Here is a 206348-nt window from a genome sequence, read left to right on the forward strand (position 1 = left end):
GCTTTCTTTCTGCTCATAACAAACAGGATGAAGCACTGGAATGATCACTCAATAGCCAAGAATGGATCAAGTGCTGAGTGTCACACTTTTTCTGTCAATAGGGGCTTGGTGAACACTTACCTTTACGTGGCATTTTACCTTCCGACTTTCACTTACCCGACAATGTAGATGCAGCCACTCCAAGAAGCTTAATGATAGAAACATGGTTTACTCTTACCAATTCTGAAGGTAATCCATCAGTACCACCCTTAATCAATGGACTTACAGCATCGAGTTCCACTGGTGAAATTATATTTAGAGTTCGACTAGAGGCAAACTTAAGCTACGATTTCAACCCACTAGGTGACGTCGATGAAAGTATTTGGGTGATTGATGGTGATATGGAAGAACCAGAGGAGGAGGATAAGCATCGCCTCTCAGCGACTCAAAGAAACGCAATCCAAGTCAATTATGTTCCGGCCAATAGAGATCCATTAGTTCAGTTAAAATACTCATCAAAGGCCATATTGGGTCGATTACTAAAGGCTATAAAATGGTCAGATGGCGAACAAGATTCATTCGAAGCGCAAGCGCAACAACTTAATCAATTAGCAGCAGACAATCCTGCTTTAGAGCAGATCACACAGGCAATAAATCATAATTGGCAAGACATATATAAAGGGCGTCATCTTAATCAAGCAAAACTGAATTTTCCTGTCGGTGATGTGGATGAAATATTGAAACTTATACAGCTTCAATTTATGCCAGATGCAACTGGTAATAAGGTGGATACCAGTCGATTAAGTGATGGTCAAAAATCTCTCGTTTACTTTGCTTTAACCAAAGCACTATTCGATATAGACAAAGCGACACGCCAAGCCATTGTAGGTAGTCAATCATCAAATTTTGATGTTGATAAGATGAAGCTACCTATTTTCAGTTTGATTGTACTCGAGGAGCCTGAAAACCACTTATCCCCACATTATTTAGGTCGCATTTTAAAACTAGTAAAGGATTATGCTTCGACCGAATTCTGTCAGTCCTTAGTTTCAACACACTCAGCCTCATTGGTTGGCCGCATAAAACCAGAACAAATTCGTCATTTCCGATTAGACAGTGAAAATATATGTACGAAAGTTCAAGGATTACTATTACCCGAAGATAGCGATGAGCAGGCTAAGTATGTTAGTGAAGCTATTAAGGCTTACCCCGAAATTTACTTTGCGAAACTTGTGATACTTGGTGAAGGCGACAGTGAACAAGTTGTTTTACCCAAGCTACTGGATCACTATGGTAAAGACATTGATGGTCATTCAATATCTGTTATTCCACTTGGGGGAAGACATGTCAATCATTTCTGGCGTTTACTGAATTCGCTAAAGATACCTTTTGTGACGTTATTGGATTTTGATATAGATCGCAATGGAGGTGGATTTGGTCGCATGAAGTATGTGATTGAGCAACTGAGACTGATGGACAATAACAGCACGGATTTTATTTACGGAGATATTCTAGATTCTATTCCTGCTTGGAATTCACCTCAAAGCCCGACTAACTTCTTTGTTCGCGATCCTGATAATGTAGTCAAGGTTATTGTGGATGAAATAGAAAAATACAACGTATTTTTTTCTAGCCCTTTAGATATTGATTATTCAATGATCTGTGCTTTTCCAGAGATTTTTTGTGAAAAGGATGAGGCTTACGGCGAAAGGGGGCCAACTGAAGGAAAAGAAGACGAAGAAGATGAAAACATTACAAAAAGAGAAGCTGCGTTAATCAAAGCAGTACTTAAAAAAGGGAATACAGGTAAGCGCTTTAATTTTGGATCAAATTGGGAAAGAAATTTCTTGTGGTACCGCTATCGGTTCTTATCGAATAAAAGTAAACCTGCATCTCATGTCCGTATGTTTACCAAACTTGAGGAGCGGTATACATCTCAGGAAATATTGGAAAAATTACCATCTGAACTAACACGTTTGATGGAGCGTATTGTCGAGTTGTCTGAACAGGTAGTTGAGTAATGACTGAGTGGAAACCATCTGATGGTATAGAAGCTACAGACGAATTAATGGAGATTATTACTTGCGATTGTTCAGTAGCAGTACTAGCTAATGCTGGTGCTGGTAAAACAGAGTTGTTGGCACAAAAAGCAAGCTATTTGTTTTTTACAGATAATTGTGTATGGCCTAAAAGAATATTATCTCTTACATTTAAAACTGAAGCTCAGTTAAACATAAAAGAAAGGATAAACAAGCGTTGTGGCTATAAAGCTAGTCGCTTCGATTCTTTTACATTCCATGCATTCAGTAAGAGCATTGTGGATAGATTTAAAAATGTTCTTCCAGAAAATGAACGTCCAATAAACAATTACGATATCGTCTTTCGCCGTCAAGATGCAGATGGTAGTACAAAAATATTGATGGGTGATTTACTAGCACTGGCTATGCGTATCCTACGCGAAAGGGAAGATATTAGAATTATGTTCTCTTATTCTTATGCATATGTTTTTGTCGACGAGTTTCAAGATACGACCAATGAGCAATATGAATTGTTACAACTGTTGTTTCAGAACTCCGAGACCAAAATTTTAACTGTTGGAGATATTAACCAGAGCATAATGTTGTGGGCTGGAGCACGTCAAACGGTATTCAGCGATTTTTTAAATGATTTCTCTGCACAGAAAAAATTACTAGTTAAGAACTACCGAGCATCTAGCGAAATTCAAGATGTACTAGCAGTAGTATTGCAATTTGTTCAGTTCCCTGAATCCACAATTCAAGAAATATCTCAGATCCCAAATAACTGCTCTCTACATGCCTTTAGTGACGAGTATCAAGAAGCTGCCTTTATTGCTGAACACATAAAAGAATCTTTAGATAGTGGTATCAAAGCGAGTGACATTTCTATTTTAACTAAGCAGCAGGCATCAAAGAACACGGAAGTATTGAGAGCTGAGTTGACAAAGATTGGTATAAATAACCTTGATATGACCGACTTACAAGATGCTTTAAAAGAGCCTCTTGGGCAATTATTCTCACTATTTTTAAAAGCGATAGTGTACCCTGAACCTAAAGTCATGACGGAGTTGTTTAAAGTTAATTTAACCTTAAACAAAATTGAAGCAGGTGATGATAAAGAAGAAGTACTTACTACTTCTTTAATGAATTTCATCCTGTTAACACAACAACAAATAACTGAAACAACAACCGCTGACGACTTGTTATCCCTTGTCCAAAGTTTTATTCATGAGCTTGGAATGAATAAAATAAAAGGAAGGTGGAAACAGTACAAATCCCCTGATTATTTTGCTCATGTTTGGCGAGCACTTGAAATCCATTTAAGAAATATGTGTAATCAAACCAGTTCATTGGTAGACGCTGCGAATCTATTCAGCGCTGAAAACTCTGTACATATAATGAACATCCACAAATGTAAAGGCCTTGAGTATCACACTGTCTACTTCATGGGTCTAGAAGATCAGGAATTTTGGCAATATAAGAGTCAAACCTTTGAAGACAATTGTGCGATATACGTGGCCTTGTCCCGAGCTAAAAACTGTATATGTGTAACTATAAGCAAACATAGAGAGCATAGACAAAACTGGGGACACGATAATAGGAATTCTACATTTGGCACAATCAAACCAGTTATAAACCTATTAAAAGATAAATGTAAGTTTTCAGCTACAAACCACTAGTTGTATTGGTGTGAACTTCTATTGTTTTAGCAATAAAAGGCTTTAACTCTTTGTTGTGGTTCTTTTTCTGCTAATTCGGCAATATGGGTTAAAGGCTGTAGTACCGAACTATTGACCACGCATGGTCAACGGTGGTCAATAGTTCGGTATAGGGTTGCGATAGAGCCAGTTATTGATGAACTCTTACACCCATCAACAATTAAAAGTTGGCCGAAACCGAGTTAAATCAATCATAATTACATATCAGCTCCCAGTTCCCATAATCGTCCCATGTAGCCCGCCACTTATTAGAGAGCTCGCATTTATTGCGAGCTTTCGTCGTTTTAGTGCTTGTAAAATGACGGAGGTTCGAACCCCTAGTCGTATACGGCCCCAGAGCTTCACCACATTCCAATAAAGAGCCCGCTAAAAATTAGCGGGCTCTTTATTTCTATTTTCTAGTGTTTAAGCAAACTTCTTAATCATTTCAGATAGGTCATTGGTACAACTTTGCACTTTAGAGTTCATCTGATTCGTTTCTGTCATCAGATCATACGATTCACTGTACTTTAAGTTAAGCGACTGGATGTTTTCGTTAATCTCATCCGTTACGTAAACCTGTTCTTCTATCGCTACCGCAATTTGTTGATTTCGCTCGACTACATCCTGAACGAGAGATTGCAGCTGTTGGATGCTCTCTAAAGCCGTGCCTAATAATGTTACCGTTCCGGTCGACATTTCATTACCTTTCTCTAGCGCAGAAACCGCTGATTTACTGCCCTTTTGAATTCCTTCAATGGCCGCTTTAATTTCTGTTGTCGATTCCTGTGTTCTTTTAGCAAGGGTTCTCACTTCATCCGCAACGACTGCAAACCCTCTCCCTTGTTCGCCTGCCCTCGCCGCTTCAATTGCTGCATTCAACGCTAATAAGTTGGTTTGTTCAGCAATATCATTGATCACTTCAACAACGGTTCCTATTTGCTCGGTTTGTTGGTTCAAACGCATGACCACTTTAGAGATTTCGCCGAGCTCATCCACCAGCTCTAGTACCGAGTGGTTAACATTATCGATAACGCTACTGCTATCTGTCATCGTGCTCTGCGCTTCTAGCGTAGCATCGGCCGTCGCTTGAGCATTATTTGATATCTCAGATGATGAGGCTTGCATCTCGTTGACCGCTGTAGCGACCGAGTCGATCTCTACTTTCTGTGCACTCAAGTTTTCCGTCACTTGCTGGCTATTAGTCGCAGCACTGTTGGCACTTGCACGCGTTTCTTCGCAAGAGTCTTTTACAGACACCCCGACTCGCCCTAATAGCGCATCTGCAAATTGCTTACGCATCTTCATACCCAGCTCAATTTCAGCCAGATCGTTAATTTTTCCGCAATAAATATACTCCATTAGTGGATTATTGAAGTCTTGCCTAGCCTGTCTAGCAAGCTTCTCAACTGGCCTTGTTAATACATAAATTGAGAAAACGGAAAGTAATGCAGCAATGCCAAAGGCCACCGCTGGTGATTGGTTCATTTGTAGAGTTAGCAAGCCAAGAAGGTTGGAAATGAAAAGAAAGAAGGCTGCTCTCATCCACAAACGCGTACGGGGAAGATACATTTGCAATGGTTTACCGTTATTCCGAAGTTTTGAATACGCTTTTTCCGCTCGTTGAACGTGTATACGCTCAGGTTTAAATCGAACCGATTGGTACTCAACAACTTCACCATTGGATTTGATAGGAGAAGCAAACGCATCAACCCAATAATACCCTCCGTTTTTACGTCGGTTTTTCACCATTCCCATCCAGTGCTTTCCAGTTTTCAGGTGAGTCCATAAATCTTTAAAAGCCTGTTTCGGCATGTCGGGGTGGCGTACAACATTGTGAGGCTTACCGATAAGTTCACCATCATCAAACCCCGCGACTTCATTAAAGTTTTCACTGGCATATTTGATATAGCTGGACGTATCGGTGATAGAAACTAGGCTGTAACTCGAAGGGTAATCATATTCCGTTTCACTCATAAACATGTGTCCTTACATTGATTAATTAAATAAACGGCAAGTATGAGTGTAGCAGCATAACATTTATGCGCATAATGATAAGCTCATTGTAAAATTCAATGAAATTACTGATAGGTCAATTTATTACCTGCAAACATAGTGGCGGTTTCACTCTCAAATAGCACTACCCTTGAGTGCTCACAAGATGCTGCATTGATTAAAATTAATACACAAAAGCGCTTCCTTACTGAGTTCGTAAATTGTTATAAATAAACGATTACAACGAAAACAAGGAAGACAAACATATGACTATTCGTTTTAGTCAGCTTGCTGCTCAAGGGAACACGGCTCACCTATTTATTGACGATTGGAAAATAGACACTCAGCAATCATGGGGAATATTCAGCGCGGATGGGGATATTGGTTCTCTACTTGGAGACCTTATTTGTGGTGAGCTTTTACCAATAAGCGGAAAACTTGAGCTTGATGGGCTGTCCGTTGCTCAAGTGTCGTTATCAGAGCAACAGCGATTACTGGAAAGAGAATTAGAAAAGGACGATACAGACTTTCTTGATCGTATCGATCAAGGCAGTACCGTTTACTCACTCATTCAGGAGCGCAGCCAAGACGCTAATTTAATAGATCAACTGATTACCGACCTCGACCTAACTCACCTTAAACACAGTGGCTTTCGTGTTCTCTCTACAGGGGAAACAAGACGAGTGATGTTAGCTCGCGCTTTAGCAACACAGCCTGATTTGTTACTGCTAGATAACCCATTTACTGGTTTAGATATTGCCCATCGAGCAGCTCTCGCTCACTATTTACACTCGCTTTCTCAAACCGTACAGCTACTGGTCACCTTCTCTCGCGAGTCTGATATGCCTGAGTGGATTGATCGCGTTGCGCTTTTCAGTGCAGGAAAGCTGGACAGTACAATGGATAAATCCAGTTGGGATAATCATCCAATCATTGGACAACTTAAATGTCAGTCCGAGCAACAGAGTGAAGAAATGATGAACTTGATACGTCAGCATCAGCACTCGACACACTTCGACAATCCAATATTTGAACTAACAAATGGGTCTGTTGAATACACTGATAAGAAGATCTTTACTGACTTAAACTGGCGAATAGACAAAGGTCAGCATTGGCAGGTCAAAGGCCCAAATGGCTGTGGGAAGAGCACCTTGCTTGGGTTAATCTTTGGTGATCATCCTCAGTGCTACAGCAATGACATTGATATCTTTGGTAAAAAGCGAGGGTCTGGCGAGACAATCTGGGAAATTAAGCAGCACATAGGCATGGTATCTTCAGCGTTACACCTTCAATACCGCGTTAACTGCAGTGCGCTAGACGTGATTTTGTCCGGTTTTTACGACTCCATAGGGTTGTATAACCAACCCACTCGTAAAGAAGTGGACATCGCAAACGAATGGCTCGACATCCTACATATGAGCCAATACCGAAAAACCTCATTCAAGCAATTAGAGTACGGTCAGCAGCGCCTGTTGTTGATTGCAAGAGCCATCGTTAAACAACCAACATTACTGATTTTGGACGAGCCATATCAAGGGTTAGATTTTCTTGGTAGGCGTTTAGTTAAGAATACACTTGAGCTCATCGCCCGAGAGAATTTAAGCCAGCTATTGTATGTATCTCATTACCAAGAAGACCGCTTGGATAGCATCAAGAATGAGTTAGAGTTTGTTTTTGATGACAATGACCAATGCTATCGGGCTAACGTTTACCAATCATAATGACTTCGCTGAGCAAGTTGATCATAAGGTAAAGGCTTGGAGTAAAAATATCCTTGATGATATCGCACTCCCATCTTTTTCAAATGGTCGGCTTGCGCCGTTGTTTCTACACCTTCAGCGATGAGTTGTACTTTTAGCTCTTCCGCAAAGTGAACAATAGCTTTTAAAACAGAAGCACTAAGGCTAGGTATGCCAATAGTTTCGACAAAACACTTATCGATTTTTAGGTAATCAATACGCATGTGCTGCAGAAACGCCAGCGAGGTTTGACCGGTACCAAAATCGTCGATCAACACATCAATGCCATGTACCCGCAGCGCTGCGATGCACTTTCTGGCTTCAGCATCAATGAGTTGACGTTCTGTTATCTCTATGCCTAATGAGACGTTATTTCGACTTAACTTCCTATCAATGAGTTGAATCTTTCTAATCGCGTTTGGCCCAACTAAGTAACCGGGCGGCACATTAATACCAAGGTGAACAGACTGATTAAAGTCTAATTTACTAAAGTCTTCTGCCGCTTTATCGAGAACGTAATCCGTGAGCAAAAAGACCAATCCACTTTGCTCCGCCGCTGGCACAAACTCATCAGGAGAAATGAACCCTTTATTCTGATGTTCCCATCGCACTAGGGCTTCAAAACCAAATAGTTGACCAGTATCGACGTTAATCTGGGGCTGGTAATACAGAGTCAACTCGCCTTTCTTTATGGCTTTCTTTAAATCCAGGACCAAGCTTCGATGAGGATCGATAAATTTATTTAACGCATATAAGCAAAGATAGATAACAAAAATGATTGGAATTGAATACAAAAAATAGGAAAGTGTTCTTTGTTTGACGAAAAGGTCGCTGGCTTCACTCAAAGCTTCATATTCAAACATTTGCGACGATTTGATGCCAATAGGATTACTTCCCGTTCTCAACGCTTCTTCAGGTGCAACTTGGTCATGAATAAATAAGGCAGAGCGTTTTAAGCGTAAATCGTTATTAAATCCTATCTTCGCATTAAAGTAGTCATGATCAATAATCGTCACCGCTTGATAACCGTGCTCTCCTTCGGTCACGACGAGCAAAAATTGGTCATATACGCTATCCACGTTTCCAAGTGCTAACGCTTGTCCCTCGGGAAATATAATGTGCTCGGCTAACGGCTTAGAAATTACACCCAGTTTAGAAGAACACGTAATGACCCCATTTTTTACAATCAGCATTTCTTCGATATCTCGTTCAAACATCAAGTTTTGCTGAAGCTCTTCACATCGTCTAGGATGCAACAATGCCGTGCGGTTTTCGGTCTCTATTTGGAATAAAATTTCGTCTGCGATTTGAACGTTTTTTTCTAATAGATGATTGAGGTTGTTTTGCACGCTTTCACGAGCTAAATACAAGACCTCGCCAACAATCAAAGGAATGGGCAACAAAAAAATGATGGCTTTTTTAAAAAGCGCCTTATTCAGCATATAAAAGTAACCTTTTATAAAACCGATTTACTGAGATGGTATCTGGATTCTGATACCCACTAGCAACTCTCGTTTATAATATTATTTATTTAGATTAACTCAGTATGCGAAACACTTAGTAATACCGCAAACTAAACAATGTCTTAATCCCTCTTGTTCCAATTTAGCATCAAACGACTCAAACCTGAGACGTCAATACGACATCATTTTTGAGCCCATCGGTACCAAGGTAAGCCCTCAGTCGTCAAATTCTCACTCTGCGAGAATTACCCATTAAAATTATTTTTCTTTTCTCAGTGATTAAGAATTATATTTGTCGTAATTCATATAACACGTTACAACACTCTCATGACGACAAACAAAGCTAATGCGAACCAGGTAAACGAAAAAGCACTGCAGTTGTTAATGCAAGTTGCAGTTAGTCCATTCCCAGTCTCTGCGAAAACGCTAAGCGAGCAATTGAACGTTCCTTTGAGCAGTCTCTACCGACACTTGAAGCTGCTCAAAGAGTGGAACTTGATTGAAGAAAGCGTACACGACAAGACATTTGTAGTTGGCCCGGCAGCATTGCTGCTCATGCATAGCTATGAGACCGCACAGCATGGGTTAGATATGGTCGAAACCATACTGGCTCGGTTGGTACAACAAACAGGGGAAATGGCCGCTTATATGGTACCTGCAGGGTATCGCGCGCTTTGTGTCAGACAAAAAGAAAGTATGCAGGCGCTACGTTGCAGCTTCGTCCAGGGTCAAAGTCAACCTCTGCTACGTGGTGCCTCATCTAAAGTGATGCTCGCTTTTATGCCTCAAAGTCGATGCGAGAAAATCTTGAGATACTTTAATCAAGATCACCGACGAGACGAATGGGAACAAGAGCTCACAACCATCCGTAAACACGGATATGCCGTCAGTACTTCAGAAATTGACCCGGGTGTTTCTGGCATCAGTGCACCAGTGATGAAAGGAAGCAAACTGATCGGCGCGGTCTCGGTGATGGCTCCGGCCCACCGAGTCGAAAAGGATAAGCAGCGCATTATTTTGCATGTGTTGCAAGCGGCAAGGGCACTACCACCAGAAAGGTAATTCATTATGTTAAGCTTTTTCAAACGCTATAAACTCCACCACACCGTGAAACAGCCGCAGCATTACCCTTTTTCTTTTATGACAGTGTGTGAGTATTTGCCACCCATGTCTAAGGGCGCGTTTGAATTAGCTGATCAAAGTTTGGAAAATGCTAGTGATTGGCTATACCAACAGCATGATCATGAAACCGCTGAAAACTTTGGTCACTTCAACCACGACAAGCTGGAAAATGGCGAGTTTCAGGAAGCGTTAAGTCTTTCGCTTTCTCGTCATTCTATTCCTGTTTTAGTAACTAACTGTACCGAGGCAATCTTGTCCATGTTACCTGTGGTCGTGTCCTATCGAGACGAAGTGGGTGTGGTAAATATTGGACATGACATGAACTTGAAGCCAACACTTGAACCACGTTTAGGCTCGGCATTCCATTTTGCTCTTTCTCGCTATCAAAACGTGCGATTATTTTTTGCTGGTGTTAGCGAACAAGATACAAAGCAAGAAACGTGGGAATACGCGGAGGATCAAGGTTGTGACTGGGTAACCGATAAAGAGTTTTCTTTTCGTCATCGCAATAATGTAAAGCAGTTGATCGGCAATTACCTCGACCATTGCGACCAAATAATCCTCAGTATCGACCTTGGCTCCCTAAAAACCAAAAACAGCCTTGATGGTACCTCAGAGATTGATATCCAAATGGTTCTACGCACCATTAGGCAATGCCTGGTTGCAGGTAAAGTCAGAGCCATTCAACTCGTAGGCGATCGCGATCGTCTGGTCTATTCGAGACAAACGAAAGCCATACTAGAAGAGTTATATCAAATGGCGCCACTCATTGTTCACGCAGCCTAGGATTAAGTTCGGTTCAGAATCAGGACGCTCAAGCTACTGGTTCTGAATCAACTTGTTAATTATTATCTTTTATCAACAAATAGTTACATGAATAAAGCGACTCATGTCACACTTTGCTATTGAACTAATCTCATACTTACGTTCTAATAACGCCACTAAGCTTTGGTATGACATACGAAATAAAAATAGCCAAAGTTCAATAAGTAAGCGGATTAAAAACCAAAAACACCGCCGACATTTCAACTTCTGTGAGCATTTGCTCACGCTCGCTTGATGCCATCTTGTTCCACTTTTTTAGGACATTTGATGATGCGTCTTTGCAGTATTTTCGCTGCGGTTCTTGTTTTACCGCTAGCCTCACACGCCACCACTTATGACGTCAAAGATCTATCTGAGCTAGGTCAACTTTGCTCACACAAGAGTTTTAATATCGGAAGCGATGGTACGACTTATCACTGTACAGGGAAACTAGTTCTACCCGCTGGTGACAAAATTGTCTCCTCATTACCGGAAAAAGAGATAACGCTAGAAGCAGCTCATGGCATTGTGTTAGAGGGGAACAATACGATTGGTGAACCCAATAAGCGTATCTCTCTCCACGCACTCGCTACCGGATTAACGGTTAACAATGAGAAAGCATCAAGCATTGACGATTACCAAAACAAGCACACTGTTATCTATGGTGATCTTCTATCGGCTTATCCAACAAAGCTGCATAACGTTCTCATCGATGGGGATATAGAGCTAACAGGTGAGACCCTTCATATTGATGGTGAGTACAACACCATTATTGGTGACATTTTGACTCACAGTACGACCGATATATTCAATGCTAACGTTTGTGGCACCATTGAATCAAAAGGCCATCAATTGCATCTCAAGACGACGAACCCTCTCCAACGACATTTCGTCGTCGGTGATATTGTGGCGCACAGTTCTCTGCTTATTGATGACATGGAGATCTACGGCACTACTGAGACTAAAGGAGCATCTGCCGCATTGAACGGTTCGTTCTATGGCTCTACTACAGCAATTAAATACTTCCAAACATTGAACTTCAACAACGCTCCAAATCAGCCAAGTCAAGTTTGTGGTGAAATCCAACAAACGCCAGGAAGTGCACAAACGAAAGCACAAGACAACAAATACACGCAATACTGTGGATTAGACGACACTGATTGTCACTACTCTTCTCAGCTCTGTCCGATCACCCCTCAAGATGTTCCGAATTGCAGCATGCAACCACCATCAGAGAACGACTTCGACCTAAGCGTCACACCATCGGACGACATGGCACTGATGTGCGGCGACAATCTTCCGCAATTTACAGCAACAACAACCAATAACGGAGAAGTTGTAAGCGCAGAAGTCAGTGCTGTCCTATCACACCCTGATTTGTTCACTTTAGAGGTGGTCAAAGGTCAGCAGATATTAAAAGCAAACCAATTTATGTCTGACGACAATGGTGAGCTCGTTGTTCGAGTGGTCCCGAACGATATTGATGCCATCGCGTTAGGTACTAACTACACGCTGACTTTCACTATGGCAAAAGACACCAGCAAGCATCAAACGGTTAGCTTTATGTTTACGCCATTTATGTTTGAGGCCTACTCAAAGACGAAAAGCGCAACTTTAAATGAAATACGCGTTATTGCAGGTAAACCAGAAAACGTGCATACGCGATTGCTGGCTTGTGCTTCCACCGGCGAACCTGTAGTCGCAAGCAACTACAATGGTACTCCTAAGATTTTTCATCCATTGGTTCAACCATTAGGAGGAAGTGAAGGAAACTTTAGCTATTCAGCGGAATTTAAAGACGGCTTGTCTGAGCATGGTCTTATCACGAACGAGTCCGGCATATTTGAAGTGACATTGTCCGATCATTTTGAATGTGAGGGATTTGAAGAGTGCCCAGAAGAAGGCAAAGTGGAAGTGAAAGGAACATTTAATGTGTACTCGCGACCATGGACACTGGCTATCTGTGACAACCAACGTGCTTTGCCTTCTGGCACCTCTGAACAAGGAGATGGGTTTATTGCTGCCGGAGAACTTTTCTCTCTAACAGTGAAACCCATCATTTGGCAACCTGACGGCTCTGTAAGTGGCTCTGTGGAATCAGCACGTTATTGTGATGCCTCTATCACCCGTAATTTTATGCTTGATGACGCTCCAGCAGCATCGGTTGTCTTGTCGAGTGAGCAACATACGCCATCAGAGACAGCGAACCAAACCTCGAAATTGCTAAAAAGTAGTGACTCACTGGCTCAGGCGCATAATTCAGCCAAGAATGATCAATTCGTCTTTAATGGATTATATTGGGAAGAAGTCGGGAGCTTGAGAGTAAAAGCAAACCTAGAAAGTAAATATCTAGGTATGACTGTTAACGAAGGCTATCGTTACATCGGTCGTTTTTACCCAAAATATTTTCAAGTGCAAGACCAAGAATGGCACTACCCACATGGCCAAACTTTTGCTTACATGAATCAACCTTTTGAGAAAGTCACTTACGATGTTGTCGCACTCAATGCGAATAAGGAAAACGTGAAGAACTACGTCCACTTTTCATCTAACCTTCAACAACATTTCGACTTAGGCGAACTAAGCTCATACTCCGAACGGTTTTTGCCGCCTAAGCCTAAGAAGGTAGACTGGAAACTACTGGGTAGCGCGAGTGTTGGAACGTTTGTTATCGAGAAGCCCTCGACCAATGCGACTTGTAACAATAGCCCATGTTGGAAAAAGAACACGACAGATAAACAATACCCTGATGGTCCATTTAATAATGGGACTAACAGTGACAGCAGCAAAATAGGTATAGTCACGACTAAAGCCGTTGATGAGGTAAATTTCTTTGATAACAGCGAAATGCTCACTCAACAACCGGACATTCGATTCGGTCGTTTGAACTTTCAAGATGTGGGTGGCAACCAAGGCATGATGATCAAAGTGTCACTTGATGTGGAAATTTGGCAAGACGGCCGATTTACGACTAACTTCGATGACAGCTCAACAACGGCGAATGGTGAATATTACTTCAGCACGCCAATTTGGTCGCATGCGCCAGCAAACAACGCCCTGCTTTCTGGCGTTGGAACGATGAGTATTGGCAGGATGACCGATATCGTTGCAAGCCAAATTGACTCAGCGCGCGAGCAAATACAATTCCACCTAGATTTAGGCAGCTCAGGCAATCGCATCCCTTGGCTAAAATACGACTGGGATAGCTCTACAAGTGAAGAGGAAAACCCACCCGTCATTGTTACGTTTGGTATTCACCGAGGAAACGATCGCATTATTTATCGTGGTGAACCCAATATGCTTGGCCTAAATTAACGCGAAACGGCAAACAAAAAGAGCCCCTCAATTGAGGGGCTCTTTTCATCACAAACTGATGTAATTTACTTTGCGCCACGACGCGCTTTCAGGCGCTTCACCATAGCAAGACGACGCTCTGCCGACCCTTGGTCTGTTGCCGACTGGTTCGGATTATTACGACGACCTTGACGATTCTTAAATGCTGGTTTTGAGTGCAGCTTTTCAATGTAAGACTCACGCTGCTTTGGTTCATAGCCTGCAAGCTCAATACGGCGAATGCGTTGCTGGATTAGATTTTCAACCTGAACCACCGTGAGCTCTTCATCTCGGTTTACAAATGAAACGGCATGGCCTTGTTTACCTGCACGACCCGTACGGCCAATTCGGTGAACGTAATCTTCCGCTAGGAAAGGCATGTCATAGTTCACAACGTGAGGTAAGTCTTCAATATCTAGACCTCGAGCAGCGACATCGGTAGCCACCATGACACGTGCTTTACCGGACTTGAACTCTTCTAGCGCACGACGACGAGCACTTTGAGCACGATCACCATGACAAACCACCGCTTTGATACCATCAAGTTTCAGCTCTTTTACCACTTCGTTTGCGGTCTCTTTGTAGTTCACAAATACCAACACTTGTTTCCAGTTTTTGCGACCAATTAGCTCTGAAAGCAGTTCCGTTTTTCGCTCTTGATCAACTGGATATAGCACGTGAGCAACTGTCTGTGCCGTAGTATTTGCACGCTCTACTTCGATACGTTTTGGTTTACGCAGAATGTCTTTCGCTAACAGATTTAGCTGGCTTGAAGTCGTTGCCGAAAACATCATGATTTGCGGATCTGTATCCACATCCAGCATGATCTTACGAACTGCATGAATAAAGCCCATATCCAAGATACGGTCTGCTTCATCAAACACCAAAAACTCTAAGTGTGCCACAGAGACATTACCTTGTTCGATGTGCTCTTCCAATCGACCAGGTGTAGCCACAAGGATATCAACACCATTTTCCAGTGCCGCAACCTGAGAAGACATTTTACGGCCACCGAAAATCGCCGCCACCGACAGATTGGTGTACTTCGTGTAAGCTTTGATGTTGTCAGCAATTTGTTCAGCAAGCTCGCGAGTTGGAGCCAAGATAAGTGCACGAGCAGTCTTACGAGAAGCGCTACGGTTACTGTCTAACAACTGCTGAATCATAGGCAGAGAAAACGCAGCCGTTTTACCAGTACCTGTTTGTGCTGTAGCGAAAATATCATGGCCTTTGCGAGCCATTGGAATCGCCTTCTGTTGAATTGGCGTTAACTTTTCATAACCGCATTCTGCCAGTGCTTTAACCACTTCTGGCGCAAAACCTTGAGATGAAAATGACATTGAGCGTATTCCTTAAACAAACCACTAAAAATAGCTTTAAAAATTTAGCCGTGCACTATACCCGAATTTGAGTGATTTATCTCACTTTTCTCATTAAAACGCTATAAAAGCAAAAACGGCAAACGCAGACAGATTGCAGGCTCACCGTTTCCGTTTAATATTTGTTCGATTTAACGCTTAATGCCAGACAGCTGAAGGAGAATTTGCTCAAGTTCATCCCATGGCAACAGCTGAGAATCTATCACTTCTAATCGTGATTCAAACCCTTCTAAGCTGATTTCATTCACCGACACGACTCGGTTGGCAACATTAAACGCGTAGCACCCCTGATCCGTGTTGACCACCGCTTTAACGCGTTCCGCCGTTAAGTCCGAAAGCATTGAGAAAAGTTTATCAAAATCAAACGTGTACTCTGCCCCAAACAACCACCCGCAGCTAAAATACCCTTGCCCTTTGTTCTCTTTGCGCACAAAGGCTTCACCTGGCGGCAACTGGAATTGAGGCTCTTGGTGAGCATGGTCATGATGATGTGACTCGATATGGGAAGAAGCGCTGCCGTAAACCCGTTCGATATCCAAGACTTCTATCGGTAACTCACCGTCATGAATAAGCTTACTGAATACTTTTGAGGGAGATTGGTCCGTCACCCAGTCATTAAACACATCAATGTCGTGACTGGTACAAAGGTCAACCTTACTACCTATAACCACATCTGCGCTGTCTAACTGGTCCACGAAATTTTGGTTAGAAAGATATTTTTCATCACTTAAGTTACGCGGATCAACCAGAGCGATCGTCGCTTTTAGATCAACGTAAGGCTCATACTGTTCTGAGGTAAGCGTCGCGATAACCTGTTTTGGATGACCAAGGCCTGTCGGCTCAATCAATAAACGGTCCGGTTTTTGGCGCAGTAACGCGGTAATACCGACCGACATTGGCACGCCCGCCGTGCAACACATACAGCCACCCGGCACTTCTTTAATCAGTGCACCTTGGTCTGTCATCAATGCACCGTCGATGCCAATCTCACCAAATTCATTGACCAAAACCGCCCAGTTTTCGTTTTCCGGTTTGTTCTTCAGTAGATTTAAAATCGTGGTCGTTTTACCGACACCCAAAAATCCGGTCAGTATGTTGGTTGGTACTCGATTTGACATGCTTATCTCCGACACGTTAGTGCATTAATGCTCCAGCAAAGTATACGGAGAATGTGACTCGCTTCAACGCTTTTTATCGCGCTCATCAAGCTCATTGCGTGATGCGTGGGTACACATTTTTTGAGAGTGATCAGAGTGACTTATCAACTCTGAACGCTTCATATCAGAAAGATACATACTGGTGTAAATGACGCAGGTAAAAAACGCGATAATAGCGACTACGATGGGAAGAACTCCGAGCGTGTTTTCGAATTTAAGCGCAGCGATAGCCAATGCGAAAACAACGACAGAGATAAGTGCGATAGACTTACTTTTGTTGCTTTTCATGATAACTCGCCTTTCGTAAGGGTAGCCCCTAATACCTCCTGTATTAGGGGAGTGCCAGTTTGAACAACATCCAACCTGACTATTCAATGCTACTCCTTTCGCTACTTGTGAAATTTGACAAAGCTAACATTTATTACAACATCAAACGATGAACTTATTACTAGCTTTCAGACACTTAGTGGACTGTAAAACACTTACTAGCAAATCGACCCGCCGCTGACCAATATGTCGTTTTCATTGGCAATACAAACTTGAGCCACCAGCCTTAGCCCTTCGACTATAATCTCCAGAGACATGGAAGGCTGACTGCCATCTACTGCTTGTTCTGGCAATAATGGGATATGAACAAACCCATGACGAATAGGTTTGTCTTTTAGATAATGTTGGATGCCATAAAAAAGGTGGTTACATACAAATGTTCCGGCACTGTTGGAAATCTGGCTAGGTATCCCCTGCTTTTGCAGCGTTTGAACAATACGCTTTATCGGCAGTGTCGAGAAGTAAGCATCTGGGCCGTCAGCCACTACGGGTTCATCAATCGGCTGATGACCAGCGTTATCTGGAATACGAAAATCATCCACATTAATTGCGACACGCTCTGGGGTGATCACGCCACGTCCAGCCGCTTGCCCAACGGTAATCACACAATCTGGCTGGTGCGCTTCTATTGCATCAATAACGGTATTCACTGACTCATGCCGAATCACAGGAACTGGGCAAGTAACGATCATGGCATCTTCTATTGCCACAGCCTCTAATCGCTTCACCGCTTCTAAAGCGGGGTTAATGGCGTCACCACCAAAAGGTTCAAAACCGGTAATCAGGACTTTCTTCATAACAACCTTTAGGAAAAGAGTTTCACAAATTATTGCACTCCCCTTCACCCCATCCAATAACAAAAGTATTGTTGACATAAGCCAGACAACATTATGTGACTCATGTCTAACCAGCGAGGGGTTTCACCTTTATTGAATCTACACAAGTTCCGGACTATCGAGACTAACTATCGATGATTAGTGGCAGGGCTTGGCTCTCTCATTACATGACTCACGCAGAAACTTGGTTTCCACGCTTAACTTAGGTAGAGTACGCGACCGCAATGCAATTCGAAGAGATTGAATACAATGAATATTGATAACCATGTAATCGAAACGATTGAAGAGTTAGAGGCATTTCTGCATTTAGTAGAAAGCGGCGCTCTGGGTCTTGAAGGTGTCACTGGCGTTGCGCTAGCCACCTCTAATACCGATGGCCGTCCATTTGTTGCCGTATTAGGAGAAAAGCACCAATTGCTCCTTGGCCGCTGGGTTTCGCAGCACGTATATGACAATGGTAAAGACATTGTTCGTAACGGCCCAACCAGAAAACACTAAGCGCTCCGCACCATCTATAACACCATGCCGTCTTATACACCAAGCGTATGCTTTGAAAGCAATGCGCTTGGTGTACTTAAAAAATAAAAAAAGAAAAGGCTAGCCTTTATTAATTTTGTCGGTATACTGCACATCAGCTCTTACGGAAAGAGCTATTAATGTAATTAAAGATCAAAGTTTCTCTCAGTTCCACATCGAATTCCTCGTTTACGTTCCTGCGACAAAATAGTTATCTCTAAAATCATATAGTAGCACTTGATATTAGCTAAAAATTCAATATTTAAAACAATCAAATATAGAGGTATCTATGTCTAATAAATTAACTGGTTCAGTAAAATGGTTCAACGAAACTAAAGGTTTTGGTTTTATTTCTCAAGACAATGGCGGTGATGACGTATTCGTTCACTTCCGTTCTATTGTTTCTGAAGGCTTCAAAACTCTTACTGAAGGCCAAAAAGTATCGTTCGTTGTTGAACAAGGTAACAAAGGTTTACAAGCTGCTGAAGTAACTGCACTGTAATTCTTTGTGTGGCATCAACGTTGTTGGTGCCACCATCCCCTTCCACTTATTGCCGCCCTTACTATTCTCTATCTAAGTTTATATACCCAAATCACTTACCTCTCCCACGCCGTCATTAATCACTTTCAATAAAGTCACTTTGGTATACATTTTTAGGTAATCACACTACCTATCTTGCAATTCCAGTTTGGAATTAAATTAATCTGATTCATATCTGAATCACTTCGCCTCATGCTTTGCTCATATAAATAAAGTTTATAAAATAAAAGCGATTGGCGAATATAAGAGAAAAAAATGAAATTAAATATATCCGCACAATCAATAAATTCTAATAATTACGAGCACATTATCCCTAGCCGAGACGTTATCCTTAGCCTATTCGATAAAGTTAAAAATCACTTAAGTCACGAGCAAATTTCTCGCTCTACTGGCTTAGATGAGAAACCACAAAAAGACGCTTTAAAAAAACGTTTACGCGCTATGGAGCGCGATGGCCAGTTGATTTTCACACATCGCCGTGGTTATAAAAAAGTCGATCAAACCGCTTTGGTTTCTGGAAAGGTCAGCATTCACGCAGACGGCTTTGGTTTTGTCACTTACGACAGTAATGAAAAAGACCTTTTCTTACCTAAACACCAACTTACTCATGTGTTTGATGGCGATATCGTACTGGTTCTGAAAGGCAATGCTCAGCATCAAGGACGCTCAAATCATCGTTTCATCAAAATAGTGGAACGAAAAACAACCCACATCGTAGGCTTGTTAAAGAGAAAAGGTTCGAACTTCTATCTAGTGCCAGAAAGCGCGAAACTGACTCAAACCATTCATGTCACACCAAATGATCTTATCACCAAAAGTGCCGGTAAACTCGTTCATTGTAAAGTCACTGCCTATCCAGATCACAGACAATCAACAACAGTTGAAGTGGCGGAAGTATTAGGGCGTCCGGGAGAAGCAGGGATTGAAGTTAAATTGGCGTTACGTCGACATGGCATCAATGACCATTGGGATGATGAAGTTCTTCACGCTGCTTCCGCATTTGGCAATCACGTAGAAGAAAAAGACAAAACGTCACGAGTGGATTATCGAGATTTACCGTTCGTCACTATCGATGGGGACGACGCGAAAGACTTTGATGATGCCGTTTACGCATACCAAATGGACAATGGGCATTGGAAGTTATTCGTTGCGATTGCAGACGTATCTCACTACGTTCAGCCAAACGACCATTTAGATCTTGAGGCGCAATCTCGTGCAACGTCCGTTTACTTCCCCGGACACGTTGTACCAATGCTACCAGAAACATTATCTAACGGTTTGTGCTCGCTTAACCCGAATGAAGACCGATTGGTTATGGTATGTGAGATGACCTTTGACGACGAAGGTAACATGCTAGATTCAGAGTTTTCTGAAGGGATCATTCACTCGCATGCTCGTTTAACTTATAACGAAGCTTACCGCATTGTTTCCCAATCAACGGAAGCAAAAAAATACCAAGGTAAGAACCCAAAACAAAACATTAAACAGCATCTGGTGAATCTCCATCGCTTGTATTTGAACCTATCTGGTCAACGTCAAGTCCGTGGTGCCATTGATTTTGACACGCAAGAGCTTTCATTCACGTTAAACAATAAAAAGAAAATCGCGTCCATCGTTCCTGTAGTTCGAAATGATGCCCACCGAATGATCGAAGAATTCATGCTGTGTGCCAACGTTGCCACCGCTCAATTTTTGCAGCACCAAAAAATACCGAGCTTATACCGCGTGCACTCTGGTCCTCAGATGAAAAAACTGTCTTCATTAAGAATGATGCTTGCAGACAAAGGGCTAACGCTTGCGGGTGGTGATAAACCAACTTCTCATGACTACAACGCATTACTGGAACAAGTACGAGATTTAGATGAGTGTGATGTGATTCGTACCCTACTGCTACGTTCTCAGAGTCAAGCCGAGTATTCGCCGAAGAATATGGGTCACTTCGGTTTAGCCTATGACGCATACGCACACTTTACTTCGCCAATTCGTCGTTACCCAGACTTACTCGTTCACCGCGCCATTCGCGCTAAACTTCGAGAGCAAAAAACAGGCAAGCTACGCAGTCTGCTCATGAAACTAAAACCTATTCGTCAATTGACAGGTGCGGCGAACAACTACCCTTACGATACAAAAGTAATCGAGCAACTGAGCGTGCACTGTTCGCATCAATCTCGTCAGGCAGATGAAGTGAGTCGAGAGGTTGAGTCTGCACTGAAATGTCATTACATGAAGCCATTTATCGGGCAACACTTCATGGGGACGGTGTCTGGAGTCACACACTTCGGAGTATTTGTTGAGTTAGAGGAAAACCGAATCGAAGGTCTCATTCCTTTATCAAGTTTTCAAAATGGAGAGTTCGAATTTGATGCAGTCAAACAAAAAATTTCTAGCCAGAGCACCACGTTTACTTTAGGGACTAAAGTGCACGTATTGGTTAAAGACGTCGATTCGAAACAAAGAAAGATCATGTTCAATTTAAAAGATGCAGAACACACGGTAGGTTAGTCTGTTTTCTAACCCATTGTTCAAAAATAAAAAATAAGCTTTAGATATCGCGATTAACTTGTGACATTTCGCTGACATCAGCTCATTCTAAAACCCTAATATCTGGCAAAGGAAACGAATCTAACTTTTGTTTCCAGACACCATCGCAGAGTGTATTTCCAGCACTCTGTTTGCCTCGAGAGGTTCTTATGACAGCCTAGGATCTCTCGGGGCTTTTTTGCGCCTCTTAAACCCCACCTTATGTTGTATCCAACCCGTTAACAACTACACAAATTGTACTTTTTAACTAGTTCACTAGATCGCGAATTCTGATTTAAGCAACTGATCACACAACCTCTTCCAAATTTTGGGTATAAAAGTATCAATACTTTCGTTAACTAGGATGTAAATAATGAAAAACTCGTTTGATCTCACCATGCCCAATGAAGAAGGATACTTTGGTGAATACGGTGGTAGCTTCGTGCCGCCGGAGCTTGAACAAATCATGCGTGACATCAACGCAGCTTATGAGGAATGCAGCAAAGATCCTGAATTTAAAGCGGAGCTTGTTCGCCTGTATAAGCACTTTGTTGGACGACCTAGCCCAATCTTCCATGCAGAAAACTTGTCTAAGAAATACGGAGCAGACATCTACCTAAAGCGCGAGGACTTAAACCATACAGGCGCACATAAAATTAACCACTGCTTAGGAGAAGCCATTCTCGCTAAAAAGATGGGTAAGAAGAAACTGATTGCTGAAACTGGCGCAGGGCAACATGGGGTCGCGCTTGCGACAGCCGCCGCACTGGTCGGCTTAAAGTGCGATATTTACATGGGTGAAGTTGATATTGCCAAAGAGCACCCGAATGTCGTCCGTATGAGAATCCTTGGTGCCAATGTCATCCCTGCCACTCACGGGCGTAAGACTCTCAAAGAAGCGGTTGATTCTGCCTTCGAAGCCTACCTAAAAGATCCTGACACACAACTTTATGCGATAGGCTCTGTCGTTGGCCCTCACCCATTCCCTAAAATGGTACGAGATTTCCAATCAATTATCGGTAACGAAGCACGAGTTCAATTCAAAGAAATGACAGGCAAGTTACCCAATAATCTCGTCGCATGCGTTGGAGGTGGTTCTAACGCGATGGGGCTATTTACTGCTTTCTTAGACGATGAACAAGTCGCCATTCACGGCGTCGAGCCAGCGGGCCGCTCTTTGCAAAAGGTTGGCGAGCATGCTGCAACACTCACACTTGGTGAGCCAGGTATTATGCACGGATTTAAGTCTTACATGCTTAAAGATGAGCAAGGCGAACCACAGGAAGTCTATTCTGTAGCAAGTGGCTTAGATTACCCATCGGTTGGGCCTCAGCATAGTTACTTAAAAGACATTGGCCGTGTCAATTACGGCTCAATCACCGATGACGAAGCGATTGATGCATTCTTTGAACTGTCTCGCGAAGAGGGGATTATTCCAGCGATTGAATCCTCACACGCTGTCGCTTACGCGATTAAACTCGCGAAGCAAGGAGAAACTGGCTCAATTCTGATCAACTTATCCGGTCGCGGTGACAAAGACATTGATTTTGTCGTTGAACACTACGGCGAAAAATATGGCATTGAATCAATTATTTAGTCACGACTTCGTAGACTAACTGTCTATACAAAAAGCTACCTATTACTAGGTAGCTTTTTGTTTGCGCCTTACTTTCCCTACATGCGCTTTGAAGGCTTAACTACACAGTCCAAACCTTTTACTTTTGAGAAATAGGCATAGATTGAGAAAACCCTCTTACTTACCACTCCAACTAGTCCTTTAGAACATAATTCGATTAACCGATCAGAGCAGGAATACCCGGAAGCTGACCAACGACAGCAAGCGAACCTGCACAAACGATAAATGCAGTGCCAGGAATCAGGTATTTATCTTTTCGCGAGAGTTCGTTAGCACGCTCATGGTCGCCGATAAGTCCAAGGTTATCCAGTAGCATCGTGATTGCCCAGCCAAAGACTGGATTAACGAATGCACAGGCAAAAATACAGATACCTGCACTGAGTGAATCTTTATGCTTGTGGATCATCTGCATACCCGCTTCAAGAAGTGGTAAGAATACACCGACAATCAAAGCAACGCGCAGAACAGGTTCCCACATCGCTAGATCCATAGGGTAACCAATTACCGCGGCGGCAATACACATGAAACCCGTTAACAGTGCGCCACCTGGAATAGGACGTTTAGCAATTGCGGCTGGAATCATGTACGTCCCCCAAGAAGAAGCTAAGTTACCGCCCCCTAAGAGTGAGCCAACCCCCTGACGAACAGACGCTCCGACCATCGTGTCGTCGACATCCATGAGTACGCCTTTCGCTTCTTTTGGGTAGTTAAGTTCTTGGAACACACGATGGCCGAGATAATCAGGGGACCACATAGCGACTGCCAGTAGCGCAAATGGAGTCACGGCAATAAAGTGCTCTATGGTTGGCCAACCTAGTTGCCAGCCTGTATCTTCACCCCACCAGTAGAATGGACTGAAATTAGGCAAGCCCGGTTCTGTGGTAAAAGCAAACTCAGCGCCCATCAAATAAGCAACAATACCCGCGAGTGCAGAGCACAGTGGGATTGCCAACCAACGCTTGTTGATCTTAGCTAGGTAGGCATAAACCATAACCGTTAGACCAATGACAACAAACGAAATGTAACCTTGGTCTGTACTTGCAGCCCACGCCTCAGTCTTATTAATTTGTCCGAGCAACCCAACAGCGCCTAGGTAGATCAATAACCCTCCTCGAACTCCAATGCCAGTCAAGGTCATGAGTTTAGAACCGCCTTTAGTCAAAGCGAGAATTAAGCCAAAAGCACATACCATCAAGCCAAGCGCCAGAGGATGCCCTCCTGCAGCAGCAATCATGGGAATCAGCGGTATCATTGGGCCGTGGGTACCGGCTAGGTTTGCATTCGGGTTTAGGATGGCAGAAAACAAAATAACGAACAGAGCACCCGCGATAAGCAATTCGTAACGCACGTTTTCTGCAACGAACTCCGGAGATAAACCGAACTGAGCAGCAAAGGCAGCAACCATAGCGGTGACCATCACCACTTTACCAATGGTTGCGGCTAATGCAGGCACCCAGTCTTCGATTTCAATACTGTAATCACGTGATGGCAAATGAACACCCCAGCGACGAAAGCTCATGATGGTTAAATCATGGTTTAGAAAGTCTTCACGACTTTCAAATTCATGCGGTTTTTTGCGCACATCCCTGTAAAAGGTCTTACTTGAGTCAGACATTGAGCTATCCTTTGTTATATTTCAACGTTGAACTATGCCAACTAGAGTTTCGCTTGGTATACAGACCAATACGAGACAACACCCACATCAAACATCGAGGCCACACCAAGAAAGTGGTATGGCTAATTTTTGATTTGAACCTATTAAGCATGTATTGCTATCGGTAGGAATATTAGACATTAGTAAAAGAACAACAAAAATCTCACTTATTACACAAAGATTTAACATTACATTAGAGTACGCTGATCTTTAGTGAGAGTTTTTGAACAGCAATTCAAGAAGAGGAACAGTCGCAACTCCACCTGTGCTTTTCAAGGTAGAAAAACATGTCTGAATTCACACAGGTAAATGGTTAATTTTGCTCATGCAAGTACGCACTAACAACATCAAATCGAGTTGCAACCCAAACCATCGCTGCCTAACTATAGATATCTCTGTAATGTATACTTTGCTAAACTCCACCCTTTGATGAGTAAGGCCCCTAAAATGATGACTGACGAAGAAAGAATCGAACTGCAACGGAACAACCCACTGCACGGGTTAAAGCTAGAGACAATGTTGCAAGAGTTGGTGGATTTTTATGGCTGGGACATTCTAGATACAGCAATGCGCTTTAATTGCTTTAACACTAAGCCTTCGATTGCAAGTAGTGTGAAGTATTTAAAGAAGACCGAATGGGCGAGAGAAAAATTAGAAAACTTTTACCTTTATCGCTTTAAGCGCATGCCACGCGCAAGTGAAGAAGAATATGATTTACCACCGAGAGCTCGTACGTTCCCTCATGGTCTTGAACCTAAAGAGCCAATGCCGCTAACCGTTGACTCTATCCTCAAGTCACAAGCTAAAGCTGCATCCGCATTTAAAAAACGCTCACCTCGTGGACGTCCGACGCGCCGATAGTACATAACCTGGAAAAGCAATAGAGCCCTACTGGTAGCTCCAGCAAGGCTCTATTGTTCTTTAAAGAAATGGCTAGAAGAAAATACTCAAGCTAGTGCGCCCCCTTCTCCAGCGCCTCCCATAAGTAAACTCACATGTAGTTTACGTTTTCTATTGATTGCACTTTTTCTTCTTTTTCCCTGTACCTGCTGGCTTTGCACGCGGCTTCATCGGTAAAAAGTAGGCTTCACTTTGGTCGTCTTCCACTTCAAAGCCCTCTACCTGCTCACGTTCAAGTTGGAACTTATTTTTCTTTTCTATCACTTTGAAATGGTGATAGTCATCGTAATCGATAAGAGATAGCCCTAGACCCACTTCACCAGCACGACCACTACGCCCGATTCGATGCATATAGTCAGCAGGACTACGCGGAAGATCGAAGTTAATCACCACTGGCAGCTTTTCAATATCAAGGCCACGAGCAGCGATATCGGTGGCAATAAGAACTTGAATCTCGCCAGACTTAAAACCGTCAAGTACACGAGTACGAGCGCCCTGCCCTTTATCACCATGGAAAACTTCAGCAGTAATACCGCGTTTTGACAGTTTTTGAGCTAAATGGTTACAGGCATTCTTAGCATTCACAAAAATCAAAGTCTGTCGCCACTGATGCTGTTTGATTAAGTGCGCAAGTACCGCCGTTTTCTCACCTTTATTTACACTAAACACGCGTTGCACCAAAGTGCTGGCTTCTGCGCTCTGCAACTGAACTTCAACAGGGTCGCGGAGCAAGTGCTGAGACAGCGTCGTGACTTTATCAGGGAAAGTAGCAGAAAATAGCAGCGTCTGTTTCTTATCTGGCAGTAACGCAAGAATCTTATTGAGTTCTTCGGTAAATCCGAGGCTCAACATACGGTCAGCTTCATCGAGCACGAGCGTTTTTACTTGGTCCAACTTAATCGCGTTACTGGATACCAGATCAAGTAATCGACCCGGCGTAGCTACGATAATCTCACAGCCACCGCGAAGCGCCAGCATTTGTGGGTTCACCGACACACCACCAAATACGGCAACCGTTTTGATCTTATCTCTAAGATGGTATGAGTAAGATTTAACGTTGTATGCCACCTGTGATGCCAACTCACGAGTTGGTACTAAAAACAGGTGAGAAACGAAGTTACCACGGCGATTATTTGATTCGTCTTGCTGAACAATTTTTTGCAGAATTGGCAGCGAAAAAGCAGCGGTTTTACCAGAGCCCGTATTGGCACCGCCAACAATATCTTTCCCTTCAAGGATATAAGGAATGGTATGAGATTGAATGGGCGTCGGTTGGCTGTATTCTAACGCTTCTAGTCGCTCGACTAAGGTTGGAATCAGGCCAAGATCGGCAAATGTCGCTTGCTGTGTTTTATCTGTCATTACGATGAGTGGCTCAGTGCTAGTAAAGGCCGTGTATCTTATGCTATTTCACGTCTGGATGTTAGCGATAATGAGCCAAACAGAAGACTGGTGAGAGAAGCACTGTAGGGAGCAGGAATCTCCTTTCACTAACATGAGTTAATGGTTTCGATAACCAAGGCTCTACGACTCACGATGGTAGCGTTCGCGACGAACAAAGGGAAAAAGAGCTAGGCATCTGAATCCTGTAAAGCTAAAACACATTGTATCTTGGAAAAATTAAGGTTGCAGAGACAGACCAACTCCGCTTGAAAGGCTTAATCATACTATCTAACCCTTCGGTTTTGAGAGCTTAATATAGCTTGAGAAAACTCCAGCTCACTAATGTCCATCGTTATCTATTTAGCTAATGTTGTGGACTCGGTTGTATAGATTACTTGCGCCCGATACCAGGTTCTTCTCAGTGTACGTTTGACTGCTGTAGCCACAATCGTTGCTGATGTCGTATATGGAAATACCTATTGTCAGAAAGGTAACGCGCCAAGATGAGTAATGTTGCATATCATCCTCGTAAGCCCAATTCCTTCACGAGGTAGTAATGGAACAAATTAATTTACCCCGATATCTGATATGTAGCTTCGCCTTTGTGTTGCTTTATCCTACGGCAATAGATCTCTACTTGGTTGCTTTACCACAAATCGCCAATGACCTGTCTGCGAGCGAATCACAACTTCATATTGCCTTTTCTATTTACCTCGCTGGTCTAGCATCGACGATGGTTTTTGTTGGGCGAGCCGCTGATTGTTTTGGACGCAAACCTGTTGCCATTTGCGGTGCAGTGATTTTTACCCTTGCATCAATGTTCGCGGGCTCTGCTGAGACCAGTAATAGCTTCCTAATAATGCGCTTTTTCCAAGGCGTAGGTGCCGCATGTTGCTATGTAGTGGCCTTTGCCATTTTGCGCGACACTTTAGATGACCCAAAGCGAGCTAAGGTTCTATCGATGCTTAATGGAATTATCTGTTCTATTCCAGTACTTGCCCCCGTGATCGGCAATCTGATTATGATCAAGTTTCCGTGGCCCGTGTTATTCACTGCCATGGCGATGATGGGTATTGCGATAAGCTTAATTGCTTGCTTTGTCTTAAAAGAAACCTTGCCTAAAACCAAGCGCACAACTTTAAATGTGAGTGAAGCTTCGAACGAATCACTATCTAACCGCTTTTTCATATCGCGCGTTATTTATACATCTTTAGGCGTTACAGCTATTCTCTCTTATGTAAATACGTCACCAATGATAATAATGGATTCAATTGGTTTTACTCGAGGCGAATATTCAACAACGATGGCACTACTCGCGATGGTAGGTATGACGACATCGTTTTCAGTTCCATTTGCTCTTTCTTGCTTCAAACAAACCACATTGATGTTCGCTGCACAAATGACCAATTTTCTGTCGGCTATCGTTATTCTCGCGGCTCACTTGAATAGCGATAGTCCGACACTTTATATGGTAGGATTCACTCTGCTCAGCATGAGTTTTCCAATGGGGTTTGGTGTGGCGATGAGTCAAGCGTTAAGCCAGTTCTCACGCAAAGCTGGACTTGCAAGCTCTATGCTTGGCATAGGTCAGGTTTCTTGGTCTGCACTTTACATTTGGTTGATGGCGACGTTAGGTGTGTCGGCCGTGATGATGTTAATGATAGCGTTGGTTGCTAGTGGCGTTATTGGACTCTCCATAATATTATTATTTCCAAATCAGAACGTTAGTAAGCCTCATGAAGAAATCTCTTGCCCGACTTGATCTTAATTTACTGCTCACTCTGCAATTGCTACTGCAAGAGCAGAGTGTTACTAAAACGGCGAAAAAACTTAATGTAACTCCCTCAACCGTGAGTAAGTCTTTAGGCAAATTGCGCGCTTGGTTTGATGACCCGCTTTTTGTGAATACGCCGCAAGGCCTAAAGCCAACAAATCTCGCGACAAACGTGCAAGTGCTTTTGTCAGACTGGATGCAGATCGGTAACCAGATTGTTTCGCACCGAGGTGATGATGCGCCAAGCGGGGTTAAATTTCATCTTGGAGTAGAGTCGCCATTGTCACTCATCATGGCGGATGAACTGACCAAACGAATCCATGATTTTTACCCAGACTCAACGGTAAAGTTCCATAACTGGGATTACGACTCGTTAGATGCCATTACCAGCGGTGAAGTGGATATTGGTTTTACTGGCCGTGAAAGCCATCCTCGCTCCAAAGAGTCGTTAGAACTGCTCCCGTATTTTATTAATTTCGAAGTGCTGTTCTCGGATTTACCTATGGTGTATGTCCGCAAGGATCATCCTGCACTCAAGCAAAAGTGGAATTTAGATACTTTCTTAAGCTATGCCCACATCAATGTAGCATGGGAGAAAAATGACAGTTGGGCATTGGATGAGATCTTGGCTGAGCAGGGACACACTCGAAACGTTAGCCTAACGATGGCGAGTTTCGAGCAAGCTTTATTTGTTGCAGAAAAGCCCGATCATCAAATGTTAACCACAGCACCAAAATATTGTCAGCGATACTGCGAACAGCTTCACCCCAACTTAATAGCGTTGCCTATCCCCATTGCGGAAGATTATCAGCACAAGCTACTGATTCCATTTACTATGATTTGGCACAAACGCAATAACAAGAACCCTAAAATCGTGTGGTTGAGGGAGACGATAAAGAGCCTGTATGGCACAAGTTGAACGGGTAATTTTGAAGTACATTTAAAGCAAAGGAATGAACATTCTCCCCCCCCCCCCTTTATGTTGTCAATAACCGTAGGAGTGTGGTCTTGCCTTCCATTAGATTAAATATTTAAAAATCTTGAAATCTATTATCCACTTCGAAATTGATTTCAGCTCATTTGGGGCAGAAAGAAGCTAGAAGCACTTGCTTATGTTGGGTGAGTAAATGTATGTAAAGCCTCAGTACATAAAAACGAACCTAATTTAGGTAAGCTCTTGGCAACTATATGCCACGACTCGAAAAGTAACGCGTGGGTGAATCACCATAGACCCGACGAAACATAGCGATAAAGTTACCGGGCGTCGAATAACCCAAAGCATGTGCAACCGCTCCTACGGACTCTCCGCGAGCCATCATTTCTAACGAATGTATTAGCAGTGCTTGTTGCCGCCATTCACTAAAACTCATGTTTAACTCACTTCGAATCAATCGTCTTAACGTCCGAGATGAGACTGCCCCGATATTTGCCCAATGCTCCACAGAATGTTTGCTGTTTGGGTCTATTAAAATTGCTTGAGTAACTTTTTGCAGTCTCGGATCTCTGGGCTGTGGGATGTGGAGTGACTCATGAGGGCTATTGACGATTTCATCGGATATTACGGCAAGAATACGTAAAGACTGTATGGATAGCTCGTCTGTTTTGCTCCATATCGATGCCCTAACCGATAGGGCTTTCAAGACATCGCTCATTTGGATCACACAAGGTCTCATTGGAAACCGCTCACAACTCTCTGGAGTAAACAGTAATGAACGACCTTTCAGAGAACCACAAAAATAAACACTGTGCATCGCACCCGGGGGGATCCAACCAGCTCGGTGAGGTGGTAGTATCCACGCTCCTTCATCGGTTTTTACCTGTATTAGCCCTTCATCTATACACAGTAGCTGGCCTCGATGATGACTGTGCCAATTATGTGGCCGTTGCTCCAAATGGTTGAAGTCGCTCCTTTCATGCTGCCACTCCTTAGCGATCAGTGCGGCTCCATTTTTCCATTCGCTGTAGTCAGAGTTTGTCACTTTATTTACTCAATTCCATTTTGGCCATTATTCATTATTTTCTGTCCTCTTAACGTTACCATAGCAAGTTAGCGTTCGAGTAACATTTTAGCAACGACCATTTTATCGAAGGCAGAACCATCATGAACGAACCTATCTTTATTATCTATTACATTACAGCAGGCTTGGGCATTGGCTTTCTCGCTGGACTCGTTGGTGTGGGTGGTGGTGGAATGGCCGTCCCTATTTTTGCGTTTCTGTTTTCACTACAGGGAATAGCTGATACGGAAGTAGTGCATCTTGCGTTGGGGACGTCAATGGCTTCAATGATTATTACAACATTGGGCAGCATGCGCGCTCACTACAAAAAAGAGAATGTAGACTCGACAATGGTAGTAAAAATGTTGAGCGGAGTTCTAGTCGGAACATTTTGCGCCACATTCGTAGCATCGTATCTACAAGGAGTCTATCTGGCGGGCTTTTTCAGCGTATTCATGTTGTATGTTGCTTATAAGATGTTTCTCAACACTGAAAATGAGTACAACCCTAACCCACATGGGGCTATCGGTAATATCACTGTAGGCTCGGTCATTGGCTCTGTATCAGCACTTGTCTCTATAAGCGGTGCGGGGTTGATCATCCCTTATCTTGTCCAGCAAAATTTTGAGGTAAAACGTGCTATTGGTACCTCTGCTGCGATAGGTTTCCCTATCGCGCTGTCAGGAAGCCTCGGTTACATGTTAAACGGATGGGGAAACACAGATTGGAACAACTTAGTATTAGGATACATATACCTTCCTGCAATGATCAGCTTCTCCATTAGTAGCTACTTAACTACTAGCCTCGGCGTGCGTTGCGCAGAGTATTTCCCAAATAAAGTCCTTAAGAAAATCGTTGGTATTTTGTGTGTTCTTCTGAGTTTTAAAATGCTGGTACAAGTACTTAATTAAGGCAAGTAATACAGTCATCAGTATGTCTTGCAATATGTTGTGGGGACAAACCTGAAAAACTTACTTCTTGCTTTGCTGGTCCAAGCACACAATGTGTAAGAAAGCTCCTCATAGTTGCACTCTTATGACTTTGTTAACCTAGCCAGAATTACATCCAAAATGTGCTGATGATTGTCCTTTCTGGAAACCTCGTCACGCTCCTGGCAAAGTGCTTCCTCCCCTTCTGATGCGAGAATTTTAATGCCACGCTCAGTACATTCTGAGAACGCACTAAACTGACTCGCACTGGGGATCTCTTGAAACGTCACATTGGGAAGAGCAACAAGTGATTCGGCTGGTGTCAGTGCGGGATGTAGCCGATCAGAGAGCGCCACCACGGTGATAGCATTGTTCATCAAGGCCAAAGTTTCAGGGACAAAAGTTTTCGTTAGCTCAGGGGTGATAACGACGACCGATTTCAGTTTGTTTTCAGACTGAAATCGGGGGAATTTTTGATCCGGGATGTTGGTAATATCAACGTCATTTTCACGTAACCAATGACAGTCTACATTGGTGGCGTTGTGACACGATGTTCGATATTTTTCCGGGCTTATTTGCGCTCCGGAGAGCATCAGCATAGATGTGCCACCCAGAAAAAAGCCGACACCCTGCACTTCATCAGTATCTACACCTCCGGACAGTATCCCGACCGAACTTAATTCGTTCAGCCCAAGCACCAAATCACTAGTCCTGAAAGTGATTTCATCAACAGCCATTTCTGCATTGATTTCGTTCGGTGCAGGAGGCTTTGGTACAACAACGATATAACCTTGTTTCGCTAGGCCTGAAGCTATCCAACCACTATGGGAAAATGCTGACCGTGTTCCGCCCTGCGACAAAATCACAACGGGAAATTTTCCACTTGCTAAAGGGGCATCTAACGGCGTTTCGACTGACTTAAAAATGTTACCCCTACCAAACGTGAAGTTGGTTTTTCCGTTCGTTGTGGGATACCAGTAGTAGACTTCTACAGGCTTGTCTCTGTCTTCACTGAATACCGTTTTGACTGTTAGCGCAGAATGGTATTTCGGCCCATTCGTACTGGCGCTGACACTGACACACAATGAAGCGAGTAGAAACGACATTATTATTTTGGTTTTCATTTTTACCCCAGCCGGTCAACACATTATTCTGCACGGCATCTGGAAAAAATAACGCGCAGGAGATTCTCCATATATTTTGCGAAACATAGCAATAAAGTTACTTGGAGTCGAGTAACCCAAAGCGAGTGTTTGCTTTGAACTACGCCAACAAGCTTTTGGACATTTCTGAGCCAGAGATTTTGCTAAATTAGCTATTCACGGATAACTTTTGGTATTACAAAGACTGAGCGACACCACTCTATACGGTGCCGTTCATGACAGGAAATGGACAGAAGCTGTCACCCTCTTTCAGCTGTATCAGCCAGACATTGTGCAAAAGATTCTAGTAAGTATGCAGCATGCTTTCTAATTCTCAGGCGCTTTTGCCCTAGTTAACTTAAAGTAATTGCTCATTGGGATCGTGCGACTAATATTTCTGTACTTTTTAATATGGCTAGTTGTGGTAAAGCGGTGGAAACTGTAAAAAGTGAAAGCGAAGCTACAGCGTTGTCAGACAGCAGACATTAGTTAAGTGCTTAATATATAATTAAAGCGGACTACTCATTCAGTTTTATACATTTAGAAAAAATTCTTCCTACTGGCTCCAATTCTCGACTAGCATGTTCTGCCATCTCAGAAAAGTCAGACTGCCCGTTGTTTCTTATAATTTCGGTCAAATAATACTCTGCAGCTTTAGCGCGATGTAGAATTTTATGTTTGGTTATGTTTTCATTTTTTCTATCTGCCAAAGCTCTAGATAAATGTAGTATCCATAGAATCATATATACTAATACTGTTGTGGGCAATAACTCCGTCTTTCTTTGTCTAAACCAACAGTTATTCGCCCCAAGGAGATCACAAACTAGCTCCTCTTTAAGGTCTATAGAATTAGCGTCAATAGAGGTAATGATTTCTTCTGCTGAATTACCTATCGCATTTAATTCTTCATTACCACCTAAAGAGTGACAATGATGACCGAATTCATGCGCATAAAGAAAATGAATTGCAACTGATTCACAGAAATTACTGAGATTGCCATCAACTTCATGCCAGTCCCTCTGAGGTTGAAGAAGTTTATTTATCCATAAACTAGATTGCGGAGTGATCGCATTATTATATTCTTTAGTTAGATACTCCCTAAAACTACTTCTTACACTTTTAAGCTGACTTAATTCAGTTGAACTATACGTATAATTAGAATCAAGTTCTATATCATAGCCCCACTTATCCAAAATTTTTTTCTTGCGATGTTCCTCTTCCATTTCCGGGCAATATTGCTGTCCTATAAGATAGTAAAAGCTCGACCACAATATTCTTAAAAAAGTGTTGTCTATTATAAGAAGCGAAACACCGTCTTTGGTAAATGGCCGTCCACGCCAATCTTTTATATCTTTTCTTGATTTAAAATTTAGTGCAGACGCGCGCAAATTCTTACTTTCAATAAGACACCCTTGAAATGTATCAAAGTCTTTAAAAATATGAGGGAAGCAACAACGCCACTCATCAAATTCATCCATATATGCACCATAAAGTGCTGTCGCCATAAATGGTGTATGTACCTTTGCATCTGGTTGAGATAGTCGAATTTTTTTCTCAATCCAACTCAAGCCATGCTCAGCATAAGTTGATGGTTTAAAACTATGTCTATCTATTTTTTCTATAAACCTGTTCGGTAAATCTTCTATGGTAGATCTGATTATTTCATCAATATTCTTTTTGTTAGACATATTTTAATCCTATTATTTCAAATCATCTTCCATTTCTTTTTTTAGCTTTTCCTCAAATACTTTTATCATATTTTTAGTAGGGTTTTCTATTATCCACTCTCCAACAACAATTCTCTTAACTCTATTTCGAGAAATGTAGCCTAAGGTAAAAGTGAGAATATGAGGTAAAACGTCTTTTGATAAATTTAATATTTCTATAATTACTGAAGGATTACCATCTGAACCCATAGACTCATTAATATCATAATTTTCATGAAATATTTCTAAGGATTTCTCAATATCCTCTTTCCATTCATTACCTTGTTTTTGAACTTCAATTGAAATTGATTTCATTTTTATCTCCTAGAATCACTTATACCTGTTAAATTAGTTCATAGTGATTGCCTTTCGGAAGTTCATGCTGACCCTTATCGACTCTTTTCCTTCCTTCAATCTGATCACGGTCAATACTAGAGATAACTTTAACTAAATCCTCAAGTATTTTGGAGTGGTATCTGTGAGAGCTATGCACAGATACTTGATCTCCGACCCGATCGGTCTTGCCCTTTATTTCCGTTTCATTCGCGTACTTATTTGCATCAATTACAACCACATTAGCAGGTAAGTTGTCATAATCATCTGCCCCGTGTCGACCTAATCGGTTAGCGCCGAACCTTTTTGCGCTGGAAGCTTTTAATGCCCTGTCATGCTTTGAGTAATAGATATGCACACGCCTCGAAAATTCAGCGATATAGGCTCCTTTCCCATCTATCTCTATATCAGTTGATGCAATATCCGGAGCGAGAAGGACCGTTTCATCAAATAGCATTCTTCCAATAGGTCTACCTAGGTCGTCTGACAAATACTCCATACCTTTCCTAAGTAAATAATTACCCATAGAGTGAGCTATACAAAATGTGGTTGAAAAACAGTCCCGCTCATTTTTAATAATAAAATCATTGATGTCTTTTAGAAATCGGGTAAACGCGCCGACAGAGTCACGAACTTCTTCTCTATCGGACAGATAGTTTAATGTCTTCCCTGTTGACGGCCATGAAAAACCGACAATAATCGGTGAGTACTTAACAATTGGAGATAACTCTTTCTCAAGATCTACAATTTCATCTATGCTGTCTTGATAGTCATTGTTATAACCGTGTATATAAATTCCAATTTTTGGTGTGGTATTTTCTTCTTTTTTAATTCTTTTTAGTTCAGAGAGTAAAGCAGCCTCAAAGCCTCTTTTTCCGGTCTTTTCAAATTTATCTTTTTCTCTGACACCTAAATTGTAGGCGTACTGATAGTCATATTTAAAGTTCGCTCTTTCTTCATCACTATACTCACCGTTTTTTACTTTTCTGTTTGTGACCATGAATAGCATTGCTTATCTCCTATAAACATATGTGCTAGAACGCTGACCGCATGAGCAAGTGATTTATCACAAAATCATATAAAATATGCGCATCAAATTTAAATGCCAATAACGCTATTAAGCGTTATACCATCACTCAGCCACTGTCAGATCTGACGCGACGACTGAACTACCTTATTATGCTGATTTTTCAACCCATAATATTCAGCGAGCTTTCTCTGCAAATTTAACTAACGCGGCCATATCCCACTCTTGATCTTTTTCTACAAAAGATGGATACCAAGAACGATCTCTACCGAGGTAAGAGGTGTTGTCATTTTCCAAAAGCCCAATGAGAACTTCGGCTACAATACGACCACCAACAGGGCCTAGCTGCTGACCACCAGAAAGCGCACCTTCTGCCAGGATATACAGCCAAAGTGGGGTACTCTTGGTTATACCTTCAGGGAACCCCAAACCACTTAAGTCCGGTGAGTCTAGGTTTATTCCGCAAGCCTCAGAAACGGCAATGTGAACATTCTGGCCCGACGGTAAACCAAAGGACTGTGAGCGCAATAGGTTTCTAGTAGCAAGTGAGAGCATAGCTGGCGGAGTATCGCAAGGCATGAATGGAAGTTTAAGCAGGTCACCTTGCATACGAATATTAACAGCACCTGCAGTTTGAGCTTTGGGACCGAAGAAATTTTCCATATCTGCGGCTCCGGCTTGGTTAACACTAAATCCATCTCCTAATTCTGGTCCAAAAAGCTCAACATTTAGATGTTTAGCATTGTATTTTAGTTTCTTAGTGACCATAGTATGTCCGAAACGATAAGCAGCTACGGCAAATTCAACAGGGATGTAGGGCTTACCCTCATCTTGATAGAGTTTTTTCCCATTGTATAAGATATCTTCGACAAGTTCTTTTCCTACAATTCTTTTCAGAAAATCATTAACTATGACCCACTGATAATGCCAGCGAGTTAACCGCTGAGCTTCTTCAAATATTTCATGCTCATGTAACTTCAATTTCTCCAAATTATCCAAAATATAATTAACAACGGCATTGTGGAAGAAGTGCATTGTAAGCTGAATCTGAGATACTATTCGGTTTTCATCGTTGCGTGGATCACCGATTAAGGCAGCTCTTTTAGTATTTCCATCAGGATAACTCGGAGCTCGAACGAGGTCATCTTTAAGGGTAAGTAAGTGCCTTCCACTAATGGCTTTTTCACGATCAGTACCATCTTTAGGCGCTTGAAAATATAAATATGGGCTAGCTTCAGGCCCTGAGCCATATATACAGTCAAGATCCAACGCTGGAGTCCTGAAATTCTGTATAGCCTCAGGATCATTAATTTTATTAAAACTAGAAATTACATCAAGAGTTATATCATGATCTATAAACTGACCTAGGAAAACATAACCTAGTGGTGTAGTTGTCGAGCCAATACTCCCATGTGTATCTTCATCCATTACCCCGCCGACTTTTCCTACCTCCTCTAGCTCGTTAGGGTCAGAAATTAAGCGGGGTAAACTTGAAAACAAGTGACCAAATCTACCTTCTTTTGCGGCGGTAGAGTTCAAGCCTCTTGGTTGATTAATTCCATGATGGTTCATATTGCGCCTCCTTCACTCTGTATGCACTCTATAACGGCATTTTATTGAATTAGAGCGGACTTAAAATCATCAAATCGGACCAATCGAGAAACTATATGTCTCCAAGAAGTATGGCTTATTAGAAATGGTCCCGTTTATGTAAAAAGCAACACACTTAATTTATGCTAACTATGAAACTAGAATATATTTAGCAAAAATACGAATTATTAAATCAGATATGGCAAGAAAAAATTGGGTCGTGACTCCAACCTATTGATTAGTAATTTAACTCCTGAAGGTACCGAACACCTTATTGTGCATTTCTTCCGACTTGGATAAAGCAATCGTTTTTCGAACGCGTCGTTTAAGGCGAGTTCTGGCGTCAGATTTACTCGCTCTATCCTTTGCGTGTATCGCTTCCCTTTAATGTATTTTTCTCTCGGTAAGTTGGCAGAGTACACTCGATTAAAACAACTCTGGAGTGAAAACGGGTTCAGATCTTGCCTTTTGACAATCATTACTTTTTGTATGTCAGTCAACTGAAAATCTATGTTCGCACTTGGGTTCAAAGCACATAACGGGGCAAAGGTGTGTTGCAGTTCTTAAATGGGAAAGTGTTTTTCCTCATATTCTTCAACCAATGCAGCTAGCCTTTCAAGTTTACAAATTAGTCTTATATTTGCTCTATCGAAAGGTATTGAGGTTACTTACCTTGGCGAGATTTTTTTAAAGTGCTCAATACCATATTGTATGCGACATTCAACACTTGTGCTGTTCCCCTAACTCCAGAGCTATTCATTGACATATCGACAATTTTTTCTTTTACATCTGGCTTGCGGGCTTCGTAAACTTAATCGAGTTGAAAGCCCTTTCGACACTCGATACACCTGAAACGAGGAAAGCCAGAATGCCATTTTCCATGTTCACGGACGGGCTCTGTTTTATTACAGAAACGACATTGAACTTAGATAGTAGCCATGAGTTAAAAAACATCAGAAACCAGGTGGCTATATTAACATCTATCAACCAATTTGAGTCATGACCAATGAAAAGATAGTTAGGTTTTTATTGCGTAAATTATCGGTAAGAATAGTGTATATAACAGGCAATAAGCTAGGTGTGTAGAATTATTCTATTTTAGGGATTTTGCTCTAAATCTAAATGAATCTTTGCATTTCAATTTCAATAAAGCTTAGTTATTGATCATGTTTCTGAGTATGCGAATTATTATCAATTATGCATATGGTTACTCATTGTCTAGTTTGATTTGTGTAACGTCACTGCAGCACGTATTGAGCGTACTACGCTGATTGTCTGTGTTTTCGTGTTGACAGTTTGGTACTAGGTAAAATCAACAAGACTATGATTTCAAGGAACATTTTATGTTAAAGAAACTACTAAGTTGTTGTATCACCTCCGCGCTCTGTTTTCATTCTTCTCTCGCTTTTTCGCAACCCAATGAGATTGCGGACAGTGCAGAGTTACAACAAGCTCCCGACACATTGCCTGCCACATTAATGCTTGCACCGAACGACATCGCCATTGCAGATCGCTATATTGTGGTATTTCAACAACCGCAAATGATGGTGAGCAATTCAACGGAATTCGAGCAATTCACGCAACAGTCTGTAGACCGCATGTCCAGTTTGTATTCGATAAAAGTGGAGTCGGTTTTTGACCACTCGATAAGTGGATTTGTCGCTAACTTGAGCCCTGAGCAGCTACAAGATCTACGTTCTGATCCTCGTGTGGACTACATTGAGCAAGACAGAATCCTATCGCTTGACCCAATAGTCTCGGTAGATGCAAATCAAACCAATGCCATTTGGGGACTAGATCGAATCGACCAACGTAACTTGCCACTCGATAACAACTACAGTGCCAACTTTGATGGGACTGGGGTAACGGCTTATGTTATCGATACTGGTGTGAATAATGCACATGTTGAGTTCGGTGGTCGCTCAGTTTCAGGGTATGACTTTGTCGACAACGATGCAGATGCAAGTGACTGTAATGGACACGGGACACACGTTGCGGGCACCATTGGCGGCAGCTTGTATGGTGTTGCGAAAAACGTCAACCTTGTCGGCGTGAGAGTATTGAGCTGTACCGGATCGGGTTCTACGTCTGGTGTTATTGCCGGTGTGGACTGGGTAGCTGCGAACGCTTCCGGACCTTCAGTCGCCAACATGAGTTTAGGTGGCGGTCAATCTGTTGCTCTAGATAGCGCAGTGCAAAGTGCGGTTCAATCAGGTGTCAGCTTTATGCTAGCAGCAGGTAACTCCAACGCCGATGCTTGTAACTACTCTCCAGCGCGCGTTGCTACAGGAGTGACTGTCGGTTCGACCACAAGCACGGATGCACGTTCGAGTTTTTCAAACTGGGGCAGTTGTGTGGACGTGTTTGCGCCAGGCTCACAAATCAAATCTGCGTGGTATGACGGTGGTTACAAAACCATTAGTGGTACTTCGATGGCGACGCCACATGTGGCGGGTGTAGCAGCATTATATCTTCAAGAAAACAGTTCACTGTCTCCAAGTCAAGTAGAGGCCTTGATCGTTAGCCGCGCAACAAGCGGAAAGGTGACGGACACAAGAGGCAGCGTGAACAAGCTGCTTTATAGCTTAACGGATGCTGATTGTGGCCAAGACTGTGGTGGCCCAGATCCAACACCGGACCCAGAAGGGAAGTTAACCTCGGGCGTGCCAGTGAGCGGTTTAAGTGGCTCAAGCGGTCAAGTAGCGTATTACTATGTTGATGTAGAAGCTGGGCAGCGCTTAACCGTACAAATGTATGGTGGCAGCGGTGATGCGGATTTGTATCTCCGTTTTGGTGCAAAACCAGCACTGAACGCATGGGACTGCCGACCTTTCAAATACGGTAACAATGAAACATGTACGGTCAGCGCGACACAAAGTGGACGTTATCACGTCATGATTCAAGGTTACTCAAACTATAGCGGTGTCAGCATTCAAGCTAACTACTAGTTGTTACTCTCGTTACTAAAAGAGAACAAAGCCCGCTTTTCGGTGGGCTTTGCTTTCGGGAATACTGAGTTTAATAGGTGGCGTTCGATGCTATTCAAACGCACCGGCCTTTTTCTTCAAGAACTCAACTCGAAGCGGCATCGAAGCTTTCTATTAGTAGTACCCGCATAAGTCGAGTTCTCCAAGTCGTGCACATCAAATAGGATGCGAACTTAATCTCCTCGAGCTAACTCTTTCTCCATCATAAATCTTGGCACGATGGCAAACCCAAGATGATACAAAACAAATTCTTTACTGTGACCGCGGTTCTCACTTGCACTTTTGGGCTGTGAGACAAACGCGTGACCTGACCTTGGCTGTTGGTCATCGTGAACGATATGGTGGCTAATCCGAGAAGATTGTATCCACTCAAAACTCAGACCCTATACTGCACATGTTGATGGGCAGACAACGGTAACATTGGATGAAATGGGCCTTGAACCACGCAAGATCATTATAAATGGGAACTATTAGGCAAAGAGACGATCAAACGAGGTAAATTGGAATGGGGCAAAAACGTTACAAACCATACAGACACGCCACTGATATAAGTGTTCTAGTCCTTTTCTATTAAATTATTAATAACTAAGTATATTGTAAAGAGAGTTGTGGTCAGTTAGCACGAGCAGTAGGCTTGTGCTAGCCAGGGCGCCTGACATTGGGAGAGCACTAAACATAAACCTTGGATTCTGCTACCGTAAAGCCCATATTTAATTTGAGAGAGATGGATAATGAACGACAGTTGGGCTAACTTCTTTCCGTACTTTGCTGGCGCTTTTAAGCTTATTGTACTAGGTATTGGAGCCTACTTAGCTATTAAATGGCATTTTGATGAAGAGCGAAGAGTAAGGGAGGCCGAAGGCGTGGTATTCGATAAACCAAGCTTCAAGAAAAAGTTCGCAATGATGCTAACCTTCCCATTCCTTCTAGGTCTTCTAGTCCTTCTCGTTATTTATGCAACTAACTGGTTTCTCTACTGACGGAATTTATTGATACGATCAATGTTTAAGCTCTCAACGGGTTTGGAGCAAAAAAGAGTCAGCCTAACGGTCTGGCTCTTTTGATGAAAACACATGGTATCGTGGAATAACTAGGGAAGCTGTGGCAGGTTACACTCACTTACTCCTTAGGCAGGTGACCAGTTTCCTTCGCAAGCTTTTGCATCGCCTCGGCAAACGTTGTTGTCCCGCCTTTAGCTTTAACCTGTATTACCTTATACCCCATTTTTTCCAACGCTTGGCGCTCTGCCAAAACAGCTTTGTCATCTTGCTGGCTACCTTGAGCTGGCTGATGAATGTAACATCCCTCTAATTTACCATCTTCGACCAATTGGTGGTGTTTCAGTGCATCGATATCAAAATTCATAATAAGTCTTTTCATTAAAAGTGGGAGTTTCTGTGGCTAGTTACATACGCTTCAAAGGCTTCACGACACTATCTAAGCCTTCAATTTTGAGCGCTAAACACAGCTTGAGCAAACCCCCTAGTTCGCCGCTTGGCCAGCCCTTTTTATCGAACCACAGTAAGTATTCTTCAGGTAGGTCGATTAACACTCGCCCTGCATATTTTCCAAATGGCATTTGCACTCTAGCGAGTTTAATGAGGTTTTCTTTTTCTAACATAAGTGACAAAGATTTTAGGTAACTCGTCCAAGAATATCACTGCCGCCCTCTCCTCACCAGCAAATCGCACTCACGTTTATTTTGGCGGCTTTGACTCGCTTTGTGCTAGAGTACGCGGCATAAAAAATGAGAACGAGAAAGCAATGAAGTCACCTTGTCGAGCAGCATGTAAAAATAACGCCGGAATATGCTCTGGTTGTCACCGAACGATGGATGAAATCATCCAATGGAAAGACAAAACCGATCTCCAACGAGATGCGATTATCGAACAAATCGCAGGAAAAGATTCAACGCACAATTGTCCTGAATGCGGGACTCAAGCCCATTGTGATATCACCGCAGGCAAAGAAACCTGTTGGTGCTTTACTATTGAAACCCGTGATTTACCCAAGCCAAGCGCCAACCAGCTGTGTTTATGCCGAAAATGTCTAGAAAAAAAGCCAGTCGCGTAATACGACTGGCTTACTGATCATCGTTTTCTGACTGGTGTTTATTTAGCGGTTAAAGCGGACGCTTCAAACTTAATGCCTTCCCACCCTGTCACCATAAAATTACGAATATTCTGGTGATCGCTGTTCTCTGGATGCTGCAATACATCTTCACGATAAAAACGGCCAAAGCAGGCTAGCGTCGCTTCTTTGTCTAGGTTGTTTAGCAAACCGAAAGCGAAGATCTTACACGAACCGTTGTTCTCGCCTGCATTGTTTTGTGTCTCACCATTAACAAAAGCGGTTGGCTCAAACGTATAGTTATCTTCGATCACCGCCATCGTTGCTTCAAACTCGACCTGCTCTGGTGAATCTGCCAATAAATCTAAAAACGATTTTAATTCCATTATTCCTCTATCCCTACTTCATCATTTTGATGACACATTAGTTTCATAAAAAGCCAATATAAGAGTCATCAATCATACATATATTCAGAGCCTTACCAAATCACACGTCATTCAGCGCTCTATCATTCCAGTTGCGGAAATGGACAGCAGCATAAAACCCATGCTGATTGACAACCTATAGGATTGATAAGGAGATATCATGATCACCCCTTTAAAGGCAATCGGTGCACTCGCATTGTCATCACTTGCCATCGCGTGTTCATCACAACCCGAAGATACCGTGGCTTCATTCGCTACACAATGCAAACCTACCACTGCGCCCGTTGCTGGGGAAACTTCAATTCAAGGGTTAACGTTTATCGGGACATCCGTTGCTGATGCCCCATTCGACACATCGGCAGCTGAAATCGTCAGTTATGACGCTTGTACGGATAAGCTCTATGTGGTCAATGCTGAAGCAAAACGTGTCGATGTACTTTCTATGGATGACAACGGCGTACCAATGCAAACCGCATTCATTGATCTCAACAGCGCTGGCGAAGCAGCGGACATTGAAATTGGCGCTGCAAACAGTGTCGCTGTATTCTATGGTTTGGTCGCGGTTGCGATTGAAAACAGTAATAAACAAGCGAATGGTATTGTTGGTTTATACCGCTCCGACGATTTGTCATTAGTCATGACTTTCCCAACAGGCGCATTGCCAGACATGGTTGGCTTCTCGAAAGATGGCCGATACATCGCAACCGCTAATGAGGGCGAACCAAACAGCGATTACAGCGTCGATCCTGAAGGTAGCGTCACTCTGATCGATCTGAACCTTGGCGTTACTCAAACAGAAGTGACACAAATTGGCTTTAACGAATTTGATGGCTCACGAAAAGCAGAGCTTCCAATGAATGTGCGTATTTCGGGGCCAAACGCCACCATCGCTCAAGATCTAGAGCCTGAATACCTCACTTTTGCAGATAACGGTAAAATCTATGTCGCGCTACAAGAAAATAACGCCATGGCAATCGTCAATCCAGTGAGCAAGTCGGTAGAAAAAATTGTTGGCTTAGGTGAGAAGTCTTGGTCGGACGCTAAACTCGATGCATCCAACAAAGACAAAATTATTGGAAACTTGAAAAGCTACCCACAACTGGTTGGCTTATTTATGCCTGACACCATCGACAGCTACTCAGTGGACGGGAGTACTTACATCGTATCTGCGAATGAAGGCGACGGACGTGAGTACGGATTCAAAACCACTCAAGAACTGTGCGACAAAGCAGGCTTTATGTGGGATGAAGACGATTTCCTTGGTACAGATGAATACACATCTGAGCAAGGAACCTGTTTAAGCCATATTGATGAAGTGCGCGGTAAGAAGCTGAAAGTGGCAGTAGAACACCCATTGGCAGAGGCACTAAAAGACAACAAACAACTCGCGCGTTTAAAAGTGATTAAGCCGGAACAAACGCTTTCTGCACAAGATAAGGTTCAAGCATTTGGCGCGCGTTCATTCTCGATTTGGGATGAAAAAGGCAAGTTGGTCTTTGATAGCGATGACGATTTCGCGACTATCGCGCTGCTGAATGAAGGCAAGAACTTCAACAGTACCAACGATAACAATGACAGTGGCGATGACCGCAGCGACGACAAAGGCATTGAGCCAGAGGCGATTGAAGTAGCACAAATTAACGGTCGCCATTACGTGTTCATCGGCTTAGAGCGCCAAGGCGGTATTATGATTTATGACATTACCGATCCGAAACAAGCGCAGTTCCTACATTACGTAAACCGTCGTGATTACAATCAGCCAGTGTGTACAGAAGTGGAAGATGGCGAATGCACCAACGACACATACAATCCAAAAGCAGGCGATTTAGGCCCAGAATCCATCAATTACTTTACCCGTAATGGTGGTCATTTTATCGCTGTTGGCAATGAAGTATCTGGCACGACATCCGTCTTCCGAATTAACCTATAAAGCAATGTAAAAGTCATTTAGAAACACAACGCCCGGCATAAAGCCGGGCGTTTTTTGTGTGAGGTAATGTCCTACTCTGCCGATGCTAGTGCGTCACACTTTGATGCGCAGATAAAATCGTTTTTATGCAGACCTTTGATAGAGTGACTCCACCAAGTTACGGTGACCTTACCCCACTCCAACAAAATAGAAGGATGGTGGAACTCATCTTCTGCCAGTTCCGCGATTTTGTTACTGAAAGCCCATGCTTGTTTGAAGTTCTTGAATTTATATGCCTTTTCTAGTTGAGGTATATCTTCTCTTTCAATGATCTGCCAATCAGACAATTGCAGCAGCAGAGATTGTTGTTCTTCTTTGCTTAGTGCAATGGCATCGATACTACAAGCTTCGCATTTTTGTTCATTCAACATGAGCAGGTTCCTTTGGTTCAAAAAGTGGAGGAAGCAGTCCAGCTTCAATCGCTAGATCGGCTTGTTTCAATAAATTTAACTGACTGATTTTAAAGAGCTGAGAAAAGTCATCAATCACGTAGTACTTCGGTTGCATGATGTCGATACGATAAGGCGTTCTCAGCACAGTTTGTAATTCAAATGGGTCGCGAATTGCTACATCACTCTCTAATGCGTAGAGGGTTTCGCCAGGAGACGAGAGAATACCACCACCGTAAATTTTGGTTTTGTCCCCTTCTTTCACCAAGCCAAATTCTACGGTAAACCAGTAGAGACGAGCGAGATACGCTCTTTGTTTTGGTGTAGCGGCTTGCCCTAGTTGACCATAATGTTCGGTAAATGCAGCAAAATCTGGGTTGGTTAACATCGCACAATGACCAAATATTTCATGGAAGAAATCCGGCTCTTGCAAGTAATCGAACTCTTCTCTGGTACGCAAGAATGTGGCGACGGGAAAGCGCTTATTACCGAGCAGATTAAAAAAACGGTCGAAGTCAATAAGCGCAGGAACGGGCTCCACTTGCCAACCTGTTGTCTCCCTCAGGACACGATTAATTTCTGGCAATTGAGGAACGCGGTCTTGAGGTAAATCAAGCAGCGTTAAACCGTGTAAATAAGCCTTACAAGCTCTGTTTTGGATCACACCCATTTGTCGTGTTACCAAATCTCGCCAAATGGCGTCTTCTTCACGGCTCCATTCAACCCTGCCTTCCTGGTTTACGGGTTTAGAACGATACTGAGTCACGGTACATCTCCATTAACAAATCCTTTACATTAAGCCTATCTTCAGTCTTGAGAGCTTCCAATCCCTACACGATTTTCTCAGTATCGATTTGATGTAACATATTGTTTACAACACATTGTAACTGCATGATTTTTATGACACGATATAATATCTAGCTTGTTTGACTTTATCGTGTATTCCTCTCAAACTAAAATCTGTTACCACTTTGTTATAGAGGGACCTATGCGCGAGAGCAGCAAAGTATGGCAACCGAGCGAAAGTCGTATCGAAGAAGCCAACATCACACAGTTTATTGAACACATTAATCGACAAGGAAATACCATTGAAAACTTCGCCGATCTGCATCAATGGTCGCTCGATCATGTGGAAAAATTTTGGCAAGAAGTCTGGTTATTCTGCGACGTCATTGGTACTCAAGGAGAGACCGTAAAGAAGCAAGCAGAAAGTCGCTGGCAGCAACCCGTCGAAAATAGAGACATAAAATGGTTCCCAAACGCACAAATTAACTACGCAGAAAACTTGCTAACCTACGCGTGTCACCAACCCGATGATCTCGCGATTTGGTTTGAAAATGAACGTGAAGAAAAGCAAACCTACACATGGAAACAATTGTGTGAAGAAGTTTCGAGTGTCCAGCAATGGTTGAAAGAATGTGGAATCAAGCAAGGTGATGTCGTCGCTGGCTATTTGCCTCACTTACCTCAAACGGTGATAGCCATGTTAGCAACCACCAGTTTAGGGGCAACCTGGACTTCTACCTCACCTGATTTTGGCGTTGAAAGCGTTTTGGAGCGCTTTGGTCAAGTGAAACCTAAAATCCTGTTTACTTGTGATGGCTATACATTCAATGGCAAAACTTTCGATATGTCTGAGAAAAACCAGCATATTGCGGATCATCTTGATGGTCTTAAACAGGTTTGCCAAATTAGCTACCTGAAACCACACATTTTTGAATGCGACGTCTGCACTCAAGATTGGCAAAACGTCCTGAATCAATACACACCTGAAGCGCTGACTTTTACTCGTGTTAATTTTAACGATCCGCTATTTGTGCTCTATTCTTCAGGCACGACAGGCAAACCGAAATGCATCGTTCATTCCGTCGGCGGAACAGTGCTTAACCATTTGAAAGAGCATCAACTGCATTGCGACATCCAACCGAACGACAGAGTGTTTTATTACACGACCTGTGGCTGGATGATGTGGAACTGGCACGTTTCTTCACTCGCGAGCGGCGCATGTTTAGTAATTTTTGATGGTAGCCCTGTTTATCCCACTCATAACGTGCTTTGGGACCTCGCTGAACAAGCCGAAGTGACGCTGTTTGGAACTTCGGCGAAATACCTAGAGGCATTGGAAAAAGTTTCTTTTTCTCCGCCGAAAAGTGATGCATTTCCAAGTCTGAAAACCATTTGCTCAACGGGCTCGGTTCTGTATCCAGAACAGTTTGATTATGTCTATCAGCACATTAAAGAAGATGTCCACCTCGCATCGATCTCAGGCGGGACAGACATTTGTGGCTGCTTTGTGTTAGGCAACCCTATTTCTCCCGTTTATCGAGGAGAGTGCCAATCAGCGGGATTAGGGGTCGATGTCAGAGTCTTTAACCCGCAGGGTAATAGCGTAATCGGAGAGCGCGGTGAGTTGGTTTGTGCCAATTCATTGCCCAACTTCCCCGCTGGCTTTTGGAACGACACCGGGGAGAGATATCATCGTGCTTATTGGGATAAGTTCGACAATATTTGGCACCACGGCGACGATGTTGAACAAACCAGCGTTGGTGGATACGTGTTTTATGGTCGAAGTGATACCACGTTGAATCCCGGTGGCGTAAGAATCGGCACGGCCGAAATCTATCAGCAAGTGAACAGTATAGACGGTATTCTAGATTCCATCGCAGTAGGAAAAGAAGTCGATCGCAACGAACAAATATGGCTGTTTGTCCAATTAATGAAAGGGATAGAGCTCAACGACGAGATGATCGCCTCCATCAAAGCACAGCTAAAGTCTGCATGTTCTCCAAGGCATGTACCTAGTGCAATTTACGCAATAAGCGATATACCTAAGACCCGTTCGGGAAAACTGGTTGAGTTAGCCGTTAAGCAAGTCGTTAACAATCGGAGCGTAGAAAATTTAGGCGCAATAGCCAACCCTGAAGTGTTGGAGGAGATCCGCAGGATAGTCGCCCAAAAATAACCTCAGAACACTTGGTTGTTAGAGAACCACTTTGCTTACACCCCCAGCGACAGGTTGAAGAACAAGTGAGATTAACTTAGGTACATACCCTCAACCGATAAGAAAAAAGCGAGCTAGGTAGCTCGCTTTTATCATGTGGTGTTCTTTATTCAGTATTAACGGCGACCAAGCCCCATTAATACCGACATCGTTTTACCGTCAGATGTAATGTCAAAAACGTGTTGCGATTCAACCTCAGTAAAACCTGCATCTTTCAAAGCACGTTTAGACTTCGCAAGGGTAAAACCGTCTTGTTCAGATTCTGCAATCCAATCAAAATGAACAAAGTAACCGCCGTGGTTAAGTAAAGAATGCGAGATTTTTAATGACGCGTCTAAGTCTTCCACAAACGCTAAAACTGACGATGCAACTACTAGGTCAAACTGTCCACGAAACGCTGGATGCTGAGCGACCAAGCCGCGAGACAATGCATCTACGACAGGTTCTACATTGGCAAGCTCTTTTTTATCGAGTTCTTCAATCATGGCTTCCGATGCGTCTAATGCTACGATGTCTTTAACCATCGGTGACAATCGTTGACTTAACTGCCCTGTTCCGCATCCAAAATCTAGTACTTTAATGCCATCAAGCTGAGTTAGCTGTTGTAACTGCTCAAACACCGACTGCGCAAATTGCTCTGTTGCTGGATTTGATTCCCAGTTTTTTGCTAAGCCGTCCCAATCTTGTGCCATCGTGGCCTCCATGTTCACTTTTTGTAACCCACATAGATTACCGCAAAACCGTTAAAAGACCATAGACTTATCTGGCGGATTCGCGTTTTTTTCGATAATCTTTCACGGCTTTGGGAGCATATCTGCATAATACCCAAATTATTTGAATTCATTTATTGGTTGTGTCAAATCATGAACTTAACTCAAGTAGAAGCCTTCTGCACCATCGCTGAGTGTGGTTCTGTTTCTGAAGCAGCAAGGCAACTCGATTGTAATCGCACCAAACTCAGTATGTCGATTAAGGCTTTAGAGAAAGATCTCAACGTTGAGTTGTTTACCCGAACTGGCAACCAGCTCACTCTCTCTGAAGCTGGGAAAGCCATTTACAAAGATTGCGAACACCTACTTATCATCGCACAGCGGATAAGAAAAACCTGTGCTCAAATCTCAGAAGGTTTTAACGCGGAAGTTTGGGTAGCACGTGACGACTCCTTACCTGATGATCTCTGGCAGGAGCTTTCTCATACACTGAATAACCGCTTCCCTTCCACAACCTTCAACTTAATCTTGGCATCCAGTGGCGACTTAGCCAACTTAGTCAGTACCCACCAAGTGGATTTTGCCTTTGGTGTTGATTATGAGCGCGTCGACGATCCTCGTATCGTGTATAACCCGCTAGGCAAGATACGTATGATGTCAGTATGCAGTGCGGAACATCGCCTAAGTAAGATGCGCCGAGTCTCAGACGAAGATCTACGCAGTCAGATGCAAGCATTGATGGTGTACCTAAATGAGAAAGACAACCCTGAACTGCAGCCTTTCTCGACTCGATACATTGGCTTTTCAAGTTTTGACTACATGCTTAACACCATCTTAGAAGAAGACGCTTGGGGTGTACTGCCAGAACCATTAATCCGCCATTACCTTCGCCAGCAAAAGCTCGCCGTTATCAAGCATACATACGGATTGACACAAGAAGACTACTGTATGTTTTCACCTAACGGTCAAACTGAGCACCCAGCAATGACATGGTTAGCGGATAAATTGAGCGAGTATTTATTTGACTTCTAAACATTTTATCAGTGAGCGCCAATTTTATTGGCACCAAGATCATGCGGCAAGTTATTGTTTTATAAGAACATAAACAAAAACGCAACTTTTTAGATTAGAACCTGCTCACTTAGTGGTTGCCTAAATTACCTTATGCGAGAAGAATAGTAAGGTATTAAAATTTAAAGGCATCTTTTATGTGTGACAGGACAAGCAAAAACGAAAACCGTATTCTAACCATTTCAGCCCTTTTAGCATCTGGGTTCGCTGCTGGTGGTATGGTACTTGGCTTGCTTGTAGGATCAATTGTCATCGTTTTTGACGGTGTTTACTCTTTGGTCAGCTTACTGTTAACTTTATTGTCACTGGCCGCTTCCTACTATATTAACAAGCCCTCAAAATCTGTATTCCCATTTGGAAAAGCGGTCTTAGAGCCAATCGTTATTGCGATAAAAGCGGCTGTTATTTTAGTGGTTGTAAGCTTTTCTCTTTACTCTGCAATTTCAGCATTGATGTCCGGAGGCCGTGAAGTCGATGCTTCTATTGCCACTCTATTCGGCATCGTAAACGTCATCGGTTGTGGTTACGCTTGGTGGTTTATGGCTAAACGCAGCCGTCGCTTCTCATCAGGCTTGATTGAAGCAGAGAAAAAACAGTGGCAGATGGATACGCTATTAAGTGTAGCGGTGACGGTAGGATTTGTTGCTGCTTGGGTTGTATCACTAACGCCATTCGCTGAATATGCGGTTTATGCCGATCCTATGATGATGGTGCTAATGGGCTTCTACTTTCTGAAAGTTCCTTTTGATATGTTGGTTGGTGCACTACGTGAGCTACTAATGATGACACCAAGCAAAGAGCTATGTCAGGTCGTTGGCAATGATGTACTAGAGATAGAAAAAACATCTGACCACCAGCTGAAGTTAGCGGGTATCACTAAAGTGGGCCAAGAGCTTCGTATTAACATCGATTTGCACGTCGATGACGACACCATCGCATTAGATAAGTTGGAACAAACTCGTACTCAGTTAACGAAACGTCTGTCGAAACACAGATTTAAACTGCAACTCCATTTAAACGTCGCAAACTGTTAGAACACGAAAGAAAAAGCTCCCGACCGAGGGAGCTTTTTCTTTCTGCCATTTGAGCATACAGCGCAAAGATAAAACCAGATAATTTTGGTTTAACCTGCAGCTTCACGCTTCTCCTTGGTGACAACCCAGCAAAGCAAAGAGCCCACCGTAACCATCACAACCCCCTGCCAAAAACTCGGACTCAACGTCACACCAAGAATAATGGAAGAAAATAGCGCAGAGAAAATGGGCGTAAAGTAAGAAAGTGTCGCAAGAAAGACCATGTTTCCGCCAACAATCGCGATGTTCCACAAACCATAACCACCAGCCATCAACGCCGCAGAAGCAAAAAGGTAGCCCATTGCTTCCCATGAAAAAGTCATCTCTGGCTCATCAGCAAACGCATATTTCACCCATAACGAAACAGCAGTAGCAATGAAAAACAACGTAATCGCGTTATGTTTGGATTGCTGCCTCTGGGTTAAATTACAATAAAAGGCCCATATAACTGCTCCTGCGAAAGCCATAAAGTAAACCAAAGGGTTACTACTGACATTGGACATAATCTGAGTAACGGATAAGCCATTTTCACCACTCACCGTCCACGCGACTCCGATAAACGCCAGCGCAACCGCTGGATAAAGCAGCCAGTTTGTTTTTTTGTTACTGCCTAAAACCGCAAACAAAACGGTGAGTGCTGGCCAAAGGTAATTGACAATCGACACCTCAATAGCCTGCGCACGCGAGTTGGAATATCCCAGAGATAAAGCGAGAAATATTTCATAACAAACGAACATCGCGCCACCAAGCACGAGATATTTTGGAGAAAAGTACGATAACTTCGGAATGCCAACTACGATAAGAAGGAAAATAGAACTGAGAGAGTACAACATGGCTGCCCCGCCCACGGGACCTAGGCTCTCGGTTACCAACCTGGCAATGCCAAGTAAGCAACTCCAAGAGAGGATCGCAATACAACCATAAAGTGTGAAACGAAATTGCACTGATTTCATGTGACCTACCACTCACGAATGCCAAAGGAAACATCAGCTTAACTCAAAAATGATCAGGTTCAACGTACTGTTTTATAAAAATCAGTATAAAAATCACTCCATTACGCAGTTGGAGTCGATATGAAACATTTTCTGCCCTCGAGTGTTATGCTTACACCTTTTGTTGTGCGCTACTATGATGAAGAAGACGACGATAGAGAAATCGCCGAAACTGATTCGAGCACTCAGCATCTAAAAGAAACAGAGCAACAAACGGAAACCTCAGACTAAAGGAATTCTCAAATGAAAAAAGTCGCAGTTATCTTCAGTGGTTCAGGTGTTTACGATGGCACAGAACTGCATGAAGCCGTATTAGCACTCCATGCCATTGAAAAAGAAGGTGCATCATGGCATTGCTTTGCTCCTAACATCGATCAATTACACGTGATTAATCATCTAACTGGCGAAGAGATGGACGAAACACGAAATGTGTTGGTGGAATCTGCACGCCTTGCACGTGGCAATATTGATGATGTTGCAAGATTGAATCCAGATGAGTTTGATGCCCTACTCTTACCTGGCGGTTTTGGTGCCGCTAAAAACCTCACTGACTTCGCAGTATCAGGAGCTGAGTGCTCGATTAATACACACGTAGCTCAAGCATGTCGCGCATTCGCTCATGCGAAAAAGCCCGCAGGTTATCTGTGTATTTCACCTGTCATTATTCCGATGATTTATGATCAAGGCGTGAAAGGCACCGTAGGCAACGATGAAGCGATCTCGATAGCATTTAATCAAATGGGCGGTGAGCACATCACTTGCTCTGTCGAGGATATCGTTTTTGATGAAACACACCTCGTTCTATCAACCCCAGCTTATATGTTGGCAGAGAATATCTCTCAAGCGGCATCAGGTATCGAAAAGTTAGTATCAAAGCTGATTGATATTGCCTAATTATTGATAGATAACTTATAAACCTACCTCCCACCCCCATTGATAGTTAAGTTATTAATGGGGATTTTTTATACTTTAGTCTAATTTAGAGATATATCCGTATTAGATATCAATTTTTGCCAATCGATTGCGTCACTGGTTTCATATTTGTTCTACTTTATATCTGTGTTGCACCTATACGCTGTGCAACAAGATCACTGTCACAGTTTTTCTCTTGCAAATACCTCTAAATAGGTAAACTTGCTTCAGATCAACTTCAATCTGGAAACGAGTGTGCGACAGTAAATGGCAAATTAAGAAAGATTATTAAAAATAACGACGGAGCTATCCAATATGACAAGTGCATTTTTTATCCCTACGGTAAACCTAATGGGCGCTGGTTGTTTAAAAGACGCAGCAGACAGCATCCAATCTCAAGGCTTTAAAAAAGGTTTGATCGTTACGGATAAGATCCTTAACCAAATCGGTGTAGTCAAACAAGTTCAAGACCTTCTCACTGAACGCGACGTAGCAACCGTTGTGTACGATGGCACTCAACCAAACCCTACTATCACCAACGTTAATGATGGCTTAGCTTTATTAAAAGAAAACGAATGTGACTTCGTTATCTCACTCGGAGGCGGCTCACCGCACGATTGTGCAAAAGGTATCGCTTTAGTGGCGTCAAACGGCGGCAAGATCGGCGATTACGAAGGCGTTGACCAATCCGCAAAACCAATGCTGCCTCTCGTATCAATCAACACAACGGCTGGTACTGCTTCTGAAATGACGCGTTTCTGCATCATCACAGATGAAGAGCGCCACATTAAGATGGCGATTGTGGACAAGCACACAACACCATTGATGTCAGTGAATGATCCTGAGTTGATGCTTGCTAAACCTGCGTCACTTACTGCCGCAACAGGTATGGATGCGCTAACACATGCGATTGAAGCTTACGTATCTATCGCTGCGACACCAATCACTGACGCGGTAGCAATCAAAGCAATTGAACTGATTCAAGCTCACCTTCGCACAGCAGTGAAAAACGGTGAAAACCTTGAAGCTCGCGAGCAAATGGCATACGCACAGTTCATGGCAGGTATGGCATTCAACAACGCATCTCTTGGTTACGTTCACGCAATGGCGCACCAACTAGGCGGCTTCTACGACCTGCCACACGGTGTATGTAACGCAATTCTTCTACCTCACGTACAACGTTACAATGCGCAAGTATGTCCAGAGCGTTTACGTGATGTTGCTAAAGCAATGGGTGTTGATGTTGAAGGTATGTCAGCAGAGCAAGGTGCTGCGGCGGCCATTGATGCTATCGTTGAGCTCGCTAAAGATGTCGGCATCCCATCAGGCATTAAAGAACTTGGTGCGAAGCTAGAAGACATCCCAACCCTAGCGGACAACGCGCTAAAAGACGCTTGTGGTTTCACTAACCCGAAACAAGCAACGCACGAAGAGATCTCTAAGATCTTCGAAGAAGCGATGTAGGCTCGCTAAGTAAACAATTCTCTAGTCTTAATTCAATCCCCGATCTCGTATTGGGGATTTTTTATGTTCGCATACCCTGCCAAACGTCCTCTTTTAGTGTTAGTTTTTAAGTATCTTGGACTCATATTGGAAGGAACCATGAGAACGATCACTGCGACCCTACTCGCTTGCCTAGCTTTTTCTATTGATGCTGCGGAATATCGTGCCAATGAGGTTGCCAATGGGTTTCAAATCCCATGGGGAATTGAATTTCTCGATAAGCAACAAATGATCGTGAATGAAAAAAACGGCACCGTTTCATTACTTAATATTGCGTCGGGAAAACAGCAAACCCTCTTCAAAGTACCGAATGTGAACACCAGTGGGCAAGCTGGTTTATTAGATGTAGCTCTAGTGCCGAATACCGCTCCACAAAATCCACAACTTTTCTTTACTTACAGCAAACGTACCGATAAAGGAAATACTGTAGCCTTAGCGACCGCACAATTGAAAAACAATCAACTTGTGGGTTGGAAAGACGTCTTTGTCGCCGACGCCATCACGGACACCAGTCGTCATTACGGCAGCCGTATTGCGTTTGTCGATGACAAGGTTTACTTCTCAATTGGGGACCGTGGCGAACGTGATAATGGGCAAGACACTCAAACCCATGCAGGCACCATTCTTCGCCTCAACCTTGATGGCTCGGTACCACAAGATAATCCATTCAAGACTTCTGAGGCTCGCCCTGAAATATGGAGTTACGGGCACCGTAACCCACAAGGCATGTTTTACGACGAAGCAACAAAACAGCTTTGGTCGATTGAACATGGCCCTCGTGGTGGTGATGAAATCAACCTGATTAGGAAAGGTGCAAACTACGGCTGGGCAAAAGTCTCTCAGGGTAAAGAGTATTGGGGACCGTTAGACGTTGGAGAAGCGAAAAGCTTACCGAATATGGAAGACCCAAAGTTGGTTTATATTCCGTCTATCGCGCCAAGCAATATGGTGGTGTATCGTGGCGATAAGTACTCTGAGTTAAATGGAAAAATTTTAGCGGGAGCACTAAAACTAGCTCACATTAACGTGGTATCCATTCAAAATGGCAAACTAAAAGGATCAGCACGATTAATGGAAGACCTCGGCGAGCGAGTAAGAGATATCACCGTCAGTCCGAATGGCTATGTCTATTTTTCAACAGATACAGGCAAAATTTTCCGTCTTGAAGAGAAGTAATCAAACACCAACATTATTGAGACTATTTAATTTGTGACGTATCAGTGATTTATTTTCGTACAAGTAACACGTTTGAATCTAAAATTAACAATAACCTTTTGTTTTTAGAAAGATAGCTTGGTTTAAGTCGTACGAGGTCATCATGGTTCCTTTTCCATTAAAACTTGAAAGAGTCAAAGCCGTTATTTTCGACTTAGACAATACGCTCGTCAGCTCCGATATGAACTTCAAAGATCTTCGTCAGCAACTAGGCTGTCCACAAAACGAAGATTTATTGGATTTTGTTGATAAGCTTGACCATCCACATCAGAGAGAGCATGCCCATAATGTCATCTTTGATCATGAAATTTCTGATGCAGAGCAATCATCTCCGATGCTGGGTTGCCACGAGCTTTTGGCATACTTACATCAGCATAAAGTTAAAACCGCGATAGTAACGCGCAACTGTTTGATCGCTACGCAGCGTAAGTTGGAACATAACCGAATTGATGTTGAACATGTCCTCACTCGTGAATGCTACCCAGCAAAACCTGATCCTTTATCACTCCAAGTCCTAGCCAAAGAGTGGCGATTAATGCCAGATGAAGTACTTTATGTGGGCGATTTCCTTTATGACCTACAAGCCGCATACAACGCCCAAATGCCATCCTGCCTTGTTCACCACAATACGACTGCACAATTCCACGACTCCGCCTCTCTTGCTGTAACAGAACTGACCGATTTACTCGAACATTTTCAGTCTTTTAAGCACGTTCACGACTAACTAGGTACTTTCATAAACAAAAGGAGCACTCGCGTGCTCCTTTGACTTATTCCCGATTTATTTATGCGCCCCCAAGTGAGTGCTTGGGCGATGCGTCGCTTAGCCTTGTAGGTAAGCGTTAAGCATCCACATTAATTTTTCTTGCTCACGGATGTAGTCACCCATCAATGCCGCGGTACCTTCATCGCCTGCTTCACCCGCGTTTTGTAGAATCTCACGCTGTTTTAGAAGTAGAACGCTAAAGCCTTGAACCAGACCTTGTACACACTCCTCACCAGAAGTCGCGTTTTGATGTTCTTTAATTTCACTTGCTTCCAAGTAGTTGCTGAATGCGTGCGCTGGTGTATGACCCAAGGTAAGAATACGCTCTGCAAGCTCATCGATTTTTGCTTGTAGATCCGTGTAGATCTCTTCAAATTTTACGTGCAGTTCGAAGAATTGCGCACCTTTGATGTTCCAGTGGTAACCGCGAGAGTTCATGTACAACACTTGGTAATGCGCTAGCAGTTGATTTAGCTGTTGAGCTAGTTGTGCTGATTGTTCGCTGTCTAGACCAATTAGGTTTACTTGTTTGTTCATAATCTTGCTCCTAGAAGGATGATACCAATCGTAGTAACGAACGATTCTCTTACCGGGATTGGTATAAAGTTTAAAAATTCTTTTGCAGTATTTGCTGCCGATGGAGCCATATTACGACTCCACCTTGGTGAAGAGAATTTGGTTTTAGCTATGATTTAAATAGCTAAATCCAATGAGCAAGTAGACGAATATCGGCGTATCATCCAACAAAAAGCCCCAACCCTTTTTGTGTGAAAAGGATTGGGCTTTTTTACGATTTGGTTAACGCTCAAAATTCGATGAACAGATGTAAACCTCATCTACGCCGTTTTGAAAGTTGCCATCTGTTGATTAAGCTCGGTAACTTGCTCTTTTACTTGCAATGATGTCTCTGATGCACGTTGGCTGTTATTCGAAACCTCATCCACTGATTGAGTAATACCGGACATCAATCCAGTGATCGAACTAGTCGCATGAGATTGCTGCTCTGCCGCTGCCGCAAGTTCTGCCATTTGTTCATTCAAAGAGCCAATTTGCTCAGTAGTAACAAGCAAACGAGTTACCGCTTTTTCAATGTGCTCCGCGCCCTGCTCCGCAAGTGATTGGCTGTGTTCAATTTCCTCAACTACCGAATTAGTCGAGCGTTGAATCGCATTGATGATGCCGTTGATTTCTGTCGTCGATTGAGTAGTGCGAGTCGCTAACATACGCACTTCGTCCGCCACAACCGCAAAGCCTCGTCCTTGCTCACCCGCACGCGCTGCTTCTATCGCCGCATTCAATGCCAGTAAGTTAGTCTGCTCTGCCAAGCCTTCAATCACCTCCGTAACTCGGCCAATGGCTTCGCTCTCTTTGCTTAACTGCGTCACTTGCGTACTCGCGGTTTCAATGCTGCCATGTAAGCTTTCCATGGTGACTTTGTTTTGCTCTAAAGCATCACGACCTTGTTCAATCTCGCCTTTTGAATCAGAGAGCTTCTGCACCGATTGATTGGCTTGATCTAGCGTGTTACGCGCGGCTAAAGCGATTTCATCCAATTGGCTTCCCATTTCAACAATGCTGGTTTGTTGCTGTTCTACATTCGATGAAGTGACTTGTGCCGATTCCAACAAAGCACCCATGCTGGTATCCACTTGATGCGCTTTCTCGCTCACCCCTGCCACGATGCTCGCTAACGATTGGTTCATGCGGTTAATCGAATCGGTAAGGTCTGCCAATTCATCTTTCCCAGCAACAGTGAGCGGAGGCTGAGAAACGTCCCCTGAAGCGATCGTCTTTGCACGCTCCGATAAGTTTTTCACTCGGCGACCAATGGTGTTGCCCATGTATTTTGAAATCGCTATCGCGGCAAACAAAACCAATGCCGCTGCAATCAGCATGGTGGTGAGTACGTTTTTGATCGACTGATTAATGCCCTGTCCGCTTTGATCTGCACGACTTTGTTGAGCCAATACGATCGTTTCTAAACTTTGGTCTAGGGCATCCGCTGCTGGCAACAGTTCGTTCGCCATCAGCAAGTTTGATTCGTTCCACTCTGGCGACTGACGTAATGCAATGACCTGATCTGCTAAGGGAAAGTACAGTTGCTGCATTTCTTTAAACAGTGACCACAGTGATTGATCGTTATCAGTAAGCCTGTCGAGTTTACTGTCGATTTCCGCCACAGACTGATTGTGGTACTTAATCAAGTCGTGGTATTTGTCCAGATGATCTTGTTGCCCGTACAACAGGAAATCTCGCAAGGCGGACAGAGCATTGGCGAGCGAGGTATAGCTGTCGGCATAGACTTTAAACAGACGTTTTCTGTCTCCACCAAATGGGTTTCCTGACTCTTCATTGATTAAGCTTTGAAGCTGATCAAGTGCCACTTCTGCAATGGGTGCCGCTTCGTTAATAAAGAGGTTGTGCGCGGGTAAGTTCTCATCACTGTGGCTGAGCTCAATCAGCTTGTTCAAAGAGACTTTGACCGCATCCCACTGACTTTGAATCGCTTGAAAATCCTGTTCAGAGATCAAAGCCTGCAAAGTTGGAAGCGACTCGTCTGTAGATGCCATGATATTGCGTACGTCCTCACTTAGACGTGCGCTCGCCTCTTCATCGCCACCTAACAACATGTAGGCTCGAATAGAAGACAACGACGCTTGAACGGACTGTTGGATACCGCGACTGGTGTCAACGGTCGGTAAATCGGATTTAAGTAACGAAGAGGCGTATTGCTCTACGGTGGTGACGTTGCGATACGTGAATACCGCTGATGCCATAAAAAGTACGGCTAGCAGCACAAAACTGAGCTGCAACTTCCCTGATATCGTAAGGTTCATCCATAAACTCCTGACAACGATGAGCCTTAAATATAACGATGTTTACAAAAATGTTAAATGCTTGTATCAAAAACAACTTCAGAACAAGGCATTATTTGTGATTGATTACATTATTTAGGGATAGCAGCTAAATGAAAGGCGTCTCTAGTAACTATACCGGATATTAGCAAACACCAAAGTTGCAGGTGTTTCTCCAAATAAGCTGCCGTCCGTACCGTTAAAATGTTGAACTACAGTTAGCAGTTGCCAATTATCACTGAGTGAATAGCTGCTGGATAATCCAGCAAAGTAAGAGCCATCATCATAGTAACTAGCCGATAAGGTGACGCGGTTGAGCGCCGTTAAGTCGAAGCTAGCATCGGCATAAACAGTATGCTCCGTGAAGCTCAAGGTTTTCGCAGAGAGAGGGAGGTTTAGGTAAGTTAATGCGCTGCTCGCTGGCTTTGGTTCAGAAATAAACAACCAAGCCCCTCTCACCATCCAGTTACGCACACCACCAAAACTGTAATCTGACTCCAAACTAGCGACTGTCGTATCCTCAGTAGGCTGACCTTGACGCTCTGTATCAATAGGATCAAACCAGCTTAACTCGCCTCGAAGCCCGGCTTGATAGATATCAGTCGCGAACCCTGCTCCAAGGACATAGTCTTGCCGAGATCGACCCGCAATGATTTGATAGTCCCAACCAGAAACGTTGGAGAAATATCGTAGTGACGTGCTGTTTTCTTTAGACTGCTTTGACGGAGAGAAAACGAAATCTAACCCAGCGGCAAACCCAAGTTTTTTACTCACCATGACAGCGTCGGTGCCCGCCCGCTCTTCGTAATCAAAGTCGTAAATAGAATAGGCGTTGTAGATGTCGTTTGGGTTCCAAATGGTGTTCATTGACCAGTTGACCCGGAACCGCCCTAACCTTGCACTCCAATCTTGGTCACTCCAAGAGACGTAGAGTCGATCCAGTTGGGTATTGAGGATTGCATTATCTTCTCGCCAGTTTTTGCTTAGATCAAAATACCCATTATCAAGCGCCACGAGTTCCGCATATCGAGGGATCTCAAGCGCATCGCCCCACAATGCTCTATTCCTTATACCGAGATTTATTCGCCATTCAGGAGAAAAGCGATATTCAACGTTAATCCGGTTATGGAGTAGATGGTCAAGGGTATTACCCTGCTCGTCAGGCATACTATAGGTCGCCATGTACTTCACATAGCCATTGATATCCCATGCTTTTTCAGGCTCCAAACCCGGTACGCTGGCATTAGTTTTAATGCAAATTACCGCAGGACTTAATGCAAAAATAAGCCGCAATAACTTGGATAGTAAGCTCACGCCTTCTACTCTACCATGCATGGCTCTTCTCTATGGTGTTATCAATGTTGGCAAAATCTCGTGCCAAACGCCCGTCCTCAAATACTATGATTCGATGCGCGCGCTTAATAACTCTAGGATCATGGGTAGAAAAGATAAATGTCGTGCCTTCTTTTTCGCTGAGTTGTTCCATGATATCAAGCAGCTCGGCTGTACTTTTTGCATCTAAGTTGGCGGTAGGCTCATCTGCCATTACAAACCTTGGTTTTGGTGCCAATGCTCTTGCAACCGCAACTCTCTGTTGTTGGCCTCCAGACATTTTACTCGGACGTTTATGCATCTGCTGCGATAATCCAACCTGTTGCAGTAATGCGCTGGCGCGTTCACGACATTCCCTTTCTGTTTTCCCTTGCAATTGCATAACAAACTCGACGTTTTCAAGAGCTGTCAGTACGGGGAGCAGGCTATAATCTTGGAAGATAAAACCAATGTTATCGCGCCGATAAGCGATCAACTCTTTTTCTGACATATCAGAGATTAAGCATCCATCAATTTCCACGCGTCCTGATGTAGGCGAATCGATCCCGCCCAACATGTTTAGTAGCGTCGTTTTCCCTGAACCAGAAGGTCCCATAATAGCGACAAACTCACCTTGCTTGATCTCCAAATCTACGCTCTGAACCGCATGTACCGGGAAGTCACTCTTTGGGTTGTACGTCTTGCATAAGCCTTCCAATTTAATCGTCATTACGTTTTCTCCGCCATGGCATCCGCAGGTCGATGCTTGAGAATTTGCCTTGCTGGATACAAAGCCGCAAATAAGCTTGCGACAAAAATAGCCACAATAATCAATTGATATTCATAAAACGACACTCTTGGATAAAGCAAGGTATCGACGCCATAAGCACCTAATCCATCCGCAAGTGCGCCAAGCGATAAGCCAGTAATACTCAGTATTTTCAACATGACTGCGCTTCCTAATAACCCTAGCGCGCAACCACTTAAACCAAGGAATAGCGTTTCCAAAATAATCAGTGTGCGAATTTTATGCTGCTGCATGCCAACCGCCATTAACACCCCAAACTCTCTCGTTCTTTCAAAAACTGACATCAGCATGATGTTGATGATTCCCAGAGTCATGGCAAGTACGAAAATGACCAACATAATTTGGTTAGAGATATCCATTGAGCTCATCATTGTTGCGAGTAAAGGCTGTATTTCTTGCCATTTTCTCACGATCAATTGTTCACGGTTGGCTTGTGGCAATATTGATAACGTAAATGCCTCTGCACTTTCTAGCTGTTCAGTCTCGTTGGAGTTCAACAAAACGCCAATTTCATGCGCACCCGACAAGCCTGCGATTGTTTCGAGATCGACTTTACGGACGTAGACATTACCGTCATCAAACGTGGTGGATGGCGTTTTAAAAATACCTCGAACGCGAAAAGCTGCGCCAGATACATCACCCTTGATGTCAGATAATGTTAAAACCACTTTCGATCCAACACGCAGCTTCAACCGATTTGCGGTTTTTTGCGAAACAAGAATGGGGTTTCTTCCCACTTCGTTTAACCATTCTCCGTCTATCACATGGCTTGTAAGCGGTGTGATACTTTGCTCTTGTTCAATATTGATGCCATTGATCCGAACGCCTCTCGTACTACGCGCAGAAGCAATCATGCCATCAGCAAGAAATCGCGCCGATACCGCTTTAACATCTTGATGTACAGCCAAAGCGGCCGTTATCGTTTGATAATTCGTTATTGTGTCACTAAGGTCAGGATTATTAAGGTAGGATTTCTGATGCACTTGTAGATGACTGGTTTGCCACGCAATCGCGTTTTTGATCATGCTGTCGACCAAACCGTTCATGAATCCAATCATGGCAACAACGCCCATTAAGCCGAACACCATCGCTCCCAGCATAATGGAAGTTCTGAGCTTGTTCCGCCATAAATTACGCCACGCCAATTTAATCAACATGCGCGCCTCCTTTTAGCCCACTAGCAATGGGCAAGCGAAGAAGTCTAGCCATCGGATACATCAGACATAACGATAAAATAACGAGAACGACAAGAATTTGATCCATTAACAAATAAGGGTCTAGCGAAACAGGTACGATTGGTTCAAAGCCACTCTCCAGCATCACTTGTGCAGCATCGCCAGTAATCTCAATCGGATTGATATAGAAATACGCAAGCACAGGCGCGCTGATCAAGACACCGAGCACAAGACCAATAACGGAGATAAACATCGATTCAATGGCGACGAGCCCCATAAGCTTGCTGCGCAACATACCCGTCGCGAGCATCACCGCAAATTCACGCTGGCGCTCTAACGTCATCATCAAAATCGTGGCAAACAGGCCAAAACCAACAATGCCGTACAAGATATAGATCAAAAAGATCCCACCCGCTTTGTCCAAGGCTATCTGTTGAGAAAGTTCTGGCGACAGCTCCTGCCAGCTTTTTACTGCGACGCCATTCCCGTAGTGGCGCTTTAGTTGTTTAACAATGTCAGGCAACACGCGTAAACTTTGAGTGTTAAGGACCCATGCGGTGACTTGGTTATCAAGCGAATACAACGCTTGTGCGGTATCAAGAGGCATGTAGACCAACTGAGAATCTAACTGCTGCAAAGGAAAGTGCAAAATACCGGACACCTGATACAGTCCAGCCGCCGTTTGACCACGATAACCCGAACCATACAACACCAGTTCATCACCAACGTTCAAATGAAGGTAGTTTGCCAAACCCTCACCAACAAGCACCGAGTTTTGTCCAGATGCAATAAAGCGCCCTTGTACGATTTTGTCACTAATGCTGGAGTAGCTATCTTCAGCGTCAGGCTCAACGCCGAGCACCATCACGCCTTTGGATCGTTCGTCTTTGGCGGCAAGCGCAAATGACTCAATTCTCGGCAGAACGATGTCGATATCAGGGTTGTTTTTAGCAGATGCAATGAACGCTGGCGTTTGTGGAAGGACATCATCAATGCTAGAGGAGTCCCCAAAATCGGGATGTTGTAGCTGAATTAATCCCGTATAGAACTTCGCAGCGTTTTTAATATTTGAGGAGTAACTTCCTTCTTGGAACGCTCGAGTCAGTAAGGAGAGAAACAGAACAAGAGCTAACGCAGAAGCGGTTAACAATGTCCGCCGTTTTTGCCGCCATAGATTTCGCCATGCGAGCTTGATGAGCATCCGATTCTCACCTCTTATCTAAACCAAAATCCACCCTAATCTCGCAGAGCCTTCATTTGCTGCTGGGAGAAAAAGTCATCATCGATATCAAAATCAAATTGCGCTTCGTGCGTAATCAAAACCGTTTTATTTCCTGGTTTATCTATCGGCTGCATCTCCATGCGAGTCGCAACGTCTCGCCCACCCAACGTTTGCACATCGTAAGTCGTCAAAACATTTACCAGTTCATCAAATTCATCGTAAAACTCGACTTTGCGCTGTAAAAAGCTCGTTTGAGAGATCCACAGTCTGACTTTGCTCCAAACCACTGGGGCGTCAGGCTTGGCAAGTGCATCAATTACCCAAACTTTGTCACCATCAAAGGTTTCACTTTGAAGCAGTTGATGTTGATAATCGACAACAATAGAAGATTGGTTAATTAAATCATCATTCGTGAAGTCTGATCCCATCCAAGACTGACTGAGCATGGATGGCGCAATTTTAATCACTCGCTCGATACTCGGCACCCAATTCCACATTTCTCTATGACGTTTTAACGAGGCGCTACCTTTATCTTTCGCCGGAGCAGTCACCAAGACCAAAGATAATTCCGTACCTTTCGTCCAACTCTTCATAGTCATTGAACGTGACCAGTCAGGGCGAACAATTTTCATGGTGGCTTCGCTATAACTGGATTTTCCGCGCATCGCTTGATCAGACTTTTGGACTATATCGAAAGCGCTCTCAGCGTAAGAAAAAGAAGAGAGAAGTACACAAGCGAGAACACAAAACGTTTTATACATACCTTCCCTTTGTACCGACACGACCTAGAATTTGAAGCGAAACGGGTATAATAATTTTAAATTCAATTGAGTATAGCAAGTGAGGATTTAGAAATAGCGATTGGTGACTCAAAAACGCTAAGGGGCTTGACGAAGCTCAGGTTGAACCTGGCTGTCTGTTATGACTTGAAACACCGCGCGATTTTTACCTTCAGACTTACCTTGATACATCAGTTGATCAGCGTCTTGTAAATTCACGATGTGAGTAAATTCAGGGTAGTATGCGCAGCCTAAGCTAATGCTCAAATGAATCGCTTGCCCGCCAAGGATAATAGGTTGTTCGTACACGGCTTTGCAGAGCATTTGAGCAAAGCTGCGCGCCTCTCGTTCAGAGAGCGATGCTGTCACGAGTGCGAACTCTTCTCCGCCAATTCTCGCCAATGTCATACGTTCATCAGTCATTGATTTTGCTGTTTCAGCCACGGCCACTATCGCTCTATCTCCGACAAGATGACCGTATTGGTCATTAATTGATTTAAAATCATCAATATCAAATACCATTACCGTCAAGCTTCGCTGCAAGTGATTCAAGAGCGCCAATTGTTCAATCAAGTGTCTACGGTTGTAGAGTTTTGTTAGGGAATCCGTTAACGTCATCTCCAGCAATTGCTGGTTAGCAATCGTCAATTGTCTTGTGCGCAGCGCAACCATGCGTTTGAGTGCGAAGATATGATACAGCGTCGCGACCGCCATAACGAAAATCGCAATAGGTAGGAGATAAAGAGGATAGACCGTTTTCACCACACTCCAGCGATTGAGGATCCTTTCTCGATCTGTATCGATAACTTTTTCAAACGCTCGAGAGACATCCAAAATGGAAGCAGAACTATGCAACCCTGCTGCAATCCGAAGGTCTTTACTATATAAATTTATTACAGGAACAAACATGCCTACTCCCGGCATAGTTGCCATATAAAAGTTAGCTACTTGAAGGTCCGCGACGAAATACAGCACCTTCTTATCGACAGCGGCCTGTATCATCGTGTCGTTATTAATGTACTCTGCAATAGGCGCATTAGGATAATTCGTCTTAATAAACTCAGACTCGTAACTTCCTTTAACGACACCAATTGGCAACGTCATTTCACCAGCTAAAACACTTTTGACATCAATCGAAAGCACGTCTTGATTGACATATAATTTAGTTTGAATGGGCATGATAACTGCGCCAAAATCCAAGTAATCGGCTCTTTCCGATGAGTAAACCAATCCCGCGTGAAAGTCAGCACGCCCCTCTTTTACGGCCTGTAAAGAAGCCTCCCAATCAAGAAGCAGAAACTGAACATCAATTTGGTTGTCCGCCGCATACGCTTTCCAGAAGTCGATCAAAATGCCTTTGGGTTCACCGTCTGGGCTAAGGTAAGAGAATGGCTTCCAAGCTTTGGAGTTAGCAACTATTAAAGAATGAGACTCTGACTTGTGCGCATACGTCATCGGGCAAATAGACAGCCATAGTAGTAACAAAGAAGCACACGCTTTTGTACACTTGCAACCATAAGTACCATAACTCGTCGATGACATACCTACTTCTCACCAGTCTTTTTAAACCATAATCTCGGCTGTTTTGTCTGATCTAAAGATATAGCAGAGCGGTGTCGGACAGGAAGTGGCTCCTATTGATATGAATCTAACTTAGTAGGTTTTAGTACTTATTTGGTACTTTTCAGCGTCTAGTTTTAAGAAGAAAGCTAGCCAGTATAAGGTGAGGTAAGAGTGATTTAACTAACACTAACCCATTGAATTTGAATAGATTGATAAAAACCAGCTTCAATAAAAAAGCCCTATTCAAAATCCACATCGGGGAGAACTTTGAATAGGGCTCTTTGCCTCTATGCTTCATTTTCCGACTGAAGCTGCCTTTACCTTTTTTCGCTTTTACGACTCGTGTTCTGAACAATTGACTGGTGACAACCGCTTTTAACGCATTGTCCTTGATTTCACCTCTGCCGAAATCGGTCTCGTGTTGTAACTCATTCGGCTGAGGACTGGTTTTAGGTTTTGCCATAAATCCTCCTTAATGGTCGAACCAGATTGGACAATAATTATATAAATAAGTCAAATTTATAGATTTAGTTGAATTTTATGCTGAAAAACTTCACATCACCGTCATTTATTTGAAATTTAATCAAAAACATGCTGGTTAAATAGTGACTAAATACAAATATTTGTCCATAAAGCACTAATATATGTTGACTCTTCGTGGAATTAACCTAGACTCAAACACGGCTAGAAAGAAAGTTCTTTGTTTTCACATTTCGTTGGATTACTTGTAACCCGTCGTCCTGTGGTACGCAATAGCAATTTATTTTTCCACGCTATAAGCGCCGTTGAGGCGAAAGATTACATTATTTAGATATTTAGGAAATAGACATGTCTAACACAGCTACTGGCACAGTTAAGTGGTTCAACGAAACTAAAGGCTTCGGTTTCATTCAACAAGAAAACGGTCCTGACGTATTTGCTCACTTCTCTGCAATCACTGGTGACGGCTTCCGTACTCTAGTTGAAGGCCAGAAAGTAGAATTTGTTATCTCTCAAGGTCAAAAAGGCCCTCAAGCAGAGCAAATCAAAGTACTTTAATTCTTAAAGAATTTGATACGATAGCCAGCTTCTAAAGCTGGCTATTTTTTTGTCTATAACTTATTTTTGCCAACAAAAACGATATAAATCCATGGCTCTTAAACCGACTATTTATAAATTTCGTATCGCCATTTCCGATATGAATAACGACTATTACGATTCTAAAAATCTAACTATCGCCCTTCACCCTTCAGAAAAACCTCAACGAATGCTGGCTCGTGTTTTAGCTTACTGCTTAAACGCTCAAAGTAATTTAGAGTTTACGAAAGGGCTTTCTACAATTGAAGAGCCTGATTTATGGCATGTTGGCGATGATCAAAGCATTACTCACTGGATTGAAATTGGCGAACCAGAACCAGAAAGAATTAAGAAAGCCTCTCGCCTAGCAAAACACGTGAAAGTCTACACTTATAACACTAAAGCGACGGTATGGTGGGATAAAATGTCAGGAAAGTTCTCAATGCTTCCGGTCAACGTAGAAAGCTTTGACTACGACGCTATCGACTTGATTTGTCAGCACCTTGACCGAGGCACTAGCCTTTCTGTTATGATAACCGGCAGCTCTATTTTTGTTGATATCAACGATCAACACGTCGAAGTAACGGTGAAGGAACTAAAAAGCCATGACGTCTCTTAGTGAACTGAGTCAAGAGATGGGATTCAAAGAAATTCCCTTCGTTAAAGAACATAAAGCGGCAAAGCGACGTTGGTTAAAAGAACAGTCACAACTGTTTACAAAAGTTTGTGAGAACAAACCCGCCACGGCGCCTACTCTTCACCTGCTTGGTCTTTTGACTAAGTCGCATATTGAAGCCAGCGCTAACTATGAGCAACATGCGCATTCTGCCCAGCAAATGCAGCAAGTGCTGACTGACTCCTTGGGTGATGAGCACGCGGATAAGTTCACTAACCAGTCCGCAGAAGACCTTATCTTGATAACCCACCTTTGGCTTTATACTCAAGGCTATTTGAATATGGACTTTAGCTTGGCGCACGATCATGCCGAGCAAACTCAGAATACATTGCAACACGAGCTTGTTGTAAAACGCATGGATGTTGATGCATTCAGAACCGAACTGATGCAAAGCTTTTATCTAGGTAGAGAAGCCAGTCCAGCTTCGACTAGCGGTTTTTGGGGCAGGTTAAAACGCTTATTTTCCGCATAAAATACATGGTTTTATCCATTTCAAACAACTGATAGACTTCACGCTCAATGCAACAAGCATCATTATTGCATTTTTAAAGGACAATTACCCAATGAACATCAAGGGATCATTATGAAGTTTATCCGTTGGATTTTAGGCAAGGTTATCTTATTACTGAACGCCGTGTTCTCACCTCGTGGTATTAAACGCAGTGCAGAAGAACAACAACGTATTGATGAAAAAGCAAAGCAATACGCACTTTACCAATTTGAAGCTTGCCCTTTTTGCGTAAAAGTCCGCCGTGCGATGAAGCGTCAATCAGTGAACATTGAGCTACGTGATGCAAAAAATAACCCGACTCATCGAGCTGAACTAGAGCAAGGTGGTGGACGAATTAAAGTCCCTTGCCTGCGTATCGAAAAAGATGGCGAAACACAGTGGCTATACGAGTCATCTGACATCGTCGCTTACGTTGAAAAAGAATTTGCCTAAGTTCCCCCTATGAACATTGGCGGATGTAAAAGAGGCACCATACAGGTGCCTCTTTTCTATTCAGTCTAGCTGCTCGTTGCTATGCCTAGCCTTTGGGTTCACTCTTCTTGCTCATTCCCAGACGGAAACGCCAGTAAACACATAAGGGCTCAGTGAAAACAACACGACGTAGTTTATCGACCAACCATCGCCTTACTCATCAACGATCAGCGTTAGCTCTACGCGTCGATTACAAGCTTTGCCACTGACTGTCGCATTACTGCACTGCGGCACATACTCGCCAAAACCTCTAGAAAACACGCGTTGACGAGGAATACTCGTCGCCAGTAGTTGCTTTTCCACTTCACGAGCTCGCTTTTCTGACAACGTGTCATTAAAGCTGGCAGCTCCCGTGCTATCGGCATGGCCATCGATCACGACATCCACATCCGTTCTTCCTGCTAGATAGTGACCAATGTTTCGAATCCAGTCTTGAGATTGCGCTGATAACTGAGCAGAGCCAGTTTGAAAATGCACTTGCTCTTTCAAACGTATCATTAAGTGACCGCCACTGAGTGTCTCATGAGGAATATTGTGCCTGTTCAGAAACATTTCCAGAGAGGTCACATTTTGCGACTTTTTTACTGATGCCCTCTCAGTCTGATACGTGCGAGGTGAAGAAGCCACACTGGAGGCACTCGGATAGCCCCACTCAGGATGTCTCAGCTCGGTGTTTGTTTTAGGAGCTGTATCTAAAATGTTCCCGCCAGGAACCATGTCTTGATCAAGGCTACTGCACCCAGTCAGAATGCCGCAAACAATTAAAAACCACTGCTTCATACCATTACCAACGTAGAAAAACTCTTGTCCATTGTGTCGACAAAACACGCCGAATCTTTAGCGCTTTTATCCACCGATTGGTTTGTATATGCAGCGTTCATGCCACTGGAATCAATATCAAGTCTCTCTCAAATAAAAAGCGATGCCAAAATACCTCCCTGCAGCCTACACATCAGGAAAAGTCTGTTACCAATCGTCTCACTTTATTGTTATTTAATGGTTTTAGTCACTATCGTTAACCGATAAACTAACGCAAATTTCTTACTTAGAGCATTATTATGTTAAAAACCATATCGAAAGGCTTTGCTGTGATTGCCGCCATGATGGCCTTGTCGGCATGCGATAGCGGCAACACTCAGCCTCAGCAAGGCAAACAATACGAAGTTTTGCCTGTATCTCTTCAAGAATATGATTTGGCGCCATTGACAGAAGCTTTTGCCCTAACTTGCGGCCACTGTCGCTCAATGGAAGAGTTTGTCCCTCAAATTGAATCATTGACCGAGCAAAGCGTTGAAAAAATGCATGTAACTTTCAATGAAAGTGCACAAGTAAGCGCCATCATCTTCTACACTGCAGTCATGCAACTAGAGTCGACACCTGACAAAGCATTTATGGCGGATCTTTTTGCTGCCGTACAAATGGGTCCTGATGCGACTGCTGAGGAACGTCAAATCGCCGTAGAGAAAGCCTTTGAGTCTCGCAACCTTATCAGCCCTTACCATTTAGATGAAGCACAGCAAAAAACGCTGTTTGAGTACATCACTAAGGCAGAAGCGATCACGACTCGCGGCCAAATTAACTCCGTTCCAGCCTTTATCGTTAATGGAAAATACCAAGTCATTACTGGTGGTCATGACAGCGTCGAAGCCATGGCAGAAACCATTAACTATTTGCTAAAACAACCTAAATAGACAAGGAGCTTACGTGTCTAAATTTTTGTTTCCTCTCATTATTTTCATTCTGGCGGGCTTTTTCATTTACCGTACTTGGACAAACCATAAAGTAGCGGATGAAAACTTTGCGAAAGGCCAAGCATTCTTGCTCGAGAATGCGAAAAAAGAAGGCGTTATCACAACAGAAAGTGGTCTTCAATATATTGTTCTTGAAAAAGGCGAAGGTGAGGTTCACCCAACCGCGACAAGCAAAGTCAAAGTGCACTACCACGGCACGTTGATTGATGGCACTGTGTTTGATAGCTCCGTTAATCGCGGTGAGCCAATTTCGTTTGGTCTTAACCAAGTCATTAAAGGCTGGCAAGAAGGCCTACAATACATGGTCGAAGGTGAAAAAATCCGCCTTTTCGTACCAAGCACGCTCGGTTATGGCAAAAGTGGCTCAGGCCCAATTCCACCAGCAAGTGTTTTGATCTTTGATGTTGAATTGTTAGAGATTCAATAATTCTAGAAACTTTGCATTAAAGCCAACTATCAAAACCAAAAACGCCGCGAACCACGCGGCGTTTTCTGTTTAAAGAGAGGCTACAAGCCAATATAGTGATCCGAAAGCAATGCAATGAACAACGCAAAAAGGTGATAGATAGAAAATTTAAACGTCTCCATCGCGGTATTGGGCTCTGGCGCGTATTTTAGCTTCCATGCATGGTACATAAAGCCAGCGTTAAGTAGTAACGAGGCAAAAAGATAAACTACGCCAACCATTCCAACCAACACCGGCAGCACACAAACCAACGTCAACAATACTGTATACAACAGAATGGAAGTTTTGGTGTACTCGATACCATGTGTCACTGGCAACATTGGAATATCCACCTTACGATAGTCCTCTACGCGATGAATTGCGAGTGCCCAAAAGTGTGGTGGCGTCCAGATAAAAATGATCATCACAAGCAGCCAAGCATTCGCATGCAACTGCCCTGTTACGGCAGTCCAACCGAGAAGAGGCGGCATCGCACCCGCAATACCTGCAATTACGATATTTTGGGGCGTAGCGCGTTTGAGGTACATGGTGTACACCATCGCATAGCCGAGTAAACTCATCAAAGTCAGCCATGCCGTCAGTGGGTTAACCAGCGCATATAAAAGAACAAACCCTATGACGCCTAAAGCCGTCGCAAAGGTTATCACCGATAACGGCTTAGCTTCACCCGATGGCAACGGACGTTTGTGTGTGCGAGCCATTCTCGCATCAATGCGGCGGTCAATCAGGTGATTAAACGCTGCCGCGGAGCCTGCCATCAAACCAATGCCTGTTAGGCCAACTGCCGCCTGCAACCAAGGAAACTCAGTAACAGGCGCTAAACTCATCCCGACAACGGCCGTCACCAGCATTAATGCGACTACTTTAGGCTTCGTTAACTTCAAATAAACGGAACTTAGTCGCTTTCGCTCATTTAACGACAGTGCGATTTCTTTACTCATAGCGAACTCCTTTCGCGGTGTAACTCCAAGCTTTTTTGCCCTGCCACAAATAAAACTGACTCACACAAACAAGACTCAACATAATGGCGGCACCCAAGTTATGTGCCACGGCGACATAAATAGGAAGTTGGAATACGACGTTGCTCACGCCCAACATAATTTGACTCGCTAAAGTGAGTAGTAACCATCGTCCAATGCGCTGTGAATGATGGGAATCTTGCCTCATGAGCATAATGCTATAAGCCAATACGACGGTAGCGGTGACCATCGCACCGAGGCGATGCGTAACATGTATGGTCATTCTTGCGGGATACTCCAATACACCAAACTCGTAATTCTCGAATCCGGTTTGCCAGAAAGAAAACGCCTCTTTCCATGAGAGATGACTCATCCAATCTCCCTCACAAATAGGCAGTGAGGTGCACATGAGCGCGGCATAGTTTGACGAAGTCCACCCTCCGAGCAGCACCTGCATAAAAACAACCAGAAAGACCAATAATGAGAAGCCTCGCAGCGAGCTGGAAGATGGAGAAAAATAGAGATTATTTTGCGCTTTTAACTGGCAGTAAAAAATCGCCTGCAGAACCAGTAAAGTAAAGCCACCAAGCAGATGAAGCATTACGATGACTGGCATTAATTTGAGCGTCACGGTCCACATCCCCAAAAGTGCTTGCCCGACCACCAGTACACTGAGCAGCATCGGAATAGTAGGATTCACGCGCTCAGACCTCATTGATATCACTGTCATGGCAAAAATGACCAAACCCAACGTTCCTGCAAAATAGCGATGAATCATTTCAAGCCATGCTTTCTCATGCTCGACAGCCCGTTCAGGGAAATTAAGATTGGCACGTATTACGTCTTCTTCTTGATGAGGCACAGCAAGATGCCCATAGCAGCCGGGCCAATCAGGGCAACCTAACCCTGCATCAGAAAGGCGAGTATATGCGCCTAACATGATCACCACGAAAGTTAGGAGCAAACTGAATTTAACCAACTGAATTAACTTCATATACGCCCCTTTCTAACCAACTCGTGACAATTTTAAGAGCTTGCGTAAATCCGCCAACATACCTTTGTTGAACGAGACTAAATCTTCATTCGGTTGCGGCGAGTAAGACATCACCAATTGCCCCAGAGGATCAACGATTAACATTTGTCCGGGTTTCACTTTGGCGGTAACCGATTGATTCATTTGCATTGTCGTCATCGATACATCTACGGTATCGGACAACTCTGTCTGCCAAAGCACCGGCACCACACGCTCTTGATATTTTCCTAAAGCGACATGGCTTTGCTGAAGCAGGTAAAGTTGCTGTTTACACTCTTCAGTGCATTCGTTAGGCAATACATAAGCGAGTTGCCAACCATGGTCTTTGAGAGGTGACTCTTGACCAAGTTGCTCTAACGTCGTGTATGGTTCGACTAACTCGCCTCTATTGGTCACTCCGCTTTGATACCACCCTTGTGTGAGAATGACTTTTGCAATGACAGCGGGAAGCGCGAACGTACAAACCAGCGCAATCAACATTAGTCGTCCTTTGGTTACTTTAGATGTCATGCTTCACCTCCATGTGACGCAACTTTTTTTGCCAACGAACAAAAACAATTAAAGTCAGTAATAAGAAAACACCTGCCATTGAAAACCATTGAATCGAATAGCCAAAATGTTTGGCACTATTGAGTGGCAATGGATTCCAAGGAAAGTCATAGGGCCAACGAGTTAAATTGTCTGGCTGCAAGACTGCGGGCATAAGTTCAATATTCAGTAGCTGATTCAATTGCGCGATGTTTAGGTTTTGCACGCGAATAACATCGCCAACTTCCGGCATTAACTCTGAGCTCAGTGGATTAGTAGATTTTCGGTACAGGCGTCCTGTGATGAAAGTCGAATTATCGAGTTTGGTGACCGTTGGTAACATTGAGCGATCTGCTCTTCCCTCGACAAAACCAAGCTCCAATAACGCATAGGTACTAGGCTCATCGCTCGTCAATACAATCTGAAATGCTAAATAGCCCACATTGCCCTGATGCGTTTGGTTATCCAGTAAAATCACGGGAAACGCCTGAGGAACAACATTAGCTTCCACTTTTTTCCCGAGGATGCTGCCTTCTCTCCAATCGTTTTCTTCAAGAACTTCGCCTAATGTTTGGTACGCACTATCCGCTCGCGCAAGAATGGCTTGTTCCAAAGCCTGTTTCTCTTGCCCTCTCTCAAGCTGCCAAAAACCCAGTTTGACCAAAAGAGAAAACACAACCACAGTTAAACCAACTGCAACCCAAAACCGTTTCGATAGCCATAATTGTCTTGATAACAACAACGATGAAACCGGAGGTGCTATGTCCACCGTATTTCTATTCAAACTGACGCTTGTCCTTTTGCTGCTTTTCATTATCTTCAACCTAGCAAAAGCGCTTATCGAAATGGTTCGTGAAGACCCAGATAATCCCGAAAAAAGAGACAAACCTATGAGTCATTACTTAGGCCGTCGAGTCATGTTCTCCGCTTTAGTAGTTATCCTTCTACTTATTGCGCTCAGTTCAGGCTGGCTGGCTCCGAATCCCCGTCCTTACTAATCGCCCAATGCACCTACAGCACGTACACAAACACAAACAGACATAACCAAACCACATCCACAAAGTGCCAATACCAACTACCTGCTTGGAAGGCAAAATGGTTGTTAGACGAAAAATGATCTTTAGCGATTCGGAGCAATAATACGATTAAGAAAATCGTCCCAAGACAAACGTGCAAACCGTGAAAACCCGTCAACATAAAAAAGGTGTTTCCGTAGATACCAGATTGCAACGTGAGCCCCATTTCTTGATAAGCATGAGCATACTCGACCGCTTGGTAATATAGGAAAAAGCCCGCAAGCACGATGGTGATTTCCAACCAAACAATCAGTGCCGTTCTTTTGTCTTTTTCAAGGTTGATGTGCGCCATATGTAGCGTAATCGACGACAATAGCAGCAAAATAGTATTAGTAAGGGGAATGCCCTGCCACGGCATAGCTTGCGTTGTTTCTCCACCCGGAGTCAGTGTGAGTGGCCACATCGCTTCGAAGGTTGGCCACAAAACCTCGTTGGTCATGAAGTTGTTATCTGCCCCACCTAGCCAAGGCACAGAAATCATCCTGGCGTAAAATAACGCACCAAAAAAGGCACCAAAAAACATCACTTCAGAGAAGATGAACCAGCTCATCCCTTGGCGAAAAGAACGAGTAATTTGCGAGCTGTACTTTCCACTCAGTGACTCAGTAATCACATTACTAAACCAGCCCGCCAACATGTAAAGCAAGAACAGAAAACCTACCGCTAGCACAATGCTACCAATGGTTCCCACAGCCCCTTCACTTTGTGTTCCCTGAACGGTCATTCCTGCACCAACGGCAACTAAAAATAGAGCAAACGCACCGATGATCGGCCAGCTACTTTGAGCGGGAACATAATATGTTCCTGGCTTGTTACTCATAATTTCTCTCCTTACTGACCAGCCTTGGTCTGTATCTCTCTCCTTGAGTGGCTAAGAACCTGTAGGAGGGGGAAGTTTATAGAGTGTGTAAGACAGCGTTAACGTGTGTATCGACTCCGGTAAGTCCGGTTCGATATAAAAAATCAACGGCATTTGAGCATGTTGTTTGCCATCCAAAGGCTGTTGGTTAAAACAAAAGCACTCAATCTTATTGAAATAAGCGGCACCATTCCCGGGAGAAACAGAGGGAACGGCTTGCCCTACCAACTTCTGCCCGCTTTCATTAAATGCAAGGTATTCGGTTTGCACGACTTCACCGGGATGAACGTCCATCGAAATCACTTTGGGTTTAAACTCCCAAGGCATATCGGGGCTTACATGCGCCATAAACTCCACGCGAATAGTTCGGCTCATATCTGGCTGCATACCAGTTGGTTGAATGGCGGCCACTTCACTTGTTTTTCCATTGATACCCAGTGCGTCGCACATTACGTCATACAATGGGACAAGTGCGTAGCCAAACCCGAACATCAAAAGGGTCGCTAAAAGCAACTTCACTGTGAGCTTTTTGTTTGATGGATTCGGTTTCATCTCACTCACCCCTTCGTTTTTAATCGACTTTAGGCGGCGTAGTAAACGTATGATGGGGCGCCGGGCTTGGCACCGTCCATTCTAAGCCTTCCGCACGTTCCCACGGTTTTGCAGCGGCCTTTTCACCGCCACGAATACACTTAATCACCACCCATAAAAAGATCAATTGTGACACCCCAAACGCAAATCCACCAATGGAGACGATTTGATTGACATCAGCAAACTGAATAGCGTAATCCGGGATACGTCTTGGCATACCCGCTAAACCTAGAAAGTGCATCGGGAAAAACAAAACATTAACTGAAATAATCGAGCACCAGAAATGCCACAAACTCAGTTTGTGGTCGTACATATTGCCTGTCCACTTAGGTAGCCAATAGTACGCAGCCGCCATAATCGAGAATACAGCACCAGATACCAACACATAGTGGAAATGCGCAACCACGAAGTAAGTGTCATGATATTGGAAATCCGCCGGCACAATCGCCAGCATCAACCCTGAGAAACCGCCAATCGTAAAGAGAACAATAAAGGCAATGGCAAACAACATTGGCGTTTCAAATGTCAGAGCCCCACGCCACATGGTGGCGACCCAGTTAAAGACTTTCACCCCTGTTGGTACCGCAATCAGCATGGTGCAATACATAAAGAAAAGCTCTGCAAAAACTGGCATTCCCGTTGTAAACATGTGATGCGCCCACACAAGGAAAGACAACAACGCAATGCTGCACGTCGCGTAAACCATCGAATGATAACCAAACAGCTTCTTGCCACTGAAAGCAGGAAGGATGGCAGAAATGATGCCAAACGACGGTAAAATCATGATGTACACTTCTGGGTGACCAAAGAACCAAAAGATGTGTTGGAACATCACCGGGTCACCGCCACCAGCAGCATCAAAGAAGCTAGTCCCGAAGTATTTGTCGGTAAGAACCATCGTCACCGCACCTGCTAATACCGGCATAACCGCGATCAACAAGAAAGCGGTGATTAACCAAGTCCAAACAAACATTGGTAACTTGAACCAAGTCATTCCCGGAGCTCGCATATTTACTATCGTCACGATAACGTTGATCGCGCCCATAATGGAGCTGATCCCCATGATGTGAACAGAGAATACAAACAGCGCGGTGCTATCTGGGCCATAAGTCGTGGACAGCGGAGCATAGAACGTCCAGCCAAAATCGGGGCCGCCGCCAGGTAAAAACAACGAGCTCAATAAAATAAGAAATGCAAAAGGTAGAATCCAGAAGCTCAAATTGTTCATGCGAGGTAGCGCCATATCTGGAGCACCGATCATCATTGGAATCATCCAGTTAGCAAGGCCCGTAAATGCTGGCATCACAGCACCAAACACCATCACCAAACCGTGTACCGTGGTCATTTGATTAAAAAACTGTGGATCAACCAGCTGTAGTCCAGGCTGGAATAGTTCGGCACGAATGACCATCGCCATCGCCCCACCAGTCAGAAACATCGCGAAACTAAACCAAAGGTACAGGGTGCCAATATCTTTATGGTTTGTGGAATACAGCCAACGAGCGATACCTTGGGGAGCATGGTGTTCATGGCCATCATCAATCGCAATGGTACTGTTTGCACTGGCTTCCGCTGGTGCAGACTTCACTGCCTTATCTATTGGCTTACTCATATTTCCTCCTTAGCACTGCCTTGTGCCTTAAAGGCATTCACATCGGATGCTTGCACCGTATCGCCAGTGTCGTTGCCCCATGCATTTCGCTGATATGTAATGACAGCGGCAATTTCTTTGTCACTTAACTGGTTCGAAAAAGACTGCATTGCAGTGCCCGGACGGCCATTCACAATCACATCAATGTGCTCTGAAATTGGGCCTGTTGCGATAGGGCTGCCCTTAATCGCGGGAAATGCACCCGGAATCCCCTCACCATTAGCCTGATGGCACACAGCACAACGCGCCGTGTATATCGATTCGCCCTGCGACATCAACTCATCCATGGATAAGTCTTGAGAGAGCGCTTCTTGTGCCGCCGCTTTTTGAAGTGCGATTTCTTCCTTCTTACTCGCTAACCATTCATCAAACTTTTTTTCTTCCATCGCATGCACCACCACCGGCATGAACCCGTGAGCACGACCACATAGCTCCGCACATTGGCCGCGATATACGCCTGGCTCATCAATTCTTGTCCATGCTTCATTAATAAAACCAGGGATGGTGTCTTTCTTGACAGCAAAATCCGGCACCCACCATGAGTGAATGACATCATCAGAAGTCATCAAAAAACGTACTTTACGATTCACAGGCAACACCAAGGGGTTGTCTACTTCCAATAGATAATGCGCGCCTTTTGTCTCGATACCATCAATTTGCTTTTGGCTGGTGGCAAGCAAACTGAAGAACTCAACATCTTCACCAAAATAGCTGTAATGCCATTTCCATTGCGAGCCTGTGATCTTGACCGTGATATCTGATTGGCTTGTGTCTTCCATTGCGACTAAAGTTTTCGTTGCGGGAATCGCCATGGCGACAAGAATGATGATAGGTATGACTGTCCAGATAATTTCCACTTTTGTACTTTCGTGGAAATGTGCGGCAACTGCTCCTTTTGACTTGCGATGACGAAAGATGGAATAGAACATGACACCAAATACAATCAAAGCAATTACGCAGCAGATATAGAAAATCAGCATATGTAATTCATACACTTGCCCACTTATCGCTGTGACCCCTTTGGTCATGTTGTAGTCACTTTCCTTTGACCAACTGAAAGAGGAGAATGTGATTAAAATCACATTCAGTGATAAGGCTAGAGTAGTCGTTAATCTTTTCAAAAGATCTCTCCTCTGCTCAGCCGCTACGCTTGCGCGAGCTTCCTTGCGTCCCGATGCAAATATCGAACAACTTTACGAAAAATCACAAAAACTACGATTTCGACACAGTTTGTTATATTTATGTTAAAATGCTAGTTATAGTTCCAAGGTTCTTCAAGAAATTAAATATGATTAAATTTTGTTCGGATAAGAAAAATTAATTCGGTTTATCGATTGCCCTCTTTGAAATGTAATTGAGAACCATTTACATTAATTTAAAAGAAAACATTGAGATACTTACAAAACGAAGTGTCCAAGAAAGTAGGCGCCCCCTACTAAGGAATGATTGATATGACAGCACTAATTACTCAATGGCTAGAACGAGACCCTGATCCTAAGACTCGCGAAGAGCTACAACACCTCGTCGATACAAATAATGAACAAGAGCTTACTGATCGCTTTGGATCGCGCCTTGCCTTTGGTACAGCAGGGTTACGCGGCAAAGTGGGCGCAGGTCCAAACCGAATGAACCGTTTGGTGATTCAAGAGACAGCCACTGGCCTAGGAAACTATTTGCTAGAGCAAGTCAAAGATGCCGCAAGTCGTGGTGTCGTTATTGGCTACGACGGTCGTCCTGATTCGAAACAATTCGCGCATGATACCGCGTCCGTACTGACAGCCCTTGGTATCAAGGTTTACCTAACGTACGATGTTGCAGCAACCCCAATTGTTGCGTTTGGTGTCCGAACATTGAATGCTGCGGCCGCTGTTGTTGTTACCGCTAGCCACAACCCACCAGAGTACAATGGCTTTAAAGTATATTGGGAGAATGGCGCACAAATCATTCCTCCACACGACTCTGGAATCGCAGCGAAAATTGATGACGCAACAACGAAGCCATTACCTTTAATGTCTCTCGATGATGCAAAACAGCACGGTTTGTTAGTTTGGTTGGAAGACGACTACTACCAAACTTACCGTAAAACGATGAACGAAAACGCGCTGCTTACTCCTGACAACAACACCGATATTTCTATCGCTTACACTGCAATGCATGGCGTTGGGGCGAATATGGCGGAAACGCTACTTGCCGACGCAGGCTTCCAAAAAGTGGCAAGTGTAAAGGAACAGCGCGAACCTGATGGCAGCTTCCCAACCGTCAACTTCCCAAACCCTGAAGAAGCGGGAGCAATGGATATGGTGATGGCGTTGGGTAAATCTGTAGATGCTGATATCGCTTGTGCCAACGATCCAGATGCCGACCGTTTTGCAGTGGCGGTAAAACGCCCAGATGGCGAATACCAAATGTTAACCGGTGACCAAGTGGGGTCACTGTTTGGCGATTACTTGCTAGAACAGCAACCTAACGCTCTGGTTGGCAACACCATCGTATCATCAAGAATGCTGAGTAGCATTGCCAAAGCGCATGGCGCCCAATACTACCAAACGTTAACAGGCTTCAAATGGCTCACTAACGTTGCCATGGAGCAAGAGACAGAAGCCAATCCATTCTTGTTTGCTTATGAAGAAGCGCTCGGTTATACCGTGGGTAACAAGGTGTGGGATAAAGATGGTTTATCTGCAATCGTCGCATTTGCTCAGCTAACAGGTAAACTTAAAGCTCAAGGCAAAACACTATGGGATAAACTGGAAGAACTGTACCGCGAGCACGGTTTCTACTTTAACGCGCAGCGCAGCATCGCTCTCGACCCGAACTCTCCACCAATCGGCGACAAACTCCGAGCAAATCCACCAACAGAGATTGCTGGTAAAAAAGTCGCAGTAACTGAAGATCTAAAAACATCAGTTCGCATGTTTGATGACGGCTCAGAAGAATCCATTGACTTACCAGCAAGTGACGTATTGATTTATCACCTAGAAGATCAGTCTCGTGTGGTTGTTCGCCCTTCGGGTACTGAGCCAAAACTAAAATGTTACTACGAAGTCATCAACCTTTTCCCTGCGGATATGAGCTATGCACAAGCACAGCAAGCGGCAGAGGCGAAGATGAACGAACTTATCGACGCGCATCAGACAAGTTTGTAAGTCAAAGAGAAGCAGAGACACCTGATACGATAAGAGGCGCAAATTCGCGCCTCTTTTTTTGATTTTGACTAGAACAAGTCAAGCTAACCAGTGCTTTTCCCTAGCTTACAATTTCCTTTTGTAGAAAGTACTTGTGGATGCCCTCTGCAGGATAACCTGAGTACTGCCCTACTTTTTCAAAACCTAATTTGAGGTAGAACTCAAGAGCTTGGAAGCTGTAGGTATCCAAATAAACATGGGTAACCCCGTGAGGCTTTACTTTTTCTTCTAACATCGCCATTAACTGGCTACCGATACCAGATGTCCGACTTTCAGCATCTACCCACAAAAACTCAACAAATACCGTATTTTTAAACATTTCGCCAGTCAGACCACCCATAGTCTTGCCATTCTCATCTTTAGCAAAACAGCCCACAGCATGCACTTCCCCTTCAGGCAAGTGCATTCGGTTATAAGATCGAATACCTTCACGAACAGAATCAAGGTCTGTTTGATCTGGATTTAAACAAAATTCAAGCTTCATATACCCTCTCCTTAGGAAACACCAATATCCTAAAACAAAAAACCAGCAATTGCTGGCTTTCTGATGGAATATGATAACTTTACAAGGCGAAACTGCTCAGCATCCACAACGCGAGAATAACGAACACCAAACCCATTAGTTTATGTTGATACGTGCGGAATTTTTCGTTCTCAAGCAGCCCCTTACCCAATGTGCCTGCCAGCCCAACAAGTAATAAATTGAATGACAAGCCAAGGACGTTTAACAATAACCCTAGTGCTAGCATCTGCTCACCAGAAGACGCTGTGATATTGCTTGAGACAAACTGCGGCAAAAACATCACAAAAAATACCAACGCTTTAGGGTTAAGCAAATTACTCATCAAGGCACGTTGATAATAAGTCGATGCCATTTTGTTTTGATTATCAAGTTCTGGAGCCGCTGATGCCTCAGCTCGTAAGCAGTCCCAGCCCATTTTTAGCAAGTAAGCGCCACCTAATAGATGAAGGACTTTAAGGGCGATTGGGCTCATTGCAATCAGGGTAGATACGCCCATTGCAGCAAGCAAAGTAAGAATAACACCAGACGTCGCATTGCCTAAGCTAGCAAAAAGACCGACCTTCTTACCGTAACTCATACTAGAGCTCGCGATCAGCAACATATCGGGCCCTGGTAACAGCAACAAAGCCACTACTGCGGTGAGATAAACAGGAAGTACAGATAAATCAATCATGATGGAACCGCTTTTTCTACAACAAAGCGGCGAATGTTATACCAACAAAATAACAACAGCCAGCCCAAAATCACCAAGATGATTCAGAAAATAAAAATCATAGTTCGCTAGATTGCAAAATAACAATCAATTCGCCTATTTATAAAAATCGAATAGCAATTTTGTACAAAAATAAGCACGATGGATCCGTTACACTTCTAAGATGACTTTCTTGAGCAGACCGGATAAAGATGAAAGAAAAGAATAAGGAAATCGCTACCTTCAAGATAGCTCAAGAGCTCGGCGGTTTAGAACTTCTCGATGCAAAGTATGAGAAGCAGAATTTCTCACGCCATAGTCACGAGGGTTACACTATTGGCGTCATCGAGAAGGGAGCACAGCAGTTCTTTCGAACAGGCGGAAATCATATCGCGCCACAGGACAGCATCATCCTTGTTAATGCCGATGAAGTACACAACGGGCATTCGGCCTCAGAAGGCGGTTGGGAATACAAAGCAATGTACCCCGTACCACAGCAGTTTCAGACCTTAGGGCAAGAGCTTGGTTCACCAAATGTCGCGCTGCCCTATTTTCCTCAACCTGTGGTTTATGATCCTGAACTAGCAAATCAGTTGCGATTGGTGTTTGAAACGCTAGAAAAATCAGACAACCGACTACTACGAGAAACTTTGATTTACGGCACGTTGATCAAACTAGCCAGCAAACACAGCACCCACCGGGCACCGCTCAAAGAATCAACCAGAGCTCAGCGACAAATACAGCTGGTCAAAGAGTTTTTGGAAGACTTCCCGCAAACGGACGTCTCGCTAGAAGAGCTCGCAAAACTGGCTGGGTTAAGCCCTTTTCATTTGCTAAGAGAGTTTCAAAAACAGTTTGGCTTCCCTCCCCATGCTTATCAAATTCAACAACGTTTACGAATGGCAAAGAAGTTGCTCAAACTCGGACAAAAAATTTCAGATGTAGCGCAAGAATGTGGCTTCCATGATCAAAGCCATCTGCATCGACACTTTAAAAAAGCCATGGGCGTCACACCCGGCCAATACGTCCGTCACAGCTAAAGCAGCAATATTGTACAAGGCGTTATGCGACTACCGAGCTATCTTGGTAGCCTGATTTAGGAATAACTAAGAAGAAACTATGGACCACACTTTGCCGTTACAAGAAGAATCAAAAGCCACGCTATTTTGGCAAGGCACACTTGCGATGATGCCACTGAGTATCGCGGTGTTACCTTGGGGTTTGCTCGCAGGCTCATTCGCGATTGATACTGGGCTTCACCCTTTGGAAGGACAAGCACTATCCGCCATTCTGTTCGCAGGTTCCGCGCAGCTCGTCGCGATGGGGATGATTAAATCGGGGGCAGGCCTAGTAACCATGTTACTAACAACGTTTTTTATCACCTCTCGACACTTCCTCTACAGTGTATCGATGCGCAGTAAAATTGCACCACTTCCTCTTAAATGGCGGTTATCACTCGGATTCTTACTCACTGATGAGCTGTTTGCGATTGTAGGTCATCATTCCGATAAACAATTTAATCGCTGGTATGCGCTTGGGGCTGGTTTGAGTTTTTACCTGTTTTGGAATATCGCGACATTGACGGGCATTATTGCGGGAAGCCTGATCCCTGAACTGAACGAAATGGGATTAGAATTTGCTGTGGCCGCGACTTTTATCGCAATTGTAGTTCCGACTATTAAAAATATGGCGGTGCTCGCGAGTGTTGTCGTGGCATTAGTGAGCTCGGTCGCCCTAACCTATTACCAAGTGGAAGGAAGTTTGATGATTTCGAGCATTTTAGCCATGCTTACAGGCTACTTTGTGGAACAAGTACAGGAGAAACACTAATGATCATGTTGTCTATTTTACTGATGACGGGACTTGTTTTCACCAGCCGCTACTTGTTTTTAGAACCCAAGCTACCACTGCGATTAGGGACACGTACACAAAAAGTGCTCAACTACGCCAGCCCTGCGGTACTCACTGCGATCTGGGCGCCTATCGTTTTCATTCCCGATGGAGCACTCAGCGTGAATGTGCACAACCCATTTTTATTGGCTGCCTTGCTGGCTGCGTTAATCGCGTACTTTACTAAAAATGTTCTTTTAACGACGGTGATCAGCATGGTGGTATTTCTCGTTCTGCGAATTTGGCTTTAATTCGCCACCCACTCAATCTCCAACAGGGTGACATCACCACACTTTAATCGTCCAAGGAAGATGTCACCTTGATGCACCTCACCAACTCCTTTTGGTGTGCCGGTCATTACCACATCGCCATCTTGAAGTGTTGTGTAACTCGTTAATTCATCCAAAATGGTTAGCGGCGGATAGAGCATCTGGTTAACGTGACCTTTTTGTACACGAACGCAGTTAATCAAGAGCTCTAGGTTAAGATCATTAATATCAATGTTATCCAAAGAGACAAATCGACTAAACACTGCGGAGCCATCAAACGCTTTAGCACGCTCCCAGGGCAACCCTTGTTGTTTAAGTGAAGACTGCAAACCGCGCTTGGTCAGATCCAATCCCAAACCGACCGCTGAATAGTGTCCATCTTTGATCAGAAAACAGATTTCAGCCTCGTAATGAAGAGGCTCTTGATGAAATGAACGCAGAGTCGTCGATACGGAAGTCGCGGGTTTATTAAATACCACCATTTGCTCAGGTATCGCATTATCAAGCTCATGAATATGTTCAACGTAATTTCGCCCAACACAAAGCACTTTACCCACTTCTACTTTCTTTTCTTCAACTTGAATAACGCTCATCGCTCTTCCCTGCAAAACAAAAACCTCATCATAATCTAACCTATTGACTTAACGACACTAAATCCCATCCTCTAGTGTGAAAAATAAGACATTCACCCCGTTTTGAGTTTTGTATCATCTAATTGAAATATCAAGGTATTTGGAAAACAAATAGACAAAAAAGCCAGCACGAGGCTGGCTTTAAATCAATAAGGGTGAATGATTGTTCTCGCTAAATCCTATTATAGGTAGTAACGAGCACCTATCGCCCATTTGTCATCAGTTTCACGATCATGGTCATCATTTAGGTCAAACTGGTAACCCGCGTAACCAACAAATTTAGGCGTGAAGTTGTACTCTGCCTGCAGTGCCATTTCCTCACGAGCGGTTTCTGTTTTAGAATTTTTGAACTCTTTACCTTCAACCATCTCGTAGTTAACGCTCAAGTTTAAACTGTTCGCTAGAGCGTATGCGATGATCGCTTCGTACGCATCACTTTCCGCCAAACGGTCGCCATTTACACTGAAGTTCATATTTTCATTTGAACCATATACCGCGGCAAGGAACAGACCTTGGCCGTAAGCGCCGTAAGATGCAGACACAACATGTGATTCCGCGGTGTGTTTACCTGTGTAAGCAGGGTGTTGGAAGTCACCACCGTTGTATGAGTAGCCAATTTTCGCGCCCATGATTGCGTAAGAAAGCGCAACTTGCATGCGGTCATCGTATTTAAGACCACCAGTGATAGTACCTGCGTCGTTACGCGTGTATTCATCATTTGCGCCTTGCCATCCAAGACCAACGTTAATCGCACCTGCTTCGCCTAAATCAAAGCCATTTCGATAAGACAGCATTTTATCCGCACGACCTGTGCCTAGGTTTCCGTGATCGTCGTAAATGAAGTCATTCGCAAACGCAATTGGCATATCCGCGATGCCTGCTACATCATAGTAAGGTGACCATTGCGTACCACCTACTGCACGACCGTAAACCTCATGTGTTAAACCTAAGTAACCTAGACGAGTTTTAAACGACTCTTCACCGCCATCTAAGTAGTTTAGAGCCCATTCACCACGTGCGTCTGCGGTGAAGCCATTGCCTAAATCTTGTGTCGCAGAGATATTGATACGAGGAGAGTTAGTACCAACATCCGTGTCACCTTGCTCTGAACCATTTAAGTTAACAGAAACGTGGCCGCCCATCGAAAATGTTGTGCCATCGTTATTATAAAGTTCCACTGCCACTGCTTGAGTGCCGAAAGTTGCTGCTGCGATTGCCGCTGCTAATAATTTTTTATTCATTTCTAAATCCATTACTTATTAGTTGGTTAGTCAGTTTTAGACCCAGCTCTGATTCACTCTCGTAAAACGAAATGATGAACACAGAAAGGAATACAAAGGCCCTCTGGGGCATCTTTTCCGCCAGAATGGATTTACCTTTGTGTAACAACTGCCGACACTTTATTTGATTAGTTCCTGATAACCGAGTGAAAAATTCTCAGCAAAAAACTAAAAGGCAAACGTTTACTTGTCCGAAAAAAATCCAACCGTAAAAACCTTACAAAAAGAAATGCTTTAACGAGATAGAGCTCACAAATACTTGATGACCCCCAACTTTTGAAAATAACTTTCCCGTCAAAATGAAATATTTACTTACATTTTGGAACAAAAATAGGTTCAGGAACTTTTTGAAAAAAGCACGGTCTCCAATAGAAGGCAGAAAAACCTCAAAAAAGATAAAACCTTTCTTTTTATAAGAGATATCAGAAGGGACACTTATTCTCGCCAGCAATAAAAGTGCAATCAAATCATAACTTAACAGAAATCTATCTTTCATTTTCAGCGTTTACCTTAGCGTCATCAACACATCGGGCAAGAAAGCCCATCGATTACAACTAGGGTAATAAGAAAATGAAAAAGGCAGCACTAACTACTGCAATTCTTACAGCATTGGTATCAGCACCATCATTCGCAGCAACAGTATACAAAAACGACGGTACTGAATTAAAAGTTGGCGGCCGCGTTGAGTTCCGTGGTGACTTCATCGGTTCAGGTGGTGCTGAAGTTGAAGGCTCAATGGAAGATAAAAGCCGCGCTCGTCTTAATCTAAAAGGTAAAACGGACATCGGCAATGGCCTTTCTGCATTCGGTGTTTACGAAGCCGAGCAAAAAACGGGCAAGAGTGAATTCAAAAACCGCTACATGTATGCAGGTGTCGACTCTGATATCGGTGCTTTCTCTGTAGGTCGTCAAGACATGGCTGCAGTCATCATCTCTGACATGACGGATATCACTGAGTTCTCTGGTGTTCAGCAAGTTATCGATTCCTCTTCTGATAAGCAAGACAGCGTTTTCGCATACCGTGGTGCGTTTGATGCACTACAACTACAAGCAACCTACCAAGCAAACTCTAGTGATAACGAAGATAAATACGGCATCTCTGGAATGTACTCACTGCCAATGGGCCTAGACCTCGGTCTTGCATATTCTGGTGGCGACGTAGATAAAGACAACTCTGAAGATCAAGTTCTAGGTGGTATCGCTTACTCGATGGATAACCTATACCTAGCAGGTACTTATTCTCAAGGTTCATTGACTGACGCTGAAGACTTTACGGCTTACGAGCTAGTCGCAAGCTACAAAGTAGCGAGCAAAGTGACACTTGCTGCGCTATACACAGCTCAAGAGAATGATCCAGACAACGGTTCAAAGTACGACACCGTTGAAGGTATCGAGCTTGTTGGTTACTACAAACTAAACAGCAACTTCCGTACTTACCTGTCTTACTACATCAACCAACTTGATGAAGCAAAAGATGCAACAACAGGTCTAGTCACAGAAGGCGAAGATACACTGCGCCTAGGCGTACGTTACGATTTCTAATTCACTCTTGTCCTAAGAGCGAGTCCACTTGGCCAGCATGCTTGCTGGCCATTTTTTGTGTAACCCAACATAACTCAATAAGTTTTCACACTATCCAAACGTCGCTCTGCAATGAAAAACGAGCGTAGTGACTCCTGCCTCTGCCCTCTTTTAATGCGATTTGTCACTAAGTTAGTGCATTTCTCCTAATAGCCAACCGAACTAAAATAAAAAAGACAATTAAAATCAAATAGATAAAAACTGGCACGCGTTCTGCAATACCAATTATGCAAATGCATGGCAGCGTTTGTGCTTCTCGTTCTTTGTACCTGTTATAACAGGCACGTCCTTTGAATTGGTAATGTCGCCTCCCTCTGGGAGGCATTTTTTTATTGGCGCGAAAAACAATAGGACGTATGATCCCGCCACCTCTATCAAACTGGAATTTTTCAATTGAATCATCATCCTGTTCAAGGTGCGTCCTGGATGCTAACAGCTGGCTTGGCATTCGCCATAGTGAACAGCTTCGCCCAAATTGCTAGCATCAACTTTGGTGTCTCTTCCACCACATTCGCATTATTCCAATACGCTATTGCCTTATTTGTCATTCTGCCCTATCTGCGTACACTTGGAATTAGACGCTCACTAAGAACCCAACACTTTGGTTGGCATACCTTCCGTATTTTTCTCTCTGTTATCGGGATTCAGCTTTGGCTTTGGGCACTCGCTTATCCAGTTCCGATTTGGCAAGGCATTGCGCTACTGATGACCTCTCCATTATTTGCAACGGTTGGATCTGGCTTTTTACTCAAAGAGAAGGTAGGTACTGCACGCTGGTTAGCAACATTAACAGGGTTTGTTGGTGCTATGATCATTCTTGAGCCGTGGGCAGATTCATTTACATGGGCGACCCTGCTTCCTGTTGGCGCCGCATTTTTCTGGGCAGCGTATTCTCTGATGGTAAAGAAAATGTCGGTCAACGATCCGCCCTCAACCATGGTTGTCTATTTATTACTGCTGATAACGCCGTTTAATATCTTATTGGCAATACCGACATTTACAATGCCAAATACCTGGACGATATGGGGCGTACTTTTAGCCGCAGGCGCGCTTACAGCACTCGCTCAATGGGCTATCGTTAAAGCGTACGCAGTTGCAGACGCCTCGTTTGTGCAACCATTTGATCACGCAAAACTGCCTTTGAATGTCGTTGCTGGCTGGTTGGTGTTTGGCTGGGTACCACCTGGTCGTTTATGGCTAGGCGCCGCGATTATTATTGCCTCCATTGCGTTTATTACGCACTGGGAATCGAAAAAGACAAAGCTAGTTGAAAGAAAAGTCTAATTGCAAGGTTCTATATTTTCAGGAAAGGAAATGAGGAACACCATATGAGTCAACCAATCAAAATTACACTGTACCGCTGGGCTGGTAGTTGGGGTCCATTCAAAGTCAATATTCCTTGTGGTGAATGTACGTTAACTAAAGATATTTTGACGGATACTTTTAAAAACGAACTCGCTGATGTCCCCGTTGAACTGGAAGTAAAAGATTGGTTATCACATTGGTGGGAACCATTAAAAGCAGGGGCCTGGCATGCACCGATTCTTATTGTCGAAGGAAAAGTGGTCAGCCAAGGAGAAGCGCTAAACCGGGGCGTGCTTGTGCAATCAGTTATCGCTGAATGGGTCAAACGCGATGAGCTAAAAGGCAACATTGTTTATGGTAAAGCCACCTGCCCTTACTGTGTCAAAGCGAAACAACTACTTGACGATGCTGGTGTTCAATACGAGTATCATGACGTGGTTAAAGACAGCGCCGCTTTGTATCGCATGATTCCCGAAGTAAAGGCCATCATTGGAGAAAAAACGCCGGTAACAGTGCCGCAGATCTGGTTGGATGGAAAGTATGTTGGAGGCGCTGACGATTTAGAAAAGTGGTTAGCAGCAAAGGGGCTAGATAAAGTGCCTAATAATGTCGTGGAGATACCAAGCCAATCCGCTTAGCGTTTGATTCAAATGCCATCCGTCTTTGAGTAGTGGTTTACCAATGTTGTTCAATATGTCGGCTGCCACTAAAAACAAGACAGATAAAAGCAAAAAGCCCTGATTCTTCAATCAGGGCTTTTTAAATTATTTCGCCAGTTTTTTCATAACACGAGCAAAAACAGAAGCTTTTTTCTTCTTCGCTTTACCGTAAAGCGCTTTGTGCATCGCGTCTTTTGCAATCATCTGGCCAATATAAGCACCACCAAGTTCGTTACCCATGACCTTCTCCTGAATGTATTGACTTAACTATGTTGTAATTTTACACCACAATTAGATAAAAACAAGACTGACGTCACATTTATTTTGTAATTAACTTTCAGGTTGGTTCTGATTACTTTTTCGAAATGGGCGCCTATCGCTTAGGTTGCTGGTATGTTTTACCCGCTGCGACGTACGTATCTTTCTGTTTGATTTCAAAGAATGTTTCAAAGAACCACGCAGCAAATTTGATCAAGTGATCGCCTTCATTCATGACGTGCTCCACGTATTCTTGCTCTTCTCCGGACTCGTCTTCTTGAGTGGTAATATGGTAAATACGTTTCTCGCCATCAACTTCTGCAAGACCAAACTGACCCGTTAGGGATTGTGCCGCTTGTGCAACTTCTTCTTCCTCACACGCCTTCAAGACTTCGAGTGCCTTTGGCATGCTTTCTTGCTGAGTAATTTCTTTTACCAGTGTTTCAAATTCGTTTTGTTGCATTCTTTCACCTAACGATTAGAGATCGGATAGTCATTTGGGCAGAAAGGTATCCCCAAGCTGAGAGGAGCAGCATCAGGCATTGCCCTCTTCCTCTCAAACTGAGTCATTCAATATACACAATGATCCTGACTTAATTTAGCAGCGCATTTTAGAAAGCTGCCTCTTTCGTTGCAAGTATATTCAGGTGGAAGTTTCTGCTTGAATCGTCCCTTCTGGCACTTTACGAAATTGACTCAATGCAAGCACACAGCAAGAAAGTAACGCAATAAACAAATAAAACACCCCAAGCTGGTTTTGATTCGTGACCCAAGAATCTACCAAGTATCCGCCAAACAACCCGGCTAAACACATTTGAATTGATCCAGATAGCGCAGAAACCGCTCCGGCCTGTTGCTTATGTGGCGACAGCAACAAACTAATTGATACCGGAAACGACATGCCTTGGGCAAAACTTAAACACGTAAATGCCACTAGTAATGAAAATACACTGAAGGGTGTAACCAACAATATGAAGCCAGCAATAGCAACAATCGCGAAACTCATCAGCAAGATTTGCTGAGCTTTGTAACGAGCGTTGATCAAATTAAGCACCAAGCTGCCCGTCAGCAAACCAACTGACGGTATGATCATCAAAGAACCGTAATCTGCCGCCGTTAAGCCTAACTCTTGTTGCATTAAAAATGGATACAAGGAAAGCGTTACCAAAGCCGACAAATAACTAAGCCAGTTGTAGCTCGCACTACCAATCACTTGAGTATTCGTTAACAGGCGCAAATAATTTGCACTCACCTGGCCTACTTTAAATTTTCGCTTCGGGTAAGGCAGTGTTTCTGGCAGCACCAATAGACCAAGCGTAAAAATTGCCATTAAGTAAATCAGCACAAACACAAAGACAGCATGCCAGCTCAGGTGAAAAGCAATCCAACCACCAAACAGCGGAGCAATAATTGGCATCACAGATGCCGTGACTGAAATATAAGATAGCGCTTTGGTTAATTGCATACCGTCATAACTGTCACGCAATACGGAGCGACCAAGCACCGAGGCACTGCCCGCTCCCAAACCTTGAAGTAACCGCCCCGCTTCAAGAGCAATAATGTTGTCCGAAAACGCGATACAAATAACCGTACCAACTAGGTACACACTTTGGCCCAGAATAAATACTGGTCGACGACCAATCGCATCAGACAATGGGCCATAAAACAGCTGAGAGATACCGAAGCCAACGAGAAATAGTGTGACGAGGTTCTGAATCGAATGTTGCGGCAAATTCAAGTCATGACCAATCAATGGCAAAGAAGGAAGATAAATACTAACGCCAACTTGGCCTGTGGCAATGATCATCATAGCTAATAACAATGGTGTTTTACGCAAACGTTCCTCCTACTTTGTGACAGATTGATGGCAAACAGTGTATATTTGATACTCAAAGATGATAATCAGCTAAGTTGGAAAGGAATTAATTCCCAAGGAGACACAATGGACTGGATTCAAAGCGTGAAGAGTTATATTCGTGTGGTCGAAGAAGGTAGCTTTAATGCAGCAGCGCGGAAACTCAATACCACCAGCTCAGCTATCAGTAAACGAGTTCAATGGCTAGAAGATAAAATTGGCGTTCAACTACTTAAACGCACGACCCGCTCTATTAGCCAAACTGAAGCTGGTGCGCTGTTTTATCAACGAGCAAAAAATCAGTTGGATTCATGGCAATCGGTATTAGATGAAACTCGCTCAGTCAATCAATCACCAGCGGGGTTATTGAAAATTGGCGCGACACTGGCGGTTGGTTCTAAGTTTTTGGTGCATTACCTAGATGATTTTCTTGAGAAATATCCAGACATCACACTTCAATTAACGACAACGCTGCCAGGCCAATTGCCAGAGCTAAGCTTAGACCTGTTTATTAGCCGGGAATTAGAGCAACTGAACTCTCTGAGTTTCAAAGCCACTGCGCTTTTCGAACATAAAGCCCAGTTTTACGCTGCGCCTAGTTACCTAAAAAAATACGGCACCCCACAATGCGTTGAGGATCTGACAGAGCATAATGTCCTGATTTGGGGTGAAAAGCCCTCACGAGAAATCAAAACCAATCGAGGTAAACGTATCAGCTTGTCCGGTAACTTTGCCACGACTAACCCAGAAGCGCTGTTTCATGGTGCCAAAAGAGGCATGGGTATTCTGATGACGAATAACGTCATGATCAAAGATGATCTCAAATCCGGCGCGTTAGTCCCTATCCTGCCCGATATCACAGCGGATAAAGCCACTGTATATGCCTACTATCCAAAGCTGGATTATCAGCATACCCGAACTAAGCTGTTCCTCGATTATCTCAAATCGCGATTAGAAGAGGAGAAGCGTGCTTAGCTTGAATTTCTAGCGCTATATATCGATGAGGTTCAAGCATAAAAACATGAAAATAATGATTTGTTCGTTCACAAAATTTGAAAAATTCGCCTTAGTAACCGATAGTTTATTTGATGCATATCAAATAATAATTCTTCGTGTCTCACACGATATGGTAATCACAACGCTAGGTGAAATGCTCAATGGGTCAGGTACAAGTCAGTTTCCACAAAATTGATGAAATATTGAAGCTAAACGGCACGGCTCAGCTAAACCGAGTCACGTTAGATATTCATCAACAATTGCAGAGCCATTGCACTTGCGTTGTAGAAGTTGCGCATCTTCAGCATTCGGCTCATACCATCTCCTTCGCTAGCAATGGAAAAATTACAGACAATCTAAGCTACCATCTTTCAGGCACCCCCTGTGAAAAAGTGGCAAAAGACATTGGCGAACATATTTTCTATCAGGACCAAGTTTACAAACGCTTTCCTGAAGATCAGATGTTTCAAGAGGATGGTATTCAAGCTTACATTGGTCTGCCATTAAAGACACAAAATGGCGAGGTTCTGGGAATTTTATTGTCCACCTTTACCCGAAGCATCCACGCTAAGGAAGCGCAAGATATCCTCGACTTCCACCGCTTTTATGCCAATGTCATTATTCACAGCTTACGTGAAAAGTGGGTCAGTGAACGTTCAGATAAGCTTCTTAATCAGCTTAGCTATGAAGTATCGCATGATAACCTAACTGGACTGCTCAACCGTAGCTGCTTAGCTGACACCTTGGAGACATTGACGCAACAGGCCACTCGTCCATTCAGTTTGGCTTACCTAGACATCGATAACTTTAAATCGATCAATGATATCAACGGAAACTACATCGGCGACCAAATCATTAAGTTTACGGCGAACGCCATTCAACAAAGCTTGTCATCGCCAAACAACGCTTTTCGTGTAGCAGGAGATGAATTCGCCTTCATTACTTACGACGAAGATCCTGTCGCCGTGTGTCAGGAAGTACTCGACAAAATTGAAAGCGGCTACAGCGACAAATCTAACCGAATTTCTTTCACTGTTAGTATTGGTATCGCGCGCGCACCAGTACATATGTTGAACAGTGATGAGCTAATTTTGAATGCTAGCCTCGCTCTCAAAGACTGTAAAAAACATCGCGATACACGAATTCAGCATTACGACACACATCTTAGCGCCCTTTATCACCGTAGAACTCAGCTTATTGAAGCTATGCGCATTCAACTTAGCGCTGACATACATGATAGCGAAGAGTTGTATGTCGTTGTTCAGCCAATCGTAGATATCACAAGCGATCGCTGGAATTACTTTGAAATCCTAGCCCGCTGGAACAGCAATGTTTACGGGAACATCTCTCCAGCGGAATTCATTGAAGCTGCCGAACAATCAGGCCTGATTATCGAGTTGGGTGAACGTATTATTGAGCTCGCATGTATCGCAAAACAAGAGCTAGAGGCCAACTTAGGATACAAAGTTAAACTCTCTATCAATTGCTCTGCGTATGAGCTGGTCGACTCTAACCGCTATATTAACCACCTAACTAACATGGTTGAAAAGTATCAGCATGAAGCAAAAGACTTTGTTATAGAGCTCACCGAGACCGTTTTACTCTCGCAAAGTGGCCGTGAACAGATGGTACTTAACTCATTGCGGTACTTAGGTTTTAAGGTCGCGTTGGATGATTTTGGTACGGGATACTCAAGCTTGAACTATATACACAATTATCCGATTGATAGCATTAAAATCGATGCAACCTTCGTTCAAAACATGCTCTCAAATACAACCTCTGAACAAGTGGTGTTTTTGATAGCACAATTAGCAGAACTGCTTGATGTGGATTTGATTGCCGAAGGCGTAGAAGACGATAGAGCATTACAAAAATTAATTGAAATGGGCTGCCACTACATTCAAGGCTATTTCTACTCTCGCCCACACAGTGTTGATGAAATCGTACACCTGATAAATGAACGTGAAGTGCGGAGCGCCTAAGAGCTCTAAACAAGCGACGGTCATGGAATGTAAATCTAGTTAATGCACAAAGTAAAAGAGACCAAGCTATACTTAGTCTCTTTTTATTTTTTGAGCGAAGTACTTTGTTACAGCACTGCTTTCTCTTTATCGCGTAATAGCTTATCCATTTCATCTCTGTTCGCGACAAAGGTTGCCATCTCTTTCTTAGGAACAGAGCTCGCCATTGGGATGTTTGCTCGCATGGCGTTAACTGGACGGCCGTATTCAATCAATTCATAGTGAAGGTGTGGCCCTGTCACTCGACCTGTTTTACCGGAAAGACCGATACGCTGGCCTCGAGAAACCTTTTGCCCTTTCTTCACCAGAATCTTACTTAGGTGTAAGTAACGGGTTTTGTATTTGCTGCCATGCTCAACAACCACGTAGTTACCCGCATAAGGGTGTTTACGAGTCATGATCACTGTACCGTCACCAGTAGAAACGACTGGAGTACCGGTTGGTACGGCAAAGTCAGTACCGTTGTGTGGCGCGACACGCCCCGTTACTGGATGTAAGCGATTAGGATTGAAGCCAGAACTGATACGCCAACGGCTACTTACAGGATAACGCTGGAATGCGCGCTGCAAGCTCTCGCCTTTGGCATTGTAGAATTGACCATCGGTATGAAGGTAAGCTGTGATTTCACGTCCGCGATTGTAAATCTTAATCGCCTCAATTTCGTTCTTGCCCGTTGGTATACCATTGATGCTTTGCGAGCGACGAACGACTTCAAATCGATCACCTGCACGAAGATCACGCCCAAAGTTGAGCTGCTCTTTGAGTAAGCTCACAACTTGACTCACTTCTGCCGACGTTAGACCTAATCGACTTGCAGAAGAAGAGAAACTGCCTTGAATAACACCAACCAATGGTTCTTGGCGCCACACGCCAGGAATCGAGATATCGGTAAAGTCATAGCTACCATCACTATTTAGTTGGTAGACCACTTTATCTGCAATAGAAAATTGCAGTTCCATTTTCTCTAACTCGCCTGTCGCATCATCACGCCAAAAGCGGAGCGTGTTGCCCGGCTTTAGTGTATCAAGTGCAAGGTAGTTCAAATCCGTTTCCATTACTTTCATTAACGAGCTGTAACCGAAACCGAGCTGGCTAAAAATAGTGCTTAGGTTGTCACCTGCTTGGATTTGATATTCGAAGTTCGGGGGAGTGACAACTTCGGCAGTTGTCGCATCAAGAATTTTTTCAACGACCTGAGATTCAGGCAGGTTCAATGCGATGGTTTTGGTTAAAGATGACTCTTTGAGAGAGTGAGAAACACCAATCGCAACTAAAACTGGCAAGGAGTATAACAGCAGCGCTCTACGACTTGTCAGATTCGGCAACCGTCTTGTAATTTCATTTGTAGACACGGGAATTACTATCTCCTTTCAAACAAGGCTCATAGCTTATGCATTCCCGTATAAGAAATCACTATGAAATTTCGAGATCTAGCGCAGAAAACACTGAATTTTTACAGAACTCAAAAAAAAATTCATCACTGTTGCATATGTAAGTTATTCCCTACACGCTTTAATGTGGATGAATTTAATTGATTTGGCGTATCTGCCATTGCTTGATCGTCACCATGCGCTAAATATGAAAGCGCGATAATGGCATCACTTTCCCATGTAATTTGGGTAAATTTAACGCGGTCACCGACAAAAATACTGTCTAAAAGGACAACTCGGCTCGGCACGGGGTCAAACTTAAACAAGCCAACATAGTTAAACGAACCGCTACCTTGTGTCGTTACAATCATCGGTGCAGCAATCCATGAAACACTCTCAATCTCACGCTGACTAATAAACGCAGTTGGAACGAGTACCTGACCTTTTGTCGCACCTGCATCATAATCGCCTATCAAATAGCCGTTTTCTTTATCCCACTCATCAAGAAAAGTGACCGCTCCCTGCTCTGGTACTTGAATCGTCCATGGGTTGCGTGAAGTAATTCCCAGCGTCTCTTGCACAATAACATTGGTTTCTACTTCCGTTTGAGGGAACTTAGCCATGATCTCTTCATCAGACAAACTAAAGCGATAAACACCCGCGATCACAACCACGACCAATAATACGATCGGAATAAGAAGAATAAGTGGTATCGGCAGGATTCTTTTGTGAGCCATGAAGACTTCCTTGTTTAAAGGCATAAATGAAAAAGCGAGTATAGCATTGTATACCCAAATGATTTCATCCCTTCAAGTGTTTCAAAATTAAACTAAACTGACTGTATCCAAATGATTTTCAAGCCCAGAGTTCATAACTGGCCACTGACACTGCTCTCAGTGTTCCAAATTCATTGGTGTATTGGGAAGAATAGGTAATCACGATGACAACAACCATTCATACATGCGAATGCGCTTGCGGTTTAGTTGAGCTCCGTTGTAAGGGAGAACCCATCCGTACGTCTGTCTGCCATTGTTTTGAATGCCAAAAGCGGACAGGCAGTGTGTTTGGGGTACAGGCTCGCTTTGATAAAGAGCACGTAACCTTAAACGGTGAAGTCACCTGCTATACCCGAATGGGGGATGATGGCAGCGAGGTTCAGTATGAGTTTTGCCCTTCTTGCGGCACGACAATGCGCTTATTGGTCTCTACATTTCCTGAAATCATGATCATTCCCGTCGGTCTTTTTACTGATAAAGAGTTCCACCAACCAACGGTTTCCATCTATGAGCAGAGGAAACATGGATGGGTGAGTTTCGAATGTACAATGGAACACATCAGGTAGGGGAAATCCCCCTCTATGTCGTTATCACGGTCAACGCAAAAGCTCTATAAATGAGATTTTTTTGAGAATGATCAACCGAGTTTTACTGTAAGGGGTTTCGTAACGCGGTGTGAGCGTTATAATCGGCTCCTAACATTTGGTGGGGTTTTATTGTGATTTCCAGACTTCCTCGTTGGGTGGAATATGGCGCGTTTCTACTTGCCCTTCTCGCGGGCTGCGTCAATGCCGTTGGTCTTCTCGGCTTTCAACATCAAGCGATAACACATCTTTCAGGAACCGTAACTCAGCTAGGGAACAGCTTGCTAACAGGTGTGGATAGCTCCATTCACCTGCTCTTCATCGTATTTAGCTTTTTGATCGGTGCTGCCTTTAGCGGTTTTTTTATTGAGAGCAGTGCGTTAAAACTAGGGCGAAGATATGGTGTTGCACTGTGCATAGAAGGGAGCTTGCTCCTACTCAGTTTGGGCTTTTTGGTGCAAGGGGATTTGTACGGCCAATATCTAGCGTCAGCAGCATGTGGATTACAAAACGCAATGATCACTACATTCAGCGGCGCAGTAGTCAGAACCACACATATGACTGGGATCATCACCGATCTGGGGATTATGATTGGAGAAAGCTTAAGAGGTCGCCAATTTGATCGACGTAAAGCAAAGCTATTCCTATTCATTTTCTTCGGATTCTTGCTTGGCGGTGTCGCAGGAGCCGCACTTTTCGTGGTATATGGATTATATACGCTCGTTTTCCCTGCAATATTGGCTTTCGCTACGGCTCTGATCTACTGGAGTTACCTTTACATGCTTAGTCGCCAACAAAAAGCATAAAATCTCGAACCGATTGAGGCCGAATGCTTCAATCGGTTGTAGATCAACTCTCTCACCACTGCACATCATAATAAACGTTTTATCGTGTTGTAACGCAGCTAAAAAACCTTATAACAGCTAGGGCTAACAGGGCTCCCGGCAAAAAGTTAGTTAGATCAAAGTCACATTTGTTTACCGTTTTATTATTCCAGTCACAATGCGCCCCATAATTCTCTGCGCTGCCCTCGCTCCGTGCTACAATTTTCTAACACAAGCAACATATTCGTATACACTTATACGTTATTTGACCAATTACCCGACAAATCGGCTGAATAACTAGATGTATTTAATGAATAGTATTGCAATGGATGCAGTTTGCGGGTACCCTCCGCAAAACTGTGATTAAATACGGATGTTTAGTGAATATTTATGTCATGGAAATGGCAAGTATTGACTAGTAGTAACACGAGACAACTATGCATAATACCACTAATGCTACTGAAGCTCCTAAGGGCAACTTTTGGATGTTTTTCATCCCTTCCCTAATCGGTCTTCTACTCTTTATGGCTCCGATCTCATACGATGGCGGCCTAACTATCCCTGTTGCGGTTATGGCAAAAGTCATCCCGGCAGTATTAGGCGATACCTTGATCGCTATCGTCACCAGTATCATCGCTTTCATGGCAGTCGCTTCTGTTCTTTGCAAAATTTTCAAGCCTGCAGCGATTTTACGTAATGGATTTTTAAACGGTCTTTTCAATCCATCGCCACTTTGGCTTGTTGTTCGCTTAATCGGCGGTGCAGCCGTATTAATGACATTCTTCCAAGTGGGTCCAAAAGCGATTTGGGAAGAAAACACAGGTGGCCTTGTTCTTACCGGTCTTCTACCAACTTTGTTTGCGGTGTTCATTTTTGCGGGCCTACTCCTTCCGCTTCTTCTGAACTTTGGTCTTCTTGAGCTGTTTGGCGCATTACTGAGTAAAATAATGCGCCCGGTATTCAACCTGCCTGGACGTAGCGCAATTGACTGTATGGCGTCTTGGTTAGGCGACGGCAGTGTTGGTATCTTGCTAACCAGCAAACAGTACGAAAATAAATTCTATACTCAGCGTGAAGCCGCTGTTGTCGGGACAACGTTCTCAGCAGTATCAATCACGTTTAGCTTAGTGGTTATCGCTCAGGTACAGTTAGAGCATCTGTTCCTACCTTTCTACGGCGCAATCTGTTTAGCAGGTATTGTCGCTGCGGTTATCATTCCTCGCTTACCGCCGCTAAGCCTGAAGAAAGATCGCTACATTGATGGCAGCAACCCAGATAAAGATGCTGACGCCGTACCAGAAGGCCACACCACATTCTCATGGGGTATGGATCTAGCACTTAAGCGCGCGGGTCAGGTAACATCTGTTCAGTCTGTATTTAAAGAAGGCGTACATAACGCAATCGACATGGTGTTTGGTGTACTGCCTGTGGTTATGGGTCTGGGTACCGTGGCATTAGTGATTGCAGAGTACACTCCTGTATTTGAAATTCTAGGTCAGCCATTCATTCCATACCTAGAGCTACTGCAAATTCCAGAAGCTGTCGCCGCATCACAGACTATCGTTGTTGGCTTTGCGGATATGTTTATCCCGGCAATTTTAGCGGCATCAATTGATAATGAAATGACACGTTTTGTTATTGCAGCAATGTCAGTAACTCAGCTTATCTACATGTCAGAAGTTGGCGCCCTACTACTAGGCAGCAAAATTCCAGTAAACATTGTAGAACTGTTCGTTATTTTCATTCTGCGTACGCTAATCACATTACCTGTGATTGCTGGTGTTGCTCATCTGATTTTCTAAAATCAAAGCATCAATCAACAAAGGCTCCGCATTGTCGGGGCCTTTTTTATGTCTAAAACTCTATCTACAGCTCTATTCAGATCACTTAATTAGCAAACGCTCATAACTTATAACGAACAGCTCCAATCACGCCCCCTTTCACGACAGTTAAGTCGCTCTCATCTCACCAATAACGCCAACCTGAAACACTATGCTTTACGCAATTCTTTTCATTATGACGCTTTCATTAACAGAGCGCACAAATCTGATCAAACTCACGGTTTTTGTCGTAACTTACCGTTTTGTTTAAATTTGGTTAAAAAAGACAACAAATAGACTCATGTTTTTGACAAAGATGTCGATAAAAAAGATAACCAAACACAATAGGTTTCTCTTGATGCCGAATTCGCCCGTTTAAAAAGAGGTGAAAGCATAGTGAAGCCAACCGGGAGAATCAGAGGAAAGCTCATGAAATTTAGACATAAGGTTGTCACAGCCTCGTCATTTTTGCTGCTAATTACCGTGTCACTACTGTCGACGCAACAAGTTATGACGATCCGCTCCCAAACGCAGGAGCACATTGACTCGAGTGTGAACGAGATATTGACCAGTGTTGGCAATACCGTGCAATCAGAAATGAATGCTAAAAAGGATCTCGCTCGTTCTATTACTGAAGTTATCGAACTTAATCCAAGTTCACACAACTACGTTCAGAACATTCTTGAGCGACCAACACCAAAAGCCAGCTTTCTTGCGATTGGCTTTGGTTATGAAAGCAATGGCTTCGTGATTGAAAATGACGACGGCTGGGAAGCAGGACCAGACTACGATCCGCGTCAACGTCCTTGGTTCATCGCAGCTAAAAACAAAGGCGATTTGGTCGTAACAGACCCATACGTCGATGCGTCTTCAAAAAACGTCATCATCTCTGTTGGTACACCAGTAAAAGAAAACGGCCAGTTCTTAGCTGGTATGTTTTATGACCTCGAACTAACTACCCTTTCTGACCTCGTCAACCAAGTGAATCTGTTTGACGCTGGTTACTTATTTTTGGTCACCGCTGATGGAACTACCATTGCCCACCCTCAAAGTAAGTACAACGGTGAAAAAGTTGGTAGCTACCTACCACAGGTCGATCTTACACAATCAACGCAACACATTGAGATCGATGGCGATCGTTATATGGTTAACTTGACTCACATCCCGGGCGAGAACTGGTACGTGGGTTCAGTTATTGATGAAGCTATCGCCTACTCTGCCGTAGGAGAGCTTCGCAACAGCGCTATTATTTATTCAATCATTGCCGTGATTGCTTCTGTTATTGCACTGACTCTACTCATTCGCACGCTCATGCGTCCGCTGGACACTTTAAACAACGCGATTAAAGGTGTTGCGTCTGGGAAAGGCGATCTTACACAGCGCCTTGAAACTGATACTGACCAAGAATTCTCAGAGCTTGCTACAAACTTCAATACGTTCATGGAAAACTTGCAACAGCAAATTATTGAGTCGAAGAGTATTTCTGATCAAATTTTGAATGGCACTCAAATCACCGCTGAGGGTGCAAAAGATTCGGCAGGTGCTATTCAAACTCAGCTACAAGAGCTAGAACAATTAGCCACCGCGATGCACGAAATGTCTGTTACCGCGACTGAAGTTGCCAATAATGCGCAAGGCGCAGCGAGTGCAGCCAAAGAAGCTGATCAAGCAACGGTTGAGGGCTCTTCTGTGGTCGGTGAATCGACACAAACGATCAATATGCTTTCCGATAGCATTGACCTTGCTGTCGAAGAAGTGCAAGTGCTTGAATCTGCAACCGCCAACATCGAAACGATTCTAAAAGTCATCAACGATATTGCGGACCAAACGAACTTACTCGCGTTGAATGCCGCAATTGAGGCTGCACGTGCGGGAGAATCTGGCCGAGGCTTCGCCGTCGTTGCTGATGAAGTTCGTACACTGGCGCAACGAACTCAAGAATCAACAACAGAAATTCGTACTATGATTGAGCAGCTGCAATCTGGCGCATCATCTGTGGCAAATGCTATGCATCAAAGCAAGGGTAGCGCTGTAGAAGCCGTAGAAAAAGCAGACTTGGCAAACAACGCGCTACAACGTATTCGTGATGCGATTCAGCGTATTTCTGATATGAACTTACAAATCGCCTCAGCGGCGGAAGAACAAAGCTTAGTTGCGGAGGAGATCAACAACAATACGGTGAATATTAAAGACCTATCGACTCAAGTCGCCGAATCTGCAAATCGAACTAACGATGCTATGCAGGCACAGCAAGAAGATGTGCATAAACAAGATCAAATATTAAACCGATTTACAGTCTAGTCTTCGCCTAAACAAAAACAGCGAGCCAATGCTCGCTGTTTTTGTTTTTAGACCTCTATCGCAGTGGTATCTAGACTTAGAGCGCCTAGTTTTTAGTGTTGTCGCCACTCGGCTCAAAACTGTTATCACGCTTGCTATGCTGCCTTTCCCACTCTAATTGAATTCAACATGGATATAGCGGTCATTGGAGCGACGATAATAACGATCATCCACTTTTAAATAGGTGAAATCTCCAATCTTTATGTAGGTACTATTACGAGGAATTCGGTCGTGGTAGTAGTAACTGCGTCTTGGTCGTCGAGACTCCACATAAATAACGTCACGATGTTTATACTTATGTTTATGCTTGTGCTTGTGCTTGTGCTTGTGCTTGCGTTTATGATGATGGTGATGCTCATGATGGTGATCATATCGATGACCATGCCTATGTTTCGGGTCAGCCATCACTTCTGTACTGAACACACCTAAAGACAATATAACGCCAACCATGGCAAAAGATAATTGCTTTGACACAACAGAGCCTCTTATTCATATCAACATCGATATAATAGAAGGGTGAATCACTGTACATGTCAGCCTTTCGCCAAGGAGTTTTACTACAAGGTCAAAGCTTATCGTGATTATCAGAGAAAGGTAAAGTATCACTGATATTGATAACTTTTTAAGTCCTCTGTGTTTGGGTTATAAACACAAAAAAGCCGCCCGTTATACAACGGGCGGCTCAGTTTTTAAATAAGCTAGCGTGATTTTATACTGCTTGGGCAAACAGCAAGAAACAGCCGAATAGGAAGATCATGCTCATTCCCATTACGCCGCCACCAGCTTCATAAATACTGTCATCTTCTACTGGCACTCGACGCACTTTCATTGTCATTGATAATGGGACAAAGACCGCGAGAAACACAAGAATAATCCCCGCGTAGCTAAGAATAGCCAAGAAGTGTTCTGGCGCATATACAGCACCTAGTAGTGGTAGCACAAAAGTAGTAACAAAAATCACTGGCTTACTTGCTTTCAGTAGGTCTGCATTTTGATCGTATAGCGCCATTGCCACACCTAAGAACGATGTTAACAGTGCTAACCCAGTGAACATGGATAGGATAAACTCCAAACCCTCGTATTGCTGACCTAATACCGAGATCAACTCCGTTACGTTGGAGTATTGAACAAGCTCATGAGGTGGTAGGTTACCGACAACTGCTAATAACCATAATAAGTAACAAACAAGCGGAATAGTTGAACCCACGATAATCATATTACGCAGTTGAGTTTTGCTCGCTTCTTTGTTGTAAGTTACAAGCGATGGGATCACGACCATAAAACCGAAACTGGTGAAAAGCACCGAGCTTGTCTTAATTAGCGCCATCTTATCGTCACTCACGACTTCATCAAGTCCCTCAAACGAGACGCTTGGTGCAAGCGCAAAAAGTGTCAGGATCAACGCCACGATCATGCCTAGGAACAAACCGCGATTAAGCTTATCTACAACCCCTGTGCCTGCCGAAACAATGATACCGACTAAAAGAGTAAAACCGACTTGGCTTGCGATCGTAGATGTTGGCAGCCCAATTGAGGCTGTTACTTTTTGTACGAGATCACCCGCACCAATGATATAAGCCATCAATAGACAAACTAACAGGGCGTAAAGCAAGCTGTTGGTTACCAACTGGCCACCTTTACCTAGCGTTTCGCGAGCAATTGCATTCATGCTAGCGCCGCCGCCTACTTTGCAACTGGCCTCAAGAAGGAGCAGCGCAGCGTAAGTCGTCCCAGCCCAGATGAACAACATAAGAAGAGTGCCCCAGAGGAGGCCAAATTGAGCAAGCACCATTGGTATAGCAAGCATACCAGCGCCAAGAGCAGTACCTGCAACGATCAGGGAGCTGCCGACAAGTTTTAGGTTCACGGTTAATACCTCTAAATTCAATCCGTTTATTTCTCGCCAGTTGTGCTACATCCAAAGCACACCCAACAAAACGCTCTACTCAACCAAAATTTGGTTACAAGAACCCTATATGGCTAAGAAAACATGCAGCAAAAGGTGGTTAATTCAATTGCACATGAACACTTGAGAGTCGTTTTGGGCGATGTCATCGTTGATGAAATGCGCACAACTTTGGGTTCGAAGCAAAATTGTTCATCTTAATTCATCAACCCCATTCGTTGTGAATGGATTTGGTTCGAAAAGATTGTAAGGCATAAGCAGGACGATTGAAAAGCAAAAGGTCAATCTTATAGCGATATATTTTAACAACTCTCCTCATTCACCTAAGATGTGTTGTTATTTTCATCACTAATCAGTCTTTTATCGCCTAATGAGAGTAAGAACGTGCTCAACCGCTCAATTTTGGATGGGTGTACAAATTAATTTACAGTTCAAGTAAAGGTGTTAGATTCCAGGGGCGTAGCCTAGATCGGACAATATCGCTATTATTCGCTGCGTACCGACACTGTTCGGTTCACATACCTCTAAACACTGATTTACGGTTCGAAACTATAGGTAAATGAGTGTCCGAATGCTGGGTGTGGTTCCCCAGCATTTGCATCCTTTCTTTTAGGTGTTATCCAAACTGTCTAAATCTAAGCTAGCTTGCCCATTCTATTAATACGCTTTATCTAACGCTCCGATGATATAAGTTAATGCTGAAACGCCCATATCCGCGACCTGCTTCTCAGTCACACTCATATTTTCATACGCAATCTGCAACTCTACCTCACCTATCGATTCTTTATGAAGATAAAGCTCTTTGTAGTTCATCAACCTCTGTTGAGACTGTCGAGTCAGAGCGACAACATTTTCTTTAGTGACACGATGCTGCTCATTAAGCTCGCTAAATAATTGATCTAAAATGCGTTGCATTTTGCGAATTGAAGATTTTGTCTCGATTGATTTGTATGATTGATACTTTTCCATTGAGTTTATAACTGACTAAAATATGTACATTTTTATTAGATAGCTATTCTTATACTGATTGCAAAACAGGTAAATATGAGATGGTTAAACTGGTCCACTTCTTGCTTTATTTAGGTCAAAACTGTCCTTTCAGGAGAGCACATGCAGGTCGACCCTATTATTGAAGCACTAATTGCGAGAAGAAAAGCGAGTGGCCTCTCCCGTGAACAAATGGCAAACATCGCAGGGATGAGCGTGAAAACGTATCAACGGATAGAGCGTGGAGAATCCGACCTGAAACTTTCCCAATATCGCTCCATACTGCGCTCTCTGCATTTGACCGATCTCGACATCGCATTGGATATAAGAGACGTTCAACACGTAACAGCAGGTGATCTAATGGCCGTAGCACGCTTACTGTCTCCTGAAGCTCAGTCCCTACTTGTTCGCCTGTTATCGCTCGTTATTGAACAGCGGAACACAAAAAGCGGCTCATAACCTTATGACTGATTAAGAGCCATAAAATTCCCGCTCGTCCTATAATATTCTCGAATTATGGCCTTCGTTCCCTTTTTCATTGATTCTTCTTTTCACGCTTTAAATCACAGTCGCGTTGTTTGTTCTACGCCTCCCCAAAACGAATAAAACCCGCAGCTTGGCGGGTTTTAGGGCTGTATAAGAAAATACTTCATTTAATGTGTTTGGGATTTTACTTAGTAAAAATCCTTAAACTCTGAAATCCTCGCTTTACCTCTCAGCAATAAGAAGTTCAAGAATCGGCTCGTCGACGTAGTGAGTATCTTCTCTTCTTCCACACCGTGTTTTTCCAGCAAAGCAATCGCCAAATCTAACTTAGAGATCTCTTCACAGAAGTGCGCATCAGATCCGGTACTGAAGTAAACGCCAATCTCTTTGCCCAGCTCGACAATGCGATCACAACGGGAATCACTACCCTTACGGCTTTTGCCTGTCAAAGATGTATTGTTAACTTCAACCGCAACATTGTGATCTTTCGCGCAGCGCAGCACCTGTTCCATATCGAATGGGTAATTTGGGTTACCTAAGTGACCGAGAACATCCACCCTGCCGCTTTTAATAGCACTTATCAGAGCGGCAGTATGCTCAGCTTCGGTCGCGGGCTTGAATACGGGTTCATGGAAACTCGCAATCACCCAGTCAAGATGTTGGTCAGAGGAAGGTGGTAAGTCTATCTCCCCTTTCACATTCAGCGTGTTGGCTTCTACACCGCGGAGAATACCTACATCGTGTAAAAAACGGGGCAAAATTCTTTGATTGTTGAAATGCCAGTAGTGAGGGGCTCCTGGCATCTCGGGAGCATGATCGGTGATACAAAGAAGTTTTAGCCCCTTATTCTTGGCAGACAATGCGTTCTCTAAAATGGTGCTGTAGGCATGTCCACTGGCAATAGTATGGGTGTGGCTATCAACGACGATATCCATGGTGACCTCCTAAGTTGTGGACGAATTATCGAATTTCGAACGAACCGTTTTGATTGAGAAACAGCGTGAGATCCGCTGGAATTGAGTGATTTAAAACCTTATCTACATTTACGGCATCTGAGTTCAAATAAAACGCTAATGCAGCTTCTGGATCTGTACCACCACGAATCTTACGGTTTACTAAGCGTTCTTGCAGAAACTCAGGCTGTGTATCGACGAAGACGGTAAAATCTGCCAAACGATGCAGTTCATTCCACACTGGTTCATTAAGCAGTAACCAATTCCCCTCAACGACAACCACATTCCGATTTACCAAAATGGCGTCGTCGACTGGATCATGCAAATTGCGGTCGTAGTATGGCCATTTTGTATCTTTCATTTTGAGCTGTTTGAGCTTGTCGATAAGCTCCGTCAGATTAAATGTTTGATAGGCCCCCTTAATACTGCGCAGAGGCACGAGCTCGCCATCTCGTTCAATCGTATTGTTGTCGAGGATCTCATTTGGATAGTGGAAACCATCAAACGGCAGCACTTGTAAAGGCTCTTGGCTTTCATCATGTTCAGAGAGATATTCCCAGAACGCAGCAAGGGTTGACTTACCGCTGCCCGGAGGAGCACACAAGAACACCACAATGCGTTCCTGCTTCTCATGATAAAGACGGGTAAATTTTTCGATAAGAGGTTGATGGATTCGCTTTACGTCGGCATCAGGAAAGGTAGCTTCGGTTTCAAAACCACTGACGTTTAAATTCACTTTCATGGTGAACCCTTATTGATTGATCTCCCCTTCGATTCTTTCTATCAACATTTCACACGACAGCTTCAACACTGTTTTGATGAGAGATTCGTATCTCATTTGCGAAAAGGACTCAAACGAAGAGAACTTAAGCTGATTGATCGACTCAAGATAAAAGCTGTCTTGCTGAGAAGAGAGTACCGCTTGGTTTTTGATGAAGTCATAAATCACGTCATCCGCGAATTCGACTTTCTCCGGTTGGCTAACCACATACTCCAACACCTGATCGTACAACCCGATATCGGCGTAAGTTTCTAAAGAGATTTTGCCCATCGCAAACATCAGCTTCGATACCACATCGGTCGTCACCAACGGACCATCTTCTTTCAATAGAGGATCCACAGCATACTCCTTCACTAGATCGTCTTGGACGAACACGCTCGGAAGTAATGCTTTTAACTTGAGGTTAATTATTTTGTTAGAAACCTGAAGAAACGCAGTGGCATTTTCGCACTCGTCCAGTTTCTCCAGTAATTCGTCTTCACGTGACAACGTATTATGACCTCTCCATTATGTGGCAGCGCAAAGGCTACCACACAAATTCGTTGCAACTAAACCGTTAAGCTCACGTCATAAAACTCAAGTAACGCTTTTTCTGCATGTGCGTTCCACACATAGTTATTAGCGTTCAAAATTGCGTCTAATTCGGCGAAGAACGGGTCTTGGTCTACCAACGATAAGAAATCATCAATCGCGGTCAATGGCAGGTCAATATGCGGGTAAATCAACTTCTTACCGCCCGGAATATCCAACTGATTCAAAATCGTATGGGGTGCAGCTTGTAAGCCACCAACATGGGTTATCATGAAAGATGGGTTGATCTTGCCTTGTGAGGAAAGCTCAATAGATTCCACCATGTCACCCTTTGAACCACCAGACGTCCCTACAATATGGGTTGATTCGTAATGCACGTTGTAGAAGTTAAACGGCACTTTGAAGTTCTTATCCGTTGGGCCAGCAAAGAAGTTGAGGCAGCCATCATTGCCAAGTAGCTCATCGGCTTGTTCTAGCACTTGAGCAACCGCCGCGTAGACCATTACATCGTCATAACCATTGCCACCGTTGAGTGCTTTGAGATACGCGACCGGGTCGTCGATTTGAGCGGTATTCACGTAGTGCAGTTCTACGCCCTGCTCTTTGGCTTTTGCAACGGGAATGAGACTTTCAGCTCGGTCTAAACGCGCGGCGTCGATGTCCGTCACCACGATCAGTTTTGGCTTCACCGGGCCGTTAATCGCGTAGTCAATCGCACCAATCCCCATTGGGCCAGCACAAGCGAGCAGCGCCAACGCTCCGCCCTCTTTGATGCCCATATCATGCTCGTACACGTATTGCGTGGTGTGGTAGCTCGCATGGTACGCACCGATAATGCAAGACATTGGCTCAGCCAAAGACGCATCTGCAAAGTAGTCACCGTGGTAAGGCAAAACGCAACCTAAGTCGATAGCGATTTTAGGAATGATGGAATACGTTGCGTTGCCGCCAAAGGTTTCGTAGCTGTAACCCGCTGAGTAACCAGTAGGCAAACCCATTGCTGGTTGCAGTACAAAGTAATCGCCTGCTTTGTATTGATCTTTTAGGTTCTCACCAACTTCAACAATCACACCTGCATATTCATGACCCGTCATCACAGGCACTTCATCAATGTTCTCAGGTACGCGTTTGTGTTTGCTACCTAACAATGCTGCTTTGTAAGTGGATAGACAAATGCTGTTTGAAATGTTTTTAACCAGAAGTTCGTCGGCTGAAATGTTTGGTAAATCAAAGGTTCTTAATTGAACGTTTTTCTCACCACAGATAACCGCTGCCGTTGTTTGTACCATGATTTCTCTCCTAATTGGGGCGATACCTGCCGCCCCAAACTGCATTGTTAGGCTGGTTGCTCAGTCGCGACCGTTTGTTGCTTAATCTTATCCATCAGCTCGTCAAGCGCTGGGTCGTTGAGGAAGTTCTTGATCGTTACGACTGGTAAACCTGTCGCGTTGACTGCGCGGCTTTCTAAGCTCTCGTGTGTCACGACGATATCGGCTTCACTCGGGACTTTCTCGATGGCAAAGTTTTTCACTTCAATCTCTATCCCAGCTTGTACCAGCTTGCGTTTAAAGGTCGATGCGCCCATTGCACTAGAGCCCATACCCGCATCACATGCGAATGCGACAAATGAAATTGGCTTGCTCGGCTCTTGCGTCGTCGCAGCTGCAACTGGCTTAACTGCGCCTTCCGCTTTCATCTCCTTCATGTCAGAAACTGATTTCTCAAACTCGCTTTCTTTTTCTTCTGATTTGCTCACCTTCAGAATCGCACTTGCTACCAAGAAAGAGACAATCGTTGCACTTGTCACACCTGCGATGGTCGCGATGAAGCTACCTTTCGGAGTAAGAGCAAGGTAAGAGAAGATAGAGCCTGGACTTGGACCCGCGACCAAACCGGCATCAAATAGGTTGAAGGTTGCGATGCCTGTCGCCGCACCAGCAATCATTGCCACAATCATGATTGGTTTCATGAGTACATATGGGAAGTACAGCTCATGAATGCCACCAAAGAAGTGAATGATGATAGCGCTTGGCGCAGAGCGTTTAGACAAACCCTGACCAAACTTCGCGTAGGCCAGCAGCATACCAAGACCAGGGCCTGGGTTAGACGCCACCATAAAGAAGATGGACTTGCCCGTTTCTGCGGCCGCTTGCAGACCTAGTGGGTAATAAATACCTTGGTCGATAGCATTGTTTAGGAACAGCACTTTCGCAGGCTCGTTAATGATCGCTAACAGAGGCAGGAAACCCGTCGCAACCAACGCTTCGATGCCTGATTTCACAAACAAGTTTGCTGCGGTGACTGAAGGGCCAACAATCTCGTAGGCGAACAAACACAACAACATACCGACGATACCCAACGAGAAGTTGTTGACCACCATCTCAAAACCAGAAGGGATGCGGTGTTGAATACGTTTATCCACTTGCACCACAACCCAAGCACTCAGTGGGCCCATGATCATTGCGCCAACAAACATCGGTATGTCAGCCCCGACAATCACGCCCATCGTACCGATAGCCCCCGCTACCGCGCCGCGTTTTTCACCAACAATCTGACCACCAGTGTAACCAATTAAAAGTGGCAGCAAGTAAGTGATCATTGGCCCCACGAGTTCGCCAAAGGCTTCGTTTGGCATCCAGCCCGTAGGAATAAAGAGTGCAGTAATAAAGCCCCAAGCGATAAAGGCTCCGATATTTGGCAGCACCATGGCGGTCAAATGACCTCCGAAGGCTTGCACATTGGCTCGCATGTTTGCTTTCACGTTATGTTCCTTTTAGTATGCTTTTATTATGTTCCTTTTAGTATGCTTTTATTATGTCTAGCACTTGTTCTTTGGAAGAGGCTTGTGCCAGTTTTGCAATGTTCTCTTCATCCACAAACATCTCGCTCAACGCTTGAATCACCTCAATGTGGGTATCAGAGTCTTTCGCAGCTAAGGTAATAAGAATATTGGCCGGACCGAGATCCGATCCAAAATCAACAGGTGATGGGAAAATATGGATGCCTAAGCCTGTTTTTAAAACGCCAGTTTCAGGTCGGGCATGAGGCATAGCCAATCCAGGGCATAACACATAGTAAGGACCGTTTTCTTCCGTTGAACGGATGATTGCATCAGCATAATGCTGGGAGACGTAACCTTTATTTTCTAGGTATTGAGTGGTCTTTTTAACCGCATCTTGCCATTGGTAAGCGCGATCATTAATTACATCTACTAGTTCGTGGTCGATTAACTCGTACAACATATTTAACCCTATCAACAGTTCGTCATCTGATGGGTTAATTATCAATAACAGAGTCCCAACCGCGCAACCGAGCTACTTTTGCGCTTCGAGTCACACTTTAAAGCCTGTCAATTTGTTTAAATGGACAGAGCTCAAAAATCCCACACGTAAAAAATCTACAAATTTTATTTGAGCAACAAGTCAATAGGCAAATTTTGAATACAATCACCTTCTCGAAAATATTCTTAAAGTTACATTGTTTAAATCAGATCACATTAGACCTATTGACTTGATATAAATCGTGATTAGTTTCAAAGTTCATTTCGGGCCATTTATTGATAGCTCACGCTCAAACGTAGATAAACATCACATTTGTTGGCTAGAAGAAATAAAAACGTCACTGGCTTTCACCAAATTGCAGACACAAAAAAACCGCCATTCAGGCGGTTTTGATCAGTCCGCAGACCAAACGGATCGTATGTCTGGCCATCCCCAGTTTGTGAGTGCGACATCTTCCAAGACCCCTTGAAAACGTAGCGTCTGAGTATGGTGAAACATCGGTGCAATCCAATATTCGCTAATCAATGTGGACGCAATCGGCTCTAACGCGCTCAGGTAATCTTCAAGCGGTGAGAATGCGCGGACATTTTCCATTTGAGCATCCAACCACGCCGCATTTTGCGCCCCTAAGGTGTGGTAAAGCACAGTATTGCTAAAGAAGTTGCTAAACGCAGACGCATGACGGTTATCGTCCAAGTTAATATTGGTGACAACCAGAGTCTCATCAAGCGTGCCGTTTTTGGCTTTCTCGCTCAGTTCACGGTAGGAGTACATAACGATCTCCACTCGGCTGCCCGCACGCTCTAAACGCGAAGAAATCGCTCGTGCGCACCGGCGTAGCGCCGTGTAATTGTACCCTGCGATGGTGATCAGCTTTGGCAACTTGACCGCATCTCCAAAGGGGCGCAACACTGGCTTCCAGTTAGGCAATAAATTATAAGCAGGTATGCTCCCAAATATAATGTTTTCATTACGCATCACGTCAGCTAGCAGTTCAGGTTGAATCAATTCACTGATGTATCGGCGCTGGGCCTGAGACAAAGCGTGCTTTGCATGATGGTTAAACAGTGCGAACAAACAACCGTCTTCCGTTCGACTGCGTTTACTCGCTGGTGATACTTCACTGTTTGGCGTCGACATATAGTGGCTGCACATGTCATCAGCAGAATCAGGTTCTGGTTGCACTGTGTTTGCGGCAAGCGATGGATTTTCCATCTGTTCATCGTTGACGATCCATATCGTCACAAAATCCGTTAATACTCGACACGCGTAATAGCCATCAAACGCTTGCAGTTTCAAACGGTTTTCACTGTGCTCAACGACGGAAAATGGACCACTCCCCACCACCAACTTGTTGTTAGCAACGTTCACCTGACTCACGGGCTGAATGCCATATTTCACGCCAGAAATAAGTCCAGCAAAACCCAAGTCAGGTCGGTTAAGCTTAAAAACAACCTTCAATGGATTAAGTGCCGTAATGTTGGCAACATGCGCCAGCTCTTTTTCGTAGTATTCCAAAGAGCTTAATTTGGCGAACAAACTCACCACCGTGTCGGCATCGATTGGGTTGCCATTATGAAAAGTCAGACCCGGACGAAGATAAAATGTCCATTCGTACAAGCTGTCATCATAACGCCAATGATGAGCCAGCTCTGGCTGCACCTGCCCGTTGTAATCGCTCGAAACCAAACAACAATAAATTTGGCGAAGCAAAAAACGTTCACTACTTCGCTGCAGTTGATGCGGAACCACACGCTCGAACATGCGTTTGTAGGTCAGCTGAATATTGAGCCGCCCCTCTTTCACCGATGCGCCCGACGTTGTTTTGAGGAGTCGCCCAAATGCAGCTTCATCTTCATCCAGAATCGACAGCGCTTTCTCGTACTTACCAAGCTTGATTCGCTCTAGTGCAAGGCTTTCTTTTAGCGCGCTGAGTTCAACGTTTAACAACAATGTTGAACGCTGGTTCCGTCCCGCTTTTGGTCGCCAACTTAACCACGCTATCTCTTGCATCTGCGCCAGCAAACTGCGCGCATGACGAGGCGAAGTAAACAACAAATCGGCGATTTCTTGCAGCGTGGTTTTTGCTTCATTACCAACACCAAAAGAGAGCAAGCGTTGGTAATAACGAAATAAGTTGAGATCAGACACCGCACGCACCTTAACTCTAGGAGGCCATTCAATAGGCGTATTTTACTGAACTTGGCGGCAATAAAATAAGAAAACTTCCAAACACTTTGTTCCCCTTTTACTAACATTTCGTGCCTATATTGTAGGAAAACCCCACCAATTCGGTTTTATCAGGAATAAAGCGAAGAAATCTACTCTCTTTTTCGCCTCCCCTTTTTTCACCATACTAATTTAGCGAGCAGGAAATATAGAGAATTGCTCATGACCTAACCCCCAAGCAGAACTTAGCTCCTGATACCACACCCCCAATTCGTCGTATCTTTAAGTTCTGCTTTTTTACTGCCAACAGTTGCGCCTTAGAAAAAGCACACGTACACTTAATCGCAATTCGACGATTAACTATAAAGGTTTGCTCATGAGCAACAAATGCAGCGAAACGTGCCAAATTGCTTTTGAAGCCACGCAAAAACAACTCGATAAAGAGCAAGCACTCGCCGCTCAAGCGAAAGCGCTGTCTCATCCTGCTCGCTTACGCATTCTGCATATTCTTCACACTTTAGACACTATGGGCGGCTGCTTAAATAGCGATTTAGTCTCTGAGTTAGGTTTAGCGCAATCGACCGTATCAGAACACTTACGTATTCTAAAACAGGCCGGATTTATCAGTGCAGAACCTAACCCGCCAAAGGTTTGTTACCGCATTCAACGTGAAAAACTGAACGCGTTTAACGCTCAATTTTCCGGTTTATTTAGCTAAGACACATTGCGCGCTTTCCATGCGCGCAAAGATAAACTATAACCTTATATATCGCCTTTCGACGATAAACGAATAGAGATCACTATGACGACTGAAGTTTTAAATAGTGCCAGCGAAAAAATGAGCTTTCTTGACCGCTACTTAACGGTTTGGATCTTTGTCGCAATGGCCATCGGCGTGGGGATAGGCGCAGCCTACCCGCAAGTAGCAGAATGGAACGAAGCAATGTCCGTTGGTAGTACGAACGTACCACTCGCCATTGGTTTGATTTTGATGATGTACCCACCACTCGCCAAGGTGAACTACGGTCTATTAGGAACGGTAACGAGAGATAAAAAAGCCATCACGCTGTCTCTGGTTATGAACTGGGTCATCGGCCCAATCCTGATGTTCGTTCTTGCTTTAACCTTTCTTGGTGATCATCCAGGTTACATGGTCGGTATTATTTTGATTGGCCTTGCACGCTGCATCGCTATGGTTTTAGTGTGGAATGATATTGGCGGCGGCAACAAAGAATATGGCGCGGCCTTGGTGGCATTAAATAGCGCATTTCAAATTCTGACTTACAGCGTTATGGCTTGGCTATTCATCACCGTACTTCCACCGTTCTTTGGCTATGAAGGTTTTGTGGTTGATATTTCCATGGGAGACATTGCGGAAAGCGTATTGATTTACTTAGGCATTCCGTTCCTCGCTGGTTTTCTCAGTCGTAAATGGTTAGTCGCTGCAAAGGGTGAGAAGTGGTACAACGATGTGTTTATTCCTCGAATTTCACCCATTACTTTGATCGCTTTGCTCGCCACCATCGTGCTGATGTTCAGCCTCAAAGGAGAGATGATTTTACAGCTACCAATGGATGTGTTCCGCGTGGCAGTCCCACTAGCGATCTACTTCGTATTGATGTTTTTTACCAGCATCTTTATCGGGAAGAGAATGGGCATCCCCTACGATAAAAATGCCTCCATCGCTTTTACGGCGACGGGCAACAACTTCGAGCTGGCGATCGCGGTTTCCATTGCTGTATTTGGCCTGAACTCCGATCAAGCATTCGCTGGCGTGATTGGTCCGCTAATCGAGGTTCCTGTTCTGATTGCTTTGGTTAACGTCGCACTGAGGATGAAAACCAAATACCAGAGCTAAAATTGGAAACATAAAGATCGAGCCAAACAGCAATATTAAGTACTAACTGACGACAGTTTTTATGTACTCACTGGGCGTTAAACCAAACTTCCCTTTAAATCGTTGGCTAAAACGGCCTTCCGATTGATAGCCACACAACTGCGCGAGTAACGCAACGTTGTATGAACCATTTTGCATCAGGTAGAGTGCGTGATTTAAGCGCACTTCTGCCAGCACTTCGCGATACTGAGTGCCCTCTTGCTTGAGTTTGCGTATCAACGTTGCTCGGCTCATAGCAAAGCGCTCAGCAACAAATTCCAAAGGGTGGTCATCGCCCGGAGAGCGTGACAGATAGCGGCTGAGTTTCTGACTGAACGAGGTATTGGAACTCGAGAAAAGCCGATGCAATAGTCCTCGCTCTGCTAACTGCTGATACAACCCCATCATCCAATAACGTTGCGTCGCTTCACTTAAACTTTCCCGTTCAAAAGAAAACAAGGCATTTAATGTCGCTTGCAGTGCTTTGTCTGTCTCCACCGCTGGGACGTAATTTCCCAATGCATTACTCATACTCAGCTCTAACATTTCATCGCTAGGTACGCAGTGAAAACTGAACATTCGTGAAAGAAAACGCCCTTGTTGAGGAAGGTTTTCAAAATTCAGCGAAGCGTTTGCTTCACAAAGCATGATGTTAGGATGAAGAATATCAAACGCTTCGTTTTTCCAAAACAGACGCTTACTCCCTTTAATGATCTGGATAATACTCGGGGAGTGAATCCTGACGTTACGTAGCTTTTGCTGCTGCTCCGCACGAAACAGCGTCACTTGATATTGATGCCCCATCTTCTCCCCTTTCGTATTCAATTATCGTGTGTAAGTCGCGGTTAACTTCGCGTTGTCCAATGCAACACTATTCAACGTAAATCCTACAACCGCCGCTGGCGTGTTCTCATCCAAGTTCAACTTATCACTCGGCAGCGCCCAAACGGTAAACTGGTAGCGGTGCATACCATCTTTTTCTGGCGGACATGCGCCGCCAAAACCAGTAGTACCGTAATCGATACGAGACTCCTTACCGCCGAGCTTACTGATATCAACGCCACGAGGCAGCTCGTTAACTGAGGCTGGAATATCAAACGCTATCCAATGCCAAAAACCACTGCCTGTTGGTGCATCAGGATCGTACGCGGTAATCGCAAAACTTTTTGTACCCTTTGGAACGTCTTTCCACATCAGTTGTGGAGACTGGTTCGCACCATCACATCCCCAACCTGAATATTCAAATGTCTTCGCCATTGGATGACCTTCTTGAATATCTTTGCTCGTTAGTTCAAAAGCATGGGCAGAGCCGATAACCAAAACGCTAAGGGCCAAAACAGACTTGTGAATCGCTTTCATGTGTTTCTTCCTTTCAATGAGTTCAATTCAAGTCTATTCATCAACCCAAGCCAGGGCACACCAATAAGTATCATAAAACATAAAATCATAGTCTATTTTGAAACTTTAAGATTCTAACATAAATTTCTTATTTTCTGAGTTGCATCTGGTTTATGCTAACTAACCGCTCATAGAACAAGGAAGACAAAATGGAACTGGATATCTTCGTCGTTGACGCATTTACAGACACGCAATTTAAAGGCAACTCAGCCGCAGTTGTACCCTTGCAAGAATGGTTAGAACCAGAGCGAATGCAAAACATTGCAGCGGAAAACAACCTCTCTGAAACCGCGTTTGTTAAAGCGATTGGTACTAATCAATATGAAGTACGCTGGTTTTCGCCACTCACAGAAATCGACTTTTGTGGACACGCAACGCTCGCCGCTTCCATGGTGTTGTTCGACCAACTCGGCGTTACAGGAAGTATTGAGTTTCACACATTAAAAGTGGGCACCTTAACCGTAATTAAGAACGCACTTGGCAAGATTGAAATGACATTTCCGACAAGAGCACCACACCCCGTCAACGCCGTTCCTACGCAATTAATTGAGGGATTAAACTGCGAAGTAACACACGTACTGCTTAGCCCGCAAGCTTACTTCGTCATCGTGGAAGATGAGCAAACCGTTTTCGATGTTCAATATCGATCCGACCAACTGAAACAACTCGCCCCTTACGATGTCGTCGTCACATCAAAAGGCAGTCAATACGACTTTGTATCTCGCTACTTTTGGCCAGCGAACGGCGGAGATGAAGACCCTGTCACAGGATCAATCCACGCAGGCTTAGCACCATATTGGGCGCAAGAGCTCGGCAAAGCATCTTTAGTGGCGTATCAAGCATCAGCGCGTGGTGGCGTTCTGTACTGCGAAGTCAAAGAGGATTGCGTCAATGTATCTGGTGATGGTGTGTTGTATATGAAAGGCAAAATTTACGTCTAAGTGTGCCTCGAAGATTGGCGTTAACTGTTTTTATCCTTGAGAGCCTAGCCGCCCGCTAGGCTTTTCTATTTCCTGCTGCTTCTGCGTTAATCGTTACAAAGGTGTTCGACAATACACACTGGAGAGCCTATCTCACAGTCATAACCCGTTGCAGTAATTTCCCCTGTTTGAGGATTGCGACGAAAGCTCACCACATTGTTGGAATGTTGATTGGCAACCAGCAACCACTTTTGATCATGAGACAACACAAAATCTCGTGGAAAAGCCCCTTCACAGTGAATGGCTGCTCGCCTTTTGGGCGTATCACCAGACACATCAAACACACTGATTTTGTTCTGAGCTCGGCAAGAGACATACAAAAACGTTTCATCTAACGAAAGACGAATCGCCGCCGCCGCTTGCTGATTCTCTTCCCCTTCTAATAATTCTGTTTGATTCGAGATAAGCCATTTATCTTGGTGCTTAACCAGAACAATCAAGGTTTCTGACAGTTCGCAAGCCACATACGCTGTCGACTCTTGTTGGTTAAACACCACATGGCGCGGTCCCGAACCTGCGGGTAAATGAATCACTTGCGACAGTGAAAAATCCGACTGTTGAGCCTCGTAATCATAAATAAGGACGCTATCGCTGCCTAAGTCTACGACAACCAATTGATCACTGTGCTTTAAAAACGTGACTTGATGAGCGTGAGGAGAAGTTTGGCGCTCTAAATTCGGCCCGCATCCATCAACGTATAAATCCGTCAACAAACCAAGCGGTTTACCATCGCGATCCAATTGAAATACGCTAACATTTCCAGAGCCATAATTAGCAACCGCCAACAACGGTTCTTTGATATCCAAATGACACGGATAATCGCCATTAATCGGCAAAGAGACGGATTCACTACCGCGAAAAAACGCGAGCTCTGCACCTGCATTTCTATCCATTTCGCTAAACGTATACAGCCCGTGTTCGGTGATCGTGAGATAGGACGGATTACGTTGAACAGCAACATCGTCAAGCCGAGTCAGTTCACCCGTTTCAGTGTTCAGCGATACACGCGCAATGCCCGTGCTCGTACTCGGTGGGTTGGTGTAAGTGCCAATATAAAAATGCACGTGACCAGTTGTTGTCATGGATGACCTTATATGAGTGATTCGTATTATTCAACACCTTGCCTATTGTCATGGCAGACCGCAATCCATTTTACGAATCAGCCACTTAAAATGTGAAGCAATTGCTCATTTAAAACCGCAACGACATCGCCGTTTGCAGTTAAAGTGGTTTGGCGTTTTAAACAGTATGTCAGCCTTGAGCATGAAAGCCTCGACTTACGGTTACCTTCAAGTGTTATATTAAAGACAAAGAATGTATTTTATGTTCAAGATCTAAGTTTCATTAGCAAACGCTATAATAAGAAACAAAAATCGGGATAAAATAAATAATAATCATGTAACAGTTAATTTTCCTATAAACACCAAATTGAAACACATTATTAATTTACATTTATTTATAAATTATAATTAATTCTATAAATAACAAGGATTTATTTTAATTATGAACATTTAGATTACGACTTAATTTTATTCACGATAAATTTATTTGAGACATTAATCACACTATATTTCAAATCTCAGTAATAGACTCCGAGCCTTTCAAACCCCCATTATCAGTGAGTCTATGAAACTTTCTAATTTAAGTATCAAGTATAAAATCAGTGCGCTGATTTTGATCATTTCGTTATCTGTTATCGCTCTCTCCGTTTTCTTTACATCTGAAATCAAGATGATAGAAGGAAAGCTTACCGTATTTTCTGAAACCACCGTACCTAGCGTATTGCTCGTAAAAAATACCGAAATTGAACTCGGAATTTTAAGAAAGGATGAATTCTCTTTATTAACCAATGTGAATCACCCTCAATTCATGGAATGGGTAGCCGGATTAGAAAAATCTGAACAGAAAATTGATAAATATCTAGACCAATATGAGAAAGGACTGTGGGATCAACGCGACCGAGACGCTTTCAATAAAGTAAAAAGTGCCTGGGTTAAATACAGTGCGTTTAACAATGAATACGCTAAGTTGCTATTGAACAATAAAATCGATGACGCAAATGAAACATTGTTAAACGGATTTTCTACATTCACACAATTATCCGATGCAATTCGTGATTTAGTGGAACTAAACCAAACCTACGTACAAGAAGATATTGCTAGCGCTCATGAAGCAGTGCGCAGCGCAATCACCTACAGCATTATTGCTATCGTCGCGCTATTGGCATTGAGTTTTACGCTAGGCCTATTCCTAACCAAACAGATCTGCACACCACTAAATTACGTGGTAAACATGGCGTCGAAAATCGCGTCGGGCGACCTAACTTACCAGCTTCCACGTAACAAAATTGGTCATGATGAGCTTGGCACCTTGGCAGATGCCTGCGTTGATATGCAAGCGAAGTTGCTTACTTTGGTCGACAGTATCTCGTCAACCACAGCTCAAGTAGGCACCGCCATTGAAGAAGTGAGCGCGATTTCCGAACAGACTTCAACCGGCATGGATGAACAACAAGTTCAGCTAAACCTTATCGCAACAGCAATGAACGAGATGCAAGCGACAGTAAATGAAGTCGCCAGCAACACCGAAGCGGCGTCAGAAACTGCAAACAGTGCTTCTCACGATGCGAAAGAAGGTCGCGGCGTCGTTCAAGAATGTATTAACCAAATCCACGAAGCGTCATTGGCGATTCAATCGGTTGGCAACATGGTGACAGAACTGGAACAAGATGCGTCTAACATTAGCGTTGTGGTTGACGTTATCCAAGACATCGCAGAACAAACCAACTTGCTTGCGCTTAACGCTGCCATTGAAGCTGCGCGCGCTGGTGAACAAGGCCGTGGTTTTGCCGTCGTAGCGGATGAAGTGAGAACGCTAGCAAGCCGCACTCAAGCTTCAACCGAAGAGATCATCACGATCATCTCTAAACTGCAAAATTGTTCGAAGAGTGCCGTTTCAGCAACAAATAACAGCAGCGATTTGATTCAAGAGTGCGTTGAGCAAGCACAAAAAGCCGGTGCAACCATCGACCAAATCGAAAAAGGCGCAGATAACATTGCTGAAATGAGCATTCAAATTGCGAGTGCTTGCAGCGAGCAAAGCTCGGTAACAGAAGAGCTGCATCGTAACGTGGAACACATCAACCAGTTCTCTAGCGAAGTGGCGACAGGTTCACGCCAAACAGCAATTGCATGTCGCGATTTAAGTGAGTTGGCGGTAGGTCTACAAGAGATCGTCGGCCAATTCAAAACTGCATAGTCACTCACGTCAATCTTATCTATTCAAGCCCAGCGCTCATCGCTGGGCTTTTTTAATGTCATTTGCCGATAAAAACCGGAGCTTGGTCAAGGTTCTTTAAATTGAGGCCTTCATAGCCCTCTTCCAACGCTAAGCCTCTCTATTTAAAAAGAATCGCTTGTAGATAAAATGCTAAGCTCTAAAAAGAAATCGTTATGGATGGCAGTTAGCGACGGGTTGGCAGGCTCAATCAACACGCTCCCGTTCACAAGTTATCTATTCATGCATTACTTCTTCAAAGGAAGCACCGCACTATGAAGCGAATCATTTTTGGCACATTGATTATTGCCCTTTTAAGCGCCTGTTCGAAAGATAACACGCACCAAGCGCTTGGCACCTTAGAACGTGACCGCGTAACGTTTACCGCCACATCTAATGAGATAATTAGAGCCCTTCCTGTCAAAGAAGGCAGCTTGGTCAGTGAAGGGGAAGTGTTGGTTCAGCTCGATACCAAGAATCAACAAGCAGTTCTTGCGCACGCCGTTGCCGAGCAAGCCAAAGCGGGAGCGTATTTGCTTAAATTGACCAATGGTGAACGCCCAGAAGACATTGCTGCTGCATCGGCACGCGTAGCCCGAGCGGAAGCGCAGCTCACCGAAGCGCAGAAAAACTATCAACGCAAAGCAGAACTAGTGCGTAAAAAACTCATCAGTCAATCCGAAAAAGATTCCGCTCTTGCGGCAAGGGACTCGGCGAGAGCCGAATTAGACTCAGCAAAAGAAGAGTTCAGTAAGCTCACCGCAGGTTCTCGCCTCGAAGACACCGAACAAGCTAAAGCCGCTTTAATGGCGGCAAAAGCCGAAGTGGCGTTGCAAGAGCAAAAACTGGCAGAACTCACCATCACGGCTACGCGTGACGGTACGCTCGATAATTTGCCTTACAATCTTGGCGAACGCGTACCAGTAAACGGTGTGGTTGCCGTGATTCAAGCCAACCGCGTGCCGTATGCGCGAGTGTATGTTCCTGCCGATTATCGAATCGGGTTTATTCCTGGAAAAACCGTGACGGTAAATGTCGATGGCCTTGAGAGTCCATTACAAGGCACCGTACGTTGGGTGGCTAGTGAGCCTTCATTCACGCCCTACTTCGCACTAACCGAAGAAGAACGTTCACGGTTGATGTATCTAGCAGAAGTTGATTTACCTGAGTCTGCAAAAACGTTGCCGTCAGGTGTGCCTGCCCAAGTAGATTTGGTGGAGTAAGCCAATGACCGAGTATGCAATTCAAGCTCAAAATGTGGTCAAAAAGTTCGGCGACTTTACTGCTATCAATAACATCACACTCAACGTGCCCAAAGGCAGCATTTACGGATTTTTGGGGCCAAATGGTTGCGGTAAGTCGACCACCATTCGTGTGCTCACCGGCCTTCTTAGCCCAAGCGAAGGCAGTGTGGATGTGCTTGGATTAGACATCCCAAAACAATCCGAACAACTGCGGCTCAAAATTGGCTACATGACACAAAAGTTCTCGTTGTACGATGACCTATCCGTTCAAGAAAACCTCGAATTTATTGGGCAAATTTTTGGTTTAAGCAGCAAGTCGCTGAAAGAGCGGATAGAAGAGCAGCTCACCACTTACGGGTTGGATCAATTGCGCAAACAGCGCGTAAGCGGCATGAGTGGTGGACAAAAGCAGCGCCTTTCACTCGCCGCGGCGACCATGCACAAACCCGAACTGCTATTTTTGGATGAGCCGACATCCGCCGTTGACCCCGAAAATCGACGCGATTTTTGGGAGCAGTTGTTCGACTTGTGCGATCAAGGTACGACGATTTTGGTCACCACGCATTACATGGACGAAGCGGAACGCTGCCACCGTCTGGCAATCATGGAATCAGGCGAAATTCGTGCCGATGGTGAACCCGAACGGTTAATGGAACAAATGGGCGTTAATATCATTGAGGTGAAAGCCGACAAACTTCGTGAACTTAAAGAAAAGCTGATTCAACGTGACGAAGTTCGCTCTGCGGCGCAGTTGGGGATTCGTTTACGCATCCTTATCCACCAGCATGTCGAGCAGCCGATTGAATGGTTAAAGCAGACGTTTCCTGAACTTCAAAACGCTGAAATGAACCTCGCTCGCCCAAGCTTAGAAGATGTTTTTGTCAGCGTGACAGGGAAAGGCCGCCAATGATGAAACCTATCGCTCGCATGAAAGCCGTCATGATCAAAGAGATTCGCCAACTTTCCCGTGACCGAATCACATTTGGCATGGTGGTGATGATCCCGCTTATCCAGCTTTTGCTGTTCGGCTTCGCAATCAATACGGACATTCGCAACATTCCGGTAGGTGTTGTTGACCAAAGTGGCAGCACCGCCGGGCGGATCATTACCCAGTCCGTCAAAGTCACTCAAGTGGTGGATATCAAAGAAACCTATGCCACCGCGCAAGAGGCTGAACAAGCGATTCAAGATGGTATTGTGCGCGCAGTGCTGATTTTGCCAAGCGATCTCACACAACGCATGATGCAAGGTCGAGAGCTTGGGCAATGGATTGTGGATGGGTCAGATACCATGATCAGCTCGGCAATATTGTCGTTGCAAACCATGCCATTGACCGATTTTGATTTCGAGATTCGCCCAGCGCCAAGCAAAACATTCGAAGTCGCACTCTACTACAACCCAAGTCGGCGTTCTGCGGTCAACATCGTACCCGGCTTACTCGGTGTGATTCTCACCATGACGATGATTTTGTTCACCAGTGCCGCGATTGTACGAGAACGTGAACGGGGAAATTTGGAGCTATTGATCACCACGCCCATCCACTCAATAGAGCTAATGGTGGCGAAAATCGTGCCGTATATCTTTGTCGGCTTAATTCAGGTTTTCATCATTCTAGGGTTGGGACATTGGATTTTCGGCGTACCGATTAACGGTGCAATCAGCCAAATTCTATTTGGAACCTTGTTGTTTATCGCCGCCAGCTTAACTTTAGGATTAGTCATATCCACCATCGCCACAACACAACTTCAAGCGATGCAAATGACGGTGTTCATTCTTCTGCCTTCGATTCTGTTGTCTGGATTTATGTTCCCTTACGAGGGCATGCCAGTCGCAGCACAGTGGATTTCAGAAGCCCTGCCCGCCACTCACTTTATGCGCATGATTCGAGGCATTGTGTTGCGAGGGGCGGATCTGATGGACTTATGGCGAGATACCCTTTGGTTGCTCGGGTTTACCGTATTTGGATTGGCCGTCGCGTCACTGAGGTTTAAGAAATCACTCGATTAAACTTGCCAATTTTTTCTTTTCAGCAGAAACAAAAATAGCCTCGACAATGAGGCTATTTTTGTTTGGATATTCAAATTTAGTTTTACCGGACTTAACTAAGCAACTCATCTTAATAATATTCGCCGTACGAGCAGTCTCGTAAGTCTGAAATACTGTAGTTTTTCAAAGAGTTGATTTTAAAGTTAAACACCACCTGTTTACAGACGACACCTTCACGATCAGTATAGGTAATAAAGCCTTCACTGTAAGCACGTTTGCCATCAGAAGACGTAACATCGGCCACGAGCTCTAAATGCCCTTTGTGCGCCTCTACGCGGTTCATCATTTCAAACACATCCATCCACTCTTCGCGATTTGCCATTTGTATCAACATGGATTTGGCCTGTGTTTCCAACTGCTGCGGATACACGTAATAACGGTTGTAACCAAAGTATGCGCACATCAGTAATAGAACGAGTGCAAATGAGGTTGTTCTTGTCATGCAAGCTGCCTCTTGTTGTTATAAAAACTCTGCTTCGTTAATTCAGTATAGGAAGCGAGCAAAGTTTAGGTTATAGAACTTGCTCAAATAACAGAGGATCGTCAGAGACAGTCAATTCTATGACAAGCTCAGTACCGGTTTTACTTATGAAACATGACAAATTCTAAGAGCTTGAACTATGGAACATGCACACCGATCTGGGTTGTCACCATGCGGTGATCTGAGCCTTGTGGAAAAGCAGAGGATTCACGAGAGCAAATGATTCGCTGTCCTTGCTCAGACTTTAGCCACAAGTGATCAATACCTATCATCATCGGCTCTGGCACGTTTATGCCTTTGATGTTAGTTGGCCAGCTCGTCACTGGCGCGGTTTGAAAACTCGGGAACAGCGTAGAAAAACGAGGGCTAACCGAGGAGAGATTGAAATCCCCCACAACCAACACCTCTGGCTCGGGATAAAGCGCGGTCAGCGTTTCTATGGTTCGCACCAACGCATTTCTTTGATGCCAAAGCTCGCTGGTTCTTGGTGACGGTGGATGAGCCGCAAACAAAGTGATCGGTGCTTGACCTTTAGGCAACCAAACCGCTCTGATGACTTCTTGTCCATTTGGCGCACGATAAACCGAAACCTCCGTGATCGGGTGTCGGCTAAGAATCATCAAATTTGATGGGTACCCTACGTCACGTTGGCCACCATGATAATGCGGATAGACATCATCCAACATGTGCAAGAGGCTACCAACTCGCGGCGTCAGCTCTTGCATCACCACCAAATCAGCAGGATGCCTCAACAGATAGTTGATGAACTGATTGATGTCTGAGTTTTCGTAAAAAAGATTAAATTGAATGACGCTCAACGAGTGCGAGCAAGACGCCACATGACTGCGCTGCGGCGAAACAAGTAACGAGACAAACAAAATAGCGACAAAGGCAGAAAATGCACTTTGCAACCATCTGCGAGCGATAAAAAACGCCGAGGCTAAAATAACGTAAGTGAACACAATGAGGGCGGGAATCGAGGTAAGATTCTCCGCCCACCAAATATGTTCAATTTGCCTGACCGCCAGCCAAATAAGAGCGGGTAGAAGCAATATGATCCACTTAAAAACGCTCGACACACGCACTGCACATTTCGCTATTACATCTCATAAGCTTAAATGTAATTTCTCAACTCGCCAGTGCGTGAGTCGGCTATTTTAGACGTGGTGTACCACCTCCTCGACAGGCTCTGGTTGAGCGGCCGTTTCACTGATTTCAATCTTCACCGCCGCGACTTTGAATTCAGGAATTTTCGCATGCGGGTCCGTTGCCGTGGTCGTCAAGCGGTTGACTGGCGACTCAACGAAATGGAATGGGATAAACACCACCCCTTTTTGCATTCGCTTGGTCACAAACGCATCAATTTCGATGCTGCCACGACGAGTCGACACTTTTAGGCGCTGACCATTGTGGATACCAATTGCTTCGGCATCTTCAACACTGATCATCGCTCTTGGCCCAGCAAGGTTATCCAACCCTTTCGTTTTGCGTGTCATCGTACCGGTGTGGAATTGTTCTAGCACACGCCCTGTTGTAAGCACCAAAGGATACTCTTCGTCAGGCAACTCAGCTGCATAACGGAACGGCACGCCCACCATTTGCCCTTTCCCTCGGGTAAATTGGGTTTGGTGCATGATACGAGTACCGTTTGGATTGTTCTTGTTACTTGGCCATTGAACACCGTTCGGCGTGATCGCGTCCCAACGCAACCCTGCATATTGCGGCGTTACACGCGCGATCTCGCTAGTGATTTCAGAAACGCACTGGTAATGCCAATCGCTGCCCATCGCGTTTGCGATCGCTTGAATGATCCACCAATCTTCTTTCGCCTCACCCGGCGCTTTCACTGCCGCATTAACGCGCTGCACGCGTCGCTCAGTATTGGTGAAGTGACCGGATTTTTCCGCAAATGAACAAGAAGGCAATACCACATCGGCGTACTGCGCCGTCTCGGTGAGGAAGATGTCTTGCACGACCAAGAAGTCGAGTGCTTCTAACCCTTCAATCACGTGTGCTTGGTTTGGATCGCTCAGTACTGGGTTTTCGCCCATGATGTACATCCCGCGAACTTCTCGTTTGCACGCCGCATCGATGATTTCCGTTAGGGTAAGCCCTTGCTCAGAAGGTAAGTTCGGCGCATCCCACTCAATCGCGAATTTCTGACGAACAATCGGGTTATACACTTTTTGATATCCCGGATAGCAGTTCGGCAAAGCGCCCATATCACACGCACCTTGTACGTTTGATTGACCACGCAGTGGGTTAATACCACCACCCTCAATACCGATGTTGCCACACAACAATTGCAGGTTTGCAATCGAACGAACGTTGTCGTGCCCTGTTGTATGCTGGGTAATACCCATTGAGTAATACACCGCCGTGCGTTTTGCAGTACCAATCATTCGCGCCATCGCGAAAATATCGTCCGCTTTTACGCCCGTCACTAACTCAACTTTGTCGAGGTTGTACGCTGGCGACATCACCTCTTGAAGCAAGGTATCAAAGCCGTCTACGCGCTCTTCGATGTATTCTTGATCGTACCAACCATTTTTGATGATTTGTTGCATCACGCCGTTGAGCAACATAACATCCGTACCCGGACGATGCGCCAAGTACAGCTCTGCATGTTCGGCCATGTCTACTCGTTTCGGGTCTGCCACAATCAAGCGCGCCCCGTGATGACGAATCGCCTGTTTGATGTGCGAAGCGATGATCGGGTGCGCAGATGTGGTGTCAGAACCGATAATAAAGATCACATCGGAATGCTTAATGCTCGGAATGTCGTTGGTCATCGCACCACTCCCCAACGATGCTTCAAGCCCTGTCACACTTGATGCGTGACACAAACGTGCGCAGTGATCAACGTTGTTCGTACCAAGTTCACGACGGATGAATTTTTGAAACGCGTAGTTATCTTCGTTAGTGGTTTTCGCTGAAGAGAATCCGGCCAGTGCGTTGTTACCAAAATCTTGCTTGATGGTCGAAAGCTTCGAAGCCACTAGCTGAATCGCTTCGTCCCAACTTGCTGGCTGCAACCAACCATCTTTACGAATCAGTGGTGTCGTTAAACGCTCTTCGCTGCTAATGAAATCAAAACCGAAACGGCCTTTCACGCACAGCATACCTTGGTTAACCGGCGAATCCGCCCCTTTTACATAGCGGATTTTGTTTTGTTGCTCATCGACAAACATGGTCAACTTACAACCCACACCACAATAGGTACAAATGGTATCGACGGCTTTTAGCTGTTCGGTTCTGCCTTGAGAGCGGTCACGGCTGTCCACCATCGCGCCCGTTGGACATGCCTGAACACACGCCCCACATTGCACGCATTTTGAATCGCCCATGAGCGTCAAACCGCTGCAACCTGCGCCTTTTTCATCGGAGCGGAATCGTGGACGATCATCTGGTCGTAAAGCTGGTCGGCCATTTTTATCGGACACAAAACTCAACACACCATGTACCGCTTGCTCACGGCATGCTTGAATACACTGACCACAACTAATGCAGCGGTTAGCATCAAATTCAATGAACTCAGAACTGCGGTCTACTTCGTATTTGTGACGAAGATCTTTCGCTCGCAAATCGAGCCAATCTTGATGACCAATCACGCTAGCAGAGGAAACGTCCACGGAAACATCGAAATGTTGCTCGGCATGATATTCCGTTGAGTAATCTCGCAAGGCACAGTCGGTATTCGCTTGGCAACCACACTCTAAGCAGCGCGCCGCTTCTTTCATGGCCTCTTCGTTATCAAAGCCCAGCTCCACTTCAGCAAAACTCTGCTCACGCTGCGCTGGGGTCAACTCTGGCATGATTGAACGAGCAACTTTTTGGATATTTTCGAAATGAAGTGGGTCAACCTGCGCCAGTTTTTTCTCTTTACGAGAGTTGAACGCAGGTTTCGGCATGTCCGCCATATCGCCATTGAGGAACAGATCAATCGCTTTTGCCGCAACTCGCCCATCGCCCACCGCTTCAACCGCTGTTGCAGGACCACGACGAAAATCACCGATACTGAAGATATTGCCCGTACCCGTGTGCATGGTTTGCGCATCGGATTCAGATGTGTTCCAACGCGTTAGAGGAATGGAGAGCTCATCGTTTTCTAAGAAGCTGAGATCCGGCTTTTGCGATACCGCTGCAATCACGGTATCAAATACTTCAGTAAAGAACTCACCCGTTGGTTTCGGACTACGACGACCAGACGCATCTGGCTCACCTAACGCCATTCGTTCTAATCGAATTGCCTTCACGCGGCCATTTTCATCCGCGATGTTTTCCGCCGGATTCGTTAAGAAATGGAACTTTACGCCCTCATGTTCAGCTTCGACGATTTCGTAGTCTTCGGCTGGCATTTCGTCACGAGTTCGACGATAGATCAAAGTGGTATCGGCACCCGCACGACGCGCCGTACGCGCGCAGTCGATCGCAGTGTTACCACCACCAATCACGGCAACTTTTCTGCCCGTCGCGTAGTTTTGTTCTGTAACGTAATCTTTCAGGTAATCAACACCGAGATAACAGCCGTCCAAGTCGCTACCAGGATAATTCATTTCTACCGCTTGAGACGCCCCCACAGCCAAACAGACGGCATCGTAGTCTTCACTCAATTGAGACAGCGTGAAATCAACACCAAGCTTTTTGTTGGTTTCAACTTGCATGCCGTTGCGGCACATCAGTTCGATTTCTTTGTCTAGAATGTCTTTAGGTAGGCGATATTCAGGAATGCCATAGCGTAGCCAACCGCCTGCTTTTGGCATGGACTCAAATACGGTGACGTCATAACCTTCATTCGACAAGTAATAACCTGCCGTTAAGCCACCGGGGCCACTACCAACAACGGCGATCTTGCGATGCTTCGCTGGTTTTTTCTCTGGGACATACGCTTCATGCGCCGCTAAATCTGCGTCTGCGGCATGGCGTTTGAGTTGGCGAATGGCAATCGGCTCATCCACCAAAGAACGGCGACACTCACTTTCGCAGAATGCCGGACACACGCGCCCAATCGACAACGGCATTGGCAGTGTGCGTTTAATAACTTCAATCGCTTTTTGATGATCGTTTTGCGAGATATGGTAGAGATAAGATTGGATGTCTACTCCAGCAGGGCACGCCGTTTTACAAGGAGCTTCACAGTCGGCGTAGTGGTCCGTCATGATTCGGTTGAGCGCTTTTCTGCGGTGCTCACTCAGTTGTTCTGATTGTGTGACGACATTGAGACCGCGGTACACTTTGAGATCACAGGCGCGCTTAGTTCCACCACTTTCCACTTCGACCACACACAAATCACACGGAATTTTCTCGTTACTTTTGTTCATTCCGCACAGTGAAGGGATTTCGACCCCGCACACTTTGGCTGCTTCCAGAAGGGTTAGCCCCTCTTCTACAATTCTATATTTTCCATCGATGACAATTTCTATCATACAACCCCCGAAGCAGGCACACTAAACCTTACATTCTATAAGGATAAACCCCACCATGGAAAGTTCGTGTGACAAAAAACTCACTAGCGAGATATTTCTTAGCGATTAATATGTCCAATTGACTTTAAGATGTAGAACTCATTATCTCGAAGTGGGTTCAGTATAATCCTTGACTTTACCCCTAGGGTAACCTTTATTATTTAAGGGTTACTCGATATATAAGCTCATTTTGACTGGAAACCGTATGCGTCTGAAATCATTGCATACAATTTGGCTAACGTTATGTACAACGCTGATACTACTGGTATCTAGCGTTGTTAACAGCGCGCCTTTAATGAGTATCAAAATGATGTCGAGTGATGTCATGATGTCAGCTCACATGACGGAAATAGCAAGCGAGAACGATCACTGCGGCTCACCGAGTATGAGCATGGAGATGGCCTCATCGTTGAGCTCCGATTCTGTAGAGATGACCATGAGCTGTGTTGATGGCTCCGGTATGATCCACAATTGCTGTACAGCATCTTGCTCATTCGTTTTTGTCCCATTACCAGCCACTGACAGCCAGCTCTCCCCATTGGCTTGTCGCGCATCCATTGCCTCAGAAATTACCGCACCAGTGGTACAAGTAACCCATGATTTGTATCGGCCTCCGATAGTTTAATCCATACAAAGCATTCGACCCTGCATCGCTTTGCAGGCAGTTTCTTTGCGCCCAACTGATAGCGTGCTCACCTCAGCTATTCGCTCGTAACTCCATTTGTTACCTGCTATTTAGCGATAAAAAAGTGCGTCATCCGTTTGGCAAATACCAACGCTCTCCCGCTCGGTTCAATCGCTCCCGAAACGCCAAAGAGCTTGGTATCAATTTGGATGTAAATTATGGAATTCAACCCAAATCGCATAGTGGCACCAGTATGCTCACTGGCTCTGGTTGCCCTACCTGCTTTCAATGTGGTGGCACAATCGCCAGCCAATACGAAAGCACAACAAGACGCGCAAGCTCAATCAATCCAAGCTCAGTCAACCAATGAGCTAGCCACCCTCATTAGCGTTGCGTTGAGCAACGATGGCAACCGTAAGCAGTTCTACGCTCAATCGGAAGCAATGCGTGAAACAGGCGTAGCCAGCGCAACCTTGATGGACCCGAAATTGAAAGTCGGTTTTGGTGGTTTGCCTGTCGATAGCTTCAAATTTGACGAGGATCCGATGACCAATATCTCCGTCGGTTTGATGCAACAGTTCGAACGTGGCTCGACGCTCGATCTTCAACAAAAGAAAGCCAATCAACAAGCCGATGGTTTGTCGCTACAAGTTCACGCACGGGAACTTGAAGTGGCAAACAGCATGACTCAGCTTTGGTTGGAGCTGGGCTATCAGCAGAAAGCAGAGCAAATTTTGCTAGAAAACCGTCGGCTCATGACGGAAATGGAAAACTTCATTCAAACCAATTACTCAATCGGCAAAAGCGAAGCGCAAGATTTACTGAATGCACAGCTTCAAGTGAGTAAGTTGGATGAAAAGCTGCAAGCCAACGCGCAAATGCAGCGCCGTTTGGTCTCGCAACTCTCAGAATGGTTGGGCTCTGACTGGCTCAATACCTATACCCAAAACGGACGCTCAACACTTCAAGCCAGCAACACACTGACTTGGGCGTCATTAAACCAAAAGTTGTCTGCAAATAACGAAACGACCAAGCACTACCAACAGTTGAGTGAGCACCCGATGGTAAAAATGGCAGACGTAAGTATTTCTGCCAATGAAACTCAAGTGGACATTGCAGAGCAAGCTTACACACCTCAATTTGGTGTGGAAGTGATGTATGCCTATCGTCAAGCCAACAATATGAAAGGCGAACCAGCATCGGATTTGGTGAGCGCGTATCTAACGATGGACATTCCCCTGTTCACTGGCAATCGCCAAGACCGCAACTTAGCTGCCGCTCAGTATCAAGTGGGTGCCGCTCGTTCACAAAAAGATACGTTACTGACTCAGATGAACGCAAAGGTCAACACATTGCTGGTTGATCGCGCCAACTTGAGTCAGCGTTTAGAGCGTTATCAATCCACCTTACTTCCCCAAGTTCAAGCTCGTATTCACGCGGTAGAAAGGGGCTATCAAAACAACACCGCACAGTTTAACGACGTGATCATGGCAAGCACAGACGAGCTGGCGCTAAAGCTCGAACAGCAACGTCTTATTACCGATTTAAATATCGTAAACAGCAACTTAGCGGCTTTATTGGGTGGTTTCGAATATCAAGTATCCACACCCAACATCACGCCTGAAGCAAGCGCGAACTAAAACAAAAACATGAGAGAACCCAAGTTTGGGGACGATGGCGAATGCACACCAATAAACAATCAACATCGCTGTCATGCCTCATGGGGAAAATAAGGAATTAGGAATGAGTTCAAATTCAATCAAGATAGCAACCATCGCTCTGCTTGTTGGCGGGGCACTAGGGTTTGGCGTTAATCAGTACCTATCTGGTGCAAACCACGACATGAGTGGCTCAGGCGCTAACGCTGCAAGCAGCTCAAACGAGCCACTCTATTGGGTTGCTCCAATGGATCCAAATTATAAGCGCGACAAACCGGGCAAATCGCCAATGGGCATGGACTTGATCCCAGTGTACGCTGAAGATCTCGCGGGTGAACAAGACAAACCCGGCACGGTAAAAATTGACCCATCAGTTGAAAACAACTTAGGTGTAAAAACTGCTCAAGTCTCTTTAGAGCAACTTTCACCTCGGATTGAAACTGTCGGCTATATCGCGTTTGACGAAAGTCATTTGTGGCAAACCAACGTTCGCGTGGCCGGCTGGGTTGAAAAGCTTTACATCAATGCCGTGGGTGAAAAGGTCAAAAAAGGCGATGTGCTGTTCACGCTGTACTCGCCTGAGCTAGTCAAAGCACAAGAAGAGCTGCTGAACGCCTACCGAACTGGGCGTAATGGCCTGGTGAAAGGCGCGACAGAACGTTTAGTGACACTGGGTGTTGATCGTTCTCAAATCAGAGCCATCACTCAACGCGGGAAAGCATCGCAAACTATTGAAATTAAAGCTCCGGAAGATGGCGTCATCGCGAGTTTGAACGTTCGTGAAGGTGGTTACCTATCCCCTGCTCAAGCGGTGATCAGCGCGGGCCCACTTGAAAACGTATGGGTGGATGCCGAAGTATTTGAGCGCCAAGCTCACTGGATGAAAGCAGGAAGTAGCGCCACTATGACGCTTGATGCTATTCCAGGCAATGAATGGAAAGGGGTTGTCGACTACGTATACCCTATTCTGGATCCTAAGACTCGTACCTTGCGTGTACGCCTCAAGTTCCCTAACCCGAATGGCGATCTTAAACCTAATATGTTTGCCAACATTGCGCTTCAACCAGTCACTGATAACGCGGTTATGACGATTCCTAAGTCTTCTGTTATTCGTTCCGGCGGTATGACCCGAGTAGTGTTGTCTGAAGGCGACGGTAAATACCGCTCAACGCGCATCAAAGTCGGGCGTGAAGCCGACGACAAAATCGAGGTGCTACAAGGTCTGTCTCAAGATGATCGCATCGTAACCTCTGCACACTTTATGTTGGATTCGGAATCAAGCCAAACGGCTGATCTATCCCGTATTTCATCACCTACTGAAGCCAAAGTAGAAACAGTTTGGGCTAAGGGTGAAATCACCGATGTGATGAAAGATCACCGTATGTTGACCATTAATCATCAGCCCGTAGCAGAGTGGGATTGGCCGGGTATGGTCATGAACTTTACCCTCGCAGATGACGTTGATGTGGGCACTCTGCAAAAAGGCCAAGCTATCGAGTTTGAAATTCAGAAAACAGAGTCCGGTCAATATGAAGTCGTTGATTACAAAGCCGATGACAGCGTTGTCGTGACTGACGTATGGATTACCGGAGATATCAGCATGTTGATGGCGGATTTTGGGATGATAACTCTCAACCACCTCCCAGTTGCAGAATGGAACTGGGAGGCAGGAGAGATGAACTTCTCTGTGGGTGATGAAGTGGATCTATCCGGATTCAAAGAAGGTCAGAAAGTCCGATTTCTAGTTGAAAAACAAGGAGCTGACTACGTCTTGAAGCAACTTGAAGCGGTTGAGGGCTAACTATGATTGGAGCAATAATCCGTTGGTCGATCAAAAACCGTTTCATGGTTTTGATCGCAACCTTAGCGCTTGTTTTAACCGGACTTTACAGTGTAAAGAATACACCTGTAGACGCCATTCCGGATCTTTCTGATGTTCAGGTGATCATCAAAACAAGCTACCCAGGCCAAGCACCTCAAGTAGTTGAAGATCAAGTTACTTACCCGCTAACCACCGCCATGCTCGCCGTACCAGGAGCGGAAACCGTTCGTGGTTATTCATTCTTTGGTGACTCATATGTTTATATCATTTTTAACGATGATACCGACATGTATTGGGCACGTTCGCGCGTTTTAGAGTACCTAAGCCAAGTAGCACCTAAATTACCACCGAGTGCAAAACCGACATTAGGACCAGATGCAACGGGTGTGGGCTGGGTCTACAGCTATGTACTGCAAGATAAAACTGGCAACCATGATCTTGCTGATCTACGCAGTATGCAAGACTGGTTCTTGAAATATGAGCTGCAAACCGTCGATGGCGTCTCTGAAGTCGCAACCGTTGGCGGTATGGTGAAGCAATATCAAGTTCAGATTGACCCAGCTAAGCTACGTGCTTACAACCTGACACTGCAACAAGTGAACATGGCGATCCAAAACGGCAATCAGGAAACGGGCGCCTCTGTTGTTGAAGTAGCAGAAGCGGAACATATGGTTCGCACTACAGGTTACCTAACGAGTATTGAGGATATTGAATCACTCCCGCTCAAAGTGACAGAGAAAGGTACACCGCTCTTATTGGGCGACATTGCAGACATCAACTTAGGTCCGCAAATGCGTCGCGGCATCTCTGAGCTTAACGGCGAAGGTGAAGCGGTTGGTGGCGTTATTGTCATGCGATTCGGCGAAAACGCGAGTGAAGTCATCAGCAAAGTTAAAGACAAACTGGAAGATTTACAGCGCAGCTTACCGGATGGTGTAGAAATCGTTCCTACTTACGATCGCTCCACGCTGATTAACGCTGCCGTAGAAAACTTGTGGAAGAAATTGGCGGAAGAATTCATCGTCGTGGCGATTGTTTGTGCCCTCTTCCTATTTCACATCCGTTCGTCTTTGGTTATCGCGCTGAGCTTGCCCGTCGGTATTTTATCCGCGTTTATCGTCATGCATTCTCAAGGCATTAATGCCAACATCATGTCGCTCGGGGGGATTGCCATCGCCATCGGTGCAATGGTGGATGGTGCCATCGTAATGATAGAAAACGTCCACAAGCATATTGAACGAACGCCTCTCACGGATAAGAACCGCTGGCAAGTGATTGGCAAAGCCGCTGAAGAAGTGGGCGCGCCCCTGTTCTTCTCACTGCTTATCATCACGTTAAGCTTTGTGCCAGTGTTTGCCCTGGAAGGTCAAGAAGGCAAGATGTTCTCCCCTCTCGCCTTTACTAAAACTTATGCAATGGCGGCAGCGGCAGGTTTGGCAATTACCCTCGTACCTGTGCTCATGGGTTATTTCATCCGTGGCAACGTATTACCAGAGCATAAGAATCCAGTAAATAGAGGCTTAATTGCGCTGTATCGCCCGTTGCTGAATACCAGCCTCAAGTATCCTAAGAGTATGATCGTTATCGCTTTAGGCCTAATGGCGTCAGCTTACTATCCAACCAGTCAACTGGGTAGCGAGTTCATCCCACCATTGGATGAAGGCGACTTGATGTACATGCCGACTACGTATCCGGGAATCTCGATTGGTAAAGCACGTGAACTAGTTCAGCAAACTAACAAGCTGATCAAAACCGTACCGGAAGTTAAAACGGTTTGGGGCAAGATTGGCCGTGCAGAAACGGCCACCGACCCTGCACCACTCACCATGATTGAAACGGTAATTCAGCTCAAACCTCATGACCAATGGCGTGAAGGTGTGACGACAGAGTCGTTACGCAAAGAGTTCGATGAACTGATTCAGTTCCCGGGACTCACCAACGCGTGGGTAATGCCGATCAAAACGCGTATTGACATGCTGGCGACCGGTATTAAAACGCCAATTGGGATCAAAATCGCAGGCCCAGACCTGAAAGAGATCGAAAAAATTGGTGCTCAGCTGGAACCTATTCTTAATAGCGTTCACGGTACCTCATCTGTATATGCGGAGCGTGTCGCGGGTGGCCGTTACGTAACGATTGATATCAAACGCCGCGCAGCTGCGAGATATGGATTGAGCATCAAAGACGTTCAGCAAGTCATCTCAACCGCTGTCGGTGGTATGAATGTTGGAGAAACCATCGAAGGGCTAGAGCGCTACCCGATTAACGTCCGCTATCCGCAAGATTACCGTGACTCTGTGGTTAAACTGCAAAACCTACCACTGGTAACCCCCAACGGCGCACGCATCGCACTCGCAGACGTGGCAGATATTCGTTATGAGGATGGCCCACCGATGATCAAAACCGAAAACGCGCGTCCAAACGGTTGGGTTTTCGTGGATATCGAAGGTCGTGACCTAGGCTCATACGTAGTGGAAGCACAACAAGTAGTAGCAGATCAACTTGAATTACCTGCGGGTTATTCGCTGGCTTGGTCAGGTCAGTACGAATACATGGAACGCGCCAAAGACCGCTTAAGTGTCGTAGTACCAATCACTATTGCGATCATCATGATGCTACTTTACTTCAGCTTCCGCCGTGTAGGTGAGGTGCTGATCATCATGCTGACGCTGCCTTTAGCAATGGTTGGTGGCTTATGGCTGATGCATTATCTGAACTACAACTTCTCTATTGCCGTGGGGGTTGGGTTTATCGCCCTCGCCGGCGTTGCGGTGGAGATAGGTGTCATCATGCTGGTGTATCTCAACCAAGCGTGGCACCACCGAAAACTGGATGCAGAAGAGAAACAACGACCGCTTCAAGCGCGGGATCTTACAGACGCAATTCGCGAAGGTGCTGGCTTACGTGTGCGGCCTGTCATGATGACCGTATTAACGGTAATCATTGGTCTTATTCCAATCATGTACGGTGAGGGAACCGGCTCTGAAGTGATGCAACGCATCGCTGCACCGATGATTGGTGGCATGGCTTCTGCCCTGCTGTTAACGCTGCTTGTGTTACCTGCCATCTTCAAGCTGTGGAAACAGCGTGAAGTGAAATCAACTCAACACCAAGATAAATAACAACGAGCGCCATTATTCAGAGAGTAATGGCGCGATAGCTAATTGATAGTAAAGGAAATCAACATGAAAAAGACTCTTATCACTCTTGCTCTAACCATGGTATCGGGTGGCGTATTTGCTCAAATGGATAACTCAAACATGAACCACGAAAATATGGAGCATGGTCAAATGGAACACGGTTCCATGAACATGGATAAAATGCCGATGGATCATGGAAAAATGGACCACGGTAAAATGGATCATTCTGGTATGAGCGGCATGCCAGGCATGTCAGCGGTTGGTATGCCTGCAAATGGCGCAAAACCAGACAAAGTCGTTCATGTACTCTTAACGGATGATATGAAAATTACATTCAAAAAAGACGTGACAATAGAACCGGATGATGTGGTTCAATTTGTGGTAATGAATACAGGCAAAATCAATCACGAATTTACCATTGGCTCAGCAGAAGAACAGCTTAAACACCGTGAAATGATGAAAACCATGTCTGGCGATCACATGCATGACTCCGGCAATGCTGTCACTGTTGAACCAGGCAAAGCGAAACAACTCCTGTGGCACTTCCATGGCGATAAAAATGTAGAGTTCGCGTGTAATATCCCCGGACATGCAGAAGCCGGCATGGTCAAAAAAGTGGAACTGTAGTGAAACCGGATTTACGCATTCATACGGTTCATAGACGTTAAATGTAAATACAAAAGGAGCTGATTCAGCTCCTTTTTATTTCGATCCAAATACTAGATTATCGCATCACAAACAGCTCTTCATGATAGTGATGTTCTGTATCAAAACGATATACCTCTAACTCTTTTTTCAGGGTTCGAGAGAATACCTCCGGTCCACAGAAATAAAACTCATAACGCGATAAGTCGCCGCATTCCTTCGCAATTCGTTCAACATTAAGTCGAGGTGAAACCGCAGTATCTATCACGTTTAGTTTCACTTGTGCCTGATGCGCGGCATTCCACAGTTCATCCACTAAATGACTATCTAAGCCACGTGTGCAATAAAACAAATGCACTGGCGGATGTATTTTTAACGCTTTCAGTGAAGATAAGATGGCAAAGAACGACGCTATCCCGACACCACCAGCAATCCAAACTTGCGGCTTGTTGACATCAAACTCTAAATGTCCATACGGCCCTTCAACAACAACCTCATTACCCGCTTTCACGCGCTGGTACAAATTGGTCGTGAAATCGCCTAGCTCTTTGATCAAAAAACGGACCTCTGGATCGTGCTCACCTGAAACAATCGTAAACGGATGTGGATCTTCGTTACCAAAACGAACGTAAGCAAACTGCCCAGCTTTGTGCCCTTGCCAAGGTTTTCCTTGGTCGTTAATGCCTGGCGCCAAAACCAGCTCCATCACTCGCGCTTGAGGGAAGTAGCGAGTCGACACCACTTTGGCGGGATAGCGATTCGCTCGTCCGACAAAGCCAAACAAGCTATAAACGGCAGCCGCAGAGCCCATCAATGCAAAACCAAAAGCGATAAAATGAATGGGATCGCCCCAGTACGCGTGCTTGATCAGCAAAACGGAGTGAACAGCAACCATCAAATACACCACAGCCATTAAACGATGGGATAACTTAAACGGTTTGTATTTAACAACAGTCCAGAGTGACACTGCCAGCAATACCAATAGAAAATAAAAGCCCCACTCACCTAAATCCAAGCCTATATCACGCAGTTCTTTAACCCATAACTCAAAACCAACGAAGTTATTGCCTGATGGCCCTGCTCCAGTGTGTTTTACTGGTTTTTCCAACCAACCAGCAGCAACGAGCCACTTCGGCACTTTATACATAAGCCAATGGATCACACCCAAACTGACGCCTGCTATACCTAACCACTTGTGTACTCGATATGCCTTGTCCATGCCATGAACCCATTGCTCTATCACAGGTAAGCGCAGCGCCAGCACCATCGCAATAGACATCAAAGCTAACGACAAAACACCAGAATATTGAATAAGCGCGGAGCGCCATTGGAAGAATTGGGTCGAGGAAAGCAGTTGCGGTTCACTCATCCACCACAACACAGACACGGCGGCAATTATCATCCATACAAAATTTCGTACAGTTTTCATGAACATCACTCTCAAATTGACGACAACTCTAGTTTAGTTTTTCTAGCGTAATGCAACGTCAATATTCGTAAAGTTGAGTAAACCCACAATATACCTAAGGTCAATAACAAACTTGGAGGTATTGCGCAGAATCCTACAAAAAATCGACATGGATTTAACAGTGGTTAGAGTATTCGCTCGTTATAGTTTGCGTAACATCGCCACAGTGCGAACCAAAACCAAAATGAAGAACACGACGCATGAAAAAGTTATTTTTGTTGGCTGGGCTAATGGTTTGCTCAACCCTAAGTTACGCTTCCCAACTGAATGAAGACATTTCTCTCATCGAACAACAAACCTCAAGCAGAATTGGAGTCTCGGTTTGGGATACGCAAACCGATGAGCGCTGGGATTACCGTGGCGATGAACGCTTCCCACTCATGAGCACATTCAAAACCTTGGCTTGCGCCACAATGCTAAGTGATATGGACAGCGGTAAGCTAAGTAAAAATGCGACCGCGAAAGTCGATGAGCGCAGCATCGTTGTGTGGTCTCCAGTGATGGACAAACTCGCAGGCCAAAACACACGCGTAGAACACGCTTGTGAAGCTGCGATGTTGATGAGTGATAATACTGCTGCCAACTTAGTATTGAATGAAATCGGCGGCCCTAAGGCCGTGACAATGTTTCTGCGATCAATTGGTGATAAAGCGACGCGCCTAGATAGATTAGAACCACGTTTGAACGAAGCGACACCGGGAGACAACCGCGACACAACCACACCTAACGCCATGGTAAACACTCTGCGAACCTTGATTGAAGGAGAAACGTTGTCTTACGAGTCTCGCGTGCAATTAAAAATCTGGATGCAGGACAACAAGGTTTCAGACTCGTTAATGCGTTCAGTATTACCAACAGGTTGGTCTATCGCCGACCGCTCTGGTGCGGGTGGTCACGGTTCGCGCGGTATTAACGCAATCATATGGAAGGAAAACCATCGTCCTGTTTACATTAGTATCTATGTCACAGAAACCGAGCTATCACTTCAAGCCAGAGACCAGCTCATCGCGCAAATCAGTCAGTTGATTTTACAGAAATACAAAGATAATTAATTCACTGCTTACGTATTTACTTTCCTAGGTTCACCCTCTTTGCCCTTCTCTTCCCTGAAGGGCTTTCTTACTTCTTTGGTTCTACCTCAAAAACACCCCTTATTGAGTAATGACTTACTTATAAATAGGTATAACATTTATTCATTTAGGCGTGAGTTAACGCCCACATTAAGCAATTGAACACACATAGATAGCGATAAATAAACCATAATCTTACGTAGAAACGCATTTTTCTTGAAAATAGCTTCGTGTAACTTATTGTTGGTATTTGCAACATCGCAAGGAGATGTCTATTGAGACTTGAAAGAACTTTTAACCCTGATGACTTATCGATGCAGAATATGGAAAGTCCGATCTGTATGCCGATAGGGTTTGTTCACTTTTTAGCTCAATCGGAAACATTGCAGCAGGTGCTTGATACGGTCGCAGAATGGATAAATCGTATATTCAATTCCGACCGCGCGAGTATCACGCTTTATGAAAATGATGATCATCTAAAGGTCTACTCTTTCTCTGGTAATAAAGCGATTCCGGCTGAATTCTTGGTACCTATTCACCGAGCTTTTGTTGGCCGAGTGTTCAAAAAGCAACAACTGATGATCTGTGACGATGTCACTCAATCTGATGAGGTCGATTGTGTGATGCTGGCATCCAATGGCATGGGGACCTGTATGGATGCACCTTTAATGCACGGTAAAGTCTGTTTGGGCACGCTTAATGTTGCACATCATCAAACGCACACTTATACAAACGAACAAGCGGCACAGCTTCAGTGCATTGCTAACTGGATTGCTTTAAACATTGCTCTTCATATACAAATTATGAAAATGGAGCATCTTGCCACAACGGATGATCTGACTGGCATTCCAAACCGCAGAGAATTCATGCGACAAATCGAAAGCCGCCTGAATGAATACCGCACCCAAGGCATTGACTTCCATGTTGCTATTCTAGATTTAGACAACTTTAAAAGCCTTAATGATCGGTTTGGTCATGATGCTGGCGATAAATCGCTGATCCATGCAGTCAACACCATTCAAAGTCATCTACTTGACTGTGACTTACTTGCCAGAGTTGGCGGTGAAGAGTTTGCCATCGTACTAAGAAGCCGCTCATCGCAAGAAGCCCTAAACACATTAGAAACGATTCGCAATGCGTTAGAAACTACGACGATTCAACACTCAGGTCGTGATATGAGCTTTACCGCTAGTATTGGTGTAACTCAAGTCTGTAGCTTGGATGACTCGTTTGAACCACTCGTAAAACGCGCCGACTTAGCCCTTTACAAAGCCAAAGAAACCGGTAGAAACCGTGTTGAGGTTCATAAAACAGAAGAAAACTAGAAAAGAGAGTGATAAAAAAGGTAGCGACTTGTTGCGCTACCTTTTATAAATTCTAACCCGCCTAAAATAAGTAATACGAACTTTAAGCCAGTTTAGAAATAAGAGTGAGCAAATTTAATTATGCTTTCTTAAGATCTTTAGCTGGGTAAGTTAGCGTTTTCTCGCCTGCTTTTACGTGTGTGTAAAAACCGCCACTGCTTAAACCTGTAACAACCATTTCGCCAAGATCGATACCTTTAGTCGCTACTACTACGTCACCGATTGAAAACATATTGAATACCTTGTTTATTTAGATTAAGACACTAAGTCGTTGCGCGGTATTTAATATGATATTAGGCAAACCACCTAATCGAATTTTTTATCGTAAAGATTAATTTTTATTTGGCGTGAACTCTAAGTTTCCATATTGAAAAAACCACAATATTTCCCAAAAACAGATGCGCTATTCTTGTTAAATACGTTAAGATTTTCTAGCATCAATTGCGGAGGTTTACTCCGCCTCATTGGAGATAAATGATGAAGAAAGGCCTAAAAATGCGTGCACTAGAACGCTCTGATTTGCGCTTTATTCACGAACTAAATAACAACCGAAATATCATGGCCTACTGGTTCGAAGAGCCTTATGAATCTTATGATGAGCTCGAAGAACTGTACCGAAAACATATACATGATGACGCAGAAAGACGCTTTGTGGTTGAAGATGAAGACGGCATAGTGATTGGATTGGTCGAACTTATTGAGATCAACTACATTCACCGAAGCGCTGAGTTTCAGATAATCATCGCCCCAGAGCATCAAGGACGAGGTTATGCGACAGAGATGATTAATCGTGCATTGGATTACTCCTTCTCGATTCTTAATCTACGTAAAATATACTTATTGGTCGCAGTGGATAATGAAGTCGCTATTCATTTATATAAGAAATGTGGTTTTATTGAAGAAGGCCATTTAGTAGAAGAATACTTTATTAACGGAGCCTATAGCGATGTTAAGCGCATGTATATATTAAAACACCAATATCAGAAAAAGATCGAAGAAAAGAACGCGATTCACTAATTTATTCCATCAAAGTAAAAACGCAGCCATCGTTGCTGCGTTTTCAATTTACTCAAATTGATATTGGTAAGATAATGCGACGCGCCTATCTGCCTCATCTAAATACGTGTTGTTGTCCATGACAAACGTCATTACGTTAAACGAGTGACGTTTATTCACGAGATAACCAAGGCCGATACCACCAAAGAAGCCTTTGTAGTTCTCTCCTTCACTGTTTTCTGAGCCGTAAGTGCCTGCTGCGAAGCTGATTAACGTCAGCTCTTTGGTAAACGATTTCAGCGCAAATGCACCAACGTAACCGCTGCTGCCTGAAGAGCTCATCATATTGAAGCCATTCTCTGCACTTGGAGTGCCCGTAAAGTTAGGCTCGCTACAGTTGCTGCCTGCTGCACCGTCACAAACAGGAACATCACCAGTGTTGTACGTATAGCCTGCCATTGGGAAAATTTGGAAGCCTGCTGGCTCAATCCCGAAATAACTTAGCGGCATAAAGGTACCAACGCTGTAGTTGGTTTGATCCGCGCCGTTTACGTATTCATTTTTACCGAAGTTGAAGTTCACGATACCGACCGGAAACAACCACGAGCCACCAATACGCCACTCGCTCGCATCATCATTGATACGCAGGTTAATTTTGCGCGCTTGGTCAAGCGCAAGTGAGCCCGAGAATGAGATGTTTTGATCATCAAAATCGTAGTTGTTTGCGTAAGACGCGCCAAATTTCGTGATGACTTTTGTTGGGTCATCCGCCAACTTGTTTTTATTGTCTTTTACTCGATGCTCGGCACCATGAGCCAGCGTACTGACCAACAACGTCGTACACACTAACGCTAGTTTATTTTTCATTTTTTAGTCCTTTGAGATGTTGAATACCCGCACTTAGCCGCGCAGATACTTTTTGAATCATCACTCACTGGGTGTGACAGAAGCGCCCTAACTACCTTAGATAGCGTGACAGCATCCAGTGCAGGTAGTTAGGGTAGAATGGCCTGTAAGGAAGGCGTTTTAGCGATTAGGAATGATTAGTTTTTCCAGTTGTAGCTCATGCTCATGAAGTACAGAGCAGGCTCATCAAAGCCAGCTTGTAAGAGTGGCGTTTCTGTTTCTGAAGACTCCATCAAGACCGCTTCAAACGCGAAACCAATTGAGTTTTCTGAATCCAATTTGTAATCAATGCCTGTACCAATGCGGTACGCCTTGCCAGTAGGAACGGTAATGTCACAGTTTGATTGGCTTTCATACATGCTGGTATCGAATGCAAAACCGGCATTCCACATCATTTTTTCATTCAGTTTGTACTGAGTACCCAATGCGATTTGGTAAGTGTCTTGTGTCTCTACGTTCAGCGTGGTTGTGTATTCGCTCCAGTCTTGCCAGTTCACGTTCCACATCACCGCTAGGTCATCATTCACTTCATGGTAAGCACTGAAGATCAGTTGTTGCGGAGCAATGGAGTTGCTATTGTCGAATTCAAATTCGGTTTCAGAAGAGTAAGACAGACCAAGACGCGTGCCTGGTGTTGCCTCATAAAGCACACCTACTCGACCGTTGACCTGAGTATCTTGGTCTTCGTCTAAGTATTTTTTATGCATGCCAGAGCTAGCCAACGTCCCTTCCGCTTCTACTTCATACATACCGTACTGAATACCAAGCGCCGCACCCACAGACCAGTGCTCATTGATGCGATAAGAAGCGGAAGGTTGAATGGTCAAGGCTTGTGTCGTTGCTGTAGGAATATCTAAGTGATTATCCAAAAGACCTTCGTACTCGAGGCCAAGACCGTAGTTGCCATACAGACCAATACCCAGCGTCCATTTGTCGTTTACTTGTTGGCTGTAAAATGCCGACGCCATAGGAACAAAACCAATCACGTTGCCCGCATCGCCAGTCATCGTGTCTAATTGCGCGTCACCGTAAAGGCCAATCAGGTTACCAGAGAAAGATTTACCAGAAACATTCGCCAGACCAGCCGGGTTTGCAGCCATTACTGAGGCATCTTGCGCACGCGCCGCCATACCAGCGGATGCCAAACCAATATCCGATGCTGTTGTTTCGTAAAGGTATAACCCACCCGCTTGCGCAGCAGCACACGTCAGTAGAGAGCTCGCTACGACGATTTTTGAAAGATTTTTCATGCTAAAACCTATTATTGTTTGGGGAACCTACGCTGCGACGGTGGTTGTATATCAATGAAAGGCATTGGCCAATCGCACACAGCGTGGAGGTGTTGTGGAGTCAGTCGGTTGAAATCAGCGTTATTGCTCGCTCACCTCAAGTTCAGTGGGTTTCTTTCGCTTAAACTTCTCGCGCAGAGATTGCATCATCACGAAGAACACTGGCGTCAGTAACGTGCCTACAAACGTAGAGAGAGTCATGCCGCCGAATACCGCAAAGCCCAGTGAGTGACGAGATGCCGCACCAGCACCCGATGCAATCACCAACGGGAATACCCCCCAGATGAAGGCGAACGCAGTCATCTGTACTGCACGGAAACGGATTCGAGCAGCTTCTTTGGCAGCATCAATGATGGATAAGCCCTTTTCTTCTCGCAGAACTTTGGCAAATTCCACGATAAGAATCGCCACTTTGGCGGACATACCGATCAAGATGACCACACCAATCTGCACGTACAAATCGAACGGTTGTCCCACCAGCAGTAGCGTTCCCATTGCGCCGAGAATCGCGACTGGAACCGCCATCATTACCGCAGCAGGAATGGTCCAACTTTCGTACTGAGCCACCAAGAACAAGTAGGTGAACAGTAAAGACAATGCGAACGCGATTGGCGCCATGTTGCCTGCTTTCATCTCTTGGTAAGTCATGCCTGACCACTCGTACGAGTAACCACTTGGCAAGGATTCCGCAGCCAGTTTTTCGATGGCTTTTACAACATCACCCGAGCTGTAACCTGGCGCTGGCGCACCGTTCACGGTTGCAGAACTGAACATGTTGTAGTTCGACAAGGTATCAGGGCCGAAGATCGGCTTCACTTTCACTAGTGTTGCCAGTGACACCATTTTTCCAGAGCTTGAGCGAACAAACAGATGGTCGATGTCGTCGATGTTGTCACGGTATTGATCTTCTGCTTGCACTTTCACTTGGTACGAACGACCAAACAAGTTGAAGTCAGAAATGTATGCACCGCCCAATTGTGCTTGCAGTGTGCTGAAGATTTCATTCAACGGTACGCCCATCGAAATCGCTTTATCGCGGTCAATATCGATGTAACGTTGCGGAATGTTCGCACGGAAAATCGAGAACGCACGCGTCACTTCAGGCAGTTGATTGATTTGGGCAACAAAATCAGCGGTTGTTTGTGCCAACTCTTGTGGAGAACGGCCCAAGTTGTCTTGCAGCACAAGGTTGAAACCATCCACCGCACCCATGCCTTTGATTGCCGGCGTCGCGAAAACGAACGAAGCGGCATCTGGCGTTGAGTTCAGCATTTGGTTAACTTTATTCATCAATGCGCGTTGGTGTAGCTCAGGGTCTTTACGTTTGCTCCAGTTATCCAGTTTGATGATCAACATGCCCGAGTTTGGAATCGACGCCATGTTAATTACCGAGAAGCCCGCAACCGAAACCACGTTCTCCACACCTTCCATCTGTTTTAGCTCATCAACGTACTTCTTCATTAATGGTGCAGTACGCTGCAATGCTGCTGCGTCTGGCAAACGCATTTCGACCATGAACACGCCTTTATCTTCGTTCGGTACGAAAGAAGAAGGTACGGTCATGAACGCAAATGCCAGCACCGCAATAAGCGCGCCATAAACACCGATACTCAGCACAATACGACGGCTCAAGAAGCCAACTAAACCTTGGTATTTGCGCGTTATTGCTTCAAAACCTCGGTTAAACGCACGCAAAGGCGCAATAGGTTGCGAGTGAGTAGATTTCAACATCAACGCACAAAGCGCAGGCGTTAACGTCAATGCGTTGATCGCAGAGATCAGCACCGATACACAGATGGTGACCGCGAACTGGTTGAACATTCGACCAGAAATACCCGGCAATAGCGCAACCGGTACGAATACCGCCAACAAAATAAGCGTTGTTGCCAATACTGGCCCCGTCACTTCTTTCATAGCTTGGATCGTGGCCGGAATCGGGTCTAAATGCTCTTCATGGATAACCCGCTCCACGTTCTCCACCACGATGATCGCATCGTCCACCACGATACCGATGGCGAGGATCAAGCCAAACAACGAGATGGTGTTGATGGTCATGCCCATCACGCCCATGATTGCGAACGTCGCAATGATGGAAACCGGAATCGCTAATGTTGGAATGATGGTCGCTCGCCAGTTCTGCAAGAAAACGTACACAACGAAGGTGACAAGAAGTACCGCAATCACCAGCGTCTCGTACACTTCATCAATCGATGTCTCTACGTATTCGGTAGAGTCATACGCGATGTCGTAGACCAAATCATCTGGGAACGATTTCTCGTACTCTTTCATTGCCTCTTTCACGCGTTCCATCACGTCTAGCGCGTTCGCTGTCGGCAACTGGTACAAGGCCAGAACGGCAGCTGGTTCGTTATTCATACGACCATCAGCTTCGTAACCTTGTGCGCCAACTTCGACACGAGCCACATCTTTCAAGCGAATCAAAGAACCTTTCTTGCTCGCGCGGATGATGATGTTCTCGAACTCTTCCGCAGAAGTAAGGCGGCCTTTGGTTTGCAAAACATATTGATATTGCTGGTCACCCGGAGCTGGCATACCACCGATCTTACCCGCCGCCACTTGGATGTTTTGCGTTTTAATTGCGCCAATAACATCACTAGCGGAAAGCTTCAAGGTGGCCAGTTTATTTGGGTTCAACCAAATACGCATTGAGTAGTCTTTCTTACCCAGCAGCGTAATGTCACTCATACCTTCGATACGTTTTAAACGCTCAACGATATTGAGATCCGCATAGTTAGAGAGGTAGATACTATCGTGAGACTGTTTCGGAGAACGCAGTGTAATAACGCCCAACATGTCGGAAGATTTCTTCTTAACCGTCACACCGATTTGGTTTACTTCTTGTGGGAGAGAAGACGTCGCTTGCGCCACCAAGTTGTTCACACGAACCTGTGCCATATCGCCATCTGCGCCCACTCGGAAGTAAATACGCAATGTGTATGAGCCATCGTTACCAATCACAGAAGACATGTAAATCATGTCTTCAACGCCGTTGACTTTGGCTTCTATCGGTTGTGCTACGGTCTTTTTAACCACGTCCGCGTTTGCACCCGGATACATGGTGCTCACCGTAATTACCGTTGGAGAGATTTGAGGATACTCAGAAATTGGCAAGACTTTCAGGGCGATCATGCCCATCAATGTCATCGCCAGTGAGATCACCAAAGCAAACTTCGGCCGGTGAATGAAAAATTTACTTAACATCAGTACTCACTCAGCCTTGTTCACTCTGTAGTTCAACGTCTTTCACCGTTGCACCCGGACGCACTTTTTGTAGACCATTGACGATGACTTTTTCGTTAGCCGCCAAGCCAGTCAGCACAGCACGTTTCACACCGTAGGTCTGACCAAGTTCAACGTTACGACGTGACACCACGTGATCATCACCAACCACCATGACGTAGTCACCCGCTTGGTCTTGCTGAACAGCCGCCGATGGGATAAGCAAACCATCAATGGTTTTGTTGCGCAGCTTTATGGTCAAGTTGCCATATTCACCCGGCATAAGCGCGTAAGTTGGGTTATCAAATTGTGCTTCTGCTCGAATTGAGCCTGTTTCTAAATCGATCTTGTTGCCAACAGCGTAGATCTTGCCATCAAGTGGATACAATGAGCCGTCTGAAAGCGTCAGTGTTAAATCAACATCCAGTTTGTCATCGTTACGATGGGCCACATCAATCGCACTTCTTACGCGGCGGTAGAGCTTCTCATCCACATCAAAGCCAAAGCGAATTGGGTCGATTTGAGTGATCGAAACAAGAGGAACGAGTTGAATTTTCGAAATACGGTCACCCACTCGGAAGTTGCTGAAACCCACGCGGCCAGAGAAAGGAGCACGCACAGAGCTAAATTCAAGATCGAGCCTTGCTGAAACCAGCGTCGCTTTCGCCTCTTCTACCGAAGCAATCGCTGCGGCGTGCGCGGCAATGGCGTCATCGTATTGCTGCTCACTGATGCTTTTATCTTTGATGAGTTTCTTCACACGTTCTGCATCACGCGTAGTTTGAACGAGTTGTGCTTTTGCTTTTTGCAACGACGCTTTTGCATACGCCAGTGCCGCTTTGTAAGGACGGTCGTCGATTTCAAACAGCAATTGGCCTTTTTCTACCATATCGCCATCTTTAAAATGAATCGCGGTTAATTCGCCACCGACTCGAGGCATAATATCAACGTCATTTACCGCTTCAGTTCGACCGATAAAAGTATGATAAGGAGTGATTTTTGTTTCGGTTAGGGTAACGGTTTCAACAGAGGGTGCTTGGGCAGTTTTCGTTGCGATATCGCCAGTTTTGCATCCTGATAGTAATGCAGAAGATATAGCAATAGATACCAACGCAAATTTATATTTGGCTTTCATGATAAACCTACTTTATGTAGAAAGTGCCCTAGCCTAAATATTTAAATATATGGATAAACACACTTTCTATTCTGGAAATAAACGAGGGTGTTAGAATTGGTAGTTAAATTCGATACGGTGATCACCATCACCGAAATTAACGTGCTCATTCCAGTTTGCAAAGTAACGAATATTTGCGCGAGGATTAATTTGATAAGACAACGCAAACTCATGAGTTAAGATATTATCTTCACCCGCGTAATAAGTATCTCTATATTGACTAGCCCCTGATAATGTATGCATATACATTGGGTTGTAGTTAATCCAGATTTTATCGGTTAATTCAATTTTTGAGTACATACCAACAACGGTGAAAGTACCTGGAATTTCATAACCTTTATCATCACCACTAAAATCATTAGCAATAGTGACACCCGCACCAGCCAAAGGAAATAACTGCAACATGCCAAACTTAGGTAGGCCTTGAATAAAGCTATAAGATGCATCTAATTTATCGCTATCAACATCGTAGTTTACATCCAATTGACGGCCTAGACCTTTTGCGACTTCTACTTGGAAATTACGTAGTCGGAAAGAGTCAATGCTGTCATCAACATTGGCATACATTGGATCGTCATTGTCGCGAATGCCAAATAACTCACCACCAATGCCTTTCATTTCGATGATGTTCATCGCCATAGTGCCAGGCTGGCTAGATTGGTAAGTTTGACCGATTTTGATGTTCGCGCCTTTGTCAGTAATACCAAAGCCCGCTTGGGTGTAAACCGCAAGTGGGTCAGACATATCTTGTAGTTCTTCGTCATTATTTGTCTGAGCATAAGCAGAAGACGCGAGTTGAAGGGCTGCTGCCATGATAACAACAGACGGTTTCACTAAATTCATAAACTGTATCCATTTTAATGATTATAAAATTATTCACGTCATGAGGTCATCATAAATAGCAAGCAACACAACTCGCTTTGGATAATATAAATTATCAAAGCAAATTTAATAATGACGAAACATTAGACGTTTTAATTAAAATAAAATAAAGCGTCGTAAAAGTTCAATCACTGCTACTTATATCTTATATAACTTGAAATTTGGTAAGCTTTACGAAGAAGGGAATATTAAAACTTATGAAAATTCAATTATCATTAGAACAAATGATTAATTAAATTTACCATATAAATAAGGAGTGCAATGGTGTTAGGTGATCGCGATCAAGTTTTATTTGTATCGCATATTACTCTTCAGGTAAAGAAGAGAGTTGTAATAAATTGCAAATACCTTAATTTAATTAGCCTTGCGGTAAATTTAGAATAGTTACTCCACAATAAAATAAAAGGGAATCACACTCTGTGATTCCCTTTTATTTTCGATTGCAAAAGCACCGATGCATTTCGTTAACTAAAAACGCAAACGATTCGCACTATTGCAGTTTCTCTATCCCCATATTGAACAGTGCAAAGCTATAAATATCTGCATTTGTCTCAATTATTTTACGCGTTGGTGTGCCAGCACCATGCCCTGCATTGGTTTCGATGCGAATTAAGGTCGGATTTGAACCCGCTTGCTTCGATTGCAACTCAGCAGCAAATTTATATGAGTGAGCAGGAACAACACGGTCATCATGATCACCGGTTGTAATCAATGTTGCTGGGTATTCCTCCCCTGCTTTTACATTGTGCACTGGCGAATAACCTTTCAGATATTGGAACATCTCTTTACTTTGCTCTGCCGTGCCGTAGTCATACGCCCAACCAGCACCTGCGGTAAAAGTATGGTAACGCAGCATATCCAGTACGCCGACTGCTGGCAGCGCCACTTTAAACAGCTCTGGACGTTGCGTCATAACGGCCCCCACTAACAAGCCACCATTCGATCCACCGTTAATGGCTAACTTGTTTGATGACGTTACCTCTTCATCAATTAGAAATTCAGCCGCAGCAATAAAGTCATCAAACACATTTTGCTTTTGCATTTGAATGCCAGCGTTGTGCCATTCTTTGCCATATTCCCCACCACCACGAATGTTCGCTACCGCGTAAACACCACCAAGCTCTAACCAAGCCGCACGTGTCGGGCTAAAAGATGGTGTGAGGTTAATGTTGAAGCCGCCATAACCATATAGGATGGTTGGTGCACTGCCGTCCATCGGTGTCCCTTTTTTATAGGTGATGATCATCGGCACTTTTGTTCCGTCTTTTGAGGTGTAAAACACCTGGCGAGAGTCATACAAAGCTGGATCAAATGGCGCTTTAGATTTGTAGTACACCTCGCTATCACCATCTTTGATGTTCAGACGATACGTAGTGCTTGGCATCTTGTAGTTGGTGAAAGAATAGTAGACTTCGGTTTCTTCTTTTTTACCCGAGAAACCGTATGCACTGCCAATATCAGGCAATTTGATTTCTCGAATGAGTTTGCCGTTCATGTCGTATTGCTTCACCATCGAGATCGCATCAACAATATAGCTCGCAAACAAATTGCCACCCGCGGTAGAAACGCGTAACACATTCTTTGTTTCAGGAATCAAATCTTTCCAGTTTTTGGGCTGCGGCTGACTCGCATCCACCGTCACGACGCGTTTGTTCGGCGCATTAAGGTTCGTAACCAAGTACAGTTTCGTGCCTTGGTTGTCTATCACCCAAGTATCAGAGCTGGTGTTATCTAAAATGGTTTTAAGCGGGCTGTTTGGCTTACTCAGATCTTTAAAGAACAGTTTGTTACCCGATGTCGATACGCTGGCTGAGATAAACAAGTAGCGTTCATCATCCGACGTATAACCGCCAACATAACGGTATTTCTCTTCCTCAAACCCGCCGAAAATCAGCTGGTCTTCACTTTGTTTTGTTCCAAGGGTATGAAAGTAGAGCTTGTGTTGATCTGTCTTCGCGGAGAGTTCACTCCCCTTTGGCTTGTCATAACTTGAGTAATAGAAACCTTGATTGCCGAGCCAACTGATACCGCTGAACTTAATATCCACCAGCGTTTCACCGACTGGCTTTTTGGTTTCTGTGTCTAACACAATGACTTTGCGCCAATCGCTACCGCCTTCCGAAATGCTGTATGCGACCAAAGAACCGTCTCGTGAAAAGCTCACTCCCGCTAACGATGTGGTGCCATCTTCACTAAAAGTATTTGGATCGAGGAAAATTTCTGCTTCACCATCACCTAGCTGCCGATAAAGCACATCTTGGTTTTGTAGCCCGTCATTTTTGTAGAAATAAGTGAACTTACCCTCTTTGAACGGTTGACTTTGTTTTTCGTAATCCATGAGCTTAGTAATGCGCTCTTCAATCTGCTCGCGGTAAGGGATTTTCAACAGATAATCAAACGTCACTGCATTTTGTGCCTTCACCCATTCTACGGTTTCTGGGCTGAGATCGTCTTCCAACCAGCGATAAGGATCACTCACTTTTGTACCAAAGTAGTCATCGACAACATCCACTTTTTGTGTGGTTGGGTACGTGATGGCTTTCGGGTTTACCTGTTCAACCGACGACTGCGCCGCTTCATTTGCATGCGCCACAGACAACACACTTCCGAGTGCGAGAGCCGTTGCGAATGCTAGGGTGTTCTTTTTCATGAAATTCCTTTTTATTTTTCTGTTGTCTTTTTGTGCAATACATCAGAACTCTACTATATATCGACAAAATGAATCTAATTTCATTAAACGAGTTGTGAAAGCCATCCTAACTCCCTCATTTCCCGCCAATTCTACATATCGGTAAGTGGCGGTGTAGAGCTTAGGAACAACGCTGAAGAGCTACGATGGCGTTTACTCTCTTTCGTTTAATTCAGTTCGATTTGACGCAAAACCCCAGACTCAGAAGCGAAATCTTGGTCGTGACTAATCAGAACAAATCCACCTTTGTATGCATTTAACGCCTGACTAAGCATTATTTTTGACTCGAGATCGAGATGATTATCTGGTTCATCAAGCAGCAGCAAAGGCTGGGAGTGTTGATGGCTGACGATCAGCATTGCGAGCTTCATCTTCTCGCCACCGCTTAGTACGCATCCCAACCGAAACACAGCGTCTCGACGAAAACCGATCCCCGCCAGTAAGGTTCTCGCTTCACTTTCCGTCATCTCTTGGCAGGTCTCCATTACGTTCTCAAGTAACGAAAGATTTGGATTCACTGCGCCAAAGTGTTGGTCAAGATAATACAAGGGTGTATTCACTTGCAGCTCACCACTCAGCAACGACAACTCGCCAAGCAACGTCTTTAACAAGGTTGACTTTCCGCAGCCATTTTTCCCTTTGAGATGGACTTTATCGTTCGCAAAAATCTGCAAAGTGATAGGAGTAGAATCTCCAAAAGGCAATATACCTTCTTGTATCGACAACACTTTTCGCGAACGGTTCGGATTATCTGCAAGATAAAGCTTTTGCGCTTTGAGCTGCTCATGTCGCGATTGCAACGCCCGCTCTTTGGCTTGTAAATGCACTTGTCTGAGTTGCTCATTCTTATTCCGATTTGAGGCGCTGGCGGTCGCGCTATCCTTTTTGCCATCAAGCAAAATTTTGGGCTGACTGCCGTCTTTGCGCAGTTTGTTCCCTTGCGCGGCGCGTTGGTCTGCTTTTTCGCGATTTTTCTGGGCTTGCTCAGCTAACTGTTTTTTCTGTTTATCGACCTGCGCTAACTGCCTTTCGACCGCTTGTAGCTCAGTGCGTTTTTGCTCGGCATACACATCGTAATTTCCACCAAAAACTTGTAAGCCTAAGCCCGATAGTTCCCAAATTTCCTCCATTGCTCGAAGCAGCTCACGATCGTGACTGATGAGTAAAATCGCGCCACCGAAATGCCTCATAGACTCTATCAGCCATTGTTTCGCCTCGGTATCGAGGTGATTGGATGGCTCATCGAGAATCAAAAGCTCCGTTTCGTTTTCAAACAACTTCCATAACTGCAAACGCGCCAACTGACCACCACTGAGCCGAGCACAAGAGAAATCAGGGTCTTGCGGTAATCCCATCGCAGCGAGCTGCTGTTTGAGTTTCAATTCAATATCCCACTGCTCGCCAACCAGTTCGAACCAATGTTCAGAAACATCACCTTGTTCAATCTGCTTTAAAGCATGCAAGACCGCATCTTTGCCCAGAAACTGGGCGATCGATTGCTGACCTGAAAGCAAATCAGACGGCTGCTGGCGATACATCATGAAAGAAGAGGGAGAAGTCACAACACCGCTGGCAGGTTGAGTTTCGCCCGCCAAAATGGAAGCCAAAAGCGACTTACCGATGCCATTGCGCCCAACCAAACCAACACGTCGTTTAGTCATGGAACAAGAAATAGACTGGAATATCGTCTCGCCATTATCAAACTGATGGCTAACATTAAAAGCTTGTAAAACTGGCATAATTTGCCTCCTGTATGACAGGGACAACAGCCGTAGCTATGATTTGAGATTGCAACAAAACGCGTGCACAAACGCAGTAAGCTTTATGTAAAGCTCGACGATAAACGTCAAATAAAAAATTTGTCTTGTTGCAAAGAAATATCGGAAAGTGAGCTACGCCTACTAACCCTGCAGATCCAAAAAATAAGTAAAAATATGGATAACAGGTTTAGTTCTTCATGTTGGCGTAATCTCCTAGAGAAATGATTTGCGAAGTTTAGCGGGTTTTCTGACTAAAAAGCAAGCAGCATTATTTATCAAAACTTTGAACGAATTCGAGATCTTATCTACACAAATTTTGCCCAAGCCATACTATGCTTACAGTAAAGCTAATCCACATAAGGGCGTGGTAATGAAATACAAACATATCCTTGTTGCACTCGAACTGTCCGATGAGAGCACTGTTCTGATCGACAGGGCCGTAGCGATGGCTAACTATCTCGACTCCGATATTTCATTCATCCATATTGATGGAACTCACGGGGAAATTTATCGTGAGCTCGTAGACATTAAAGAGAACCCAGACCAAAGGCCGCTGAATGAGCACTCTATGGAATGTTTGAGAACATTCAGTGAGTACATGGATTATCCACTCAAACACTTCTTCGTGGGTACTGGTGATTTAGCCGATAAGCTCGAAATTACCATCAAAGAGCAAGAAGTGGACTTGCTGATTTGTGGCCATCACCAAGATTTCTGGAGCAAAATCATTTCCTACTCAAGACATCTTATCAACAAGTCACCAGTCGATATTTTAGTCGTTCCTATTCATGATTAATTAAAATTTGACGCTTGCCAAAACCACCAACTTATTTGGTGGTTTTTTATTGATATTGAAACAGCTTAAGCACTTTTCCAAGCTAGCTTGACGGCCATTTATGAGTTACATTTTCTAACCAACCTGCGCTCCTACCGGGCATGGTTATTTAGATAGCAAGGATCCTTATGGCGAATAAAAAAGTATTAATTCTCTTTGCTCATCCTTCCCAGCATCGTTCAGAAGTGAATACTCCACTTTTCAAAGAAGCTCAAAAAATTGAAGGCGTGACATGTGTTGATCTCTATGGTGAATACCCTCGTTTCGATATCAATATCGACCGTGAACAACAACGCTTGCGTGAGCATGATGTAGTGGTTTTTCAATTCCCACTATATTGGTATTCAACCCCAGCAATTTTAAAAGAGTGGCAAGATCTGGTTTTGGAGTATGGCTTTGCTTACGGGACTGAAGGAACCGAACTACAAGGTAAAACCATGCTGTGCGTACTTTCGGCCGGCGGCAAGGAAGAAGCCTATAAAGCCGAAGGCTACAACCATTTTACGATTCGGGAACTGCTCGCTCCTATTGAGCAAATGTCAGCGCTCACGGGTATGCACTACATTGCGCCTCTTGCTTTGTTCGGCGCACGTACAGCCGAAGAAGAAGGACGAATTCCCCGTCATGTCGAACGGTACAAAAGCCTGCTAACAGCATTAGTCGAAGATAGACTGGATGTTGAAGCAGCTGCGTCATTAATCAAACTCAACAGCGCACTTCCGAAGCTCATCAAGGAGGCTTCATGACAGGGATATTCTTACAAGCCTTCGTGTATTTGATTGCCGCTGTAATTGCGGTACCACTTGCCAAGCGTTTAGGGCTCGGTTCAGTTTTAGGTTACCTCATCGCTGGTGTGGTAATTGGTCCAATTATCGGTTTAGTCGGTGAGGAAACAACGACAATTCAGCACTTTGCCGAATTTGGCGTGGTGATGATGCTATTCCTAGTGGGGTTAGAGCTAGAGCCTAAAATGCTCTGGTCAATGCGAAATCGTTTAATGGGCTTAGGTGGTCTTCAAGTTGGCGGTACCATCGCGGCGATTATGGGTATTGCCCTGTACTTTGAGCAGCCTTGGACCATTGCCTTAGCCATCGGTTTGATTTTCGCCCTTTCTTCTACCGCGATTGTTTTGCAAACTTTTAGCGAAAAAGGGTTAACGAAGACAGAAGGCGGACAAAACGCGTTCTCTGTTTTGCTTTTCCAAGATATCGCTGTTATCCCGATGTTGGCCTTTATTCCATTGCTGGCACTGCCGGAGTTAGTCGAACAAGCACAAAGTGCCGTTCAAACGGCTGCGCAGCATCATGACGATTTAAACCTCGTGGCAGATTTACCGGGCTGGGCGTACGGAATAGTCATCACAGCATCGATTGCGATTGTTGTCGTTGGTGGTCACTTTTTAAGTCGACCTCTGCTGAGCTATGTTGCTAGCTCTGGGCTGCGTGAGATTTTTACCGCCACCGCATTGATGCTGGTGATCGGCATCGCAGCACTGATGAGTTTAGTGGGCTTATCTCCTGCCTTAGGAACCTTCTTGGCTGGCGTTGTATTGGCGAACAGCGAATTCCGTCACGAGTTAGAGTCCAATATCGAACCATTTAAAGGGTTGCTGCTGGGTCTGTTCTTCATCACCGTCGGCGCAGGGATCAATTTCTCAGTTCTATTTGGTGACTTTTGGTTGATCATGGCACTGACCATTGGCGTGATGGTATTGAAAGCCTTGGTGCTATTTATTCTCGCGCTGATATTTAGAGTGAAAGGCAGCAACCGCTGGCTGTTTACCTTAAGCTTGGCTCAAGCGGGTGAATTTGGTTTTGTGTTGCTAAGCTTCTCTGTGCAAAACCACGTCATTCCGTTTGAACTCTCGCAAACGCTTGCGCTGGTTGTTGCTATCTCAATGTTCTTAACGCCAGGTTTGTTCATTCTATTTGACAAATTAATACTGCCGCGTTTTGAAACTCAATCAAACGAAAGGGAAAGCGATACGATTGAAGAAAAAGGCACAGTAATCATCGCTGGTATCGGCCGTTTTGGTCAGATTGTTAACCGCTTGCTTGTTTCTAATGGTGTAACAACAGTGGTGCTCGATCACCAAGCCAACCAAGTCGATAACATGCGCCAGATTGGCACTCGCGCTTATTTTGGCGATGCGACTCGACCAGATATGCTGCACACTGCAGGCATCGAGCATGCGGCTGCGTTGGTCGTCGCAATTGATAACCAAGAATCAAGTGTGGAATTGGTGAAGTACGTCAAACACACGTACCCCAAAGTAACGGTGATCGCACGCGCCTTTGACCGTGGTCACGGCTATCTTTTGCGTCAAGCTGGGGCTGATATTATTGAATCGGAAACCTACCATTCCGCATTGGAGATGGGCGGTCACACGATGAAAGCACTTGGTATTCATCCCTTCTTTGTTGAGCAGCAAAAAGCGACATACAAGCGTGTTGAAGCACGCAAGTCCGAGCTACTCTATAAAGCTTGGGAAGATGATTCTGAAGGCGAACGTTATGACAACAATTTCCGACAACTGTTTATTCAGTTAGAGGAAAAAATGGCGGAAGAGATGCAAAAAGATCGCCATGACAAACTCTCGCGCTCAGAACGTGGATGGACTCCACCGCCGAAAGGTTACGCCGATGACTTCAATGAAGATAACGTTCAAGAACTAACACCGCCGAGAGAAGAGCCGCTCTGACGGTAACTTGCTCAATATTAAAAACCTCCCGTTTGGGAGGTTTTTCTTTTTCAGTACCGAGTCACATGCCGTGCAGGATAAAATGATCTTCTCACGAGATTACATAAGATCATTCATTAAAATCTCATACTCTTCGTTTGCTTCTTCCACTAAGTGAGAAAGCTCTAACGCATCAGTAACTGCAAGATTGAACTGCCACGGAGTTGTGTCTTCTTTACCACAGATTCGAGTTTCACACCCACGGCTCTCAAAAGACAAATCATCAAACTCTGTGGTATGGCGCTCTTGAAGTTCTACAATCTCAACTTCTAATTTACCGACAGGGTTAACTTTAACGCGAGCATGTAAATCCGAACTGTTAGACAAACAATAATCTCTATGAACCGCAATCATGGCCGCCTCCTTGGTCTGCCAACTAACAACTCACCCATGAGTGTAGACGAGGGAGTTTGAACGTGGGGTGAAATAATAATGAAGATTGATCTGTCTCATTGGAGTAGACAATTATTGTTGTGCTGGTATGAGCCGGTATGAATCTCATCTGATTTAAATCGTTCCTAGATCACAAGAGTTGGCATTTACCGAGACTTTCCCTATTATCGAAACAAATTTACTGTAGTCATTCTTTAGAGGTCAGTATGGAGCTTGAAGCCGTCGCTAAAGCACTAAAAGAGTTGGGGCATCCTACTCGTTTAAGTATTTACAAAGAAGTTGTCAAAGCGGGATACAAAGGTATCGCGGTAGGCGGCGTACAAGAAAAGCTTGGCATTCCTGCATCCACTCTCTCTCATCATATTTCTAGTCTAGCCTCAGCCGGGCTTCTCACCCAACGTCGTGAGGGGCGAACCCTTTTTTGCGTTGCAGAGTACCAATGTTTAGATGATGTGATCGGCTTTTTAAAGGCTGAATGTTGCGTTAATGAGTGCTCATAACCTCATAGCAGAGGCGAAAGACTTCGGTTTTACATTAGACTTTACCCGTTCTTGAATGACCGCCGACAAACATAAACACCGAGCTCGCTAAGCTCGGTGTTTTATTTTTTAGTTTTCGACGAGCAACATCGAGGCTTTAGGTGGCACAATTAACTTACCGTCAGATGGAACGTCCTGATCCGTCATCAAATCCACCCAGTCGCCATCCATTTTCAATGCCAAAGACTGCTGACGCTGCGATTTATTAAGCACGACAATGCCTTTGCTCCCTCGCTTAAGTACCAGCATATCATCGTTACCTTCAAGAACACTCATCGACTCGCCATGCGTCATATTGTGGAACTGGATCATTTTCGCCATTCGCGGATCGTTCCATGCGCCTTGCCATCTTGGTTTGCCATTTTTATCTGTAATACCGCTAGTGTTTAAGTCGGTATAAACCAATGGCACACCACCATCGCGGCCTAGAATGTAGGCATAAGCTAACCATTCGTTTTCCTCATCCATGATCAGATCAAGAAAAACGTCATTGTTAGGAATGTCATGCGTGACAACAAATGTAATGGCGCGACCAGGCGAAAGGGCCTGACCGAAACAGTATGGGTCAATCAACGACTTGAAACTGCCCTTTTTAGCAAACGCCTTAAAAATGGTCGAGAACAACGGGAAATCGTAAGCGCCTAAGCGAGTTTCCTGTAAATACGGCTCAAGAAACAACTGATACTCTTCTTCTGTCGCACCGCCATCGGTAATAATTTCGCCAAATATATGCACATCGCGCGTGATGTCGTCTGTCCAAACACGTTTAAGATGCTCTAACGTCATGTGTTTCGCGGCATCAATACGAAAACCTTTCACACCAATGGCTTTCAGTGCTTTTAGGCAAGCGCGTTGCTGCTCAACGACATGGTCACAAACACGGAGGGTTGGCAAGCCAGGATCAGTTGGTCCACCAGTGATGCGTCCATTTTGTACCTGCCATTTATCTTTCCAGTCTTTAATACCGAACGCTTCAACAAAGTCCTCTTCATCAAAAAGCGGTTGAGATAAGTCGCCAAATAACGTTAGCGACTGATATTTCTGTTTGTTTTGTTGGTATTCCTCCAAGACCTCTTGCCTTGGATATTGGAGGTCTCGGCGAAGGTGGGCCTCATTTGCCATATGGTTAAACACCACGTCAGCGTAAACCCACACGCCAACTTGATCCAGTTCACGAACCATACGGATAAAGTCTTTGGTATCACCCAACGCATTGTCGATGACACGGTAATCTTGAGGTTGATAGCGCTGCCACCAGCGATCATCGTGGGCGCTTTTCATTGGTGGCGAAACCAACACGGAGCCGTAACCTAGCTCGTGGATTTCTTTTGCTCGTTGGGCAATGTCAGCATACTTCCAATCAAACGCATGTAAGATAACATTCGCACCGAATGATTGTATTTCCTGTGAGCCACTCATGTTGTTCTCCTACTCGTTTTCACTCACGATTACTTGTTTGCATTTTTTTGTGAGTGAATTCAATAGTCGAAATTATAAGAGCTATTCATCAGACGCCCTCACCCTTTTCGCCCTAACTCAAGGCTGAAAATGAAGGCGTAGTGACTCCTCCATTGCACAAGTAGAAACGGTTCTGAACGTAAACGAGTAGATGGCATTCAAGCACACCGCACATAAAATAAATTAAGTCATTGTTTTATATTGCAAAAAATTGCATTCAAAATATATGAAAGAAAATGCCCGGGTACGCCCTAAAGGAGGCCAAAGACTAAAAACAGTCAAACCACTCTATTGAGTAACTAATTTTTAATAAAGTGAAACTGGCAGGTGGATCACGTTTGGCGCGTATTCAAAACAGCCCCCTTCTGCGTATCCCACCTTAAAACATGGAAGATTACCGTTTGTATCTATCCCGAAATGACTTCAAAATGCGGAACTTAGCTTATGCCTATTGGTATGAATTACCTTGGAGGGTAATCATGAATATCAAAGAGTTTTCTAGCCTCGTCGGCTTGTCTGCTCATACACTTCGATACTATGAAAAAATTGGCTTACTTAAACATGTCCATAGAAACGCGAGTGGGCATCGAGTGTATAGTGCGAAAGATCTAAGCTGGATTAGCTTCGTAAAGCGATTAAAAGAAACTGCAATGCCGCTTGAAGAGATTCTGGAATATGCAAAATTAAGGGAAGTCGGCTCAGAATCTGTACGACAACGCCAAGCCTTGCTAGAGCAACACCAAGAAAACCTCAAGCTCCACATTGAACAGCAGCAAAAGCACTTAACGGCTCTAGAAGAAAAAATTGCCTTGTATAAAAGCGGAAAAGTTCGTTGACTTAGAGTTAACTCTAACGATTAAGGTATGTTTGCATTTATTCACTAGGAACATATCGATGGAACAATCACGCTTTAACAAAGGATTAGAACTACTCTCTCACATTGATGGCGACGCTGGTCACAATGTTATCGAAAGCTTACAAGATATTTGCCCAGATTTAGCTCAGTACACCATTGAGTACCCGTTTGGCGATATTTATGCTCGCCCAGGCTTAGACCTAAAATCGAGAGAAATCGCAACCGTCGCCGCGCTAACGGCAATGGGGAATTGTTCGCCACAACTGAAAGTACATCTCAATGCAGCACTGAATGTAGGCTGCAGCGAGGCTGAAATTAAAGAAGTCATCTTACAGATGTCCGTCTACGCAGGGTTTCCAGCGGCATTAAACGGCATGTTTGCCTTCAAAGAAGTGCTGGCGGAAAGAGCAGAGTAATCACGACGTTGAAATCAATTTAAAGGCAATTAAAAACGGCCCTTGGGGATCGGGCCGTGATTTAAACAACGAGTGAATTAGCGCTCAGGGGTTTCAAGCAGTTTAACCGCGCAATCTACCGCGTTGTTAATGCCTTGACTACTCTCCAACTTGCCTGAACTTGCAGGACCAAGGGCACAAGAATACAAAGCCAGCTGCTTATCGAACGGCAGATCCAACTGTTCATATAGATTTTGTCGGATTCTTGCATGTTGTTCTGGTTCTTGGTTAGCAAGGCTAATCAACGTTTCATAAATAAGCGTTTTCATGTCTTTCCCTTTTCACTTTATTGCACGGGGTGCATATATATTGTATCCGTTTGGAAAGCACAAATCAGAAGCTAGGTCACAGAACGCGTCGCTAAAAAAGTTTATGTGCGCGGTAAATTGTAATACAAACCTAAAGCCGTTTAGAAAAAGAGCAAAGGATAACTCGATAAATCAGCCGATTAACTGGCATTCGCCGCTGTTTGATCACAATGGCATCCGATACAAACAAAAACGCCGCTCTATGAGCGACGTTTTTTATCTCGATTTCAGCTAATCGAGCATGTTTTAGTTGAAGTGCACTAACATTTCAACGTCATCACCTTGTTCTGGTGCTTGAAGAGAGAAGTGCACATAGCCCGCTTCAGTAACAGGAATCGCAAGGTATTCGTTGCTACCTGCATAGTTGGAGACGTACTCGTGTTGCTCAACCGTAGGCCAATGCTCTCTGCTGGCGTATAGATCGACATTACCAGTTTGAGAGTGAGCCGTTAGCCATACACGAATCTCTTCAACACCTTCAGGTACATACACTGCCGCATAACGCTGCTTGTGAACGGTAAGCATTTTGGCTTCACCAGACTCTAATACCACCGGTGCCAAATCGTCTTGCACTTGTGTTGGCGGTGTTTGCGCTTCAACGTCTAAAGCAGCCACAAGATTCACTGAGTCATAGTTATCACGGCCAGTTAAACTGATGTAGTAACGACCTGCTTTCACGTAACCATCCTGCTCTGGCTCAAATACAATCTCTTCATTGCTGCCATCGCCATACTGGCTCATTTCAAAGTCGTAGTAATGCGCAACTTTGTTGTAGCTCATGTAAAGATCCGCATCCCCCGCACCTTCAATAGATACATTAAAGCGAACGGTGTTGGCTGGTACGTCAACGTAGAACAGTTTTTCGCTGTACGCTTCGCCACTGAGTTGAAGGCTTTGGTTCGCAGTCAATTCAGTCACTTGTGCTTCAGGTTCTGTTGGTTCTATTGGCTCTTCTGGGTCAGTAACTGGTTGCTCTGGCTCCACTTCTAACGTATCCAACCAGCGTTCAAACTCTGCGTCATATTGTTGACCTAATGTCGTCACCTGTTGCGCCCACTGTTCAAACTGACCAGTGCGCGACAACGCCAACAAGCTTTCTACGTCTTGCGGATGATTTTCTAGCATGAATCGAACGGCCAAGTAACCCCAACGATAGATACGATTAGTATCGTGAGAATATGTGGTATCAAACACAGTTGAAAGGCTCAGTTTACCGCCTGCAATCAGTTCGATCGCCGCTTGGTAGCCTTGTTTGTAATGCATGTATTCAGCAAAACCTTCCAGCCACCACACGATATGACCGTGGGCTAAGTTATCACTGAACGAGCCGTACTGGTTAAATCGCGCGTCCAAATAGTGCGTGTACTCATGCTCTATATTCAAGATCGATAAATCTTCGCCATTCGCATAGCGATAAGCCACGAAACGGGCGGTATTGTCCGCTTTTGATGGATTCCCTTCAAGGTACTGACCACCGTTGTCCGTTGTATTACCAAACAGGAACGAAGAATAATCAACGTAGCTGTCGTTACTAGCAAACACCGCCACCTCAACACGATCATTCAAGTCATCAGCGACAGGTTGATTGCCCGTATTCGCCACTTGATGGAAGTCGGCTTCTTTCGCAGCCAGTACTTCACACGCTTTCGCAGCTTGAGCATCGGTTAGATCTTCAGAGCGAATGATGGCAGGTCCCTGACACTCAAAACGATTTGGCATCACGCGCGCTGCTAGATCTTGCTTCGCTTGGTCTAGGTCCAGACCGTTTAAGCCTTCTGGTGCGTAGTAGCTCATCATTTCAACGGCAGCGAGCCACAGTTTGTCATGCTCACTACCCAGTGGATAACGCTGCATCACCTGTTGCATCACAGCTAATGCTTTACGTTTGGTCTCCTGATCTGGGCTCGCAAGCAAACGACCAGTTTCACGTAATGCATTGAAAACAATAAAGCTCGCATCCGTATCCAATGCCCAAGCGTTATCAGATGCGAATCTCGCTAATGTATCAATATGGTGAGTATTGTTTGCCATGTAGCGGTAGAACTCATCGTTTGCTACATGACCTGCCATAGAACGGAACAGGTTGTTTAAACCATCGACCCATTGAGTGTCCTGCGCGGTTTCACGATTAAAGTGCATCAACGCGGCCATCATGCTATCCATGGTCAGCGGCAACTGTTTCACGTTATCAACCATCAAAGTCAAGCTCTTCATTGCGCCAACTTGTTCACGGCCTTGATCCAAAGCATGAGGGTTGTTAAGGAATAGGTTCGTCGACTGAGCAAAACGCTGACTCAACGCTTCTGAAAACTCAGGTGTACCTGTGCCAGCATTGTAACGAACGTAGTATGCAGCACGAATAAACTCGCCCAGATTTTCTAGAACACGAGCTTGCTCTGCTTCTCCACGATAGCGGGCAATTTCTTGATCCAACGCGACTTGGATACGGTTTAAGCTCGCTTCGCTGTAAATATCGTTCAGCGTTGCGGAAGGAGCTGAAAACCAAGCGTGGTAGCAATCATACTCAGCACCAGAAACGGCAGCAGCCAAGTCTCTCGATTGTTGTAAATCAGCAACAGCGCACTGGTTTTGTGCAAAAGAGAAGCTAGACACACTCGCTAGCATACAAGCAAGCGCCAAACGATGGCGCGGGAAAAAACGGATATGAGACATAACAACACTCATTGATTATTAACATACATTGAGTGGGGGTTTATATTCTTTACAGCTCAAACAGTGAAATCAGTATCATAAAATTTATGAAATTGCTCCCAAAAATAGGCTTTTTACTCTAAATTTATGGGATCAATCCCAAGCCAAGATTTCTCACAATTATCAATAAAAACATTAATTTACCTTTCTCTAAATAACGACTTCATGAGGAAAATTGCCCTTAAACGCCACCCTTAACTCTTCCAGATAGAGTTCACGACAATCAAAGGTTCTAAATTAAACTTTGATGCTTGATACCATCTATTTTTATTTGTGACTCATTCCCAATAAGTTATCGAGTGCATATCAAAAGGTTGGCATTAATGGTAAATTCTCTTCCAAATCAAACACATTTACTCCTCGAATCATTGATGAGTGAATAAGCAGATATTTGGCTAGGGATAATACATGTCACTTTGGGGATTTTTGGGAGCGGGGCTTGCCTACTTCATGACAACGTTTGCCTTTGTTTTTGGCGGCATTTTTTGGTTATGTGCTGAAGGTAATACATTAAGAGAAACAAAGCGCCAATCATCAATAATGTCCGGGGTTATTGCTTGTACTATTGGAACTTGGGTGCTTGCTTTTGGTGTTTACGTTTACGGTTACTTTTGGGATAACTCTTCTCACTATTATTTTTATTTGCTCGCTCCATGGGGACTTGCCATTTTTGGGATAAAACTTCGTAACCGCTGGGTTAAGCAATACGCGCGTGTAAAACACGCAAAAGAAGAACAGTGGCAAAAGCGCTGGCGAGAATTATTAGGGGAAGATACTGAAGATCTTCCACCATATACACATGATTACGAGCTCTACTCGGGCATTTGGCAAGCCAATGAAGCGCTCCGAGAACAGTGTTTTGCAACCCTTCCTCACGGGAAAGCAGTCTACGAGAGAGTGAAAGCCTTCCAAACGATGGCCTCCCACGCTGGTGACATAAACAATCAAGTTTTGCTGAGTAAACTCGATCAACTAGAGGATGAAATCATTCAAGTTCTTGAGCAACACTCGCAAAAGAAAGTAAGCATTGAAACTGGCGCAGGTACTTTACGCAAAGAGTCAAAACGCAATGTTTATCACCATGAGAATAGCCCCACAGAAGAGCAACTGTACGACTCAATCAACCTCCAACATGATTTGGATCGAGAGCTACGCAACATTATCTATGATCGGCTCGGTTACGATGGCGAAGATGAGTACTTTTTCCTCCAAGCGCCACTCGAAGAGCTTACCGAGAATGAAACCGCAATCAACTGGATGCTCTGGGGTTTAGTAAGCGACCATTTTGCTGTTGACCCATACCAAACGGCGTTGGATCTCAGCCTAATGAATGCGGAACCAAGATGGGGCCAAAATGAACGGTTTGTAATGATTACGGCTCAATAAACGCAAGTACTAAGTCTAACTTTAATACAACCTATTCTGAGACCACCCTCGCGTTGGTTAACTTAGCCAATAAGCCGCCAACGCGATCACGCATTTCACGTCTGTCTACAATCATATCTAATGCACCATGTGCCAATAAAAACTCACTTCTTTGAAACTCGTCTGGTAGCTTTTCACGTACCGTTTGTTCAATAACACGCCTTCCCGCAAAGCCAATGCTTGCTTTAGGCTCACCAATATTGATGTCTCCCAACATGGCGAAACTCGCCGAGACGCCACCATAAGTTTGGTCCGTCAATACTGAGATATAGGGTAATCTGTGCTCAGATAAGTGGTTTAACGCGGCGCTGGTTTTTGACATTTGCATTAGTGCTACCAAAGACTCTTGCATGCGCGCCCCTCCGCAAGCAGAAAAACACACTAGCCCAGATTTTGTATTAATCGCAGTTTCAACGGCGCGGACAAATTTCTCGCCAACCACCGCCCCCATCGAGCCAGCCATGAAAGAAAATTCAAACGCACAAGCTACAATAGGCAAGCCTAGCAACTTCCCCTGCATCACAACCAAGGCATCTTTTTCTCCAGTCGTTTTCTGCGCGATGGCAATTCGCTCTTTATATCGCTTTAAGTCTTTAAAACCCAAAATATCCTGCGGTTCCAACTCACTTGCCAACTCTTGCTGTGTTCCATGATCCAGAAAAGTGTTCAACCTTTGACGTGCAGCCATTCTCATGTGATGAAAGCACCTAGGACATACTTCCAAATTCTCTTTTAATGCCGCGCGATAAAGTATTTGTTCACATTCAGGGCATTTTGTCCAAACGCCCTCAGGAATAGACGCTTTGCGCGAACCTATTATATTCTTATTCTCAAATAACCTTTCTAGCCAACTCATGTGTACCTCATTATTTATCACCTCGTAGCACGACATCTGCATCGTTTGCCCGCTCTGACTTTTAAATAAAATTGTATGCAACTCAGTCTGAGGATAAAGTGCAATATGCTGGCTAGATAATCCAATAAAGTGGGACAATCAAATGTTTGATAACATCGACCAAACCTGGTTAAAAAGTTTTCATTGTGTTTATGAGAACAACAGCTTTAAGCGAGCCGCTGAGTGTTTGAATATACCAACATCGAATGTCAGCCGACATATTGCCCTGCTTGAAGAAAAGTTAAACATCAGGTTGTTCAATAGAACAACAAGGCGAATGACGCCTACCGAGGCTGGAGAAGAGCTCTATAGCAGCACTCGTCCATTATTGGAGCAACTCAACAACGCGCTAGAAACCGTGACTCGCCACTCGCACACCGTAACTGGAGAGCTACGTATTCTTATGCCAGACACACCTGTACTGGCCAAAGCGGTTGTCACCTTTTGCACGCAATACCCGTCAATCTCTTTATCTTGCGATACAACGCTAAACCCTAAAGATGAGATTATTGATAGCTTTGATGTCATTTTGAGTTTTCATAGAGGGACTTTGTCTGACAGCAATTGGGTAGCAAGGGAAATAAAACGCTGGCCCAGTGCTATTTTGGCTGCGCCTCAACTGCTTAATAAGTACGCCAGCCCTTACAAAATTACGGATTTAAATCATGTTCCCAGTATCACGACACTTACTGCAGTAAATGGCGCTCCCTGGGTATTTAAAAATCCCGACGGAGGTCATATTACGCAAACAGTACAATCCTCGTTCAAAGTAAACAGTGGCCATCTCGCTAAATCTGGCGCGTTATCAGGGCTTGGATACGCAATACTTCCAATAGAATCATGCAAAGGTGAGATCGAGAGCGGCAAGCTTGAAGTCATCCCTCTAGAATACGAACCTGAAGATTTAGTGCTTTATGCGTTTTACTCTTCTAGAAAGCACTTAGCCAAGAAAATCTCTATGTTTGTTGAGCACTTAAAACAACACGCGAAGCTTAACGCCTAGCTAAGCATTAATCATTTATCACAATAACTATAAAAACTGGCATAGTAGAGCAATTCAACATGCGATTTTCTCAAATAAAAAAGCCAGCAATCGAGATTTACTGGCTTTTGCAAAAGGATTTCCGTTGGCGTTTAAATTCTAAACGCTCCTACGTGACGATCGAGAGTTCTCGATAATTCCGCAAGTTGTTGACTTGATTCTTCCAATTGCTCACTCGCCGTTAGCGCGTTTTTCACGGAGTGACTGACGGTATCCATATTCATGTTAATTTCATTTGCTACCGTTGATTGCTGTTCTGTTGCCGTTGCCACTTGAGTATTGATATCCAAAATAGTAGTAACTTGATCAGCAATTGCCTCTAGTGCTTGTCGAGCGAGCTCCGTTTCTGCAGTGCCTTCTTCAATTAGGGTTCTACTATTACTCATTGAATTAACCGCACTTTGGGCTTCGGTTTGCAACTGATGGATCATATTGTCAATTTCATCAGTGGACTGAGCCGTTTTAGTTGCAAGATTACGAACCTCGTCTGCCACTACGGCGAAACCTCGTCCGGCATCACCGGCGCGCGCTGCTTCAATAGCGGCATTTAACGCTAGTAGATTAGTTTGCTCAGAGATCCCTCTAATGACTTCGAGAATACTACCAATCGACTGAGTGTTGTCCGCAAGGCTTACGATAATATTGGAAGTACTGTTCATCTCGTTTTCAAGATTCGTCATCGCCGTCTTGGTGCGTTCTAGCGTCTTGTAGCCATCTTGAGTCTCATTACTTGCCGTACTCGCAGCACTCGCTGCACCAGCAGCATTTGACGCAATTTCGTTGACGGTCGCGATCATTTCGTTCATAGACGTGACAACCAGCATGGTTTGCTCATTCTGCTCCTGCCCTCTTGCAAGCGCTTGTTGAGATTGTCCACGCAGCGCGACAGCGGAACCATTCAGCTCTACACCAGTATTTACAACTTGTGTAATGATTTCATGTACCTTGCCAACAAACACGTTGAACGCCGAAGAAATTTGTGCGACTTCGTCATTACCTTTTGCTGGTAAACGAACCGTTAAGTCTCCGTCACCTTTCGAGATGTCTTGCAACGCCTCCTTAAGCGCAGATAGCGGTCGCATCAGCTTGTTGAGTAGCAGCGATAGAGCCAAAACACACAGAACGAAGATCACCACCATGGAAATCAGTTGGGAAGTAATAATTCCATTCGTCGCTTGGCTTACTTCTGTAATAGGAATACCAATATCAAACGTACCGTACAACTGACCATTCACGTAGATCGGCGCCATGATATCAAACACCCACACTTTCTGGACATCGGCATACCACTTTGAATACTGTTGTACACCTTTGGTTGCACCTTCAACGGTGTAGTTATCATTGTAGGTTTTATTTAGCTTTTGCTTATCACTGTGAGCAACCGCCGTCACATTGCGATCAATTACGACTGCATAGCTTACGTCTGAACGTTGTTTCAAACCCTCAACGAGCGATTGTAAGTCTTGCATTGGGTTGGCTGAGTTCTCCAAAATATAACTTGCATTTCCTGCTAAAAACTCAGCTTGAACTTGGGATTTGTTTAAGATGATGTCATCGATTTTCTGACTCGAAATTAGGTACGTTGATGCCATACTTGCCACGACAGCAATACCAAACATGGCGCAAACGGCTAATAAGATGATTCTTTTCATTTTAATTGTCTCGGTACAATTCAATGTGATGCTCACGACAGAGCGTTAAGCCTTTCGCCTCTTATAACCAACACAAACTGTATTTTTAGCCTGTCTGGAAAAGCTAGACGTAACTTTGTAGCCACTGTATCTGCCTGATTACCGATAACTTTAGAATGAAGGAAGAAAAGTCTTCAAAACGTCACATTTCTACGAGGTTTGGCTGAAAGACAAGAGAGCAATCGCTAACTTCAAGTAAGCGGCCACACTGTCATCGAGCGTTAAAGAAAGAGTTCTAGTTAGAGCCTTGAAAATATAAATAAGCGAGCGCTTCGACCTATATTCTTACAATTCTCCTTTGCTCAATTAAGTTAATTCTATTCCAAACTCTTTAATAACGATGGTCACAATGAAGAAACAAACGATTGAAATAATGGCGCAAATTCCCAACGAGAACCAAAACGAATATCGGCTCAGTAAGAAAGGAAAAACTAGAAACATCGGCAATGTAGGCAGTACATACCAAAAAGTATAAAACGCGTGGTTCGCGAGCTTTTCCTGACCTTGCCCTTCAATATACATCCAAATCAAAGCTAAAATAGTGACCGTCGGGAGCGCGGCAATCAGCGCTCCCGCTTTATCACTTCTCTTGGCAACTTCAGATATCAGCACCACTATTCCTGCGGTTAACGCGTACTTAGTAATCATCCACAACATGAAAGAGCTACCTTTAATAAACAAAAAGCGACGTAATAATTACAACAGAGCTTAGCTCATTAACGTCGTAAACCCGTGCATGCCCATATATACACCAACGGCACTAATCAAGATCCCCGATAGATAAGGTGCACGACGAGCCACATCGTTCAAACCACTCCACTTCGATGTTGCTTTTTGAACGCCCACTGCCGCGACAACACCAACCGCAACTAAAGTTAACGCTAGACCAATACTGAACGACACCACCAAGGTTGCACCAAGTGTCATGGCCTTAAGTTGCAAACAAATGAGTAAAACAGTGACCGCCGCCGGGCATGGTATTAACCCACCCGTCAGACCAAACAGAAGTATTTGTCCATTGGTAACATCTCGATCGCCAAAGCGCTTTTGAATATCTAGAGCGTGAGCACGCTCATGGGCATCTTGGTACTCTTTATTCTCACCTTCCGAGTGGGAATCCGCATGAAAATGCACCTCGAAATCGTGGGTGTGATCATGGTGCCCGACCATCAACGTGACGAAAAAATCATCAGAGGCTTCAATACAGGAGGCGGATTCCAAATAGCCATCGCGCTCAATAAAGTGATAAATATCAGAAGGCTGCCTGATTGCGTTAGGTAGCACTAGTTTAACGTTTTCAGCCGTTAAAGGCTTACCGTTAAGTGTGCGTAACTGAAAACGGCAGTGATGCCCTTCTTCTACGATAGAAAGCGATAGATGCCCATGACCAGTATCGACAACTTGCGTTCTCCAGTCTCGAGCTTGCTTATGAGCTTTGTGCCAAGCTCGCTCATCGCTCCACGTTCTCCAGAACATCCATAAACCCGTCGAAACGATAATTACCCCAGAGATAAGCTGCATCCATGGCTCCGCAGCTTCTGCAGTAAATCTTTGACTTATATACATCCCACCCGCAGCAATTATCCATACGATCGCCGTATGGGAAAGCGTTGCAGCCAGCCCCAACATAACCGCCTGCTTCACTGTTCCTTTTACGGCCACAATAAACGCCGCCATCATCGTTTTTGAATGTCCTGGCTCTAATCCATGTAACGCTCCTAATAAAATGGCGCTGGGTATAAAAAACCATCCATTACCTTGTTGTAATAATGCGACAAAATCCATTGTTATTCTCAATATGCTCTTCTAAAGTTGCCCTAAACTATACTCCCTCCCCCCCAGTATTTAATACTACCCCCCAGTATAAGATGAGTGCTACATTATCAGTTAGAACCTCGCAGTCAGTAACTTAAAGAAGATAAGTCATGTCCCATACAACCAGAGATCAAAAGAAGCTCAGTACCCGTGTCAGCAAAATACAGGGTCAGGTGAATGGTCTTAAAAAAATGCTGGAAGAAGAACATGAGTGCCAAGATGTGTTGCAACAAATCGCTGCAATTCGAGGGGCTGTAAATGGCTTAATGAAAGAGGTGATCAAAGGCCATCTCATCGAGCACGTCGTATTGGAGGAAGAATTAGAAAAGCGTGAAGCTGATATGGAAGTTGTACTGAAAGTGTTGGACTCCTATATCAAATAACACGATTTCATTAATTTTTTGAAGTGCCATTATCGATTTTCATTAAAATAGATAACGCAAGTCCTAAGGCGATAATTTGCAAATGCCTCGCTCGATATCCAATACATAAACATTATTTTTATAAGACTCGAGTCGCAGCGAACACATTGTCCGCATAGTAAACTCCATGCATTTAAACTGTACATGGAGGTTACTATGCCTGGTGCTTTCGCACATATCACAGCGGTAAATGAAGCTTCTGCTAATAATGCATTGATGAAGTTAAACATACCTCAAGAAGCAAAAAAGGCTTTAGCTCAAAATAAACGGTATTTAGAGCTCGGTTGTGTGAGCCCCGACTATCCTTACCTTGCTCTAATGAATTCTGCGCAAAATAAGTGGGCAGATAAAATGCATTACAACCACGTTGGTAAGCTAATTGATGCTCTTATTCAGCAGGTAAAGGCCGCAGATAACGAACACTTTGAAAAAACCTTCTCATGGTTATGTGGCTTTGTAGCACATGTGGCAACCGATATTACTCTTCATCCTGTAGTTGAATTAAAAGTGGGCCCTTACGCAGAAAACGCCCAGCAACACAGAATTTGTGAAATGCACCAAGATGCTTATATTTGGCCGTCCAGGATGCAACTCGGAAGTATTGGCCTTGCAGATAGAGTCAGAGAAAACATCGGCAGTTGTGTGGACCAGAATAACAACAACCTAATAGATCCTGTTATTCGTATTATTTGGTCTAATGCTCTTTCAGCTACTTATCCCGAATACGCTAAAGAATGCAAACCTGACGTAAACGTCTGGCACGAAGGATTTCAATCCGTTGTGGACAATGCTGAGGAGTCGCATCGCTTATTTCCTTGGGCGAGGCATGTGGCTTCTAAACTAGGGTTAACTTACCCGCTTCCAAACGAAGTTGACTCTACTTATATTCAGGATTTAGAAACGCCAGATGGTATTAAGCACTACGATGAAATTTTTGATAAGGCGATTAAGACAATCCAAATATTTTGGGAAAAGCTGGCAGCTTCCATTTATGAAAACCAAGATACTGGCTTTTTTGAAAATTGGAATTTAGACACTGGTCGAAATGAAAATGGACAGCTTAGTACTTGGGGAAATCTATGAAGCTAATCATCGTTATCACCCTTCTTCTCTCATTGACTTCTTGCGCCACCAAATCTCAATATCCTGAAGAGGTCATGTTTGATATGGCCTCGATTTTAAAAGATGTAGCCCAAGCTGTTGACGGTGAGCTCAAGTTTGGAGACACAGCAGGACTAACAGAGAAAGAAATATTCGAAAATGCGATGTCAGCTAATCCAGCTCAAATCACCAAACTCTCACAGTTAGCTATCGATGGAAACATTTCTAATTATCGAATTCTTTCAGAGTTTCAAGGTAATAATGCAGTTATGTTGATATGTGACGGGGATACAGCACTAATGGAAGATGCAGGTTGCAACTCAGAATTTGATAAGATCTATTGGGACTCCCCAAAACCTTACTCATGCCAAATCAAACTTGATGCGGCAGCTCTTTGTACTGATTAACAGTAGGGGAAATAGAGGAAATTTATGAGTAATACATGGCTTTAACTTATGCCTGTCATGTATTACTCACAATATGCAGAAACAGGTAATATTTAAAAAGCTCAAGCTTACCTGTAAGAAATCACTACGTTCTGTAAAGCACCTTTACAACATGCCAGCCGAACTTGGTTTTGACTAGATGTGGCGTCAGAACCTCGCCAGAAAAGCACACTTTGTCGAACTGAGGTACCATTTGACCACGGCGGAACTCACCAAGATCACCACCGCGCTTACCTGACGGGCAAGTGGAATACTTCTTCGCTAGTGTCTGAAACTTTGCGCCTTTTTTCAGTTGCTTGATAATGTCTTCTGCTTGCTCTTTGTGCTTCACAAGAATATGTAATGCGGCTGCTGTATTTGCCATTGATCTATCTCTCACTATTCTGGTCGCGCAAGTGTACCCAATCCCTTTTAACACGCCAAACATTTCTTGTTTATACCTAGGCGGCTTCAAGGTTCAAATACATGGGACTATAAAACTTTCGGCATAACAAGATTAAAATACAACCAAGTTTTGCTCAGTTAATCACTATTCTTTAAGAGATTGTCTAAAAAGCTCACATTTGTCTCTCCGATGGTTGAAGCCTTCGTCTGATAAGATTAGATTAGACACAATTCGGTGGTATTTATAAGGTTATTTCATGGCAAAAGTCGTTAGTAAAGCGAATCAATCTCAGGGCATGTTGATGTTCAAACTCACCCTGCAACAGAGTTTCGCGATAGGCACGCTAAAAGTCCGTGAAATCGTTCCGTATATGCCAACCACGAAGATCCCTTACTCGCATCATCACGTCATTGGCACCGTTACAATACGTAACTTAACAGTGCCTGTGATCGACATGTCAGCGGCTGTCGGCTTTCGTCCTATCAGTGAAGAAGAATACAAGAATTGCTACTTGATCGTGACAGACTGTTTGCGAACCGTGGTCGCCTTTATGGTTCGTAGTATTGAGAAGATCATTGAATGCGATTGGAAAGCCATTGAAACCCCACCAGCGAGCGCTGGGAAAAATATTTTCGTAACAGGTATTACTCGCTACGAAGACAAAACGGTTCAGATGCTGGATGTAGAACTGCTACTTTCCAAAATTTATCCGCAATACGAAAACTCAAAGATCCCGATGCTGACAGATGTTGAACGTGAGCGCCTAAAAGCATTAAGCATTCTTTTGGTGGATGACTCTTCCATCGCTCGTAAACAGCTGTGTGATGCTCTTGATAGTATCAATATCGGATACCAAATTTGTAAAAATGGTTTAGACGCATTAGAGCTGATGAAAAGCGAGGCTGAGGCTCATCGACCAATCGATATTTTGGTCAGTGATATTGAGATGCCAGGGCTTGACGGCTACGAGCTAGCATTCGAAGTACAAAATGACTCCGCTCTTAATCACTCATACCGCATTTTGCATACGTCGTTATCGAGCGAAATCTGTGTAGACAGAGCTCACCAAGTTGGCGCACACGAGGCGCTTGAGAAGTTCAATGCTGGTGAGCTGATTGAAGCCATGCTGCGCGGTGCAAAAGAACTAGAAGCCAAAGCTATGGCTTCTTAACTCTAAACTAAACAGCCAAGAAGCAAATTGTCGAATATGGTGTTTTGCGGCCATTTTTTCGCGCAGAAGCTTTGATGTTCGCGGCTGCTAGTGTCTCAGGTCACTTCTTTGGCATCGAGTAACTACGAGATACAAACTCTGTCTCTTCGACTTGATTGATGTGATTAATATAAGAAGCCAAGCTATAAAGTACATTCGCCAATAAGTTCGCGTAACGAAATAGAATGGGGGCAGGTTGCTTCTTACCTGCATGTTCGATCGCAACTAATGCTCGTACCGTTTTTTTAGCTTGGCAACGGCACAAATGCAATTGACTGGATGCAGGGTGCCCTCCAGGTAGAACGAAACCTTTGAATCCACCATCAATGCGTTGCTTAAGCAAGTCATAATCTGCCTTTAGCTCATCAACTTCCGCTTCTGTAATCGCTAGCTTTCCGCGAACCGAACCATTTAGGTGATAAACATTAGGCTGCATTCTTGTCAGTATATCGCGGCTAAACTCGTCCAGATCCATCGCGAGAACTAAACCAATACGACTACAAAGTTCATCTGCCGTGATTTCAAAGTCACAAACCGGACTGTTCTCGTAAATAAACGGATAGCAAATCTCGCTCAATTCCTTGCTCACAGGCTTCATGCTTTTGTTCCAATATAAAAAAGGGAGTCAGTATAACCGAACTCCCTTTATGCGTTCATTATTCCTAATGCTCGATATTTACATGACCGATTTACAATCAAGCACTTTCGATTTTCTTGTGACCTTCTTGAAGGTGAACAAAGTCCACTAAATCGTCGCCAGAGACTTGATACGCTTGACCAAAGCCTTTCACAAATAGCCCCGATTCTGGCTTTAAGTTAAACAACACGAAATCCTCTAGTTGGCTGAGACCATCAATAATCTCACCAAAACGCTCTTTCATTTGTCCAACAACTTGGTGCCACATCTCTGTGTCTCGCTCAACCACATTTGCTACCGCATCAAAAGTTAAGCGCTTACGAGCAAACAACTGCTTTGAAGGCTCTTCATCTTCGATCATCATCAAAGAAACGTTTGGGTTTTCTAGAAGGTTACGGGCATGACGAGCGATTTTAGAAATTAGAACGAAATAACCTTCCTGGTTTTGGACATAAGGCGCGTAGCTTACATTCGGGCGACCTTCTGCATCGACAGTTGCAAGCTGAAGCGTACGACGCTCCTGACGAAACTCTTTGATCTCTGGCCCTAAACGACCTTGCAAACGCTCTTGTTTAACTTGTTGATCCATATTGATACCTGACTTTACTAATTAGTATTCGAGTTGAGCCTCGATTATGTTTGTGATTACTTTTTCAATTCGGCTTGTAAGGCGCGGAATGCGGTGACTTGATCTTCAAGTAGCTCGCGCTTTTCGTTACGGCCTAAATAAACTTTGAAAATATTGCTTCCGCACTCAGAGAAAAAGCCAAAATAGTGACTCTCTCTACCCATAAACGGTTTGCTTACCAACGCAACATTTTTAACATTATCTAGTTTCAAGTGACCGTGTAGCTCACCTTCTCTGCCCATTAAATTGTAATAGCCACGCGCCACTTTTCCTTTTGGGAATGGTGCTTTGACTTCAAAAATAGAGCCAAAAGAGTGAACAATAGTCGTCACCGGGCCGAAACCAACCAAACCTTCTAGAATGCTTTGTGCTTGCGCTCCTGGAGCGATGGCCACCATTTCCTGCGGCAAAGCCGCAACAACCTCAAATTCAGAAATACCGAGACGTTCTGCCATCGCTGCTGGCAATAATTGCGGTTCTTGCTCTAGTAATGCTTCAACTTGTTGTTTGATTGATTCCATATGTTTTCCGTCTTTGTTCAATTTTTTCATTAATTATTGGATACTTTCGGTACGGTTTCGTTCATCTCTGACGTAAGTACCTGAATACAACCTTGAGCCAATGAAACAGCCCAGAAACTACCAGCAAGAGTAAGAAGTAGGCTGCGTTCATGCAGTTCTACTAAACCTTTTTGCTGCCACACTTTAAATAGAGGCATTAAAAATCCGAACGTGTCCTCCCCCATAAACGATGGCAGTTGGTTTGCCTGAACGATACCGCGATCAAACCCGGATTTGAGTGCAGAAAATAGTGGCTCTAGAGGGCTTTGCTTCATCATCATAGCGATGGTGCTTTGCCCTTCTTTGATGGCTTTAATATAGGTCGCCAATGTGCGATGTTGCATCATTCCGTAACCACCGATATTACCTCCAGCGCCACAGCCAATTGGCAGTACCTCTGCATATGTCTTGGCTAAACTGTTGTATAAACTACGTTCACGGTTATCGATTGCCCAATGGTTCACACTCAGTTGCTTCATATGGTGTTTGGCCATAAAGTTCACACCGAGCTCATACATGCCTGCTTTTTCTGGCGTGGTAGCTGGTGGGGGGATTTTTCCTTTTTCTACAAGGTTAAGCATGGGTGCTGAACCACCGACTACCAACTGATATAAGTCCAACCCGTGTGCGCCAGTCGAGAGAAAATCATTTAAATCTTGCTCTAACACTTCTTTGGTTTGATAAGGCAAGCCGTAGAGTAAATCGATAATGACAGGAATTTTGTCTTCATTGGCAATCTCGCTAACTCGCTTTAGCACATCTTCTCTATCATCTAATCGTTTCGCGCTGCGACGCACTTGTGTATTAAAACTTTGTACACCAAAAGAGAAACGATTAAATCCACCGTCGAGAGCGCCTTGGTATAGCTCATCAGAAAAACGGTTGATGCGACCTTCTAAGGTGATTTCACAATCCGAGGCCAAAGGAAAGTGCTCATGAATCGCCTGACCTAACACGCGAACCTGTGCTGGAGACAGATCCGTTGGCGTTCCACCACCAATATACACAGCATGGAAAATACCGTTTTGTGTCCAAGGCAATGCAGCTTTCTCCTTGAGCTCCTGCATCAGTGCGTCAAAGTACTCATCAACCAGTGCGCGGCTCGCAGCATTTTGAAAGAAGTTACAAAAGGTGCAACGTACGCGACAAAATGGAACGTGAATATAAAGACAACGTTTATTGGTCGCTTTAACCGAGTTAGCGGTAACGCTTGAAAAAATCGCCTGTTGCTGAGGTGGAGGTACAGGCACGCTCGCTCCGCCAGCGTGTGCCGAATGTTTCTTAACAAAGGCAAATCGCAATGGGTCAGGGCTATCGCTTCCCAACACTGATTCGTCAAATTTATCGATATCGACGCTCATATATACTCGCTTAGCTCCCACCATATAAGGGGTAGAGGCTGGTCTTTAAAAATCTGCAAGAATCATAATTTGAGCGTAATGATAATGCAATTGATAATTGATCTTATTTCGGTTGTGAGTAATAATCTGCTCAAGTTTTCATAGTTTCCCGAGATATTCCGTGAACGTACAAAGATATGTCATTGCAGGAGGTGCTTCCCTTGCCATCCATGCCGCACTTCTTTTTGTTTCTCAAGAAACGAAAGTGTTCGCGATGCCTGCTGGAAATCCAGCAAGTTCGGTAAGTTTAAACCTTGTATCGGCACCACCACCTACCGTCGAAAAATCCAGGTCAGAAAATGTGGCGCCACCAAAAGAGCCGCAGCCTCAGGAGCAGCCTGAGCCAGAAAAGAAGATCGTAAAGAAACAGGTCGTTAAGAAAGACGCTGTTAAGAAAAAGGTAGTGAAGAAAAAAACAGAGCCGGTTAAACAATCTAAGCCTAAGACGGTGGAACCAGCCAAAGCCGTAACAAAACAAGAGAATCAGCCCGAAGCCAAACCGAAGAAAAAAACGGAACCGGCGAAGAAAGAGATGGTCGCTCAGCAAGCCGCGCCAGCGAGCCAATCCAAAGGGGCAACGTCTCAACCTATTTGGGTCGACAAACCAACGTTTGTGAATCAACCAACTCAGCCTCGCTACCCAAGATCTGCACAAAGACGCGGTATCGAAGGCGTAGCCTTATATGAAATATGGCTCGATGAAAATGGCAATCAAATTAAACAGGTTTTGATTGAGTCTTCCGGCACAGAATCGCTGGACGCCTCAGCGCTTCGTGCCATCAAACAGTGGCAATTTACACCACATATTTCGGGCGGGCTAAAAGTGGCTCACCGAGTACAAGTACCTGTTCGTTTTAAGTTGGATGGATAATGGAACAACTACAAGAATTACAAACTCAACTTGGCCTAATGACATGGCCTTTGATCATTTGCTCAGCCCTCACCGTCATGATCATTACCGAGCGGTTATTCCACGTTTTGATTAGCCTTGGCGTCGGGAAACGAGCCATTCGCCAAAAACTCATTGGGTTAGACCCAACGAATGGAAACGATCTTGAGACGCTTGCAGAAGAATTGTCGCATAAGCGACCGCTCCTTTATCGTGGCGTTGCCATGTTGCTTGCCCATCACTCTTTCTCAAAGTCTCTAAGAGAAGATGCCGCAGGCATTTGGCTACAAGAAAAACGTCATCAGCTGCATTCTGGCCTTCGCTTACTGACGTTGATTGGCGTCATTAGCCCTTTGATTGGTTTGCTTGGTACGGTACTTGGCTTAATTGAGATGTTCAAAGGCATCGCTGTCTCAACGGGGAATATCACCCCGAATGATTTGGCAGACGGTCTAGGTTTGGCCATGCGCACTACTGCAGCAGGTCTTATTATCGCCCTTCCTGCGATTTCAGGAGCACAAATCATTGGTTTGTGGGCGGATCGTGTGATCGCCAAACTCGAACACACATTAAACTATGTCAACTTATGGCTTGAAGGTATCTCTCTGCAACACGTGTCGCCAGACAATTCAACATTAGCAGTGCGCTCTTCTGCAAAGGTCGAGGCAGAAGCACAATGATTAAAACGCCACAAGACAACACTCGTAACGACTTAACTCCTGATTTAACACCGCTGTTGGACATCATTTTTATCGTAATGGTTTTCCTGATGTTAACTGCAGCGGTCAAGCTCGATTCATTAGATGTCAATTTACCGAGTACAGAATCTCAGGCCGTTGCAAATGTCGATAAGCAATCCATCACGGTAAATATTCTCAAAGACGAGCCTTACTGGGCCATTAACGGCAAGACATACATTGATTGGGACAACTTTACCCTCGCGCTGCTAGAAGAGAGTAAATCAAGCGATAAACCGATTGTGATTGGAGCAGAAAAAACCGCGAACATTCAGTCGCTAGTTCAACTTCTCGGCTTTTTACAAGAAAACGGAATTCAGGCAGCTCAGTTACTCACTGAAGAGCCATCATAAAAATAAGTAAGATAGAGATCCTTTCAAAATGAAGAACACACGTGCCACCATTCATGCTGTTGTTACGGCAGCCATTTCCCTACTTGCGAGTAGCCAACTTTTTGCCAATGAAACACCATCATCAGAGCGTGTTGTTAGTGCAGGCAGTGCCGTCACTGAACTGTTGCTTGAACTCGACGCCAAAGATAGCTTGGTTGCTATCGACGTAACCAGTCAGTTACCAAAAGGCATGGAACTGCCTAAAGTAGGCTACCATCGCCGCCTTTCAGCAGAAGGGTTGCTCGCCTTACGTCCGACAAAAGTCATTGGCTCTGATGAGATGGGACCGAAAACAGCATTGAACCAATTAAAAGCGGCGGGGGTAGATGTAGAAATCGTCAATACCGATGCCAACGTTGAGGGCCTTTACCAACGTATCGATCAAATTGCGAACCTTATGAATCGCCAGGCTAAAGCGGAAGATTTAAAGCAAGATGTGAAAGCGCAAGTTCAAGCACTCAATGCAAATCAACCTGCTCAAGCTCAGAAAAAGAAAGTACTGTTTCTACTCATCCATGAAGGTCGACCTGCGAACGTTGCAGGATCAGAAACCACACCCGATGCAATTATCCAGCTAGCAGGCGGACTAAACCCAGCTGCTGACCAGCTGTCTTCTTACAAGCCTTTATCCACAGAAGCCATGGTAGAGATGCAGCCTGACGTTATTCTCGTTAGCGGTCGCAGCTATGAAACGCTGGGCGGTGCCGATGCGATTTTAAAAGCAATGCCACTTCTCGCCGCAACACCTGCGGGAATGAATAAAAATATCATCACGATTGACGGTCACGCCCTTGTTGGTGGTTTGGGTCTTAAAAGCCTTGCAGAAGCCGAGCGTTTGAATGCGCTGCTTTACCCATAGAGACATGACATGTTGTTAAGACGTATCTCCCTTTCAACGACGTTATCCGTACTTAGTGGCTTTTTAGCATTTGTTGCTATCGCCTCTATTACAGTAGGTCCAATGAGCATTAGCTTCACTGACAGTTTGCGTAGCCTAACAGGAAGCAGTTCTGATCTCGCTCCTCACATTCAGTTGGTGATTAACGAGATCCGGTTACCTCGCACCATTTTGTGTATGTTCATCGGCGCCATTTTGGCAATTTGTGGTGTGGTTATGCAGGGCTTGTTCCGTAACCCATTAGCCGAGCCTGGTATCATTGGTGTATCTGCTGGGGCAGCACTTGGTGGCGCGTTCGCTATTGTTGTATTTGCTGAGTTTAGCCAAAACTATCCGCAACTGATGAACTTAGCTGCGCTGCCTCTTTTTGCTTTCCTAGGTGGTGCGTTGACGACCATTCTCGTTTATAAACTCGGCACAAGTAAATTTGGTACCTCAGTTACGATTATGTTGTTAGCTGGCGTTGCCATCAGCGCGCTTTCGGGAGCAGCGATTGGATATATGAACTTTATCGCAGATGATCAGATGCTGCGAGATCTAACACTTTGGTCCATGGGCTCATTAGCTGGCGCAAATTGGTCGGGGATAGGCCTATCCGCTGTTACGCTGGTCATCCTGTTATTCTGGTTCCAGAAAAAATCGATGGCGCTAAATGCTCTGTTGCTAGGGGAATCAGAAGCAAGACACTTGGGAGTTCCGGTCCAAAAACTCAAACGACAGCTTATTTTGCTCTCTGCATTGGGGGTTGGTATTACGGTGAGTATTAGTGGTGCAATTGGTTTTATTGGGCTCGTGATTCCTCACTTAGGACGCATGCTAGCAGGCCCCGACCATCGAACGCTACTGCCAATCTCTGCACTAATGGGAGCGCTGCTTCTTACCGCTGCTGATATGTTTGCTCGTATTGCCGTGGCACCAGCAGAATTACCCGTCGGTATCGTGACCGCCTTGATCGGCGCGCCCTTCTTCATCTACTTATTGTTCCAGCAGAAAGGGAAGATTTTGTAATGAACCAGATCGTTTTATCGGGTAAAAACATTTCGATGAAATATGGCAAGCGCATTGTTCTCGATGACATCAATATTGATATCCGAGCTGGTGAAGTGACCGCTCTACTCGGCCCCAACGGTGCGGGCAAAAGTACTTTGCTCAAGCTTCTGTGTGGTGAAATCTCTTCAAATCATGACATCGCCTACTTCGGTAAACAAAAGCATGATTGGGAGCCAGAAAAAAGCGCAAAACACATTGCGATGCTCCCTCAGCACAGTACGTTGACCTTCCCATTTTTAGCCAGAGAAGTGGTCGAATTAGGTGCGATTCCGCTATCGCTGTCCAATAAAGAAACCACTAAGTTAGCTTTACATTACATGAAACAAACCGATGTACTGCATTTGGCAGAAAGCCTCTATCCATCTTTATCTGGTGGCGAAAAGCAACGATTACATCTAGCACGCGTGATGACACAGCTACACCAATCTGGCGAGGAACGAATCTTGATGCTTGATGAGCCAACCTCTGCGTTAGATCTCGCCCACCAACACAACACGTTAAAGATTGCTCGTGAGGCCGCGAAAATACAGAACGCCGCAGTCGTTGTCGTGTTGCATGACTTGAATTTAGCCTCCCAGTACGCAGACCGACTTGTACTTTTGCATAAGGGAAAACTGGTTTGTGATGACACACCATGGAATGCACTGACGCCAGAGCGCATTGAGCACGTTTATGGCTACCGCTCCATCGTGACAAAACATCCAACTTTAGACTTTCCTCAAGTTCACGCCGCCGCTTAGCGTGTATCTCTTCTAAGCCGTCTCTTCTGCTTTCCAAACGACAAAGGCCCGCAATAATCATATTGCGGGCCTTTGCTTTGATATTTAATCGAATCTTGGGCTCAAAAGAGCGGCGAGAAAATTACTGTGTTCTGCCTTGGCTTTACAACCAAAGCAGCAAACAAGTGTTCATCTATCGCTCTCAATTGCGATTACTTACTCATTTGGATCAATGAACGACCAATCAACCACTCGAGCTCTTTGTCACCACCTGCGCCAAACTGGCTTTCAACCATTTTGTATAAACGGTCAATACCGTTAGCAGCAAATTCTTGCGCATTTTCGGCCGTGACAATGTGATGGAATAGCAGTCGTAAAATCGCGAGGAACTCAGCATCTTCCAGTGCTTTAATCCAACTTTGTGAAAATGCACTTAGCCCTTTATCAAACTCTAGGTGTTCAATAAACATTTTAAAGATACGACCATCCAGTGCGGCGGTGAAGTCCGTTTTCTTAGGGAAGTGATGGCTAATACCGGTACGAGATATACCTGTCTGCTGACTTAGAGTCGTGTACGACATTTTGTCGTAACCTAGTCTTAGTAGCTGATCAACAACGGCATCCATGATCTTTTGGATAGTGATTTCGGTATCTTCTTTACTACGCTTTGGCATATTTTAAGCTCTTCTCTTTGTAAATCCATCTAACTCACTATTAAATGAGGCCAGAATGAAATCATTCTTAGCATTATACCCAAGTTGCCCAAGGCACTTCGTTAAGCGAAACCTAAAAATTGAACCGCTAACACCTGCGCATTAAGGCCATTTGGATATATGTACTGCGACTACTTAATATAAAGTTAAGTTCCAAATCATAACGTCTTTACACTGCGTAATGTGCAATTTGCAGTTATGTTTTTGTCAATACATGCTACTCAAAATAAGGCGAAAAGTTAGTCTCATCAAAACCTTGCGCCAATTATTCATCGAAACTATTCAAAGACCAAGAATGATAATTATTAAAAATAATCAATCAAGAAATAGTCTTATAAATTGTCCATTAGTTCAACTGGGCTGAGCGAAATCTCGTCACTATGTTCGTTAATTGATTTTAAATGTTGATATATATCACATTAACGTTCTTAATGATTTAGTAATCCAATCTTTAACCCTTACTTAACAAGCGCCTATTCTGTTCTTTTTTTATTCAAAACTCGTCATTTTTGTAGATACAGATCAAATACCTGATAGAATACCCTTAGTATTTACAAGAGGATTCGTTATGAGTGTCGAATTAGAAAAAAACCAAGTATGTGAAGCTTGCGGCTGCGCAGGCGAGATTGGCTTCATCATCAAAGAAGGTGACGAAGTTGCCGACGTAACGGTTTTCGCACAGACAAAAACAGAGCTAGAGTCTGAACTACAAAAATACATTGAGCTCGCTAAATCAGTATGTGCTGATGTTGAATACAATGTTTCTGAAATAACAGAAGAGTCAAACCAAGCGACGGCTCGATTCAAATTTGAAGTAAGTGCTGAAAAGCTTATCTTTGAATTAAAAACTCGCTCACTCGCGCGTTAATGGAAAAAGCGAGCTCTGTGCTCGCTTTTTTATTTTTCCGTTATCCTAATATTAAACAGACCGGTTTTTGGCGTTTATTTATCTTTTTTGAATACCACCCACTTTAACGAACCATTCGTTTCAAAATCGTTCTCAGCTGTACACATCAGTAATACACCCTCAACATTAATCACGGCTCCGGTGGTGTAGGCTTTATCATCGTAGTAACAGATACGCTGACCTACCTTGCCGTCAGCGACCACCAGCGCTTTGCTTTCTGGCGTACTGTATGATTTAGCAAAAGCGGCCCCAGATAGTAGTACTGCTACAACACCAGCGACAAAAATAGACACTCTTTTTAACTTCATGAAAATCTCCCTCAGACGCTCATGATACTAACAAGGACGCTTGTTCAGTTCTTGGCAGAACCTCATATTCTTCATATCTCTACTGATATTTTTCTCACATTTACTTTTAAATAAACTATATAATCAATCACTTAATCATTCCCTAACTTGCATACTGGAGCAACTCGGCATCGTGAGCGCGTGTATGCTTTCAGATAAAGCCCTAATTTGAAGTTCTTGGGCTAAAAATCAAAAACTGTTAACAAAGTATGCATAATGAGTCTATTTAAGTATAAGATGAGCACTTAAGATCTCTATGTTTAACTAAGTCTCTGGCTATGCGTTTTGTTTCCCTTTTCCTTACCTTGATGCTGCTCTGCTTCCCATCTTTCGCATATGAGCTAGATTACTACTCTAAGTTTGGTCACACCGATAATTACGGTAATCTTGATCTACGAAACAAACCTTACACTCAATTACCTTCTGGGTTAGTGGTCAAAGGCAACTTAAATATCTCGCAAACCCCGATCAAAAAGCTGCCTAAGGGGCTTGATGTTGGAGGCAGTTTGGAAGCAACCAACAGCGCACTCAAAACCATTCGCTCAGGTACAAAGATAAAAGGTTATGCGAATCTACTGGGTAGTAAGATCGAAAGCTGGCCTAGGGGCATCAAACTCGGCGGTTATCTGAACTTGACGGATACACCATTAAAAACGCTCCCAGCTAAACTTCGAGTCAAAGGCGATTTAAGTGTTATTCGCACTCCTATCTCTGCTCTTCCTGAAGGATTGGTGGTTGATGGTAACCTTTATATAGGAGGATCCGCGCTACAAGTATTTCCAGACACGATGACGGTGAAAGGGAATATCTTTTTAGGTGGCAACAAGATTACCAAGTGGCCTAGCAATTTAACCCTTGGCGGGGCCGTTGCTCCTTAAAAAGTAGACAAAAAAAAGCCCCGGAAAACCGAGGCTTTAAGGCGTTCATAATCCATCAAGTTCAGTGATGAATATTACTCTTGATTGTTCACTGGGTTGGCATAGCTCGCCACCAAATAAGGTCTTGCACCTTCAGGTAACTGCTCCAATTTATCCGCGAGGTGACGCTTCACCGCCTCTGTGATGATGCTTGAATCTTCGCGTCCAGCAGCTAACAAGTTGATTGGGTACAACTTGTAGTTATTGTGAATTTGGCGGTCGATTTCACCGGCAAGAGATTCTGGCGTTTCAAACTCTTGATCAATCACATCACCAAACGCGACATGCACACGACCTTTATAACCAATGATGCCCTGAATGATGCTTTCGATATCTTCAAATTCACCTTTTTCATAACGGCCATTTTCTGCTTTTTCGTACAGCTCTTTTGCTTTGGCAATGTCACATGGATCATTTTCATAGGCAATCGAGACAGGAACGATTTTCAAAGAACGCGTGTATTCACCAAAGCTGATCTTCTGCTTGCGGCCTTCAACATGGAACATTTTTAAAATCGCAGGATCAGTAAAGTCGTTTCCATCTTTGGCACGACCTTCCTTTTGGGCAATCCAAATTGAATTACCGGTATCAAGCGAGTGTTTAATGTAGCTCGACAGTTGTCCTAATGCTTTCATCATTTCTCTAGGCGCCTTAGCAGAGCGCTTAACGATGAAGCTTTTATTGAGTCGCATCAATTCTGTCGCACATGGCTTCTTCAGCAGGTTGTCACCAATCGCAATACGAACCGTACGGTGCCCACTTTGGTACAAGCCATAGTTTACTAGCGCAGGGTCCATCGCAATATCACGGTGGTTAGAAACGAATAAGTACGACGTGTTTTTATCCAGCTTATCCAAACCAGAAAAAGTGACGCCATCCGTTGTCTTATTCAATGTATCTTTCAGATACTTCTTCACTTCAATCTGAATCGCTTCTACTGAATCAAGCTTGCTCCATTTAGCTTTCAGATAGATGCGCAGGATCGGGCTCATTAGCGTTTTAAACCACGCTGCTTTATTAGCAAAGCGATGATCGAGAATAGCAGTGATAAATTCATCATCTTGGATTAGACGATCCAGCGCTGCTGGAATTTCTTCGTCATTGTAAGGACGAATTTCAATATAAGGATCGGTATTGGCAGTCATTGTTCATTACATATCAAAAAAAGCTGGCACATTTTACGCATAGTTTTGCTGACAAGCAGCATTTCAACCCATACTTTTAACATGGTCATACCAGTTAGGCTACAATTTCTCATGCTAAAAAATTCTCTCAGCTGGTTGGAATCGTATAGGTTTAACGTTACCCTTAGCGCCAAAAAACACTGGTACTCATAATGAACTACGCAATTGAATTTCACGACGCTAAATACCCCTTTCTTGAAGTAGCTGCGCGCAAAAAAGCACTGAAGCACAGTCTGCTGTCTGTCGTCGAAGGGTTAGCCGTCATTAAATTGGGTAAGCAGGAGTATGCCATTGAACCAGGCCAATATTTTTGGATTCCTCAAGGATGTTTGAGCTCCCTCACCTTTTTACCTAATTCTCGTGTATATCGTTGTGATTTTTCTGTGCGTTTAAATGATGACTTCTCACAACAAGCAGGTTTTGTGAAACCTTCACCGCTGCTAAAAGCCCTCGTCGAGAAACTAGCAACAACAGCCGAGCGCTCGGATCTGCAAACCGATCTGCTGACGGTAGTAAGACATGAAGTATTGACTCTCTCTCCTAAACTAGCGCACTCAACGTTAACAAAAACCATCAATCAGTGGACGCCTGGTTGTGACATGGACATTTCTAAAGAGCTGTGCTTGGTACTCACACTCCGTGAAGCAAGAAAAATGAAGCTGTCGGGAAAGAAAGAAGAGCAGATTGTCGATACGCTTTTTGCAGGTAACACAGAAGAATATGAGCAACTTTGCTTTTTGGTCTTTGGAGAAGCGCTATAACTCGCATTCTAAAGAGCCATCTTTTCAGTATTACGCAGAGTGACGCGCACAGAAAATCGAGACTCAGATAAAAATAAAAAGGGCGTACATGGATAATGTACGCCCTTTTTATGTTCGCTCAAGGTGACTAGAAGGGAACTTCAATCTGCATCATCCAGTCAGCGTCGTAATATTCGTGCCAACGATAATCAAATCGCATTCTTGGCTGTCCGTCGGATTTATCACCAAAACCCACGCTGAACATCAGGCCATGACTACGGAGCCACTCTTCTGTGTCCATTTTGCTCTCTTCGTCTCGGAGCTCTTCCGGCATCCAAAAACCAAGCCCAAAATAATTCTTTTCTAGATTTTGGGTTAGGAGTGGTGTGTCTTCCGGCTTAATCGCCCACTCTTCCCAATAGTTTTCTGTTGGCCCTTCGAATTTCGCTTCCGCAGCATACCAAATCAACGCATCCGTACTTAATACGCCAATGGAATCTAAAATTTCTTCACAGATAGGAAGGGTGTTATCTTCAAACACAACAGAACGATCAGAAAAATAGTTACACGCAGAATGAGCTTGTGTGACCACAAGCAGCGCACATGCACTAAATACGGCTAATCTGACCATGAAAATCTGACCTCTCAGTTCCCAGATAATGTTTCTTTGTATAAGCCTTCGTTAAGCAACAATTCACAGACGGACGGGGTTGTGTAGGCGCTTATGTCTTCACCCGTAACCAATGCGTTACGTATATCCGTGCTTCTGACTTTTACTTTTTCAGGGCACGCCATAACAGTCCAACGTTCCATAATCTCTTCTGCTCTACTAAATTTAGCAAATTTGAAGAAATTATCAGGACCTATGACAAAAGTTATATCGGCTGTTGGGTAGATTTCTTGAATTTTTTCTAACAACGCATAGGTTGTCACACTTTGTCCGGGTTGGTACAAAGCTTGCTCTGCATCAGAACGCCGAACATTAGAAAGTCCCATATCTTTGATGAATGCATCAACCATTTTGCACCGAGTTGGGTAATCGAGCATATTCTTGCCCCAAGCGTGTGCAATGCTAGGTTCAAGTAGCACAAGGTCAAAGTGGCTCAATGACTCAATAACACTTTTATGCCCTAAACTAGGTGGGTTAAATGCACTACCAAAAATGGCGATTTTTTTCATATCCGGTGATTACCTGGTTGAAGAGAGTTTTCTAATCTGATGATTTCGGTATGATACTACTAATCTTTACAGCTTTTGACCCTAAAGTCGTGTTTATCAGTCTCAATTGCATGGTTTATCACCATTTGAGCAAGCGGGCTTTGGTGTCTGAAATATTTGCAGGAAAAGGAACCCTAAATGGAACAATCCATCCGTGATGAAATGCGTGTACTCCCTTCAATTGATCCGCATTTTGAAATTGAACGCCGTATTGCTTTTATTAAGCGTAAGCTACAAGAAGCAGGTTGTAAGTCACTCGTGCTTGGCATTAGTGGCGGTGTTGACTCAACCACGTTAGGTCGCCTTGCCCAGCTTGCAGTAGAACAATTGAATGCGGAATCTGGTACTGACAAATATCAGTTTATCGCAGTACGTCTGCCTTACGGTGAGCAAAAAGATGAAGATGAAGCGCAACTGGCACTCTCTTTCATCAAGCCAACACACTCTGTGTCTGTGAACATTAAAGATGGTGTTGACGGTTTGCATGCGGCGACTGATACCGCATTGCAAGGGACGGGCCTGCTTCCGACTGAAGCCGACAAAATTGATTTCGTAAAAGGTAACGTAAAAGCGCGAGCTCGTATGATTGCACAATATGAAATCGCTGGTTACGTTGGCGGCTTAGTATTGGGAACAGACCACTCAGCAGAGAACATCACCGGTTTTTACACTAAGTTTGGTGACGGCGCGTGCGACCTTGCCCCTCTATTTGGTTTAAGCAAACGTCAAGTCCGCGAGTTGGCTGCAACATTAGGCGCACCAGAACTACTTGTTAAGAAAGTACCAACGGCAGATCTAGAAGAACTAGAGCCGCAAAAAGCAGATGAAGATGCTCTGAACTTAACTTATGAACAGATCGATGACTTCTTAGAAGGCAAACCCGTTCCGCAGCAAGTGAGTGATCGTCTGGTAGCGATTTACAAAGCAACGCAGCACAAACGTCAGCCAATCCCGACGATTTACGACTAAGCGATATTTTCCGTTCACTTTTAAACTCAAAACGCTGCTAAAGTTAGCAGCGTTTTTATTGAGAACCGGGGAGCCTTCTCGCTTAGTTTGTTACCGTCACGTCCGTCTCTGGAACAGCACAACACGCCAATACGGTTCCCATCGCACGTTCCTCATCTGTCAACGCAGGCACGTCCGGATGATGTACTTTACCCGACGTAAGCTGAACCTTGCACGCGCCGCATAAGCCAGCACGACAGCTATTGCTAACAACCTTCCCTGCGTCTTCAAGCTGATCTAACAACGTTTTCTGATTATTCCCTACAACTTTCGTCCCATTGAAATCGATCGCTATGCTCTTCTCTGGTCTTGAAGTAACTGAAGATACGCCAAACGCTTCTTGATGGTAGTTTTCTTCTGGCAGCCCTTTTCTTAGTAGGAGATTTTTCGCTTTCTCCATAAAACCATCAGGACCACACACAAACACTTGGCGCTGTTCAACATCTTTGATTTGCTTAATGTGTGACAAACTTAAACGCCCTTTCAAACCAAACCAATCAACGGCAGGCTGCGTTAAGCAGATTTTCACTTCTAACCCCGGGTGCTCACGCTTTAACTGCTCCAACTCTGAGCGACAAGGAATATCATTTTCGGTACGACATTGATGGTAGAAAACCACGTTATCCAACTGATTGTGATCCGCTAAGTAACGCACCATCGATAGCATTGGTGTTACTCCACTGCCTGCAGAGAGTAACAATAGAGGCTGCGCTTCATGAGTTTTTAGGTGGAACTGGCCATCAGGTTGTTCTGCCTCTAAAACATCACCGACTTGTAAATTGTCTAAGAGCGAATTAGAGACTCTTCCACCTGCAATACGCTTAACAGAAATAGCATAGCGACCCGGACGAGACGGACTGGATGATAGCGTATAGCGTCGACCCACTTTCTTCCCATCAATATTCACCTCTATTGGCAGGTGTTGTCCTGGCAAGTAATTAGGCAAAGAACCTTTGTTTGGTTCTAACCATAAGGTCACAAAGTCTTGGGCGATTTCCTCACGCTCAACACATGTTAACGTCATGCGCACTGGCGAGTTATCCGCGTAAAACTCCGGTTCTTTGTATTCCAGCACCTCAACTTTATCGCCTTGACGAATAATGCCTTCATTCCGCGCGACAAGATTTTGCCCGAAGAACACACCACCGACATCATTTGCACGGAACTGTTGTAAGGTTTTAAGTGGCTCCTTGCTCTCTCGGAACGTGCCTCTTTGGGTATTAACCGTAGTCAGGATACAGCGCTCGCAAGGTTTGAGAGACTCAAACTCTACCTCACCGATTCGTATGCGCTTCCATGAATCTTCTTCAAACGGCTTAGTATCAGAGACAACTAAGTTAGTACGAAACTGATCCATTGAATGTAGCTCTGAACTTCTTCGGTTCAGCTCATCAAGTGAAGCTTGGCTGATCACTAAAACCGGATAACCATCAGCAAAACTGACGTTTTGACCTAGCTTTTCACGGACACGATTCGATTGCTCACCACTAAACAACAACTCAACACGTTGACCCAATACACGACTAAACCAATCATCTGCATCATCTGTGGTGGTATATGCAGTAAAGGTGTCTTTCCAAACTGTTGCTGGCGTTTCCTGCATTTTAAAGTCTTGATAACGGATTTTAAGCGGCTCCATCCCCAAACTGCTAAACACAACCCCATCGGGTAATAAGGCGGACTTAATGGTTACCATTTGCGGATACTTTCTCGCGGTAATCATAGCGCCATCAGCTTTCGCAATCATAAAACGACGATCGAAGCTCAATCCTTGCTTCTCAACCCATACGGATGACAGCGATAATCCGCCAACTGACTTAACCGGAAAAACATTAATTTGGGATAAAACGGGTTGCGACATGGCCTTCTTCCTACGGGTGTTTTTTATTTGTTGCAGTATTGTATACCCAAATCACATTAAGTTGCAGAGTCTACTGCCTCTTCATCCATCGCAACTTTCTCGAAACCATATTCTTATAAATTTGGTTTTAGTGACAAGTATTTACTACACTCAATATTCGCGTTTTTTAACACCGTTCTGACCAAATACCGTTTGATAAAGTGTGATACGACACACATAATTCACCCAAGTTATCACTACTCCCATTTATCGATTTGGAGCTTAATTATGGATACAAGAAAACTGGTTCTGATTTTGTTATGTATCTTTCTTCCGCCTGTCGCGGTGTTTATGGAGAAAGGTCTAAATAAAGACTTTTTGATTAACCTAATATTGACGTGTTTCTTCTTTCTACCAGGTACGATCCACGCGCTTTGGTTAACAATGAAGTAACCACTTACACTCTCACTCTGTAGAAAAGTGAAAAATGGGATGAAATGTGAGGGCAATTCCTCTATCATCCTGTCGCCTAAGCGCAAGCGTTTGCTCAAAAGCAAATACGGCGCTTGGGCTCCAATCAGACAACTTTTCAATGGTGGGAGCAATTAATGACAACACTGACAATCACTCGTCCTGACGACTGGCACGTTCACTTACGCGATGGGGAAGTTCTTAAAGACACCGTTCGCGACATCAGCCGCTACAATGGCCGTGCGCTGATCATGCCAAATACCGTCCCACCAGTTACTACAACTGAGCTCGCCCTAGCCTACCGTGACCGAATTCTAAAAGAGCAACATGGCGAACAGTTTGAACCTTTGATGGCACTTTACCTCACAGACAACACCACACCAGATGAAATACGTAAGGCTAAAGCCACCGGAAACATTGTTGCTGCCAAGCTTTATCCTGCAGGCGCTACCACAAACTCAGATTCCGGTGTGACCAATGCGAAGAACATTTACCACGTTCTCGAAGCGATGGAAGAAGTCGGAATGTTACTTCTGGTTCATGGCGAAGTAACACATCACGATGTTGATATCTTCGACCGAGAGAAAGAATTCCTTGATACTGTCCTCGCTCCTATCGTCAATGACTTCCCTAATCTTAAAATCGTTCTAGAACACATCACCACTGCCGACGCAGCAAACTTCGTTAATAACGCCTCAGATAACGTAGCGGCTACCATCACTGCTCACCATCTTCTTTTCAACCGTAACCATATGCTTGTGGGGGGTATTAAGCCTCATTTCTACTGTTTGCCAATTCTTAAGCGCAGCACCCACCAGCAAGCGCTGATCGAAGCTGCAACCAGTGGTAGCAAGAAGTTCTTCCTAGGTACCGACTCTGCGCCACATGCGAAAGGGGCAAAAGAGTCAGCTTGCGGTTGTGCTGGTTCTTACACCGCACACGCAGCACTAGAGCTTTATGCAGAAGTATTCGAGAATGAAGGTAAGCTGGAAAACTTGGAAGCGTTTGCAAGCTTCAATGGTCCTGATTTTTACGGCATTGCGCGCAACACAGATACGGTAACGTTAGAAAAATCCGCTTGGGATGTGCCGGAAACGATGCCATTTGGCAATGATATCGTTGTGCCTATTCGAGCAAATGAACAAATTGAGTGGAAAGTGAAGTAAGTACTTTACTGACGTTCCACCCATAAAAGAGGGTCATGCCTTTCTGTGAAAAGAAGTCATGACCCTTGTTGTTCTTTTCTTGTTTTGAGCTGTGATTATTAGTGGCCGCGAATTTTTTCTACAGCTGTCCACACAGCAACCACAATCAAACCCGCCACAAAACCGATAATACCGTTAAGCAAAATAGGCAGAATCGCTGTAGCAACCGAATGACCACTAAAGTTCATAATAATCGGCTCTACAAAGTGATGAATGGCAGGCACGTTGTGCACTACAATCCCCCCACCGACTAAAAACATCGCGGCAGTACCCACAATCGTTAACAACTTCATCAGCTTTGGTGCAAAAGCAACTAAAGCACTGCCGACTTTCGCCATCCAGCCCTTACCTTTTGAGCGAATTTCAAGGTAGAAGCCCAAGTCATCCAATTTCACGATGCCTGCTACTAAGCCATAAACACCAATGGTCATGATGACTGCAATTAAGCTCACCACTAAGATTTGCGTCACAAGGCTCGCCCCAGTCACGGTACCTAACGCAATCACAATGATTTCCGCTGAAAGAATAAAGTCCGTTCGAATCGCACCAGCAACTTTGCGTTTTTCATACTCTTCTATCGACTCGCCAGTATTAACTAACTCTTCTTTTTCTTCGTGCGGATGGGAGTGAGGGAAGACTTTCTCAAGCACCTTTTCTGCCCCTTCAAAGCAGAGAAACAAGCCGCCAATTAGCAATAGTGGCATGATAAGCCATGGAATAATCGCGCTAATTAGCAATGCTGAAGGAACTAAAATCAATTTGTTTTTGAACGAGCCTTTCGCAACCGCCCAAACCACTGGAATTTCTCGCTCAGATGCAACACCAGACACTTGTTGAGCGTTTAACGCTAGGTCATCACCCAACACACCTGCGGTTTTCTTTGCCGCCATTTTCGACATTAAGGCGACATCGTCGAGTACCGTGGCAATATCATCCAACAGTGTGAGTAAACTTGCTCCAGCCATTTTTTGTCTCTTATATGAAATTGAGTAAGTAACAAAATGTAACACCAATAAATCACTCATCAAAGTGATGATTTTGCAAAGAATACTATCCCAAATGGTGTTTTATATTGCCGTTAAGATAAGACAGGTCTAGTCTTGTGATACCTTTCAGCAGTCAAAAGAAAAAGTATAGATGAAAAGTGGATACATTTACCCAATCGGTACCCCTGGCCAACCTTGGAGCGAAGAAGAACGTAAAGCTTGGTTAGCAACGCAAGAAGTAAAACGTAGCTACCAAGATGAAGTCGTCAGTAAAATCGATGCCCTACGCGAGCGTTTTGATGTTGAACAATACGGTGCGCTCTCATACAACGAGGCACGTTTCCCTCTGTTTTGTATCAAAACTCGCAACTGGGATTCAACGAAGCCTGTTGTTTTGGTCACAGGCGGCGTACACGGTTATGAAACCAGCGGTGTACATGGCGCTTTAAAGTTTGTAGAAACAGAAGCAGAGCGCTACGCAGAGCATTTCAATATTGTCGTTGCACCTTGCGTGAGCCCTTGGGGTTACGAGGTGATCAACCGCTGGAATCCAAACGCGATTGATCCAAACCGCTCTTTCTATAAGGATAGCCCCGCCGAAGAATCCGCCAACCTCATGAAGCTCGTTGCGACATTAGGCGATGTATTAATGCACATTGATTTGCACGAGACGACAGACTCCGATGAAACAGAGTTCCGTCCTGCGCTTGCCGCTCGTGATGGCATTGAGTACATCGAGGGCATGATCCCAGACGGTTTTTACACAGTTGGAGATAGTGAAAACCCTCAACCCGAGTTTCAAAAAGCGGTGATTGAATCGGTTGCGAAAGTGACTCACATTGCACCTGCAGATGAAAATGGCGAAATCATTGGTTCACCAGTCGTACAGTTTGGCGTTATCAACTACCCAATGGTGAAGCTGGGTCTGTGTGGCGGCGTAACAAATTGCGTTTACGGCACGACAACGGAAGTGTACCCAGACAGCCCAACGGTGACCGACGAAGAGTGCAACGATGCGCAAGTTACAGCCGTGGTCGGTGGTCTGAATTACGTTCTGGCTCAGTTATAATAAGCGGTTCTTATATTGCTCCGGTGTCATGCCGGAGTATTTCTTGAACATCGCGATAAAAGGGCTAGCTTGGTTATAACCTAACGTCAACGCGACTTCCTTTACGGTCTGCCCTTTACGCAGCAACTCCATAGAATGCAAATAGCGTACACGTAAGCGCCACTCAGTAAAGCTCATGCCCAACTCACTCTGACAGTGTCTCGCCAACGTGCGTTCTGTGGTATGCACTTTTTCCGCCCACTCCGCCAAACTGATCTCATCCGTCGGCGATTCTTCTACTGCTTTTAAAATCGGTTCAAGATACTTGTTATCGGTCGTTGGTAAAAAGTGGTGTTCCACTTCTTGCTTTGCGAGCTGGTCCAATAACACCTGTACCAAGCGCTTGTCTTCATCACTTTGCGCCACGTTAATATCTCGTTGACGAAAGTCCTCAATAATGGACGACACGATTGGAGTCACTTTGATCAGACTCGTTTTGGTAGGAAAGTGCGCCGTCAATTCAGGGGCAATGTTCAAAGAACAATATTCGATAGGTTTACGGTTGTAACTAGTATGACGGATACCAGCGGGAACCCAAATTGCAAGATGCGGAGGCGCTAGAAATCTTGTATCTTCTGCATCCATCTCTAGGATCCCACCGCTGATCAGCTGCACTTGCCCCCAAGGATGGCTATGAATTCGTGTTTCTGTATTAGAGAGAAAGGCTTCAAAATTCATAAATACATCCGATGGTGCGCGGTCGATTGATAATGAGGGATGAAGATTTCTGGCGCTCTTTTTCAAAATTGTCTTCCTATCGCTTACGATGTCTTTTAAGAGATACTTTTTATTATAAAGACCTGCCAGACTAGCGCCATCAATAATTGTGCTATAGGGTTCTCATGATTTATTTACTTCCGTTTTTCACCGTTATGATTTGGGGTGGTAACTCAATTGTGAATAAGATGGCAGCAAGCGCCATTGAACCAAGTGCGATGAGTTTCTACCGTTGGTTTGTCGCAATGGTACTTCTAACTCCATTTTGTCTGCCTGCGATCATAAAACAACGACACATTATTCGACCTTACTTAACTAAGCTGGCATTTCTTGCGTTACTTGGCATGGTGCTCAACCAATCACTTGGCTACTACGCTGGTTTAACGACAACGGCTTCCAACATGGCACTGATTACCTCTTTGGTTCCTTTGATCAGTGTATTTTTAAGTGTTCCTCTGTTAGGCAAGTCTGTATCAATGTTAAGTATCGTCGGTGGTGTGATTTCGCTCGGCGGCTTGGCGTTTATGCTTGGTCATGGTGATATCACCTACTTTTTACATCAAGACATGACCCAAGGTGATAGCCTTATGCTGATTGCAGCCATGGTATACGCGGCTTATTGCGTGCTGCTAAAACGCTGGAAGATGCCTTTCAGTAGTTTGACTCTGGTTTACATGCAAGGCTTCTTCTCGGTTGTGATGCTTACACCACTTTGGCTATCTAGTGAGCAACTGTTACCAAGCCAAGACGCGCTACCATTAATCGCCTATGCTGGCATTGCGGCTTCCATTTTTGCGCCGTTAATGTGGGTGAAAGCGATTGATTCAATTGGCGCTGATTCAAGTGCCATGTTCATGAACTTAATGCCCGTGGTTTCTGTCGTACTTGCTTCAACGTTGATTGGTGAGAAAATTTACGCTTACCACATTATTGGTGGGCTGTTAGTCATCTCTGGCGTTATCCTGTCGCAAATAAAAATACGACACAGAAAGCCATTGCCCAATTCTGAGATTGCCTCCACCGCCAATTAATCCCAGTTCCCCAAGCCACAGAACTACGCTGTGGCTTTTTGTTTTCATCGTTCGAATAAAAGTTAATATTTTGTTTCATTCGCTATTCCCGAAAATTCATCTTGCTGCTAAATTGGGAAAACAATAACTCACCAAGGAAAGACAGATGAGCAGTGGTCAAAGAGACATTACCCTTCGCTTTTTAGCAGAACCCAGTGACGTCAATTTCGGCGGAAAAGTGCACGGCGGCGCCGTAATGAAATGGATCGACTTAGCAGCCTACGCCTGCTCTGCAGCGTGGAGTGGCAAATATTGCATTACTGCATACGCAGGTGGTATTCGTTTTGTTGCGCCGATTCATGTCGGCAACTTAGTCGAAGTTAGCGCGAAAGTCATTTATACCGGACGAAGCTCAATGCACATCGCGATTGACGTGCAAGCCAGTGACCCAAAACAAATGAAAAACAGACTCACCACCCACTGTATCGTTATTATGGTTGCTGTAGATGAGAACGGAAAACCAACCGACGTGCCGAAATGGGTTCCAGAGTCTGATGAAGATAAAGCCTTGGAACAATCCGCTATCCGCCTTATGAACATGCGCAAAGAAATCGGGGAAGAGATGGAAGCGCACGTAAAGTATCTCAAGTAACCTACATCCGTTAAGAACGCTATTGACTACCTCAACGTTACTTATAACCAGAGTGTGGAGCAACATCATGGTTTTGCCATTTGCTTCACACTCGGCCTCCTCTGTCATAAATCCTTCACCTAGCTTTGCTTAAATCCTTCCACTATTTTGGAGTTGGATAGAGTTTGGATCTTGAGACTAAAAGAAACGACCTTAAGTGAAGAGACGTTGACCAATTTAAAAGCGGTCGAGTACCAGTGGGTAAGAACCATGTACGTCGAGGGGTATAACGAAACAGAAATTAACCATTACATTCAAACCTGCTTTGGCGGTGATGTCACCTTTGCAAATTTATTTCGTCGCGTCGCACTACAGCAAGAAAGCTTATACACGCTGCTTCAATACGTTGGATGTGCCCCCTCCAGTCGAGAGTTTTAATCCTTACCTACCTCAATTTTACTGATACCTGAACTCAGGTTATTTATGTGAAGTGCTACGCAGGGCATTCTCCTAGCCCTGTGTAATCCATTGCAAAGCCGCTAATCTTTACCTGCTTATTGAACAACTGTATTTAACAGGTATAAAAAAACCTGAGTCAAAACTCAGGTTATGGTTACAAAAACTGTTAGTGATTGAATCGTAAGGAACTAAGCTAACAGCCAGCTATGCGTAACGCCAATAAAAGCCAAGATATTACTGATCGGCGGCCAAACCAAAATTGTAATATCCGTGCTACGTATAAGGGCGACCATGTGGTCGCCCTTTTCTAGTTATTCTTATCAATCTCAGACCACAAGAGATTATCCTTTCACACCACCAGCGGTTAGACCACCAACCAACCAGCGTTGAGCAAGTAAGAATACGGCAGTGATTGGCACTGCTGAAAGTACAGCAGCTGCAGCAAAGTCACCCCACAAGTAGTTTTGTGGATATAGGTATTGCTGCATACCCACTGCAAGTGTGTACGAGTCTACATCAGAAAGTAGTAGTGATGCTACAGGAACTTCACCAATTACCATGATGAACGACAAGATGAATACTACCGCTAGGATTGGCACAGACAATGGAAGCAATACCAAACGGAATGCTTGCCATGGTGTCGCACCATCCAGTGCCGCCGCTTCTTCTAACGAAGAGTCAATACTTTCGAAGTAGCCTTTAATCGTCCAAACGTGCAGGGCGATACCCCCTAAGTAAGCGAATATCAGACCGCCGTGCGTGTTCAGGCCAAGGAATGGAATGTACTGACCCAATTTGTCGAACAACGCGTATAGAGCAACTAATGCCAATACCGCAGGGAACATTTGGAAGATCATCATCGCTTTTAGGATGGTGTTCTTACCTTTGAACTTCATACGAGCAAACGCATAAGCTGATGTGGTTGATAGCGCCACGATTAGGATTGCAGAAATACCACCCACTTTTACTGAGTTCCACAGCCATGTCATGACTGGGAATGGTGGCGGTGTAACTGTACCGTCTGGGTTATTCACCGAGAAACCTAATGCCAATTTCCAGTGATCAAGCGTTGGGTTGTCTGGGATCAGACTACCCGTTGCAAAGTTACCTTCACGGAATGAAATCGCGATGATCATCAGTAAAGGGAAAATAATCAGTGCCAAGAATGCCCACATCGCAATATGAGTAGCCCAAACACGATACTTTAATGACTTACCTTGTACCATTGCCATTGTAATCTCTCCTTAGTCCTGAGCTACTTTAGTTACGCGTAGGTTGATAAGTGCCAATGCGCCAACCAATAGGAAGATAAGTGTTGCTACTGCACTTGCTAGACCGAAGTCTTGACCGCCCGCACCTTCGAATGCGATTCGGTAGGTGTAACTTACCAATAGGTCTGTGTAACCCGCAGGTTCTGACGTACCAATCATGTTTGGACCACCGCCTGTCAACAACTGGATAAGCACGAAGTTGTTGAAGTTGAAGGCAAAGCTCGCAATCAACAGCGGTGTTAATGGCTTCAACATCATTGGTAGCGTGATACGAGTAAAGTTAGTAATAAAGTTCGCACCATCAATTGCTGACGCTTCATATAAATCATCAGGAATCGCTTTTAGTAGACCCATACATAGAATCATCATGTAAGGGAAACCAAGCCACGTGTTCACAATCAGGATCATGGTTTTCGCCATGAACGGGTCTGAGAACCAAGCAGGGCTAATACCGAACAAACCTTCCAGAAGCATGTTGATCTCACCAAAGCTTTGGTTAAACAAACCTTTAAAGATCAAGATAGAAATAAACGCCGGTACCGCATAAGGCAGAATCAGTAAGAGTCGGTAAACCGAACGGCCTTTTAATGCTTCCCACTGAACAACACTTGCTAGAACAAGACCAATTACAAGCGTAAATAGTACGGTGAGTGCTGAGAACACAATCGTCCAGATAAAGATACTGATAAACGGCTCTTTGATACCATCATCTTTCCACACACGCTCAAAGTTGTGTGTGCCAATGTTCACCACAAAGCCAGGAGACACTGTGCTACCAACAAACTGACCGTTTTCATCGACAGGTTGGTAGTAACCTACTTCCATATTTGGACGTAACGTCTCTTCAGTACGATTGTTGTAAAGCGTTTCGCCGTCTTCTTGCAGCGTGTACAAAGGCACAACTGCCGCAAACTTACGTAACCCGCTCATGCGGATGTCTTCACCGCTCGGCAGATGCAAATCAACACTGCTCAACGTATTACGGCTCTTAACAATCGTCTTGATTGATTCTTTCTCGCCCGTAGCTTCTTCAATTGGCGACAGGTCAAGATCCGATGCTGAAAGGCTATCTAGTTGAAAAGTGGGCGTAGCAAGTAGCTCCCCATCTTTTTCAACCACAAGCTGATGTCCTTGATCCGTTTTATATAAAGTGAACGGGTAGCTATCACCACTTTGATAAGTTCTGTCCAAAAGTACGCTCTGCGCACGATCAAAAGAGAGTTGGTTTTTCGCGCTGTAGTTGGTAAACGCCAAACCTATGGTGTACGCCAGAGGGAAAAGAATGAAAAGGATCATCCCTGCGATACCAGGGTAGATGTAACGGTGTGCGTACGTCTTTTTACTACCAAAGATGAACAACGCTAAAGCGGTAAGAATGATCGTAAGTAGTGCAAACGCAATCTCACCGCGTGAATACATAAGGATTGTTGCGTAGCCATTGATAATGCCGACTGTGCCTAAAAGTGACCATTTCATGAACACTTTTTTGCTGCTCGGAAGGCTGGCTTCTGGTGCTGTCATAGCATTTGTACCTTGAACTGACTGCATAGGGAACCTGCTAGCGAATATAGAATAAATATAGAAAAGTAAGGAGGAGTTGCCCCCTCCTTAAAAAGGTCTTACTTAATTATTTAGTCATTTGTTTTTCTGCGTCTGCCAATGCTGCATCGACAGTTTGACGACCATCAACTACGTTGATGATTGCGTTCTTAGCCGCGCCCCAGAATGCGTTCATTTGAGGAATGTTTGGCATAATTTCGCCGTTCATCGCGTTATCCATAGTCGCAGCGATACGAGTATCTGAATCTAGTTCACGTTGGAACGAGTTAAGCGCTACCGCACCTAGAGGCTTATCGTTGTTAACCATACGTAGGCCGTCGTTTGTTAGTAGGTAGTTCTCAATGAACTCAACCGCTAGGTCTTTGTTTGGAGACGCAGTGCTGATACCAGCCGTTAGAACACCAACGAATGGCTTAGAAGATTGACCTTGGAACTTAGGTAGCGTAGTCACGCCGTAGTTAACGCCAGACTTCTCGATGTTGCCCCAAGACCATGGACCGTTGATCGTCATCGCTGTCTTGCCTTGGTTGAATGCAGACTCAGATACTGAGTAGTCCATATCTGCAGAAATTACGCCTTTGTCTACCAAGCCTTTTACGAAGCTCATTGCGTCTTTAACGCCTTCTTTCGCGATACCAGCGTCTTTAACATCGTAACCTTCAGAAGTGTATTTGAACGCGTAGCCGCCATCAGCAGCCATTAGTGGCCAAGTGAAGTACGGTTCTTTTAGGTTCCACATGATTGCAGACTTGCCGTCTTTTTTAAGTTTTGCATCTAGCGCTGCAACTTCTTCCCAAGACTTCGGTGGGTTTGGAACTAGGTCTTTGTTGTAGATTAGAGATAGAGACTCAACCGCAACTGGGTAGCCGATCAATTTGCCGTCGTAACGTACAGCATCCCAAGCGAAATCAACAATACCTTCTTGAATGTTCTTAGAAGGTTTAATTTCTGCTAGCAGGCCAGCTTCTGCGTAACCACCGAAACGGTCGTGAGCCCAGAATACGATGTCAGGACCGTCACCAGTCGCTGCAGTTTGAGGAAATTTGTCTTGAAGGCCATCTGGGTGAGCCACTGTCACTTTAATGCCAGTGTCTTCTTCGAATTTTTTACCAACTTCAGCAAGGCCATTGTAACCTTTGTCGCCGTTGATCCAGATAGTAAGTTGTCCTTCTTCGATGGCAGCATTAGCACCAAAAGAACCCAAAGCAACAAGAGTACCTAGTGCTACAGCGCTTAACTTTTTCATGTTCGTATCCTTTTTATATTTTTGATGTAGGGCTAGTCCATTGAGGTTCAGCCGTATTTCGACATATATCATCTGAAATAATCCAATATGTCTCATCCTCCTAATCCCTACGCCCTTACAATTATGACGTATTTTCGTGATCTAAATCGCCAAGGGTAAGAGACTCAAATCACAAAACGGACACTTCCTGTGATCGGTTTCAACTTTAGGTGGTGCAATAATGTGATTTCCGACCAACTGCTTTATTCCTCCTCCTTTTTTACTCCTCCCTACCTACTCCCCCTACAATTATTTCTATTAGGAGGATGTCGCACCTCGCACAATCTTACAAACTTCAGTCATCCAAGAGTGGATGGTAAGAACCCTTTCCCAGCAGTGCCTACGTATTAGGAAAAAGATTTGCTGGTTTTGCATTGCCAGACGAGTGGAATGTCATTATTGGTGTTGTTTGTGGTAATTATTTCACGGGGGAGACAACACGAATAATGTGGGGGAGAGAAACTCGTACTTGGCTATGATGGGTAGCACTTCTATTCAGGACATTTTATTGAAGTGCTACCCTACTTTTCTTACCAACCGCAATAACTTACCGATTCCTACTGTTACTGCTCGCTAGATAATTCATATAATGATGAGCGGTGAATAATAAAAAATTGATCGAGGACGAGCTACATGGCGAGTGTCACGTTAAAAAATGTTTGTAAAGCGTATGGCGACGTACTGATTTCTAAGAACGTAGACCTAACAATCAACGAAGGTGAATTTGTTGTTTTTGTAGGTCCATCAGGTTGTGGTAAATCTACCCTTTTACGTTGTATTGCCGGTCTTGAAGACATTACTTCAGGTGATTTGTATATTGGTGACCAGCGCATGAATGACGTCGAACCATCCAAACGTGGTGTTGGTATGGTATTCCAGTCTTACGCTCTTTACCCGCACCTTAACTTATATGACAACATGTCATTTGGCTTGAAACTAGCAAAAGCAGACAAAGCAGAAATCGACAAGCGTGTTGAACAAGCAGCAGAAATCCTACAACTAGGCCACTTGCTTGAGCGCCAACCAAAAGCACTTTCTGGTGGACAGCGTCAACGTGTGGCGATTGGCCGAACATTGGTATCGCAGCCAAATGTATTCCTTCTGGATGAACCACTATCAAACTTGGATGCGGCACTGCGTGTAAACATGCGTGCACAAATCACGAAACTTCAGCGCCAACTTGGTTGTACCATGATCTACGTAACGCACGATCAGGTAGAAGCAATGACAATGGCAGATAAAATCGTTGTACTAGACGGCGGTTATGTATCGCAAGTTGGTAAGCCGCTTGAGCTTTACCATTACCCACAAAACCGCTTTGTAGCAGGCTTTATCGGTTCTCCGAAAATGAACTTCATGAGCGTATTCATTGATGAAGTAGAAGCAGAGCGCGTCAAAGTTCAACTATCTAATGGCGTATCTTTCTGGATTCCAGTGGATGGCACGACGGTTAACCGTGGCGACCGCATGTCTTTAGGCATTCGCCCTGAGCACCTATTATCCGCTTCTGAAGCTGATGCAAGCATTCACGGTGAAGTGATGATTGTTGAGAAGCTAGGTAACGAAACTCAAGTATACCTAAACCTAGAGGGCGCGGATGCAGACGTTATTTTCCGTCAGCCTGACACGCTCGCAGTCGATACCGGCGATAAAATCGAGATTGGTATTCCAGCACACCGTTGTCACCTGTTCCACAGTGATGGTCGTGCATGCCGCCGCCTATACAAAGAAAACGGCGTAGAAGTCGAATAATTCATTCGTCCTGATTCACAATAAATCCCTCTCACTTGAGAGGGATTTTTTATCCTAATAAATATAAGTAATTCGATACTAAATCATTAATCGTTAACGAATAAGATCACCCGTTTCTTCTACCTTTACATAAACCATTGTCTTTGTACTGATACTTCATTTTTAATACTTTTCCTCATCCCTCATGAGTAAGTACCAGCTTTTTCCTAACCCGCCAAACTTAGCCAAAGGTCTAAATTTCATTCTTATTTCCACTTACCTCAACAACGCAAATTTTTACACTTATCAACGAAATTACACGTGACAAAAAACTTAGAAGCATTCAACAGAATGCTCTGTTCACCAACTACTAATAACGCTCACGACACGGCAATTGGGGGAGACACCCAAGGGCGGTAGCGTGTAAGAAGGGAAACTGAGTCATGAAACAAAAAGGACTTATCCGCTCTCACGAGATGGAGTTCGCTTTTTTATATCGCATCTCAGATCTTGCTGTCATCGTCTCTTTTATGCTGCTTTTAGTGTTCAAAGACATGAATACTGCGATGGGGAAAGATTACGTCATACTGGCTTTTGTTGGAGGCATCTCCTTTCTATTTATGGCAGAAAGCGGCAACCTGTACCGCTCCTGGCGAACCAGTTCGTTTAAAGAGCAGATGATTATTGTCTGTGTGGCCTGGGCAGTAACTTCCGCGCTTATCTTTATTGTTCTGTATTTTTCGGAAGTCTATGACTTATTTGATAACACTATTCTGGCATTGTGGTTTGCGATTACGCCCGCTCTACTTTTGGCATGGCGAGTGACATTCCGTACCGGATTAGCCTATTTAAGAAAAAAAGGATTCAACACTCGTACTGCAATAATCATCGGCCAAACTCCTCACGGCATTACCAGGGCAAGATCATGAAAATCCTTTATGGCATAAGGGGTGACGTGAAGTGATGTTTCCACTAATTTGTACATTTAAATCACAATAATTTCAATACATTCAAGATCGATTTGATGATCAGAT

Annotated in this window: 189 protein-coding genes and 2 pseudogenes; 92 read left to right on the plus strand and 99 right to left on the minus strand. The window is 44.3% G+C overall.

All coding sequences use genetic code 11. The annotated features are described in order from the left end of the window. The first annotated feature begins 191 nt into the window (after positions 1-191). Both NL643_RS09030 and NL643_RS09035 read left to right on the plus strand, forming a co-directional pair. The gene (locus tag NL643_RS09030; RefSeq protein ID WP_253644283.1) at positions 192-2000 is read left to right on the plus strand and encodes an ATP-dependent endonuclease; all 1809 of its coding nucleotides are present in this window, start codon (positions 192-194) and stop codon (positions 1998-2000) included. After that, the gene (locus NL643_RS09035) at positions 2000-3676 is read left to right on the plus strand and encodes a UvrD-helicase domain-containing protein (RefSeq protein ID WP_253644284.1); all 1677 of its coding nucleotides are present in this window, start codon (positions 2000-2002) and stop codon (positions 3674-3676) included. The genes NL643_RS09030 and NL643_RS09035 overlap by 1 nt, the downstream gene beginning before the upstream one ends. Positions 3677-4120: 444 nt before the next feature. Here the strand turns inward: NL643_RS09035 and NL643_RS09040 are convergent, their stop codons facing one another. Next, entirely contained in the window at positions 4121-5671 is a 1551-nt protein-coding gene (locus NL643_RS09040) for a PAS domain-containing methyl-accepting chemotaxis protein (protein ID WP_253644285.1), read from the minus strand. 284 nt (positions 5672-5955) lie between these two features. On the opposite strand from NL643_RS09040, the gene modF reads away from it, so the two are divergent. Then, positions 5956-7410: a molybdate ABC transporter ATP-binding protein ModF gene (gene modF, locus NL643_RS09045; protein WP_253644286.1), complete on the plus strand. Its 1455-nt coding sequence runs from the start codon at positions 5956-5958 to the stop codon at positions 7408-7410. Here the strand turns inward: modF and NL643_RS09050 are convergent. Further along, the gene (locus NL643_RS09050) at positions 7398-8870 is read right to left on the minus strand and encodes an EAL domain-containing protein (protein WP_253644287.1); all 1473 of its coding nucleotides are present in this window, start codon (positions 8868-8870) and stop codon (positions 7398-7400) included. The genes modF and NL643_RS09050 overlap by 13 nt on opposite strands. A 348-nt stretch (positions 8871-9218) precedes the next feature. Here NL643_RS09050 and NL643_RS09055 point away from each other — a divergent pair, with 348 nt between their 5' ends. From NL643_RS09055 to NL643_RS09065, 3 genes are all read left to right on the plus strand, one after another. Then, positions 9219-9953, plus strand: coding sequence for an IclR family transcriptional regulator (locus NL643_RS09055; protein ID WP_005391048.1), 735 nt, complete (start codon positions 9219-9221; stop codon positions 9951-9953). A gap of 6 nt (positions 9954-9959) precedes the next feature. After that, complete coding sequence (locus NL643_RS09060) at positions 9960-10799, plus strand: arginase family protein (RefSeq protein WP_005391051.1); 840 nt, start codon at positions 9960-9962, stop codon at positions 10797-10799. Between the two features lie 306 nt (positions 10800-11105). After that, on the plus strand, positions 11106-14132 hold the full coding sequence (locus NL643_RS09065; protein WP_253644288.1) for a DUF6701 domain-containing protein: 3027 nt from the start codon (positions 11106-11108) through the stop codon (positions 14130-14132). A 65-nt stretch (positions 14133-14197) separates the two neighbouring features. Here the strand turns inward: NL643_RS09065 and NL643_RS09070 are convergent, their stop codons facing one another. The 4 genes from NL643_RS09070 to pcp form a co-directional block, all read right to left on the minus strand. Continuing rightward, positions 14198-15490, minus strand: coding sequence for a DEAD/DEAH box helicase (locus tag NL643_RS09070; protein ID WP_005386186.1), 1293 nt, complete (start codon positions 15488-15490; stop codon positions 14198-14200). 170 nt (positions 15491-15660) lie between these two features. Then, a complete protein-coding gene (locus NL643_RS09075; protein WP_017635758.1) occupies positions 15661-16647 on the minus strand; it encodes a GTP-binding protein in 987 nt (328 codons plus the stop codon). A gap of 63 nt (positions 16648-16710) precedes the next feature. Beyond that, positions 16711-16974, minus strand: a complete 264-nt coding sequence (locus NL643_RS09080) for a hypothetical protein (protein WP_005391057.1) — start codon at positions 16972-16974, stop codon at positions 16711-16713. 197 nt (positions 16975-17171) lie between these two features. Then, a complete protein-coding gene (gene pcp, locus NL643_RS09085; RefSeq protein WP_253644289.1) occupies positions 17172-17810 on the minus strand; it encodes a pyroglutamyl-peptidase I in 639 nt (212 codons plus the stop codon). Between the two features lie 288 nt (positions 17811-18098). On the opposite strand from pcp, the gene NL643_RS09090 reads away from it, so the two are divergent. The 4 genes from NL643_RS09090 (at position 18099) to trpB (ending at position 23023) form a co-directional block, all read left to right on the plus strand. Beyond that, entirely contained in the window at positions 18099-18347 is a 249-nt protein-coding gene (locus NL643_RS09090; RefSeq protein WP_005375646.1) for a hypothetical protein, read from the plus strand. Between the two features lie 307 nt (positions 18348-18654). After that, positions 18655-18867: a cold-shock protein gene (locus tag NL643_RS09095; RefSeq protein WP_005375644.1), complete on the plus strand. Its 213-nt coding sequence runs from the start codon at positions 18655-18657 to the stop codon at positions 18865-18867. A gap of 294 nt (positions 18868-19161) precedes the next feature. Next, positions 19162-21408: a ribonuclease R gene (rnr, locus tag NL643_RS09100; protein ID WP_253644290.1), complete on the plus strand. Its 2247-nt coding sequence runs from the start codon at positions 19162-19164 to the stop codon at positions 21406-21408. 391 nt (positions 21409-21799) lie between these two features. Then, positions 21800-23023, plus strand: a complete 1224-nt coding sequence (gene trpB, locus NL643_RS09105; RefSeq protein WP_253644291.1) for a tryptophan synthase subunit beta — start codon at positions 21800-21802, stop codon at positions 23021-23023. A gap of 196 nt (positions 23024-23219) precedes the next feature. Here the strand turns inward: trpB and NL643_RS09110 are convergent, their stop codons facing one another. Then, the gene (locus NL643_RS09110; RefSeq protein WP_253644292.1) at positions 23220-24677 is read right to left on the minus strand and encodes a DUF3360 domain-containing protein; all 1458 of its coding nucleotides are present in this window, start codon (positions 24675-24677) and stop codon (positions 23220-23222) included. Positions 24678-25163: 486 nt separating this feature from the next. Here NL643_RS09110 and NL643_RS09115 point away from each other — a divergent pair, with 486 nt between their 5' ends. Next, entirely contained in the window at positions 25164-25577 is a 414-nt protein-coding gene (locus tag NL643_RS09115) for a VF530 family DNA-binding protein (protein WP_005391068.1), read from the plus strand. 150 nt (positions 25578-25727) lie between these two features. On the opposite strand, the gene NL643_RS09120 is transcribed toward NL643_RS09115, so the two are convergent. Next, a complete protein-coding gene (locus NL643_RS09120; RefSeq protein ID WP_253644293.1) occupies positions 25728-26978 on the minus strand; it encodes a DEAD/DEAH box helicase in 1251 nt (416 codons plus the stop codon). 381 nt (positions 26979-27359) lie between these two features. Further along, positions 27360-27518 carry a hypothetical protein gene (locus tag NL643_RS09125; RefSeq protein WP_253644294.1) on the minus strand — a complete coding sequence of 53 codons (159 nt, stop codon included), beginning with the start codon at positions 27516-27518 and terminating at the stop codon, positions 27360-27362. Positions 27519-27555: 37 nt separating this feature from the next. Between NL643_RS09125 and NL643_RS09130 the strand changes: the two genes are divergently transcribed. Further along, positions 27556-28761 carry an MFS transporter gene (locus NL643_RS09130; protein WP_253644295.1) on the plus strand — a complete coding sequence of 402 codons (1206 nt, stop codon included), beginning with the start codon at positions 27556-27558 and terminating at the stop codon, positions 28759-28761. Next, entirely contained in the window at positions 28736-29692 is a 957-nt protein-coding gene (gene yidZ / locus NL643_RS09135) for an HTH-type transcriptional regulator YidZ (protein WP_253644296.1), read from the plus strand. The genes NL643_RS09130 and yidZ overlap by 26 nt, the downstream gene beginning before the upstream one ends. A 265-nt stretch (positions 29693-29957) precedes the next feature. On the opposite strand, the gene NL643_RS09140 is transcribed toward yidZ, so the two are convergent. Next, the gene (locus NL643_RS09140; RefSeq protein WP_253644297.1) at positions 29958-30752 is read right to left on the minus strand and encodes a helix-turn-helix transcriptional regulator; all 795 of its coding nucleotides are present in this window, start codon (positions 30750-30752) and stop codon (positions 29958-29960) included. Positions 30753-30874: 122 nt separating this feature from the next. On the opposite strand from NL643_RS09140, the gene NL643_RS09145 reads away from it, so the two are divergent. Beyond that, positions 30875-31681, plus strand: a complete 807-nt coding sequence (locus NL643_RS09145) for a sulfite exporter TauE/SafE family protein (RefSeq protein WP_253644298.1) — start codon at positions 30875-30877, stop codon at positions 31679-31681. 122 nt (positions 31682-31803) lie between these two features. On the opposite strand, the gene NL643_RS09150 is transcribed toward NL643_RS09145, so the two are convergent. The 6 genes and pseudogenes from NL643_RS09150 to NL643_RS09175 all read right to left on the minus strand — a co-directional run bounded on the left by NL643_RS09150 (position 31804) and on the right by NL643_RS09175 (position 38437). Beyond that, positions 31804-32823 (minus strand): hypothetical protein, encoded by a 1020-nt coding sequence (locus NL643_RS09150; protein WP_253644299.1) that lies wholly within the window; start codon positions 32821-32823, stop codon positions 31804-31806. A gap of 536 nt (positions 32824-33359) precedes the next feature. Further along, the gene (locus NL643_RS09155) at positions 33360-34529 is read right to left on the minus strand and encodes a hypothetical protein (protein WP_253644300.1); all 1170 of its coding nucleotides are present in this window, start codon (positions 34527-34529) and stop codon (positions 33360-33362) included. 12 nt (positions 34530-34541) lie between these two features. Next, a complete protein-coding gene (locus NL643_RS09160; RefSeq protein ID WP_140166953.1) occupies positions 34542-34862 on the minus strand; it encodes a hypothetical protein in 321 nt (106 codons plus the stop codon). Positions 34863-34890: 28 nt separating this feature from the next. Further along, positions 34891-35889, minus strand: coding sequence for an alpha/beta hydrolase (locus NL643_RS09165; RefSeq protein WP_140144013.1), 999 nt, complete (start codon positions 35887-35889; stop codon positions 34891-34893). 195 nt (positions 35890-36084) lie between these two features. After that, positions 36085-37479 (minus strand): heme peroxidase family protein, encoded by a 1395-nt coding sequence (locus tag NL643_RS09170; protein ID WP_253644301.1) that lies wholly within the window; start codon positions 37477-37479, stop codon positions 36085-36087. A gap of 264 nt (positions 37480-37743) precedes the next feature. Beyond that, positions 37744-38437, minus strand: a pseudogene (locus tag NL643_RS09175) (IS1 family transposase). 403 nt (positions 38438-38840) lie between these two features. Between NL643_RS09175 and NL643_RS09180 the strand changes: the two are divergent. Together NL643_RS09180 and NL643_RS09185 are read left to right on the plus strand one after the other, a co-directional pair. Further along, positions 38841-40445, plus strand: a complete 1605-nt coding sequence (locus NL643_RS09180; RefSeq protein WP_253644302.1) for a S8 family peptidase — start codon at positions 38841-38843, stop codon at positions 40443-40445. Positions 40446-41215: 770 nt separating this feature from the next. Further along, positions 41216-41464, plus strand: a complete 249-nt coding sequence (locus tag NL643_RS09185) for a hypothetical protein (RefSeq protein ID WP_046873682.1) — start codon at positions 41216-41218, stop codon at positions 41462-41464. Between the two features lie 139 nt (positions 41465-41603). Here NL643_RS09185 and NL643_RS09190 read toward each other — a convergent pair whose 3' ends face one another. Both NL643_RS09190 and NL643_RS09195 read right to left on the minus strand, forming a co-directional pair. Further along, positions 41604-41849, minus strand: a complete 246-nt coding sequence (locus NL643_RS09190; RefSeq protein ID WP_046873683.1) for a hypothetical protein — start codon at positions 41847-41849, stop codon at positions 41604-41606. A gap of 40 nt (positions 41850-41889) precedes the next feature. Continuing rightward, on the minus strand, positions 41890-42105 hold the full coding sequence (locus NL643_RS09195) for a DUF3820 family protein (RefSeq protein ID WP_253644365.1): 216 nt from the start codon (positions 42103-42105) through the stop codon (positions 41890-41892). A 143-nt stretch (positions 42106-42248) separates the two neighbouring features. On the opposite strand from NL643_RS09195, the gene NL643_RS09200 reads away from it, so the two are divergent. After that, positions 42249-42557 carry a cysteine-rich CWC family protein gene (locus NL643_RS09200; protein WP_253644303.1) on the plus strand — a complete coding sequence of 103 codons (309 nt, stop codon included), beginning with the start codon at positions 42249-42251 and terminating at the stop codon, positions 42555-42557. Between the two features lie 38 nt (positions 42558-42595). On the opposite strand, the gene NL643_RS09205 is transcribed toward NL643_RS09200, so the two are convergent. Then, entirely contained in the window at positions 42596-42940 is a 345-nt protein-coding gene (locus NL643_RS09205; protein ID WP_253644304.1) for a HopJ type III effector protein, read from the minus strand. Between the two features lie 199 nt (positions 42941-43139). Here NL643_RS09205 and NL643_RS09210 point away from each other — a divergent pair, with 199 nt between their 5' ends. Beyond that, positions 43140-44909, plus strand: coding sequence for a choice-of-anchor I family protein (locus NL643_RS09210; RefSeq protein ID WP_253644305.1), 1770 nt, complete (start codon positions 43140-43142; stop codon positions 44907-44909). A 71-nt stretch (positions 44910-44980) separates the two neighbouring features. Here NL643_RS09210 and NL643_RS09215 read toward each other — a convergent pair whose 3' ends face one another. Beyond that, entirely contained in the window at positions 44981-45319 is a 339-nt protein-coding gene (locus NL643_RS09215; protein WP_167427626.1) for a 4a-hydroxytetrahydrobiopterin dehydratase, read from the minus strand. Next, positions 45309-46103 (minus strand): phenylalanine 4-monooxygenase, encoded by a 795-nt coding sequence (gene phhA / locus NL643_RS09220; protein ID WP_226422050.1) that lies wholly within the window; start codon positions 46101-46103, stop codon positions 45309-45311. Before phhA ends, NL643_RS09215 begins: the two co-directional genes overlap by 11 nt. 222 nt (positions 46104-46325) lie before the next feature. On the opposite strand from phhA, the gene NL643_RS09225 reads away from it, so the two are divergent. After that, a complete protein-coding gene (locus tag NL643_RS09225) occupies positions 46326-48299 on the plus strand; it encodes an acetoacetate--CoA ligase (RefSeq protein WP_253644306.1) in 1974 nt (657 codons plus the stop codon). A gap of 155 nt (positions 48300-48454) precedes the next feature. Here NL643_RS09225 and NL643_RS09230 read toward each other — a convergent pair whose 3' ends face one another. Then, positions 48455-49030, minus strand: coding sequence for a class I SAM-dependent methyltransferase (locus NL643_RS09230; RefSeq protein WP_006742039.1), 576 nt, complete (start codon positions 49028-49030; stop codon positions 48455-48457). Positions 49031-49201: 171 nt separating this feature from the next. On the opposite strand from NL643_RS09230, the gene NL643_RS09235 reads away from it, so the two are divergent. Both NL643_RS09235 and NL643_RS09240 read left to right on the plus strand, forming a co-directional pair. Next, a complete protein-coding gene (locus NL643_RS09235; RefSeq protein ID WP_006742040.1) occupies positions 49202-50080 on the plus strand; it encodes a LysR family transcriptional regulator in 879 nt (292 codons plus the stop codon). Between the two features lie 176 nt (positions 50081-50256). Continuing rightward, a complete protein-coding gene (locus NL643_RS09240) occupies positions 50257-51153 on the plus strand; it encodes a cation diffusion facilitator family transporter (protein WP_005391129.1) in 897 nt (298 codons plus the stop codon). An 89-nt stretch (positions 51154-51242) separates the two neighbouring features. Here NL643_RS09240 and yddG read toward each other — a convergent pair whose 3' ends face one another. Next, entirely contained in the window at positions 51243-52145 is a 903-nt protein-coding gene (gene yddG / locus NL643_RS09245) for an aromatic amino acid DMT transporter YddG (RefSeq protein ID WP_048625236.1), read from the minus strand. Between the two features lie 120 nt (positions 52146-52265). On the opposite strand from yddG, the gene NL643_RS09250 reads away from it, so the two are divergent. The 5 genes from NL643_RS09250 (at position 52266) to NL643_RS09270 (ending at position 56538) form a co-directional block, all read left to right on the plus strand. Beyond that, positions 52266-52415 (plus strand): hypothetical protein, encoded by a 150-nt coding sequence (locus NL643_RS09250; protein ID WP_114322900.1) that lies wholly within the window; start codon positions 52266-52268, stop codon positions 52413-52415. Between the two features lie 12 nt (positions 52416-52427). After that, positions 52428-53078, plus strand: coding sequence for an isoprenoid biosynthesis glyoxalase ElbB (gene elbB / locus NL643_RS09255; RefSeq protein WP_046873691.1), 651 nt, complete (start codon positions 52428-52430; stop codon positions 53076-53078). Between the two features lie 333 nt (positions 53079-53411). Beyond that, positions 53412-54560 carry an L-threonine dehydrogenase gene (yiaY, locus tag NL643_RS09260; RefSeq protein ID WP_005391135.1) on the plus strand — a complete coding sequence of 383 codons (1149 nt, stop codon included), beginning with the start codon at positions 53412-53414 and terminating at the stop codon, positions 54558-54560. A 138-nt stretch (positions 54561-54698) separates the two neighbouring features. Next, complete coding sequence (locus NL643_RS09265) at positions 54699-55775, plus strand: PQQ-dependent sugar dehydrogenase (RefSeq protein ID WP_253644307.1); 1077 nt, start codon at positions 54699-54701, stop codon at positions 55773-55775. Positions 55776-55917: 142 nt separating this feature from the next. Continuing rightward, positions 55918-56538: an HAD family hydrolase gene (locus NL643_RS09270; RefSeq protein WP_253644308.1), complete on the plus strand. Its 621-nt coding sequence runs from the start codon at positions 55918-55920 to the stop codon at positions 56536-56538. 99 nt (positions 56539-56637) lie between these two features. Here NL643_RS09270 and NL643_RS09275 read toward each other — a convergent pair whose 3' ends face one another. The 9 genes from NL643_RS09275 to NL643_RS09315 form a co-directional block, all read right to left on the minus strand. After that, positions 56638-57117 (minus strand): Dps family protein, encoded by a 480-nt coding sequence (locus tag NL643_RS09275; RefSeq protein ID WP_253644309.1) that lies wholly within the window; start codon positions 57115-57117, stop codon positions 56638-56640. A 299-nt stretch (positions 57118-57416) separates the two neighbouring features. After that, positions 57417-59417: a methyl-accepting chemotaxis protein gene (locus NL643_RS09280; RefSeq protein WP_253644310.1), complete on the minus strand. Its 2001-nt coding sequence runs from the start codon at positions 59415-59417 to the stop codon at positions 57417-57419. 144 nt (positions 59418-59561) lie between these two features. After that, positions 59562-60770, minus strand: coding sequence for a hypothetical protein (locus NL643_RS09285; protein WP_253644311.1), 1209 nt, complete (start codon positions 60768-60770; stop codon positions 59562-59564). Beyond that, the gene (locus tag NL643_RS09290; RefSeq protein ID WP_253644312.1) at positions 60760-61476 is read right to left on the minus strand and encodes an ABC transporter ATP-binding protein; all 717 of its coding nucleotides are present in this window, start codon (positions 61474-61476) and stop codon (positions 60760-60762) included. The genes NL643_RS09285 and NL643_RS09290 overlap by 11 nt, the downstream gene beginning before the upstream one ends. Then, on the minus strand, positions 61476-62711 hold the full coding sequence (locus NL643_RS09295; protein ID WP_253644313.1) for an FtsX-like permease family protein: 1236 nt from the start codon (positions 62709-62711) through the stop codon (positions 61476-61478). Before NL643_RS09295 ends, NL643_RS09290 begins: the two co-directional genes overlap by 1 nt. Beyond that, positions 62701-63930 (minus strand): FtsX-like permease family protein, encoded by a 1230-nt coding sequence (locus tag NL643_RS09300; RefSeq protein WP_005391149.1) that lies wholly within the window; start codon positions 63928-63930, stop codon positions 62701-62703. Before NL643_RS09300 ends, NL643_RS09295 begins: the two co-directional genes overlap by 11 nt. Positions 63931-63965: 35 nt before the next feature. Beyond that, entirely contained in the window at positions 63966-64712 is a 747-nt protein-coding gene (locus NL643_RS09305; RefSeq protein ID WP_203342812.1) for an outer membrane lipoprotein-sorting protein, read from the minus strand. 117 nt (positions 64713-64829) lie between these two features. Further along, entirely contained in the window at positions 64830-66272 is a 1443-nt protein-coding gene (locus NL643_RS09310) for a diguanylate cyclase (protein ID WP_253644314.1), read from the minus strand. A 142-nt stretch (positions 66273-66414) separates the two neighbouring features. Beyond that, positions 66415-66756 (minus strand): alternative ribosome-rescue factor A, encoded by a 342-nt coding sequence (locus NL643_RS09315; protein ID WP_253644315.1) that lies wholly within the window; start codon positions 66754-66756, stop codon positions 66415-66417. Between the two features lie 365 nt (positions 66757-67121). On the opposite strand from NL643_RS09315, the gene NL643_RS09320 reads away from it, so the two are divergent. From NL643_RS09320 to NL643_RS09335, 4 genes are all read left to right on the plus strand, one after another. Beyond that, positions 67122-67331, plus strand: a complete 210-nt coding sequence (locus NL643_RS09320; protein WP_005375625.1) for a cold-shock protein — start codon at positions 67122-67124, stop codon at positions 67329-67331. A gap of 91 nt (positions 67332-67422) precedes the next feature. Continuing rightward, positions 67423-67968 (plus strand): YaeQ family protein, encoded by a 546-nt coding sequence (locus NL643_RS09325; protein WP_005391156.1) that lies wholly within the window; start codon positions 67423-67425, stop codon positions 67966-67968. Continuing rightward, positions 67955-68497, plus strand: a complete 543-nt coding sequence (locus NL643_RS09330) for a hypothetical protein (RefSeq protein WP_124007598.1) — start codon at positions 67955-67957, stop codon at positions 68495-68497. Before NL643_RS09325 ends, NL643_RS09330 begins: the two co-directional genes overlap by 14 nt. Before the next feature lie 111 nt (positions 68498-68608). Further along, the gene (locus NL643_RS09335; RefSeq protein WP_053809555.1) at positions 68609-68968 is read left to right on the plus strand and encodes a glutaredoxin; all 360 of its coding nucleotides are present in this window, start codon (positions 68609-68611) and stop codon (positions 68966-68968) included. Between the two features lie 192 nt (positions 68969-69160). On the opposite strand, the gene NL643_RS09340 is transcribed toward NL643_RS09335, so the two are convergent. Further along, positions 69161-69787: an OmpA family protein gene (locus tag NL643_RS09340; RefSeq protein WP_139060016.1), complete on the minus strand. Its 627-nt coding sequence runs from the start codon at positions 69785-69787 to the stop codon at positions 69161-69163. Between the two features lie 278 nt (positions 69788-70065). On the opposite strand from NL643_RS09340, the gene NL643_RS09345 reads away from it, so the two are divergent. Further along, a complete protein-coding gene (locus NL643_RS09345) occupies positions 70066-70698 on the plus strand; it encodes a thiol:disulfide interchange protein DsbA/DsbL (RefSeq protein WP_139060015.1) in 633 nt (210 codons plus the stop codon). Positions 70699-70711: 13 nt separating this feature from the next. Continuing rightward, positions 70712-71185: an FKBP-type peptidyl-prolyl cis-trans isomerase gene (locus NL643_RS09350; RefSeq protein ID WP_005391162.1), complete on the plus strand. Its 474-nt coding sequence runs from the start codon at positions 70712-70714 to the stop codon at positions 71183-71185. 80 nt (positions 71186-71265) lie between these two features. On the opposite strand, the gene cyoE is transcribed toward NL643_RS09350, so the two are convergent. From cyoE to NL643_RS09370, 4 genes are read right to left on the minus strand one after another with little or no spacing between them, the layout of a single operon-like run. Then, on the minus strand, positions 71266-72165 hold the full coding sequence (gene cyoE / locus NL643_RS09355) for a heme o synthase (RefSeq protein WP_145535466.1): 900 nt from the start codon (positions 72163-72165) through the stop codon (positions 71266-71268). Beyond that, positions 72158-73177: a heme A synthase gene (locus NL643_RS09360; protein ID WP_253644316.1), complete on the minus strand. Its 1020-nt coding sequence runs from the start codon at positions 73175-73177 to the stop codon at positions 72158-72160. The genes cyoE and NL643_RS09360 overlap by 8 nt, the downstream gene beginning before the upstream one ends. Positions 73178-73189: 12 nt before the next feature. Beyond that, a complete protein-coding gene (locus NL643_RS09365; protein ID WP_253644317.1) occupies positions 73190-73726 on the minus strand; it encodes a cytochrome oxidase biogenesis cluster protein in 537 nt (178 codons plus the stop codon). Continuing rightward, positions 73716-74507 (minus strand): SURF1 family protein, encoded by a 792-nt coding sequence (locus NL643_RS09370; RefSeq protein WP_367651906.1) that lies wholly within the window; start codon positions 74505-74507, stop codon positions 73716-73718. The genes NL643_RS09365 and NL643_RS09370 overlap by 11 nt, the downstream gene beginning before the upstream one ends. Here NL643_RS09370 and NL643_RS09375 point away from each other — a divergent pair. Continuing rightward, positions 74506-74742: a DUF2909 family protein gene (locus NL643_RS09375; protein WP_005391169.1), complete on the plus strand. Its 237-nt coding sequence runs from the start codon at positions 74506-74508 to the stop codon at positions 74740-74742. The genes NL643_RS09370 and NL643_RS09375 overlap by 2 nt on opposite strands. A gap of 13 nt (positions 74743-74755) precedes the next feature. Here NL643_RS09375 and NL643_RS09380 read toward each other — a convergent pair whose 3' ends face one another. Genes NL643_RS09380 through coxB form a run of 4 tightly spaced genes read right to left on the minus strand, consistent with a single transcriptional unit; the run spans position 74756 to position 79042 of the window. Next, positions 74756-75640 (minus strand): cytochrome c oxidase subunit 3, encoded by an 885-nt coding sequence (locus NL643_RS09380; RefSeq protein WP_104970155.1) that lies wholly within the window; start codon positions 75638-75640, stop codon positions 74756-74758. 51 nt (positions 75641-75691) lie between these two features. Then, on the minus strand, positions 75692-76231 hold the full coding sequence (locus NL643_RS09385; RefSeq protein WP_065645779.1) for a cytochrome c oxidase assembly protein: 540 nt from the start codon (positions 76229-76231) through the stop codon (positions 75692-75694). Positions 76232-76250: 19 nt separating this feature from the next. Then, positions 76251-77882 carry a cytochrome c oxidase subunit I gene (ctaD, locus tag NL643_RS09390; RefSeq protein ID WP_253644319.1) on the minus strand — a complete coding sequence of 544 codons (1632 nt, stop codon included), beginning with the start codon at positions 77880-77882 and terminating at the stop codon, positions 76251-76253. Then, entirely contained in the window at positions 77879-79042 is a 1164-nt protein-coding gene (gene coxB / locus NL643_RS09395; protein WP_253644320.1) for a cytochrome c oxidase subunit II, read from the minus strand. The genes ctaD and coxB overlap by 4 nt, the downstream gene beginning before the upstream one ends. Before the next feature lie 330 nt (positions 79043-79372). On the opposite strand from coxB, the gene NL643_RS09400 reads away from it, so the two are divergent. Further along, complete coding sequence (locus NL643_RS09400) at positions 79373-81067, plus strand: phospho-sugar mutase (RefSeq protein WP_253644321.1); 1695 nt, start codon at positions 79373-79375, stop codon at positions 81065-81067. A 100-nt stretch (positions 81068-81167) separates the two neighbouring features. On the opposite strand, the gene NL643_RS09405 is transcribed toward NL643_RS09400, so the two are convergent. Both NL643_RS09405 and NL643_RS09410 read right to left on the minus strand, forming a co-directional pair. After that, positions 81168-81590: a GNAT family N-acetyltransferase gene (locus NL643_RS09405; RefSeq protein WP_104972786.1), complete on the minus strand. Its 423-nt coding sequence runs from the start codon at positions 81588-81590 to the stop codon at positions 81168-81170. A gap of 79 nt (positions 81591-81669) precedes the next feature. Continuing rightward, the gene (locus tag NL643_RS09410; protein ID WP_005391182.1) at positions 81670-82302 is read right to left on the minus strand and encodes a LysE family translocator; all 633 of its coding nucleotides are present in this window, start codon (positions 82300-82302) and stop codon (positions 81670-81672) included. Positions 82303-82532: 230 nt separating this feature from the next. On the opposite strand from NL643_RS09410, the gene NL643_RS09415 reads away from it, so the two are divergent. The 3 genes from NL643_RS09415 to NL643_RS09425 all read left to right on the plus strand — a co-directional run bounded on the left by NL643_RS09415 (position 82533) and on the right by NL643_RS09425 (position 84461). Then, on the plus strand, positions 82533-83360 hold the full coding sequence (locus tag NL643_RS09415) for an AraC family transcriptional regulator (RefSeq protein WP_253644322.1): 828 nt from the start codon (positions 82533-82535) through the stop codon (positions 83358-83360). A gap of 79 nt (positions 83361-83439) precedes the next feature. Beyond that, on the plus strand, positions 83440-84150 hold the full coding sequence (locus NL643_RS09420) for an AzlC family ABC transporter permease (protein ID WP_046873712.1): 711 nt from the start codon (positions 83440-83442) through the stop codon (positions 84148-84150). Continuing rightward, positions 84150-84461, plus strand: a complete 312-nt coding sequence (locus tag NL643_RS09425) for an AzlD domain-containing protein (protein WP_006742072.1) — start codon at positions 84150-84152, stop codon at positions 84459-84461. The genes NL643_RS09420 and NL643_RS09425 overlap by 1 nt, the downstream gene beginning before the upstream one ends. Here NL643_RS09425 and NL643_RS09430 read toward each other — a convergent pair. After that, positions 84458-85072 (minus strand): fumarylacetoacetate hydrolase family protein, encoded by a 615-nt coding sequence (locus NL643_RS09430; protein ID WP_248380117.1) that lies wholly within the window; start codon positions 85070-85072, stop codon positions 84458-84460. The genes NL643_RS09425 and NL643_RS09430 overlap by 4 nt on opposite strands. A gap of 221 nt (positions 85073-85293) precedes the next feature. Then, on the minus strand, positions 85294-86352 hold the full coding sequence (locus NL643_RS09435) for a porin (protein ID WP_145472097.1): 1059 nt from the start codon (positions 86350-86352) through the stop codon (positions 85294-85296). Positions 86353-86961: 609 nt separating this feature from the next. On the opposite strand from NL643_RS09435, the gene NL643_RS09440 reads away from it, so the two are divergent. The 3 genes from NL643_RS09440 to NL643_RS09450 all read left to right on the plus strand — a co-directional run bounded on the left by NL643_RS09440 (position 86962) and on the right by NL643_RS09450 (position 89915). Then, positions 86962-87933: a porin gene (locus NL643_RS09440; RefSeq protein ID WP_006742074.1), complete on the plus strand. Its 972-nt coding sequence runs from the start codon at positions 86962-86964 to the stop codon at positions 87931-87933. Positions 87934-88398: 465 nt separating this feature from the next. Then, entirely contained in the window at positions 88399-89256 is an 858-nt protein-coding gene (locus NL643_RS09445) for a DMT family transporter (protein WP_253644323.1), read from the plus strand. Positions 89257-89300: 44 nt separating this feature from the next. Beyond that, positions 89301-89915, plus strand: coding sequence for a glutaredoxin domain-containing protein (locus NL643_RS09450; protein WP_053809571.1), 615 nt, complete (start codon positions 89301-89303; stop codon positions 89913-89915). A 126-nt stretch (positions 89916-90041) separates the two neighbouring features. On the opposite strand, the gene NL643_RS22750 is transcribed toward NL643_RS09450, so the two are convergent. From NL643_RS22750 to NL643_RS09460, 3 genes are all read right to left on the minus strand, one after another. Continuing rightward, positions 90042-90176, minus strand: a complete 135-nt coding sequence (locus tag NL643_RS22750) for a hypothetical protein (protein WP_005391196.1) — start codon at positions 90174-90176, stop codon at positions 90042-90044. 133 nt (positions 90177-90309) lie between these two features. Then, on the minus strand, positions 90310-90657 hold the full coding sequence (locus tag NL643_RS09455; protein ID WP_005391198.1) for a hypothetical protein: 348 nt from the start codon (positions 90655-90657) through the stop codon (positions 90310-90312). Positions 90658-90837: 180 nt separating this feature from the next. Next, the gene (locus NL643_RS09460; protein ID WP_253644324.1) at positions 90838-92031 is read right to left on the minus strand and encodes a multidrug effflux MFS transporter; all 1194 of its coding nucleotides are present in this window, start codon (positions 92029-92031) and stop codon (positions 90838-90840) included. A gap of 105 nt (positions 92032-92136) precedes the next feature. Here NL643_RS09460 and NL643_RS09465 point away from each other — a divergent pair, with 105 nt between their 5' ends. Further along, entirely contained in the window at positions 92137-93024 is an 888-nt protein-coding gene (locus NL643_RS09465) for a LysR family transcriptional regulator (protein ID WP_005391202.1), read from the plus strand. Positions 93025-93206: 182 nt separating this feature from the next. After that, positions 93207-95027 (plus strand): bifunctional diguanylate cyclase/phosphodiesterase, encoded by a 1821-nt coding sequence (locus NL643_RS09470; RefSeq protein ID WP_253644325.1) that lies wholly within the window; start codon positions 93207-93209, stop codon positions 95025-95027. Positions 95028-95134: 107 nt separating this feature from the next. Here the strand turns inward: NL643_RS09470 and NL643_RS09475 are convergent, their stop codons facing one another. Together NL643_RS09475 and NL643_RS09480 are read right to left on the minus strand one after the other, a co-directional pair. Beyond that, on the minus strand, positions 95135-96418 hold the full coding sequence (locus NL643_RS09475) for a peptidoglycan DD-metalloendopeptidase family protein (RefSeq protein ID WP_145472100.1): 1284 nt from the start codon (positions 96416-96418) through the stop codon (positions 95135-95137). 125 nt (positions 96419-96543) lie between these two features. Beyond that, a complete protein-coding gene (locus tag NL643_RS09480; RefSeq protein WP_182035779.1) occupies positions 96544-97173 on the minus strand; it encodes a hypothetical protein in 630 nt (209 codons plus the stop codon). A gap of 203 nt (positions 97174-97376) precedes the next feature. On the opposite strand from NL643_RS09480, the gene NL643_RS09485 reads away from it, so the two are divergent. The 4 genes from NL643_RS09485 to NL643_RS09500 all read left to right on the plus strand — a co-directional run bounded on the left by NL643_RS09485 (position 97377) and on the right by NL643_RS09500 (position 102741). Next, positions 97377-97778, plus strand: a complete 402-nt coding sequence (locus NL643_RS09485; protein ID WP_012842460.1) for a GFA family protein — start codon at positions 97377-97379, stop codon at positions 97776-97778. A 152-nt stretch (positions 97779-97930) separates the two neighbouring features. Next, on the plus strand, positions 97931-98602 hold the full coding sequence (locus NL643_RS09490; RefSeq protein ID WP_006742080.1) for a YoaK family protein: 672 nt from the start codon (positions 97931-97933) through the stop codon (positions 98600-98602). 455 nt (positions 98603-99057) lie between these two features. Beyond that, a complete protein-coding gene (locus NL643_RS09495) occupies positions 99058-100422 on the plus strand; it encodes a YjiH family protein (protein ID WP_041853121.1) in 1365 nt (454 codons plus the stop codon). 447 nt (positions 100423-100869) lie between these two features. Continuing rightward, entirely contained in the window at positions 100870-102741 is a 1872-nt protein-coding gene (locus NL643_RS09500) for a methyl-accepting chemotaxis protein (RefSeq protein WP_104970164.1), read from the plus strand. Between the two features lie 153 nt (positions 102742-102894). On the opposite strand, the gene NL643_RS09505 is transcribed toward NL643_RS09500, so the two are convergent. From NL643_RS09505 to NL643_RS09515, 3 genes are all read right to left on the minus strand, one after another. After that, on the minus strand, positions 102895-103254 hold the full coding sequence (locus tag NL643_RS09505; RefSeq protein ID WP_253644326.1) for a hypothetical protein: 360 nt from the start codon (positions 103252-103254) through the stop codon (positions 102895-102897). 235 nt (positions 103255-103489) lie between these two features. Then, positions 103490-104647 (minus strand): amino acid permease, encoded by a 1158-nt coding sequence (locus NL643_RS09510; RefSeq protein ID WP_109169123.1) that lies wholly within the window; start codon positions 104645-104647, stop codon positions 103490-103492. A gap of 696 nt (positions 104648-105343) precedes the next feature. Beyond that, the gene (locus tag NL643_RS09515) at positions 105344-105655 is read right to left on the minus strand and encodes a hypothetical protein (RefSeq protein ID WP_006742087.1); all 312 of its coding nucleotides are present in this window, start codon (positions 105653-105655) and stop codon (positions 105344-105346) included. A 141-nt stretch (positions 105656-105796) separates the two neighbouring features. Between NL643_RS09515 and NL643_RS09520 the strand changes: the two genes are divergently transcribed. Beyond that, complete coding sequence (locus NL643_RS09520) at positions 105797-106132, plus strand: helix-turn-helix domain-containing protein (RefSeq protein ID WP_145472102.1); 336 nt, start codon at positions 105797-105799, stop codon at positions 106130-106132. A gap of 215 nt (positions 106133-106347) precedes the next feature. On the opposite strand, the gene NL643_RS09525 is transcribed toward NL643_RS09520, so the two are convergent. The 7 genes from NL643_RS09525 to NL643_RS09555 all read right to left on the minus strand — a co-directional run bounded on the left by NL643_RS09525 (position 106348) and on the right by NL643_RS09555 (position 113856). Beyond that, positions 106348-107094, minus strand: a complete 747-nt coding sequence (locus NL643_RS09525) for a phosphatase (RefSeq protein ID WP_253644327.1) — start codon at positions 107092-107094, stop codon at positions 106348-106350. Between the two features lie 25 nt (positions 107095-107119). Next, positions 107120-107854 (minus strand): nucleoside/nucleotide kinase family protein, encoded by a 735-nt coding sequence (locus NL643_RS09530; protein WP_253644328.1) that lies wholly within the window; start codon positions 107852-107854, stop codon positions 107120-107122. Positions 107855-107863: 9 nt separating this feature from the next. Continuing rightward, on the minus strand, positions 107864-108382 hold the full coding sequence (locus NL643_RS09535) for an MltR family transcriptional regulator (protein WP_005435522.1): 519 nt from the start codon (positions 108380-108382) through the stop codon (positions 107864-107866). Between the two features lie 59 nt (positions 108383-108441). Next, a complete protein-coding gene (locus NL643_RS09540; protein WP_253644329.1) occupies positions 108442-109713 on the minus strand; it encodes a zinc-binding dehydrogenase in 1272 nt (423 codons plus the stop codon). A gap of 47 nt (positions 109714-109760) precedes the next feature. Continuing rightward, positions 109761-111185, minus strand: coding sequence for a PTS mannitol transporter subunit IICB (locus NL643_RS09545; RefSeq protein WP_005498331.1), 1425 nt, complete (start codon positions 111183-111185; stop codon positions 109761-109763). Positions 111186-111222: 37 nt separating this feature from the next. Next, positions 111223-111666: a PTS sugar transporter subunit IIA gene (locus NL643_RS09550; protein WP_005391226.1), complete on the minus strand. Its 444-nt coding sequence runs from the start codon at positions 111664-111666 to the stop codon at positions 111223-111225. A gap of 432 nt (positions 111667-112098) precedes the next feature. Next, positions 112099-113856: an SgrR family transcriptional regulator gene (locus tag NL643_RS09555; protein ID WP_253644330.1), complete on the minus strand. Its 1758-nt coding sequence runs from the start codon at positions 113854-113856 to the stop codon at positions 112099-112101. Positions 113857-114250: 394 nt separating this feature from the next. Here NL643_RS09555 and NL643_RS09560 point away from each other — a divergent pair, with 394 nt between their 5' ends. Together NL643_RS09560 and arsB are read left to right on the plus strand one after the other, a co-directional pair. After that, a complete protein-coding gene (locus NL643_RS09560) occupies positions 114251-114592 on the plus strand; it encodes a helix-turn-helix transcriptional regulator (protein WP_006742094.1) in 342 nt (113 codons plus the stop codon). Positions 114593-114676: 84 nt separating this feature from the next. Then, positions 114677-115732 (plus strand): ACR3 family arsenite efflux transporter, encoded by a 1056-nt coding sequence (gene arsB, locus NL643_RS09565; protein WP_253644331.1) that lies wholly within the window; start codon positions 114677-114679, stop codon positions 115730-115732. Between the two features lie 42 nt (positions 115733-115774). Here arsB and NL643_RS09570 read toward each other — a convergent pair whose 3' ends face one another. Together NL643_RS09570 and NL643_RS09575 are read right to left on the minus strand one after the other, a co-directional pair. Beyond that, complete coding sequence (locus NL643_RS09570) at positions 115775-116554, minus strand: helix-turn-helix transcriptional regulator (protein ID WP_005391234.1); 780 nt, start codon at positions 116552-116554, stop codon at positions 115775-115777. A gap of 21 nt (positions 116555-116575) precedes the next feature. Continuing rightward, positions 116576-117109 (minus strand): YbhB/YbcL family Raf kinase inhibitor-like protein, encoded by a 534-nt coding sequence (locus NL643_RS09575; protein WP_005391235.1) that lies wholly within the window; start codon positions 117107-117109, stop codon positions 116576-116578. A 188-nt stretch (positions 117110-117297) separates the two neighbouring features. Here NL643_RS09575 and NL643_RS09580 point away from each other — a divergent pair, with 188 nt between their 5' ends. Then, on the plus strand, positions 117298-118089 hold the full coding sequence (locus NL643_RS09580) for a PhzF family phenazine biosynthesis protein (protein ID WP_253644332.1): 792 nt from the start codon (positions 117298-117300) through the stop codon (positions 118087-118089). A gap of 86 nt (positions 118090-118175) precedes the next feature. On the opposite strand, the gene NL643_RS09585 is transcribed toward NL643_RS09580, so the two are convergent. Continuing rightward, the gene (locus NL643_RS09585) at positions 118176-119210 is read right to left on the minus strand and encodes a lactonase family protein (protein ID WP_253644333.1); all 1035 of its coding nucleotides are present in this window, start codon (positions 119208-119210) and stop codon (positions 118176-118178) included. Positions 119211-119754: 544 nt separating this feature from the next. Here NL643_RS09585 and NL643_RS09590 point away from each other — a divergent pair. From NL643_RS09590 to NL643_RS09605, 4 genes are all read left to right on the plus strand, one after another. Further along, positions 119755-121386, plus strand: coding sequence for a methyl-accepting chemotaxis protein (locus NL643_RS09590; RefSeq protein ID WP_253644334.1), 1632 nt, complete (start codon positions 119755-119757; stop codon positions 121384-121386). A gap of 293 nt (positions 121387-121679) precedes the next feature. After that, the gene (locus tag NL643_RS09595; protein WP_253644335.1) at positions 121680-122627 is read left to right on the plus strand and encodes an HlyD family secretion protein; all 948 of its coding nucleotides are present in this window, start codon (positions 121680-121682) and stop codon (positions 122625-122627) included. A 4-nt stretch (positions 122628-122631) separates the two neighbouring features. Beyond that, complete coding sequence (locus NL643_RS09600) at positions 122632-123558, plus strand: ABC transporter ATP-binding protein (protein ID WP_253644336.1); 927 nt, start codon at positions 122632-122634, stop codon at positions 123556-123558. Then, positions 123558-124655: an ABC transporter permease gene (locus tag NL643_RS09605; RefSeq protein ID WP_253644366.1), complete on the plus strand. Its 1098-nt coding sequence runs from the start codon at positions 123558-123560 to the stop codon at positions 124653-124655. Before NL643_RS09600 ends, NL643_RS09605 begins: the two co-directional genes overlap by 1 nt. Positions 124656-124764: 109 nt before the next feature. On the opposite strand, the gene NL643_RS09610 is transcribed toward NL643_RS09605, so the two are convergent. From NL643_RS09610 to fdhF, 3 genes are all read right to left on the minus strand, one after another. Then, positions 124765-125136 carry a hypothetical protein gene (locus tag NL643_RS09610; RefSeq protein ID WP_005391248.1) on the minus strand — a complete coding sequence of 124 codons (372 nt, stop codon included), beginning with the start codon at positions 125134-125136 and terminating at the stop codon, positions 124765-124767. 176 nt (positions 125137-125312) lie between these two features. Then, a complete protein-coding gene (locus NL643_RS09615; RefSeq protein WP_253644337.1) occupies positions 125313-126260 on the minus strand; it encodes an endonuclease/exonuclease/phosphatase family protein in 948 nt (315 codons plus the stop codon). 72 nt (positions 126261-126332) lie between these two features. Next, positions 126333-130601: a formate dehydrogenase subunit alpha gene (fdhF, locus tag NL643_RS09620; RefSeq protein ID WP_253644338.1), complete on the minus strand. Its 4269-nt coding sequence runs from the start codon at positions 130599-130601 to the stop codon at positions 126333-126335. A 244-nt stretch (positions 130602-130845) separates the two neighbouring features. On the opposite strand from fdhF, the gene NL643_RS09625 reads away from it, so the two are divergent. The 5 genes from NL643_RS09625 to NL643_RS09645 all read left to right on the plus strand — a co-directional run bounded on the left by NL643_RS09625 (position 130846) and on the right by NL643_RS09645 (position 138512). Continuing rightward, positions 130846-131265: a hypothetical protein gene (locus NL643_RS09625; RefSeq protein WP_253644339.1), complete on the plus strand. Its 420-nt coding sequence runs from the start codon at positions 130846-130848 to the stop codon at positions 131263-131265. Between the two features lie 218 nt (positions 131266-131483). Next, positions 131484-132905, plus strand: coding sequence for a TolC family protein (locus NL643_RS09630; protein ID WP_253644340.1), 1422 nt, complete (start codon positions 131484-131486; stop codon positions 132903-132905). A gap of 103 nt (positions 132906-133008) precedes the next feature. Next, on the plus strand, positions 133009-134724 hold the full coding sequence (locus NL643_RS09635; protein ID WP_182032983.1) for an efflux RND transporter periplasmic adaptor subunit: 1716 nt from the start codon (positions 133009-133011) through the stop codon (positions 134722-134724). 2 nt (positions 134725-134726) lie between these two features. Then, entirely contained in the window at positions 134727-137867 is a 3141-nt protein-coding gene (locus NL643_RS09640) for an efflux RND transporter permease subunit (protein ID WP_006742108.1), read from the plus strand. 63 nt (positions 137868-137930) lie between these two features. Then, the gene (locus NL643_RS09645) at positions 137931-138512 is read left to right on the plus strand and encodes a cupredoxin family protein (RefSeq protein WP_253644341.1); all 582 of its coding nucleotides are present in this window, start codon (positions 137931-137933) and stop codon (positions 138510-138512) included. A 97-nt stretch (positions 138513-138609) separates the two neighbouring features. Here the strand turns inward: NL643_RS09645 and NL643_RS09650 are convergent, their stop codons facing one another. Further along, entirely contained in the window at positions 138610-139959 is a 1350-nt protein-coding gene (locus NL643_RS09650) for a ferric reductase-like transmembrane domain-containing protein (RefSeq protein ID WP_253644342.1), read from the minus strand. Between the two features lie 239 nt (positions 139960-140198). Between NL643_RS09650 and blaCARB the strand changes: the two genes are divergently transcribed. Further along, positions 140199-141050, plus strand: a complete 852-nt coding sequence (blaCARB, locus tag NL643_RS09655; protein WP_053809595.1) for a CARB family carbenicillin-hydrolyzing class A beta-lactamase — start codon at positions 140199-140201, stop codon at positions 141048-141050. Between the two features lie 293 nt (positions 141051-141343). Then, on the plus strand, positions 141344-142393 hold the full coding sequence (locus tag NL643_RS09660; protein WP_048625291.1) for a sensor domain-containing diguanylate cyclase: 1050 nt from the start codon (positions 141344-141346) through the stop codon (positions 142391-142393). Positions 142394-142511: 118 nt separating this feature from the next. Here the strand turns inward: NL643_RS09660 and NL643_RS09665 are convergent, their stop codons facing one another. Next, positions 142512-142664: a hypothetical protein gene (locus tag NL643_RS09665; RefSeq protein WP_005375418.1), complete on the minus strand. Its 153-nt coding sequence runs from the start codon at positions 142662-142664 to the stop codon at positions 142512-142514. Between the two features lie 245 nt (positions 142665-142909). Between NL643_RS09665 and speG the strand changes: the two genes are divergently transcribed. Continuing rightward, positions 142910-143449, plus strand: a complete 540-nt coding sequence (speG, locus tag NL643_RS09670) for a spermidine N1-acetyltransferase (RefSeq protein ID WP_041853120.1) — start codon at positions 142910-142912, stop codon at positions 143447-143449. A 48-nt stretch (positions 143450-143497) separates the two neighbouring features. Here speG and NL643_RS09675 read toward each other — a convergent pair whose 3' ends face one another. The 7 genes from NL643_RS09675 to NL643_RS09705 all read right to left on the minus strand — a co-directional run bounded on the left by NL643_RS09675 (position 143498) and on the right by NL643_RS09705 (position 155347). Further along, positions 143498-144295, minus strand: coding sequence for a hypothetical protein (locus NL643_RS09675; RefSeq protein ID WP_046873738.1), 798 nt, complete (start codon positions 144293-144295; stop codon positions 143498-143500). Positions 144296-144471: 176 nt separating this feature from the next. Then, complete coding sequence (locus NL643_RS09680) at positions 144472-145584, minus strand: OmpP1/FadL family transporter (protein ID WP_253644343.1); 1113 nt, start codon at positions 145582-145584, stop codon at positions 144472-144474. 120 nt (positions 145585-145704) lie between these two features. Next, complete coding sequence (gene vmeQ / locus NL643_RS09685; RefSeq protein WP_253644344.1) at positions 145705-148845, minus strand: efflux RND transporter permease subunit VmeQ; 3141 nt, start codon at positions 148843-148845, stop codon at positions 145705-145707. 10 nt (positions 148846-148855) lie between these two features. Beyond that, entirely contained in the window at positions 148856-149998 is a 1143-nt protein-coding gene (vmeP, locus tag NL643_RS09690) for an efflux RND transporter periplasmic adaptor subunit VmeP (RefSeq protein WP_005391278.1), read from the minus strand. A 90-nt stretch (positions 149999-150088) separates the two neighbouring features. Continuing rightward, entirely contained in the window at positions 150089-150880 is a 792-nt protein-coding gene (locus NL643_RS09695; RefSeq protein WP_253644345.1) for a hypothetical protein, read from the minus strand. 529 nt (positions 150881-151409) lie between these two features. Further along, entirely contained in the window at positions 151410-153569 is a 2160-nt protein-coding gene (locus tag NL643_RS09700) for a prolyl oligopeptidase family protein (RefSeq protein WP_253644346.1), read from the minus strand. Between the two features lie 206 nt (positions 153570-153775). Next, positions 153776-155347, minus strand: a complete 1572-nt coding sequence (locus tag NL643_RS09705; RefSeq protein WP_253644347.1) for an ATP-binding cassette domain-containing protein — start codon at positions 155345-155347, stop codon at positions 153776-153778. 391 nt (positions 155348-155738) lie between these two features. On the opposite strand from NL643_RS09705, the gene NL643_RS09710 reads away from it, so the two are divergent. The 3 genes from NL643_RS09710 (at position 155739) to NL643_RS09720 (ending at position 158904) form a co-directional block, all read left to right on the plus strand. Next, complete coding sequence (locus NL643_RS09710; protein ID WP_005392539.1) at positions 155739-156164, plus strand: universal stress protein; 426 nt, start codon at positions 155739-155741, stop codon at positions 156162-156164. A 167-nt stretch (positions 156165-156331) separates the two neighbouring features. Further along, positions 156332-156949 (plus strand): NAD(P)H-dependent oxidoreductase, encoded by a 618-nt coding sequence (locus tag NL643_RS09715; protein WP_005392538.1) that lies wholly within the window; start codon positions 156332-156334, stop codon positions 156947-156949. After that, a complete protein-coding gene (locus NL643_RS09720) occupies positions 156946-158904 on the plus strand; it encodes a monovalent cation:proton antiporter-2 (CPA2) family protein (protein WP_253644348.1) in 1959 nt (652 codons plus the stop codon). The genes NL643_RS09715 and NL643_RS09720 overlap by 4 nt, the downstream gene beginning before the upstream one ends. A 99-nt stretch (positions 158905-159003) precedes the next feature. On the opposite strand, the gene NL643_RS09725 is transcribed toward NL643_RS09720, so the two are convergent. Beyond that, positions 159004-159297 carry a hypothetical protein gene (locus tag NL643_RS09725; RefSeq protein ID WP_054867530.1) on the minus strand — a complete coding sequence of 98 codons (294 nt, stop codon included), beginning with the start codon at positions 159295-159297 and terminating at the stop codon, positions 159004-159006. Positions 159298-159542: 245 nt separating this feature from the next. Here NL643_RS09725 and NL643_RS09730 point away from each other — a divergent pair, with 245 nt between their 5' ends. Next, positions 159543-159836: a helix-turn-helix transcriptional regulator gene (locus tag NL643_RS09730; RefSeq protein ID WP_005375388.1), complete on the plus strand. Its 294-nt coding sequence runs from the start codon at positions 159543-159545 to the stop codon at positions 159834-159836. A gap of 108 nt (positions 159837-159944) precedes the next feature. Here the strand turns inward: NL643_RS09730 and NL643_RS09735 are convergent, their stop codons facing one another. Beyond that, entirely contained in the window at positions 159945-161294 is a 1350-nt protein-coding gene (locus NL643_RS09735; protein ID WP_253644349.1) for an alpha-amylase family protein, read from the minus strand. A 518-nt stretch (positions 161295-161812) separates the two neighbouring features. Between NL643_RS09735 and NL643_RS09740 the strand changes: the two genes are divergently transcribed. Together NL643_RS09740 and NL643_RS09745 are read left to right on the plus strand one after the other, a co-directional pair. Beyond that, positions 161813-162169 (plus strand): MerR family transcriptional regulator, encoded by a 357-nt coding sequence (locus tag NL643_RS09740; RefSeq protein WP_005392533.1) that lies wholly within the window; start codon positions 161813-161815, stop codon positions 162167-162169. A 58-nt stretch (positions 162170-162227) separates the two neighbouring features. Next, positions 162228-162605 carry a carboxymuconolactone decarboxylase family protein gene (locus tag NL643_RS09745; RefSeq protein WP_053809605.1) on the plus strand — a complete coding sequence of 126 codons (378 nt, stop codon included), beginning with the start codon at positions 162228-162230 and terminating at the stop codon, positions 162603-162605. 77 nt (positions 162606-162682) lie between these two features. Here the strand turns inward: NL643_RS09745 and NL643_RS09750 are convergent, their stop codons facing one another. Both NL643_RS09750 and NL643_RS09755 read right to left on the minus strand, forming a co-directional pair. Then, positions 162683-162913, minus strand: coding sequence for a PAS factor family protein (locus NL643_RS09750; RefSeq protein WP_005375384.1), 231 nt, complete (start codon positions 162911-162913; stop codon positions 162683-162685). Between the two features lie 285 nt (positions 162914-163198). Then, positions 163199-165625, minus strand: a complete 2427-nt coding sequence (locus NL643_RS09755; RefSeq protein ID WP_253644350.1) for a M9 family metallopeptidase — start codon at positions 165623-165625, stop codon at positions 163199-163201. Positions 165626-166072: 447 nt separating this feature from the next. Between NL643_RS09755 and NL643_RS09760 the strand changes: the two genes are divergently transcribed. After that, positions 166073-167050 carry a hypothetical protein gene (locus NL643_RS09760; protein WP_253644351.1) on the plus strand — a complete coding sequence of 326 codons (978 nt, stop codon included), beginning with the start codon at positions 166073-166075 and terminating at the stop codon, positions 167048-167050. A 31-nt stretch (positions 167051-167081) separates the two neighbouring features. Here the strand turns inward: NL643_RS09760 and accD are convergent, their stop codons facing one another. Next, positions 167082-167945 (minus strand): acetyl-CoA carboxylase, carboxyltransferase subunit beta, encoded by an 864-nt coding sequence (gene accD / locus NL643_RS09765; protein WP_253644352.1) that lies wholly within the window; start codon positions 167943-167945, stop codon positions 167082-167084. A gap of 142 nt (positions 167946-168087) precedes the next feature. On the opposite strand from accD, the gene NL643_RS09770 reads away from it, so the two are divergent. Further along, positions 168088-168987, plus strand: a complete 900-nt coding sequence (locus NL643_RS09770) for a LysR family transcriptional regulator (RefSeq protein ID WP_253644353.1) — start codon at positions 168088-168090, stop codon at positions 168985-168987. A gap of 131 nt (positions 168988-169118) precedes the next feature. Here NL643_RS09770 and NL643_RS09775 read toward each other — a convergent pair whose 3' ends face one another. The 3 genes from NL643_RS09775 to NL643_RS09785 all read right to left on the minus strand — a co-directional run bounded on the left by NL643_RS09775 (position 169119) and on the right by NL643_RS09785 (position 172502). Then, positions 169119-170678 carry a methyl-accepting chemotaxis protein gene (locus NL643_RS09775; RefSeq protein WP_048625305.1) on the minus strand — a complete coding sequence of 520 codons (1560 nt, stop codon included), beginning with the start codon at positions 170676-170678 and terminating at the stop codon, positions 169119-169121. Positions 170679-171023: 345 nt separating this feature from the next. Next, positions 171024-171374, minus strand: coding sequence for a DUF3147 family protein (locus tag NL643_RS09780; protein ID WP_005392525.1), 351 nt, complete (start codon positions 171372-171374; stop codon positions 171024-171026). A 51-nt stretch (positions 171375-171425) separates the two neighbouring features. Beyond that, complete coding sequence (locus tag NL643_RS09785) at positions 171426-172502, minus strand: nickel/cobalt efflux protein RcnA (RefSeq protein WP_237311246.1); 1077 nt, start codon at positions 172500-172502, stop codon at positions 171426-171428. 140 nt (positions 172503-172642) lie between these two features. Between NL643_RS09785 and rcnR the strand changes: the two genes are divergently transcribed. The 3 genes from rcnR (at position 172643) to NL643_RS09800 (ending at position 174462) form a co-directional block, all read left to right on the plus strand. After that, complete coding sequence (gene rcnR / locus NL643_RS09790) at positions 172643-172915, plus strand: Ni(II)/Co(II)-binding transcriptional repressor RcnR (RefSeq protein WP_041853119.1); 273 nt, start codon at positions 172643-172645, stop codon at positions 172913-172915. 195 nt (positions 172916-173110) lie between these two features. Then, the gene (locus NL643_RS09795; protein ID WP_139059242.1) at positions 173111-174037 is read left to right on the plus strand and encodes a zinc dependent phospholipase C family protein; all 927 of its coding nucleotides are present in this window, start codon (positions 173111-173113) and stop codon (positions 174035-174037) included. Further along, positions 174034-174462 carry a hypothetical protein gene (locus tag NL643_RS09800; RefSeq protein ID WP_253644354.1) on the plus strand — a complete coding sequence of 143 codons (429 nt, stop codon included), beginning with the start codon at positions 174034-174036 and terminating at the stop codon, positions 174460-174462. Before NL643_RS09795 ends, NL643_RS09800 begins: the two co-directional genes overlap by 4 nt. A 124-nt stretch (positions 174463-174586) precedes the next feature. Here NL643_RS09800 and ppiC read toward each other — a convergent pair whose 3' ends face one another. Next, positions 174587-174928, minus strand: coding sequence for a peptidylprolyl isomerase PpiC (ppiC, locus tag NL643_RS09805; RefSeq protein ID WP_074189873.1), 342 nt, complete (start codon positions 174926-174928; stop codon positions 174587-174589). A gap of 214 nt (positions 174929-175142) precedes the next feature. On the opposite strand from ppiC, the gene NL643_RS09810 reads away from it, so the two are divergent. Continuing rightward, complete coding sequence (locus tag NL643_RS09810; protein ID WP_005392519.1) at positions 175143-176057, plus strand: chemotaxis protein; 915 nt, start codon at positions 175143-175145, stop codon at positions 176055-176057. Between the two features lie 100 nt (positions 176058-176157). On the opposite strand, the gene NL643_RS09815 is transcribed toward NL643_RS09810, so the two are convergent. The 4 genes from NL643_RS09815 to hutW form a co-directional block, all read right to left on the minus strand. After that, a complete protein-coding gene (locus NL643_RS09815; protein WP_253644355.1) occupies positions 176158-176694 on the minus strand; it encodes an ATP:cob(I)alamin adenosyltransferase in 537 nt (178 codons plus the stop codon). Between the two features lie 97 nt (positions 176695-176791). After that, a complete protein-coding gene (gene hutZ / locus NL643_RS09820) occupies positions 176792-177322 on the minus strand; it encodes a heme utilization protein HutZ (RefSeq protein WP_253644356.1) in 531 nt (176 codons plus the stop codon). A 56-nt stretch (positions 177323-177378) separates the two neighbouring features. Beyond that, a complete protein-coding gene (gene hutX / locus NL643_RS09825) occupies positions 177379-177882 on the minus strand; it encodes a heme utilization cystosolic carrier protein HutX (RefSeq protein WP_047008487.1) in 504 nt (167 codons plus the stop codon). A 29-nt stretch (positions 177883-177911) separates the two neighbouring features. After that, positions 177912-179282 (minus strand): heme anaerobic degradation radical SAM methyltransferase ChuW/HutW, encoded by a 1371-nt coding sequence (hutW, locus tag NL643_RS09830; protein WP_253644357.1) that lies wholly within the window; start codon positions 179280-179282, stop codon positions 177912-177914. 160 nt (positions 179283-179442) lie between these two features. On the opposite strand from hutW, the gene NL643_RS09835 reads away from it, so the two are divergent. From NL643_RS09835 to NL643_RS09860, 6 genes are read left to right on the plus strand one after another with little or no spacing between them, the layout of a single operon-like run. After that, positions 179443-180192, plus strand: a complete 750-nt coding sequence (locus tag NL643_RS09835) for an energy transducer TonB (protein ID WP_253644358.1) — start codon at positions 179443-179445, stop codon at positions 180190-180192. Continuing rightward, positions 180192-180890, plus strand: coding sequence for a MotA/TolQ/ExbB proton channel family protein (locus NL643_RS09840; RefSeq protein WP_005392513.1), 699 nt, complete (start codon positions 180192-180194; stop codon positions 180888-180890). Before NL643_RS09835 ends, NL643_RS09840 begins: the two co-directional genes overlap by 1 nt. Continuing rightward, positions 180887-181300 carry a biopolymer transporter ExbD gene (locus NL643_RS09845; protein WP_253644359.1) on the plus strand — a complete coding sequence of 138 codons (414 nt, stop codon included), beginning with the start codon at positions 180887-180889 and terminating at the stop codon, positions 181298-181300. Before NL643_RS09840 ends, NL643_RS09845 begins: the two co-directional genes overlap by 4 nt. 28 nt (positions 181301-181328) lie before the next feature. Beyond that, positions 181329-182198, plus strand: a complete 870-nt coding sequence (locus NL643_RS09850; RefSeq protein WP_164665815.1) for a hemin ABC transporter substrate-binding protein — start codon at positions 181329-181331, stop codon at positions 182196-182198. A 9-nt stretch (positions 182199-182207) separates the two neighbouring features. Continuing rightward, positions 182208-183245 (plus strand): iron ABC transporter permease, encoded by a 1038-nt coding sequence (locus tag NL643_RS09855; protein ID WP_167427675.1) that lies wholly within the window; start codon positions 182208-182210, stop codon positions 183243-183245. After that, a complete protein-coding gene (locus NL643_RS09860) occupies positions 183245-184027 on the plus strand; it encodes a heme ABC transporter ATP-binding protein (protein ID WP_253644360.1) in 783 nt (260 codons plus the stop codon). The genes NL643_RS09855 and NL643_RS09860 overlap by 1 nt, the downstream gene beginning before the upstream one ends. 191 nt (positions 184028-184218) lie before the next feature. Here NL643_RS09860 and NL643_RS09865 read toward each other — a convergent pair whose 3' ends face one another. After that, the gene (locus NL643_RS09865) at positions 184219-184680 is read right to left on the minus strand and encodes a TetR/AcrR family transcriptional regulator (protein ID WP_005392508.1); all 462 of its coding nucleotides are present in this window, start codon (positions 184678-184680) and stop codon (positions 184219-184221) included. 607 nt (positions 184681-185287) lie between these two features. On the opposite strand from NL643_RS09865, the gene NL643_RS09870 reads away from it, so the two are divergent. Continuing rightward, positions 185288-185587, plus strand: a complete 300-nt coding sequence (locus NL643_RS09870; protein ID WP_005375307.1) for a YfcZ/YiiS family protein — start codon at positions 185288-185290, stop codon at positions 185585-185587. Between the two features lie 74 nt (positions 185588-185661). Here NL643_RS09870 and NL643_RS09875 read toward each other — a convergent pair whose 3' ends face one another. Then, positions 185662-185934, minus strand: coding sequence for a YnjH family protein (locus NL643_RS09875; protein WP_046873765.1), 273 nt, complete (start codon positions 185932-185934; stop codon positions 185662-185664). A gap of 317 nt (positions 185935-186251) precedes the next feature. Between NL643_RS09875 and NL643_RS09880 the strand changes: the two genes are divergently transcribed. Continuing rightward, the gene (locus NL643_RS09880) at positions 186252-186851 is read left to right on the plus strand and encodes a hypothetical protein (protein WP_031780261.1); all 600 of its coding nucleotides are present in this window, start codon (positions 186252-186254) and stop codon (positions 186849-186851) included. 74 nt (positions 186852-186925) lie between these two features. Here the strand turns inward: NL643_RS09880 and NL643_RS09885 are convergent, their stop codons facing one another. After that, the gene (locus tag NL643_RS09885; RefSeq protein WP_006742201.1) at positions 186926-188035 is read right to left on the minus strand and encodes a 1-acyl-sn-glycerol-3-phosphate acyltransferase; all 1110 of its coding nucleotides are present in this window, start codon (positions 188033-188035) and stop codon (positions 186926-186928) included. Between the two features lie 191 nt (positions 188036-188226). On the opposite strand from NL643_RS09885, the gene NL643_RS09890 reads away from it, so the two are divergent. After that, entirely contained in the window at positions 188227-188835 is a 609-nt protein-coding gene (locus tag NL643_RS09890) for a hypothetical protein (RefSeq protein ID WP_047008435.1), read from the plus strand. A 127-nt stretch (positions 188836-188962) separates the two neighbouring features. Here the strand turns inward: NL643_RS09890 and NL643_RS09895 are convergent, their stop codons facing one another. After that, positions 188963-189445, minus strand: coding sequence for a hypothetical protein (locus NL643_RS09895; protein ID WP_006742203.1), 483 nt, complete (start codon positions 189443-189445; stop codon positions 188963-188965). Between the two features lie 14 nt (positions 189446-189459). Beyond that, positions 189460-189993, minus strand: a complete 534-nt coding sequence (locus NL643_RS09900) for a nicotinate-nicotinamide nucleotide adenylyltransferase (RefSeq protein WP_005392500.1) — start codon at positions 189991-189993, stop codon at positions 189460-189462. 177 nt (positions 189994-190170) lie between these two features. On the opposite strand from NL643_RS09900, the gene nadE reads away from it, so the two are divergent. Continuing rightward, complete coding sequence (nadE, locus tag NL643_RS09905; RefSeq protein ID WP_006742205.1) at positions 190171-191001, plus strand: ammonia-dependent NAD(+) synthetase; 831 nt, start codon at positions 190171-190173, stop codon at positions 190999-191001. An 82-nt stretch (positions 191002-191083) separates the two neighbouring features. Here the strand turns inward: nadE and NL643_RS09910 are convergent, their stop codons facing one another. Next, complete coding sequence (locus NL643_RS09910; protein WP_253644361.1) at positions 191084-192901, minus strand: hybrid-cluster NAD(P)-dependent oxidoreductase; 1818 nt, start codon at positions 192899-192901, stop codon at positions 191084-191086. 267 nt (positions 192902-193168) lie between these two features. Here NL643_RS09910 and NL643_RS09915 point away from each other — a divergent pair, with 267 nt between their 5' ends. Together NL643_RS09915 and pyrC are read left to right on the plus strand one after the other, a co-directional pair. Continuing rightward, complete coding sequence (locus NL643_RS09915; protein WP_005375297.1) at positions 193169-193333, plus strand: YqaE/Pmp3 family membrane protein; 165 nt, start codon at positions 193169-193171, stop codon at positions 193331-193333. A gap of 155 nt (positions 193334-193488) precedes the next feature. Beyond that, positions 193489-194517, plus strand: a complete 1029-nt coding sequence (pyrC, locus tag NL643_RS09920) for a dihydroorotase (protein WP_046873770.1) — start codon at positions 193489-193491, stop codon at positions 194515-194517. 98 nt (positions 194518-194615) lie between these two features. Here pyrC and NL643_RS09925 read toward each other — a convergent pair whose 3' ends face one another. Next, complete coding sequence (locus NL643_RS09925; protein WP_046873771.1) at positions 194616-195521, minus strand: DUF808 domain-containing protein; 906 nt, start codon at positions 195519-195521, stop codon at positions 194616-194618. A 172-nt stretch (positions 195522-195693) separates the two neighbouring features. Here NL643_RS09925 and NL643_RS09930 point away from each other — a divergent pair, with 172 nt between their 5' ends. Further along, positions 195694-196611, plus strand: coding sequence for a M14 family metallocarboxypeptidase (locus NL643_RS09930; RefSeq protein ID WP_253644362.1), 918 nt, complete (start codon positions 195694-195696; stop codon positions 196609-196611). Here NL643_RS09930 and NL643_RS09935 read toward each other — a convergent pair. Next, a complete protein-coding gene (locus NL643_RS09935; RefSeq protein WP_048625321.1) occupies positions 196606-197394 on the minus strand; it encodes a helix-turn-helix domain-containing protein in 789 nt (262 codons plus the stop codon). The genes NL643_RS09930 and NL643_RS09935 overlap by 6 nt on opposite strands. Positions 197395-197492: 98 nt before the next feature. Here NL643_RS09935 and NL643_RS09940 point away from each other — a divergent pair, with 98 nt between their 5' ends. From NL643_RS09940 to NL643_RS09950, 3 genes are all read left to right on the plus strand, one after another. After that, a complete protein-coding gene (locus tag NL643_RS09940) occupies positions 197493-198398 on the plus strand; it encodes a DMT family transporter (RefSeq protein ID WP_074189861.1) in 906 nt (301 codons plus the stop codon). 145 nt (positions 198399-198543) lie between these two features. Continuing rightward, positions 198544-199029, plus strand: a complete 486-nt coding sequence (locus NL643_RS09945; RefSeq protein WP_005392490.1) for an acyl-CoA thioesterase — start codon at positions 198544-198546, stop codon at positions 199027-199029. A gap of 171 nt (positions 199030-199200) precedes the next feature. Further along, positions 199201-199446 (plus strand): hypothetical protein, encoded by a 246-nt coding sequence (locus tag NL643_RS09950; RefSeq protein ID WP_005375277.1) that lies wholly within the window; start codon positions 199201-199203, stop codon positions 199444-199446. A 362-nt stretch (positions 199447-199808) separates the two neighbouring features. Here NL643_RS09950 and malG read toward each other — a convergent pair whose 3' ends face one another. The 3 genes from malG to malE all read right to left on the minus strand — a co-directional run bounded on the left by malG (position 199809) and on the right by malE (position 203544). Further along, on the minus strand, positions 199809-200699 hold the full coding sequence (malG, locus tag NL643_RS09955) for a maltose ABC transporter permease MalG (RefSeq protein ID WP_253644363.1): 891 nt from the start codon (positions 200697-200699) through the stop codon (positions 199809-199811). 12 nt (positions 200700-200711) lie between these two features. Further along, on the minus strand, positions 200712-202286 hold the full coding sequence (gene malF, locus NL643_RS09960; RefSeq protein ID WP_031780258.1) for a maltose ABC transporter permease MalF: 1575 nt from the start codon (positions 202284-202286) through the stop codon (positions 200712-200714). 79 nt (positions 202287-202365) lie between these two features. After that, positions 202366-203544, minus strand: coding sequence for a maltose/maltodextrin ABC transporter substrate-binding protein MalE (malE, locus tag NL643_RS09965; protein ID WP_005375272.1), 1179 nt, complete (start codon positions 203542-203544; stop codon positions 202366-202368). Between the two features lie 672 nt (positions 203545-204216). Here malE and malK point away from each other — a divergent pair. Together malK and NL643_RS09975 are read left to right on the plus strand one after the other, a co-directional pair. Next, on the plus strand, positions 204217-205335 hold the full coding sequence (gene malK, locus NL643_RS09970; RefSeq protein WP_005375271.1) for a maltose/maltodextrin ABC transporter ATP-binding protein MalK: 1119 nt from the start codon (positions 204217-204219) through the stop codon (positions 205333-205335). Between the two features lie 422 nt (positions 205336-205757). After that, positions 205758-206228: pseudogene (locus tag NL643_RS09975) on the plus strand (undecaprenyl-phosphate glucose phosphotransferase); the annotation flags it as partial. Positions 206229-206348 lie beyond the last annotated feature (120 nt).

The organism is Vibrio sp. Y42_MX_L11, assembly GCF_024181785.1.
In the GTDB taxonomy this organism is placed as follows: Bacteria; Pseudomonadota; Gammaproteobacteria; order Enterobacterales; family Vibrionaceae; genus Vibrio; species Vibrio diabolicus.

Excerpts from the sequence above, each read along its gene's own strand:
- NL643_RS09515 (WP_006742087.1), bottom strand. The coding sequence starts at position 105,655 with ATGGAAAAGTATCAATCATACAAATCAATCGAGACAAAATCTTCAATT.
- NL643_RS09630 (WP_253644340.1), top strand. The coding sequence starts at position 131,484 with ATGGAATTCAACCCAAATCGCATAGTGGCACCAGTATGCTCACTGGCT.
- modF (WP_253644286.1), top strand. The coding sequence starts at position 5,956 with ATGACTATTCGTTTTAGTCAGCTTGCTGCTCAAGGGAACACGGCTCAC.
- NL643_RS09480 (WP_182035779.1), bottom strand. The coding sequence starts at position 97,173 with ATGGCTCACAAAAGAATCCTGCCGATACCACTTATTCTTCTTATTCCG.
- NL643_RS09215 (WP_167427626.1), bottom strand. The coding sequence starts at position 45,319 with ATGTTGAATGAACAAAAATGCGAAGCTTGTAGTATCGATGCCATTGCA.
- NL643_RS09745 (WP_053809605.1), top strand. The coding sequence starts at position 162,228 with ATGGAACAATCACGCTTTAACAAAGGATTAGAACTACTCTCTCACATT.
- blaCARB (WP_053809595.1), top strand. The coding sequence starts at position 140,199 with ATGAAAAAGTTATTTTTGTTGGCTGGGCTAATGGTTTGCTCAACCCTA.
- yddG (WP_048625236.1), bottom strand. The coding sequence starts at position 52,145 with ATGAAATCAGTGCAATTTCGTTTCACACTTTATGGTTGTATTGCGATC.
- NL643_RS09610 (WP_005391248.1), bottom strand. The coding sequence starts at position 125,136 with ATGACAAGAACAACCTCATTTGCACTCGTTCTATTACTGATGTGCGCA.
- fdhF (WP_253644338.1), bottom strand. The coding sequence starts at position 130,601 with ATGATAGAAATTGTCATCGATGGAAAATATAGAATTGTAGAAGAGGGG.
- NL643_RS09485 (WP_012842460.1), top strand. The coding sequence starts at position 97,377 with ATGACAACAACCATTCATACATGCGAATGCGCTTGCGGTTTAGTTGAG.
- pcp (WP_253644289.1), bottom strand. The coding sequence starts at position 17,810 with ATGAAGAAAGTCCTGATTACCGGTTTTGAACCTTTTGGTGGTGACGCC.
- NL643_RS09860 (WP_253644360.1), top strand. The coding sequence starts at position 183,245 with ATGAACCAGATCGTTTTATCGGGTAAAAACATTTCGATGAAATATGGC.
- NL643_RS09735 (WP_253644349.1), bottom strand. The coding sequence starts at position 161,294 with ATGAGTGGCTCACAGGAAATACAATCATTCGGTGCGAATGTTATCTTA.
- NL643_RS09680 (WP_253644343.1), bottom strand. The coding sequence starts at position 145,584 with ATGAAAAATCTTTCAAAAATCGTCGTAGCGAGCTCTCTACTGACGTGT.
- NL643_RS09185 (WP_046873682.1), top strand. The coding sequence starts at position 41,216 with ATGAACGACAGTTGGGCTAACTTCTTTCCGTACTTTGCTGGCGCTTTT.
- NL643_RS09430 (WP_248380117.1), bottom strand. The coding sequence starts at position 85,072 with ATGAGCGTTATTCAAGTTGAAGAAAAGAAAGTAGAAGTGGGTAAAGTG.
- NL643_RS09035 (WP_253644284.1), top strand. The coding sequence starts at position 2,000 with ATGACTGAGTGGAAACCATCTGATGGTATAGAAGCTACAGACGAATTA.
- NL643_RS09315 (WP_253644315.1), bottom strand. The coding sequence starts at position 66,756 with ATGGCAAAACCTAAAACCAGTCCTCAGCCGAATGAGTTACAACACGAG.
- NL643_RS09145 (WP_253644298.1), top strand. The coding sequence starts at position 30,875 with ATGAACGAACCTATCTTTATTATCTATTACATTACAGCAGGCTTGGGC.
- NL643_RS09705 (WP_253644347.1), bottom strand. The coding sequence starts at position 155,347 with ATGCCAGTTTTACAAGCTTTTAATGTTAGCCATCAGTTTGATAATGGC.
- NL643_RS09595 (WP_253644335.1), top strand. The coding sequence starts at position 121,680 with ATGAAGCGAATCATTTTTGGCACATTGATTATTGCCCTTTTAAGCGCC.
- NL643_RS09090 (WP_005375646.1), top strand. The coding sequence starts at position 18,099 with ATGAATATTGATAACCATGTAATCGAAACGATTGAAGAGTTAGAGGCA.
- NL643_RS09740 (WP_005392533.1), top strand. The coding sequence starts at position 161,813 with ATGAATATCAAAGAGTTTTCTAGCCTCGTCGGCTTGTCTGCTCATACA.
- NL643_RS09645 (WP_253644341.1), top strand. The coding sequence starts at position 137,931 with ATGAAAAAGACTCTTATCACTCTTGCTCTAACCATGGTATCGGGTGGC.
- NL643_RS09275 (WP_253644309.1), bottom strand. The coding sequence starts at position 57,117 with ATGAACAAACAAGTAAACCTAATTGGTCTAGACAGCGAACAATCAGCA.
- rcnR (WP_041853119.1), top strand. The coding sequence starts at position 172,643 with ATGTCCCATACAACCAGAGATCAAAAGAAGCTCAGTACCCGTGTCAGC.
- NL643_RS09585 (WP_253644333.1), bottom strand. The coding sequence starts at position 119,210 with ATGACAACAACTGGTCACGTGCATTTTTATATTGGCACTTACACCAAC.
- yidZ (WP_253644296.1), top strand. The coding sequence starts at position 28,736 with ATGAAGAAATCTCTTGCCCGACTTGATCTTAATTTACTGCTCACTCTG.
- NL643_RS09855 (WP_167427675.1), top strand. The coding sequence starts at position 182,208 with ATGTTGTTAAGACGTATCTCCCTTTCAACGACGTTATCCGTACTTAGT.
- NL643_RS09580 (WP_253644332.1), top strand. The coding sequence starts at position 117,298 with ATGGAACTGGATATCTTCGTCGTTGACGCATTTACAGACACGCAATTT.
- NL643_RS09115 (WP_005391068.1), top strand. The coding sequence starts at position 25,164 with ATGATGACTGACGAAGAAAGAATCGAACTGCAACGGAACAACCCACTG.
- NL643_RS09795 (WP_139059242.1), top strand. The coding sequence starts at position 173,111 with ATGCCTGGTGCTTTCGCACATATCACAGCGGTAAATGAAGCTTCTGCT.
- NL643_RS09050 (WP_253644287.1), bottom strand. The coding sequence starts at position 8,870 with ATGCTGAATAAGGCGCTTTTTAAAAAAGCCATCATTTTTTTGTTGCCC.
- NL643_RS09420 (WP_046873712.1), top strand. The coding sequence starts at position 83,440 with ATGGACCACACTTTGCCGTTACAAGAAGAATCAAAAGCCACGCTATTT.
- NL643_RS22750 (WP_005391196.1), bottom strand. The coding sequence starts at position 90,176 with ATGGGTAACGAACTTGGTGGTGCTTATATTGGCCAGATGATTGCAAAA.
- NL643_RS09435 (WP_145472097.1), bottom strand. The coding sequence starts at position 86,352 with ATGAATAAAAAATTATTAGCAGCGGCAATCGCAGCAGCAACTTTCGGC.
- NL643_RS09865 (WP_005392508.1), bottom strand. The coding sequence starts at position 184,680 with ATGCCAAAGCGTAGTAAAGAAGATACCGAAATCACTATCCAAAAGATC.
- NL643_RS09180 (WP_253644302.1), top strand. The coding sequence starts at position 38,841 with ATGTTAAAGAAACTACTAAGTTGTTGTATCACCTCCGCGCTCTGTTTT.
- NL643_RS09520 (WP_145472102.1), top strand. The coding sequence starts at position 105,797 with ATGCAGGTCGACCCTATTATTGAAGCACTAATTGCGAGAAGAAAAGCG.
- NL643_RS09160 (WP_140166953.1), bottom strand. The coding sequence starts at position 34,862 with ATGAAATCAATTTCAATTGAAGTTCAAAAACAAGGTAATGAATGGAAA.
- NL643_RS09760 (WP_253644351.1), top strand. The coding sequence starts at position 166,073 with ATGTCACTTTGGGGATTTTTGGGAGCGGGGCTTGCCTACTTCATGACA.
- NL643_RS09095 (WP_005375644.1), top strand. The coding sequence starts at position 18,655 with ATGTCTAATAAATTAACTGGTTCAGTAAAATGGTTCAACGAAACTAAA.
- NL643_RS09720 (WP_253644348.1), top strand. The coding sequence starts at position 156,946 with ATGACAGGGATATTCTTACAAGCCTTCGTGTATTTGATTGCCGCTGTA.
- NL643_RS09270 (WP_253644308.1), top strand. The coding sequence starts at position 55,918 with ATGGTTCCTTTTCCATTAAAACTTGAAAGAGTCAAAGCCGTTATTTTC.
- NL643_RS09665 (WP_005375418.1), bottom strand. The coding sequence starts at position 142,664 with ATGTTTTCAATCGGTGACGTAGTAGTAGCGACTAAAGGTATCGATCTT.
- NL643_RS09410 (WP_005391182.1), bottom strand. The coding sequence starts at position 82,302 with ATGATTGATTTATCTGTACTTCCTGTTTATCTCACCGCAGTAGTGGCT.
- NL643_RS09540 (WP_253644329.1), bottom strand. The coding sequence starts at position 109,713 with ATGGTACAAACAACGGCAGCGGTTATCTGTGGTGAGAAAAACGTTCAA.
- NL643_RS09190 (WP_046873683.1), bottom strand. The coding sequence starts at position 41,849 with ATGAATTTTGATATCGATGCACTGAAACACCACCAATTGGTCGAAGAT.
- speG (WP_041853120.1), top strand. The coding sequence starts at position 142,910 with ATGAAGAAAGGCCTAAAAATGCGTGCACTAGAACGCTCTGATTTGCGC.
- NL643_RS09210 (WP_253644305.1), top strand. The coding sequence starts at position 43,140 with ATGATCACCCCTTTAAAGGCAATCGGTGCACTCGCATTGTCATCACTT.
- NL643_RS09385 (WP_065645779.1), bottom strand. The coding sequence starts at position 76,231 with ATGAAACCGAATCCATCAAACAAAAAGCTCACAGTGAAGTTGCTTTTA.
- NL643_RS09330 (WP_124007598.1), top strand. The coding sequence starts at position 67,955 with ATGACGTCTCTTAGTGAACTGAGTCAAGAGATGGGATTCAAAGAAATT.
- NL643_RS09450 (WP_053809571.1), top strand. The coding sequence starts at position 89,301 with ATGAGTCAACCAATCAAAATTACACTGTACCGCTGGGCTGGTAGTTGG.
- NL643_RS09470 (WP_253644325.1), top strand. The coding sequence starts at position 93,207 with ATGGGTCAGGTACAAGTCAGTTTCCACAAAATTGATGAAATATTGAAG.
- NL643_RS09400 (WP_253644321.1), top strand. The coding sequence starts at position 79,373 with ATGACAGCACTAATTACTCAATGGCTAGAACGAGACCCTGATCCTAAG.
- NL643_RS09225 (WP_253644306.1), top strand. The coding sequence starts at position 46,326 with ATGCGCGAGAGCAGCAAAGTATGGCAACCGAGCGAAAGTCGTATCGAA.
- NL643_RS09625 (WP_253644339.1), top strand. The coding sequence starts at position 130,846 with ATGCGTCTGAAATCATTGCATACAATTTGGCTAACGTTATGTACAACG.
- NL643_RS09750 (WP_005375384.1), bottom strand. The coding sequence starts at position 162,913 with ATGAAAACGCTTATTTATGAAACGTTGATTAGCCTTGCTAACCAAGAA.
- NL643_RS09590 (WP_253644334.1), top strand. The coding sequence starts at position 119,755 with ATGAAACTTTCTAATTTAAGTATCAAGTATAAAATCAGTGCGCTGATT.
- NL643_RS09785 (WP_237311246.1), bottom strand. The coding sequence starts at position 172,502 with ATGGATTTTGTCGCATTATTACAACAAGGTAATGGATGGTTTTTTATA.
- NL643_RS09570 (WP_005391234.1), bottom strand. The coding sequence starts at position 116,554 with ATGGGGCATCAATATCAAGTGACGCTGTTTCGTGCGGAGCAGCAGCAA.
- NL643_RS09295 (WP_253644313.1), bottom strand. The coding sequence starts at position 62,711 with ATGTTGATTAAATTGGCGTGGCGTAATTTATGGCGGAACAAGCTCAGA.
- NL643_RS09710 (WP_005392539.1), top strand. The coding sequence starts at position 155,739 with ATGAAATACAAACATATCCTTGTTGCACTCGAACTGTCCGATGAGAGC.
- NL643_RS09280 (WP_253644310.1), bottom strand. The coding sequence starts at position 59,417 with ATGAACCTTACGATATCAGGGAAGTTGCAGCTCAGTTTTGTGCTGCTA.
- NL643_RS09365 (WP_253644317.1), bottom strand. The coding sequence starts at position 73,726 with ATGACATCTAAAGTAACCAAAGGACGACTAATGTTGATTGCGCTGGTT.
- NL643_RS09080 (WP_005391057.1), bottom strand. The coding sequence starts at position 16,974 with ATGAAAAGCAACAAAAGTAAGTCTATCGCACTTATCTCTGTCGTTGTT.
- NL643_RS09240 (WP_005391129.1), top strand. The coding sequence starts at position 50,257 with ATGTGTGACAGGACAAGCAAAAACGAAAACCGTATTCTAACCATTTCA.
- NL643_RS09605 (WP_253644366.1), top strand. The coding sequence starts at position 123,558 with ATGAAACCTATCGCTCGCATGAAAGCCGTCATGATCAAAGAGATTCGC.
- NL643_RS09345 (WP_139060015.1), top strand. The coding sequence starts at position 70,066 with ATGTTAAAAACCATATCGAAAGGCTTTGCTGTGATTGCCGCCATGATG.
- NL643_RS09840 (WP_005392513.1), top strand. The coding sequence starts at position 180,192 with ATGGAACAACTACAAGAATTACAAACTCAACTTGGCCTAATGACATGG.
- NL643_RS09380 (WP_104970155.1), bottom strand. The coding sequence starts at position 75,640 with ATGAGTAACAAGCCAGGAACATATTATGTTCCCGCTCAAAGTAGCTGG.
- NL643_RS09885 (WP_006742201.1), bottom strand. The coding sequence starts at position 188,035 with ATGACTGCCAATACCGATCCTTATATTGAAATTCGTCCTTACAATGAC.
- arsB (WP_253644331.1), top strand. The coding sequence starts at position 114,677 with ATGACGACTGAAGTTTTAAATAGTGCCAGCGAAAAAATGAGCTTTCTT.
- NL643_RS09300 (WP_005391149.1), bottom strand. The coding sequence starts at position 63,930 with ATGCTCATCAAGCTCGCATGGCGAAATCTATGGCGGCAAAAACGGCGG.
- pyrC (WP_046873770.1), top strand. The coding sequence starts at position 193,489 with ATGACAACACTGACAATCACTCGTCCTGACGACTGGCACGTTCACTTA.
- NL643_RS09230 (WP_006742039.1), bottom strand. The coding sequence starts at position 49,030 with ATGGCACAAGATTGGGACGGCTTAGCAAAAAACTGGGAATCAAATCCA.
- NL643_RS09075 (WP_017635758.1), bottom strand. The coding sequence starts at position 16,647 with ATGTCAAATCGAGTACCAACCAACATACTGACCGGATTTTTGGGTGTC.
- NL643_RS09405 (WP_104972786.1), bottom strand. The coding sequence starts at position 81,590 with ATGAAGCTTGAATTTTGTTTAAATCCAGATCAAACAGACCTTGATTCT.
- NL643_RS09715 (WP_005392538.1), top strand. The coding sequence starts at position 156,332 with ATGGCGAATAAAAAAGTATTAATTCTCTTTGCTCATCCTTCCCAGCAT.
- NL643_RS09810 (WP_005392519.1), top strand. The coding sequence starts at position 175,143 with ATGGCAAAAGTCGTTAGTAAAGCGAATCAATCTCAGGGCATGTTGATG.
- trpB (WP_253644291.1), top strand. The coding sequence starts at position 21,800 with ATGAAAAACTCGTTTGATCTCACCATGCCCAATGAAGAAGGATACTTT.
- hutZ (WP_253644356.1), bottom strand. The coding sequence starts at position 177,322 with ATGGATCAACAAGTTAAACAAGAGCGTTTGCAAGGTCGTTTAGGGCCA.
- NL643_RS09205 (WP_253644304.1), bottom strand. The coding sequence starts at position 42,940 with ATGGAATTAAAATCGTTTTTAGATTTATTGGCAGATTCACCAGAGCAG.
- NL643_RS09120 (WP_253644293.1), bottom strand. The coding sequence starts at position 26,978 with ATGACAGATAAAACACAGCAAGCGACATTTGCCGATCTTGGCCTGATT.
- NL643_RS09725 (WP_054867530.1), bottom strand. The coding sequence starts at position 159,297 with ATGATTGCGGTTCATAGAGATTATTGTTTGTCTAACAGTTCGGATTTA.
- vmeQ (WP_253644344.1), bottom strand. The coding sequence starts at position 148,845 with ATGTTAAGTAAATTTTTCATTCACCGGCCGAAGTTTGCTTTGGTGATC.
- NL643_RS09195 (WP_253644365.1), bottom strand. The coding sequence starts at position 42,105 with ATGTTAGAAAAAGAAAACCTCATTAAACTCGCTAGAGTGCAAATGCCA.
- NL643_RS09525 (WP_253644327.1), bottom strand. The coding sequence starts at position 107,094 with ATGGATATCGTCGTTGATAGCCACACCCATACTATTGCCAGTGGACAT.
- NL643_RS09500 (WP_104970164.1), top strand. The coding sequence starts at position 100,870 with ATGAAATTTAGACATAAGGTTGTCACAGCCTCGTCATTTTTGCTGCTA.
- ppiC (WP_074189873.1), bottom strand. The coding sequence starts at position 174,928 with ATGTTTGGCGTGTTAAAAGGGATTGGGTACACTTGCGCGACCAGAATA.
- vmeP (WP_005391278.1), bottom strand. The coding sequence starts at position 149,998 with ATGAAAGCCAAATATAAATTTGCGTTGGTATCTATTGCTATATCTTCT.
- NL643_RS09235 (WP_006742040.1), top strand. The coding sequence starts at position 49,202 with ATGAACTTAACTCAAGTAGAAGCCTTCTGCACCATCGCTGAGTGTGGT.
- NL643_RS09445 (WP_253644323.1), top strand. The coding sequence starts at position 88,399 with ATGCTAACAGCTGGCTTGGCATTCGCCATAGTGAACAGCTTCGCCCAA.
- NL643_RS09925 (WP_046873771.1), bottom strand. The coding sequence starts at position 195,521 with ATGGCTGGAGCAAGTTTACTCACACTGTTGGATGATATTGCCACGGTA.
- NL643_RS09930 (WP_253644362.1), top strand. The coding sequence starts at position 195,694 with ATGAAAAGTGGATACATTTACCCAATCGGTACCCCTGGCCAACCTTGG.
- malG (WP_253644363.1), bottom strand. The coding sequence starts at position 200,699 with ATGGCAATGGTACAAGGTAAGTCATTAAAGTATCGTGTTTGGGCTACT.
- NL643_RS09845 (WP_253644359.1), top strand. The coding sequence starts at position 180,887 with ATGATTAAAACGCCACAAGACAACACTCGTAACGACTTAACTCCTGAT.
- NL643_RS09880 (WP_031780261.1), top strand. The coding sequence starts at position 186,252 with ATGCGTTTTGTTTCCCTTTTCCTTACCTTGATGCTGCTCTGCTTCCCA.
- NL643_RS09285 (WP_253644311.1), bottom strand. The coding sequence starts at position 60,770 with ATGCATGGTAGAGTAGAAGGCGTGAGCTTACTATCCAAGTTATTGCGG.
- NL643_RS09695 (WP_253644345.1), bottom strand. The coding sequence starts at position 150,880 with ATGAATTTAGTGAAACCGTCTGTTGTTATCATGGCAGCAGCCCTTCAA.
- NL643_RS09335 (WP_053809555.1), top strand. The coding sequence starts at position 68,609 with ATGAAGTTTATCCGTTGGATTTTAGGCAAGGTTATCTTATTACTGAAC.
- malK (WP_005375271.1), top strand. The coding sequence starts at position 204,217 with ATGGCGAGTGTCACGTTAAAAAATGTTTGTAAAGCGTATGGCGACGTA.
- NL643_RS09305 (WP_203342812.1), bottom strand. The coding sequence starts at position 64,712 with ATGTATAAAACGTTTTGTGTTCTCGCTTGTGTACTTCTCTCTTCTTTT.
- NL643_RS09600 (WP_253644336.1), top strand. The coding sequence starts at position 122,632 with ATGACCGAGTATGCAATTCAAGCTCAAAATGTGGTCAAAAAGTTCGGC.
- NL643_RS09775 (WP_048625305.1), bottom strand. The coding sequence starts at position 170,678 with ATGAAAAGAATCATCTTATTAGCCGTTTGCGCCATGTTTGGTATTGCT.
- NL643_RS09575 (WP_005391235.1), bottom strand. The coding sequence starts at position 117,109 with ATGAAAGCGATTCACAAGTCTGTTTTGGCCCTTAGCGTTTTGGTTATC.
- NL643_RS09850 (WP_164665815.1), top strand. The coding sequence starts at position 181,329 with ATGAAGAACACACGTGCCACCATTCATGCTGTTGTTACGGCAGCCATT.
- NL643_RS09040 (WP_253644285.1), bottom strand. The coding sequence starts at position 5,671 with ATGAGTGAAACGGAATATGATTACCCTTCGAGTTACAGCCTAGTTTCT.
- elbB (WP_046873691.1), top strand. The coding sequence starts at position 52,428 with ATGAAAAAAGTCGCAGTTATCTTCAGTGGTTCAGGTGTTTACGATGGC.
- NL643_RS09340 (WP_139060016.1), bottom strand. The coding sequence starts at position 69,787 with ATGAAGCAGTGGTTTTTAATTGTTTGCGGCATTCTGACTGGGTGCAGT.
- NL643_RS09290 (WP_253644312.1), bottom strand. The coding sequence starts at position 61,476 with ATGACGATTAAATTGGAAGGCTTATGCAAGACGTACAACCCAAAGAGT.
- ctaD (WP_253644319.1), bottom strand. The coding sequence starts at position 77,882 with ATGAGTAAGCCAATAGATAAGGCAGTGAAGTCTGCACCAGCGGAAGCC.
- NL643_RS09635 (WP_182032983.1), top strand. The coding sequence starts at position 133,009 with ATGAGTTCAAATTCAATCAAGATAGCAACCATCGCTCTGCTTGTTGGC.
- hutX (WP_047008487.1), bottom strand. The coding sequence starts at position 177,882 with ATGGAATCAATCAAACAACAAGTTGAAGCATTACTAGAGCAAGAACCG.
- malE (WP_005375272.1), bottom strand. The coding sequence starts at position 203,544 with ATGAAAAAGTTAAGCGCTGTAGCACTAGGTACTCTTGTTGCTTTGGGT.
- NL643_RS09700 (WP_253644346.1), bottom strand. The coding sequence starts at position 153,569 with ATGAAAAAGAACACCCTAGCATTCGCAACGGCTCTCGCACTCGGAAGT.
- NL643_RS09325 (WP_005391156.1), top strand. The coding sequence starts at position 67,423 with ATGGCTCTTAAACCGACTATTTATAAATTTCGTATCGCCATTTCCGAT.
- NL643_RS09060 (WP_005391051.1), top strand. The coding sequence starts at position 9,960 with ATGTTAAGCTTTTTCAAACGCTATAAACTCCACCACACCGTGAAACAG.
- NL643_RS09550 (WP_005391226.1), bottom strand. The coding sequence starts at position 111,666 with ATGTTGTACGAGTTAATCGACCACGAACTAGTAGATGTAATTAATGAT.
- NL643_RS09165 (WP_140144013.1), bottom strand. The coding sequence starts at position 35,889 with ATGCTATTCATGGTCACAAACAGAAAAGTAAAAAACGGTGAGTATAGT.
- NL643_RS09650 (WP_253644342.1), bottom strand. The coding sequence starts at position 139,959 with ATGAAAACTGTACGAAATTTTGTATGGATGATAATTGCCGCCGTGTCT.
- NL643_RS09915 (WP_005375297.1), top strand. The coding sequence starts at position 193,169 with ATGGATACAAGAAAACTGGTTCTGATTTTGTTATGTATCTTTCTTCCG.
- nadE (WP_006742205.1), top strand. The coding sequence starts at position 190,171 with ATGGAACAATCCATCCGTGATGAAATGCGTGTACTCCCTTCAATTGAT.
- yiaY (WP_005391135.1), top strand. The coding sequence starts at position 53,412 with ATGACAAGTGCATTTTTTATCCCTACGGTAAACCTAATGGGCGCTGGT.
- NL643_RS09870 (WP_005375307.1), top strand. The coding sequence starts at position 185,288 with ATGAGTGTCGAATTAGAAAAAAACCAAGTATGTGAAGCTTGCGGCTGC.
- NL643_RS09640 (WP_006742108.1), top strand. The coding sequence starts at position 134,727 with ATGATTGGAGCAATAATCCGTTGGTCGATCAAAAACCGTTTCATGGTT.
- NL643_RS09055 (WP_005391048.1), top strand. The coding sequence starts at position 9,219 with ATGACGACAAACAAAGCTAATGCGAACCAGGTAAACGAAAAAGCACTG.
- rnr (WP_253644290.1), top strand. The coding sequence starts at position 19,162 with ATGAAATTAAATATATCCGCACAATCAATAAATTCTAATAATTACGAG.
- NL643_RS09530 (WP_253644328.1), bottom strand. The coding sequence starts at position 107,854 with ATGAAAGTGAATTTAAACGTCAGTGGTTTTGAAACCGAAGCTACCTTT.
- NL643_RS09310 (WP_253644314.1), bottom strand. The coding sequence starts at position 66,272 with ATGTCATCGACGAGTTATGGTACTTATGGTTGCAAGTGTACAAAAGCG.
- NL643_RS09250 (WP_114322900.1), top strand. The coding sequence starts at position 52,266 with ATGAAACATTTTCTGCCCTCGAGTGTTATGCTTACACCTTTTGTTGTG.
- accD (WP_253644352.1), bottom strand. The coding sequence starts at position 167,945 with ATGAGTTGGCTAGAAAGGTTATTTGAGAATAAGAATATAATAGGTTCG.
- NL643_RS09360 (WP_253644316.1), bottom strand. The coding sequence starts at position 73,177 with ATGAAGTTAATTCAGTTGGTTAAATTCAGTTTGCTCCTAACTTTCGTG.
- NL643_RS09800 (WP_253644354.1), top strand. The coding sequence starts at position 174,034 with ATGAAGCTAATCATCGTTATCACCCTTCTTCTCTCATTGACTTCTTGC.
- NL643_RS09815 (WP_253644355.1), bottom strand. The coding sequence starts at position 176,694 with ATGAAGCCTGTGAGCAAGGAATTGAGCGAGATTTGCTATCCGTTTATT.
- NL643_RS09455 (WP_005391198.1), bottom strand. The coding sequence starts at position 90,657 with ATGCAACAAAACGAATTTGAAACACTGGTAAAAGAAATTACTCAGCAA.
- NL643_RS09070 (WP_005386186.1), bottom strand. The coding sequence starts at position 15,490 with ATGTCATTTTCATCTCAAGGTTTTGCGCCAGAAGTGGTTAAAGCACTG.
- NL643_RS09560 (WP_006742094.1), top strand. The coding sequence starts at position 114,251 with ATGAGCAACAAATGCAGCGAAACGTGCCAAATTGCTTTTGAAGCCACG.
- NL643_RS09110 (WP_253644292.1), bottom strand. The coding sequence starts at position 24,677 with ATGTCTGACTCAAGTAAGACCTTTTACAGGGATGTGCGCAAAAAACCG.
- NL643_RS09675 (WP_046873738.1), bottom strand. The coding sequence starts at position 144,295 with ATGAAAAATAAACTAGCGTTAGTGTGTACGACGTTGTTGGTCAGTACG.
- NL643_RS09425 (WP_006742072.1), top strand. The coding sequence starts at position 84,150 with ATGATCATGTTGTCTATTTTACTGATGACGGGACTTGTTTTCACCAGC.
- NL643_RS09495 (WP_041853121.1), top strand. The coding sequence starts at position 99,058 with ATGCATAATACCACTAATGCTACTGAAGCTCCTAAGGGCAACTTTTGG.
- NL643_RS09910 (WP_253644361.1), bottom strand. The coding sequence starts at position 192,901 with ATGTCGCAACCCGTTTTATCCCAAATTAATGTTTTTCCGGTTAAGTCA.
- NL643_RS09415 (WP_253644322.1), top strand. The coding sequence starts at position 82,533 with ATGAAAGAAAAGAATAAGGAAATCGCTACCTTCAAGATAGCTCAAGAG.
- cyoE (WP_145535466.1), bottom strand. The coding sequence starts at position 72,165 with ATGAGTAAAGAAATCGCACTGTCGTTAAATGAGCGAAAGCGACTAAGT.
- hutW (WP_253644357.1), bottom strand. The coding sequence starts at position 179,282 with ATGAGCGTCGATATCGATAAATTTGACGAATCAGTGTTGGGAAGCGAT.
- NL643_RS09755 (WP_253644350.1), bottom strand. The coding sequence starts at position 165,625 with ATGTCTCATATCCGTTTTTTCCCGCGCCATCGTTTGGCGCTTGCTTGT.
- NL643_RS09780 (WP_005392525.1), bottom strand. The coding sequence starts at position 171,374 with ATGTTGTGGATGATTACTAAGTACGCGTTAACCGCAGGAATAGTGGTG.
- NL643_RS09170 (WP_253644301.1), bottom strand. The coding sequence starts at position 37,479 with ATGAACCATCATGGAATTAATCAACCAAGAGGCTTGAACTCTACCGCC.
- NL643_RS09875 (WP_046873765.1), bottom strand. The coding sequence starts at position 185,934 with ATGAAGTTAAAAAGAGTGTCTATTTTTGTCGCTGGTGTTGTAGCAGTA.
- NL643_RS09895 (WP_006742203.1), bottom strand. The coding sequence starts at position 189,445 with ATGGTCAGATTAGCCGTATTTAGTGCATGTGCGCTGCTTGTGGTCACA.
- NL643_RS09770 (WP_253644353.1), top strand. The coding sequence starts at position 168,088 with ATGTTTGATAACATCGACCAAACCTGGTTAAAAAGTTTTCATTGTGTT.
- NL643_RS09030 (WP_253644283.1), top strand. The coding sequence starts at position 192 with ATGATAGAAACATGGTTTACTCTTACCAATTCTGAAGGTAATCCATCA.
- NL643_RS09375 (WP_005391169.1), top strand. The coding sequence starts at position 74,506 with ATGTCCACCGTATTTCTATTCAAACTGACGCTTGTCCTTTTGCTGCTT.
- NL643_RS09465 (WP_005391202.1), top strand. The coding sequence starts at position 92,137 with ATGGACTGGATTCAAAGCGTGAAGAGTTATATTCGTGTGGTCGAAGAA.
- malF (WP_031780258.1), bottom strand. The coding sequence starts at position 202,286 with ATGCAGTCAGTTCAAGGTACAAATGCTATGACAGCACCAGAAGCCAGC.
- NL643_RS09150 (WP_253644299.1), bottom strand. The coding sequence starts at position 32,823 with ATGAAAACCAAAATAATAATGTCGTTTCTACTCGCTTCATTGTGTGTC.
- NL643_RS09890 (WP_047008435.1), top strand. The coding sequence starts at position 188,227 with ATGAACTACGCAATTGAATTTCACGACGCTAAATACCCCTTTCTTGAA.
- NL643_RS09130 (WP_253644295.1), top strand. The coding sequence starts at position 27,556 with ATGGAACAAATTAATTTACCCCGATATCTGATATGTAGCTTCGCCTTT.
- NL643_RS09320 (WP_005375625.1), top strand. The coding sequence starts at position 67,122 with ATGTCTAACACAGCTACTGGCACAGTTAAGTGGTTCAACGAAACTAAA.
- NL643_RS09200 (WP_253644303.1), top strand. The coding sequence starts at position 42,249 with ATGAAGTCACCTTGTCGAGCAGCATGTAAAAATAACGCCGGAATATGC.
- NL643_RS09125 (WP_253644294.1), bottom strand. The coding sequence starts at position 27,518 with ATGCAACATTACTCATCTTGGCGCGTTACCTTTCTGACAATAGGTATT.
- NL643_RS09440 (WP_006742074.1), top strand. The coding sequence starts at position 86,962 with ATGAAAAAGGCAGCACTAACTACTGCAATTCTTACAGCATTGGTATCA.
- NL643_RS09940 (WP_074189861.1), top strand. The coding sequence starts at position 197,493 with ATGATTTATTTACTTCCGTTTTTCACCGTTATGATTTGGGGTGGTAAC.
- NL643_RS09265 (WP_253644307.1), top strand. The coding sequence starts at position 54,699 with ATGAGAACGATCACTGCGACCCTACTCGCTTGCCTAGCTTTTTCTATT.
- NL643_RS09065 (WP_253644288.1), top strand. The coding sequence starts at position 11,106 with ATGATGCGTCTTTGCAGTATTTTCGCTGCGGTTCTTGTTTTACCGCTA.
- NL643_RS09900 (WP_005392500.1), bottom strand. The coding sequence starts at position 189,993 with ATGAAAAAAATCGCCATTTTTGGTAGTGCATTTAACCCACCTAGTTTA.
- NL643_RS09155 (WP_253644300.1), bottom strand. The coding sequence starts at position 34,529 with ATGTCTAACAAAAAGAATATTGATGAAATAATCAGATCTACCATAGAA.
- NL643_RS09945 (WP_005392490.1), top strand. The coding sequence starts at position 198,544 with ATGAGCAGTGGTCAAAGAGACATTACCCTTCGCTTTTTAGCAGAACCC.
- NL643_RS09730 (WP_005375388.1), top strand. The coding sequence starts at position 159,543 with ATGGAGCTTGAAGCCGTCGCTAAAGCACTAAAAGAGTTGGGGCATCCT.